Origin of the sequence: Leptolyngbya boryana PCC 6306, assembly GCF_000353285.1 — a bacterium.
GTDB classification, from domain to species: Bacteria; Cyanobacteriota; Cyanobacteriia; order Leptolyngbyales; family Leptolyngbyaceae; genus Leptolyngbya; species Leptolyngbya boryana.
In genome coordinates this window covers 200,381-431,066 of sequence record NZ_KB731325.1, presented here as the reverse complement: position 1 = coordinate 431,066, position 230,686 = coordinate 200,381, and the positions used below count along the sequence as shown (strand labels likewise).

The following is a 230,686-nucleotide window of genomic DNA, read 5'->3' as shown; positions in this document are numbered from 1 at the left end:
ACAGAATCCAAGGTTAGTAAAAGAAAAACAGTCTTGCGGCTCTCGGCAGTTGAAGACTCAGAGTGGGAATTGCTGTACCACTATATTCTGAACAGTTCCAAGCTGGGATCGCGGGAGCTAGTGAATCGATCACTGCGATCGTTCTGGCTCCCCTTCGCTTACCGAGAGACAGAAAAGTTTTCTGAAGCCGATCTTAAAGAAGTAGCACTTGACTGTTTAGCACAGCTATATGCTCAGATGTTGCTGATCAGTGAACGATTTGAAGTCACGCCTCAATTTATGAATCAATCTCCTCACACGGGAAGTGCGACAGCAACAGTAATTTCAAATCTTCCTGATAGTCGAGACACACCAGAACCAGAAGTCCCAGTTTTGAACTCGCCTGAATTCTTTGACTATGATGACAGTGCATTTATGAATATGTTGCGCTCATAATTGTGATCTCCTACTGGAGATAGAAATATGGCTGAATCGCGCTCCCCAATTGATGCAAGCGTGTATCGACTCGCTTATTTAGGTCTTGCTCGACAGGTGACAGGTCGAGCAACCCTTACAACCGAAGAATTGCATCACGAGTATGGTGGCAAGCCGGATGCTAAAAAGCTCGATCAATCGATCGTGCAGTTAGCTTTTCAGCAAGGACTGAACAAACAGCAAGTTTTTGATCTGCTAGCAGTCAGCCCGCAGATTCAACACGCACTAAAACAGGAGGGACAATCGATCGAGCAGGTCAAGCAGTACGCCATTCACCTGATTCAGCACACTCGGAATCAGGGCAGTTCGAGAGAACAGCGAGCATTACCCAGCATCGTTTCCAAGGAGCCGCGATCGCAATGAGGTTTATCGAGACACAACGCTTTGGGAATGACGACTGTTTTGTATATCGTCTGAAGCGAGAAGATTGGCAAGTTAACGAATGATGAATCTGGATTGAATCTGTCGATCGTGAGTGTTCTAATCAAAATAAATAGGCTTCCGATTGCGAATGAAAAAAGATAGCGCAATGCTCTCCCTATCCATTGTCGAAGTAGCCCAAGCTGATTTTCAGGAATGGCTCGACTTGGCATTAGAACTTTGGACTGATTACTCAGTTGAAGAAATGCAAGCGAGTCTGAACGAGATTCTGCACTCACCTCGGCAGTCAGCGGTTTTGGTAAAAACTGAAACAGGCAGTGCGATCGCATTTATGAATCTTTCGCTTCGGTCTGACTATGTTCCGGGTGCGACTCAAAGCCCCGTTGCTTTTGTCGAAGGAATTTATGTCAAGCCAGACTATCAAAAACAAGGGGTTGGCAAAGCCTTGATTCAGTATGCGGAGCAATGGGCACAAGCACATGGCTGTGTCGAACTCGCTTCGGATGCTTTACTAGAGAACACAACCAGCCATGCCTTTCACCGTCAGGTCGGCTTTCAAGAAGTGGAACGACTGGTTGCCTTTATCAAGCCCATTGCTCCTACAAACGACGCTGGTGCGATTAAACAGCCTTAATCAGCAACACCAATCGTTTTAAGCTCCCCGTTTGAGAAGTAAAAGATCTCTGACCCATATTCTACGGCTCGATTAAACCGCTCGATCTCAGACAACTTGGAAGACGTGCCAGATTTATAGTCATTGGGCGATCTCCAAACTTCGATCGCAGATTGAGCAATAAACGCCTCTCGCTCTGGAGTGTTCCGCTTCAAAGGGAAATACTCACGATTCGCTGGACCTTGCTCACCACTGCGTTTAAGTAGCATCGCAACGTACACAGGTTGACGGATACCCGCAGGTGGTCTGGGGTAATCTCGCACGATCGCGCTCTTAAAGATTTGATTGCCTTGATTGATCGCTAGGCGGAACTGTGACGTTTGCGTTTGAGGATTCACCAATAGCACCGCATAATCTTGCTGCTGGTCTTGATTGAAGTCAGCGGAAAAGATGCTACAGGTATAGCTAATCTTAGGACGATTGGGTTGCTCTGGTTGCTGCTCAAGTTTTTGAATGACTGGAATAAAGTCGCTGGGTTGGGCTAAGCGTAACCCACCAAAGGTTTTCTGTAATGCAACTGGCACTTGACCTCGGCATTGAATATCAGGGAGAGTAGCTGAGGGAGAATTTGAGGATTGAGCGGAAGATTGACTGAAGGTAGAACAGGCTGATAGTAGAATGAAAGAGGCTGGAACAATCTGGCGTAACATGAAATACCTCTCGAAAGTTAAAGCGGATCAACAATTGAGCAACAGCTAGAAGAGTTCGACTCGGTTTTAGAAGATAGTTGCTACGACGTAAGCAGGGTACAGAAGTTTCTTGCTGTTGCTCCATATCGACTGAGATTGCGAGTTTCTGCGACCTGCTCGACAACATCAACGACTGGATTAACTTTTTTCGCGATTCTCAATGGGTAGCAACGATTTAGGAGTTGCGCTTTGCGCTAATCGCATACAACACATCGACATTCAACGCTTGAATCTGCTGCTGCTGAAGGAACTGCAAATTTGTGTCTCGAACTCGTTGCTGAGCCGCTGTATCCAATTGGTCGATCGTGCCACGACAGCCACCGCCCAAACACATCGTCCACCAATCTTCCGGCGTATCCAGTGTGTGGGTTCCGGCTTCTGCAAACACCTCGACTTGAGTTGCTCCTCCCGCTTCTAGCAGCGCTTTGAGTGCATCAGGTTCTCGAATTCGATCCCACGGGGTGAATTGCTTGACTAAATCAGGACGCTCCGCACGAATCGCATCCCAGAAGACTCGATTCGCAGGTTCAAATACGTTCTTGCCCCAAGAGGTAATCGCCAGCTTGCCACCAGGACGCAGCATCCGCAATAGTTCCCGCACCGCAGCGACCATATCTGGAACAAAGAAGATGCCGAACACACAGACGATCGCATCAAAGCTCTCATCCGGCAACCCCAGTGATTCAAAATCCCCAGCCCGAAACTCAATATGGTTCAGTCCTTGCTGTCGAGCTTTCTGACGACCGAGTTGGAGCAGGGATTCAGCAAGATCAACCGCGAGAACTTGTCCAGTCGAACCGACACAGATGGCGGCTGGAATCGCAGATGCACCAGAATCACAACAAACATCTAAAACGCGATCGCCAGAATTCAAAGCGAGTTGATCGATCGTCCGTTGTCCAAACCGATTCCAGAACGACAATGCTGGCGCATCAAAATAATCTGAAGCCGTATTAAAAACCGCTTCTGTTCGTGCGAGTGCTGTTTCTTTGTTCATGATCCAGAAATAAAATGTTACAGAACAACAGGTTGCAGATGATCAGGAATCCGCTACCTTAGACGTGTTATCACTCTACGTTGCTTTTCTACAAGGAGGTGGACGATGACTGTATTCTTTGCCGAAATCACTTCAATGCTTCAACCGCAAGGCACAGAGGGTCTCGTTTTCTCCTGCACGATCCAGGGCTAACCTCCCGGCTGTGAACCTTGCTATCCACAAGTTGTCATCACAGCAAAAAACACTCATGAATTTAGAACAATTGGGCTGGAACGATACGATCGCTTCCAGTTTCATTCCCTATCGCCAGCAAGGATTCGTTGCAGGTCGGGTTGCGGTGGAATATCGCGATCGCTATCTCCTCTACACCGGGCAAGGCGAACAATTTGCAGAAGTCACAGGTAAATTCCGCCACCAAGCGACTGGAATTCAAGATTTCCCAGCCGTTGGCGATTGGGTTGCAATTCACAAGACCACAATTCATGCCGTGTTGCCAAGGCTGAGCAAATTTTCTCGTAAAATAGCAGGCGGCACGACTGAGGAACAGGTCATTGCAACGAATGTAGATACAGTTTTTCTCGTTTCTGGATTAGATGGGGACTTCAATCTCAGACGGATTGAACGCTATCTCGTCTTAGTTTGGGAAAGCGGTGCAATGCCTGTGATTGTCTTAAACAAAGCAGATCTCTGCCTCGATCTTGAATGTCGCATTGCTGAAGTAGAAGAGATCGCTCTCGGTGTCCCTGTTATTGCCTTAAGTGCAGCACAAGAGATTAAGGTTCTTCAGCCTTATCTTCAACTGGGAAAAACGATCGCGTTACTAGGCTCATCAGGTGTTGGTAAATCGACGATTACGAATCAACTCAAAGGTGAGTCAGTTCAAGTCGTCCAATCCGTTCGACTAGGAGACGATCGCGGTAAACATACCACAACGCATCGGCAGCTAATTTCCTTAGCTTCTGGTGCATTGATTATCGATACACCCGGAATGCGGGAACTGCAACTTTGGTCAGGTGCGGAAGCATTACCCGAAACGTTTGCAGATGTGGAAGCATTCGCGCAGCACTGTCGGTTTCGGGATTGCCAACATGAACAGGAACCAGGTTGTGCGGTGCAAAGCGCGATCGCAACCAGACAATTGAACACAAGTCGATTTCTGAGCTATCAGAAGTTGCAGCGAGAACTTCAGCATATCAATCGCAAACAGGATCAACGAGCTAATCTAGCCGAGAAGGAGCGGTGGAAGAAGATCCATAAAGCGATGCGGAAGAATCCTAAACTTCAACGGTAGAGTTTGGGTTTAGCCTGCGGTTCTTTTGGAGTGGCATTCTGCGCTAATCGCAAGGGATGTGAGGAATGCATTCAACATTAGCTTGAGAGCATAATGATCATTCCTCACAATTCTTCTCCTGACGCTCAGCCGGAACCCAGTTACACACTAACTTACCATCGACGGTGATCCACTTTGCGGTTAGTCCCCGCGGTTCCTTCGGAGTTGCGCTCTGCGCTAAACGCGAGAACAGAGAAGTAGATTGTTGATTGTTCGCAACCTTGGGTTCGATCGTTAAAGTTTTCATTGTTCGACTCCTTAGAAATTTCAGAATGGTTTGATGTATCGAAAGGCGATATTTTTATAGACGATTCACCTGCGGAATTTATGCGGATATCACTCTTTTGGAAGCAGGTAATGCCTTCAATCGGGCTGAACGAATGAAACACTAGACTAAGTTGAGATGCAGGGAACTATCCCTACCTCTCTAAAATCATTGGGTAAAGTGCGCCCTAGCTATGCAATCCAAGCCGCTAAAAGATGCTCTGCGTTTTCTGCTTCTGCGGTTGTTGGATCAACAATTGTTTCGATCTTTGAAAGGCGGAAAATAACCTCGAACTTAGAATCAGCGGATGTTTGATCGTCCGCCTGTATTTGAATTGCTGGGCGGATCGCGACCCATCTATCATTTCTAGATCACAATTCACGTCGCATCACAAGTTCGCCGTTCTCTTCTTTTCCGGTGTAAACAAAACCCATCTTCTCGTAGAACGGACCGGGACCCCCTTTAGCTAGCACACAACTTGTTTCGACCGCATCTGCTCCAGGGCGCGTCTTGACATATGCGAAGAACAACTCTAGCGCCTTTCGCCCGTACCCATGCCCCTGATATTGCTCACCGATCATAAAGCGCCACAGAAAGTACTCTTGTTGCGCTACGTCGTCTTCCAACATCAAAAAACCGACTGGCACATCACCAGCGTAGATTGCACGGAACCAAGCAACCTCTGGATTGAAATGCGCTTCTGCGATAGACACGGCGTTGGATGCCACGAACTGCTCTTGGTGTGGGGCTACTTTTAAGCGGATGATATCACGCCAGTTTTCCTTAGTAATCTCACGCAGCGTTACTTCGAGGTTGGGCTTGGACATACAGAATGTTCTCCCTGGATAATGCTTTTGAGAATAGTTTCTCACTCAATAACACAAGCAATACCCCCGCTCCTCTTCTGAAGCTCACCCTCGACCTGCTAAAGCTGACACACGAGCTTCTGAAGCCCTCCTGCCCGCCCTCAAACTCCTCCACCTCAGTCTTGCTCTGTTAATCCCTGCGGCGTTCCTGTTGTGCAATTCATCGGGTTCCAATCAAGACGGGCTGAAAGAACTGATCATCCAACCGAGTCACTGAACGATAGCCAACTTGTGCCATCAACTGCATCAAGTGGGTTGGACTCACCGCATAGTAGCGCGATCTCATCACCGTTGTCGTCGCACGATCACTCTGTTGATCATCCTCTACGAAATACAGGGACAAATCGTAAACCTCATCGACAAAATCCCACACTTGAAACACCAAATAGCGTTTCCCTGCGGCTTCACGAATCCCATAAGGTTTGACAATTCCTGTGCCTCGTGGTTCTTTGTCGTAATCCCGAATCGTGAGTAGGCAACCGCCACCCGGACGGGTACACCGATACATTTGACCAAGCGCAGTGAGAATCTCCGCATCGCTAAGCAAATGAGGAATCGAATTATCGCACGACAGTACCACATCAAATTGAGCTTGATGACGATCGTAAGCAGTCCGCATGTCGCAAACCGAAAAACGAATGTCTAAATGACGGGCTTTGGCTTCTTGCTGAGCGCGATCGATCTCCTGAACAGAAAGGTCAGAAGCAGTTACCCGATATCCTTGCGCCGCTAATCCGAGTGTCTGCGTTCCAATACCACAGGAAACATCTAAAAGGGTGTGTGCTTCGCTCCAGTGCGATCGAATGATTTGGGATAGCTGAGCCGCTTGAAGTGAGATTGCAGCTTCCCAATCGCCATAGATAATGTGATAAAAGGGCGCAAGTTGATCATAAAAATCAGTCATCGCAAGATTTCCAATTCGAGTTCTTATACCCACCCATTACTGACCTAATCTTGAAACCTGCTCCAGCAAAAGCAATTCCGAAGATGACTCCAGAGATGGCAAACAATAGGCTGAAACCTGCCGCAAAATAGCCGACGATCCCTACTACTACGGAGATTAGCCAGAAGCTAGAAACCCACTTGGGTAGCTTTCTGGCTCGCCAAGAGCCAACTGCAAATAAACTCAGACCCACAGAGAATGTCAATGCTCCGATCGAGTACAGACTGACTCCGGCTAGGGTTCCTGTACGGATGATCACAATGCCAATGGTTGCAAGTAGAAATCCGAAAAATCCCCATAGTCCAGACTCTTGATGCTGAAATCCATACATGCCAAAGATTCCAAATAAGATGAAGAGATCTGTCAGGAGGTAAAGCATTGCAACTGTACCACTAGAAGCATCAGCGGGGACAAACGAGTTGACTGCGCGAAGGATGCCTGCAAGGACTGCTGCGAGTCCGCCTAACCGAATCAGCGTAGTACTAGACATTGGACTGTCCTCTGTTCTTCAAGCGACTTGACTAATATGAGCCGCAACAATCTGCCAAATCTCCGGCTCAGTGTGTGCCCAAACACGAGTAAATCGAAAATCACCATTAGCAGCACTACCTTGGTAGCTCCCGACAATTTGCATTCGGACAGACACGATCGCGACTTCTCCACAGATTTGAATCTGGCGCTCAGACGGATTCAAATCATGGAACTGAAACGCTCCTGATTCGTGGGCAGCCAGATCGTCTTGCTTCTTCAACAATTCTCCCCGATGACTGATAATGATGATGTCTGGAGCAAGAAGTTCATTTAAGACGCGCACATCCGAGGTGAGCATTGCCTGCCTGAGCCGTTCTTCAATCTCAGTAATTTGAGCTTCAATGATTTCAATCATGGTCGTTCTCCTCATCGGAAGTTGGATCGTATGTTGGTAGACAATGACTGCCTAGTTCATCTACAAATTGTGCAATTTGTTTTGGCGATCGCAGGTGATAAACATTTATCCCTCCACCTAGCTTTGAAAGGCAATCACCGTAGTCATCACTTCAGGCTTCATCACTCATTCATTCCGTCAACGCTTCAATTCAAGCACATCAAACTCTAAATCGCTCAGAATTTCTGCGTTCCGTATATCCCATCTAGAGAATCGCTAAAGTGGTTAAAGCAATTAGGCAAATAAACTGAATCGATAGGCAGAGCACTCGAAAGTTTGGATTGAGACGTGCAATATGAATGATCGAGTGCAAAATCCGAAATCCCATGTAGGTCACAATCAGAATATCGATTGCAGTTCCAAACACTTCCCGGCTTGTTAGGAGAAACACAACGCCCAGGTACAACGGTAAGTTCTCAACTAAATTCGCTTGCGATCGATAGAGCCGCCATAGCAGACTTTCGTCGTTTGGGGTGGCAAAATCTTTGACGGAGCCGCCCTGAGCAAGATGGCGAATCCTCACCACGAGCAATAGAGTGACGATCGCAATCGTCCACAAAATGAAAATTACTAATCCCCAAAGTGAAATCGTCATGTTCTATCTCCTCTCATCAACGTTGCCCCCAGCTTAGAGAGGTTGTCGTGGAGAACGATAGAACAATATTGCCGAGCTTTGGGACATTCTTGCGATTAGACTTGCTGCACTTGTTTCGGAGTCACACCTAAAACCCGCTTAAAGCATCGCGTCAGATGGCTTTGATCGCAAAATCCGACTTGAGTTGCGATCAAAGCAATGCTCAAATCGGTTTGTCGCAACAGAATGCTCGCTTTCTCAATCCGGCACTGCAAAATGTACTGGTGCGGCGTGATGTTCATGGTTTGCTTAAACAGACGTAAGAAATGATAAGGACTCATTTGTGCGATCGTAGCTAGTTCAATCAGTTTTAAGTCGTGATGTAAATTCTCCTGAATATATTCCGTCACCTGTCTCAGTTTCAGTTTCGATAATCCATCTGTATCACCAGAACTCTTGGGTTGTGTTGTGCAATAATTTCGCAGCAGATGGATTGCTAATGTTGTTCTGAGACTATCAACCAGCAGTTGTCCTCCGAATTTGTTCCCTTCGACTTCTGCTCTCAGTGTCGAAACAATCCCTTGGATCAGGGCATCTTGCTGAGTCATAAAGGCAGGAATGAGTTCAATGCGATCGGGATTCACCCAATCTTGACCAATGTGCTGGAGTAAGGCAGGATCAAGTGCCACGATCGTAAACTCGGCTGCAATGCTCCAATTACATCGCTGAGCAATACCCGATGGAATCATTGCAATATCTCCCGTATTGCGGGCTTCTCGTTTCAACTGACCATCCAGCCATCGCTCTCCCGATCTCAACGCTAGCGGGATTGTTTCTATCAACGGACAATACGCAATCACATGCCAATTGCCTTGATGTTCAGGGGTCTCGAACTGCGGTTGGTGATGATGTTCAAAGTGGATCTGCTCCCAGCCACAACTCTTGAGCACCGCAGGATGTGGCAGCAGAAAATCGGAGGTCTGCTGGCTGCTAAAGTCAATCTGCTGGATAGATGGCTCTGACGATCGCATGGCTAAGAGGGAACTGCTACTTCGTACTCTATCGGGTTTCCAAAATCTTTTTGAGGTTCGGTAATGCTGCCTGGATCTGGTCGGATGAGGGGGCGGTTTGTTGAAAACTCTCGCGTGCAGATAATCGCTCCAGCCATGCGGTGAGTTTTGGGAAGGATGCCATCGAAATGCCAAACATCGGAACTGAACTCACCAGAGTTCCTGCCACAATATCAGCCAGGGTAAAAGTGTTGCCCGTCAAGTCATCTAGACCTTCAAAGAATTGCAGAATCTGGATGATGCGTTGCTGCGCCGTTTGCACTGTTGCCGCCTCAACAGGCAATCCAACAAGCTGTTTAGTCAGGGGGATCGTGGCGGGCTGTAAATCGGTGAGACAAATCATGCAAATCATACGGACAATTGCGATCGCATTAACATCATGAGGCAGAAGCGCGGTCGCTGGATATTGCGCTTCCAAATAATCTAGAATGGCTAGCGACTCTACCAGTATCAATTCATCATCAATTACAACTGGAACTCTTTGTAGAGGATTAATCTTTGTAAACTCTGCGGAGCATTGATCGCCATCCAAGTTGAGCAGAATTGGCTCAAAGGGAATCTGTTTCTCCAGTAAAGCAATCCAAACCCGTCGAGCGTTGATGGAGAGCGGAGCAAAGTAGAATTTCAACATAGATTTCTTCTTGCCTCATGCCTGGATTCTTGTCTTAACAGTACAGAACGCGATCGTAAACAATAAAGTTGCGATCGCTGCACTAATCGTTCGCACATGATTCCAGAATGTCCAGTTCATCAGGTATTTAGACCACAATGTTGCACCTTCAGGACTATTCGGTTTGACGCTTGCCAAGGCATCGTTCAACGGCACATTAAATGCGATCGTGACCCCAATCGAGCCAATCAGATAGAGCAAACTGCCGATGGGCAAATAAGCAGAATGAGGCTGACCCCACTTCAACCCGGTCAAGATGGCTAGAAGGAAGCAAACTACAGCCGTGCCAAACAGCGCCAGCATGAACAATGGGTTGATTGCTGTGATATTAATCGATTGCATAGCAGCAATCCCCTGCACGGGTTCGATGCGCGCCAGTGCAGGCATTACGAAAGTCGAGAAAGCAAAGAAAACGCCAGCGACTATCCCACTGCCGATTGCGGCGATTAACGTTAGCGTTGCGAGATTATTACTGAACACGATTGACCTCCAATACTCTATGTGCCGCCGTCGTTCGTTTGCGCTTCGCCGCAGTCATCCCGATTCGTACATCTTCAATGCGACGATCGACGAATGCTGATAATAGCTCCTCTTTGTTCCTGAAATATTGATACAGCAATCCTTTGGAGATTTGGGCAAGCTTTGTAATCTCTTCAATCGAGGTCGCATAATAGCCTTCTTACAAGAATAAGCTGAAAGAGATGGTCAGGATACGTTCAGTCGTTTCGCGTTGGATGCGTCGTTCTCTGCGGAGCGACGGGGCACAAATCTACTGACCACCTTCGGGGTAACAATACTCAGTCTTCGATCGCCTCAATACCCAATTGCTTCAGTCGCTCAAGGTTCTCCTTCATGGTCTTGAGCGCTTCTGGAGAGTGCCCCTGCCAATCCATAACCTCGCCCTTGACCCGCAGTGGTTCTCGCGATCGATAGGACTTGGTTGGATTCCCTGGGAATTTCTTGTCTGTCACATTGGGGTCATCCTCGATCGAACCCATCGGTTCCACAATGTAGATTCTGCCGAGTCCTTTCCCGATGGCTAATTCAGCCCCCCAGATTGCCGCATCCAAGGTGGCTGCTAGATAAACATAGGTCGCCTGCTTTCGCTGACCGTAGTTAGAGAGATAGCCAGGTTCAATCAAGTCCCCCAGTTTCAGATCTGCCCGTGTGCCATGATAAAGCGTCCACTCTGTGACCTCGCTGATGACCCGCAACGGCTCGCGGGAGCGGTATGACATCGACAGATGCTTCGGAGCCTTCTGATCCATTCGTTTGGGGGCGGCTTCAATCGAACCGAGCGGCTCCACAAGGTAGACTCTGCTGCGACCTTCACCGATTGCCAGTTCTGCTCCCCAAATGGCTGCATCCAAAATCGGGGTGAGGTAGACATCGGTTGCCGGAGAATTGCAGGACTCGATTAGGTCTCCTAGCTTCAGGTCTGCCTTTGTGCCGTAGTAGAACTGCTGCGAACTGATGTCCTGGGTTGCCATCGATTCGTTCCTCATACTGTTGTCTGCATTGAAATCACGGGATAGTTATAACTCTCTCTGACGACTAATCCATCTTTCCAATAACCGATCGAAAGTTGGTTGATTTTATTGTCAATTGTCTGATCACCATAGCGGATAGAGAAGTCATTGTACCAATTGGAAATAACAACAAAGTCATAGCGCTGATCGGCTGAGACTGCGACATCCTGACTGATTAACCTAGATTCTCTAAACTCTACTAACATCTCGTTAAAGAAGACAGCTCTCCCTTGGCGACAAGCTTCTTTACCTGTCGTGATCGTCCCGTCTCCTTCAATCATTACAATCTCCTCCGCATAGTATTTCTCCAATGCAACAGAGGTTTGAAAGGTCGTAACGAGATGGTTAATGTCTTCTAGCTTGGCCTGTAGTTCTTCGAGCGTCATCGCAATTGGTTTCTCCAAGGAGTTCTAGAACAGGGCAGAGTCTGATTATGGATCAAGCTTGTCTCGCTCAGATTGTAAAAAATTGACCTCAATTCGGCAAAACTACATGACAGGGATGAAAGCCTCGTTGGGTGAGGTACTCAGTGGGAGTGCAATCGGCAAAGGCTCGAAAGTCATGGATGAAGTGCGCCTGGTCAAAATAGCCACAGGTCAACGCAATCTCCATCCAATCGACTGGCGCTTTGACGGACAGTATCTTCAGCGCGTTCTGAAATCGTTGAATGCGACAAAACAGCTTTGGGGTCACGCCAACTTGATTACGGAATAATTGATTGAAATAGCGAGGACTGAATCCGGTTTGTTCAATGACTGCATTAATTGTTGAATTCGCCGATTGCTGAAACTGTTGCAATGCGAAATCGACCGCAGGATGGTGATCTGGCAATCGCATCATTTGCATTAAAAATTGCTCTAATATGTAAAAACGATGTTCTGGACTAAAGTGTTGGAGTAAGCATTCGCGCAATTCTGAAGCCTGAGTTTTCCAGATCTCATTTAAGGAAATCCTTTCGTTGTAAAGTTCACCAGCAGGCAGTTCAAAGAATGCAGCCCCGCCTCCTACTTTGAAATGCACGCCCATGATAGATATTTGATGAGCATCGCGAATAATAAAGTTTTCAGAATGTGTACCACAAAGCATGATGCCATTGGTACTACCCTGCTGCCTCCGACTTTGGCGATCGAAGAGTGGAATGCTATCTTCATTGAGATTGATGACTAATTCCATTGTCCCCATCGGCAGCAATCGGGTCTGCACCACTGACAAATCATTGCCTTCTCTCATCCAGAGAAATTCGATGAACTGTGAGAGAGGCGAAAGGGGCTGGTATGTCTTATAAATCATAGGTTGTGTTGATTAATCAGCCTCAACAGACATTCTTTAGGCTACCGTACCAACCCATTAATTGAGCCGTATAACGCTAACGCTCACCGGATGCAGATCGATCTCTGCCGAATCTGTCATAACCGACCTGAGTTAAAAACGATGGGTCTAGGAACAAATTGAAGAACATCGCTTGCCTAAATTCTATACCTACCCCACTGCCGCCATCTAAAGCAACCACCATAGAATCTGACGGCACGATTGCATCCGTTGTATCATCGCGACAACTGGGCTGCGGGCTGCAAACAGGGCTGCGTTAACCTTGATTCATAGAGAATTCATGTCTGAGATTTCAGAGTGGGCGGATCGGGTTCATCTGTCCAGTAATCGGTGCCCTCAAACTTACCAACTTTGCCAATCGATCTCGATAGCCACTTATCTGAGTCTGGGTAGTAACACACTTCATAGGGCAGATTCTCACCCACCATGAGAATATCGACCGTCTCATCGGTGTGATTGTAGAACTGATGAGCAATGCGTTCGCCCCGTGGAAATGAAATTGCATCCCCTGCTTTCACAACGATCGTTCGATCTCCATACCGTAGGGTCGCTTCGCCACTGAGGATCAGGCAAAATTCATCTTCGTGAACATGGTAGTGAAAGGGACAGGAAAGCGTTCTGGGGCGGAGCCGATCGACTCTCACTCCAATATGTCCTTGTTTGCGATCCATTGCCGATGAAGAGAGCCGCTTTGACCAACCTGCGTAGTGTTCAGAGTAATGCTCCTCTGTCCACTCCAGATCGTTCATGTTGATAATGTTGGGAATGTCAGACATACAACCTCTGCTTTCAAGAATGAGTAGAACGTTGCAATTGCTCAACTTATCCAGCCTGATTTTGATTCAACACTTGTTCAAGCTGCTCATCCCAAAAGGCTGCTTCTATCTTGTGCCCATCTAAATCACGCACAAAGCAACCGTAGTATGGTTCACCGTAGTCGGGTCTGCCACCCGGCGCACCTTCGTCTCTGCCTCCTACTGCGAGTGCTGCCTCATAAAAGGCGTGAACTGCTTCCTTCGTGGGCGCAATAAAGCCGATGTGAGTGCCATTCCCAACCGTAGCAGGCTGTCCATCGAATGGGGTTTCCACCCAGAATTCGGGGTACTGTTTGCCATACGCAATTGCACCTGGATAGTCCATTAGTCGCTTGCAGCCCAACGTTAGTAACACTACATCGTAGAAAGCAACTGCCTGTTCAAAATGATTCGTGCCGATCGAGACGTGCGAGAGAATGCTGGGATTAGCGCCCATATCTGAAGCCTCCAGGATTTGATGCGAAATTTGGCAGGTCAGGGAGTTGAAGTGGCGGTTTGAAGCTTGACGAGGGCTTGCATTATAACAAGTGTTTTTGTACTAAATCAATTGAATTATTTTTGCTTTTTTGAGACGAATCGATCACTGAACTTCGTGCAACCGACGCTCTAGGAAGCGGCGTTCACTGTCATTAGTCACGGTCCCCAGCGCACAGCTATAGCTCTGGGCGGCGGATTGAAAGTCCCCAATTCGCCGCAACAGATCGGCACGGGCGGCATGAAACAGGTGATAGCTATCGAGTTCAGTGGCAAGTCGATCCAGAAGGGTGAGCGCTGTCTGAGGGCTGTCTGTCATTGCGATCGCAACCGCCCGATTCAAGGACACGATTGGTGATGGGTGGAAGCGTTCCATTACCGCATAAAGCTGAACAATCTGTGCCCAATCGGTGTCTTCTGCTCGCGTGGCTTGGCAATGGAGGGCTGCGATCGCAGCTTGTAAAGCAAAAGCTCCCGTTCCACCCCGCAATGCTTCTTCAACTAATGGCAGCGCCTCAGCAATTTGTGCCTGATTCCAACAGCGACGATCCTGATCTTCGAGCAGCACTACATCGCCCTGCTCATCCAAACGGGCATCACGCCGTGCGTCATGCAGCAACATTAGCGCCAAGAGTGCCGTGACTTCTGGCGAGGGTTGCGGTGACAGTAAAGTTCTAACTAATCGACTGAGCCGGATCGCTTCCGCACACAAATCGGCTCTAATCAGTGACTCACCACGGGTCGCCGCATAGCCCTCGTTAAAAATCAGATAAATCATCGCTAGCACCGCCTCAATCCGAGTAGGCAGATCACTCGTCTCTGGTACTTTGTAGGGAATGCCTGCATCCCGGATTTTGCGCTTAGCACGAACTAATCGCTGTGCCATTGTTGTCGTCGGCACGAGAAAGGCGCGGGCGATTTCGTCGGTTTCCAGTCCGCCGAGCATTCGGAGGGTCAAAGCGACTTGGGTTTCGATCGCAAGTGCCGGATGACAGCAAGTAAAGATCAGCCGTAAGCGATCGTCTGGAATTTCATCACTGTCATAATTTGGCTCCTCACTCGCCGGAATTAGCCCAGAAGCAGCATACCATTCCAGTTTTTCGGTCATTCTGGTTTTGCGGCGGAGGAGATCGATCGCTTTATATCGTGCCGTCCGAATGATCCAAGCACGGGGAAGATGCGGAATTCCTGACTGCCACTGATTGACTGCCGCCGCAAATGCTTCCTGCGCTGCCTCTTCCGCAATGTCAAAATCTCCGACCAGCCGAATCAGAATGGCGATAATCCTTCCCCATTCAGACCGATAAACGGAGTCGATTGCGTGACTGACCTCTGCTGCTGATTTTGGAGTTGCCATCGCTGACCTCAGAATTTTTTTAGCAAATCTGTCGATTTGAGAAATTCCCATTCGACTCATTGATAAAGGAGGAGTTCGATCGTACTGGATGAAAAAAAGTTTTGGCAACGTGTCGATCTGCGCCAACGTCATTCGACGCATCAACACAAGGAGGCAATTTTATGAAATATGTGCTGCTGATCTATATGGAAGAGACTGCCATGAGCGACACTGAGCGCGAACAGTGTTACGGCAAATCCGCCCAACTCGCGCAAGATCTGCACTCGAAGGGGCAATTTCTCGCAACGGCTCCCCTTCACTCCGTTGCTACGGCAACCAGTATCCGAGTGCGAGAAGGAAAATCCCTCGTCACCGATGGACCGTTTGCGGAAACCCGTGAGCAGCTCGGTGGATTTTTCTTGATCGAGGCTGCGGATCTGGATGAAGCGATCGCGATCGCCACTCAAATTCCAGGCGCGAAAGTTGGAACCGTCGAAATTCGTCCGGTCATTGAAGTTGCAGGACTCCCCGCACAGTCCTGACTATCCTTAACCTCTTGAATTGAAGGAGAACCCTGATGCTAAACAATTCTAAAATCACGCCCTGTCTCTGGTTTGATGATCAAGCCGAAGCCGCCGCGCAATTTTATACGTCGATTTTTCGCAATTCCAAGATTGTCCACATCAGTCGCTATGGAGAAGCTGGACAGGAAATTCACGGAAAACCAGCCGGAACTGTCATGACCGTAAGCTTTGAACTAGAAGGTCAGTCGTTCACAGCCCTAAACGGAGGTCCAACCTTTAAATTCAACGAGGCGATTTCCTTCCAAGTCTTCTGTGATACCCAGGAGGAAGTGGACGATTACTGGGAGAAACTGTCTGCGGATGGGGATGAAACTGCACAGCAATGCGGCTGGCTCAAAGATCAATACGGAGTCTCATGGCAAATTATTCCTCATATTCTCATTGAGTTGCTCAATCACCCCGATACGGCAACTGCTCAAAACGTTACAACTGCCATGCTGCAAATGAAGAAGATTGAGATTGATGAACTCAAGCGGGTTGCTGCTCGTTAGCAGTTCCTTCAGAGTGGCGCTTTGCGCAAATCAGCGCGCCAAACCCTTAGCAATTCAACTTAAAACTACTCCACAGGAGATTTCACAATGAAAGTGATGGTCATTGTTAAAGCAACCCAAGACTCTGAAGCCGGAATCATGCCGAGCGAACAGCTTTTGACCGAAATGGGGCAATACAATGAAGAATAGTCAAGGCAGGCATCTTGCTTGCAGGTGAGGGGCTTCATCCTAGCTCAAAAGGGGTGCGAGTTCACTTTTCAGGAAGCGATCGCACTGTCATCCAAAGACCCTTCACCCCATCGCAGGAGCTCGTTGTAGGGTACTGGCTGTGGCAGGTGAACTCGATCGAAGAAGCCATTTCCTGGGTCAAACGCTACCCCAACCCAATGCCCGGAGAATCTGAGATTGAGATTCGCCCCATCTTTGAGGCAGAGGATTTTGGTGAAGCGATGACCCCCGAATTAAGGGAGCAAGAAGATCGCATTCGCACCCAGGTTGAGACGCGACAGCAACAGTAGCTTCATCCCTCCATCGTGCAAGTCACGCACGACCGATTCGCGCATCAAACAACAATTGATTATTCAAGGAGGACACAATGCAACTTAATTCTTACCTGATGTTCAATGGCAACTGTGATGCAGCATTCAAGTTCTACGAACACTGTTTTGGCGGCAAAATTGTCACGCGGATGACACACCAGGAAGCACCCTCCGCCGAAAACGTTCCTTCAAACTGGCAGGACAAAATCATGCACATTTGCCTCGATTTAGGAGAGCGCCTTTTGATGGGATCGGACAGTCCGCCAGGATATTTTGAATCTCCCCAAGGCTTCTACGTTCAGATCAGCCTCGACGACCCCGCCGAGGCAGACCGAATTTTTCAGGCTTTAGCTGAGAACGGAACCATCAGAATGCCGTTTGAGCAAACCTTCTGGGCATTTCGATTTGGCATGTTAGTCGATCAATTTGGCACACCATGGATGATCAACTGCGAGAAAGCTGTTTGATGCTTCAGACCTTCAAGCGAACCGCAATTCAAAACAATTGATTAAAGGAGCAAAAGCAATGGAAACAACGCAAACACACCCAGAATCAACACAGCATTCTGAACCCCAAAAAGAACATCAGTGGCTGCAAAAACTCGTTGGAGAATGGACGTATGAAACTGAAGTCACAATGGGAGCCGATCAACCGACGGAAAGAGCGACGGGAACCGAAACTGTGCGTTCTCTCGGTGGACTTTGGATACTCACTGAAGGGCAGGGCGAGATGCCGGGTTGTGGTTCTGCGACCACACTGATGACGATCGGCTATGACCCGCAGCAACACCGCTATGTGGGAACCTGGATTGGGTCAATGATGACCTATCTCTGGCAGTATGAGGGAGAACTAGATGCAGGTGAAACGACGCTCACGCTCTATTCCGATGGACCTGCCATGACAGGCGATGAGAAGCTAGCAAAATACAAAGACGCGATCGAGTTGAGAAGTGACGATCATCGTGTCATGACCTCCCAAATGTTAGGAGATGATGGGCAGTGGCATCACTTCATGACCACAAATTACTACCGGAAGCAATAAGCTAAACTTACCAGGGTGGAACTGAGTGACATTGACCGCTCAAGCAATCTTCCTCAGAAATCACTGTGGGTGTTCTGAAAATGTATTAGCAAGCCCATTGCAACCAAAAAATTAAAACCTCTGCGGTGAAACTTGATGAGCTTCATCGCAGAGTAAAGCACAAGCAGTAGAGCGGTTAGTTAGGCTTCATTGACTTCAATCCAATGAATCAGAACGGGGGAATGACCTTGCAGGTGTAACAAACCGTTCCAAAGTTCAGCTAGTTTGATTCGATCACAGTAGCAAATCGGCTCAGAAGCATCCCAATTAATTTTCATCAGAAGCGTTCCGCCTATGGCAGGAACAGGACGATACTGCTGCCCAAGTGCATCTAAATTTTCTTCGAGTCCTCCTGAATCTTTTACATCTTCGATGATTGATTCCATCGAGCCATCTGGAAAGGTTGTGATGGTATAGTGATGGTCATTCATTGCAACGCCACAGGAAACGTAACCGATTCCAGAGTTGTACTGCTCGAATTCATACCAAATCTGTTGAAGCAGATCGCGATCGCTAATTGATAAGATTTCAAGTGCCATTCGCCTTTCTCCATAAAGGTAGAACCTCATTGCCCTCGTGCTAGCGAGTCTAATAACGCTTGTTCTTTCAGCAAAGTTTTTAACACTTGCCATGCTTGACGGAATGCCAAATCCTGCATGAGCGATCGACTGAGGCGATCGGTTAGCTCCGCAATCGGGCGAAGTTGCCGAACTTTCAACTGTTCCAGTCCAGCTAAATCCGTCCAAATGAAGTCAGGGATAGAATCGCGATTCCAAAGAATGCCAAATTCCCGTGCACGAGTCTCCAAATGCCGTGCGCTGAAATCGATGATTTCGGTATAGGTGCATTGACCTGGATCAGGATGAGCAATCCAGCAATGAAACTCCAGATCCGGAATCAAAGGGTGGTGAGCATCAAAGCAGAGTGCATACCAAGCACCTGATCCATCGGGGTCAGGGCTAGTAAAAATCTCGAACGTTCCGGCGTAGAAGCTGTATTGGGATTTGGGATACAGATGCCTTAATGCCAGTGTCCCAAGTAGAGCGTACCAAGCACAAGCCACTTCAGGAGCAGAATGATAGCGGCAAACTGTGACCTGAACGAGTTGATCGATCGTTGCACAATCAAACCGAGCAGCTTCGGGGATAGAATGAGCTAAAGGCATGGAAAAATTCGTCATACAAGATCTCCAAATTCAGTCAGTCGTGAAATAGGTGTGACAAAGCTGGGAAACGGCCTGAAGTGCCTGAAGACTGTCTTGCATCGGAACCGTTTCGGGAATCAAATCCACAGGCAGGCGAGTCTTTTCAATCAGCCAATTGATCACCACACCCTTTGCCACACGCCGACTTGCTTCATCGAGTTGGGTCTGTGTCGTTTGTTCTGCATCAGCGATCATTTGATTCACCGTTTGCCAAGCGCTGATGCGGTATTGGATATAGAGAGTAGCCATTGAGACCGTTGCTTTCAGAAAACATCAGTGTTCTCGTGCTAACGAGGCATCATTGACATTAATTAGTACCCGTAACGTCCTAATCGCTCTTCGAGGTAAATCTCGTATTGTCGATCCTCTGGAGCTTCGCGAAGCGAATCGTAGTATTGGTCTTCTCGCTGAGATAGCAGTTCATGTTCTTGCATCTCAATTCTTTCCTTTGCGATCGCATCAACAAAAAAGATCACCTCAGATGAGGCAATCTTCTTGAGGTTCTACCAGCCCTTATCTGGTGCAGACGGAGCTTGAGCAGATCGGCTTGATAGCACATCTAACACCGCACCATTTTGAGCGCGGAAGTTGCCTGACCAAGCCTTGATCTGAGCAGACGTGATGTTGATGGCTTTGACATTCGGATCGTAGCCAGCAGCTTGCAACAACTGCATTGTGATCAGATCGCGTTGCTGCTTGAACTCAGGAGCCTCAGCCGGAAGATGCCCTTCAAGCTGGTACGTAGCAACTCGATAAGCAGGCGCTCGTAAGCTCAAACCAAGATTGTAGCGAGTGGCATGATAGTGAATGTCGCTGCTGTACAACGGTCTACCAAATGTCTTCTGAAACTCGTCACGAATGATTCCGAAGAATGCTTCCATGAACTGGGATTCAGCAGTTCGATCAACAGTCGGAGCTTGAGTAGCAGGAGCTTCTGTTACTGAAGTTGCAACGGTATCGATCTCAGGCACAGACCCTTCAGATTGCAATGCTTCTCTTTCGAGGGTTGCTGCATGATTAGAATTCTTCTTGCTAGCCATAATGAAATCTCCTAATGAATGAATGAGTCAGAATCAAACCCATGATTTCGCCGCTAGGCGGCTGTCTCTTGAGTTCTAAATCCTAATTTTCTTCACAGATTTGCCGCTAGGCGCGGTTCATGGTTTGAGTTGAAATGGTTTGCCTCACTATGTTCAATCCGCATCCGAAGTTTGTGTCAACCTGTTGTCCAATCGGCTCACAAATAAGGTGATCCCGCAGGTAATTCACCAAATTTCCAGAATTCCGAGGCTCATCCTGTCGTACAGTAACGATCAATTGCTCACTTCTTTCAGTAAAGCCATGATCCAGACTGATTCATCTGCCCTACAAGCTCGCAATCGATTACTCGCGATGTTTGTGCTAACGTGCATTCTAGACACTGCCTTGGTGATCCTGGCGCGAGACCGATGGGCATTTGGTCGCATCGCATTTACTCTCATTGTGATCTACTTTGTCTTGCAAGGGCGTACCTGGGCAAAGTGGCTTCTCATTGGAATTTGTAGTGTGCTGGTTGTGCTGCTGATTGCAATGGTTGTGGCGCTGAATACAAAACTCTCTATTGCTTTGACGCTTGGAAGTTTGCTGCTGTCTGTTCTTAGTGCAGTGATTGTGATATATATGCTTAGGAGCCAAGATTTAAGTCGCTATTTCGCTTATAAGAGGCAGTCCCATCGCTTGAATTAGTTTGGCAGCCCGAGATTTCCTCATAGAGGAATTGCTGAGCAACGGCATGAAGGTAAATTCTCTATTCCAGTTTGCTCAGTCCTTGGAGAAAACTTCTCTGATACGACGGTTTTCTAAGAGATTACATAGCACTTTTGCTCATCGTTGTTATATCCTTGAGAGAGTGGTGCTACAGTCAGCGAGAACGATCGCGACTATGCCAAATTTGAAATAATCCTCCAGTCAGCAACGCTATCAGCAACAGTGGTAGTACTGCACCACCTACAAGTATTTATGCACCAACGATCGCACCGATTGCTGAACTAAAAAGCGCAATTATTTTGTCACTACTTGACAAGCAAATCCCACGTTGCTCGTAGATGACAAGCAACGTAAACGCTAATAAAGCAAGTTAAGAAAAGCCCTGTGCAAACAAAAGCAATCTGTATAACATGGAGCAAGCTTGATTCTCCAGTTTCTATATCAACAATGAAATTTTTCCAAAGTTTGAAAAATTACAGGTTGGCTGATTTAGCTAACCTATCTGTCTATTGAGACGGAAAAATCGTCCAACATAAGCATTCATGCTGATCCGGTGCGTCTTGAATCATAGATCGAACACGAGGATCAAGCTCATCGACATAGATTTCGATCTCGCTTTCTCTGATTCTGAGTGAATGATCGACATTCTCAAAGCACAACCCTAGCTGATTGATCTCGCCCGGCAGCAAGGGTCTGGTCTGGGACTGGAAAAGTTGCAGATCCGGTTCATTACAGTTCTAGTTCATCAGATTCAGGAAATATATCCTCTGCTAACAGCTTCATAACCTGATGCCAGATCGCTTCGCCTTCTTGCCCGACAGTTTCAAATACCCTTGCGAATCGTTGCCGTTGATCACCAGACAATTTCTGCTCCAAATACAAACCCTGTCGTGTCAGTGTCAGCCGCTTGACTCGGCGATCGTTCTCATCAGCATTTGATTCGATTAGCCCTAATTGGGTCAGTTGCCGGAGGGGTGCGTTCAAAGACTGCTTGCTGACGTTCAGCAGGGTCAGTAGGTTATTCACACTCAAGCCAGGATGACGACCAACAAAATACAAGATCCGATGATGAACACGCGAAAGCCCTCGCTCTGCAAGGATGGCATCGGGCTTGGCAATTACAGCCCGAAAAGCAAAATGCAATGCTTCCAACGCTTTATTCAGTTCTTGCTCGCGCTGATGATCGAGATCATTTAGGTCAATCATATTGACATATTAAATGATGTTTGGATAAATTCAATATGTCAACATGGTTGACCTATTTCGTCTAAATGTCATTTAATCGGAGACCGTTGTGAACAAGTCCCCTATTTCAGCACACTCTGTTTCAGCAACAATGGGCAAAACGATCTACCCAGAACCCCATACGGCGATCGTCAAAGGGCGACTGAAACGTAAATTAGGCGACTATTTCGGGCTGACTCAGTTCGGAGTCAATTTGACAGAGCTTTTACCAGGTGCTGTGTCTGCTCTGATTCACAGTCACTCCAAGCAAGATGAATTCATTTGGATTGTGTCGGGATCTCCAATTTTGGTGCTAGGAGAACAAGAATTTCCGCTAAGTCCAGGGGATTGCTATGGCTTCAAAGCTGGAACCGGAATAGCTCATCAACTGGCGAATCGATCGCCAGAAACGGTGACATATCTGGAGATTGGCGATCGTACCCCAGGCGATGAAGTTGAATATCCCAACGACGACCTCAAAGCCACTCAATCAACAAACGGGGAATGGATACTCACCCACAAAGATGGTCGCCCCTACTCGAACTAACCTTGCAGTTTACAGGAGCAACAATGTTAACTCAACAACAGGCTCATCAACTTGCCTCAGAATGGATTCAAGCCTGGAATTCTCACAATCTCGATGCAATTCTTAGTCACTATGATGAGGACATTGTTCTAGTGTCTCCGATTGCAGCTAAGTTGCTGAATGAGTCTTCAGGAACAGTCAACAGTAAAATAGCGTTACGTGCATATTTCAAAAAAGGGCTGGAGGTGTATCCAACTCTCAGGTTTGAATTGGTGGATGTCCTATGGGGTGTGCAGAGTGTGATGTTTTACTACATCAACCAAAATGGAACAAAAGCAGGTGAGCTTGTGGAAGTTGATTTAACTGGAAAAATTACACGAGTCATCGCTAATTACAATGGATAAAGAGAGAAGTTTCGCTTTCTGCCACATTGGTCATTGCGTTGGGCTACATGGGGATGCTTGATCCTCGCTTCCTATATTTTCTCACAGGACAACGGAAAAGCGATCTCGCGATTCTGTTCATGCTAGCAACAAGAATTTTCCAAAGTTTGAAAAATTACAGGTCAGTTTGTTTAGCAAATCTATGACGATCGCTCTATTAAGCTGATTTACCTTGTCGAGATGTATTTTAGAAAGCTTAAGTTTCTCAAGAGCATTGCAGTATTTGAGGAACATAGCTAAGATGTCCCTCAAAAATGCATTACGATAGCTACAACTGTCGAGCTTCGTTTTTTCTTCAGATTGAGGTCGCGCGATGTCTCATAACACAGAGAACAATTTGGGAAAAGAGTCTTTTACAGATCTAGCAGCCCTACCCACTAGCCGCCAGGAGCAAGTCGATCAATTATTATTCAGCGATAGTATTGACGATCTGTTGACAAGTGGCGAACTTCACATTGATGACTTCCCCGTTGATGAACCTATTGTCTCTGATGAATCGCTGGCGTTCTTCAAAGCTTATGCAGCGGAAATGGATGAGCGGATTGCTCGTGGAGAAATCACACCGATTGTTGCTGATGACTTCTAGTTTGTCACACCACAAATTTGCCTAGCTTTTATTTTTGCGAGGCTGCAATGGCTTTGAGCTGTGTTCAATACGATGCGAAATTACTTCGCCCAATTGATACGGCAGCTAAAGAAGTTGATCACACGCTGCTTGAGCATTTGATCGAGGTCGAGCGACAGCGAGTCGGCGACTGGACAACGCGCTATGTCACAGCACAGATTTACGAAGGTGTAACAGCAGCCGATTTGAGGGCGTTTCGAGAGTTGGAACTGCAACTGATTCTCGCCAATGGTAAATGGGCTTATTTCACCGATGTACAGACAGCCGCTCTCGTTCAGCGTCAAGTAGCTCGATCAAGTGATGCGATCGCATACGGTAGCTTATTTCTCTCTCATGCCAATGCGTCTACTATTCAATCTGAAGCCAAAATCTTGATCTTGGACGATGCCGCAACAATCGCTCAACTTCCTCAAATACAAAAAGCACTAGAAAATGATTTTAGTGAAGCAGAACTACAAGAAGTTCACAAAAAATTAGGCGACTGCTACAGCTTAGTTTCTTCTAATCTTGCTCATGCAGTTGCTTATTCACCGGGTCAAAAGCAAGTCAAAGATCCAAATCGTTCTCCCTTTCAGTTTCGAGCAGGATCACCAGGGATTCCAGGAGTGATTAAAGGAACCTGTCGGGTAAGTGAGTGGTGCGATCGCTTACAAGTCGATGCAATTCTGTCACTTTCATCATTCAAGGCAACTCAACGATCGAATGGAGAAAAGCCACAGCTTGTCGGTGTGCAACTTGTTCCTGATTTCTTCTTTGCAAACAAAACCTATGCTGCGACCACTCAACAAAAGCGAGGGTTACAACCTGCTTTAGTCACTCCCGAAGCCACACAGCAAGAAGTGTTGCCGAAGCTTGTTGAAAAAGCGATCTCCGTTGCTCAAATTCAAGCAAACTCGAAAGACGCAACCGACTATTATTTAGCTGTTGCTGAACGAAACCGTAACGAATCTGATGAAGAAGTAGAGGTAGAGGAAGAAAGTGTAGAAGAACTCTACATCGATCCAATCTACGAAATTCTCAAAGCTGATTCATTCGAGCAAATGCAAGGACATCCGAAAGTAATGGATGCGATCGCGAAAGTTCTGCATCATGAGTGGATGGATGCAGTTACAGTAGGGATTTACACACCTTCTGCGATCGCTCAACCTCACGCTGAACTCCAATCCTGGGAATGTTGCTTTCGAGAATTGCCGCATGGTGCATTAGTGTCACTGTATCGCTCTCCGTTGGGCAACATTGCTGGAATCGGCACCTTTATCAATAACACAGAGCAACTTAGAGAAACGGATGCAGAAGCCTTTCGACAGCAAGGCGTGATTTATCTCAATCCTTGGTCTGCTGCGAATGTTTTGATCACAGATTTTGATGGCGATCGTAACGCGATCGTTCCAGGCTATGCAGCAATTTCACCTGGAGCAACAGTTTACAGTCTACAAGAACAACTTCAAGAGATTTCTGATCCTCGAAGTGCCTATGAAGCAGCACAAGCGCTTTTTATCACCGCGATTCAAGACGCAACCATTTTTGCTCCAACTGAATTCCCTGTTTTTGTTGCGGAAGTCTTGGATAAAAATCGACCAGAGGTGCGCCCAATCGCAGTCAACAAAGAACTGAAGATTGAACGTCAAGGCACGATCGAAGAGTGCGCCATTCATGCAGCAAACAATCCGACAGGTATTGTTGCTAATCTAGGCATGAAAATCGATTCGCTGTACTGGGATATTGCTTATCTCACCCCAGAACAACGCCCTGCTTATCTTCAGCAAATTTGTTTGCACTATACCAAAGTTTTAGAACGTGCAGCAATTCCTCAGCCTGAAGACTATGAGACAGTGCTATCAAGTGGAGATTTACAGTTTCACGAGCGTCTTCAGCAAATTGTAAATGAGGGTCATCAGGTCTTTCAACTTCCAGAACAAGCCCGAACAGAAGCTGCTGGACTCGTGCTTCAGCAAGTCCAAACGTTACTGTGGGACGTGAAAGCAATTATTGCAATGAATCTGCAACGTGCCGTAGACTCACCGAAAAGTGCGAGAGAGGTTGCATGGCAACTTCACACCTTTGCTGCCACGCTTGGAAAATACAAGGATAATGCGTTATTAAACCATCGCAAGGATACAGATTTATATCAATCCCTCAAGCCAGGAGAAACACCTGAATCAGTTCGTATCTTACCGACTAGCACAGTCGATCCGGTTGCCCAGATTGCTCAAAGCGTGAATCAGCATTACCGAGAAGTCGTGCTAACCTCTCGCAGCCGCGATGTTTTCTTACCTTTATTTCCAAGCCGTGAGCAAGGTGGATTTAGTGAAGCGCAAGCAGAAATAGCGCGATCGTGGATTGATGACTACAATGCCACGATTCAAAGGGCTGCTATCGCACAAGAGCGGGCAAAAATAGAAGTGGGTCCCAGTCTTGTAATTCAATCGATCAGTGGTCGCCAGCTTCGAGTGGTGAACCTCACCAGTTGCGATCGCGAGGGAAATTCCTCAATCTGGCAGGCGGCACGTCAAGGTACTGCCTTAGCGTTTCAGGTTGGACTCAATCCAGATTGGCGCACGAAAACACAGTTTCCCTATGCTATTTTCTTCAACTCCTCTCAGCCTGCTGGCTTCATCAGCCTAGAAACCGTCCACCTCAATCAATCCTGGCTACAACACGCCACTGCTAAAAAACCAATTAACATCGCGACTGAGCGGATTAAGGAGTTTAATTTTGAACCGCACATGACGATCGCGCAAGCCAAAGCAGCAATTACTGAAGCAGCGCAGAAAATTGCTAGACAAGCTGAATTATTAGTAGAGTGCGACCGAACTTCAATGGCAGCTGCACTCTGGCATCAGGGTGGACAGCATCTAGTCATTCAAGCTTTTCATCCAGAATTATGTCAGCAGCTCCGGTCATTGCACCTTCAGACAATGACCGTTGTTGGACTGCAACACCCAACCAATCTGCATCGAGGACAAACCTTTTCAAGGGAACCATGCGCGATCTCAGTCGCCGTTGAAACCAATTCAGAAAGTCCGATCGCAGGGCGAACAGTTTTAAAAGTTGAAGGAAAAACGCTGGCTCCTTTCTCAACCGATAGTTATCAACTGCCGATTGGAACTCAGGGTGAAGCGCGGATCGTGCCGGAAGTTCCAGCGATTGTCAAAGCAATTTTGCCGAATGGAACACCGATTAAAATTAATCAAGTTCAAGCACATCATTTTGCAAATCAAGTTTGGAGTAATGAAACCGTTGAACTTGGCATGAAACGCCGAGAACGCGAAGGGAGCAAATGGTCTGATCTTGTTCTAAACATGCGCGACTCGGCTGGACACTTGCAAGATTTAGGCATTGTCAGTACTGCAAAAGACCGCCAAGCTGTGGAAGCTGCGTTTCGGCAAGTGTCTCCCGTTCTGAAGCGGGAAACGACGATCGTGGCAATGCTCACCTCAGACATTGCTCGACTTGCCACCGTTCATCTAATTCCCGAAAGCTTGCAGCTACCTAACGCGAACTCGCTGCAAGTCCGGGCTGAGTATAGCAATCCTCAAGGAATTCAAAAGCAAGCTTACGCGATCATGACCAAAAACTTAAACTTAGGAGCGCGATCTATCTTACTATCAGAGATTGAAGCACAAATCGGGCAGCCACTGAACTATGCGCGATCTCATCCCAACCAAGAATTTCCTGTCACTCGAATTCGCAGCGGACTCGGAGGCTACCATGGCCGTGAAATTGCTGCGTTGTGGTCAGAAAGACTAATTCCAGAGAATGGGCGATTGCCTCAGTCATTTATTGAAGCTATTCAAGCAAGCCATCCAGATGCAGAACCTTTGAGTGAAAAAACTATCTCAGGCTATTGTCCAAGCCGAGGCGAACTTTTTCAGTGGTATCAGGCATATCAACTTCGCGCGCAAACGCACCCCCATGATCCTCAAAAGCTAAAACAAGACCAAGAAGGGATGGCACACGTTGAGGCAATTCGACTTCGACAAAAAACAGAAGGACTGGCACAGATTCAGGGGCAAATCCTAGATGTATCCAACAATGATTTTCGGAATCCAGCAGTCGTTCTATCTGCTGAAGAATACCAACGGATGCAAAAAGCAATTCTATATTTTCGCCAAGCTTCGCCAGCCCATACCCAAGCCTCTAGAATTTGCCATAGCCCATCCTTTATAAATCCAATCATACTGAGACATTGAATCCACTTCTAAGGCATAATTCAAGGCAAGAATTCAGGAGTCGATCATGTCTCGTGACGAGGAACGGGAAACAAGAATCACGATGGAAATTGTCGTCGATGCCTATGGACCTGAAGAACAGGCAATGGGCTGGTATTACTATTTGCAAGACACGATGCAGTTTCCCTTTACGGCGACTTGTGTGAGCAAACGCCGCATCTCTCCGCTCAAAGAAGGCAAATCGGTAGAAGTGGTGGGGATGGCTCCGGAAGACGAATGTGAGCAAGAGATGTTCGTTGAAATCGAATGGGATGGCGATACGTTGGCAGTTCCCCTGATTCAGCTAGAAGCAATCGATGCCGAGGAAGAAACGCAGCAAGCCATCGCCGACTGGCATTACTGGGTGAATCAAGGCTATGAGTTTGGTTAAGTCATTGGGAGCGATCGGGAGAATGAATCGTAACCAACCAAGACAACCAAATTTAGGCTTCGGACAATGGGTGCAACTAGATGAGCAGGAGTTTACTCGAAAGCTCAAGTCAAAGGCGACTCAGGGAGTGCAAGGCTATTCGATTGCCACGATCGCTGACTACGAACCGAATCCCGATCTTGCTGCAAAAGTTGCAGTAGGCATTGTGCAAAAACTGCATCATCCTAATCCATTCGACGGAAACTTTGAACCTGAATTTGATAGACTTGCTCAGTAGTACTTGCGTTCAGAGTGGGAGTATCGATTCGTGGCAAAGTCCTCTTCGTTGGTGCCAGAAGGTTATCCTCAACTCTTGAACGATCTGAAGGAACGCATTCGGACGGCTCAAGTTCGTGCCGCAGTTGCGGTCAATCGCGAGTTAGTTCTTCTCTATTGGCAAATTGGGCGGATGATTCTTGATCGTCAAGCACAAGCTGGATGGGGTGCAAAAGTCATTGACCAACTCTCAAAAGATTTGCGACGAGAATTTCCAGAAATTAAAGGCTTTTCGAGCCGGAATCTCAAATACATGCGAACCTTTGCAGAAACTTACCCAGATTCATCAATTGTGCAAGAGGTGCTTGCACAAATTACCTGGTATCACAATCTTGCATTGATCGAAAAGCTGAAAACAACAGAAGACCGTCTTTGGTACGCGCAGCAAACGATCGCAAATGGCTGGAGTCGGAATATTTTGGTGATTCAAATCGAAACTCGGCTGCGCGATCGACAAGGCAAAGCTATGACCAACTTTGAGCGGACTTTACCGAAGCCTCAGTCGGATCTCGCAAATAGCTTGCTGAAAAGTCCCTATTCTTTTGATTTTCTTTCGCTCGGTCGAGAAGCACAGGAGCGGGATTTAGAAAATGCGCTGGTCGCTCACATTCGAGATTTTTTGTTAGAGCTAGGGGTAGGATTCGCCTTCGTGGGCAGCCAGTATCATCTGCAAGTCGGCAATGAGGATTACTATGTCGATCTGGTTTTCTATCATCTCAAGCTGCGCTGCTTTGTCATCATTGACTTGAAGATGATTGAGTTCACGCCAGAAATGAGCGGTAAGATGAACTTCTATTTAGCAGTCGTTGATGATTTGCTGCGACATCCTGACGATCAACCGACAATCGGGTTAATTTTATGTAAGTCGAAGAACCAAACAATTGTGGAATATGCGCTGCGAAGTATCAATCGACCGATTGGAGTTTCGACACATGAGATTTGGAATAGTTTGCCAGAGCAATTTAAGCAGAGTTTACCTTCGATTGAACAACTTGAATTAGAAATGGATGCCGCGATCGAAGACGATCTCACCTAAAGTCGAAGGTTGAGCTTTCTATCCTAACCGCTATCAGAAGTCAGCAGACTAATCAAGTAAACAGTCAGAGAAATTTCAAAGCAGGATGTTACAGCCATCTTCTGCTCAATTCAACTGCGCGATCGCACTCTTCTACTTCTGGTGTTTCGACATGGATTGAGAGCGGGTGAAGCTTCTCTATTGAAATGGGATGCAGTGATGCGATTGCGCTCCCAAAAGCGATGGCGGTCTGTCTTCTCCAAATCTGAGGTGTGATATTTTTGACTCGTAGTGCCACAATAAAAGCGGTTTATGCGTCAAAACTTAAGAACGACAGACGATAGGAGAGCATGATTGTGTTGCCATCGATTTTTGAAACTTGCACTCCCAGAGATGAAATTCTTTCTGGTGAACTATCGCTCGATCTGTTTGCTGCCAAGTTGAAATTAGTGGTCGATGGTAATGCTCCTAAGGTCTATCAAGATCCAGAACTATTCTTTGCGAATACCTTTCCCACTGAGGGACTCCAGACTCTGATTAGTGAAGTCTTTGGTCGTTTGGCAGGAACCGCGATCGGGTCTCCGGTGATTCGATTAGAAACCAGCTTCGGCGGCGGGAAAACGCACGATGAAATTGCGCTTTGGCACATTGCCCGAAACGGACGCAGCATTCGCGGACTCGATCGATTTAGCGATCGTCTCGATCAAATTCCTGCTGCTCCGGTTCAAGTTGCTGCGATCGCTTGTCAAGATCTTGATCCGACCAACGGCGACTTTCACCCAGAGACAGGCATCACCACTTACACCCTCTGGGGCGAAATTGCCTATCGGATTGGTGGGATTGGCGGATACAGTCTGCTGCGCGGTTCGGATGAGAAAAAAGTGAGCCCAGGAACGGGAGTCCTTCAGCAACTGATTCAAGATCGACCGACGCTGATTGTACTCGATGAAATCGCACAGTATCTACGCAAAGCGAAAGGGGTGATTGTTGGGAATAGTGATTTGTCGAAGCAGGTGGTTGCGTTTCTGTTTGCATTAATGGATTTAGCGGGGTCTTGCAATAATTTAGTGTTTGTCTATTCTCTCGCCTCATCGTCGGATACCTTTGCAGATGAAACGGCAGAGCTTCAAGAAACGGTTCGCGCTTCCGCTCGTCAGGAGCGCATTCTGAGTCCGAGTACCGATGTTGAAATCTACAACATTGTGAAGCAGCGTTTGTTTCAGCGTGTCGATGAAAAAGCCGCGAAAAAAGCTGCTCAAGAATATCTCAATGCGTATCGATCGAGCCGCATTAATCTGCCTGATGGTTGTCAAGATGCCACCTATTCACAAACTATCGAATCGAGCTACCCGATTCATCCAGAGCTATTCAATCTATTAACTAAAAAAATTGCATCAATCCCGAACTTTAACCGAACTCGTGGAGCGCTGAGGCTGTTTGCGATCGCGGTTCGAGAATTGTGGCGCGATCGCACAACTTGGATGCCGCTGATCCACGCGCACCATTTACCGATCGGTGTGAACGAAGAAATTACGAACGAATTGACTTCGCGCTTAGAACGTCCTTTAATGCGACTCCCGATTCAAGCTGATATCTACAACGCGAATGGACGAGAAGCACATGCTCAACTGCAAGATCAAGATTGGATGGCAGCAGGCAAACCGCCGTTTTCAACTTGGATTGGACGCACGATCTTTTTGCACTCCATTAATCAAGGAGTCGTGGCAGGCATTCGACGAGCGGAACTCAATCTATCGCTGCTTACCCCTGGAATTGAAATTGGCTTTATCGAGAGTGCTTTAGAGCGGCTCACTACGGTTGCTTGGTATCTCGATCACGATCCAATTACCTCAATTGCTCGGTTCAAAGAAGAACCTTCGATCAACAAAATTATTGCTGAAGAGAAAGAGCAAATCGGGCGCAGTGAAGCGAAAGACGATTTACGATCGCGGCGAGACACCATTTTTGCCAATCGCTATTTCACGCTGGTATCGTCGCCGGAGAGTCCGAGTGATGTCGATGATACGGCAGATAGTACTGTGCTTTGTCTGATCGACTTTAACGAAGCGACGGTGCAATCCTCGATCGACGCTGCGCCTCAAATTGTGGAACAAATTTTCAACAGTACAGGCGACTCTGGAAAGTTTCGCATCTTCCGGAATCGATTGCTGTTTCTACTCGCCAATCAGCAGGAATTGGAAAGAGCGATCGACGTGGCACGAGAACTGAGAGCGATTCGCACCATTCTCAAATCTCAGAATCGCCTGGAAGACCTTTCAGAGAGTCAACATAAACAGTTGAAGCAGAAAGAAGGGGATTTAGACTTGGCAGCGCGAGTTGCTCTAACGAATGCGTATCGCCATTTATTTTATCCCTCAAATGATCCGGTCAAAGCTCCAAAAGGGTTAATGCACTACCCGCTCCCCGCTCAGGATGCGAGCGATGTCAAAGGCAAGAGTAATCAGCAAGAAGCGATTCTCAAAGCACTGAAAGACTGCCAAAAGATTCGCGCCGATGACGCTCAACCGTATGCACCTGCGTATGTGCTGCAAAAAGTGTGGGCAACAGGACTCGATTCGATCAGTACAAAGGGGTTAAAAGAAGCATTTGCGAAAGATTTGGGACTGAATCTATTCTCGGATGCGGAAACTTCAAAGCTGAGAACGACGATCGCTCAAGGGTTAACCAGTGGACAGTGGGATTTGAAGGTCGGTGAGCGCGTCTATATCAAAACCGATGCAGTTCCGCTGATTCCACCCGACATCATTGAATTTTCAGATCGGATGGTGCTATATCGACGCGGCATCCTAGAACTCCCGAAGCCGAGGGAAATTGAGATCAATGCTCAAGTGATGCCGAGTACACAACCGAATAAACCTGTACGAGTGCGATGGAAAGCAGCGGGGGCACTTTCGGTCAAACTGTTTCAAGATGGCAACTTAATCGCAGGAAACTTCTTGCCGTCTGACGAATACGAGGGCGATCTGGCGCAAACGGCAACCTTTCGCATCGTTGCAGATTATGGGGAAGGAGAAACCGCAGCGGCAGAATCAAAGGCAAGAGTGCAAGCATATTCGACACTCTCCACTGGCTCTACTTCGGCTCACGATACTCCTAGCTTGTTCGATGTCAAACCGGAGGTGGTGGATTTATCGGGCAGCCTCAACGGTGTGTTTAATGAATTGCGCGATCGCATTCACGACGACAAAATTAAAGCGATCGAGCGGCTAGAACTCAGCGTGTCAGAGGTAATGGACTATCGCAAGCTAACCACAGCGGTTCCTCTTCTGATGCGTTATCCAATGCGACTCGACCAATTTGTCACTGTCCAAGCTGGAGATCAGTTCGTTCGATTAGAGTATCAAGGCAATGTCAAAGGGTTTCAAAGTTTTGCGAATCCGACGAACACGTTGTTGACGAGTCCTGATGTTCGAGCCGATGTCTCGCTTAAAATTACGTTCGAGTTTGCATCCGAGGTCGAGCCACAAGGCCCAGAGATGAAAGCGATCGAGCAGGCACTCTTGAGAAATCCGGTGGATCGGCTCAGTTTGACAGCTAAGGTACTATACTGACGGAGTTTGTTTACGATCGTAGAAGTCAAACGCTGAAGGATTGGGGTATGCAGGAGTTTCAGCTCAAAGTCGTTCCCACGGACAACAACAATTTCGCATTGGAGTTGTATCAATGCGCCTATAAAAAAGCAGGTGAGAAAAAGCGATCGGCTGCCAAGCGGATTGGTCGATTGAAAGGACAAGGTTTGGTGCAGGCTCGGCAAGCGATTTATACCTGCCTCAAAGCCAACAATTATGACCCAAAAACTCTCAGCCAACAGCGCCAGACTCCTTACGTTTTGACCGAAGAATCGGGGGTGAATCTGGCTCTTTTATTCCAGACGCTTCAACCGCTCTCTAAACCTGAGCGAATCGCTAATATTGCAGCAGGAGTTCAAGCAATGAGTAATGAGGAGGCACATTACTGGTTTGCTAAAGTCAGTAATGGAAAACGAAGTCAGGCGTTGCGGGCAATTCGAGTGCTACTAGGAGACTAATCGCTTCATCATATCTCAAGCGACTTCAATCGGAATGCGCCCAGCACGTTTATCAAAATCAGCAACGTGTTTACGCTCAGCCTGTTGCCGGATGTCATCCAGAATCTGACCGATCGGGTGTACAGCTTTTAGCAACAACTGCCCCTGATTTTTACTACTTAAGTCAATAATTTGGTCTCCTAACTCATCCGAGTTAATCCAATACAGCTTGTCGTCGCTGAATATTAGAAACTTGTCAAACAGCGACGGCTCAAAATGAAGATTCCTTAAATGATTAATGACTTTACGGATTTCCTGAAGTGATAGCCGCTGCCGCAAATTCGCAATCGTTCTCAGTTCAAGGATTTGCTGCCAGCTATAAAGCACTACCGGACGTTTGGAGTTGCCCAATTTTCTAGGAACGACAATCTCAGCTTGATCAAGCCGACTCAATTGCCCTGAACTGAGTCCTGTCAGGGTTAACGCCTCTTGCCGGGTAAATTCTCCTTGCATCTCACTCGTCGCCACTTTATGCAAACTCCTAAAAGCCATAGAACCATTATGTACCCTTAGTTTGCACTTAAACAGCAATTCATAACGAAGTATATAAGTTTGTACAATTGTTTCGCATACTTTAAAACTAATTTAATCGTTCCGATTTTTGAAAAACCGAAATTAAATTGTTATAATGTGCTTATAGCTACTCTCTTAGGAGAAATCTCCGTGAAACTTACAGCCGCACTTGTAAAAGAACAAAGGGTTCTGTTCGCTGTCGTACTGGTCAAAAGTTACGTGCTGAACAGTGTAGAGCGAGGTCAAACAATCCAAGCTGCACAGCAATTTTTCCCTGGTTACAATATTATTCTCATGTCGCAAGATGGACGTGGAATTCCAACGTTTTTCGGGCGGCGTGACATTGTTGGTTTTCTGCAAAGCGTTCCGGTGAATTCTCTTCCTTGGAAAGAATTCACGTTTGCCATCTAAAACCTCGACTCATCCTTCAATGGAGAACACTGAAATGAATCTCAACTGGAAAATCAATGGTCGTTCGGTCTCATCTGACCAAGTAGGCGACGCAATTCTGTCCTCGATGGAGAGCGAAATTCAGGCAGCAGCGGAACAGAAAGTTATTGATACGCTGTCTGCAATTCGTTGCCCTGTTCACGATCAATCTGCTCAAAACATTCGATTTGAGGGATCGATTCTGAATGGTAACGAAGCTAAGATGGATTGCTGTTGCGATCTCTTGAAAGAGGCAATTCAGCAAGCTCTGAACTAGCAAGGATGTGGAAGCGATCGCCATCTCGCTGCTGTGAGCGCGATCGCGGTTGCCGTCTAGAGTAGCAGCGTTGGTTAATTTGCATGGTCTGCGAGACACCTCTAGAATATGACTTTTTGCTGAATTTCGAGTTGGGCTTGCTCCTGCAAAGGCACTTGAGCTTCTACAAACGAGGTATATACTTGGACGTTGGCATCCATCACTTCAAAGCTGACAGCTAGAGAGTACGGAACTAAAGCCGTGGGATCGTTGTTCCAGCCTTTATGTCCAACGACAGCAATACAGAACGCTTCCCGTAATTTGTCGGGCTGTACGATCGCCCAATCTTTTTGGACGGTTCCTGTCCCTCTGGAGATGTTTCTCATCTTTCCATAGTTCTTCTGCTGTCCTAAAGTCCACGCAAAGTCACCATCGCCTCCCTCTTCATCCTCTTGGGCTTCGTAGTCATTGAGAACTCTTTCCAAAAACTTGTCGGAGGATTCTCCCTTTTGACTGCACTGCCAATGGAGCCAAGTGGACAAGTATTTCCGCTTGTTCCGACGAGTACGACGCGGTTCTGCCTTGTAAGAAAGGGTGATCTCAATCAAAACATCGTACTCACTTGCGAGTGACTGTAACTCCGGTGGGAGTTGAACTTGGTAGATGTGAGCTTGACGCGCACTAATCAAGACATCCTCGTTTGTGACGAGCGTAATGCGGTTGGGAGCATTTCCCAACGCACGTTCTAGATTGGGTAAACCATACCCCATCATTTGAATTGCCTGAGCAAGCTTTTCATTGGAGCTATTTGTCCACTTAGGTAATCGAGCTGAATGGACAATTAACGCACGGTAAAGGAGACAGCTTGCTTGAGGGAAAGTTGCTGCCAGTACAGCAGCGATGTGAGCAACTTTAGGTGCAGCATAGGAAGTTCCGACCGCACCCTGATCACTCAGCGGTGCGCCTCCTGTCGTGGATCGAACTAATTCAGGACAAAGCTCTGGGATATTTGGGAAACTGGGAGGCTGACCAGAATCTATTGCCAAATCCCCTCCGTATTCAACGACATCAGGCTTAATTGAATCCCAGATTCCATAGCCTGAACAGGAGAAGGCTGATGGGTAATCTTCTTTTGCGATCGATTGGATGGGTGGAACCTCATAAGTGGTATGCGAGATCGAGCCAACCGTTAAGGCTTGAAAGCTCTGAGCGGGGTTTGCAATCCGTGAAGAGGATTTGAGGAGATATTCTGGATATGATAGTCCAGCCTCAAAATGTTCATAGATGGTTCGGCGAGAGAGTCCTAACTCTATTCCTCGGTAAATTGGAATGTTTCCCGCAGCTAGGATGAAGAGAATGTCATTCCGCCAAGTTAGGTAATCAATTTCCGCTGCCCATGCGCTCATATACTGTAAGCGGCAAGGAACAGAACCTGTGATGGAGTGATTGAAAATGCGAGTTCCGGTGCGATTGTAGTAGAACTCAACGATCTCGTTCAACACCTCCGATAGGTTGAGCTTTTTGGGCACGATGCCATCCCGATTCAGAACTCTGGCATTTTGTAGCCAACACACTGCTGAGTGACTGCCTGATTTAGGAAGCTCTCTTGGGTATAAGACTGCACCTGCCACACGAGTTCCGTGACCCCCGCCTGTAACATCATCGGAGGTCCGATGGCTTTCGCCAGGAATCCAACATTGCGAATGGACTGTATCAATGGCACTGGCAAGGTATTGATGTTGCTCTTGCATTCCGCTATCGATCACGCAAACTTTTGGCGCTAAAAGGCTGGGCGGTTCTAGCATAAAAGCTGGCTCTGGGGTTGGAAGGAATGGAACATCGATCGTAGGTTCAGCGAATTGATCAGGTTCGCTAACATCAAATACAAATGGAAAGTTGATTACGACATCTTTGAGTCCCTTGCCTGTAATCTCAATGACACAAGAAAAACTATCTGGTAAGAGTGCGACGTGCGATCGATCATCCCAAGAAGCATCTTGGATAATTTCGTGCTGATAATTCTGAATAAAATCTAGAAAATCATCTTGCCGCTTCCACAGAAGTTCATTCCACTCTTGCTCCGTTTGTTGGCGGCGGTCGCTCCATCGAGCAATTCTTTGAGCATAATGGTCGTCCGTTTCTCCTTCTGTGCGACGGGGGTGGTCAGAAAATTGTGAGGTCAAGCCGACGCAAGCAACACCGACTTCAACAATGTAGCTATCATCGTCTTTGATTTGATCCCATCGTGCCATCAACTCTTCTGAGAGGATGTACTCCAGTCGTCCAAGCCTTCCTTCTAAAACCTCATAGATTTGCGCGACTCTACCACTGCCATATTCTTCACGCATAAACTTCTCAATCTTCTCCTGCAATTGAGTAAGCCCAGCATCTGCGGAAGCCCCGATGATATAGCCGTCTTCTAGTTCAAGAATGACTTCAATGCCAAAACTCTTGAGCTTATCGGCATCAAAAGCTTGTGGATCGACTTTGAGAATTAATGGTGCAGCGTCGGGTAAATCAGGCTTTCCTTCTTGGCTGCGTTGCTCTCGAACAGTTTGCCAGTCTAAGACGATCGATGAAACCGATGTCTTGAGTCTACCTCCGTGCCCGCCCGCATCTCCTTTATTGGCTAACGATTGCTGAGTTGGTCTTGGAAAACCACCAGATGCAGCGGTTCCACTTTTTACAAACTTGAGAAAAATGTGCGGGAACTGTTGGGAGGCGTTAGGCATGAGCGGCTCGAAGTTCTTGAATTGATACTTCCAGATGTTCCTGGATGACCAATTCTTCTCGGTCGAGGATGGCACGTTTAGCAGCATCTTGAGCGACCCGGACAGTTTCTGCTGCGGAAAATCCTTGCATTTTCTCAAGGATGGTTGCCCAGTTGATCGTGCCAATTGTGACCGAGGAAAGGGTCTGTTTTAGGATAGCCTCAATTTCCCTTTCTGTAGGTTTTGGTACTTCGATCGCATCATCAAATCGTCTCCAGATTGCTTCATCGAGTGATTTGTCGAGGTTGGTTGCGGCTACCAAAAGTCCGCTTGTCGATTCAAACTCATCTAGAAGCTGTAAGAAAGCGTTGACGACTCGTTTGATTTCGCCAACTTCTTGATGATCTTCGCGGGATTTTGCGATCGCATCACATTCGTCGATGAACAGGAGGCAAGGATTTTGGGCTGCCACCTCAAAGACTTCTCTTAAATTGCTAGCCGTTTCCCCTAAGTAGGAGGATACTAGGGCATCAAAACGAACTTTTACGAAAGGGAGTCCAGTATTCCAAGCGAGGCGTTCTGCGCCCATTGTCTTACCGCAACCTGGAGAACCGTAAAGCAGCACTTTTTGACGATATTGCAAGCCATAGTGAGCTAAGCGATCGCGGGCGGCATATTCTCGCTCAATGCGTCGAAAGCGTTCTTCGGTGTCATCGGGCAAAATCATGTGGTGCTTGAGGCGATCGCGGGGGATGCTGATGACCAACGGGTGATTGGAGCGTTTGCTCATTGGTAATGGACTGAGAGTGCCGGGTGGCTCACTCAGGTTAGGACGAGAGGAGATGCCCCTTGGAAAGGCGGGTTTGGGGAGTCCTGGAGGTGGGGCTGGAAGTCCTGGAGGGAATGGAATTGCAGAGCCGTTAGACATTCCTCTTTTGACGATGCTGGAGAGTTGCTCGGCAAGGGTTAGATGTCCTTTTTTACGTTCTTCTTCAACCACAAGGGTCATGAGGCTTTGGATCGCCTCTTTGTCTTCGCTAGCGATCGCTCTAAATAATCGTTTGAGCAACTCTCCTTTCATTTAGCTTTTTAACTCGAAGCATTTGTACTATTCCAGAATACTCATATTTTCTAGAATTTGCCGATCTTTCAGTTTAGCGTAAGGATACAGCAACGCTGAATTTTTCTTTGCCTTACAGACTACAAGACAATCTCGATTATGAATAATAATTTTTCCTATGTGAGAGACAAAAATGCTGAGTCAAGTGGTGATTCTTAGATGAACTTGGATGGGTTATGAGTGCTTGAGCTGAGACGCGGGTAGAAGCAATGACAAGTATGATGACTCTAATCTAGGATAATCTGCGGGAATTCGATCGACCGTCTAAAATATCAACGGACAGCGATGAGAGTTCGATTATGACGACCCGGAAGCCTGTGTTTATCGAGAAGATTATGCCTGTGAAGCTCCTCAATGAGCAGGTGTATTACGAGCATGGGGGGAATCCGTTTAAGGGGTTGCATCGGTGGTATTCGCGCAAACCCTTGTCGTTTAGTCGGGCTTCGGTGTTGGGATCGCTGTTACCCGAGGGAGTGACGATCGAAGAATTTGAGTATCTGCTGGGGCTGAATCGGCGAGTCGCGGGGATGCAGGATAAGACAACGAAGCTGTATAAGACTCCGCCTTCGCCTGATCGAATTAAGAAGGTACAGGAACTTTGTGAGCAACAGTGGGGAACGAAAACGCCTGTTGTGCTGGATGCGTTTGCGGGGGGCGGGAGTATTCCGTTTGAGGCAGCGCGGTATGGGCTGAAGGTGTTGGCTTCGGATCTCAATCCGGTGGCAGTGGTGACGATGAAGGCTGCGATCGAGTATCCGCTGAAGTTTGGGCCTGATTTGCAGCAGGATATCGATAAATGGGTGAAATGGGTTGGGGACGAGGCGGAAAAGAGACTGGCTGAGTTTTTTCCATCATTGCCTGGTGAGAAGGTTCAGAACTATCTATGGGCACATACAGTTGTTTGCCCGAACTGTGAATCGACTGTTCCTTTAAGCCCGAATTGGTGGTTATACAAACGCCCTGAAAAGCAGAACTTAAACAAGTGGTGTGCTGTTAGACCCATTCCAAATCCTGAACAGAAGCGAGTCGATTTTGAATTGGTAAAGGGGAAGAAAGGGAAGGGAAATACGATCGTTTGTGAGAACGGTGAAGAGTATAACCCTGATGACTTCTCAACAATAGGTAGAGGTGTTGGGAAATGCCTATGCTGCGAAAATGTAATTGAAAGTAGCTATATCGATGAGAAACTTTTGAACAAAGATTACATTCACGAAATGTATGCTATCGCCTATCAGGTAAATTCAGGAGGGTTAAAGTTTCGCCTGCCAGAAAAGTTGGATTTTGAAGCCTTTTCAGCAGCAGTCTTAAAGCTTGACGGATATGCTAATTCTCTACTAATTCCTTCGGAAGGCTTTCCTGAAGGAGAAGATACTCGCTGCTACAATCGCGGTGTTAGAAGTTGGGATCAAATGTTTAATTCTCGTCAGCTTTTGACGCTTGTGGTTTATGTTGAAATTCTCAATGATGTTAAAGCTAAGTTGCAGATTGAGTATGAGCCGGAGAAGGTAGAAGCGATCATAACTTATTTGGCTTTGGTATTTGATCGATGTGTTGACCGTAACTGTAGATTATCTATTTGGCATACAGCTAGAGCTTCAGTAGAGAGAGCAAGTACACAACACACTTTAAATCTGACATGGAACTATCCTGAAATAAGTGGCTCTGCCGAACTTTGGAAATCTTCTGCGGATGCTTTTGCTTCAGACTATGAAAGCCTGTGTTTACTATTTGGTACTAAACCTGGATCATCAGGCATACCAGGAATCGAAGCTTTTGAGCCGAAATCAATCCAAATTGATTCAGCTTCAGCAGATAGTTTAATTCATATTCCTGATCAATCTGTTTTCGCGATCGTCACTGATCCCCCCTACTACGCCACAATCCAATATGCTGAACTATCCGATTTCTTCTACGTTTGGCAAAAGCGCACATTAGGCGACATCTTCCCCGATCTCTTCTGGTCAGACCTTACCGACAAAGACCGCGAAGCCGTCGCCAACCCTTCCCGCTTCCGCAACATGGGCATGAGTCCCGAAGAACTTGCCAACCAAGACTACGAAGCAAAAATGGCGCTTGCCTTTGCCGAATACCATCGAGTCCTGCGCGACGACGGCGTAATGACCGTCCAATTCAACCACAAAGACTCCGGAGCCTGGGATGTCCTCGCCAAATCCCTCATCGATGCAGGCTTCGAGATCACCGCCTCCTGGTCAGTCAGCACCGAAAACCCGCAAAACCTCCACCAAGCCCAGAAAAACTCCGTCTCCAGCACCGTCCTCTTGGTGTGCCGCAAACGCGACCCCAACTCAGGACAAGCCTGGTGGGACGACCTGCGCCCCCAAGTCGCCCACCTCGTCGAACAACGCGCCCCCGAATTCGAGGCAAACGACATCGACGGCATCGACCTCTACCTCTCCGCCTTCGGTCCCGCCCTCAACGTCTTCTCCCGCCACTCCCCTATCCTCGACACCTCCGGCAACGAAGTCCGCCCCGAACAAGCCTTCTCCGAAGCCCGCAAAGCCGTCGCCAACTACCGCTTCCGCAAACTCGCCCAAACCGACACCCTCGGCTTCGATCCCCTTACTACCTGGTACATCCTCGCCTGGGATGCCTTCCGCGCCCGCGAATTCCCCTTCGATGAAGCCCGCCAGCTTGCCCTCGCCGTCGGTGGCTTCAACGTCTCCGACCTCGCCAAAACCCACAAACTCCTCGACTCCACCAGCGGCATCTGCAAACTGCTCACCCCCGACCAGCGCTTCAAAAAACGCGCCTTTTCCACCAACCCCGAAGACTTCACCCTCACTTCGCTCATCGACGGACTCCACGCCCTAATCGCCATCTACCTCGAAGAACAATCCATTGATCCTGTCCGCCGCTTCCTCAAAACTACCGGACTTTTGAGCAACGATTTATTTATGCGTGCCTGGGAAGTCACCCTGCGCGTGATTCCACATATTGGGGACGAGCGCAAACGAATGCCCGAAGAAAAAGCCCTTGCCGATCTGTGGCTGGCAATGGACGAAATCAAAGCCAAAGTCCGCTACGAACAGCCAGAATTAGACTTAGGCGATGTGCAACAGAGTTTGTTTTAAATCGATGGAGGTCAAGCTATGAAAGTGAAAGGAATTTTACGCGGACAAACGATCGAATTACTAGAGCAAGTGAACGCACCAGATGGAACGGAGGTCAGTGTCGAAGTTGAAATTCTCTCGGCTCCTCACCATTCACCAGCGCAGCCTTTGAGCGATGAGGAGCGTTTGACAAAGCTGAATGAGTTATTTGGAGCGTGGGAAAACCAGCCTGACTTAGATGAGATTTTTGCTGAAATTGATCGAGAGCGACACGCTTATCGAGGTCGGCAGATTGATTCATTTGATGACTAAGGTGAAGCTGCGTGTATTTACTGGATACTAATATTTGCAGTGCGTTGATGAAAGGCAACCGTCGAGCCTCAATTCGATTTAACCGAGCATTTCCGCAATGCTATACATCGACGATCGTTGTCGCAGAACTCTACAAGGGCATTCTCGACTCCCAACGTCTGCAAGACAATCTGCAATCACTTGCAGATTTGACGACTTACCTAGCGATTGAATCATTTGATTTAGCCGCTGCTGAAGAGTTTGGCAGAATTCAAGTTGAACTTAAACGCATTGGTAAGCCTACAGGTGAGGTCGATGCACTGATTGCAGCAGTTGCTCGCTCACGGCAATCTATTTTAGTGACGAACAATACGCGCCACTTTGAGAATATCGCGAACTTACAGCTTGAAGACTGGCTGGAGCCATAATGATGCCTCGATCCCTACAAAATCATCAATGGAAAATTAGCTACTCTAGCGACGAAAATAATCCCGTTGCTGATTTCTATATTCCAGCCTTGGAATGCGCGGTGAAGTACGATCGCAAAGCCGGATTTTTCAACAGTGCGATTCTCAGCAAAGTCGCCCGTGGACTCGGCGCAATGCTCGACAACGCTGGACAAATGCGACTAATCATGGGTTGCCAATTTAGTCCGACTGACCTACAAGCAATTCAGAAAGGTTATGAACTTCGATCTGCATTAAGCGATCGCTTAACTCAAGATCTCCAACCCCCCAACAACTTTGCCCAACTCAAACACTTTGAGATCCTAAGCTGGCTGATCCAAAACCATTATCTCGATATTCGCATTGCCGTTCCGCTTAAATCCGATGGCATACCTGAAAATAGCAGCGAACAGCTTGATCCAAATCGTCTATTCCATGAAAAAGTTGGCATTATTACTGACAGTAACGGCGATCGTCTAGCTTTTAGCGGCTCGAATAATGAATCGATCGGCGGCTGGTATGCCAATGTTGAATCTTTTCATGTCTATCTGGCTTGGGAGGGTGGACGAGATTTAGAGCGGGTGGAATTAGAGCGCGATCGCTTTGAGAAGCTCTGGAACAATCAAACCGCAAATGTCCGAGTGTTTGAAGTTCCAGAAGCCGTAAAGCGGCGACTGTTGCAGTATGTTCCGAAACATAAGCCTACTTGGAGCCAAGAAATCGAGTTTGATCAAAGAGAGATTGCACCCGAAGTCCCTCTGGAAATTCAGCCCACAGTCCCTCAACTTGAAGACTATCAGCACGAAATCGAGCAGTTCGAGAAACTCGCAACACTACACGAGCATCCAGGTTGCCTCGATTTCACGCTCAAAACAATTCCGATCCAGCCCTGGATTCACCAAATCAAAATTCTCCGTCGCTATGCCGAAGAGTTTCCGCGCAACGGATTGATTGCCGATGAAGTTGGACTAGGAAAAACGATCGAGACGGGCTTAATTCTGCGTTATCTAATTCTCTCGAAAAAAGCACAGCGCATTTTAGTTCTCGCTCCCACCAGTGTCCAACCCCAATGGCAAGACGAACTGCGTGAAAAATTCAATCTGCACTTCTGGAGCTTAGCCCAAGGCGAACTGCGAGACCCATTCAAGCAGTCCATTCCCCTCGCTGAAAATCCGTGGAACACACAGAACTTGATTCTGGCTTCCAGTCATCTCGTGCGCCGCAAAGAACGAATGCAAGAACTTCTAGACTCCGAACCGTGGGATTTGGTGGTTCTCGATGAAGCCCATCATGCTCGTCGCAAATCGCCTCAGAATCGCAAGGAAACCCCGAATCGACTATTAGAGTTGATGCAAAAGCTAAAGGATAGAACTAAAGCTTTATTGCTACTCTCAGCCACCCCGATGCAGATTGACCCGATCGAGGTCTTTGATCTACTCAACCTACTCGGACTGAAAGGACATTGGCAGTATGCAGATAACTTCTGCGACTACTTCAAACACATCGCCAGCGAAGTCGATTCACACATCCTGAACTTTTGGCAGCAGATGTCTACTGATTACTTTACTCAAGGCGGTCAACCCTGTCCACGATTGCAGCAACATCTAACAAAAAGCGATCGACTCCTAGCCTACAAGCTCGAAGATATCTGGCAAAAAGGACGAATCCGCATTACCCCAAATCAAACTAAAGAGGAAGCCTTCATCACCGCCTCTCGACAATTTCTCACAGTCAACACCCCGCTCAAGGATCTCATGTTTCGCCACACCCGCGATACACTCAGACAGTATTACAAGTTGGGCGTTCTCGAAAAAGATGTTCCAGTGCGGGAGGTGTGGGACAATGCGGTGGTTTTAGAATCGACCCGCGAAGCTGAACTGTATCGGGCAGTAAGTGATTATGTACGTCATTTCTACCGTCTAGCCCAGAAAGAAAACCGCAAAGCATTAGGCTTTTTGATGACTTTGTATCGCAAACGGCTCACTAGCTCGTTTTATGCGATCGAGCGATCGCTCTCCCGTCGATTGAGTGACCTACAAACTGGACAGCAAACAAGCCTTACTCCCGATGATTTGCTGGAACTTGATGAAGCTGAAGATGCGGTAATCGATGGCTTAAAAACATTCTTCGAGCCAGTCCATCCACGAGAAATTGAATATTTACAAGACCTACTCCAACAGTTTGAGAACACAGGCGAAGACACCAAGTGCGCTCAATTTTTGACTCAACTGCGACAAGAGTTAAACACCCGTGATAGCGCGATCGTCTTCACACAATACACCGACACGATGGACTATTTGCGCGAGTTCTTGCGCTCTAGCTTTGGAAATCAACTCGCTTGCTATTCTGGACGAGGCGGAGAGCTTTACCGCAACAATGAATGGACAATAGTACCGAAAGAGGACATCAAGAAGCGCTTCCGCAAAGGTGAGATTAAAATTCTTCTGTGTACTGAATCTGCCAGTGAAGGTTTAAATTTACAAACTTGCGGTGTTTTGATCAACTATGATATGCCCTGGAATCCAATGCGAGTCGAGCAACGCATTGGACGAATCGATCGTATTGGTCAGCGCTATCCAACCGTGCGAATTCATAACTTTTACTACGACGGGACTGTTGAAGCAAAAGTGTATCGTAAATTGCGCGATCGCATTGATGCGTTCTCAACGGTCGTAGGAAAACTTCAGCCGATTCTGGCGAAAGTCCCGACTTTTATCGAGCGAGCGTTGAACAGCGCTGATCCTGAAGAAGAAGACGTGCTGTTGTCTGAGTTTGAAACAGTTTTAGAATCGCCGCCGTTGCGTCCCGAAATTGATGAAATGGTCGAGATGGATGTGCAGGCGGACTTATTGATCATGCGACAACCGATGGCATCGGCTCCGATGTCGATCGACGAAATCAAGACGTTGCTGACAACCTCAAAACTCCTACAATCCCAAGGCTTTAAGTTTGAGCAAGTCAGCCAAGACGTATGGAAATTGAGCGATCTGCATCAACACCATCTCATTACCTTTAATCCAGCAAAGTATGATGAGCAACCTTCGCTGCGGTTGATGCTTTCTGGAGACCCGCTGCTAGAGAACATTCTGAATCAAGTGCTCCCGTCCATCAATAAATAGAGCAATTTAGAAGGCAATTCTATTCTTGTGTAACTACTGTTGATGGATTACACAAGAACCCTTGCTTTTGTAAAGTTACAATTCTAGGGCAACTTCAGATTCGATCGTAAGAGAGCTGCACTTCGATGCCATTTTTAAAATCGAGTGGCGCATTGTAACAAAATGTAATATCAAAAATCAATTTTCTGACCTCAAGAAGCAACACGCTCAATGGCTTGAGACTGAGCAAACGCTTCTGCTAACTCCTCAAACGAGCACTCCAACATTTCACAGAGAATTTTAGTTTGCTCAGGATTGAGTTTTGGAATGCTGTAGCCTGTCTCCCACGCGCTCACTGTTTTGTGGCTAATGTTCAACGCCTTCGCCAGTTCTTTCTGGCGAATACCCTTCTTATGTCGCTGGAAGTGCAGCCATTCAGCGAATGTAGAAGCAGAGACAGGCAGGTTCATTGGGTAAGCCATGAATCGACGTGAAACCAGCATACCCCAAATTTTAGATTATGGGCGCAAATCCAGACTGGTACTGCCTTTGGAAGTACCGATCCACCGGAAAAGTCCAAGATATTAGACTTATCTAAGGGCATGGATCATTAGAATTTTTTCCGTTTAGTCCCACAATACACAATCTGAGCGCGTGTCGCTGAATTCAATTTCTATTCCGGCTACTTCTGTTTCACCCCAGTTCATCCAGAACGATCGCTCCGTTTGCTCAACAACTTGGGCAGCGAGTTCAACCTGGATTTGTCTGCGAATTTCAGCAATGCGATCGAGTCCTGTTTTCAGAGTTTCTAGAACGTGTCGCTGAGTTTCAACCTGATTTATGTTTCCGATTAATGCTGTAGGGTTCAGCGACATGCCTACAGGCAATGGGATCAAGCGCAAATAAGCCTCAACCGCCTGAGCTAAGTCCTGTCTATTTCGTGATTCCTGAGCATACAAGACGCGATCAAGGGCGGTTTGAGCGTGAGCCACCGTTTGATGAGTCACTGCCCCTAATCCAGTTTGGTACTGCCCTTTCTCTGGATTGAATCGAATTGAGGTCTGTTCGTGAATAATCGCGGCATCGATTGCGAGGTGATGAATTTGCGCTTTGAGCGATTTGGCGCGTTTGCCAAGAACTTCAAAATTGATCGATTGATTGGGAGTGCGATCGACTTCTGCCTCCATGTAGCCCTTGGCTTTTTTGTCCCGCACAATTTGTTGTAATTTCGTTTGTGCCTCTACGATATTGCCGCAGACATAGGAGTGGGTTTGTCCCTTGTAATTCACTCGTCCATATTTTGCAAATACTGTCCCATCGAGTAAAACATAGCCTTGCCAGAATTTGTTGTGATTGCTACGACTGTCTACACAAATCAGATGAACCGAGGCGATCGCACTCGAAAGATCTGGAAACTGATCGGAAGTCATGACAAATTTCCTCAAACGTTTGACAAATTTTCTTGTGCTTGGAAACTGCCGCAATTCACAATGTCGAATTCCATCTGCGCGGGTTGCCGATGAACTCTGATTTGAGGCTGACGCGGCTGAAAATCAGGAGATAGATTTTGATGAGGTTTTTGATGACTGGTTTCAACTTGGTAATATGCAATGCAGCGATCGACAAATTGGCAATTCACACAAATACACATCGCAGCCTCCTAGTTTTCTTCCCAAACGACAGTGCGATCGCTTTCAATTTGCTCCTCGATCTCCGGTGCAACACATAATGCTTGTCCGTTTCGTGCCCAACGATCGAGGGCTGCAAGTTCTTCAGCATCACCTAGGGATCGCGGTGGTTTGCGTTCAATTTGCGCGTGGAGATCTTCGATCGTGACTTGTCCAGGTCGGCGTTGAGCATAGGCTTGAGCCGCACAAGCAAACACGATGTCGTGAATTTCGCTTCCGGTATAGCGATCGGTGTGACGGGCAAGCGGTTCGATTAAGGCTTGAACGGCTGGATTTTCGAGATCAGCATTAGGACTCAGCAATTTGTAGCGTTGCATCTGAACTTGGAAGATTTCACGACGAGCCGCTAAATTTGGTAATGGAACGTGATACACCTCAGAGAATCGCCGTAAAAGTTCTGGTTTGAAACATCCGGGACGGTTTGCTGTTGCTGCTACGAAGACCGCTGAGGTATGTTCTTGAAACCATTGCAGGAAGTAGCCAAACATCCGTTTTGTTGTCCCGCCATCAGATTCGCTGCCAGTTCCACCATCGAACATTTTGTCCATTTCATCAATGAACAGAATCGAGGGAGCCATTGCTTCGGCTGCTGCGATCGTTTGTCTGAGATTTTCTTCTGATGCTCCAAGTTCTTTTTGCACGAGCTTACTGGTATCGAGGATCAGAATCGGCAGTCCCCATTCTTTCGCAAGACACTTAATTCCGAGTGTTTTACCCGTTCCACCGTAGCCTACGAGTAAAACACCTCGCGGAAAAGGTAGATTCCAGCTTTCCTGTGCTTCTGGTTCTAGAAGTGCCGCTTGTGTGATTGCCCAAGATTGCAGCACGGGCATTCCTTTCACTGGAACATCGGGTGCTTTGGCATATTGAATTCCGCGTGCTGCAAACTGTTGCTTTTTGATTTCGAGAATGTCATCGATCGACTGTGCTTCGAGTCGTTTACGCTTGATTGCAACCAGTTGAATCGCGTCATCTATGCCTTCGGGAGTCATGCCGAGCAATGCGCGAATGAGACGTTTGCGATCGTCTTCGGACAAGTTCACTTCAAACGATTGAGATTGAGCTTTAGCACTGCGTTGAAGGGCTTTGAGCCTGTGTTCGAAGATTGCCTCAGCTTCCGTCGCTAAGGGTAAGGGATTTTGCATATCCACCACCAGATCTTGGAAAATTGGCGGTGTTCGCAAACCATCGTGCAAAATGATCAAGGAGTTTTGCGATCGCTTCAGCAAATTAAACACACGTACCGACAGTCTCACAAAAGCGGGATTTGAGTCCCTAGCTGCAATGTAGCGGTAAAGATCTCGTAGCACAAATAGAGTCGGGCGAGATTGTTGATCGGATTCACCTTTAGCTTGAGTTTGACAAGCAGATTCGATGTAGCGCAACACCGCTTCAACCATGTGGAGATTTGTCGCGATTTTCACGCCTGGGACAGCAACCACTCCGGTGAGTTGTTTGCCTTTGTACTGCGGGGTCAGCGTTTCAAGTCCACTCACGCCTAGCGACGCATCCCAGTGAAGCACCTGTAAGTTCTTCGGGATGGCATACTCTGTGACGAGCGATCGCAAAATGAGATCCGGTTCCGACGCAGTTCGGGTATCGATCGCGATCGTAGACATTTTGGCGTTGAAATACAGCTTCAGTTGCGCAACATCGAATGCCATTATTACCAGCCTCCAATCGAGATATCAGTGTTCACTTGAACGGGTTGTTCATGGTATTCGGGTTTCAGTTCCACTTCGGTTTCACCCAGTTGAGTTAACGGCTTTGTCAGTTGGGTACAGCTTGCTCCTTGATGCCCCATGACTTCGACTTTCATAGCTTGTCCCCGTTTGCGGACAATTTTGATCTGAGTCATTGATCTACCTCCAATGAATTACCAAGCACTGCCAACGGTTTCGCTTGAGATCTGAACAACTTGGGTCAGCGTCGTTTCGATCGAGCCATCGTCTAGTACGACATCTTCACGAGTCCAAAGATGTGCCGGATAGTTATGCTGAATCACTGCTTCGTCATGGTGAAACTGCACTTCTTCACGAAAATGCTCGATCGGGCTGAGGGTGCCTTTTTGGCGTTGCGTTCTCAGAAAGGCTAAACCGAGCGCATTTTGGTTAAAGTCCCAAGCATCAGCTACAAGCGCGAAGCAGTCCTGCTGCTCATTCCATCGGAAACCGACATCCAACTGTGCTTGACGTTGGGGGGTGTGCAGATGTTGGCGACGAATGATGATTTCGGCTTGGGCTTGATTGCGTCGATCGTAGTCGCTAATCAGTGCAGTCGGATGGTCATGAACTTCAACTTCGGCAGCAATTCCTTTTTCAGTCAGTAATGCTCTCAATCCTTCGATCAGAGCATCTCGGTTGTTCAGTTGAGTGCTAATCGTTGCAAAGTGGCTCATAAGAAATCTCCGATAGTGTTGGAAACCCAGCACCTTCAGGTCTGGGAGGAAAACACAACGCGGGGCTTTATCCCCCTACCTGTTCGGCAGGGACATAGAATCGCCACGAGTTAAAAGACAAAAACTTGGTATCTGAAGGTTTCGCGTTCTGAGTCAACCGCTTACCTGTTTCGAGGGAATGCAGACTTACCCGACCTTTAGACGCGCCGCCAATGTAGACAATGCCGTATTTTGGATGCCTAGCAATTCCACCGCGCTTGAACCCTTCCGAGATCGTTCCACCATAGGGTGAACGAATTGCACCTTTACCTGGTTGAAATCGGTGCAATTGTCTACGGTGAAACCGGAGCGGAATGATCACGATTAACTGAGTGTTATCAGGCTTATCGTGTCCTTCGGTGTACCAGTTCGCTAATACCCAACTATCAACACAGTGCGCTTCAAACTTGTCTGATAACTTCTGCTTTGATTTCTTGAGTCCTAACTGACTCCGAAGTTCTGCGGTTTCGTGACCTTGCAAGGTATGAAGAATTGCAATTCGCTCTAACTCTGAATAGAACCACTTCTTACCCACTTCAAGCGGGGAAAACATGATGTTCCACTTGCGACCATTCTTGAAGGTCTTCGCTTTGATGTCTTCGACGACGAAAGCTATGACAGGGAACAGCTTTGTCAGCCAATGACAGATGCGTAATTTCCACTGCCACCGCGCTTTCGTAGAAGGTGGAATTCCACCCCGCTTCCGGTTAAACCGAGGCTTGCGGCATGGAGTCTTACGAAACCGTCTCGCACGTCGCATATTCGTCGAAGCTTCCTCAGCCGCTTTCACCCAGTCAACAGCATGAGTTTGCATGTTGAGATAGGTGCGAGTTGCTGACTTAACCGTGAACGCTTCGCGCTTTGAACCCGGATCAATCCCGACTGCAATCGGTTGAGTGAATCGGGATGAAGGCTCTACGTTCAGTCGAACACAGAACACACCGCGCTTCCAAAATGGCGTTGCTTTCCCAGATTTGATCCAACGTTCTGCGCGTTGTGCAGTCGTTGGCATCAAGGGACGCTGATTTTTATCGACAACTGGTACAGATTGCATGGCGATAAGCCTCATTGTGTACTTCCCTTCGCTACTGAGATTCCGAGCGGCTAGAAATTAGGGAGGCGTTCCTAGTGTCGGTTGTACTGCCACGTACTAGAATCTTCAGTTGTCCTTTCGGACTGAGCTAGTCGCGTGTTTAGTCTCGAAGTTCGCTCTATGGCTTGAGCTTATTCAAGCCCCGTCGCTTCAGCGCGGGGTACGTGACAGTTACTCTCCAAGTTGAATGGTTACTCGCCGAATACGACCCAATCGGATCGATCAATGCCTTCTGATTCAATCCGATCGAGGTCTGGAGTTTGAAGTTTTACTTCGAGATCGGCTAACAAATCGCTGGCTTGCGATCGCAGCAAATCATGTTCAGAACGCTGATTTGTTGCAGTTGATTGAACTTGATTTAAGTGAGTCAGCACCTCCGCAAGTGAGTGATCATGCTCAGACAAAACAGCAGCACTTTCTGCCAAACTTTGAAACTGTTGCTTTAGTCCAGTTGGAAGTTTGCCAGGGCAGTAGTCTTTGTTCAGAAGCTTTCGCAAGTTGTGAATGAGCAGTTTGAGAATTTGACTCCGTAGCTCAACGATCTTTTGATCGATCGCACCTCTAATCTGTTGCTGTTGATAGCTGAATGCCTGCTGTAAGGCATTCAGTTCTGCATTTGCCTGAGATTGTGCAATTTGAATTTCCGTTTCTGCTTTTTGCTGTTCTGCTTGAGATTGAGTCAGCATTAATTGCGCTTGCGATCGTTCCAAATCCAATTGCTTCAAGGCTGTATCGCGTTGAACTGCATCTTGAAAGCTTTCAAGGCGGAACGGACCTTTCAGTTGAACACCGAATCGCTGCTGAATTTTCTCGATTTTGGGATAGCGTCTTGCATAGACTTCTAATCGACGCTGAGTTTGCTCATCACACAGTTGGCCTGCCGCGATCATCGGCTGAATTTCCTCACGCAACCACCGTTCTTTTGACGATCGATACGCTGCCAAAACCTGATTGAGCTTTTCGACACTCAGCCCTTGCAACGCTCGAAATCGATCAATAAAGTGACCAAAACTAGAACCAGGAATCGCACGATACGGGAGTAGATCGATCGTGCATTCAGCATAGATTTTGCGCCGTTCTTCAGTGAGATCTGCGATCGCTTGCTTCAGTTCTTCAAAGACCTTGATTTGTGGCGGTTTTGCTTTACGCCCTAATGCTCGCCATGCAATCAGAACTTCGCTAGGTGGGGCGAAGTCTTCGACATCGATCGCAGCAACTCGTGAGTCACCGCCACAGATTTTGATCTCTGCGTAATACATTCGCTCCTCGTGAAACAGACGTAAATCTCGTTCGATCGTCCGAATTGTGAAACCAGTCGGTGCTTTGGAAGTTTTAGCAGTCGAAGCAGGCTGTGATTCTGCAACAGGTTGAGTTTGCGAAGGCGGGTCGAGAATTAGCATGGCTAAATCCTGAAACACATCGCACTGCTGCTGTGCAGAATGAATCATTACTTTGGTTTTTCTGTTCTTAGAATACTTCTATTGTCTGGATAAATCAATACAAATGAACTATATTAATTTTCTTCTTATCATTAGGATTTCGAGTGCGAGATTGCTTCGGCTATGATTCTCATAAGGTAGAGCTTCTGCTTCGTTGCATTGAGAGGAAATCCAGATGGCTGCGATCGACAAACTTGAAATTAGAATTGCAGATATCACCAAACTTGAAGTCGATGCGATCGTAAATGCTGCAAATACATCTCTTTTGGGTGGCGGTGGCGTGGATGGAGCAATTCACCGCGTCGCAGGTTCACAACTCCTCGAAGAATGTCGAATGCTCAGAGGCTGTAAAACTGGACAAGCCAAGATTACCAAAGGCTATCAGCTACCCGCAAAGTTTGTGATTCATACGGTCGGCCCGGTTTGGCAAGATAGCACGCAAGGAGAACCCGAACTACTGGCTTCTTGCTACCGTGAAAGCTTGAAATTGGCAACTCTGCATCACGTGAGAACGGTTGCATTTCCAGCGATTAGCTGCGGTATTTATGGCTATCCCATCGAGCAAGCTTGTACGATCGCGATCCGCGAAACAGTCAGCTTTCTGCAAGACAATGGCACGATCGAGAAAGTGATTTTCGCGTGCTTCAGTCCTGAAGTTCAGACTGCTTATCAAACGGCTTTGACTACGATCGAGTAACTGGCACATCTTTTCAGTTTTGAGAAACGACGGCAGCTATAACAAAGCATCCTCGCTTCTCAGATCACCTGTGAGCTTTTATGCAAATCTTTCTCTGTTTGATTTTGTTACTGATCTCCTTGGCGTTTCCCTTCGCTTTGCGTGGTCAATCTGCAACGCCAGAATTTGAATCTTATCTGATTCATGGCAAATTCCGAGCAGGCGAAACTGCGCTGCTGACGAAATTACAACAAACCCCCAACGACGATCTCACTCGCTTCAGTGTCGGTATACTGCAATTGATGGACGGAACAGAACGACTGATGCAGTCGCTCTATCGCTATGGACTCCGCCAAAATACCTTCACTAGCTTTTTTCCGATTCTGCGTCTACCTGTCCCAACCAATCCCAATCCGCAAACTGTCACCTATGAAGAGACGCGGCAGATACTTCAGACCTTGCTGACTGATCTTGCAAAAGTACGATCAACGCTTGATCCGATTCAAGATCCCACCATCAAGCTGCCGATCCGACTGGGACTAACCCGGATGGACTTCAACGGGGATGGCAAGCTCGACAATACTGAATCCTTCTGGAATGTTCTCACTCGCATCACCGGAATTCGAGCGACTGAGCAAACTGCAAAAGCTTTTACGATCAACTTCGATGCCGGAGATGTCGCTTGGCTGCGGGGATACTGCAACTTATTAGCCGCGATCGGGGAAACAGTTCTCGCCTACGATGAGCAGCAATTGTTTGATGCAACGGCACATTTGATGTTCACCAAACCACAAACTCCTTATCCGTTTCTAGCAAACGGTCGTAAGGTGTTTCAGTACGGCGACAATCTCGATCTGGTCGATGTTGTTGCATTCTTTCATCTGATCAATTTTCCGGTTCTGGAGCCACAGCGACTGACAACTGCACTACAGCATCTACAAACCACACTGGCGCTCAGTCGCGACTCTTGGAGGCTGATTGTCGCGGAGAAAGATAACGATCGAGAATGGTTGCCGAATCCGAAGCAGAAGGGTGTGATTCCTAATGCTGTCGTGACCCAAGCGATGATTGATAGCTGGCTCAGTTTTGTCGGTGAGTCGGAAGAATTATTAGCGGGCAAAAAACTCGTTCCATTCTGGAGATCGCGTGAAGTTCGAGGGATCAATCTCAACAAAGTGTTTACGCAGCCGCGCAACTTAGACTTAGTGCTATGGGTACAAGGCACTGCACCTGCGCCCTACCTGGAACTAGGTAAGCAGACCGATGCTAATATTTGGCAACAACTTCTATCTGTGTTTGGTGGACGCTTTTTCGGCTTCGCGGCTTGGTTCAACTAGCAAAAACGAGTCTCAAGCTTTAATTAATTCGGTAAACCCCCAGCTCGGCTGGGGGACTCACAAAGTTTGACAGTTCCGGGAATCTAAGAAAGAGTCTCCTTGCACGAACACAGTGATTCGTGCAAGGAGACTCAAAATGAAAGATATCGGAAGTTTAAGTCATACGAAGTGGGAGTGCAAATATCATGTGGTATTCATCCCCAAGTATCGAAAAAAAGCGTTGTACTACGAGCTACGGCAGCATTTAGGCGAATTGTTCCGAGAGTTGGCAGCGCAGAAGGAATGTCGGATTGAGGAAGGACATTTGATGAGCGATCATGTGCATATGCTGATCTCAATTCCACCGAAGTACTCGGTGTCGCAAGTGATGGGATACATCAAAGGCAAAAGTGCGATTAGCATTGCGAGAACGTATCAGGGGCGGCGGAAGAACTTTACGGGACAACACTTTTGGGCAAGAGGATACTATGTCTCGACGGTGGGACGTGATGAGGCATTAGTGCGCCAGTACATCCGGGATCAAGAAAAAGAAGATCAGCGGGTGGATCAATTGAATTTCTTCAACGAGTAGCCCGAATGCCTCCTTCAGGAGGTGCTGAACTGCCGCTTTGAGCGGCGCACATACGTTAAAGCCTTCGGCTCTGCCGGAGGTTTATTACTTGATAGCGAGAAGGGTTCTCCTGCACTTTCTCATAAATGCCTTGGTGGGAACCTCTTCCGAGAATTAGGGCAACACTCTTTCGAGCAGTTTTCAGATCCGCTTCTTTCACCGATTGATACAGCGAGCCGATCACGTCATCGGTGGTCATCGGCTCACTTGCCCCCTGCATGATTTGCTGCACTGCCTGTGTCGGTGTCATTGATTTGAAGGTACGCTTGAGGGTCAAAGATTGTGTGGTCGCAGTAGACTTTGATTCCTTCGGCTCTGATGCGACTTCAACGGGCTTCGCTTTTGCGGCAGCTTTCTGAGATTTGGGTGCTGCTTTAGGCTTAGATTGTGTGGCTGCTTTGGGCTTAGATTGTGTAGGTGCTTTTTTACTGGTACTTGCTGTCTCAGTAGGGCTATCACTTCCCAATAAATGGTTGATCTGTTGTAATGTCTGATCAATCTCGGCGGTTGCCTGTGTGACAGCCGCTTCAATAATTGCATCGCGTTCGTTGATTAAGCGATCGCGTTCCTGCTCAAGTTTTGCTCTGGTGTCTTCTGCCAAAATTGAAAATGCCATGATTGAACTACCCTCACACTACAACAAAAAGCTATTGTACTCGTGAGTGATTCTTTTATTGAAAAAATTTCTAAAACCTTATTCCTCTATCTTCAGAAGCATTTTGAAGGGATTGCCTAGGGTTGATCACAAATTTCAAATACAAGCAAGTGCAGCACATTTGATGAACTGCTCGAACTTGATTTAATTTCAAACTCTGTATGCAAAATTGCATTCAGACAATTACATAAACGATCGGTTGATGTACTTCCCAGCATTTGGCGCAAAAAGTAGACTTGATTAGGATTGCGAATCTCGGCGATTTGGGCGATCTGAGCATTGTTATGTTGTCCTGCTTCGATCAGCGATCGCACACAAAGCCACAGTCGAAATCGACTTGCTAACGTCCGAATGATTTTGAGAACAGGTTCATTCAGGGTCATCAATTGCGCCAATAGTCGCAAAGCTTTTTCTCGATTGCTCTCCAGCAGGGCTTGAGCAAGATCAAGCGCGGTTGCTGTCGTTGAAGTGATTAAGTTTCCAACGACAGCCGGGATTAGCTGAGTGTCATCGCCGTTGCTGTAAAGAACGAGCGTTTCGAGCGCATGGTGTAAAGCGCGAGAATCGTTCCCGATCGCTTGCTGAAGAACTTGAATCGTATCTGAACGAAGCCTTAAACCGAATTGGATTGCAGTAGTTTGAATCCATTTATGAATCTGGTCAGTTTGCCAGGGTGGGAGGCGATCGAACTTTCGGATCTGGGTGCATTGCTTGAATAATTGAGTTGGTGCATCAGAACTGCTGAAGATCAGATGTGTTGTGCTTAGCGGAGCGGCTAAGACTCCTTTGAGCAACGGGTAGAGCGCGTGACCGAATGCAATGGCAGGGAAGTTTCGCACCCAAATAAAACGATCTCCAGACCCGAATGGTAGAGTCAACGCAGTTTCGAGCGCTTGGCGTAACTCACGATCTTTTGACTCTCGGACAATAGAACTATTGAGAGAATTAATATTGAGCGACTGTTTGAGCGTATAGATGGCTTGCTCGATTGCAAACTCATCATTGCCATAAAAGTAGTAACCTGGCATGGTTCACCGATTCATAAACTGCGCGATCGTTTGCGGGGAGTTATACCGAGTTTGAGTGGTTCCTGTCTCCAAATCAAAATACGTTGCCCATTTCTTTAACTGTCCAAATAACAGTCGATTGAGGTAGTCAGATGCGATCGCGGCACACATTCCGTTAACCGATTGAGATTGAGCATTCAGTATGGCAATCTCCGCGCAACTCATTGGTGCATGGGTTAGCTGCTCTGGTCTAGGCAGAAGGATCTCAGGATGTACCAGAGCTGGAGATGGCAGTGTAAGACAGTGCGAAGGGGTTTGAAATGCCCATCTCAGATGATTTGGTGTAGGAGCGCTGCCTAGTAAGATTTGCCCGGATTCTCGATGATTACCTAAATCTAGCCACCAGCGTTTCGGCAAATCAGAGGAAGAGTTTTGATTTAGAGATTGTGCGATCTCACTTCGAGCAGGTCCGTCGTCCACACAGCCAATCAGGAAAATCAGCCAGTTATAATATCCTTGGAGTAGGTCAGCATTGAAAAGTGTTGGATAAGCAAGAATTTCCACTCCCCACAGCAACGAATAACGAGCCGCTAAAACTTGAGCCTTGTTGAGTCCAATTTCCGCATCACTAAACCGCTGTCTGGGAATGTTCTTGATTTCAACGGACTGTGGATCAATGAATAAAGCTTGAGCGCGTTTTCCTTGCTGTGTTAGTAATCGGCAAAACCTGGCGATCGTTTCTGCCATGTATGAGCCATTGCCACCGCATCCAATGAGAACCAGTAATACTCGGTCAAATTCGCCAAGCCAAATCGGTTTAGCTTCTAGATAGTCAGTGTTGATAATGTGCATGAGCGTTACCTAAAACTCTGAAACCTCGAAAACCCAATGCGCTGGAATTGACCAAAACATTCCATCAATGCCAACACGAGTAATCAACTTGGGAACTGTATCCACGTCCGCTAAGATGGCAAAAATCCGAAAGCCTGTCGCGATTTGAGTGTCATCGGCTGAAAAGGTCGTTGCATTTGGCGGATGGCTATGAACCTCGATCGTCGCTGTCTGATAATCATTGTCGGATGCTTCAGAGAGAATTGGCTGAACTGAATTGCGAGTCTGTATCTGAGACGGTACAGTTAATTTCCATTCATCCTGGCTCCAATGAAAATAGAATAGCGTTTCGACGAAGGGGCGAGGAGAGTTTGCAATTCCAATCATTTGAGTAACTAAATTCGCACTAATCCGAGGACGACGAAGCGTAAGGCGTGGTGCGATTGATTTCAGCCCTGGAATCAAGAGCGATTGAACTAGAATGATTGCGCTGAAGTCAGGTCGTTCAGCACGGATAAAAATACCGTTGCCTGCAATTAGGTAATCTCGAATGCTGCCATAGTGTTGAGGTAAGCTATCTTGATGAATAAAGTGATAGCCGATCAGTGAGTGAGTCATAGTTGCCAAGAATGGGGTGAGTGATTCAAAATAGCGTGACAAGCCTCGTCACAAGTTTTCCAAGTGCAAGGGCATAGATCATTCAGGGGATATTTCCGTTTCGTTGAGTTCGCGATCTTCCACAACTGCCATCGAATATCTTCAGATTGCTTTGATTTACCGTTTGTTTGATGGCTGTTGAAAAGTCCCTCCCACCACGTTTGCCAAATTCGATCAATCGTTTGAGAATTTGCGAACGGTTTTTCATTCTGCCCAAAACACAGCAGTCCGTTACTTGCTGCATTCGGGAGTGGAGGCTGATAAAGTGAAATCGTGGGTTCAAAGCTCTGTTTGATCGCCCAAAGGTAGACTTGAGCCTCGATCGCAAACAAAACGAATCCAGGTAGCGGTATTGTCAAGGTAACACGCTCTTGAACGACAGGACGAAATTGAGAATCCAGGAGCAGGGTTAGTGTGTAGCGTTGAGGTGGATGCACTTGAATCAGCCAGTGTCGATCGCCCATTTTTCCAAGTCGCACAACATTGGATGAAAGCCAACCGCTATCTTCTTCTTGATGATCAAATGCAAGCTTAACGGCTGATGGGCTGATCACTTTATACTGATGTTCGCCTTTCTTGCCGCGATAATGATAAAGCAGTTGATCCTCAGCAAAGATGATTTCTGCCTGAGCATTGATAAGCGGACGCGGGGCATCAGCTAGTAATTCAGGAATTAGATTGGATGAAATGGTCATATTGCTATTTGGAGGTAATCATCTAAATTCATGCCTAATTGACCAATTCTGATTTAGCTCTGATGCGGTCATAATTTTGATATTGGGAACTGCCGGAATTGATTTTGCTGACTGGTTCCAAAGTTCTAACAGTTGAATCAGCCGAGCAGGGCGCTCTGTGAGCCAATCGACTAAAACTTGAACGTGTTGCTGAGCCTGAATTGCTCTACGATAGTAATAAGTTAGCTCCTCGATCGCTTCTACACTCCACGTCCAAAAATCGACATATTCATAATCGTGATTGTCAATGAATGGATTGTTAGTATCGCGATCAAACATCTGAACTGCAAGGTGAAAATAGTTTAGTGGCTCGGGCATTGATTCACAATTGAGCTTGAATTTTTGCCAGTCAATTTGGCTCGGTGAGATCGGAGCCAAAAGCGGAACTGCGAAAAATGTTTGCTCAACCATGTCCCACTCGACCTGCTCGGACAGTCCTAGCAAGAGTTTTTCTAGGATATCAAGCTCCTCCCATTCATACTCGTCGTACCAATAGTCAGGCGTGATTGAGTAGATCGGAATGCCAGTACATAGACCTTCATCACCATCAACAGGTAGGTAAAAAAGTCGATCGTGAATCAATGCAAAAAACTCCAGTTCTTCCTCACTGTGCTGCTCAGACTCCCAGTAACGCCTTGCAGTACTCAGACGAAATTCAAATGGGAAGAAATGCTGATAGAGAAAACGCAGCTTGAGGTGTAACTCAGCCGTTTCTAAATAGCTTAGAGCAATGTCTGGATCAACAACCATTGCTCTGAGCCAATCCAGTTCATGCCCATAAAGTGACGGAATTGGCAAAATGGGAAGAACGGTTTGAACTGTGGGAGGCGGGTAAGACATCGCTTAAAAGCCAGAGAAGGGTCGAGATAGAGGTAAGGGCGTTCTGCGATCGAGTTGACTCAATGCAGTTTGAATCGTTCTTTGCTCGATCTCGCCCTCGTGCATGGCTTGGCGAATGTTTTCTTGCATCATGAGTAAACACTCCGGAGTGAGAGCATTTTGCCAGTTTTGATAGCGGAGTTGCAGATAAAGTGCGATCGCTGGATTTTGATGAGCAGGAGCCTCTTCCAAAATTTGCCGAATTGCAGCAAGTGACGCTCCATTTTGTCCAGCCTGCTTGATCAAAGTAATTGTGCCATCTTCGTTTCGTTGAACTTTAGCAGTTCGGGCGCTGGCAATTCCATAGGCGCTGAGGGTGCTTTTGAGAGCTTCGTCATTGTTCGCGATCGCGGCTGGAAGTTGAATCGCTGAACGATCGCCATCGTAGAACACTGAAATTGTTGGCTCTGTAGATTCGTTTGGTGTCGTCATGATGGTAAGTCAAATAAACTGCGCTGTGTCCCTTTCACTTCCTTGGCTGGGGTTAGCTTTTTGCTCGATTCTATATGCTCAGGGCGTTGGTTGAAGGACGAGGATTTCTGTTTTGCAGTTGGGTCTAGCTTGGGTTTAGCAGCTTCGGCGTTTGCTCGATCGATTTGGCGTTGAGCAAGAACTTGTCCGTATTCAGAAATCCAAGTTGGAAGATGCGATCGCACCTCATCCAATTGGTTTTCTCGAAACATTGGAAGCAAGTGAGCCACTTCATCAGGACTGTGAATTCCAGGCAGAATGAGTCGCCCATTTGGATCTTGATCATCAGGCAAGAGTGTGAAGGTAAGAAATAGCAGTGAGGGCAGAGAATCAGCATTTTCAGGCTCGGTTGAAGTAGTTAGTTCTCTCGAATCTGAGCCATTCACATCTGGCTCAGTCGGCGAAATTGAATCATCTGTTGAAGAAGTCATAGGCATTGAGAAAGCTATTTATTGAGAAAGTACTGTTGAAGGTTTGGATTACGCTGGAGAATTTTTTTAGCTTTAGCTTCAATTTGACGAATGCGCTCACGAGTTAGATTGAGAATTTGCCCAATCTGCTCAAGTGTCATCGGATCGCTATCTAGCCCAAGCCTTAGTCGTATTACAGTTTGCTGCTTTTGGGTTAAGCCTTCCAGTGCTTGTTCGATCGAGTCGCGCAGAAGCATTCGATCAACAGATTCTATTGGTGTTTCATAGGCTGACGTGTCGATTTGCTCATCAATGAAATTGATTAATGGATCATCCGAATCAGAATTAATGGGACGATCGAGAGAATCAATCGATTGAAACGTCTCCTGTAGCTTGGTTAATTGCTCGATCGACACTTCGAGTTCAGCGGCGAGTTCTTCTCGCGTTGGGCTACGACTAAGGCGAATTGTTAGCTGTCGATGAACCTTGTGCATCCGATGCCACTTTTCATAGAGGTGAACCGGAATACGAACAGAACGCCCGTTGTCCATCACCTCACGCGCAATAAATTGCCGCACCCACCAGACCGCATAGGTTGAGAATTTGTAGCCCAGTTTTGGATCAAACTTTTCAGCTGCACGATCGAGTCCAATTCTGCCAGCTTGCATTAAGTCTAAAAAATCTTCTGTGCTGTAATGCAAGCGGCGTTTTTTAATGACTGACACTACAAGGCGTAAGTTGTGCTGGATCATTTTCGATTTAGCACGATTGCCCTTTCGCAGAATTGCTTGAATCTCAGTAGTAGAGATTTGCAGTGCCTGAGATAATTCATTCAGCGTTGGTTCGCGATCGAGTGATTGAACGAGAGCTTGCTTTCGAGTGAGGATTGTCATCATCTGCTGAATTTGAGTGCCGTATTCTTGCTCTTCGTCTTCTGTCAGTAGGGGGTATTGACCCATTTGATTCAAATAATCTCGAATCGAACTGAAGTTAGGAGTCATAGGACAGTTACTAGATTTCGACGGGCATCAGTAGAAAAGTCAACCTGGGTTGGTCAGCAGCACTCTCAGGTGCAGCAATCAGAAGCGGTGACTTTTCAGCAATGATGTGGAGCTTGGCTTCGGTATGGTTGAGTTTTTGGATCACTCGCTGAAGGTTAGCTGCATTAAGGTGTGTGGTCAAAGAAGCTCCATTGATTTGCCCAGAGATTGATTCGCAGTGCCCACCGCTTGCAGATTTGCTTTCTGTATCAAGTCCGGTTGAAGTTGCCGTAAATTTAACCACTCTTGTATTAATGCTCGTAACCATAACTAGATGGCGGTCTAAACAGCTAATGATCTGGCTTTGATCAATCGTGACGGTGGTTTGCACTTGCTGTCTCAGATTGCTCAAAATATTGCGATAGTTTGAAAAATTTCCTTCTAACACTCGAACAGTCAGGCTGTGATGCGCGTTATTCTCACCGTAGCGAAAGCGAACGATTGAGGTTGGCGCTTGCTTGGATTTTTCAAGCTCGATCGCGACTGTTTCGCTGACATTGAGATCTAAAAGTTCAGAGAGTTTCGTTAGGGCATCGGCTCGAACAATGCAATTAAAGTCTGGTGTTTCTTGTTCTAGTGTAGTCGTTTGATACAGTCCCAAAACGTGACCATCTGCCGCACACAAGCTGAAACAAATTTGTTCAGACTGTTTCCATAGTTGAATTTGAACGCCGTGATGGGGTGTTTGGCTTTCATCTTTGGAAGCGCACATTGAGATCGCTCGAATCGATCGTTGAAATTCTCTCGCATTCAGTTCGTAAAGCTCAATGGTGCCATCGGGTTCAGGCAGCTTTGGATAATGAGTCGCGGGTTTAGCAGGAATTTCGCTGTGCGCGATCGCGCTCAGTAATCGAAGTTGAGTCACCCCAGGCGCGACTTCCAGCGTGATCGCAGTCTTTGGCATTTTCTCGATCAGACTGGAAAACTGTAATGGCGGAACGAGTAACTTACCCGATTGTGCGACATTCGTAGGTAGACAAACGCGCATTCCAATCTTCAGATCAAATCCTTGTAGAAAAAGCTGCTGAGTGTCGGCACAAGCTTCGATGACCAAGTACTTGAGTTCTGGATTCGTTCCTTGAGAAGGGACAGCTTTAACAACCAACTGAGTTAGTTCTGAAAGCGTTGCTTGTTGCACGGTTGCTAATCGCCCTTCGGGGATTGCTGGTTGCGCTTCAACAATAGGTGCTTCTACTTCTACTGGCTTGGTTTTAGCCGTCGTTGATTTAGTTGATTTACGCTTTGTGGTTTGAGTCATGAGAGCTTTCCTTGAAATAAGATGAGTGTGAAAAACGAACAGCTTTTTGAACTTGTCGATCGCAACCTGCCTCACCGAGATAGCGGTAAATGGCAGGCATGGAATACCGAATCGAAACACTGTGAGAGTGACTATTGAGAATGCGCTGAATCCTCGCTGCATCTAGCTCTAATCGCTGTCCTACGATCTGACAGAATGTGTCAGCCGATGGAGCTAAACGGTAGGGATAGTTTTGCAGCCAGTTCTCCCAGCCGAAAACTTCTCGTGTGATCGAGCAGAGAACATCGCTTCTTTGCCCAACTGGAATTTCGTTCAATTGTTGAAGTAGAAATTTCACTCGCTGGCAAATTAGGTGTTCGATCGCAATGGGATGATCAGTTAATGATGAAAAGATATTCAAAGGCTCGATCGCCCGTAGTGTTTGCGTTGTCCGAGTTCGAGCAAAGATGCTAATGCTATCAAGTGATTCGATTTGAATCGGCATGACTCGCTGAATCGATTGATATTGCCCATTTTTTCCTTGAGTTGGTGCTAATACAATGATTTTTCCTTCACCAATTATCTCACCAGCTTGAAAGCTTTTGGGTTGAAAAGCAAAGTTAGAAAAAACGGGCAATGGATTGCAGCGCACTCCAACATGCCAACCCTGACTCTGGCTGATTTCGATGAAGGTCAATTTGAGACAGGGTGCAAACTCTAGATAGGCTTCTAGAATTGTTCGACAGTCTTCGATCGATTGAAACCGATGCACGTCGAAATCAAGCCAAACGGTGTTATTCCATCCTCCCATCGTGGCGATTCCCGTTCTCCGATCGCAAAACCAGCGCTTGATTTCGCTGGAACTGGGGAGGCGATGCTGAAAGTCCTGATGTTTGATGAGGGATGGATAGCCATTGAAATTGAGATAGGAAGGATTTTTCCCAGTAAACCGGGGGAGTGGTTCAGTGTTTGGAATAATTGGCAGCTTTGGGTATTGGTGCGGGTCGTGATAGGGCGCGATCGGGAGCGGCGGATAACCGTGATCGAGGAGCCATATGATCGTGTCATTGATACCAGGATTAGGACTGTAGCGATCGCCAAAATAGGACATGGATGTGGGAGTAAACTAAGCAGCCAGAGCAACTGCATCCATCTGAGCTTCGGTCATCAGCCCCAGAGCTTCATTCATTTGCTCTTGCCGTTCCAGTGCAGCTTTGAGAACGTCCGCTTTCTCAAAGGATTGTCCAAAGAGCGGATGAATTTGTTCAAGTTCTGCGGTTAGCATCTGTAGAGTTTGATGACAGGTTTGAATTGCTCTTGTGATTTGGTCAGGACAATGTTCTAATGCTTGAAGTGTTCCTTTGGCGGTTTCTCGAACTTCCGTTTCATAGCTGCGTTCTCCTTGTAAGCGTAGGATAGTAGACTGAAAGATAGGTTCATGCTCGATCCATAATTCAAATCCAGCAAAAGAGCCGATCGCTCGTTTAGCAGCACGTCTACTTTGGGTCAAATCGGCTGCAATATCGTGTAGGGCTTGAGCCGCTTCACTTCGTGTGGTGTAGGGAATTTGAGAACCATTGAGCATCAGTTGAAAGGCTTCTCCTTGTGTTGGAATCAGTGTTTGTGCATCGTGCTGGTAGGCGTTGAGAGCCTGTTGAACGCTCGCGATTTGGTGAGGGAGTTGATCGAGTTGTTGAGCGATCGCAATTTGTGTTCCTTGCCAATCTTGCTCCTCAATCAATAGTTTTTGGATTTGGTTATCCAACTCTACTTTTTCTAACAATCGTCGATCTCCGGTTGCCGTCGCCATGAGCAAGCTAAAATCGAGCGTCGTTTCGTCAATGTCCTCGATCGTTCTTACAGTTTCATCAGTTTGATACAGTCCTTCCTTGATAAACCGAGCTTTGCGGACATTGACTTCATAAAGGTATGAATCCGGTGAAAGTCCTTGAATTTGCTTATTCTCTTCGTTCTGGTAAGGCTTGCCTGTCGTGACATAGGAAACGATTTCGACCTCTGAGTGCATATTGCCGGGTCGGAGAATGCGTCCGTCACGCTGCCAGCGATCAGTCGGACGAAGTGGACAATCCAAATGCCGCAGCACCTTGAGGCGGTCTGGAATTTGAGTTCCGACTCCGATTGTCGGCGTACTGCCACAGAGAATTCGGACATCGCCTTGGCGCACTTGGCGAAACAGTTGAGCTTTCTGCTCGTCAGTAGTTGCATCTTGAGCAAAGGCAAGTTCATGTTCTGGAATGCCACGATCGATTAAACGACGCTTCAGATACGGATGAATAAACCCGTGACCAATATCGACAAACAGCAATTGAGTACATCGCTCTGTCTGTGTTTCGGCCCAGGTTTGATAGGTATCCTCGATGAATTGCTCCAACTTGCTGCGTTCGTTTGCCAAGACTGCAATTTCGGTATCATCTAGAAATTGGCGTAACACCGAGTTTGGTAGACAGCGTAGATCAATGACACCTTGTTTGACGTGAGTGGTGATGAGTGGATAGTTATCCGTTTTGGATCGCCGTCCCTGAAGTTTTTTCGCTCGTGCTGCAATGTAATCGAAAAACTTCAATTGTGCGGCTGTTGCGGGAATCTCAGCCGTTTGATAATCTGGCCTCGGCTTTTCAATATCGAGTTGCGACTCAGTAACGATGTCTGCGACTAATAGCCAAAGTTCTCGAAACTCAGGTAAATTTGACCAGCTAGATAAGCGTGTCTTGATCTCAAGTGTTGTCGCAGCGGTGATCTCAGCAGAAACTTTTGGTTCAGCAAACGTTGAGATGAACGAGTCAAAGTGACGAATCCCTCTGGCTTTAAGAACTTGCGGGCAGAGATAAACTAAGTTCACCCAACTTTGTCCGAGTGTGTTTTGAATCGGGGTTGCCGTTAGAAGAACTAAGCCTTTGTCTCGTCCGTGTAATTGAGCTAAATACTGAGTTTTGTAGTAGAGATCTGAAGCGCGATCGGAGTTAGAAGACGAAATTCCCAACACGCCCTGCATCTGTGTTTCAGTCGCCAAGCCTAAATAATCGTGGCTCTCATCCACCAGCAGTAAATCAATGCCTAAATCTTCCCAGTAAACGGTATTGTCGCGTTGCACTGAGTCGATGTGTTCTCGAATCTTCTCTTCTGTGCGATCGACTTTCTTCTCTAGCTGTTTCGCCGCTCGTTTCCCGCTACGCTTGCGTTTGTCATCTTCGCTGCGAACGCGCTCAGTTTCATTTGCAATAATTGAATCAATTGTTTCGGTTCGCAGTCTGAGCATCTTGAATGCCGTTTGGGACATCACAATGAAGTCCCATTCTCCAGTTGCGGCACGAGAAACCAGTTCCTGCCGTTTTTTAGCCGAATCCAGATCACGAGTCGAAATCGTGAGAATTCGCAATCCTGGATAGATTTGTGCGGCTTCTGCTGCTTGCTGGAGAACGAGGTGATCTTTGACGACAAGAGCAGGTTTGGTGCATTGGTGGTGATGGCGCATTTCTTGAGCGGCAACGATCGCTATCGCTGTTTTCCCAGACCCAGTTGGGTACTGGATCAGGGTATTGCTGCTACTAATAATTCGCCAAATCGCATTCAGTTGATAAGCCCGTTTCGGATTGTAGAGACGATCTAGCCAGGTTGCTGAAACGCCTTGCAGCTTGCCTTTAAGATGAGTGCCGTCATATTGCCGACGACGCAAACAATTGAAGTCGCGATTATAGATTTCAACCAGTTCGGTGGCTCGCTTCCAATCTTGCCAAATCCAGCGCTTGAAGAGTTCTTTCAGACGTTCTTGTTTCAGCAAGGCTCGACGAGTTTCGTCCCGATTTTTGACTCGTGTATCCTTGTCGATCGTGTCATACACCGCAGGCAATTTCTGATTCAATGCCAGTTCAACCAAGCGAATTGCAGAAACACGGCTCGTTCCGTATTGCGAAGAAATCAAGGTGTTATTAGCGCCGCGATATTCAACCTTCCAATGGGCACTGTGAATCGAATGAGTCACCCGCAGCAACTTGGATGAGCTTGCTTCCTGAATTCCTAATGTTTCACGAATGAAGTCCTCAATCACCTCGACTGGAATCCAGGGAGAACCGAGACGGGCGTAGATTTGTCCTGCCTTTAGCGGCTTGGGTTGCACCTGCTTGAGTGCTTCAACGTTGACCAAGTAAACAAGAGATTCCTGTGAAGCTGTGGCTGCTTGTTCTAGTTTAAGTCGGACATTGCCGCTCAAGTATTCTTCAGCGATAATCCAACTGTCAAGATCGGGATCGCGGAAAATGAGCGGTGTCGTTCCCGATCTCTGAAGCTCCGACACAATATTGGCTTCTGACTTGCGATACAACTCACTCATGTATGCCAAATCGACAGCCCCACGATCGGCAAGTGAGTGAACAAGGGCTTCTGTTGCTGTTTTCACTTCGTCGATCGCAGGTACTCGAACTAGAGTGCGCTTGAAGAATAAATCGGCTTTTTCTGTTTCTTCTGGACGATCTGGATTCCAAACTTCTAACGCCAGCAGTAGCGGGTATTCTGGATCATCTCCAAACGCAAGTTCATTGCCCTGAGAATGCAGCCAGCCGTACGGCGTAATAAATTCGTCGTAGCGTTGGTTAAGAATGATTTGAGCTTGTTCTAGTTCGCGATCGTCATCTGATTCCCATTGAATATTCAGCACTCGTCGCACTGCATCGCGAATCTGAATCAGCCACCACAGCCGTCTACGCTTCATGCCTTTCACCGCCACTTGGCGAAGCTGCCCGTCGCGGCATTGATAAGGCTGATCCCGATACCAGACGTAGGCGAATGGTTTGACCGAGGCTTGCAAATCTGGAGGAATGGGCAGAGAATCTCGTGAACTGGAACTGAGCGTAACGTGAAGGGGGCGCGATCTGTAAACATTTTCTGGTAGATCACGCAGAGCATAACTTAGCACCTCTGGTAAATTGGAATGAATCGGTTGGAGTGAGAGTCGAGGGCTGGCGTAGAGCTTATCGATCGCAAGTTCACCGAGTAGATGATTCGGATGAGTGCGAAAGTAGTGATTGAGCAAAAGCGGTTCCTGCGTTTCTGGATTCAGAATGGGGCTTTCGACTAAATCAATCCATTCTTCAGCGTTGCCATCTTCTCCCGGTGCAAGCGTTTGAAAAAACAGCAAATCTGCGGGGGCATCGGTATGACTGAAACTACGGAAAGCAGTCATCGGAAGTTTGAAAGCGCCTAACAGGCAAACTAAGCTGCTAATTCGTTCACGAAATGCTTGACTGCGTTTTGATTGCAGTGTGCCAACCGAAGTCAGAACGGCAATGATTCCACCGGGACGAACGGCTTGAATCGATCGCGCTAAACAATAGTTGTGCAACCCATCAAGCGACCAATTGACAAACTGCGGATCATAGGGCGTAACTTCCGAGTAAGGGACATTCCCAATACAGCCATCAAAATGATTGACAGCCAATCGAGTCCGTTCCAAAGCTTGAAGATAAACGGTTGCTTCTGGGTAGAGTCTCTGACAAATGCTGCCACTGATCGAATCAATCTCAACGCCCGTCCAACGGCATGACCAATCCGAGGGTGCGAGTCCGATAAATAGCCCTGTGCCAACCGTTGGTTCTAACCATTCTCCGCCATTGCAACCGAGTCGAATGAGTCCTTCATAAATGCACTGAGCGATTGCAGGTGGCGTATAGTAAGCTGTGGTCATTGTCCCCCGCATTTGAGCGAATTCTTCAGGAGTCAATAGCGCTTTCAGTTCAGTCGCCAGCTTTGCCCATTCTGATTTCGGTGGGTCAACGAAAAGATCTGCACTCAGCCCAGACCCTAAATGAAGACATAGCTGGATTTGCTCATCGATCGTAGGAAGTCGATTAGCTGTCCGCAATTGTTTGAGAAGCTGAATGGCTTTGATACTATCCTTGACTTTTTGACGCTGAGAGCGAGTGAGTGAAAGTTGACTCAATAAGCGATCTTGTGGAATGCGAGTGGCAGATTGCAGCGATCGTGAAATTGAACCAGTAACATCATTCGTTTGAATCCAGGTAAATAGGTCTGTCATGATTGGTAGGACTAAAGAACACAAAGAAAAAGACTGACCGAAGTCAGCCTTAAGGGAATGAGGTGTTGGAAGTTTGTTGCGAACTATTTGATCGCGGCAGTTACTAGCTCTGGAGAACCATTTGCCATCAGTAGTTGATCCGCTTGCTGGCTCATTTGAGCTTGCAACTTCTGCCGCACTACTTCTGGGTCAAACGTGGACTTTACTCTTGGTCGGTAGTCGGGTACGTTTGAAAGCTGTCCACGTCCATTCAGCGTGTCTGCGTGATCTAAAGGCACTTGATTCGCAGCACGTTCCTGATACTGATCAAGCTGCTCTTGATTGATTGCCAGCAGGTAGGTACGCATCAGATTGCAGCGCTCAGTTTCAGTGAGATTGTGCGTGGTCGGAGGCTGTCCTGAGCCGACGCGATAGCTCGTTTTAGCGCGATCGATCACACAAGCTGCACCAAGCGATACCTCTTTGTCGTGACGTGCGATCGCATCCTTGAGAATCTTCTGAATCCTCTTCTTCAGCACCTTTGGCGCGTTACTGGCTTGATCTTCCAGCAGGCTCTCACGAGTTTCGAGTTGCGAGAGGTACTGTTCCTCGAACACCTCGGCAACGCCTTCCCAGGCAGGCGCGAAAATGTCCTCCCACAAACGTTGCTGATCGTATTCTGGGTAGAGATACTTTCCGGTGTAGGGATCTTTGCGTCCGCGTGTCCCTGCAATTTCGTAGTCTACCAGATCGCCGTTTTGCAGGTGCAGCCAGAACAACCGACGACGAGTGTACCGCCAAACGAGTGTGCGGAAGCCGTAGCAGAGCGATCGATACTCGTTATAGAGGGCATTGACTTGATTTACTGCTTTAACGGAAACCCCGTGAGTGGGATCGAGCGCCAGCTTTCGAGCAAGGTCTTTGGAATCGCCATAATAAGACATTGAAGAAATTCCTTTATCTGAAGTTTCTATCTTTGTCGCTAGACAGTTTTTTACATACCAGAAGGACTTTTAATTTTTCTTTATTCCTTTCAATAAATATTTGTGATTACGAATATTTGCCTGAAGCAGAATTAGGTTGGCAACAGAGCGCATTTTAGGGTGACTGGTATGATGCAGATAAATTGACTGCATCAAGCGACAAGTTTCGATCAATTCTCCTCCAACAACAGCATGAACGCCGATTAGATTCTCGATGTACTTGATGAGCCGAGATAGGGAATCAATGCCACATCCCGTTGAAAGGATGTAAGGTAAGTAATTTGGATCAAGGGTTTGCAGTAGTTCTGTAAACTGGATCTTTTCAATGGGATTGAACAAAACTGGAGGAAGAGTTGCCATAATCGATTGAAGGGTTAGGAGATTGCTTGTTGAGTGCAATCGCCTCAAATAAGTCAGTTTGCCGCCCTCCAAATCTAGTAGAAGGTTCAGCAGGAGCTTGCTGTACGACACTTACTGATTTGGTTGCAACTTCAGACTTTGGCAATGAAGCCATTTGTGAAGAAAGGTGCTGACATGGCGATTCCATGATGGCTGGAAGTTGCCATTGAGTTTTAGGCAATGAGGTAAGCAACCAGTCCCACACCAGTTGTGCTTGGCAGTGTTGCGATAAATAAGTTCGAGTCTGTTCAAATTGATGGAAGATTTTGCTGCAACGAGATTGCTGCCAAGATTGGAATTGTAAGAAATTCAACAGCCATAGTTGTAGGCTAAAGTCGAGCGCTTGAATTTGCTGTGATAGAGAAAGGCAATCCCAAATGGGGCGATCGCTCCGATTCAGCATGTGAATTATGGTAGTTGGAATCTGCTGTGCATTTTTCCATGCTGCGATCGCTCGTCCAGGAGAGCCTTGAGCAAAGCGAATCAAGTCTGGGTGCTTTAGTAGTTCTGGGCAAGACTCCTGTATAACCTGAGTGAGTAACTCAAAAGGCAACCGCTTGAAATGGATAGTTTGGCAACGAGAACGAATCGTTGGCAGTAGATGGTTTGAAGTCGGAGTAATCAGAATGAGAGTAGCGCGTCCGGGTTCTTCAAGAATCTTCAGAAGTGCATTCGCAGCCGCTTCGGTCATGGTTTCTGCTCCATCAATTACGACGAGCGATCGCGAGGCAAGTAGCGGAGGTTGCTGTAAGAGGGTAATAATTTGCCGAATTTGGTCAATGCGAATCTGCGATCGCGATTTAGCAGCCAGCCCATTCCGTTCAGCCTCAGAATGAGTATACTGATGCCCATCTTTTGTAAAAGTTGGCTCAATCCATAAAATGTCCGGGTGGGGCACATCTTGATGGCAGAGAAGTTGCTGAGACAACCATTGAGCTGCAAGTTTACGCCCTACCCCATCGAAACCAGTGAATAGATAAGCGGGGGCAAGCCGATTTTGGGTGATAGCAGCCTGTAGCTTTGTGATTGCGCTTGATTGCCCGATTGGTGGTTTGACAACAGACATCGATTTATCTCCCTAAGTGCAGAGTTGAACAGGAACGTGATAGGCGAGAACTTGCGATAATGCCTGCTCGATCTCGCTTTGATAATTTGTCGCTAGGTTCAAAAACGACGCTGCTCGAAAACGAATCGTTGCGCCCTTTGAGCTGCATTGAACGAGTTGTGCTTGTCGAAAGATAGGACGATGATTGACTGAAAGTTGATTAAGAGTTTGTTGCCAGGTTGTGGTTAGATCTAGTAAGGAATGATTAATTTGTGCTGGTGCGCCTAAAGCAGGAATAGCTATCAAATCAAGTATTAGACATTCTAGGAATAGAGTTGGTTGACTCGTTTGACATAGCTGAAATTCAGCTTGTCGCAACTGCGATCTCACTTCAGCAAGACGGATGCAATTTATCGAATTCATGTTGGTTAATCGCTGCCATATCTCAGGCATCACACTCGAAAGCTTAGGGGAATGAGGTAACGTTTGAGCAATCTGCAAATCTTTCAGCAGTCGTAATAGCCCTTGAACAATTGCGATCGGTTCTTGCCCTTGCTGAAATAATTGTTGCATCTGAACAAGTAGGGTTTCGGTCGAACTAACCTGCGGTAGCAAGAGGCTTTCAGCCCAATCGACTAGGTGTTCATCAGGAACAGCTCCAACACTTTCCCATATCTGTTCTGTCGTAATTGTGCTGCCAAATAAGCTTAATTGCTCCAATAGCGTTTCTGCATCTCGTAATCCACCTTGCGACAGTCGAGAAATTAAATTCAGGGCTGAATCATCGATCGTAAGCTGCTCTTGGTTTGCAATCGTTGCTAGGTGCTTGACCATTGGCTCAAGTTTGATACGTCGAAAATCATATCGCTGGCATCGCGAAACAATCGTGGGTAAAAGATTGTGCGGCTCCGTCGTTGCTAGAATAAAGACCACTTGCTCTGGTGGTTCCTCTAGTGTTTTGAGTAGGGCGCTGGTTGCAGAGGTACTGAGCATATGCGCCTCGTCCAAAACGAAAATCTTCATCCGCAACTGCACCGGAGCAAACTGGGCGCGTTCAATCAAGTTCCGCACGTTTTCGACTCCAGTATTGCTGGCGGCATCAATCTCAATCACGTCCAAAGCATTGCCTTGAGAGATTGCTTGGCAGGCTTCACAAACACCACAAGGATTTGGGGTTGGACGATCAGCTTGAAGGCAGTTCAACGACTTTGCCAAAATCCGGGCGCTGGATGTTTTACCTGTGCCGCGTGAACCACAAAATAAGTAAGCCGGAGCAATGCGAGACTGCTCGATCGCATGAGTGAGGATTTGTGCGATCGCATTTTGCCCAACTAATTCTGCAAATGTTTGAGGACGGTACTTCTGATGGAAGGATTGATAAGTCATAAAAACTCCGTAGATGATATAGCTTGAGTACGAATTTCTGCTCTGGGATCAGAGCTAAAATAGAGATTGTTCAATCTGAGCTACGAAGGGTACAGTTTCTCAAATATGGTCAACGGCAAGCAGCAACGAAAAATCGGAACTCAGATTGGCGTCATCTCGGATACGCACGGGTTGCTTCGTCCAGAAGCAATCGAGGCGCTAATGGGTTCTGATTTAATTCTTCATGCGGGAGATATTGGTAAGCCAGAAATTCTTGAAGAACTCAGGACTATTGCTCCGGTCGTTGCGGTGCGGGGAAATAATGATATAGGAGCATGGGCACAAACTATTCCGGAGATAGAAACGATCGCGATCGAAAATGTTTCAATTCACCTGCTACACACTGTCAAAGACCTCAAGGTTGATCCGAAAACAGCAAGTATTCAAGTTGTAATTAGTGGTCATTCCCACAAGCCTAGTATTGAAGAGCGAGAAGGTGTGCTTTTTCTAAATCCAGGGAGTGCAGGACCGCGGCGGTTTAAGTTGCCAATTTCCGTTGCTTCTTTGTACGTGAAAGACAATATGGTTCAGGCAAAGGTGGTGAATTTGTTGGGAAACAATTGAATGATCTGTGATAAATCCTGCTCAAACCTCATTACAGTGGTTCGATTTGGCTTTCTGTGAAGCGTAGAACTTTCTGAGCCTGGATCATGCGTTGAATTCGAGGATCACTTTTTTCGACCCAACGTTCAGAGATGCCAAAGGAGCTTCCAAACAGAACGAGCGGAATATTCGGAACTTCTACCAATATTGGGTATAGGGATTCCTCATCGTTAGAGCGCTCTTCTGAATTAAGTTCACCTGTCAGTTCAGCGTACAACTCCCAATTGATCCAAACGCACTCAATACATTGTCCATGTAGAATGTCTAAAGCAACCCATTGATCGAGTCGTAATTGTTGGCGATCCAATAACCAAAAAATGTCACCACTTTTCGATCTCTTGAATCGTGCAGGATAAAGATTGCCGCTAATTTGGTCTGCCAACATTAGTGCTGGAAATCCCTCTGGAAATCGTTCTAATAGTTCAGCAAATGGAGAATCTGCTACTTCGATCACTTGAATAAAGAAACCTTCGTTCATAGCCTATCCGGTTAGATATTCGATCGACAATCACTTGACTCGATTTCGCAGTTATCCAGAAGGACATGAGTCTTTGCGTGGCGCAATCCGAACGCCAACAAAAGTGTTGCCTTCGTAGAGAACAACCACCCAAAGCGTTGGATCATAGTTTAAGAGATAAGCTTCCCGCTCAGATTTAACGCCTGCTCGAATTGAGATCGATTCTAACTTGCAGTAAGGAGCTTTAAGAATTGCTCGTACTCTTACTTTACTTGTCGGCTCCGCTAGACTAATCAGCTTCAAAATCTGACTTTGATTGAGTAGCGCATCAGGAGTAATGATTTCTACACATTGATTGTCAATCAGGTTGGGTGAGCGCGTGAGTGACAAGATAGATTGAAAATGGTGTCCCCCTATCAAGCGAATTGCTGCGATCGCAATCGCAATCAGTACAACAATCACTATCCAAATTTGAAAGACTCGTTGCTTAGTAGATCGTTTCATAACACAATGACTGCGAACAACAGCCCTGCAAATAGACTACACAGATTCCACAGCAGTTTGCGATTCCAAGGCATAAAGATCACTGTTAAAAGAACGCTAATGCTGCTAATTGCGATCGCGATTCCGAGTAAAGTGACTGATTGAGTAGAGAGATAGGATTGAATGACATGATGAACTAGTAAACCAATGAAGAACGCAAGTAATCGAAAAATGAGCAGCATTATTGTTGCTTGTTCCTGAAGACCATCTGTTTGTTGGTTCAGGGTTGGCTGCTGGTCAGATTCGGGTGATTGTTCTTCAATTCTTTCCTGAGGTAAACGATGATGTGACGTTTCATGCTTATCCTCAATACTTGAACTAGTTGGCTTCACAGTAGAAGTATCTCGAACATTGCAATTTAATTCTCGAAGCTTTAAAGAGTCGCCTTGTCTTTGAGAATTAATCTGATAGAGTGCTGCTATATCAAGTGACAGAACTCTTAGCAGCGATGCTTTAATCGATCGACTCCGTTGGTCAAGCAAAATTTGTTTTTCAGTTAGCTGTTTTTTAGGCGCGCGCGAGTGCCGTTTCTGGTTAGACATTTCTTCTCCAATTTCAATGAAGTATTTGAACTTCTTGCCGTGTTCTGATTGGTTTGTAGTTCAAGCGTTTAACATTTGCTAAAGCGTAAATCGTCTAGAATTTCTTGGATGGTTTGATCAAGAAACGGATACTGCAATACTAGCCGTTGAATGGTAAGATTCGCGACAATTGCAACTTCATCAGGAGCAATCGGAGTCTGTTCTGAATCGATCGCGGTCTCTTGAATGTAGATCAGTAGGTGTTTCATTGTGCTGAGTGGACGAGCAGCCAATTCTTGAGAAAGATCTTGATTCATCAGTTGCTTGGAATGCTAAACGACTTTGAGAAAAAATTACTCCACTGGGCGTTCGGCTCAAGGAAGTACTGCGGGAAGTTCTAACGACGATCAAGGCTCCGAAGCTGGTCAAATTTCCACCAAGTTGCTGTCGATTGTGTTAAGCCAACTAGTAGATAAAGCCATTCTCCATCGCAGTTTTCAGATGGCTGGCTACTAAAGTTGTACTTCATGCCCATAATCGTGGCAATTTCTCCAGTTGACTTCACTTTCATAACCTGAAAAAAAGCAAACTGCGGTAATGTGACCTGTTGATTGAGAACTGGAACGTTGTGAGAATCATCGGAAGCGTAACTCATAGTTGAATCTCCAAGAAAGATTTCTCCCAATCGATGAATTGAGAGGATGAACAAACGTCGTTAACTATTTAGACTTTCTACACATGAGAAAATTCTTCAATGTTGTGCGTTGGTCATGTGATTGTTTTATTGGGTTGCTATTTCAAGTGCTGGAAGCGAGTTTGCTCGATCTCAAAACTCATAGTGCTAAGAGTTCGTTAAACTGAGAGACGGCTCAATCTGTTGATTGCAATTTCCCTGCTCATGTTCGACACAATTTCTCATCCGCTTCAACATTGCTCGATCGAAAAATCGCTCAACGATCCCGTGAAAACCAGCTGTGTCGCAAAGATTATAAAGTGGCAAGCAAACAGGTCTCATTCATATTGTTTTAAGTATGTGCATTTAACCAATAGTTCGGACAGAATCAGGCAGCGATGATGCCGTAGTTGCAAAGGGTTGAGTAATTGGGATGCGATTTAATTTGGCTCGGCTCCAAGTCTAAGTTGCAAATAAATCGGTCAAGCAAATGCTGATTGAGCATACGGCGTTTCACACTTGCCATTGAAAAGACAAACGGCGCAGTTCCTGAATGCTGCTCGATTGCCTCGAACTTGGCGAGATTCAGTGCGGTGAGACTGGCATTGAAATGAAAGGCTAACTTTGCTGCGTCACGCGCTTGGCAATCCTCCAATCCTGTAAACTGCTTGGCATCGCGGAACAGAAATTCAATTTGAAACCGCAGCTTGTAATACTGAACAATCTGCCTTGTGTCTTGCTCAATATCGGTGGAAAACAACAGACAAGTGCGAACACGAGTCGAATGGCGATGCTCGACGAGATAGGCAAGGCGAATCGTGCGTTTGAGCGAGACGTGCCATACGACTGCCGTGTAGAGGTCAACGTTCGGCTGCACCGTTTCGACCAACGTGAGGCGGCTCACATCACTCAGATCAACCTTGCCCGCATACTTGCGCGGTCTGCCGCGTCGCTTTTGTTCACCGGTGTAGAGAAACTGAAGATTGGCATCACATCGCAGTTTACTGATGACATGCAACTTTAGATCCACGGCTCCAGTGACAAAGCTTTCTTTGGCATAGGCTCCATCGACTGCGAGGTATTCGACTTCCGGCGGCAGGTGAGGTCGTACACGATCTAGATGATAAAGGTATTGATCCATGCGGCTAAACTCCGGCAAACTCGATTGGGCATAGGTTTGCTCAGCCGATAACGCATAGGCTTGTTCACCCTCGACATCAACCACACCGACCACTGACACCTCTAATCCGGTTGCCACTCGACTAGCACATCCATTCCAAAACCGATCTAATCCAAACGTCGCTCTGCCACTCTTGCTAACAAACGAGCAGTCCATGACCGCAAGCCTTACCGGGCCTGCTCGACTTGCCTCAGCAACCAACGCCTGATTCAACGGGGCAAACTCGAAGTCTTGCTGGTACTGGCGGCGGTAGGTGCGTTCGCTCAAGTTGCTGTAGCGGCTCAGATTGGTGAAGTTAACTTTGCCACACACGACCAACATCGTTGTGAATAAAGTCACTAAGAATTTCGTTTGCGGTTTGCGAAATTGCCCACTTCGGCAAGCAGGCTTTGTACAATGGCTTCCATAGCTATCCATCCGGTGCGTTTGTGATTATTTGCACCCTAAGCGACGGGTAGCTTTCTTGTCAAAATTCTGTCCGGACTATTGTTTAACGAGTGATGCGGAGCGGGGAGCATCAATAATACAAAGAATTGAACGATAGAGCAGAGAATTCGCGTCAACCGGCAAGAGTGCGAGAGCGACGAATGCTGCAATTCAAATCCCCAGAGCAAGCGCAACGATTTCTATCAGCCTTTGAACTGATTCGAGAACACTTTTATCCAAAACAATATAAACTGATTGCAAAGCAATACCAGAACAATTTCGATAGCGCTTTGAGAAATAGTAAGAAATCGCTTACGTGAAAGTCGTGTAATATTAAGTAACGCTTGAATGTTCAAGGATTATGGTGCTTGATTTTAAACATATATAGGAGAATTGATACCTATAAGGCTACTATCGCACATGATTGAGACTTTCTGACACCTTGGCAAATTGATCAGTTAAGATACTCATCACAGTGCGCTTACGGATTTTGATATTTGCACTCAACGACATCCCAGACTGCAAGGATATAGATCGACCATTTGTGCTGAGCGCTTGACGATCAAGCTTGATTTTGGCAGGAAACGTATATAGCGGCTGAACCTGCGTTGGGGGCAGTGCATCTGAGCCAATCCAGGACAATGTGCCTTTGATATCACCAAACTCACTAAACGGGAACGAATCAATTCGCACATCGACAGACATTCCCTCGCGGACAAAACCAATATCTTGATTCGTAATTGAAACTTTTGCTACCAGCGCGTCTTCGGGCACGATTTTCAGGACAGGTTCAGTTGAATTTGCTACATAGCCTGGTACATTCGCTTTTAGTTCAAAGACAATGCCATCAGACGGGGCACGTAACTCACCGTATTGCAAAGTCTGTTTCGATTGAGCCATCTGACTATCAATTTCTGCCAGTTTTTTATCATTCTCAACGATCGCTTTCGTGAGCTGGCTATCAATCTCTGCTATCTTCTGCTCGTTCTCCGAGAGTTGTCGAGTGAGATCTTTACGATCGACTGCCAATGTATTTTCAACTTTCACCTGAGCTTCTTGAATGCCGAATTGCAAGCGGCGTTGTTCTTGTTCGAGTTGCGCGACCTCAGATTGATTTGATTCCACTTCCTGCTGCTGCTTCAGTAATTGAATCTTAGAAATTGCTCCATCTCTTGCTAAGGGTTCTACATCTGCCAGAATTTTTTGATTCAGTGCTAAGGTTCGCCGAGCAGATTCGAGTTTGACTCCGGTTTGAGCCAGCTGTCGATCGAGTTGATCACCTGCCAATTGTGCTGCGATTGCACGGGTTGATAGTTCTGCTTGATTCGATTGTAAGCGTTCTTGCTGTGTTGCCGTTAACGCTTCTCCACCTGAACCATCTAACTGAGCACGGATCAACACCGTATCTGCAAGTAGCGCAGCTCTGCTGCGGGTCAAGCTCAGAAATTGCGGAGGAATTACAATCGTCGTTGTAGCCCCTCCGGTTCCTGCTAACTGCGATCGATAAAAGGCATTTTCTTGCAGTAAAGTCGTGCGAACTTTTTGCAATGACTCAAGCTGTGCTTTGGGAGTTGTAGGATCGATCGTCAAAAGCACTTCACCCTGCTTCACCCGCTGTCCATCTTTGACCAGAATTGTTTTCACGACTCCATTGACTGGAATCTGAACTTCTTTGACTGCCCCTTGCGGTTCCAGCTTTCCTTGTGCCGGGATTGCTTCTTCGATCTTTGCGGTACAAGCCCACACCAGCCCTAATCCCAGTCCGCCTATAAAGGTCCACAGAATTGCTCGTGACCAGAAATTCGATTGTTGCAATACACTTGGATGCTCAAATCGAGGTAACTTCGTTTTTTGGGGTGGTTTTGCTGGAGGAGTATTCGCCTCACTACCCGATTGATTTGGTTCAAAGTTGGGGCTTACGGTCATCGTCTTATCCTACAATTGCGTTTCTTGCTGGTTATAGAGGCAGAAATACTGTCCACGTAGTTCCATCAATTCATCATGCGTTCCCATTTCTGCGATCGTTCCTTTATCCATCATCAAAATCACATCGGCATTGCGGATCGTTGCCAAGCGGTGAGTAATGAAAAACACAGTGCGTCCACGAAAGGCTTGCATCAAATTGGTACAGACTTGACGTTCCGAATGGTAATCGAGTGCAGAAGTCGCTTCATCGAGAATCAGTAAATTGGGATTTTGCAGGACGGTTCGAGCGATTGCAATGCGTTGTCGTTGTCCTCCAGAGAGGGCTGAACCTCTTTCTCCGACACGAGTGTTGTATCCTTGGGGTAAATCCATGATGAAGTCATGGGCAAAAGCGATTTCTGCGGCTCGAACAATTTCTTCAGGCGTGGCATCAGGATTGGTTAACGCAATGTTTTCCTGAACAGTCGTATCAAAGAGGAGCGTATCTTGAAGTACCGTTCCAATCTGCTGGCGTAGCGAATAGAGTTCAACTTTATGAATATCATAGCCGTCAATTAGAATCCGCCCTTCTTCGAGGTCATAGAGGCGATTCAGCACTTTCGTGAGCGTACTTTTACCCGCCCCACTTTGTCCTACAACTCCGATGAATTGACCTGCAGGCAGTTCTAAGCAAATATTGTTGAGTTGACGATTCGGGCTTTTCTCAAAGCGAAAACAGACATTATCGTACTTCACAGTTCCAGCGATTGCAGGCATGGGAATGTTATTGCGATTGCCTTGATCAATTTCTTGGGGAGTATCAAGAATATCGCTCAGTCGTTCCAGCGATAATGCCGTTTCTTGGAAGTTCTGCCACAACTGAATCAAGCGCAGCAATGGATTTGTCACATAGCCTGCAATGATGCGAAATGCAATCAGCTGACCGAGAGTTAACTCTCCCTTCAAAACTAATGCGGCTCCCACCCATAGTAATAGCAAGCTTGAGAGTTGATTGAGAAAGTTACTGAGACTCCCCGCGGTGGTTGAAGTCACAACCGTTTTGAACCCTGCCGCAATGTAACGGGAATACAAATTTTGCCAGTTCCAACGCGATCTCAGTTCTAGATTTTGCGCTTTAACCGTTTGAATTCCAGAAACGACTTCAACAAGATAGGATTGCGTTTCTGCATTGCGCTCTGCTTTAGTACGGGTTTGCTGGCGAATGATGGGTGCAACAGTTAAGGTCAGCAATGCAAATAATGGAACCGTTGACAGCGCCACGACCGTCAACAGCAAGCTGTACCAAACCATTACCGCAATGTAGACAACCGAGAAAACAGCATCAAGGACAACTGTTAAAGCGGTTCCAGTTAAGAATTGCCGGATGTTTTCTAGCTCTCCAATCCGTGTGGAGAGTTCACCCACCGGGCGCTTTTCAAAGTATCTTAACGGAAGGCGAAGGAGATGATCGATCACTTCGCTGCCAAGGCTCATATCAATGCGATTGGTAGTATCGACGAATAAGTTGGTGCGGAGTGTCGTTAAGACTCCTTCCACGATTGCTAAGCCAATCAGTAAGCTACCCAGAATGTTGAGTGTATCCGCACTGTTTTGCACAATTACCTTATCGATAATCGTTTGAGTCAACAGTGGGTTGGCTAACCCTAGAAGTTGCACTGCGAACGAAGCAATTAGAACTTCGATCAACACGCGCCGATGACGAATGACGGAGGGGATGAACCAGTGCAGTCCAAATTTGCGTTTCGGCGTTTCTTTCGTCGGTTGGAGGAGTAAAATCTCACCTTCTTCCTCCCAGAGATCTGCAAAAGATTCGGGTTTCATCCGTCGAATCCCTTGCTCAGGAATTGAAATGACCAGTTCTTTTTCGGTAGCTTTGTAGACGATAGCAAAACTATCTTGCCATCCAATCAGAATGGGAGTTTGGACTCTACTGATTGCAACTGCGGGAATCGTTGCCAGTTGTGCAGTTAAACCCATCAATTCTCCGATCGCACCGCAGAATTGCAGTGAAACTGTTCCAGCACGTTGAAGCTGCTGCACTAAAGCACGTCTCAGCACATCGCGACGAAACGGGAGTCCCCAAAGCTGACTGAGCATTTGAAAACAAGCCAGCGCTCCATCCACAGGTCCGCGCCCCGAAACGTGCGGATATTTGACTTTGCGCTGTGGAGTGTCTTCTTCAAGTTCTGGAGGACGATCTGGAGCATAAGGAATCTCAGAAACGTCCAGACTCGGTTTTGCGGATTCGATCCGAGACTCAGGTTGAGGGGGAATGAACAGCGATCGAGAAACGCCAATTAACCGAGCCGTTTCACTACTCACTTGAATCGATTCGCCTTCAATTCGGCTGCCAACTTCAAGATTTGTCGTTCCGCTACTCAGCAACCAGAGGAGTTCTGGATTAAGGTCATCCGTTGGATAATTGCCTTGGGGGAGATGGAGTGCGATCGCGTTACTGAACGATCTCTGAGTTAGTTCGGCTAAATTTGCTTCTCCGATCGCACTTCGATGTAGTTCAGCCCCTACTAGGTCATATAGTTCGCTAAGGCTCGGTTGAATGTGAAATGCCTCGGCGAATGTTGGATGTTGCTGTAATAAAGCTCGGAATTCTCTGGCACTGAATGCAAGTCCGATCGCTTCAGTCGAGGCAAGAACCGTTTCACAAGCCACTCCTCGAATCAGACTGTTCCATCCGATAATCGCACCTGAATTGAGTCGTTCTAGAGTGTCAGGCACAGGTGAGAGCGATGAATAGGCAACTCGTCTTGCTGTCCCCGAATGCAGAATCACAATTTGAGCCGGTAAGGTTTCACGCAAGACGATCGCTTGTCCCATTCGATAGCGTAACTGTTGCATCTTGGGAGCAATTTGGGCGATCGTAGCGGCATCTAAGCGGTCAAACGGAGGGGTGCGGGCAAGAAAAGCAGGAATGGAGATTGCGGTGGAAGTCATGCGAGTCGGTTAAGCACTGAGGGCAAGAGCGGGGGCGGATTGAGCGGGTTTAGCTTGTTGGGATAAAGCTTCAGTAATCCAAGCTTCAAACAGTTCATCGAGCAGCTTTTGTCGCATTGCTTCGTCGAGTTGGGCAGACGTAATTTCCTCTAAGCGCAGGAGCACAAACCATTCACCCATACGAGTGGGCGGGTGAATCTGTCCAGGTTGGCTGTGGCGCAGTCGCTCCGCAAGAGCAGGGTAGGGTTGGCTCATCGGAACGGGACCAATCACACCATCCGTTTCGGCTTCTGGGCCTTGAGAGTATTCACGGGCAAGTTCAGCAAAGGTTTGCTCCCCCGCTTTGATGCGGAAGTAGAGTTCTTGAGCAATTTCTGGATCAGGGGTACGTAATAGTGAGTAAGTTACTTGGTCATACTGGGGTTTCTGGGTCAGGAAGTAAGACTCTAAGCGATTGCCCCAGGTGAGAAGCTTGAATTTCTGAATCCGCCACGGACGAGTCATGATCTGCTCCAACTGAGTGGCAGCAATTCCACGTTGCTGCGTCCAGGCTTGGCGGTCTGTGTCTCCATTGAGTTGATGTTGCTGATCAAATTGGGCTTCGGCTTGCGATCGTTCTTCCTCGGTCAAGGTGATGGCTGCGATCACGCTATCGATCGTCAATTCACGCAGCAGTTGCGGCAAGAGTTGATATTGCACCAGCAGGGGGACAAGTTCGGCAGAATCGATCGTGCGATCTCCGAGTTGAAGAACGGGAGCCATAGAAATGCCAAAAAGAAGAAACAGCAGCACCGGAGCCTGGAGAAGGGCTTGAGGTTGCGTTCTCAGCATTCCCGGTCTGGCGGCAAAATGCACGGTATGGGGTGAAAATTTGAGATCATCTTTCTGGTTCAGACTGCAAGATAGAGCGCACTCGAATCTTGAGGACGCACATGCAGATAGATTCCAGTTGTCGCCAAACTAGCATGACCGAGTGTATTCTGAACCAGGGTAATCGGAGTACCTCTCTCGAGAGCGTGAGAGGCATGAGAATGACGAAACCAGTGCGGAGATACTTTCATACCAATGCCTGCTTGTTGACAGGCTTGGGTCAAAATACGAGCAATTTGGGTGCGATGCAGCGCTTTTCCCTTGAGCCCTTGAAACACATAGCTATCCTCGCTGGCATCATTTCTCAGTGCTTTTAAACATTTCCAAGTTTCGGCGCTGAAAATGATCATCCGAGTCTTTTGGCCTTTGCCGAAGAGAGTTACTTGTCCGCGATCCTCTGTTGCTTCTCGAAGATCACGCCATCGTAAATTACAAATCTCAGAAACTCGCGCTCCAGTTGCGTACATAAAACGTAGCAAAGCATAGTTTCGTGTGGTTTTAGTCTGCTCAAGAATGGCAAAGACTTGGACTTCGGTGAGAATTCGTTCAGCGATCGTGATTTTGACTTTGGGAAGTTTGAGTGTCCGCCCGACGTTGCGCGACAGAATATCAAGATCGTGTCCGAAGGTGAGGAGGGATTTGATGGCAACTAAACGTCTGCGCCGCGTTTCAGAGGCATACCCTTTTTCAATGAGGAAATCAGCAAACGCTTGCAAGTCATTCAACATCACAAGATGCAGTGATTTGTGATTGATAAATTCCAGAAAATACCGCAGGTCACGGCGATAGTTGTCCTGTGTATTCGGACTTTTATCATGTAGCCAAAGCTCAATCAGGTCTTCGGTTGTGTGTGCGATCGCAAGTGGTTGGCGAGTTGGCAGTCCGATGGGGAAAACTGTAGGAAATGGAATGACTTGAGGTTGAGGAAGGGAGGAGACTGCCAACATAATGAAGAATTCCGAAGTATCACGATAAATCAGGCGTAACACCTAAAAAGTGCATCTGTTGAATTTGCTGGATTAAATTTTAGCTTTGGGTCTCGTTAATACACATTCAACTCCCGTTATGATGCCTTTGGCAAAACAGTGAGCGGAATGGGCATTACAGCCAACAAGTACCTCTTCGCAGGGGAGCAATTTGACCGGGGCTTGGACGCTTACTATCTGCGGCAACGGTTTTATGACACCAGTACCGGACGATTTACTCGGTGCGACACCTACGAAGGCAGATTAGCCGAACCCTTGACACTGCATAAGTACCTTTACACTCATGGAAATCCTGTGCATCAAATTGACCCTAGTGGTTTAGCTACAACTCAGACAGGACAGTTGGTTCACGATCGTATAGCAGCTATTTTTGTCAGTCAAAATCCACAATCATCACCAGGACAGGGAAGGATTGCTAGCCAAGGGCTAAAAATTGAAAAACTTTGGACACAAATAGGAATCAATGGAGCAACCATTCCATATTCTGTGGTTTCAAGATCAGCAAGACTCAAAAAACCAGACTTGATTGATTTTGATGAGAGGAGTTTTTATGAAATAGGCACTATTAGAGACAGAAATAAAAAGATACGCGAAATAAGGAGCAAATATATTGATCCCATGAATAGTGCCCTAACATATTTAGGAAAAACTGATGAAATATGGTCAGGGGGTTCAACATTTGTTGCTCCGCCAATAATGAGAATGGAAAACGGAGTTACTGTGCTGGTTTTACCACCTATGCAAGGAGTTATTAGCTACCAAGAGCTTTTTGGCGATGATGAATTATTTTGGTTTACCATTAGATCTGCTATTGTGTTGGAATTTGCTAGATTGATAGCACAGACACAAGAAGCCTCGGCACGCGCTGTTCGGACGTTTGGATTAGTTTAGCAATTTACAAGATATTATGGGCGCATGGTTTGTAAACTATCAAGTATGGTCCGATTCACAAGTAGATGTGTCGGAAATAGTTGAACAACTATCTTCAGGTAAGTGCTACATTTCTCCACCAGAAGGCGGATGGATTAGTGTTTATGATGAAATGGCAGAAAACTATCAAAATCCTCAACTTTATGAATACATAGCCAATATTGTTTCCTCTATCTCAAGTCAATTAAATACTTCAGTTTTTGCTTTTATTGTATTTAGCGGAGTGGAGTTTTTCTATTTTCTTTATAAGGATGGGCAGGTATACGATGAGTTTTGTTCTGATCCTCAAAACTCATTTACTTTCGGATTTAAGAAGTTCAATGAAGAAGTGCAAAGAAGATTTCAAGGCAATCCCGAAAGCCTTCTATCTTACTCCATTAGTGGAACTACTTTGGAAGAGATTATAGAAGTTCTGAGTTCTATTAAGAAAGGAGAAACTGATTACCTGGGTGAAGACGGGATATTACACCTCGCACCATTACTTGGAATGAATGAGGATAGAGCTATACAAGGATATAATTATATTGAAGACGAGTTTTCGTTGTCAAAGGAATATCGGTCCATACCAGATATTGAGGACTTTATTTTTATAGATCATCAGCAGATCTCAGGCTGAAGCGTAGTTCGATCGCCCCGCTCTCGCAAGGTATGTCAGCACAGCATGACGCACCATTCAACCATTCCTTTCACCCACAAAGCGCGATCACCCCTCTGATCTCGCTCATTTTCCTTCTTCCGCCACGATGAGCGCGATCGCTCTCCCCATTTTCCCATAACCAATGCTCCACAGGGGCGAAGCGCGATTGCTATTCATTACCCTCAGCAAGAAGGATGCGGCAGGCGAAACTGATTACGTCTGGAACCAGGAGAAACGGCTGATTGGGGCAACGGTGAAGGATGCTCAAGGTCAGGTACAGCAGCAGTTGCAGTATCGCTACAACAATGCTGGCATTCGGGCAGCCTCAATTGTGAATGGGCAAGAAACGCGCTATCTGCTAGATGAAGTGCAACCGTATACGGAAGTGCTGGAAGAGTATGTGATGTCTGGCACGCAGGGCGTATCGCAGGTATCGTATGTGTCGGGAACCGACTGGTTTCACAGACTCAGAGCGGTGCGACGACGTATTATCTCGTCGATGAATTGGGCAGTACGACTGAGTTGACGGATGCGAGTGGAGCCGTGGTGAGTCGCTCCCGTTATGATGCTTTCGGGAATGGAGTACGGAATGAGGGGGCGATTGCAAACAAGTATCTGTTTGCAGGGGAGCAGTTTGATTCGAGTTTGGGCGATTACTATTTGCGCGATCGCTTCTACGACGCACAAACAGGACGCTTCAGCAGAATGGATATCTACGAAGCAAGATTAGGAGATTTGAAAAATTTGAACAAATATGTCTATGCTGCTGGCAACCCAATAACAAACACAGACCCTTCAGGTTTGTTCATTGGAGAGATCACAGTGACAGAAAAAATTCGAGCAGATCTAGAAGCAACTTACCGATTACCTGCGGCAGTGCGGCTTTATCAGACTACTCGTAGTAATATGATCGCAGTGGCAGCGGCACTTGCTGGATCGTTTGCTCTTGCAGCAGCGACCTCAATGGCAATGGCAAGGAATCTAAACAGGCAGTTTGGTATTCCTGTAGTCTTTTGGGGTAATGATGTGGCAGAAACAACTGATCACCAATTCAGGGCAGTTATGGGATACGGTTACACACATGGCAACGAAAGCGGAACAGGTTTTTCATTACCGATATCACCTGCTTTACGCCGTTCCAGAAATGAACACGATCGTGCATGGTTACGTGGCATACCCCAAGGGCAAAATCTCAATGCAGCACTCAACGATCGTGATGAATTTCCTTACGCTAAGGTAATCGAGGGCGGCGAGACTAATTACAATGCTGGTAGAGTCTCTGTCCATCAACTGAGTCTTAACACTAACCGTCGGCAGGGACGGTGGTTGAAAACTTTCTGGGATCGTGCAGATGTTACTCAGTTTGAGGTTAACCAGAGTAGAAGCTGGTTCTTAAACATTCCTGTTCCTGCGCTAGGTATTTCTTTTGGTCTAGATAGAAATGCTCAAATCGTTAATGTTTACGGTCCTCGCTAATCATTCTGCATAAGGCGTAAAAGTGAATAGCATCTTGCTCATGCAAAGATGTACTGCTAGTAAGAAAACCATGACCATCTTTCCCATGAAAAAATTACCAGAAGTAGGAAACGCTTTCCTGCACTATTTTCAGCAATTTATACCCGATTTTGCTGAGAAATTCGTTCCAGGAATTTCTCCAACAGAACTTCAATCGGTTTTGGGTACATTGCAGTATGAGCTACCGCCAGACTTTTATACGCTTTATGAATGGCGAAATGGCTATGCTGACTTCAACGGACATCCTGATTTCAATTGTTATTCTTTTGCGCCATTTCACTTTAATACAATCGAGATGGTTGCTGCGGAGAAGAATTGGGACTGGTGTGATGATAATCCACCGACTTACAAAGGATATAACGTCTTACCTCTAGTATCATGCGGTCGTGTTTTTTGGGGAATTACGCTAGGTCGTGATTATCAAACTGAAGCACATATCGTTTATGTTGATTCGGTTGGCGAATGTGTTCTACGGTACGACAGTATTACTTGCATGATGAATTCAATTGTAGAAAGTTTCGAGCGTGGAGGATTGCTTCTCAGCGAAAATGTTATTAGGAGAAACGATGAGTTATTTGCAGAGACTCTAAGAGCCAACAATCCGAAAACATTATCGGAAGGAATCGCTGACTTTGAGAGATACATAGACGTTTATGGCTCTGATACTGATATCGCTGATTATTCCATGAAGATGGATATCCTTCTGAATGGATTGTCTATCTTGTATTACATGAAACCTTCTGCAATCTTGGAGCAGGTGCGTTGTAGATTAAACGCTCTTGAAAATATCTCCTCTGAAAGAGCAATTAGCGCTCATGAAGGGCTAAAAATGTGGTTAAATGCCAATGAATAGCCTTGTATCAAACTGCTCAACCGCAAAGAGTTAAATATACCTTAATGGTAAGCAAGCCTGAAATTTAACTTGCAAATCAACCTGCGCTTCACGAACTTAAGTTTTTGAAGTATTCCTTAATGGGCTGAGGTAGATGTCGCTGCTCGCTCTTTTTGGTTGCGCGAAGAAAGTCAAATAAAGCAGGATTTAAGAGTACGATCGTAATTCTCTCCTGGTCTTCTTCGTGCAACACATAAAATCTCTCAGAACTGTCTATCCTTGATAGAAGCTCATTAAGCATTGCAAGTGATTTTGAGATGACAACCTGCCATTTCTGGAAAGTTCCAGTACACGATGACCTAAATTTACCAGGACAGATTAAAAAATCTCCTAAATTGGTAATCAAATGAACATTACCATGTGAATCTTCATACTCATCCACTTCATCAACATTGACATCACATTTTTTAAGGCTACTGTTTAAATACTGGTTCTCAAAAATTGTCGGCGGATACTCATACAAATCTTCTCTATCAATAGAGAAACAACGTTGTACGGGTAGAGGTTGGTACAAATACAAAGCACTATCAATGTTTTCCATTAACTCATTGTCAACTAGCGGCAATTGCATCTCTAGCTGTTCATATCTTCCATCTATTAACCAGAGTGAATTGTTCTTGATTTGCAATGCTTGGATGATTGGAACTAAATTTGGATCTTCGTAAGCGTAGAAGCCCAATTCCTCTAAAATTTTCAACTCATTTATCATCTTTACCTCATTCATCCACGAAAACGGTTTTCACATCTAAGTAAGGTTGTGAAGTCCGGGTTTAGGGGCCTTCCATCCCAGTCTTAAAAACTCATACGACAATATTGCCCTTTTCAGTTAAGCAGCTATGTTAGGAATTTCAAAGTTGTTGTAGAAATACAGGTACTCCATTCGGCATTGCTGGTACTCCATTCTGGTACACCTGAAATTCTCCAGCAGCGCCAGTTGGTACTTTAGAGAGCTTACCAGTTGCTCCAGTCGGGATTTTGGACAAATCAGTTGCAGTAATGACCTGTCTTTCAATTCCTGGGAAAGCTGCTCCCCCACGCTTATAAACTGCCTCAAGAGCATTGCTTGTCCCAACCATCTTTCCTCCTGGATTGATTGAGGAAGCAAGTTGTGCAGTCGTCAGTTGAGATTTTGCTTCAACTAAAACGAGTCCATTTTTTCCTTCTGATACAAAATCAACGACTTTACCAACAGTTCTAGAGGGGAGAAATGACTTTAATCCCTGTAGATACTCGTCACTGATGAAGGGCGGTTTAAATCCCTTAGAAGCCATAAACGAACGCGCTGCTAGGGCTGAATCCTCCAAGGTATCGCTAATTCTTGCTGTACCTTGAGCCATTCTCGCAAACATTGGTCCCCGTGCTATCCCTCCAAATACTTTATTCAAACCTTTTGCAAAACCCGCAGGAACTCCTGGTGGAGACGCTACTAGCATCGCAACGCTGAGGGGATCGGGATAAGCTAATGTAAACAGGATATCAGCTACTTTAAACGCTGCTAGTAGCTCAGCCCTAGTAATAAATCCAGATGGATCGGTGTAGATAACTGGGTTTGAATGTGCATAGGTGTATTTGTGTAACGACAAAGGATCGTCGAGCGAACCTTCGTAAACATCTCGACGTAGAAATCGTCCAGCTCCAACGTCGTAGAAGCGATCGCGCAAATAGTAATCGCCCAGACTCGAATCAAACTGCTCACCCGCAAACAGATACTTGTTCGCGATCGTCCCCTCATTTTTCACTCCATTCCCGAACGCATCATAACGGGAGTTGAATGTGCGTCAATCAGGGAACCAAAGCGGAACGTGAACTCAGAAGAAAAATGATAAACATTTCTTTGGGGAAATCAAGTCGCGAGTCTCGCTTGCCATCGAAATATGAGTACATAATTTCTTCAGTTACGCCGCATCTTAGCTGCTATGTAAGTGACAGTTAAGTGAAAACAACTCAATAAAATAAATTCTGTTGTTTTCAGAAAACTGAGCGAGAGCGTTTCATCGATTTGAGAATAAGCTGTAATTGCTTCTGCTTTCAGTATCGTTGGACTTCCATACAGAAGTGTAGAAAAACTGTAGCAAAATAATGCTAGTCCTGGCGTGGCAGATGATTGCGTCTTGTTTTTTGCAGACAAGATGGCTGTGGTAAGGTTGAGCAGATCAATCCAGAGTCCTATTACCCAGAGATATGCTAACTGCTTCCAGGCTCTTGATTGCAACGCATCTCTGAAAAAAGAGAGTTGTACGTAAGACGACAAGAGTACTAGCACACCAATCATTCCAAGTAAGCTGACCAAAGGCAGCCAATCTGTGCGTAACTTTTTAGAACATTTCATCATGGTCTATAAATCCGTTGTCCCAGAAGTCCTTTCCAGATCTCATGCCCCTCTGGATAAGTGATTCGCTTAGCATCGATTACTGTCACTGAAACTCCATTTGATTTTGGATAGACAGGTTGCCCCATCAGTTTTGCCCAATCTCCTCTTCCTGTACGTTGCCAGTTTTGCCAAGTGTCGCGTCCTAGTTGTACCCAATATTTTCCACCTTCTCTAAATCCTGGGGGTGTCCCATTACTCCAATGCGTGAATTGTTGACCCGCAGTTGGTGCAGCGGAGCGAAGGAAGACTCCTCCAAATGCTCCTCCTACCGTTGTGGCTACCAATAGTGATTCAATTTCAAATTCTTCTTGCTGACCTGTAGCGATGTTCAATCCTTGAACCGCTAGGCTTGAAGATGCTCCGCTAATTGCTCCTCCAATCACTCCCGCTAAAATTCCTCCCCAGGAAGCAGTCCCCGCTACGGATGCGATCGCTGCTCCTACTAATGGACTAATGAATCCGAGTGAGAATCCTGCTGCTGCCCCGCCCAAAGCACCACTAGCAGACATTTTCAAAATGTCACTCAGGCTTCCTCCTGATGCAATTCCGCCTAATGCTCCCATCGATCCGCCAATAAGCGCACCGAGCGTAGTGTTGTACGCTGCAAATTCGGTAAGCGTAGTCAATCCTGATGGATCGATTAGGTTTGTTGGGTTTGCATCAGCATATACATATTTTTGAAGAGACTTTGGAATCTCGATCGTGCCTTGAAAAGTGTCTCTTCTGAGAAATCGTCCAGATTCACTGCTGTAGTAACGTTGTCGAAGGTAGTAATCGCCCAGACCCGAATCAAACTGCTCACCCGCAAATAGGTATTTATTTGAGAGCGCCCCCTCGTTTTTAACCCCATTACCGAAAGCATCATAACGGGAGCGCAACGTGCTAAAAGGGATCTTAGAATTGCTCCTTTTGGAAGCAGAGTTTTCTTTTAAAGCAAATAGTGAAATTTAAGGCAGAATTTAAAGCACAGTTCTCTCGTTAGCGAAATCAAGAATGACTCATTTTATGACTCTGGTAATTATGTCTCCGCATACAGTTAATGTTCGGGAGAAAGTCAGGGAAATGCTAGCTCCTTTTTACTCTGACCTGAATGTTGAACCGTACAGAGAGTATCTTGACCAGAAAGATTTATTGAAAGAAATCCAATATTTATCAACGCTTTCACAGCAGGAGGTTGAAGAACTAGCAAGAAAATGGGAAGTTCCACATGATGATATCGAGACATTGGCAAAGTTAAATTTGGACTGGTACGACGATGAAGTTACGGGTGTTGATGAAAACGGATTTTACCGTATGACAACAATTAATCCCTTAGGAAAATGGGACTCATACGAATCAATTGAGGCAGAGCCAGGAGAAGATACGCCAGCGATTTCCTATCCCTGTCTAGTCTTGACTCTACCGCCAGTCATACCTTATGCAATTGTTACTCCAGATGGAAAGTGGTATGAGGCAGGTAGCGAAGTAGGTATACAAACACTAAAAAGAAGTTTGCTGAACGCTAATGATTCAGAGACACCAGAAGAAGCTGCCTGGGGGTTGACAGTAAGAGAAATTCTAGCTCGTTATTCAGATCACATAGTTACCGCCTTGAATTGTCATATCTAGCTCATGCCTATATACATAGATGGTTCATCCCTAAGCAGTTTCCGGTGGTAGCTCTTACCAAACAGACCCTTAGATCCAACCATATCTCGCTACTATCGATGCTGCTGCGATGGCTGCGATTAGAGAAACATTAGCTTGCTGAATGTACGATGTGGTTGACGACAGTGAAGGTTGGAATCCGGGACTGAGAGAAGTTTCAGGCTCTCCACCTTCACGCCATTTTTTAAGCTGTTTTCTAGCAGCCGCAGTCAAAGCGCCGAGTGCAATGATGGCATCAGCAAGATTGTTTCTCGTAGTATAGTAAAGTACGCCATTGTCATTGTAGTAGATGGCAGTAAGACTACCGTTTACGATAATTACCGATCCAATATTGGGAATTGCTTTCCATGTTGTGTTTGGCATATATTCTGGTTGTAGTGATGCCTTATAAATCCCCATTTTTCTCGAAGCCTCCCTCTGTCCTCTGGGGGTGAACGGTTTTACTTCCATATAATGCTTCTGGTCGTAGTTTAGAATATCTGGGCACAACAATCTATTTTTACCTACTCCACACCCAATTGCAGTATTCGTCCCAGTATAGATATTGTCACCAATGAAATCTGGATCAATGGTGTATTGACTAGCGATCGCGACTTCAACTAGGGTTCCAATCTGAGATCGAGATAGCTCTTCAGGATCTTGAGAAGAAAATCCTGTTGGATCGACAAGGTTTACTGGGCTAGCATTGCCGTAAATGTACTTGTGAAGCGTCAATGGCTCATATAAGCGCCCTGCGTATGTGTCTCGTCTCGTAAATCTTCCAGTGCTGGAGTCATAGAATCGATCGCGCAGATAGTAATCGCCCAAAGTCGAATCAAACTGCTCACCCGTAAACAGGTATTTGTTCGCGATCGCTCCTTCATTCCTGACTCCATTCCCGAAGGCATCATAACGGGAGCGGCTGACGACGTTACCAGTCGTATCCGTCAATTCCGTCGTGCTGCCCAGTCCATCAACGTGATAGTAAGTAGTTTGTCCTCCTTGCGTCTGGCTGATTAGATCATTCCCATAGACGTATGATACTGCAACCGTTCCGTTTGGTGCGTATTCTTCTAGCACCTGAGCGTAAGGCTGCACTTCATCCAGCAGGAAGCGCGTTTCTTGCCCATTGACGATCGATGCAACCCGAATGCCATCATCGTTGTAGCGATATTGCAACTGCTGCACCACACCATTTGCATCTTCGATCGTTGCTGCAATCAACCGCTTATCATCATTCCAAACATAGCTCGTCTTCGTGCCGTTTTCCGTCTTGGTTAACGTACTGCCGTGTGCATCGTAGGTATAGCTAACGGTTGTGTTTCCGTTCACTTTTTCCCACTCTAGACGATCGTTCCTGTCATACTGATAATCGGTTTGAGTCGTCGCGCTGTCGAGCGTTTCTTTCTTCCAGAGGCGGTTGCCGACGCGATCGTAGCTGTACTCGATGGTGCGATCATCGATCGTTCCTGTCTCATCAATAACCTCTTTGGTCAGACGATACAGATCGTCATAGGTGTAGGTCATGCTCCGCCCACTAAGTTCTGTCACTGTCGTCCGATTGCCCACCTTATCTGAGGTGTAGTCAAATCTGGAGATGACCGATTCGACCGTTCCAGCCGCAGTCAGCTTGCGATTTTCTAGGGACTTGAGACGGTTGAGCACATCATATTCGCGGACCTCTTCGGTTCCATTACCAAATTTAGTGCTGATCAGGTTGTTGATTGCATCGTACGTATAGTCTGCTTGTAGCACTCCATCTTGCAGGACTGTATCGAGACGATTTCGCTCGTCGTAAGTATACGCCGTTGTGCCCGATGCTGTCTTTGTCCAAGTCTTGTTGCCTGCCACGTCGTAACCGTACTCGATCTCTCGCGTGGTCTGATTACTGCCCATACCGATCGTGTCGGTGCGCTTGATCAAGCGATCTCGCTCATCATAATTCCAGTTGTACAGTTCAGTCGTAGCCCCATTCGCATTCTTAAAGGCGATCGCATCCCGCTGCCCATTCAGAGTATATGTGTAGGCAACTTTAGAGCCATCTTGGAAGTTCTTCTGCGTCAACCAATTTGAGTAGTCATAGTCATAAGTAATTGTTCTGCCATTGAAGTCGGTAATGCTCTTCGTATTACCAACCGCATCGTAGAGCATGGTCGATCGCTGATTGAGCGGCAGGATTGTGGCAGTCCGACGACCGAGCTTATCGTACTCGTAGCGCGTGATCCGCTGTTCAGCATCGGTGACAGAGATCAAGTTGCCACTCTCGTTATAGTCATAGTGCGTCCAATCGTTGAGCGCATTCTTGACTCCGATCAACCGCCCGAGCGCATCATACTCATATTCAGTCCGCTTGCCATTTGGATCGATCGAGGCAATCCGACGACCGAGCTTATCGTACTCAGTTTCAACAAATGTTTTGTCAGCGAAGATTGTCTTCTTCAATCGTCCAAGGTCATCGTATTGATATTCAGTACGACGATTTAGCGCATCAATGACTGCACTTTGTTGACCTGCACGATCGTACTCATACTTGGTGCGAGGATTATCGCTGAGATCATTTGGGGTCAAATCTGCATAAATAATCTCAACCTGCCGTCCCGCGCTGTCGTAACGGAACTCAGTGCGATTGCCCCGTTCATCGATTTGAGCTTTGACCAACCCATCGCTGTAATACTCGGTTTTGGTGCGGGGATTATCATCCCAGTTGTTCGGAGTCGCATCTGGAAGGATCACTTCTATCAAGCGACCTACTTTATCGTATAGGTATCGAGTTGTACGATTGAGCGCATCGGTTTCCGAGATTTTGCGTCCTGCATCATCATAGTTGTACGTCACCTGGCGGCGTGTTCCCGTACCTGCTTGAACAACGACCAGCGCATCAGTTGCAGCATCATACCGATATACCGTGCCATCTGAAGATAGATTCGCTTCGAGTTCACCTTTGGTGTTGTATTTTGATTCGGTGACGTAGCCCCGTGCATCGAGTACCCAGATTTGTCGCCCCAGGTTGTCATAACCATAAACTGTACGATTTTGCTCGGCATCGGTCATGGTTTTGACGCGACCTTCGCTATCATACGTCCACGTCGTGAGTAGCGTCTCAATCGTGCCATCCGCTTTCTTGCGGTAGCGCATCTCAGTCAGCTTATCGCCGCGATCGTTGTAGGTGTAATCGGTGGTGAACCCTAAAGCATCTTTGACTTGATTGACATTGCCTCGTGCATCATAGCTGAAACTGGTTGCCTTGTCATTGGCATCGGTCAAGCCTTTGAGCAAGCCGTTGCTCTCATAGATGTAGCTACTTGTTTGCTTCAGTGCATCTTCTGCTTGAGTCAAGTTTCCGCGTGCATCATAGCGATTCAGCATCGTCCGCCCCAGCGCATCGGTTTCGCTCAACAACCGCCCTTTGTCGCCATAAGTGCTATAGGTCTTCAAGCCCAAGCTAGTCTCAGAAATCAGATTACCTTGGCGATCTCGTCTGGTAACAATGCCAGTTTCCTCAGATAATTTATTGCCTTTCGCATCGTATTCATAGCGTGTCGTGAAACCAATCACGACATCATCGTTGAAATTGTCATCTGAGCGATCTGAAACAATCGTTTCCTCCGTCACCCAGTTGTTCTCATCATATTTTCGCTGCGTGATTTTGCCTTCCGCATCGATTTCAGTCAGAACATTGCCGCGATCATCGTAAACATAAACTGTTTCATTGCCCAGCTGATCTCTGACCACCTGACGATCGTTGTTGAGGTCATAGCTCATCTCGACCGCTTTCCCGTTGGCATCGACAATCTGCTTCAGTCGTCCGTTCTCATCGTATTCACTTCTGGCTCCCACTCGACCCAGTGGATCGATGATTTCGCGTAAAAAGTGCGATCTCTTGGTGCGAGTCGGGTCGATCGTCGTTGCATCATTCGCATAGTTCGGATCGTCATAAGACGTGTCATACACCATGCGCGTCACATTCTTTTCGCGATCTGTCACGCTCACTAAATCACCATTCGCGTCATACTCATAGCGAATGTATTCCTGAGTTGGGTCTTTCACCGACACAATTCGCCCAGCCGCATCGCGCTCAAACGTCACTTTTTGCCCCGTGGAAGAGACGATCGCATCATCGGTATAGGTCAATGTATTGCCATTTGTATCCTTCACGGTCAGCAAGTCGCCCGTCTTGGCATCAATGCGATATTGCGTGCCATCCTTCGTCGTCAGCACATACACGCCACCAAAGAGACGATCCGCTGGGTTGAATGGTTGCCCTTGCTGTCCAATGTATCTGCCGTTTGCATCGGTTCTAATGTAGTTGTTGAACTCGATCGATAACTTGCTCGTGCTGCCCTTTTCTGAAACGAAGGTTGGTTCGTAGAAGTAACTTGCAAACTGACCCAGTGGCATACCATCGATCTGAGTCACTTGTTTGGCTTTAAACGAGAAGGTCTCGCGCTTGCCACCAGGGAGTGTGATGAATACTTTTGTGCGATCGTCAAACGCAGGATAACGATCTAACAAAGCCTCTTCCTCAGTCGGCTTCCTCAGACTCGTCCGCAAATCCGTATCACGAAACTCCATACGCCAGCCATAACCGAAATCATCCGACTGATTCGAGGTCAACGTGTCATAAGTACGAGTGAGGGAAATCGGAATCCCTGTTACCGGAATCGCTAAATCGGTGAACGAGAGCCGGAAATTGCCCAACTTCAATTCTCCTGCGACATTCACCGTCTCTTCGAGATAAGTCACGCTTCCATTCGTGCCATAAACGAGCAGTCGCAGCGTGTAGGCATCATTTTGCAGCAGGGATGGATCAACTGTGCCTAGCGTACCGTTATTGACCGCATTCGTTCCAGACGCAATCACACGGAAATTGTCGCTGTTGATTGGTGCAATCGCTAATTCATAGCGGCTAAATCCATCCCCACCGACTGATCCCTTAATTTCCGTGGGTGCTGTCACGACTCCATCAGGAATTCCAGACAGATCAAGTTTGAAGACTGGATTAAATATCGCAGTGGGATCAAAGACTTCCACATTCAGCAGCGCAGAACTGCCTGTATTCCCAGCCTGATCAATCGCCGTTGCTAGTGCGGTAATATTGCCTGTCTGATCGAGCTTCACTGAAGCAAATCCTTGGGCATCTAAAATCACCGCTTTTCCATTAATTAGCAGCGTCAGCCCTGCCACACTCACATTGTCTGTTGCTGTCGCCCGGAAAGTAACCGTTTCTCCCACATTCGCAAGCGTCTGAGTTGCAACTAAATTGACCTTTGGCTTTTCAATATCTGCCTGAACTGTGATCGTGAAGGTATCTTCGTCGATCGCACCCTGAGCGTCTGTAACAGTCAATCGTACGAGGTGTTGCCCCGACTGAGCCGTTGTCGGATTCCAGACAATTCTGCCGAGATTATCAATCTTGATCCCTTTCGCGATCGAAGCATCGTCTAGGGCATATTTCAGCGCATCCCCATCCTGATCCCTAGCAATCACGTCATAGCGGTAAGTCTTACCTAACGTTGCCTCCGTTGGCGCAATCGATTCAATCACAGGTGCCTGATTCGTTCGAACCGTCAGTGTAAATCCTTGTGCGGCTCCAAGTCCTAAGCGATCAACTGCGCCGACCACAATCTTATACGTTCCAACTTCTGGTGTTGCCCAGGAGAGCAGTCCCGTCTGAGCATCAATCTGAACGCCACTGGGTCCTGCTAAAAGCTGATAGGTCAATTGATCGCCTGCATCTTGATCAGTTGCCTTAACTTGATAGGTGTAAGGTGCGCTGGAATCTGCAACAAATGTTGGCTGAGACGTAATTGATGGCGCACGATTCACAATCTCTGCCTGTACTTGAATTGTAAACGTCTGTGTCGTGATCGCGCCTTCATCATCGATCGCTTGAATCTCAACCGTTTGTGATCCCAGTTGACCAGCCTGAGGAGTCCAAGTCAGCACCCCAGTCTGAGGATGTAAAACGGCTCCAGCAGGCGCTCTTCCAAGCACAAAATTAATGGGCTGATTTTCAGGATCAGTTGCGATCGCTTGATAAGAGTAAGTCTGCCCAACTCCCGCGATCGTCGGTGGAGTAGAAACGATTTGAGGCGGTGCATTAATCCCTGTGACTTGTAGCTCGAAGATCTGGGTTGACGAAGCTCCGAAGCGGTCAAGAACGCGCACACTGACCTTGTGGATTCCAATTTGATCTTCAGTTGGCTGCCAGCGGAGTGCCCCAGATTGCGGATCGATGATCATACCCTTTGGCGATCGCTCCAAGCTCCAGAGCAACACATCGTTATCCGCATCCGTTGCTACGAGATTGTAGCTGTAAGGCTTCTCGACGTTTGCCACTAACTGAGTGGGAGCCGAAGTAATAATGGGTGCATGGTTGACAACAAAATTCGATGCCTGAATTGTCCAAGCCTGCTGACTTGTCAAGACTCCATCACTGACTCGGACAACCACATTATGGGTTCCAGTCTGAGCAGCCGTTGGATTCCACCGCACGACTCCATCTTGCAGGGTCATCCCTTGAGGACCCGTCACTAATTGATAGATCAGCCTGTCCCCATCTGGATCAGTCCCTTTGATTTCATAGAGATAATCGCTGCCAACTTGTACACTGCTTCGCGGTTTCGAGGTAATACTCGGTGCGCGATTGACTTGTGCAGGATCAACAGTCCAACTCAACTGCTGGTAGGTTTCTCCACTTTTGCCATCACTCACTTTGACCGTCACTTGCCAAGGTTGAACTAAGTCGCGCTCCGGTCCCCAGATATATGCCCCGCCCACCTGATTCGCGTTAGGAGTCCAAGTCAAAAGTCCAGTGCGAGCATCGATCGACACGCCTGTTGGAGTCACCGACTGACTCGATGGATTCTGCATCAACGAATAGGTCAAGTTATCTTGATCTAAATCGATCGCGCCGACTTGGTAGCGATACGCTTTTCCAACCTGCGGTTGATACTCAGGAATCCGGGAGGTAATGACAGGCGCACGATTTCCTTGTTCGACTTTAACAATAAAGGATTGCAGTGTTACCCCACCCTTACCATCACTCACCCGCAGGATAACACTATGCTCACCGACTTGATCAGCACCAGGAACCCAGGAAACAGTGCCGTTGGGTGCGATCGCCATTCCTTCAGGCTTAACAGCGAGGTCAAAGGTCAACTCATCTCCGTTAATATCTGAAGCCTTTGCCCGATACAGGTATCGTTGCTCAGTTAAAGCAGTGAGAATCGCGTCACTGCTAAGAACAGGTGCTTCGTTTGGCGCATCTGCAGGTGCACCATAATTACCAAAATCGAATCCAGAGCGGATTTCATTGGCAATAACCGTTGCCTGATGATAAATAGGATTGAGCGGCTCAGTCTGTGTCCAACCTCGCTGAAGCTCTTGGCGAATTTGATAGGTTCCTACTTCTAGGTTAAAGCTATAGCGCCCTTGAGCATCTGTGTATGCAAATTCTTCGCTGACATCGCGTTGTCCATTCTGGTTGCGATCAACGTAGACTAACCATTCGCCTAATCCAGGCTCATTTCCAACCGGGCGACCTAAACCTCTAACAGCTAGAATTGCATTCCGGTCGTTGCCGCGATCGTCTTTCGACTCTCTTCCAGCAGAAGACAACAAAATGTCTCCAGTGATTGGATCAACAACTGCACCGAGTGGATTGTCAATATCGCTAAGGAAAGGCGTCGCAGTCGCAAGAATTGGATTGCCCTGGCTATCAACTTGATAAGCGATGAAGCCATCTCCATCGGAGTTTCCAACTAAAATGCTTGCACCAGTGTCAAATCCAGGTGCTGTGACAGGTAGGTAAACGAAAGCAGACGAGTAACTGGGCAGCAAGGATGTTTGAATCGGATTGCTGAATGAACCGTTCGCGTAATTTAAGTTGAAGAAGCCTTGACCAGATCCTTGGCTCGTTGCTTTCAGTTGACCTGCACCAGGAATATCCACCGGAACAAATCCTAGCCCACTGTAAGGACCCTTGGCAGTCGAGTAAAACAGCTTGTTGTCGGGTCCGTAACCTAATCCTGAACTGATATAGGGTGCGTAACTGAAAAATTCACCAACATAGGGAGTCGATGGATCGTTATCATCATCAAAGCCAATGATATGTCCCCCATCTCCACGCTTTACCTTAACCTTGAAGATGACTCCTCCACAGCTATGTGCAGCAGCGGCAACGAGCATGGTGTTTGGATCAATCTTGCCTGTCGCGTCGCGATAGAAAGTCATTCCCGCAATCTCGTAGGGCAATCCTGCGGGCACCCCTAAATCATAAGCAGTATAAATATTTGCAAACTGCTCACCTGGCGTGATTCCGGTATACGGGGTGAGATTATTAGGATTCGTTAGTTTCCGGTTGCCATCGCGGTCTAAGTCATTGTAGACATTGCCGACCACTTGTCCGTTTGCAGCACTGCTGGCAATTAAATCAAATACTTGATAATCGATGCCACCGTTCGTGTCCATGACCCGAATCTTGACACGATGGGTTCCAGCAATCGGACTATTCCAAGTAATGACTCCGGTTTCATTATCAATGAACATTCCCTGCGGTGCTTCTGCCAAGCTGTAAGACAGCACCTCACCATCTGCATCGATCGCGTCAACATCATAGGTATAGCTACGATTCACAAAGGTTTTGGTAATCGCTTCTGAAACGATCGTGGGAGTTGCGTTACCAGGATTTTGATGCACTTTGACCTGGAAGGGCTGAATATCACTACCGCCCTTGCCATCGCTGACTTTGATTTGAACGGAGTACGTCCCTAACCCTTCTTCAGCGGTTCCTCCAGACTCTCCTGTTCCTGGTGTAAGAATCGCTGGTGCATCTTGAATTGTCGAGACTGCAAAGCGATAGGTTCCAGGAGTAGTCGAATTTCCTCGAATAGATAGAATATACTCCCCGTCTGTGGGCAAGACATAGCTGAAATCGCTGCTCAAGCTATAGGGATAGGAAAACACCTCTTTCGCATCGCCAGGTCGGTGAAGCGTCCAGAAATCGCTGCTGCGCCCTTGAATCGAGTCGAAATACAGTCGTTGTCCCGCTTTGCCAGAAATTTTGTAAAGCGTAGTATCGGTTCCACGGAGGAGATTATTGGCATAGACTCGATTGGTCTGAAGCTCCTGTGCCGCAGAGAGGTCGTGCATCTTGAACCGATAATCGACCTTTGCGGATTGCTGACCCACAATCATCAAGTTGTAGGTTCCCGCTTCAGTTAACGTGAAAGGACCAAAATCTCGTGCTGCTCCCGTAGAAGAAGAACTTGCCTGCAAATCAAACACAGTCTGACCACTAGGACCGATTAATTTTGCGATGACATTTCCATAAAGGAAGGATGCTCCATCTGGAAGAATTCCATCAAAGAGTAGCCTTTGTCCAACTTTGCCTTCAAACGAGAGGATATCGGTTGTATAGCCTGGATCAAGTGGCTTCGTGATTTCTGCATTAAGGGTCAATCGCCGGACATTATCTTGAATTGTTGCGGGTTTCGTTTGAACTTCCATCAACGAGAAGTGATAATTTCCAGTACTACTGGGTGTCACACCCTGAATACGAATTTTGTATAATCCAGTTTGCTCTAGTAGAATTGGTCCTACTTCGGTAGAAGCTAAGGTCGAAAAAACAGTCGATCCATCCGGATTGAGAACCTGAACTCGTACATTGGTATGAGTTGCATTCTTGCTATCGAAGTAGACGCGAGTTCCAGAAGATGCGGTAAAGAATTGCTCTACAACCTGATTCGCGCTAATACTCCCTTGACGACTGCTAAATGTCGTTTCTCCAACCAGCGTGTCAAGTCCAGAAACTGTGACAGAAGTAGGCGTGAGATCCGTAACTGTAAAGCTGTAATTGAATGGGTTAGTGCCAGAGCGGAACAGTGCCAAAGTGTAATCGCCAGAACTTGGCAAGGTGATCCGAAAATCTGGAGTGTCAGAACTGGAGTAGAACTGCTTTAGGATTTCTCCAGTTGATCCATACAGAATCCAAGAGCCGTTATCCCAACGATTGGCACTTGCGTCAAAATTCAGAATCTGCCCGTTCTTTCCTTCAATTCGGTAGAACTGTACTTGCTGTGTCGAGTTAATAGTTCCAGTGACAGAAGTTCCAAACGGCAAAGGAGCTAATCCAGAAAGATCCGTGACTGCAAAACTGTAATTTCCGATCGTAGTTCCACTGCCCTCTACAACAAGCTGATACGTTCCTGCCTCAGTGAGTGTCGTAACCCCACTGTCGTCTCCGATTGCCTTGTCGTAAACCAAAACTCCGGAGGGCGTGTAAAGCTGATAGCGAAGCGAAGATCCTGACAGAGCGTCTAAGAATATCTTCTGTCCAGGCTGACCAGAAAAGGTATAGAGCTTCTGTTGCCCAACGGCTGAAATCGCTTCTGACACAACTACACCAAATTTGAGTTCGCTAGTTTGGCGTTGAATTTGTGCTATCTGAAACTGGAATCCACTATTGATGTTTCCAGATCCCTGGAAAGCTAACAGATATTCTCCAGATGTAGAGAGTGTCCATTCATAATTTTTATTCAGTTCACCCTCAGTAATTTGCTCTCCACTAGGTGCGTAAAGTCTCCATCTTTCAGAAGTTCCATTCGTTGCAGTCGTAGCTAACAATAAAGACTGACCTGCGGTAGCAGTAAACCGATATAGTCTAGATTCGCGACCAGTTGCACCAAATGATCCAGGAGTGATTGAATTAAATGGAATCTCTGTTGCTTGTGATTTTTCGAGCAACCGGAATGAGTAATCTCCGATTGTTTCCCCATTTCCATCGATTACAATCCGGTAATCTCCATCACGTGTCAGGGTCAAATTACTATTACTAAATCCGTAATCATCATAGTAATAGAGACTGGTAAAGAAAACGTCGCCTATTGGATCATAGATTGTAATGTTTGCAGAACTGTAATTTCCCTTCACTGCATCGAAGAAAAGCTGTTGTCCTGCAGTCCCAGTGAAGTAGTGTGTATTACGAGAACCTTTCTCAGATAGCGTTCCATTGACGGTTTGACCAAGTGTAATGTGAGAAGTTGCCCCTTCTGGAGTGATCAAACTAAAGCGATAGTGAGTGTCCGATGAGCTTGTTCCCTGCATGACAAGCCAGTAGTCTCCTGCGCTCAGGTCAAACTCTGCATCATTAGGAAAAGAGCCGAACTTTACTTTCGCTCCATTTGATCCATAGATTGTCCAGCTACCCGTGCCTTGAAGGCGATCTAAGAATAGATATTGCTGATTGGTCAGACTAAAGCGGTAAGATTTTGCCTGCTGCCCTGTTACGTCAAAATCACCTTCAATAATAGTATTAAGCGAAATGGGGAAAGCATCTGCCCGGTTCAACAAGCGAAACACATAATTTCCAATCGATTCATCGTTGCCATCAACAACGATTTTGTAGAGACCATTCTGCTTCAGAACCAACCCGTAATTAGAGTGTGACTCGCCATAGTTGGATCTCCTATAGTCTGGCCCAAAATCAGCGTTTCCGACACCATCATATACAAGCTCACCCGTTGGATCATAAATCTTGATAGTGGAATTTACTTTACTTTCAAGAATATCTACAAAGATTTGCTGTCCTGCTGTTCCGTTGAAACTGTGAGTATTGTAAGAACCCTTTTCGGCGATCGTACCTGTAACGCTATCACCTAGTCTAAAGATTGGCGCAGTCACAATCTCAGGTGTGATAATCCGCAGACGGTAATCAAAAGGACTAGAACCTAATCCTTGCATCACGAGCCAATAGTCACCTGCTCCTAAGTACAGTTCTCGATTGCTAGAGAGATAGTCCCATGTAACATACTCACCACTAGAACCGTAAAGCCACCATTGACCATTACCGCCTTGACCATCAAAAAAGAGAGACTGACCCTGGATCAAGGTAAAACGGTGAGTCCGCACTGAACGCCCAGTCGAATCCAGTTGTCCCACGATGTCAGTATCTAAAGAAACTAAGGGTGCATCAGCTTTATTCAACAAACGAAAAGCGTATTGACCTGTCATTTCATTCTGACCATCGATGATAACTTTGTAGATACCACTTTGTGTTAAGACGAGGTTATTGTAGTACGAGCTAGCATAAGGTGGAGATGAGTTACTGTCAGAAACACCAAGCCCTTCATAGACAATTTGTCCTGCTGGATCATAAATTTTGATAGAAGTATTATTACCTTCCACAAAATCCACAAATATCTGTTGTCCTGCAAGCCCAGAAAAGCTATAAGTATCGTAAGATCCTTTCTCAACAAGTGCTCCTGATACTGTTGCTCCTAAGTTAAAAGAAGATGCTGCTGGAAGAGCAGGAGTAATTAGTTTGAAGCGATAATCAAACGGTTGAGATGGTGCGCCTTGTAAGACTAGCCAGTAACTTCCTGCATCTAGAAAGAACTCCTTGTCCCCGGAGAGATAGCTCTCATTAATTCTTCGTCCTGCACTGTCATAGAGTCTCCAGTAGCCAGCATTGCTGGTGGATTGCCCATCAAAAAACACATACTGTCGTTCAGCTAAATTAAAGCGGTAAGATTTAGCCAAGCGACTGTCACTTGTATTATTGAATGTTCCTGAAATTTCTACATCTAACGCAACTGCTTCTGCGCTTGCCTTATCTAATAAGCGGAAAGAGTAGGTGCCGATACTATTATCAACAACAACCTGATAAGTTCCAGAGAGCGTTAAGGTACTGACCACTCCACCATAATCGTTTACAGTTTCCGCTTCGTAAATTTTTTGTCCAGCAGGGTCAAAAATTGCGATCCTTTGACGAGGAGTTCCCTCGATCATATCTAGACAGATCTGCTGTCCAACTGTTCCATCAAAACGAAATGTTTGAACTGGAGTGCTTGATGTAATAGAGCCATTAACAGGAGTACCGAATGTCACTCGGCTACCTGAAGGTGTTGCAACCGTTCCATCTCCTAGATCTTGAATTCGGAATGTATAGTTGCTTGTGCTACCAGATTTCTGGACAATAATCCAGTATTCACCTGCAACTAGATCTTGCATTGTACTAGAGCTGAGTGATTGGGTCGTTAGACGCCTACCGTTTGGACTGTACAACTCCCAAACTCCCTCACCGGACTCTCTCTGAATCAGAATCTTCCGATTGGAATCGAGCGTAAAGCGATACGCATTAGGTGAAGCCGTCGCATCAAAGGAGCCTGGAATTGAACTGTTAATATTCACTAAAGTTGCATCTTGCCTCTGCAGAAATCGGAAACTGTAGTTTCCAACTCCCTCCCCTTCTCCATCAACCACCACGCGATAAGTCCCTGAAAGCGGCAAAGCAGAGAAAGATAGCCCTTGAGAATTGTAAGATAGCCCTTGGTCGTGATTCAAACTAAACTGACCCAGAGATCGATCCATTGGGTCAAAGATTTCTACGAATATGGTTGCATTGAATTGCAAAACATCCAAAAATAATTGCTGTCCTACAGTTCCTTGAAAAGTGTAAGCGTCTCTTTCTCCTTTTTTCGAGATTGTACCTGTAATCGTGTCTTGCCAGAGTTTAGGTTGAGCGGGTGCAAATTCAGGTGTGATTAATTGAAATTGGTATCCCAAAGAAGAGTTGCTATTTCCCTGAGTCAATAGCCAGTACTCACCAGGTTCTAAATATCCTTCCCAGTTGGTGAGCAACTCTCTTCCATCGATTCTGTTGCCGGAAGGACCGTACAGCTGCCAAGAGCCAACGCCAGCAACTCCATCAAGGAATACATATTGGCGTTCTGAAATCGTGAAACGGTAGGAATCTTGCAATCCAGCACTTTCAAAATTTTGGACAGTAGTCTGATCGAATGAAATAGGAATCGCAGCGGCTTTATTAAGTAAACGGAACGTGTAATTACCTGTGGCTCTCTCGTATCCATCAACCTCAACCCGATAGGTTCCGCTTGTGTTCAAAACAATTGGAGATGGACTATCAGAAGAGTAACGAACGAAAATTCCGCGACCTGCGGGGTCATAGATTGTAACCGTAACTGGGTTGGATTGAGGAACATCGAAAAAGAGTTGTTGTCCAGCTTGTCCAACAAACGTATAGTTATCTTGCTCACCCTTTTCAAGGATGGCACCTTTTACTGTTTCTCCAAGTTGAATGCTTTGAGGTGGTGCAATTTCTGGCGTGATTACTCTTAAGCCATAATTGAACTGCCCAGAGCCTTCTCCCTGGATAATTAGCCAGTAATCGCCACTTTCTAGATACAACTCTCGAATATTATCGGTTCTTCCGGTCGCTACGGGTCGTCCACTAGCGTTGAAGAGTGTCCATCCACCACTACCGCCTAGCCCATCAAAGAAAGTATATTGGCGATCGCTCAAGCTGAAACGATAGGATTTGACTTCAGTTCCAGTTCGATCAAATGTACCTCTGATGTCAGTATCTGTTTGAATTTCTTCTGCTTGAGAGCGATCCAGCAGTCGGAACTGGTAGGCTCCAATGCCTTCAAGATAACCATCCACTACAACTTGGTAGAGTCCATCCATTCCTAGCACTAAGTCTTGATCGGGAGAGAGATCAGTAGGAAAATATTTAGAGGTCAGTTGCCGCCCAAAAGGATCAAGAATGCTTACCTGCATTGAGGAACCGCTAATTGCATCTAGATAAAGCTGTTGACCAGCTTTGCCTTCAAAAGTATAAATATCCTGCTCACCTTTTTTGGCAATTTCGCTCGTGACTAAGGCCCCAGTAGCCATAGGGCGACTGACAATATCAGGCATAACTAGCATGAAGGAATAGTCTACTACAGCACTAAAGCCCGCTTGCCCACGTAAGGCAAGTAAATACTCACCGTCTGCAGGAAGAATCATTTCCAAGTCACTAAAACCTGAATAGGTAATGTACTGGTTATTGCTGTTATATAGCACCCAGTCTAAGCTACCGTTATTTGTGAGCTTGTCAATGAAGACTCTTTGCCCTTTACGTCCGGTGAAGCGGAATAAATCGTCTTCTGAACCAGGGGTCAATTTTCCTTGCACAACCTTCTCTGGGACAAGGACTGGCGTTTGAACAATATCAATGATGCTAAATCCATAGCTACCAGTATTACCGTAGCGTTGGCTCACTCGAACCCGATAATTTCCAGCCTCCGTTAGGGCTAGCAGTTGATTTTCAGCAAGAGTTGTGACGCTCAAAACTCTTCGATTGCTGGGACTATAAACTTCAATCTGCCAATCAGAAGCGTTACCTGAGAACCGCAATGGATCAATGTAGAGCCGTTGTCCAGCTACACCTGTAAACGTAAATTCATCAATCTGACCTGCAGCATTAATCGTGCTCAGTACCGTATCGCCAAGAACAAGAGCAGCGGGCGGCTTCCAACTGATTCTGCCAGTCAGCGCGTCGATCGACATTCCATCTGGACCCGAAACCAAACTGTAGATCAACGGATTGTCCTGGTCTGGGTCTTTTGCCTGAGCATCATATTGATAGTTTTGACCGACATAGGCATCAACTGTTGGCGTTGATGTGAATTGCGGTGGGCGATTAGATGGAAACTGTAAGACCGAAAGTGTGTAGACTTGCGTCGTTTTTCCACCTCTTCCATCGCTTACTTCGACCATAACGGACTGATTCCCAACAGATGACGCTGTGGTTGCCCAAGTAATGACTCCGGTTTGTGAATTAATGGTCATTCCGTCTGGTGCAACTTTGAGGGAATAGATCAAAACATCTTGATTCGGATCAGTTGCTTTGATTTGGTAGGTGTAAGGATTTCCGGCAACGACTTCAGCAACAGGTTGAGATGTAATCTTCGGCGCTCGATTCAGTTGTGCCAGAACGACCAGTTCATAGATAAACTGTACGCCGTTCGGGTTGTAGAAGACCAAACTACGATCTCCCGACAATTCAGATGGATCAAATTTACCATCTGCCACCAGGTGACTGAAATCGTAGTAAGGCAGTCCTTCTGGCGTATAGCCATCTGGATTTCTCACCAGTACTGAAGGATCGCTTAAACGTGACACAGCAACGAGTAGCGGAACATCAACACTATAAGTTCCGTTATTCTTGACAGCTATAGTCGTGTACAGCAACTTCTTCGCTGAGTCAAAGGACGTTTGATCATATTGAATCGCCATGCTCGACGACACATCTTCCATCACATTGAAGTTTGGCAATACAGGCGAGAGCAGATTTGTCGCTCCGCTGTAGCCAATCACAGGGGGCAAAGTATTCGCCGGGGCATCGATCAATTGCAGATCGCGAATCCGTATCTCAGTCGCCGTATCCTGGTCATTATTTATCAGTCGGAAGACGAGTGTTGCCTCTGTATTCTTCGGAACCCCAGTCAGATTTAGGATGACAGTCTTCGTGACACTGTCATAGGTTGCTCCAGAACCGAGTGCAACTGATTCGCCCTCGGTCCAGTTGAAGAACACTTCACGATCAACTGCCATTGCGGGTACAAGCGATCGACCTTTTGCATCCACCAATGCGACTTCAAATGCGTCATTGACGAAATCTTGTGTCGTATCAAAACTGGGATCGATCGTAAATTTGAGCAGTGTCGGACGATCCACGGTGAAAGAGACGGATTGTGAGGTGCGGAAGTTTGTCCCCTCGCGCAGTACCACATCAACCCCAAGCAAGTAGATTTGCGTAGAAGTTAAACCACCTGCATCAGTCACGGTTAGATTAACTGCATAGAGTCCGGTCTGATTGCTAGAAGGGGTTCCAGTCAAGGTTGCTGTACCATTGCCGTTATCGGTTAACGTCAACCAACTGGGCAGATTTTTTGCAGCAATCACACGATCGCCATTCTCAGGATCAACTGTCGTAATCGTGTAGCTGTAAAGTTTTCCTGCTTCTGCATTAATAATCGGTGTACTGGTAAAGACAGGACGCTCATTAATGTCACTCAGTCGAATCGTCAGCACCTTATCGAAGAACAGATTCGGCTTGCCATTATCGGTTGTGCGAACCTTGACGGTATAACTCGTTGCAGCCTCGTAATCGAGAATTGCTCCAGGTGCAACTCTCAGTTCATTACCAATCAGTTGGAATCGTCCGTTCGAGTTATCCACCAACGTGTATTGGTGCTGATCGCCTGCATCTGGGTCGATCGTACTCAGCGTTCCAACTAAAACACCCGCCGCACTGTTCTCAGGAATTGTATTGCTGCTAAGTAAGATATCCGTCGGCGCTTGATTTGAACCTAAACGCTTGACAATCAGTGGCGTGGTTGCTCGATTGCCTGCAATATCTTCAGCCTCGAACGTAAACGCATTATCTCCCAATGCCAGCGCTACATTCTCAAACACAAAGCGTCCATTCACATCCGCGATCGCAGTTGCTCCAGTTTGCACTAATTTGACGATCGCGCCTGCTTCTACCTGACCTGACAAACTCACTACAGAAGAAATTGTTTGACTATCTCCAACGGGAGCAGAATCAAACGCGGGATCAAGCGTTACGGACAATGCCAATGACGTATCGAGAACAAAACTGACCTCGAAAATTTGGGAGACATTGTTGTATTGGTCTACCGCTTGAAGATAAACGGTTTGTGTCCCGTCAGAGAGAGTACTCCCTAGAATTTGCTCTAGCCGAGCGCGATCGAGCATGAAACGTCCTTGTGCATCCACCGCAGCCAACACATTAACGGTCGGATTCGCATCATTCACACTCGCTCGGAATGCTACAATCTGGTTCGCATCGAGCACCGTGCCGGTAATCGTTGGATCACTCGTAATGCGATCGGTATTTGTCGTTCCACCCATTGCTGTGTCATTCAGCAAAGTTGCCGTTCCTAGCGGTGCATCAGTATCTAGGGCAACGGTGACATTGAACGTCTGCGTACTGATATTGCCTGCCACATCGACCGCTACGATTGTCAGGGTTTGCAATCCATTACCAATGCCTGCAAAATCTAACTCCTGATCAAAGGCTCCATCTGCATCTGCATTGATCGAGACCGGTTGTCCATTTGTCCAGCGGTACAGAATTTGTGCGATCGCAGAACCCGTGCCATTGATGATGCCGCTCAATCTCGCGCCATCGGTTAACGGTGCAACATCGATCGCTTGATTCAAGATCAGGGTTGGTAGAACCGCATCCACGGTTACGACAAACGCCTGCGATGGAACACTGACATTCCCAGCAATATCCGTTGCGATCGCGCTCAAAGTATGAACGCCGTTAGACAGTGCGATTGTCGTCATCTGCCAGGTTCCTTGCTCGGTTGCAGTCGTTTGACCTACGAGCGTTGTGCCCTCAAATAATTGCACTCGTGCGTTTGGTTCTGCACGTCCGGTAATGGTTGGCGTTGCAATCCGTGTAATTCGATCACTGCCACTCGTTCCCGTATCGCTGCTAGCGGTCAGTTGCAGATTTTGCGGCGCTTCGACGATCGTATCAAGCGTGAATCCCAATCCGAACAGACTGACATTGCCAAATTCATCTTTTGCTTGAAGTTGCAGCGTGTAAGTGCCATCGGGAACCGCAGCACCATAAATTAAATTTAATTGGCTTCGAGTCAGGGTAAAACTGCCATCCGCTTGTCGCTGCGCCAAAATATTGACCCACGGTGCAGTGTTGCTAAATCGAGCTTGAAACTCAACAATCGGATTGGCATCCCGAACGGTTCCAAAAATCGTCGGATCAAACGTGATCACATCTTGGTTCGTTTGATTATCGGGTGCAGTATCACGCACCAATTTAGCCGTGATGATTGGTGCTTCTTTATCCACTGCCACAACGACATTCAACTGAGTGGTGCGAACATTGCCTGCCACATCCGTGGTGATGATCGTGAGAATGCGATTGCCGTTCGCGATTCCCGTCAGATCAAAGGCTTGATCAAATCGTCCCGCTGCATCGAGAACAATTGATCGTTCAACTCCACCGTCAAAGAAATAGGTTGCAGATGCGATTGCACTTCCGGTTCCATCGAGACTTCCAGTTAACTTCGAGACTTGGGTAATTGGAGTTGTCGTAGAAGTCGTTAAGCTTAAAGTCGGCTGTACTGCATCGACGACGATTGTTAATGGACTTGATGGTGAACTCACATTTCCAGCGGCATCGGTTGCGGTCGCGGTTAAACGATGCGTGCCATTGCTCAGAGCAGTCGTCGCCACTTGCCAACGCCCATTCGCATCAGTTGTCGTTTCGCCAATCAGAACCGTTTCACGATAGAGTTTGACGATCGTGCCTGTTTCCGCTTGTCCTGCAATAATCGGCGAGGTTTGATTGGTGATGTCATCCCGGTCGCTTTGCCCGCTATCGCTCGGAGGAATGAGGTCTAGATTGATCGGGGCATCGACTTTCGTATCGATCGTCACGAGCAATGGAGCCGAAGGCAAGCTGACATTTCCGGCTGCATCCTCAGCTGTCGTCGTAAAGCTGTACTGTCCATCAGCTAGAGGCGCAACTTGAAACGCCCAAGCTCCCGTCTCGGTCGAGATCGCTTGCCCGATCAGTTGATTGTTCTGGTAGAGCCGAACGATCGCGCCTGCTTCTGCCGTTCCTTCCAATGTAGGACGGCTCGTATTCGTCAGGTTGTCCGTGTTACTGCGTCCACTATCGCTTGCAGTAATTAAATCTGGGCTCGAAATGGTTGGAGCTTTTGTGTCGAGCGTAAACGTTAGCTCAAAAATGGCAGACGCATTTCCGGCTTGGTCGATCGCTTGGAGCTTTAAGGTATGTACTCCATCAACGAGAGTGCCGCCGTTGATTTGCTCTAGTTGCGATCGGGTTAAGCGGAATGTGCCATCCGCTTGACGCTGCGGCAGGATGTTGACAAAGTTGGCTGAAGACATTGCATCGATTCCGGCTTTGAATTGCGCGATCGCGATGTTGTCTGTAACTTGACCGACGATCGTGGCATCAAAGGTGAGGCGGTCTGTATTCGTGGTGCCACTCGGCGCAGTATCTCGCTCTAACCGTGCGGTGATGGTAGGAGCAATTTGGTCGATCGCGACCACACTGGAGCGACCATTAAAGGTAATATCTCCTTTGGCTTGAATCGAGCCATAGAGCGAAGACGTACCATTAAACGTAAAGCTCTGAGCCGCAACGAAGTTACCACGAGTATTAGTCGCGCCATTGTAGAGAATATTGCCTTGGCTGATGACTCTTAGATTTTGGGTTGCATCAAAAGTTTTCGTTGCACTATTGAAGGTAATATCACCGCTATTATTGACGAGCAGTGTCGTTCCATCAAAACGTGCACCTCCGTTCGTGCTGATTCCACCCGAAGCAAATGCAGCGAGGTTTTTGGCTTGAATGTTGCTTAAGTCGATCGTTCCCGCATTGGCAACGAGAGCAACATTATCAAGGGACTGGTTATTCCCCATCGTAATGTTGCCATTCTCAACAATAATCACCATATTGCTGAAGATGACATTATTTGGGATGTTCAAGCTGCCATTCACGACTCGAACAACACGCGGTTGAGTTGCAGTTCCGCTAGTTGGAAATAGACGGTTCCAATCTTGAGCATTCTTGAGCGAATTCTGCTTGGCATCAAAGGTTACGGTTGTTGTGCCGGTTGGAATTCGACGATCGAGTTCTTGCTGACGCAAATCGGCATAAACGGGAACAGCAACCGTTTGGCGCGGCGCGACTGGCGGTGGAATTAAACCTGCATAGCGATTCAAACCATTGACGCTGCTACTTCCCGCATTCGGTCCAACACTTACAGCATAGGGACGTAAGACAGATCTACCCTGGCTATCGACGATGATATTGCCACTTGCATCTCGTTGCGTTGCAAGGTCTGTGTTGCCATTGAGGTTGAAACCGTTCCCTGCATAAATGAAAACATCGTCGGTCAAATCATTCGCGACCCCATCAAAGTCACTATTTCCATTCACAGTGACTCTGCCTTCAGCAATGATGGAGAAGGTTGGCAATGGAGTAGGAGTAGTTGTGGTGGCCAAAGTTGCACTAGAACGATTTCCGGTTAAGGGATCGATCGTATTACTATTTCCAATGGGAACAGTTGCTGCGGTCTGACTAGCAAGGGGTGGAAGAAACCAATCGGGAGTCATATTTTTCCCGATGATGACATCTGCGGGAGCAGGCGTAATCGGGGTGAGGGTCGGAGTCGGGGCTGCCAAACTGTTATTCGGCTGATTAGACTGAATGCCTAAGCTCGCCACGCTGTTGAGCAGAGATGCTTCTTGCAGAAAGGGCTTCGCAAAAACATCTTGGCTGTTTTGGCCCAGAATTTGATCCGACGAACTCATAACGATATGCAAGAGGTGAATGTGTGCAAGAGGATATGCTGATTCTGAGAAGAATCAGCGCAACTAGATGCTCATGATCAAAATGGCTGCGCTCCTCAATGTTCTGCACACGATAAGTGCAGAAGTTGGATCGCAGTTATACCAATCTCAGCAAGAGCAATCAGCATAGAAAGAACTTGTTGGGAGGAAGCGCGAGTTTACTAGCTGGATGACAATCAGCTTCCACCACAATTAGGATAAGAAATGAACTAAGCAAATGCGGGAATTAATGCAGGTGCAACAGATGTAACAGCTAGAAATTTCTCATTGATCAGGTTGATAAAGAAGTCCAAATCTTCTTGAGCGCGATCCAACGCTCTCAGCATCGATGCTCGACACGCTTCTGCGGCTTCACCTTCAATGGTGTAGCTAAAATTTCCTGAAAAGACCACGACAGGGGTGAAAACCACAGCATCACTTCTTAGACTTGCTTCACTGATTGTTAGGTTCAGTTGTCTTCTTTCTTCCAAGGTATAAGCTAAGCTGATTTGGGGACGGACAGGTTCTATCCCAACATTTTGCCATGCTCCAGGTGAAAGGAGCGTTTGGTTGAGATAGTCTCGCACATCTTCTTTTGTGTCACCAAGTTGAGCATGTCCCAATGGATTAAACCCAAACGCTTGCACCTTCAAATTCGGCAGAGCCTCTGCAAACCGACGAACTAACTGAGCCGCGCGATACTCTCCTTTCTCTTTATTCGCGGTCATTTCCGTGAACAAGATGCGATTTGGTTGGGCTGTAATCGTAATGTTATTTTGGTAAGCGAGTTGAACCAGTTGAGGGGTGTAGATGGGATCTCGCGCTAGTTCCCAGTCCATTGGAATCACGCCACTGTAGCGGCAGAATTCTTCATTAACGAGTGCAGGGTTGAGTGGCTGATCTGAACTTGGAGCCAACACAAACGTCTGTTCTTGAGGCTGAAAATTAGACGGCATAAAGACCTTACAAAACGACAGTAGACACAACGGAAAGTTAGTACCTGTTGAGTCAAAGCAAGGCATCCAGCAGCGTGAATTGAACGCCCTAGACTTAAGCTTTTCTTAAGGATAATCAATCTAAACCTGCGAGGCTTTGGGGGAACATACGGAACTCTGGGAAAAGAATATACCGAAATTGCACACCCTTGGAGTTTCGTTCTTATAAGAGAACAGTGAAGAGAGAGAAAATTAGTGCAGATAATGTTGAGGTTAGTTGGTTTAGTGTAAGTAGGATAAGAATTTGGGCATCTCTTGATAAAATCCGCGAAAATACTTAAGGAAGTAATTTGACTATTGATGCCTTGAACCTGAACATTTGAATCTGCGATCGTGGTTTGTCAAGACAGAGAAGACGAGGCTAACCCTTGTTCTTGATCTCGCAATATCTTGTGAAATTTGCCTATTCGACCAGATTATTTACACACCTTGGTAAGTTACAGCAGTAGAAAAAACGATCGCAAAAATAGCTTGCAAATTAGCTGGGTAGAAGTCCCTCTAAAATCTGCTGATTCGTTTGTCCTTGGGAGAACTGCGTGGTGCGGTTACGCTAAATATTCCACAAGCGAAAAGTAGTACGGGCACTGCACAGATTTGGGAAATTCTGCAATCTCAAATGCCCTCGATCGAACAATTTAGTCAACACATGATTGCGGATCAATCAGAGCCAGTGCAGCGGTTTTTTTACATGCGATCGCGTTCCTTAATCTCTTTCACTTAGTCCAACTTGTCCACTAGAAAATCTGCACTAATTTCACCAAGATCAAACAGATTCTCACCCATTAGCATATTGGTCGAACTCCAGCATAGGTGCAAGCCTTGAGAATGGGGTAGATACTACGTAGCGATAATACTGCTCCTGTCTATTCAGAAGCCATATTTGTCACGGCACATTGGGAATACTGAGGGTAGCGAGAGCATTTTAAGAATCATGATGAGCGTTTGCCTACATCCCCATTGCACTGATCCGCAAAATCCTGACAACCAAAGAGCCTGTCGTAGTTGTGGCGCAAAATTGCTGATTAAGTCTCGCTACCGTGCTCTACAACCGATCCAAATGGGTAAATTTATTAGAACCTTCAAGGGAGTAGACACAGCTTTTTCAGCCAGCGCTCCCATCCAACTGAAGCAAATTCTATTGCCTGAAGAGATTCTCAAGAACTCAGCGAATCGTCAAAGAGCGATCGAGATTTTCAAGCAGTCTGTTGCCGCATTGCATACCTTGAAGGATGTCCCGAACCTGCAGACACCGATCGATTATTCTGTCGTCGGCAATGGCTTGTACCTGATTGAAGCACTTCCCCACGGCTCTACCTTATCTGAACTGCTCCAGAATCAGTCTTACCTCACCGAAAGCCAGATCCAAAAGCTACTTGGAGATCTCCTACCCGCTCTGCAAACGCTCCATGAATCTTCATTGCTCCACAGAGATATTCAACCGGAACACATTCTTTACTCACATCATTCTGGAACGTTTACCTTAATTAACTTTGGGTTTCCTCAATTAATTGCAGAAATGATGCAAGATAGCATTCTCAAGGCAGGAGAGTACCTAATCGGCGACCCTGCTTACTCCGCCCAAGAACAGCTGACAGGAAAAGCCACGTTTGCTAGCGACCTTTACAGTTTGGGTGTAGTCTGCTTACAGGCTGCGACGGGTATAGAACCTACCTATCTGCTTGACTATCAGGGTAAACACTGGAACTACCAGGACTATTTGACCCACAATTCTCTTAGTCCTGCTTTCCGCAAAATTTTAGAGAAAATGGCTGCTCCATTACTTCTCGATCGCTATGCAAATATTAAACTCCTCCTCAAGGACTTGAAGCAGCTTGATGCTTCAGCAACAGCACAGCCCGTTACTCAATCGGGTCCTCAGCAAGCAGCAGAGAAAGCTCTTCATTGGTTAGTTAACGCTGCGCTTCCTTCTTTCAATGTGGTTCAAGAAAAAGCGATCCACATTGCAAATCAGTTCTCTAAACCCAAGTAAGGCGAGAGCTGCCTGTTACCTGATTGATGGCTTGGTAGCTGACTAAATGCTGATTCATAAATTGTACATCGCCTATAGTGTGTAACAACACCTTTTTCTAAGAATCGCAATTTGGAGTTTTACATGGTGAAGCTAACAAATTTATCTAGGCATGCTAGATCTATGCTACTTTTTGGAGCTGCAGTAGCAGGAGCCTTATTTTATACGTCGCCAATACTAGCTCAGACCATTACATGGGAGATCGTTCCTGGAACGGGAGGAGTCAGCAGCATGTATCCGCAGGGTTCAGACCCTGATTTATTTGGAGCCAATACTGTTGTACGTCGAGGAGATCGCGTTAATTTCGATGCAGAAATAGATAAACAATACGTACGATACAGTGGCAATTGTCGAACACGACAGCTATTCATCTTAAAAACAGGAATCTTGGATTCAACTCAACAACCTCGCCGAATTGTGCAGCACGAAAAAGGATCTTGGTTCACAGCCAGCCTGTATCAAGAGAAGTTTTTGACAAAAGCTTGCGGGGTGAATCGATAGACTTTAGCTGCAGCTCACACATACTAGAAATCGCATAAATCAGGGAATTTTTTGGACAGCAAGCCTGTTCCTGGAGATGTCATGTTGGTTTCGAGCGTTGCCAGAAATCGATAGAAGTATTAAGTGAAGTGGTACTTAGTGTATTGATTGTGCATAGCAAAGAGGTAAAACTTCGCGAAGTTTTTTCAAAAAACCAGGACGTTCGCCTTATCAACCACATAAGGAACACACTTCATTTCGCCATTGAGCACCGCCGAATTTAAAGACTTGTTGTTGCAATCGTCGCATAGGAAGCTTCACACGGGTTTTGGGTATATTACTGGTCATAGCTGTTTCGCTTTTCTCAGCACACAAAGATGTTCAATCAGGGTTCAAGGGATCGCGCTTTGAAGGCGCTCAAAGGTGCCGCGAAAGAGTACGAAAGTGTTTTTGCTCAGGTGACGTACAAATCTGAGAAGTTATACAACAGACGGCGTGGAACAGCCGATCAAATCATTCAAGCTTGCGAAGACTACATTAATACTCTGTCAAACTCCCCGAAAGAATTTGATAAGACGGTTGCAGCGTTCAAAGCAGAATATCGCCGATTTGTAGAACTGGCAGAAAAAATCGAGCTGGAAGCGAGAAAACATGAGCAGGTCAGTGGATCGGTTGCTGGAGCAGGTGTCGCTGCCGGAGCAGGTGTCGCCGCTTTTGGTCCAACTGCAGCGATGGCGATCGCAACCACTTTCGGCACGGCTTCGACTGGAACTGCGATTTCTGCTTTATCTGGCGCTGCTGCAACGAATGCCGCACTCGCATGGCTTGGCGGTGGTGCACTCGCAGCAGGCGGAGGAGGAATGGCTGCAGGCAATGCGTTGCTTGCGCTAGCAGGCCCGGTGGGTTGGGCGATCGGAGGAGTCGCTCTTGCAGGCAGTGCGTTCTATGCCAATCATAAAAATGCAGAAGTCGCGGAAAAAGCCACACAAGAAACCGTAGAAATCAAAGCGGAAACGAAGAAGCTATCCGCCGCAGAACAAGCAATTGATCGTCTTTTAGATCTAACTCAACAACATGCGGATGGTGTTCTGTTTCAGCTCAAGACTTTGATGAAAGAAGCACCGAAGGATTACCGCAAATTTACACAGGGGCAACAAGAAACGCTTGCGGCGCTGATCAACAATATTCAATCCCTATCGAAGTTGCTCAATCAGAAGATCGCCTAATCCAATGTGCAGCATGAAAGAGAATATCCATCCAACCACACAGATCATCGCCAGCATGGTTGATGCTGAAAATCTCAACCGTGCGCGAGAACTCGCACAAGACCTCAGCCGTCAAGATAGCGCTTTTGCTGATGCTTTGCGCCAAGTTCAGCAGGTTCGTGAGTTCGTGGGCAGTCCTGAGCACATTCTAGGCAACTTGCACACGAAACATGGTGAGATTGCAGAGCAGGTTGAAGTGGGAATTCGGAACGCACGAGACTTGGTGCATCAACTCACGCCTACTGCTTCCTTTGATGGCATCGGTCGAACTGCGCCAGCAGACTATTGCATTGACCAGGTGGAGGTTCAATCGAAGTTTGTCAATGGAGTTGGGAAGAACCTGGAACACGTTCTAAATCACATGAAACAGTATGAGTATTTTGGGCGTAATGGTTCCTACTATCACGTACCAAAAGATCAGTATGAAGTGATGCAGCGTGTCGCTCAAGGGGAGATGGTGGAAGGGCTGTCTCAAACCTCCATTCAGAAAATTCGGGAGAAGATTCAGGCAGTTGAGCAATTGTCAGGTCGACCATTTCACGAGGTGGTCAAGCCTGGAATCTCTAACTACAGTGAAGTTCAGCAAGGCAAGGTTCAAGATACTTTAGACCGACATGAACAGGAGCTAAAAGAGACTCAGAAAGACTTGAAAGACAAGATTCGGTTAGAGCATCAACCGAGCCTTGGAGAAATGGCAAAGGTCGCGGCTCAAGGGGCTGTGATTGGAGCAGGTCTTCAGGTCACCTTCAAACTGTTTGAAAAATATCGGCAAGGCAAGAATCCTTTTAAAGGTGATTTCACAAGCGCAGACTGGCAAGAGCTAGGTTTCGCCACTGCCCAGGGCGGAGCAACGGGCGGAGTTTCTGGCGCAGCACTTTATGGATTAACCAACTTTGCGAATCTTTCTGCTCCACTTGCGGGTGCTGTGATTAGTGCAGGTTTTGCGGTTGTAGCCATCGGAAAACGCTATGCGGATGGCGACATTACGCTTGATGAATTTCTAGAACTCGGGCAGATTGCTTGTGCAGAGTCGGCGATCGTCGCGCTCAGTGCAGCGATCGGGCAAGCTGTGATCCCCGTGCCTGTCTTAGGAGCATTGGTCGGAACCATTGCGGGTCGGATGATCATGAGTTTTGGAAAACCATATCTCGGTGAAGCAGCAGAAAAGTTGCAAAAAAGATTAGCAGCGTACTATAACCAGTGCCTTGCCAAAATTGATCGCGCTTATCAGGAGGTTATTGCCCAGATCATCATTAAATATGAACGACTAGGAGATCTAACACAAGCTGCTTTTGATCAAACCAAAAATACAGCGCTCAGATTGCAAAACAGCATTCAGCTCGCTGAGGTATATGGAGTTCCCCAAACAAAAATAATTCATACCATTGACGAACTTGATGCATTCATGCTGTCCTAGCTATGGGTTGACACGCAAGTAAGCTTTCTAAAAATTGTTCTCCTGCTTGAGACAAATCTCCATCTACAGCAAAAGTCAGAGTGCAAATATGGATGTTTTGCACTCTGGCATCGAGGGGCATTTGTAGTATTTCTGGGTAGATGAGAACTGCTTCCGAACAGCCTGTAGCCGTTGCATAGGCAATAATCTGTGCAACATCTTCAGTAGAAGGCGCGGTTGGAATTTTGTACTTCGTATCCAAAACGTAACGGGGTTGACCCGTTGTGCGATCAAATAACACAAGGTCAATGTTGAAGGACAAGGATCCCTCCTGATTAATCTCAACTTGATGTTGAGATTTAACGTCGAGATTGTGGATCCATAGGTGGCTGACTCGGTGAGCTTTCAACCACTCCGCGACAAACAGTTCGTAGAGTCGTGCCATATTCACCAGAAAAGGCAGCATTTTACGATTGCCTTCGGTCTGGTTCGGTCCACTTTGCTCTAAGAAGAATCGACAAAGTGCGTGCAACGCTTGATAGTCGTCATTCAGACGGTTGTAGATCCGTTTCATCCAAGCTTGAGGAGCAACATGTTCTAGCGAAACTGTGCCTTGCAGCGCTCGGTAAGCTCGACGTGCGTTGGTTAGTGCTTGAGGGTTACAGCCTCCACAAGCAATCATTTGATGCAGTGTCCAGAGCAGAATCTGATTATCTTCAATGTCTGATGTATGGTCTTTGTAGTGGCATTTGATGTTGACTTCCCACGGTTTCTGAACTAGATGCCGTGTGTCCATGCGCCCCCGGACAACGGTCATCTGATCGCTCCTTGGAACGTAGGTGCGGTAGAGACCTTTTCGAGCGCGATCGAGAATGCGTCGAGATAGGATATCTGCGAGGAAGCTATAAAGTTCCTCGAGGGTATCGAAGTGACTCAAGCCGTCGAGAAAATGAAAGCTCTTAAGGTTGTAGGCATATTCCAACATGCCAAAGATATTTGCTAGACCAACTTTCGGTTGCAGCCGAAATCCTAGCACATCTGATAGTGGGATATAGCCGACCCAGCCTTGTGAGGTTAATCGCCACTGTCCGCCTGTGATCGGAGAAGGAAAATCAATCTTGACCACACTCTTTCGCAAGGTGCCATTTTCGCCATAAGTCTGCCAGAGCAGCGTTCCTAATTCAATTGGAATAGCGTCAGAAGGCAATATTGTTGCAGCATACTCGGTTAGTTCATAAACGATGGGCTTCGTCACGTTCATGGGTTGAGTTGCTCCTTCACCTGTTCCCATCGCAGCATTTTCATTTTGTCAGGCTGGTCGAAGAAGAATTCCTCCAGATAAGGCTCAATCTCTAGTTACCAAATGCTTTTGAGTTCCGTGTCTAGATCTAGACGAAGAAAGAAACTGGTGCCGATTTGATAATGGGGATCGTCAAGTTGAGCATTGATTCGCCTCAGAATGCGAATGAGGTTCGCCGCCGAATAACCTGTTGATTCATGGTATTTGTGCAAGCCCTCGTAGTTGGGTGGAACATAGAGAAAAGCAAAGCGGCGACGCAGCGCATGGTCAACCAGGGCAATCGAGCGATCGGCGGTATTCATCGTTCCCAGGATGCGAACATTTTTCGGAATGCTCAAGAGATCACCACTCGCTAAATAGAGTTTTTCATCCCGGTATTCTAGGAGATACATCAATTCGCCAAATACTTGAGCGAGATTGGCACGGTTGATCTCGTCAATGATCAAAACACAAGGATGATCACCACAAGACTGAGCACGTTTGCAGAAGTCTAGGAACCGTCCTGGCACGGTGGGATAATCCAATCCTCCTTCTGTTCGTTTGGGTCGGATGCCCTGAATAAAGTCTTCGTAAGTGTAGGCGGGATGAAATTGCACGATATCCACAAATCCATTCCCATCTCCAACTAAGTGTCGAGCTAGATGACGAGCCAGGAAGGTTTTACCCGTGCCAGGAGGTCCATACAGAACGGCTTGTTGTTTCCGATCGAGGGCTTGCACCCAGCCTTTCAAGACTTCTGAGTCCATGTACGTCTCTTCAGCACACTGAGCAAGAGAGTAGGGCGGATTGATGGGAAGGGAAGGTTCGTCTCCTAGGAGATATTCTTCAATTTCTAGAGTCGGATCGTTCGACGTTGCCAGTAAAATTAGCGGAAACAGTTGTTGATAGGTTTGCACGATTTGGGGTGTGAGTTGATCAATCGAACTCGCTAAAACTGTGGATTTAGGAAGGACGATCGCAACATGTAAATCTCCCAGTTGTTCTGGGTTCTTCAGCCAATCTTGCCAGCTGAGATTCGCCTGACCCGATATTGTTCCATCTGAACTAATGATGGCGCGGCTACGGCTTCCGAAGAATAGGTTTGGATCGGATAAGTTTTCTTCTAATAGATCAAGCAACAGTGAGTAGTACTTTTGGCAGTTTTGAATAAATCGCTGTCGTTGTTCGCTGCCGTACATACCGATGAAGAAGCCGAATTCTAGACGCTCATAGTTCATCCAGAGGAAGAGTTGAGCATCTTGCGTTCGTTGCCCGCCCTTCGGATAAAATGCCCCCCAGTAGAAGTCCCAAGCACCGCCATGCTTGAAGTCATTCTTGGGAATTTTGGCAAAGATTTTTCGTTCCGTTTCCATCCGCTCAGTCAGTGCTTCTGGAAGTTGGGCTGCAACTTGCCGAAATAGCCGTTGAAAGGGTTCTTCTAGTTGTTGCTTAAACTCATCTTTCCTTGCTAGATAAGTTGTTTTCTTTGGCGTTGCTTTGAGTTCTGCCAATAGTTCAAAGGTAATTGGAGAAAATAGAGATTTAGGATGGGTGCCCATATCCGCTTCAGTGATCGCGCTAAATTCCGCTTCGGATACGGCAATTAAGGTTCTTTGCCATCCACTTTTGTTAACCGAACGAGGCGTTAAATCATACCATTGCACGGGCAATCGATGTTTTTGCTCATTGGCATTGGCATCGAAATAGTAAGAACCTGTGACCGTGCCAATTCCCAGCACTTCTGTTTTACCGCGATTGGCAACAATGCGATCTCCCTCTTGGATTTGCGAGAACACCCACACCTGATTCACGCCCGTCTTTGACCACTTCCAGCCTGGATGTTGGGTAATCAACTGATCCCGCCGAGCATCAAACTGCGATCTGCTAAGATTGGCAATGTCACCGAGTTCGTCCCATCCAATGGCAATAAAGCCTTGATGACGACATTCATCCCATTGCCAAGCGTCTTCACCAGGTGCAATTTTCCAATAGCGTGCTTGCTGACTCAGACTTGAGCTACAGACCCAGATCAAACTCTGAATATCAACCATGTCTCGCGGCTTGTATGGTTGAAGAGCTTCTTTTAAGAAAGAGGCGACTTGTCTAATTGCGCTGTAGCTTTGTGCTGAAGGGCTAGATGTGAAGATGCTCCCTTGGTCAATAAAATCTAGAAAGGTTTTGATTGCACTGGGTTTAATAAAAATTTCTGTTTCAGGATGACATAGAAAGAGAAAGTGTGTGGGAAAGGCCCACTTGTTCGGTAGCTTGTTGCGTTCAATCCATGTTAAATAGTCATCCAATCGAGCTTCGAGACTTCCATCGCCATACAGTAAGTCATAGAAGACTTTGCAAAACGTTTTCCTATCCAAATCTGGAACGCTCAGAATATTCAAGTCGCTTGAACTTGGATATCGAAGAAAGAGTAGATTATTCTCTTTATCCTGTCCTAAAATTTGAAGCCGAGCAATGAAGGTATTGTAGTCCTCCGACTGAATCAGTTCACGCAATTCAGGTTCAGCTAATTGATGTTTTGCTTTATCAATCAGCTTTTGTTTATAGTCAATTTCATCTTCTTGAAAGCGAATATCGATTGGATTCGAGAAGCTTTTCCAGTCTGGATATTGTTGCTTAAACAGACTCAGAAGCTCACCGACTTTCTGTGAACTGAGCACCATCGGGTGTTCCATTTTTTTAGACCTGTTTGATGGAGATTGAGCGATCTCCTTTGGGATTATAATCCGCAATTACGAATCTCATTGAGGGAACTGACAATCAGGAGTTCTTGGGCTGCCAAACCCGTTGCGATCGTCTTGCCTAATCCAACATCATCCGCGATCAGCAAATTGACACGCGGCATCTGAATCGCTCGAACCACTGGATCAAGCTAGTAATCCTCAAGATCAGTGCCACTCCGAAACGGGGCTTGGAGGGTGCGAATATCAGCAGCAGCAGCCCTATCGCATCGGGTCGAGAAACGCATCCAGTCTGCGGAATCATCAAAGCCCATGGGTTTGAGCAGCCACTCGCTCAAACCTCTGCGCTCCGGGTTCTAACCCCTAAATCACCTGAAGCTCTTCACCCAAGCCATCGTCTGCGATCGAGGACAACAGAACGAGATATTGAGCAGATTTTAGACAATAGAAGACCAGCAGGCAGTGTCGTCTGGCACCCGTCAGCCATCACATACAAGCGCTGCCGCACCTTAACGAGTTGTCCTTGCTCTGGAATGGCTTGAATAGCGCTCATAGAAGTACAGAAACCTGAAATGAGTAGATGGGCTATACGTCACCTCCGTTATCATACTCTTGCAGGTATAAAACGATCTCTAACCATATCAGGTGACTCTCGCTGCCACTCAACTCGGTTCCCTTCTCATGTTCCATCACAGGGGCATTAGAGTAGTATCTTATACTCTAACTGATCTTTAAAAATGGCTGACAAGTCTGCCGGAATGGTGATTAGCACCATTCTCAAACACGACACTAAGATCACCAGCTACAAAATTGCTCTTCTTCGCGCAATTAATGATGTCGTGCTGTCATTTCCTGACTTGCGAAGCTATCGTCAGGACATTGCGATTCCACTCCGTCTCTTAGCTGAGTTCTGGGTTGCCTACTACTGGGGATTTGCTCAAATTGATCGTCCAATCTGGCAAGGACAACGAGCCACAACCTTCAAGGAGGTGACACCTTCAAATAATAAGCGCAAAAATGACATGGCGTTTCGCCCTGCCTTAACCCGTTTTCGAGAACTATGGGAACATGCTCTTGGCAGTGCTGCACGTCCCTCAGATGGATTTTTTGTCATCAACGAGTTGCGTGTCCCGCGCAAGCGCAAGACGTATCCACCCATATTGCTCGACGCTTATCAACAGGTTCTTAAGGACATCAGCAAAACGCTAGAAATGCCGATTCGGTATGCAGGACCAGGAAATTGGACCGTGTTCGAGAAGCCGAAGCAGGTTAAGGAGCTTAACGATCGCACGATCGCAGTTCCCAGCACTCAGCCGCATGAGAAATGCCTAGTTGTGAAAGCTGATTTATGGCAAGTATTCCGAGAAATGTCGCTCTGGGTCGAAGCTTTATGCATTCATGAGTGGTGCTTATTCACCGAGTCAGTCAAGCAAGACGATTCCAGCCTCGATCGAGGAGATATTTACACCCTGCTCACGGATCGTCCTGATAACCGTCGTCCGCTGACCTGGGAGCGTAACAAAATCGATCTACTGATTCTCGAAGGTTATACCTTTATCTGCCCCTGGACACACCGCGAAATTACTCAAGGTGTTGCTTACGATCTAGACCATCTGATGCCTGTTTCCGTTTACCCGATTAACGAGCTGTAGAATCTCGTTCCTGCTGATCCAAAATTCAATTCTCACGTCAAACGCGATCGCTTACCCACAATTGAACGGCTCCAGCAAGCGCAGCCCTATTTTGAACTGGCATACAGTCAATACAGCGCTTCAGAATCCTTGTCCGATGTGCTTCGGGAGGATGCAGAAATCCGGTTCTCGCAGCTACAACAAGACCTTTTTGCTGCATCCTTAGCTCATGCAGTCGCTGATTTCATTGAACAAGTTGCGGAAACTCGAAATTTGAGTCGATTTGGATAAAGGCTGAACCCAGCAGTCTCATCGACGCAATGATTCAACCGTTCTATGGACCGAGAACCGTCGCTGCAGTCATCACCTTCCAACAGCGCTATGGCTTCTCTCCTGCCAATGGGTTTGCGACTCTGCTTGTACACCAACGGCTCTATGACCTCGTTCGCAGTCAAAGCGTTCGCGTCGAAGCCGTGGGCTGTTAATCCATCTTGGCGCTGTTGGGAAAGCACAACCTAAAGGCATCCTCCTGATGGCGGGTGCTTTCCCCGATTCTCTACTCTCTCACTCTTTTCTGTTCCTCAATTGTTTCTGTTTTTTATTCCTGCTCTATTCATCAAGGAGAATCTATCATGGTCACCACGAATGCTTGCATCAACCAACCCGTCGTTCAGAAAGGCTCCACTGGGGCAGCGCCGCCGGAAGAACTTGGTCTTCTACTTTTCGGTGTGCCATATTATATCGCAGCATTAAGACATTCACCTGATCTCCCTGAATCAGTTGGAGAGCAATGCCCCGATTGTGAGTGCTAGATCCCATATAGCGAATCTCTCCCGCCGTTTTCCACTGCTGCAACTGAGCAAGAACGGCTTGAATCTCCTTGGCGCTATTCTTTGGAGAGAAGTATTCGATGAAGAAAGCATCAATGATATCGAGTTTCAGCGATCGATGGCTCTGATCTAAATAGTCCTATAGTGTATTGAGATCACGAGATTTGCTTCCTGTTGCAACAAAGACGGATTCTCTTTGTGTTGCGATGAGTGGCGCAAGTCTCTCTACTATTGGATCGGAGGAGAGATTGTAGGAGCAATAGAAATTGATGCTTGCTTCAAAAGCGGGCTGAACACAGGTTAGATCTTTGAGATACTAACTAGCTAATCCTAAACGGCTCACGGGTTGCTCAGATAGCGTCATTAAACGCTTTGTGAGCAACTCTTCGTGAACCGAGTTATCTCGATTTTTCTGCATTCCAATGTCTCCAGGTTAGGTTTACCTGTACAATCGCTAGGATTCTTGATTGATTAACTGTTTGATCTCCTTGAGCCTGCGGTTAAGAATTTGCTGACACTCTCGTAATTGAGCGGGAGATAATTCAGAAAAATCAGTATTTTCTAGTGCTGTAATCTCTTTAGGCAATTTGAGTTGTTCAGGTTCAGAACTGGGATTGTGTTGAGCCAGAATGATCTTCACTTGCTCATTAATGGTCTGTGTACTCCAATTGTTTGCGATCGCATTTTGAGTTACTTCCATCCGGATCTTTTTCGCTTCTGCTTCATCCTCAAAATTTAGTGCCTCTGCATTCAGTTGATTAAGCAAGCGAAGTTTTGCAGGTTCTAAGCCTTCATCCCAGACTGCTTGCTTCAAATCATCTGGTAGTTTCAGCAAAGGAAGCACATATCGAGAGATGGTAGCCGGGTTCTGCTGGTAGCTCAGAATGACATCTAAAATCGCCCTGGCTTCTTCTTCTAAACCTGAATTTTCAATCCACTCTTTTTGAACTGAGCGATCAGCAGTCAGAATCTCTGCTAAATCGGCAGATTGATCGCCACGTCTTAATCGTCGTTTTAACTGAGTCAAAGCCGTATTGAGTGCGCGTGGAAGTTCAATATCTAACGATTCGTCCAAAACATCTTTCAGGTAAGGGTAACGATGAGCGCATTGGCAAATGAGAACTTGCGCCATTTCCAGGTCATGCAGTTTCTTTTGATGAATTGTGGTCGAAACTGCTTTCGACTGAATTTCCAGAAGATCGATCGCACCCTTGGCAGGCATAATGACTGACTTTAGGCTTGATAGACCGCTCAGTGGACCCGATCGTAATCGTCGCTCCCCATCAAACATCAGGTAGGGAAGGTTGATGTCATAGAGTGGCTGATCTGCGATGAAGAGTCCTTGTTCCTCGTACTGCTCTAACTGCGATCGCACCTCTCCCGTCATCTCAATCAGCAGCACTGGGGCAAGCTGCCCTTCCTCTCTTAATACATTGGCAAACGCTTGCTGTTGTGCCTGAGTAAAAATAATGCGGGGTTGCAGCGGATTGCGGCTGATGTCTTTGAAGTCAATTTGCTTGACTCCCTGAGTTTCTGACAGTTCTTGCACCAAAAACTGAATTTTGGACTCAAGCTCTGCTTTCTCTTGAGAGCTAGAACCACTCGATTTAAGTTCGGCAATTTCCGTTTCCAGTTCTTCGACCCGACCTTTGAGCCGAGAGATCTGCTGACTTTGGTTAGCATCTGCAAACATGGCAGACGGCTTAATCGCTTGAGGTTTTGGCATAATTTAGTCCTTTTACTTCTTCAGGTTCTTAACAATTTCTTTGACGATTGGATCGAACGACTTCGTGATTTTGTCGTCAGGTCTATACAAATGAACCGGAAGTCCTGTTCCACTAGCGCTGAGGAAAAAGCCAGATTCTTTAATATGAGGAAAGCAAGGAATCTCAAGCTGTTGTAGCTGATAAGGAATCGTATCAACCGGATCAATTTTGTCATTGGTTGTGCCATCCGCTCTAAGACCGAGAAGATTGCGATGAACCGCTTTCTGAAGGTCAACCCGCGACGGAACAAAGCCTAAGATTTCAGGACGAGGACGCAGGCGCAACGAGTCTACTTTCTCGTAAAACCAGTTCAGCATATCGCTTGAACTCCAAGAGTCTTTGAACTCTGGCTTGATTGCGGCAATGAAATGAGTTGCTGCTGCCAACGCGATCAATCCCATCGGCTCAACCGAAGCAGGCGTGTCAATAATAATCACATCCGCGTCGATCGGATAGTCTTCTAAGCGATCCTTCAGCACTTCATAAGGACGCTCATGCAAGTGCAGTCCTCGAATGGCAGTATGCAAGGGAGAGCCGCCTCGAATCACTTGAACTAACTTCGTATGTTCTTCCCAAACTGGAACGAGCGGATAATCCCCTTTAAACTGACGCTCAAAAATACACGAGATTGAATCTTCCACTTCATCCGGTCGCAGCTTTGGCAGTCCAGTAAACAAGGCAAGCGAACCATTCGGATCAAGCTCAATCAAAACGACTCGAAGTTTCTTTTTCGCCAGTGCGTAGGCGAGATGGCTGGCTAATGTTGTTTTTCCAGAACCACCCGTATTGCTCTCGATCGTAAGTCTAACCTGCATAAATTCAGTTTCCGTATTCTATTACTGGGTCATGATCAACTGATAGAAAATGCTTTGTTTGTGTCCAGTTATGGCTGATAGAGTCTCTTGAATCGACTGTTTCATGCCATTTAGAACTCCTGAAACGCAACTTTTAAGGATGTACTGCAACGTTGCGGTACAAGTCAACGCTTCGCTAACCTTCCAGCGTTGATTTCATATAGTACAAGATTTATCTCGATTTCCAACAAAAATCTACGTGCTGTTTTTCGATTTCGTCGATTTTGCTCATGGCTGCTTTGTAGGCATCAGTATACACTTGGGAACGTTTGCCCTCAAATGAGGTCGGCATGATCTTGCTTTGTACTGCAACGTTGCGGTACAGAAGTGCGATCGCGATCTCCTTTCCTTTGAGCTTCTCCATTTTGTCGGATTGGTTGCCGTGCATACTCTTCCTCCTGCAAACATCCCTCTCACTTCTGTTGCTACAAATCACTCCAACTCGACCTCGCTCCGCTCACGGTCATTATTGGCAGAAATGCATTTGGGAAGACATCGCTCCTTAGGGGAATCTCCCTCTTAATGCAAGGAGTCGATTTAGCAACCCCTTCCGTATCTTCAAGCAATTCAAGTTGGACAGCCAGCAGTGAAGAGATTGCATTCCTCACATCGGAACCTAGGCAGGTTGAACATGTTGTTCATGCAGGCTGATCCTTCTGATCCTTTTTCTGCCAAACACTTTACAATCCAGAGACTCTTTGATGGCGCAGGATAGCTCGCAAAAGCACTACTTACGGCTCAAACAAGTGACATCGCTTCTCCAGATGTGACTGTAGAGCTTGAAGCGCTTATTCCCAAGGAACTCAGTAAGAACTCAGTGAAGGGCATGAGTTCGACCTTTAATAGTTATGTCAATACACTTCGCTTTAATGAAACCTATCTATCTTGACGACGAACTTCAAACTGCATCTTCCTCTAACGCCAGTTGTGGACTAGTAAGAAATTGGCTGATTCGCTTTAATGAGAAGGCAATTGAACGGCTTAACTGTATATTACGAACTGTCGCAGAAGCTGAAATTATCCCTAGAACACCTCTTTGCGACGCTCAATCTGGTGCTCCTCTCGCCGTTAATTTTTGTCGTGGAGGAGTTAGACTCGAAATTCAATCCGCTAACGATGCTCTGGTGAGTCTACTCGCTCTTCCTAGCCAAGTTGAGATGCAGCTCGCTCGCCCTACACTTACCGATGAATGTGTACTATTACTAGATGAGCCTGAATTACACCTGAATCCTGTAATACAAGCTACAGTTGCTGAATACATTGCTGAGATTTCACGTACAGCTAACGCACAAGTCATTTTAGTTACTCACTCTAATCACATTGTCCACTGCCTTCGGCAATATTCAGACAGTGCGATCTTAAATATTGAGCGGTAATTTTCGCGCTTCAGACAACTTCATTCACAAAAGGATTTACTGAAAGCCTTGGAGGGAACTCATGATCTGTCTCTCTACTCAGCAGTCAATTTTCTTGCGGCTCGGCGAGTTCTTTTTGTTGAGGGTTCGACCGATAAGACTATTTTAGAACAATGCGCCATCGCTCACCTTAGTAAGGCATCAGCCCAGATCGAACAATTCAACAATTGGACGTGTATACCGCTTGATGGCGTTGCTAACATACCGACAGCAGATCTCGCTGAGCGTCTTGCATCTAGCCCTCTTCTTCCCAAGCTTGAGAATAATGAGCGTCTTGTCATTGTATGCGTTCTTGATCGTGACTACGACAAGGAACCACCAATGCGTTGGCTTCGATCTGGGCTTCAGGTAGAGCGAATCGACTGCATTTAGAGTGGTCACCGTATCGAATCACTATTTGTGGAAGTTGACGTTTTAGAATCGATACTTCGTAACACGCTTGGTAATGCTGCTCCCGTAGATTTTAAAGATCGAATTCAAGCGGCAATTTCCGCAGCGGATGTTGATGAGAATCTCCGTGAAGAATCAGAGGACGAGTTAGCAGAACATTTCCGAAGGGTACGGAAATACGTGGGTAAGGAATGCCAGGTTAGAGCACGGCAGCAAGTTCGCGCCAATCCTGAGACTTGGCAGCGGGGCAAGGATCGCGCTGCATTTGTATTACAGCACATTCGCTCAACTCTTCCGGTTGCTTTACAGAATAAGATTCGAGCCACGATCGCTAAAAACTTGGGAAGTCTCACATCTGAGCAACTTCAAACTGTGAGACTTCCCACTGAAATTGCCTCTCTGCTAGACGAACTTGCCCAACTTTCTCATCCACCAAAGCATTAATTGCCTTAACTCCTTCAGGGGGTGACAACGAGCTTGAAAGTTAGAAGCGCTGCCGGATAGCAGCGATAGGCTCAGAAAAAAAGGAGTGACACTAATTGATTCACTCCTTCGTCACTAAAAATGTTGCCTTCATTCTACCAATCCTGTTTGAAATCACAACTCTCGGATGCTCAATTCATCACGCTGGAAATCTTAGTCAATCTATTGCAGCAAGAACGCAGAATTACGATTGAACGTCTTGCAACGCTATTTCCACAACCGATTCTATTTGAGAGTAGACGACGGAATCTACAACGCTTTTTAAGCCTGCCGCAGATGACACCCGAAGCGTTGTGGTTTCCTATCGCTAAACAGTGGATCAAACAACACATTCCGCGTGGGCAAATCTTACAAATCGTGCTTGACCGAACGCAGTGGAACCGACATAACCTGATGATGGTCAGTTTCGTGTATCACAATCGAGCGATTCCGTTGTATTGGACGTGGCTCGACAAACAAGGACAGAGTTCACTGAGGGATCAACAGAGTGTGTTGCAACCTGTGTTTCGGTTGTTGAAAAAACGGCGCTTTGTCTTGCTGGGCGACCGTGAGTTTCACAGTATTGAGCTTGCTGCCTGGTGTGTTGCGAAAAACGTGTTATTCATATTTCGCTTACCCAAGAGTACAACCGTTCAACCAGAAGCAGGTGCAGGCTTTTCGCGGCTCGATGACCTACCACAATCTCCGGGTATTCCCGAACAATATTTGCAAATCCAAGTCACTCAGAAACGCGGCTTTGGTAGACACAATCTCGTGATGTATCAGAAACGCGCTTACGCTCAATCGACAACTCCCGAAGTGTGGTACTTGCTCACCAATCTCACCGATATCAACCAAGTGTTGTTTCACTACGACTTCAGGTTCTGCATTGAGCCGGGGTTTAAGGACTTCAAATCCGGTGGCTATCACCTTGAAGACTGCCATGCTGACTTTCATCGTTTTACTGCCTTACTCGTTCTGATGACGATTGCTTACTCGCTTGCCTCGGTACAAGGAAAGCGCATTCGCAAAAAACAGGTGCAGCAGTATGTCGGTCGAGTCAAAGAACCGAAACGCGCTCATTATCGCCACAGTCGATTTTGGATCGGGCTGTATGGAAGTTTGTGGATTGGCAGTCTCAATCTATAGTCAACGTTGGCACATCAACTCATGGCACTCAAGCCGCAGAAACGTCGCTTTTTCCAGCGAGGTCTCCATGCCATTTCCCTGATTCAGTCTGCCTTGTAGCCCCGTTGTCACCCCCTGAACTTAACTCCTCCTGTTATCTCCGTGTAAGGGTTTTACGAATATCAACCCAGTTTGGTAGCGATTGACAGTACCGCTAATTTCCCAATAATTCTTCTGGATTGATTCCTCTAACGCGCAGTTGCTCGATCAGCCTTATGTTTTCTTGTTCTGCTCGATCGGCTCTCGCCCGTTCAGCCTCCTTTTCTGCTCTCTCCGCCTCTTTCTCAATTCGTTCTGCCTCTTCTGGAAGCAAAATGAGATTTCCATCTGGATCGTAGAATCGCAGCCAATCACAAGTTCCAGTGGCAGGTTCGCGATCGATCACCCCCTGCCAGGTTCCCAACCATAGTTCTAATGCTTCACACCAAAGCCAGCCCTGTGCATTAAAGCGGAGCGATTGATAACCTCTCCGCCCAATCTGCAAGTGCCAACCTTGTAAGGAGTTAGGATCAAAAGGGTCAAAAATAAAATAATCTTGAGTTTTGAAAATTCGTTCGTACAGGCGCTTTTTATCCTCACGATCCACTTTTTCGGTACTCGGCGATAGGAATTCCACAATTACATCCGGAAAACGCCCCTCTTCTTCCCAAGTCACCCACGCTTTCCGTTCCCGACTGCCATCGACATCCAGCGTCACAAAAAAATCTGGTCCGCGAAAGTCTTGATTCATCGCTTGAGTACGGCTGTAATACACAAACATATTGCCGCCTGCAAAAAAGTCGGAACGATCGTGAAACGCGGACTGGACAGAGCGAATCAAGAGATTCATCGCAATGCGATGGCGAGGGCTTTCCAAAGGTTCTCCATCGTCAAAAGTTAAGTTGGTCGGAGGCATCGGAATGTCCGGCTGGTGGACTTCCGCTTGGATTGAGGCTTGCTCAGTGGGCAACTCCATAGACTCCACGACCTATTTGAGGTCAGATAGCGCGATTGCCCCTATTTTACTCTACAGTACGCATCAACTAATGTTTTTGATATAAGATAATATTCAATTATCTTGACTCTAGCGAAACTCTAACGATGTTCGATATAAGTACGGAATTACTAATCAATTCTAGGTATTTTTGTACTATTAAATTCTTATAAAACTTGATGAAAAGTGGCTTTGAATGACTGAGGATGAATAGAGGAGGAATCCGTGCCGAAAAATCCTGACCCAAAATGTAAACTTTGTTCTGCCCTCAGCGATACCGAGGCAAAACAGATTCATGATGCGGCTCAAGGTGGGGATGGCTGTTGGGCAGGAGATCCTTGTCATAAGCTTCGTTACTATTACGCCAACCAGGAAACGATTAATGCTCAACGTCGAGAAAACTATAAACGCAAAAAACTTGCCAAACAGCAGGTTGGAATTAAACACTTGAGAGCACAGGGCAACGATTTCTCAACTTCAGATTTGCTGAGAGCGTGGATACCTCAAGCCGCTCCAGTTCTGCCTCCAGAGCGGGTCTATGTCCAATTATTGTGGTATCGTGAAACGCCAAAGGATCGATTGCACGCGATCGGGGCTTTGCTGCTTTTAGGGGATCAGACGATCGCGTTCTCTGGACCTTATCACTGTCGAGGACTTGCGCCGAAGGATGTGACAGATTATCTCATTCCAAGTATGGTAAGGGCACTCAACCAAGTCTTAAATGAAAATTTTCCGGAATATCAGACATATCGCATTGGTCGATTGCATGATGAGGGAGATGAACGTCACCCTGCGCTCTGTCCGCTTTGTACGGGTCGCCCGATGCGATGAACTGATTATTAGGTGAGAGTCGATGGATAGTCAGCAACTCGAACTCGATTTACGGCGATCGCTAGAAGTAGCGACTGCGTTTCCTGATGAGAAAGAGGTACTGACGAGCGTATGGCAAACCTACGACCAATGGGTTGAAATCATCGCATCTCAATCGGCTTCTGTGCAGCTAGAGTTAGCAGGTGAAATTTTGCAACAAATTGCAGAATTAATTTGTCTACGCTCGGATGTCTTGATTGAAGATTGGAAGCAGCAGCATGATCCAGTTGAGCCAATTGTCGATATTTCCGGTCGGGTTGATTTAGTGATGCAGACGCAAGAGTTTAATTTATCTAGGTTGGTTGAATATGATCTCCCCGCGCCCTATCCAGAATATCGGAAATCTCCAATTAAAATAGAGCCAACTGAATCTGCGGCTGGACCTGTTAATTCTGCTCAATTAATCACGGTCATGGGTGAGCAGTTGCGGCAAGACGCAAAGTTAACGGATGCAGAAGCAGCCGCAGCATTTAAAGCCGCAATGGAGACTGCTCATGATGAAGATGTGGCTCAGTGGACGGAGGCGATCGTTACCTTCTGGGAAACGGCTCAGGTTCATGCGATTCCCTTTGTCGAGTTGTGTCAGCAGCTAAATCAACCGTGGATCGAAGTTTGGTTGGCATTATTATTAGGAGGATTTTTGTTGGAGTTACGAGGGGATTGGTACGACGGGGAAATCTGGATTGTTGGACACACTCAACGCTGATTTTTTAATAATGGATTGAAAGTATGGTTGCTCGATCGCTCCCACAAGTTGAAGCGCATTTGATCCCCTTGCCTCTCGACGATCGCACCTCGCCTCCGAGACAAAAAGGTAAGGTGGCGACACTACGGTTGCCACCAACAGATATTCGTAGTGTGAAAGTGCGGGAGTTTCTCAATGCGGGAGGGTTTGAGCCAAATACTCGCAGAAACTACGAACGAGAGCTTTACCGCTTTTTGTTGTGGTCAGAATTGTTGTGGAGCGAAATCAAACCGCATCATCTCAATGCTCATTATTTGCGTTACTTGACGGAGGAAGTGCGAACCAGCCAGGGGAAACCACTTTCCACAAGCAGTCGCAACCTAGCGGTGATGGCACTGAGGAGCTTTTTTGCTTGGCTGCACAAGACCTATCCTGATTTAGTACCCACAAATCCAGCGATCGGACTCAAAGGAAAAGCAATTCCTCTGCCGGAAGCGCAGAGCTTAACTGAGGAAGAACAAGCATTGGTTTGGAGTGCCGTTGACCAACGCGGAGAGACGCAGTTGCGAGATCGCGCACTCATCCATATTCTTAGTCATGGCTTACGAGCAGGTGAAGTGGTTGACTTGAATCTGGGCGCGATCGGAAATCACACGACAGACGGATTCAGCGGAAAAGTTCTTTTCATTGCAGATACTAAGACCGATCGCCCCCGAATCGTTCCACTTGACCCCGCTTCTTGGGTTGAGATTGACTCTTATCTGAATTGGCGTAGAAGTCAGGGAGAGGAACTAAGCTGTGATCGTCCACTGCTACTCTCACATCATGTGACCCGGCGCGGGGAGCGACTAACGTATCATGGAATTTACTTTGCAATTGAAAAGATTGGAGAATTAGCTGAAATCCAAAATCTGCATCCTCACCTATTTCGACACACCTATCTGACAGAATTGCTGCTGGATGATATTGATCCCACTCATGCCCGTCGATTAGGTGGAATTGAGAGCGAGTCTGTATTTCGTCGTTATACCCTTCGGGCTGAACAAGAAGCTGCAATTAATGCTTTCTTTAGAAATTGTCAAAAACGTCAGCAAAGCTTAGGAAGTGCTGGATTGAATAATGCTCTTCCCTTCGCTCCACTCAAAACTGAGGATCAAGCACAGGCAGAAAAGTTAAAAATCGCCAGGAATCTGCTGAGAGAAGGAGTTGCATTAGAGATCGTTGCGCGATCGCTAGGTCTGTCATTCCAAACACTTCAAGACCTGCAATACGCTGAAGATTTTGCATGACTCTCAAACTTGAGCCTAGAAATATCAAGAATCTTCTGTACCGCAACGTTGCAGTACAGAAGGTCAGAAGCTGTAGAAATACCTATCAATCAGGAATGCTTAGGTGTCCTAAGCTCGTTCCTGCATAGTATAGAGAAAGTTGACTCGTTCTAACTTCGCAGGATTAGATTGCATGGAAACCAAGCTCTTCCATCAAGAGGATCTTAAAAGACTGCAATTCTTCATCCGAATTTTTCTTCTCAGCAGGCTAGACTACAGAGTGGAATGAGGTAGTGATTATGACACTGTGGAAAAGACGGCAGCAGAAAGACTCTTTTATCTTCGCAGTCAGGTTAACCGGGCTATAGAATGATCGTACTGGTTCAACGTTGAGCGCATCCGCTTGCCCATGTACTCCCGTCATCGCTTCCCCGGCGAAATCATCAGTTACTGTGTGTGGTGGTATTACACCTTCCCCCTCAGCTACCGAGACACCGAGAAGATGATGTTGTACCGAGGCATTGAGGTGACGTACGAATCGATTCGGGAATGGTGTCAGAAATTCGGACAGCAATACGCGAATCAGTTGCAGCGCAAGCGTCGTTACATCACAGACAAATGGCATCTTGACGAAATGGTAGTAACAATCAAGAAGCAGCAATACTACCTGTGGCGGGCAGTAGACAGTGAAGGGAACGTGCTGAATGTCTTACTGCAACGCCATCGAGACACTGAAGCAGCGAAGCGATTTTTCCGCAAGCTTTTGAAGAAACAAGGGTTTGTGCCACGGGTGATGGTCACCGACAAGCTGAAGAGTTATGAAGCGGCAAAGAAACAGGTGATGCCGAGCGTAGAACATCGACAACACAAAGGGTTGAATAATCGGGCAGAAAATTCGCATCAACCGACCAGGGTACGAGAACGACGAATGCGCCGCTTCAAGTCTCCAGGGCAAGCGCAACGATTTCTCTCAGCCTTTGACCCGATTCGATCCCACTTTCACCCGAAGCAACATGACCTGAGTTCAAAACGATATCGAGAACAGATGCGCCAATGCTTTGAGGATTCGTGGGAAATCACCTGCGTGAAAGATGCTGCGTAAACTGGAGCGATGACCGCGATCTAGAAATTATTGTGTCTAATTTTGATTATCATCGGTTAAGTTGACAATGCCCGGTGAGACTACTACTCAAAAGCAGTGTTGCTTTGACAAGAAGGGAGCTTGGTTTGAGGGGCATGGGTTGAGGGGAAAGGGGAACGTATACTGAACCTACCGACGCAACGCTTTAAGACCAACATTTGGGAACAGGTTACTGACCACTGCAAACTGTACCCAGGCAGTGGCTAAGGTTTCCAGACTGCGCGACACCATTAACCCGCCAGCATCGATCGCATCATAGCCACAGTCCTGAATGAGTTGAGCCGCGATCGCCTTCTTCGGCATCGTCTCCACAGTAAAAAACGGTTGGATGTTCACTTCCAAATTGACGAGAATCAGAAGCGAGAATCTCGGCAAATGTAATGTTAAACGCTTCTACCACCTTTGCACCCGGTGCCAGTTGTGCTAATCGTTCAGCAACTGAAACGGCGATGTCAGTGGGAATGCCAATTATGCCGCGTCAATTACAAATCGGGTTCGCGTCAATTATACTGAGATGCGATCGCTCTGCATCTGTAAAGGTTTGAGCATTTGTTCTAATTGACGCGAAGCCCAAAAGTAATTGACGCGGCATACGCCTCAGTTGTGTGAGCGGCAAACAGAATGGTCGTCTGCTTTACCAGAGATGACGGAGGAGGTTGCGACTCCTCAACCCGAAGCCCCTCAACCTGCAGCTGTGCCTCAATCGAGTCACCCTACCCCTCGCTATGGTGCAATGACGGTTGCGGAGGGCTGGGCGAAAAGTCGTCATAAGTATGCAGGCAAAGACTTCAAAATCATGGATGATGAATCTGTGCAATGTCCCGCAGGTCATCGTATGTCCCGCCGTGAAATTCGCTATACTCGCCGCGGCGATATGCAAATGCTGTTTAGTATGAATCCGCGCATTTGTGCGAGCTGTCCCGTAAAGCAACATTGTCTGTCCGATGATTCCAAAAACACCAATGGCAGACGAATTTCAGTCATCCGAACAAAGCTGCCTCCGGTTCCGACAGTTGCCGTAGAGCCTGAGATTACGATCATTGCTCAAGCTCCGATGAAAACCGTACAGGGGACTCAAGCGTTGATCTGGACAGACATTCCAGCGACTCAACTGCGGCGAGAGATTCGGCAACACCTGCGGCGACACCAATCTCGGATTGAACAGAGCAATTCAGCAATTCAAACTATCGAACCCGCGATCTCTTACCTGACTCGCAGCCAACGTGCTCATCGACGACTCGCTTGGGCAGAACGTTTGAAACGAAATGCAGCCCGATCCAATACACTCCAGATTTCTGTTGAGATTTTTGGCGTGTCGCCAAAGTTGATTGAGTTCCTCAACTGCCTATCTGACAAGCGTTCTGAGTCTTCCTAATGCACTGGTTGCGTATCTCGTGGGCACATGCAAAATTGCATGAACTTCGGCAGGTGATTCTCATGTAACTTCGGCACCCGATTCTCACTCAACTTCGGCAGGTCATTCTCAGCCAACTTCGGCACATGGCTCTACACTGCGGTCGCAATTGACTGAAGGGTGTAGAAGACGTGAGCAAACGAACCGGACAAGGAGCGGGACTGTCGATGGACAAATTTCGAGAAATTATGCGGTTGCATGAGTTAGGACACAGCCAATGCTCGATTGCACAAAGTTGTGCGGTTGCACGGTCAACGGTACAAGATTACATTCGTCGAGCGACTGCAAAAGGATTGAGTTATGAACAGATTCAACAACTGAGTGACAGTGAAGCGAAGGCACAATTAGGAAAAGGAAAAAGAGCAGTTAAAGAGAAACTAGAGACAATCGATTTTACGACACTAGAGATAGAACTGCAACGTAAAGGTGTAACCTTGGCATTATTGTGGCAGGAGGGTATCGATAAGCAGCAATGGGACTGTAGCTATGGAACCTTTTGTCGTCGCTACAACAAGTGGAAAGTGCGTCACCAACTGACGATGCGACAGGTCTACAAGGCAGGTGAGAAGCTATTCGTAGACTATTGCGGACCAACGGTTGAAGTGATGCATCCAGAGACTCAGACCGTCACCCAAGCACAAATCTTTGTGGCATGTTTTGGGGCTTCCAACTACACCTATGCAGAAGCCACACCGAGTCAAGAATTACCGCATTGGATTGGCGCGCATCAACGCGCCTTGCCGTTTTTTGGGGGTGTGCCCGAATGCATTGTACCGGACAATCTCAAATCCGGGGTGACCGACCCGTGTCGCTATGAACCAGGGATCAACCGCAGTTACGAAGAGTTCGCTCGACACTTCAATGTGGTCATCTTACCCGCTCGTCCCAACAAACCAAAAGACAAAGCGAAAGTCGAAAAAGCGGTGCAAGAAGTCGAGCGACAAATCCTTGCCCCCTTACGACACGAGCGATTTACCAATTTTACTGACTTGAACGCAGCGATTCTGGTGCCCTTGCAGCATTTAAATGATCGCGTCATGAGCGGGTATGGAGTCTCCCGTCAGGTGTTATTTGAGCAGGTAGACAAGCCAGCCCTCAAAGCCTTGCCCAGTCACCCCTTTACGTTTGCACGCTGGAGAACGGCAAAGGTGAATTTGGATTATCACCTGGAAGTGGAAAAGCACTACTATTCCGTACCTTACTGGTATGTGCAACGCGAAGTCCAAGTGAAGATCGCTGAGCATTTGATTGAAGTCTTTCACGACCATCAGCGCATTGCGGTGCATGAACGCTCACGAGTGCAGTATCGACATTCTACCGTCGCTGAGCATATGCCCCCAGAACATTGGGAATATAAGCGTCAATCGAAAGAGCGCTTTCTCGCTTGGGCAGACCAGATTGGCAGTCACACTCGTGCTCAAGTTGAAGCAATCTTCAACACCAAAGCGCATGAAGAACAAGCCTTTCGGTCAATTCGAGGCATTCAACGACTGGCAACCACTCATGGAACCCAACGACTCGAAGCGGCTTGTCGGCGAGCGAATGCCTTTGGCATGGTGGGTTTGCGACGATTACGCTCGATTTTAGCCACGCGCCTTGATACGGCAACCGTTGAAGCTGAACCCGTTGCGACTTCTGCGATTGAACACCCCAACCTGCGCGGCGCTCAGTACTATCATTAATCTCAACCTAGACCTATGACCTCTTCTGTTACCGAACAATTGAAAGCGATGCGACTGGTGGGAATGCTCGATGCTTGGATGGAGCAACGCAACAGTCCGACCTATCATGATTTGAGTTTTGAAGACCGATTCACATTGCTGCTGGAACGTGAACAACTGCATCGTTCACAGATGCGCCTCCAACGCCGATTAAGGCAAGCTCAACTCTCAACGACGGCTCATCTCAGTGATATTGATTTTACGGTTCCACGCGGGTTGTCGAAGACGAAATTCTTGGAGCTAGCAGGTGGTAAATGGGTGCAAGACCATCTCAATCTGATTATTGTCGGAGCGACGGGAGTGGGCAAAACCTTTCTCTCGTCGGTACTGGCAGATCAGTTCTGTACTTTGGGACATTCCGTGCGCTACTTCAAGTGTGCAGATTTGCTGATGGAACTCAAATTTGCCAAAGCTGATGGCTCATTTCGTCGATTTCAGCAACAGATCGCGGCGTTTGAATTGATCATTCTAGATGATTGGTTGAGAGATGCCGTGTCGTCTGACCAAGCTCGCGATCTATTGGACTTACTCGATGTTCGTTACCGCACAGCTTCGTGTTTGTTTGCCACTCAACTGCCGGTCAATCAATGGCATTCGCAAATTCAAGACCCAACTTTGGCGGATGCCATGCTTGACCGCATTGTGCATGATTCCATCCGATTAGTTCTCAAAGGCGAGTCGATGCGAAAACTCACCAGTAAAGTCAATGTCAATTCCGATAGCATTGACGCAGAGTAATTTTGCTATCATTCCTTTTTCAGTTGATGTCTGTGTTGCTTTTAGCAGACATCTCATATTTGCGTAACTGTTTCTCAAACTGATTGCCTAGTAAAAAACATTTGCTATCTTGACTTGGTTCAGTTACGCTATCTCTAGACCTGCCGAAGTTGAGTGAGAATGACCTGCCGAAGTTCGGTTCACCGCAGGTTTTGGTGAAGATTTGTCAGAATGGTGATGAATCGCATCGGAAAGATAGTGGAACTCTTAACCCAATTGCTTCCTAACCCAGAACACCTGCAATTACAGAATTACGAACTTGATGTAGAACAGAGGCAGATTCGAGTTTTGATGGAATCGGTACAGCAGATTGTTCGTTGTCCCGTTTGTGATCAGGTTGCTCATCGAGTGCATAGTCTCTACGAACGAACATTGGCAGATTTACCGTGGGCAGATTACCAAATCGTAATCCAACTGACCGTGGGCAAGTTTTTCTGTGATCAGGAAAGATGCGATCGCAAAATCTTCACGGAACGGATCGCGGGCGTGATGGCTCCGTGGGCAAGACGAACGAAGCGATTAGCAGCACAACTGAGTGAGATCGCATTGTATACAGGCGGTGAAGGTGGGGCTAAACTGAGCAAAACACTGCACTGTGAGGTCAGTCAAAACACTCTGCTATCGCTGATCTCTCGCCAGTCGATACCTGCGGTGAAAACGCCCAAAGCGTTAGGAGTAGATGATTTTGCATTCCGGCGTGGACAACGTTACGGCACAATTTTGGTTGACTTAGAGACAAATCGACCGATTGTGCTGCTTCCAGATCGCGAAGCAGACACCTTAGCAGAATGGTTAAAAGAGCATCCAGGCGTGGAAGTTCTCTCCCGTGATCGATCAAAGACCTATCGACAAGGCATGACGAGAGGCGCACCGAATGCAACTCAGGTTGCAGATCGCTTCCATTTGTTGAAAAATTTAGCAGAAGTACTAGAGCGAATCTTAGCAATGCACACCCAGCAATTGAAAGCTGTGGAAGCCGCACAAATTCCTGTGAACGATGCCATCATGATTGCTCCCGTAGTACCTCGTCTAGCTATACAGGAGCGCTCTGCCAAGGCGCGAGAACGCCGATTTGCAAAGTACGAGCAAGTGCATCAGTTACGACAGCAAGGCTGGGAGATCCTGGAGATCGCCCGACATCTCGGCATGGGAAAACGCACGGTGTATCGCTACTTGAGCCATTCCAAGTTTCCTGAATGGCAACCACATCCACATCGAGGTCGTTCTCAACGTAGTCAACTCGATGCCTACAAACCCTATGTGCTGAACCAATGGAATCAAGGACAAAGCAATACGAAACAGTTGTTTGAAGAAATCCAACAGCAAGGGTATCGAGGGAGCTATCAAACGGTCGCTCGATACACTCATCGATTGCGGCAGACACAAAAGCAACACCGTGCTCAACTCGGTGTGCAACTCCAGCTTCCAATTAGCGATCTACAACACCCCCCGTTGACTGCTCGTCGAGCGACTTGGATGGTGATGCGTCGAGCGGATCAGCGAACGGATGTAGAGCAAGTTTTGATCGCAGACCTCAAAACACAACATCCCGAATTGGCAGCAGCGATTGATTTGACGCAAGGGTTTACAAAGCTGGTGCGAGAACGATTACCTCAGCAATTGGATATCTGGTTAGATCAAGCGATGAGTAGTTCAATGAAGCTGTTTCAGGGATTTGCTCAAGGGTTAAAAGAGGACTATGCTGCCGTAAAAGCGAGCCTCATGACTGATATCAGCAATGGACCTGTGGAAGGGAACATCAACCGATTGAAACTACTAAAGCGGCAGATGTATGGCAGGGCAAGTTTTGATTTACTCAATCGGAGATTTATCTTGACGAGCTAGAGCTATCAAACAGTAAAGCAAATCTTAATACGCATTGAAATCGTCTTACTTTATAGAATAGTAGGACGACAAATTTGTTTGTCTACACGCAATGGTTCAGGAAAGATAGAAATCCATTTTCGGTTAGAGAACTGAGATTGGCTACTTGAACAATGAAATGAATGCTGAATTTTCACATATTTAATCTAGCTCACCAAAACCTGCGGAGAACCCGAAGTTGTGAAAATACGCAGCACACTCGAATCGAACAAAGAGTCAGAAACAGCGATTGACCTATTGGGGAATTCGGGAAGTCATGCGATGGATTGAGACACAGACGGGCATTGATTTGCACTCGCACCGGGGGCGGCATACCTATGCGACGAATTTGCTAATCAAGTATGGCTTGGGTGAAGGGGAAGCGATGAAATTGACTCGACACCGCGATCGCAGAAGTTTCAAGCGCTATACAAATAAGAAAGAGATTTATGCCGCTCAAGTTGCCATCCTGAGAGCAAGTGGTCAGCTACCCTCCTCATGACCCCTCCATACTGATGCTAAAGGTATATTCAACTATCATTGCTGAGTTTGGGAAAAGGGTTATGCTTGAATTCTGGTATATCAATAGTCCGGGCAGGCAGGCAGCGATACTGCCCGGACTATTGATTGAAGTGCTATAGCAGAAAGTTCTATTAGAATGTGACGCGGTAGGTCACGCTTAGGGTGCGACCTTGTCCGGCATAATTTGCACTGTCAAAGAAGGGTGCAAAGTACTGCGAATAGACTGGGAAATATTGAGTATTCAAGAGATTCTGAATCCCAATCTGTAATTCACCTTGACCTAGTTGAATGCGACTGATAAAGTCCAGCGTGACATAGCTACTAATTTTGCCACCATCTACTCCATCTTGGAACGCGCGATCGCGATTACCCGAATAAAGCAGTTGCAATCGATTTCGCCAACCTGGAAGGGTTTCATTTTCTACATAGGCAGTCAGTTTTACAGGAGGAACGGTGATGCTATTTAATGCAAGAAAATTTCCATCCTCGTCCTCATCATTTTCTCCTTCTTGCCAGGTCAGTGTTCCACCGAAAGATAGTGTTTTTGTTGCTTGCCAATCTAAGGTCGCTTCAACCCCATAGGTTCTCTGAGGTGCACGAACAATCTCTAGATTATTGTTGACCAAGCGAAAATCTTCCCCTAGATCTGAAGTGTTGTAGAACCCAGAAATACTAGCCTGGACAGTTGACCATCGACCTCGTAGACCCACTTCATAGTTGTTGACTTTCTGAGGTTCTGTTAGCCGTATTGCATCGGTGACTCGCGTGAACCCACTTGGAGGTTCTCGCAAAATAAATCCAAAGCTTGGAACGGAAAATCCTTGTGAAAAGCTCGCAAAGGCACTCAATTGATCAGAGAGTTGATAGGTTGCACCTGCATTGAAGGCTACTGTGTCAAACTGACGATCGCCCCCTTGAACAGCTTGATCATTAATGGTGACGTAATCATCGATCTTTAAGCCAAGATTGACGTAGCGTAATCCCCCACTGAGATTGAGTCGATCGTTGGCATCCCACTGTAACTGGGCAAATAAGCCCAGGTCATTCACGGTATAACGAGGAACGAAGGTTCGTTCTGCAATTTTACGAAACACACTGCCACCACTGGCATCAAAGGCTTCTGGATCAAAAACCTCAATGTTTTGGAAACTTTTTTCGTTGTTGTAATCAACTCCCCATAGGAGTTGTAAGGTTTTGTCTGGGTTAAAGGGTGTGTTGACCTGGAGCCGTGTCCCGAATTGCTCGGATTCACCGGGTGTTCGTCCAATCACGCCTAGAAAGTCTCGACCATCAAAGGGAATCCCACTACCACGAAACGCATTGTTGCGATAGTAAACCTGCCCCTGTACTTTACTGCCAAAAAGATTCTGGTGCGTATAGTCGAGCGCTACATTCGTATTGCGAATATATGAGCCTTCAGTTGTGCCTAAAATTTGCAACCCATCGATCGCTAATGTGCGTGCTTTTTGAATTCCAGGTATCACATCGATGCTTGCATCTTCTGTTAAATTGTTATTTCTACGATTGTTGTAGTGAGTTGCAGTAAATTGCAATCGCTGTTGTGGATCGAGATCTACGCCAACTTTCAACAAGCCATTCAGAATCTGAGTATCGTCAGGACTCACGCTATTGGCAATTCGATCCCCTTCCGCGTCATAAAATGTGCCTGTTGTGGTTAACCCTATCCCAGTAGTTAGATCGACCGCTCCTTGCTTGGCAGATAACTGATATTGCAGGTTATACCCAAATTTGTCCTCTGAGCCTGTTAATGCAGTGGTGGTTCCAAGTTCAAGAGTAGAGGTCAATTGATTTGATGGTTTGCGGGTGATGATGTTGATGGTACCGCCCGTTGCTTGCCCTCCGTAGATCGAATTTGGCCCCCGAACGATTTCAATGCGCTCGATCGCACTCGGATCGATCGAGGTCAATTGCGTGGGCAAAGACTGTAGGTTTCCATTTTGAGGAACGCCATCGATCAAGACCGAAATGCCTCGTCCTCGCAAAGTTGAGCCAAAGGTATTGGTGCGTTGAGTTGGAGCGCTAAATCCTGGCACTGTATTCGCGAGAATATCTCCCAAATTTCGCGTGAGGCGTGATTGTTCTTCAATCTGCTGGCGGTTGATGATGGTAATCGATCGCGGCACTTTCTTTAACGGTTCCTCAGTACGGGTTGCCGTCACGACGACTTCTTCTTCTTCTGATTCCGCATCAGACCGTGTTGCTGTATCGGATGATGTTTTCCCATTCGCCAATACCGTGAGCGACAGCCCGGCAGCAGTGGGAGCGATCTCGACATTAGGAAGTTCGCTTTTGCTAATAATTTCTACTTGTACTTGTATATTACTGACTTGTTGAACTTGTACTTGCGAGATTTCAGCCGTTGGATTGTTTGCTTGAAATGATTGCCCACTTGGTAATGCCAGCGCTGCATTTTCAAAGGTTGCAATCCAACGATTCCCCGATGTTTGAATGATAGGCTTCAAAGCTGCATTGGGCGCTGTAGTGAGTTGTAGGGCTAAACCATTCTCTGTCGATCTCACTTGGACATCAGTAATATTAACCCGTTCCACGGTTGGCGGAGCCTGTGCTACTACAGTGCCTGCTGCGGTTGATATAGACTCGATTTCAGGGAGCCTCGAAACCTGAGCATCTGCCGGTTTCACCCCTTGTAATAATGCTAAAAAAGGGACAACTGCCCACAACCAAGCCTTTGCACTCATCATTTTTCCCTCGAACACATTTTAGGGACTTATTAAGAATATTTTTCAAATAAGTCAATCAAGAATTTATCAGAAAGCTTGCATGACTGTCAAAGACTAAAGGCTCAACTTCAGAAACAATCTGACTCAAATTGCAAGGGTCAAGATTTGCTAGACGTGATGATTAGTGAAGCAATTTGAGCCGGGAGCGGTATTTCTTCAAAATGTTTGTCGCTCAGCTAGATGAGCCAAAATTTCCTGACGCGATCGCCAGACTGGGCGGAGTTGCTTTTGGGAGAACGCTTTCAATTGATCGCCAACATGAGCAGAATGGGGTTGAGTTGCATTGCCATAGCTTGTGAGTGCCATCGCCCGAACTGGGTTAGAAAATTCGATCGCAGCAGTAAAGGTATCACCATCGCTCGATTCAAATTGCCCTTGGTCGTTCGGAACAAAGTTGAGCACCCGGAAAATTCCGAGCTTTCCGGGACCTCCATTAGCAGGTAAATCGATCGAGCCATAACGTAAGCGGAACACGTCTCCCCAAGGCACATCTAGTGCTCCATACGCTGTTTTCACTTTAGTAGCTGCGGTTTTTAAGGCGGCAACTGCGCTTTTTGGATTGCTCAATCCATTGGGTGTTGTGCGAGGAGCGTTTTCGTTCCAGGGTGTTGCAAATGCTTTGGAAAGGTTCATCGCTTCCACCCAAGCGGCAAAGAGAACCGCACCCCGACTCTCTGCATTGGCATTACGATCCCACGCTTTCAGAATTGGAATGGCTTGACGCACAATTTCGCTACTATCATTTGTGGCTGCACGCAGTAAGTCATCTAGCACACGATCGGCAAGCTCCATATGAGTTGAATGTTTGTACTGAATCATCTCTTCAAATGAGATGCGGCTATCTTCAGTGAGCATTCGAGCGGAACTTTGGGCACGAAAATTCATGGGTCCACGGGGAGCCATGTAAGAGGGATAGTCATTGGCATCGATCGCACGAGGAAAGGTCGTTGTCCAGGGTGGATCGTTAGCATTTTGCAGCCAACCGCTAGCAGGATCTAGAACACGTGGTAATTGATCATAGCGATGATAGTTTGTCCACAATGTCGCAGATGTATCCCCAGGAATGATGCCTTCCCAATAGGCGAAGTCTCCCTGTTTTCGCACCGGAACTTGTCCATTGAACAGGTGCATGATATGTCCCTCGCGATCGGCGTAGATCACGGTGAACATGGGGAGTTGTAATGGGCGTAGAGCAGTTTCAAATTGAGATAGGTTGGTGGCTCGTGCCATGTTCCACCACTGCTCTAGCAAGCCAGGTTGATCAAGTCCAACGACTCTCAGTGCGATCGCTTTACCCTTCTCTTCTTTGATGACTGGGCCATGAATCGATCTCCGCACCATCAGTTTTTCTTTACGCAATTTGCCGTCTGACTGCTTAACTTTCAGAGTTTTTTCTTCTCGTTCAAAAGGACGGACTTTATCATCGAACCGATAGCCTCCATGACTTAATGTCAGTTCGTAGGTATCCCAACCGTCGTGGGTGTTCACCGTGTGTGTCCAGCCTAAGTGATCATTAAATGCGATCGCTAAAACAGGAATCCCGACGAGTGTTGCTCCATAGGCATCAATTCCGGGAGCAGTGATTTGGGCTTCGTACCAAAGAAATAGATCCGACCACGGTAGATGAGGATTGGCAAGGAGCATAGCGTTGCCACTTTCAGAGTGGGAAGGTGCGATCGCCCAAGCGTTTGATCCCCTTGGAACTTCTTCGTCGGTCAAACCAGCTAGCATTTGGGGATCAACGACAAATGTAAAGTGAAGAACTCGTTGACTATGCGCTATTACGTCTACGGCATGAATGGGTAGCACCCGCTCAACCTCATCACCAATCAAATCAGGGTGTTGAGTCGCATAGGCATTGATACCAGCCGCAAAGGCATCAAGCGCACGACGGAAGGTGGGGTTCTGGGCTTCATACCATTGGCGAGCGCGATCGGGAATCCCCATGGTTTGTACCCAGCGATCGGATTCGAGATATTCTTTGCCCCAGTACTCAGCGGATCGTCCGCGTGCCTGACCATACAGCCGCAGCAGTAAGTTCCCGTGACTTTGCATCTGTGCCCACCCAAAAGCTTGAAATGCACTCGGCACGTCTTTACCAAAGATATGAGGAACCCCCATGGTATCCCAGAGAATCTCGGTCGCCTTGGGTTCAGCCGCAAGACTATAGGTTCCCAACATCAAGGTCAGAATGAAACCGAACAGTAATGGCAACACTCGAACTGCGTTGCGATTCAATCGTCTAGAGATAGAATCTAGACGGATAAAATGTGGTTTGGGCAATCGCAAATGCTTCATTGCATGAATACTAGAGAATAAAGAGTTGTCTTTGTTAACCGATCGCTGGCTCAACCGCTTGTAATTGTTGGGCGATCGCTTTTAATAGAAGCGATTGAGCCGAGTGCAGAAAGAAGTGATTCCCCAGAAATAACTGGATCTGAAAGGGCGCGATCGTTTGGGTTTGCCAAGCCTCAAGATCGTCTCGGCTCACTTCTAAATCCTGTAAGCCACCGAGCGCTGTGATCGGGCACCCTAAGGCTGGTTCAGGCTGATAGCGATAGGTGTCGATCGCGGCAAAATCTGCCCGTAGAATCGGAGTGAGCAGTTGCATGAGTTCCTGGTTTTGCAAGACCGCTTCAGGGGTGCCGTTCAGCCGACGTAGCTCCTGAATGAAGGCAGCGTCAGGCAAGGTATAGATGGGTGGATCTCGATCGGGAATGTAAGGAGCAGCACGACCAGAGACAAACAGATGACGGGGAGTTAATCCATACGCTTGACGCAGGAAACGCGCCAGTTCAAAGCTAATCAATGCGCCCATGCTATGACCAAATAGCGCAAAAGGTTGATTCAAATTGGGTAACAGCGATTGTGCGATCGCTTCGACTAATGGTTTTAACTGGGTGTAAGGTGCTAAGCGCATCAGTGTGCCCCGTCCTGGAAGTTCGACAGCACACACTTCGATGTTTTGTGGTAATTGATCCGACCACGAGCGGAAGATGGACGCGCTACCCCCGGCATAGGGAAAGCAGAACAATCGCAGTCGAGCTTGAGGATTGGGCTTTGAGCGGATGATCCAGTTACTGTGCATCACTTTAATGGTTAGTGCAAATTAGGCGGTGCGTTTCAAGCAATCTTTGATCTGTGCTGCTAAAACCTGAACGTTGGGTTCAGCAAGCATCGTGGTATGGTCTCCAGGAACAGTGTGAATGTCGATCGGTTGAGTTGACAGCGAAGCCCAACTGGAAATCGTGTCAGAAATGGTTTGATGCTCTGGGAGTGGCTGACTGGATCGAAAGAGGGTGATTTGACCGGAATAACGCTTCGGCACGTATCGCATTAGGGCGCGAGCATTGCTCTTATACACCTGAAGAAATGCCTGAATTTGACTTGGCTGAATATCTGGAGGAACAAAATTTGCAGCCTTCATCACCTCTAAAACATAATTCAACTGCTGCTCAGGGTCTAGCGATTGGAGTTCAGTGGGTGAAATCGACAACTGTTTACCAAAAAAGTGTGCAGTGGATTCTGCTAGATCAGCTAACAGTCTCGCATCTTCCAGAGAGTTAGTATTGTCTGTTGGAGATGGGGTGTTTGAGAGCGGTGGGGTGCTATCTAATAGGGCAAGTAGCGCGATCGCTTCACCTTGTTGTTGCAATTGTTGTGCCATTTCAAATGCCACGATTCCGCCCATTGACCAGCCCCCCAAATAGTACGGTCCTTGAGGTTGAATGGTTTTTAACGCTTGAATGTAGTGGGCTGCTAACGCTTCAACGGATTCTAGAGGAACTTCCTCACCATATAAACCAGGCGCTTCAACCCCATAAAACGGTTGCTCAGAACCGAGATGGCTTGCCAGACTGGCATAGCAAATCACATTGCCTCCGATCGGGTGCATGAAAAACAAGGGCGAGTTTGTTCCGTGCGATTGAATTTTAATCAGAGGCGATCGCTCCCAGGCTTGCGGTTGTTGTCGGAGAATTCCTGCAAGATGCTCGATCGTTGCAGCTTGAAGAAAGCTCGACAACGGCAATTTGTGCTGGAACTGTTTTTCAATTTGAGCAATGAGCCGAACTGCTAAAAGTGAATGTCCCCCTAGATCGAAGAAATTATCCGTCACACTGATGGGTCGCACATTCAGCAGGTCTTCCCAAATTTGGGTGAGTTGCAGTTCTAACGCTTCGCGGGGTGGCACAAAGGTCGTTTCCTGATCTGATTTGAACAGATCGGGAATGGGTAAGGCTTGCTTATCGATTTTACCGTTCGGCGTGAGCGGAAGGGTTTTTAACCGAATAAAGGCTGAGGGCAGCATATATTCGGGCATTTGGGCTTTCAAGAAATTGCGCCAGTCATGGGTGGTAGAGGTTGCCTGAGAATGGGAAATGACATAGGCAATTAGGCGCGGGTTGCCTGCCACATCGGAGCGAAGTAGAACGATCGCTTGTTGAATATCGGGATGCTGGCATAAGGCTGTCTCGATTTCGCCTAATTCAACTCGAAACCCTCGAATTTTAACCTGATCATCCATTCGCCCTAAAAACTCAAGGTTTCCATCCGTTCGGTATCGTACTAAATCACCTGTTTTGTACAATCGTCCGTCCTGACTAAATGGGTGATGGATAAAGCGTTCTGCGGTTAATTGGGGCTGGTTCAGATAACCTCGTGCTAGGTTGTCACCACTGATATAGAGTTCACCAGGAATGCCGATCGGGACAGGCTGCAACTGTTGATCGAGGACATAAGCCTGTGTGTTCGCGATCGGGCGACCCAGCAAAACAGAGTTCGTTCTTGCATGAGTAGGAAGGTCTTCCACTTGATAGGTCAGTACACCGATCGTTGTTTCTGTGGGTCCGTAGTGATTCAGAATGACACAGTTAGGAGCTAGCTGCTGGATCGTTTCAATTAAACTCCAGTTGCAAGCTTCCCCACCCAAAATTAACCGTTGACGAGGCAAAATATCAGCATTTCCACTAGCGAGCAACGCCTCCAGGTGAGAGGGCACGATTTTGAGGCAATCGATCGCATGGTAGCGGCAATAGTCTGCGAAAGCTTGCGGAGTTGTGGCGCGATCGGCAGAAATGATGTGAAGACAGCCCCCGGTGCAAAGAGCCGAGAAAATTGCTGTGTTTCCCAAATCAGCCGCGATCGTAGACACCGTAGCAAAGCTAGATCCTTCGGGCAGGTTCAAGCGTTCCAGAATGCCCTGCACATAATTGCAAAGTTGCTGATGTTCCACTGCCACGCCTTTGGGCTTACCTGTGGAACCAGAGGTATAGATCACATAAGCCAAGTTGGAGGGAGTAGGACGGTGGGAGAGTAGGGGCGAATCTGAGAAATCGGGTCGATTGTCTAAGCAGATCACTGGAGCCGTGATGTCAGGAATTGACTTGAGCAGAAGCGTTTGAGTCAGCAGCACTGAGATCTGGGCATCTTGCATCATGAAGGCTAAGCGCTCGCGAGGAAAAGCAGGATCGAGGGGCACATAGGCTCCTCCTGCTTTAAGAACGGCAAGCATCGCAATGATGAAATCACACGATCGCTCCAAGCAAATTCCAACCCGGACTTCGGGCTTAACTCCTAATGCTTGTAAATCGCAAGCAAGTTGAGCGGCGCGAGTATTCAGTTCGGCGTAGGTCAGTTGTTGGTCTTCAAAGATGACAGCAATCTGATTCGGAGTGCGATCGACTTGTGCCTCAAATCGCTTATGCATGCAGAACTTTGAGACAGGAGTTTGGGTATTGTTAAATTCAACAAGCAGTTGATGGCGCTGTCGATCGCTGAGAATGGGGAGTTGAGCGATCGTTTTTTGGGGATTTGCAACAATTCCCTCAATTAACACCTGCCAATGTTCCCCTAATTGCTGAATGTCTTCATCACTAAACAGAGTCGCGTCATAGTGAAATCGGGTGAACAAAGCCTCTGCGGTTTGAGTGCAGGAGAGGTTGAGCTTGAAGCGTTCTGTGTAAGGAGAGTGCCGTTCAAGCGTAAACACTAATCCGTCAGCAGCGTATACCGCAGGTTGATCATCAAAATCGAAACAAAATGGAAGTGCTTTCCATCCACGTTCAGATTGTTGCTCTAAATGGTTCCCAGTAAAGTAATCCTGCCATTGCAAATGATTCTGAACTGTTTGATCAATCGATCGTAGCAGTTGATCAAATGTCTCCTGTTCTTGCAGGCAGCACCGCAGCGGTAGATATTTGGCAAATAGACCGATCGCAGTTTCTAGTTCCTCATCATTGCGACCCTCACAGGCAGTACCGACGATGATCTCGCCTTGTTGAGTGAAGCGCCAGAGCAGAATCATCCAGCAAGCAAGAAAAAATGTGGCTGGGGTCGTGTTGTGCTGTTGGGTGAGTGCGTTGATTTTAGCGATCGTTTCCGGTGCGATCTGCTGCTCCAAAGCGCGAACATCAAAGGGAGCGGAACGAATGGATTTTGCTTTAAAGGGCAACTTTAGAGTGGTAATTCTTGAGAAGTCTTGTTGCTGCCAGTAGGTGTGACCGATGTGGGCATCCTCATCTTCTAGGAATTGATTTTGCCATTCTGAGAACTGCGTATATTGCACAATTTCGTCATCAAGTGTTTCACCCCGAAGGCAAGCCTGATAAGACTGACCCACCTCTTGAACGAGATTTTTCAGTGTTCTGGCATCAGCGCACAAAGCAGGCAAACTGAGCAACAAAATATGTTGTTGGGCTGACAGGGTTAACAAGGTAGATCGCAGCCCTGATCCATGCTCCACATCAAATGCTTGGCATCGATCTTGCTCAAATAAAGCATTGATGTGGGTCTGTTGTTGCTGGACAGATCCGCCTCGCAAATCGATCTTGTGCCATACGAGTTGACCACTTTCTGCAATGACCTGAATGGGAGTTTTTAGCCCACCCGGACGGACAAAATCAGTCCGCAGAATTTCGTGGCGATCGATGATTTGTTGAAGGGCAGATTTCAGCACTCCTAAATTCAGATCACCGTCAATCCGCACAGTGCATTGAACGCGATAGATGCCGTTCTCTTGTTGCACTTCCCAAAGCCGTTTTTGCTGTGGAGAAAGTCGAAATCCCTGAATCACTCTATCTTGCAACTGCATTGCCTGCCTCCAATCTTGCTGTCTCTGCGGGACTAACGAGTTCTCCCATTGCCACCACAATCTTGCGGGCACCCCCATAAGGATTACGCCCATGAGCGCTCAGCATGTTATCTAGCATCAGGATGTCACCTTTCTGCCAAGGGAATTGAACGGTGGCTTGCCGATACGCCTCACAAACTTCTTCAACGACTGAGTCTTCAATTGGTGTTCCGTCCCCATAGTAGACCTGACGCGGCAAGTTTTCCTCACCAAACAGGGAAAGCAGAGACTCTTGGACACTGAGATCGAGACAAGACAAGTGATGCAGTTGAATTTGATTGAAGAAGACCGTTTCCCCAGTTTTGGGATGCGTTGCGACTGCTGGACGAATTTCGCGAGTTCTCAAGCCATTGTTAGCTTTCCACTCAAACTCGATGCCATGATTGTGGCAGTAAGATTCTACAACGGATCGATCCGTGGTGTGGAAGAATCGGCTCCAACTAACATCGAGTCCATCGGTATAGTTCCGCACGTACATCAGTTGCTTTTGGGCAAAGTGTTCTTGTAACTTGGGATCGAGCAGTTGATAAACTTTTCGGCAATCTACGATCGGCGTTTCACCCCCCGATTGGGCAGGCTGCACACAGAAAAACCAGATCTTCATTGGGTAGCAGTGCAGATGCGAACTTTCGTTGTGGAACAAAATGGCTTTATCAGCCGGATAGGGAGTAGAGGTGTAGACGTTTTGGCTAACCTCTTCGCGGGGCAAGTCGCCGTATTCCCCAAATAGCGCTGGGCAAATCGTTTGGGCAAACCGCTCAAACTCTGGGACTGAAGCCGCATTGAATCCGCGAAAGAGAATTGCACCATGCTTTAATAACTCCGTTTCAAGCAAGCCCCGGTTGTTCTTTGCCCAACCAATTAGATCGATATCTTCTAGATTAGGCTGTACAACGAGGGGTAGGGGTTCTCCAGGCTGGAGATAGCTTGTGGTCACGAGTCCCGTTTCGGGTACGCTAATGGCTTTTGGTTGAATGGATTTAAATTTACTGAAACTCATGTTTTTGCGATCGCGGGGTTGATGAAGTGGTTTGGGTTCGGCTGCGGTTTGCAGACTCAATGTGCTAAGTCGTGCTTCGGGTGCAGCGACAATACTGGCAAGTAAAGCAGTGAAGTGATTTGCCATCTGAGCGATCGTGTCAGGGTCAAAGCGATCGACGTTGAACTTCCAGGCTATTTGAATGGCGGGTTCCGTCTCTGTCACAAAGAGGGCTAAATCAAATTTCGATAAGTCGTTCTCTTGGGTGTCGAGAGGATGCAGCGTCAGATCCGTTAGCTCGATCGTCGGAACGGGCGTATTTTGCAACACGAACAACACCTGAAAGAGCGGAGTCTGATGTAAGTTGCGCTCTGGTTGCAATTCTTCGACCAGTTTGTCAAAAGGTAGGTCTTGATGAGCATAGGCGTTGAGTGTGACTTCCCGGACTTGTTGCAGCAGTTCCCGAAAGCTAGGATTGCCGCGCATATCTGATCGCAGCACCAAGAGATTGACGAAGAAACCGATGAGCGATTCTGTTTCGCTATGGGTGCGATTAGCAATGTCGGTGCCCACCACAATGTCATCCTGATGGGTGTAGCGATGCAGCAACGTTTGCAAAGCTGCCAGCAGCGTCATGAATAGAGTGACATTCTCTTGACGACTGAGGGATTGAAGCTGTCTAGAGAGATCGACCGAGAGTTCACTGGTATGGCTTTTGCCCTGGTAATTCTGGCTTTTAGGTTGGGATGGCTTCGTCGGTAACTTCAACGGCGGCAAATTGCCCCCTAAAAGCTGCTGTTTCCAGTAGTGAAGCTGCTGGTCTAGCACGTCTCCCTGCAACCATTGTCGCTGCCACACAGCAAAGTCAGCGTATTGGATCGGTAACGCAGGCAGGGGAGAAGGCTGACCTGTACAAAACGCTTCGTACAATGCCATTAATTCACGCAGTAGCACTCCCATAGACCAACCATCCGAAATGATGTGGTGCATGGTCAATAGCAAGACATGCTCTGTTGCATTCAACCGGAGCACTGTTACCCGCAGTAGTGGACAACAGGTTAGATCAAAGGGCTTACGGTCTTCCTCATCAACTAGGTGTTGGACAGCCGTCTGCTGCTCGGCAGGGGAGAGAGATCGCAGGTCTACAACCGGGACGGGCAGGGTCAAAGTCGGAGCAATGATCTGGATGGGTTGTCCTTCTACGACAGCAAAGGCAGTTCGCAGGGCTTCATGGCGTCGCACGACTTCGTTCACACTTTGCTCTAGTGCAGATATATTGAGCGTTCCGGCTAAGCGAACGTGAGCAGAAAAGTTATAGAGTGCGCTATCGGGTGCAAGCTGACTGAGAAACCACAGCCGTTGTTGGGCAAAGGATAGAGGCAATGCTTGAGTACGATCGACGGGTTGCAGAGGCGGAATGGCAAGCTGTTGTCTGGTTTTCATTGCCTTCTCGATCTGCGGTGCCAATCGCGCGATCGTAGGAGTTTCAAACAGCACACGCAACGGCAACTCCACATTGAACACATCCCGCACGCGTGACATGAGTTGTGTGGCTAAGAGGGAGTGTCCACCAAAGGCGAAGAAGTCATCGTGAATGCCTATCTCGGCTCCGAGAATCTGCGACCACAGAGAAGCTAGCATTTCTTCAACGGGTGTCTGTGCGGCTTCAAGTGTTGGGTCTAGCTCAGATGGAATCTCACTCGGTGCAGGAAGTGCTTTGCGATCGACTTTGCCGTTTGGGGTTAAAGGTAATGCTTCTAGCCGTACAAAAGCAGCAGGCACCATGTAGTCAGGGAGCTTTGTGTTGAGAAAGCTGCGCCATTCAGAATGAGACGCGGAGACAGGGACAACGTAAGCAATGATGCGTTGATCGCCGAATTCGGTTTCTCTGACGGTAACGGCTGCCTGCTGTACGGTGGGATGTTGACACAATACGGATTCAATCTCACCGAGTTCGATGCGGAAGCCCCGAACTTTTACCTGATGGTCGATGCGTCCCAAACACTCGATCGTGCCATCCGAGCGGTAGCGGGCGAGATCTCCAGTTCGATAGAGTCGTGTTTGCTGCTGCTCTGGCAGTTCAAGCTGGAGAAACCGATCTGCGGTTAATTCTGGACGATTGAGATAGCCTCTGGCTAACCCTGCACCTCCGATGTAGAGTTCACCCGTGACCCCGACTGGAACAAGTTGTCGATCGCGATCCAACACGTAAATCTCGGTATTGGCGATCGGGCATCCGATGGGAACGGGTTCGTTGTCAGATTCAACCGCATGAATCGTAGACCAGATGGTGGTTTCGGTAGGACCATACAGATTCCAGAGGGCAGCACACTTAGACCGTAACTGACTTGCCAGATCCGCTTGCAGTGCCTCTCCACCACAAAGCACTTTCAGTTGTGCGTTACCCTGCCATCCTGATGCCAGTAGAAGCCGCCAAGTCGCAGGCGTTGCTTGCATGATCGTGGTGCCGGATTGGACTAACGCTTCAGATAACCGCACCCCATCACAGGCGACTGCGCGACTGGCAATCACGACACGGGCACCCACTGTCAATGGCAGAAAGAGTTCTAGCGCGGCAATGTCAAAGGTGATGGTCGTAACCGAGAAGAAAAAATCTTGGGAGGTGAGGTTGAGGTGTTGCTGAAGTGATTGGATAAAGTTGGACAGCGAATGGTGTTCGATTTGCACTCCCTTGGGCTTGCCCGTAGAGCCAGAGGTGTAGATCACATAGGCGAGGTGGTCGGGAGAACAGGGGAGCGGGGAACCGGGGGAGAGCGTTGTCCAATCAGAATCGAGGTAGAGAACTTTTGGATTAGATTGGGTAAGCGGAGGGGAGAGATGCGATTGAGTCAGCAAAATCTCAACGTCTGCATCCTCTAGCATGAAGGCGATACGGTCTTGCGGATATGCCGGATCGATCGGGAGATAAGCCCCACCTGCCTTGAGAATTGCGAGAATGCCGACCAGCATTTCTAGGGAGCGATCGACACAAATTCCCACTAACCCATTGGGACGAACGCCTAACGTTTGCAAATGACTTGCCAGTTGGTTGGCTCGATCGTTCAGGGCTTGATAAGTCAGGTGTTCCTGCTCGAATACAGCAGCGATCGCGTCCGGGGTTCGTTTGACCTGTGCCTCAAATAACTGGTGAATGGGGACTTGGGCAAATTCAACTTGAGTCTGGTTCCATTCCTGGAATTGGTGCTGTTCTGCCTTTGTCAGTAAAGGTAAATTTGAGAGACGATCGTTCTCATGGGCGACAATTCCTTCTAGTAAGGTTTGGAAGTGTCCTAACATTCGAGCGATCGTCTCATCATCAAATAAATCTGTGCTGTACTCGATCAGGGCTTGCAACCCTGCTTCGGTTTCTGCCATGTTGAGGCTCAGATCGAACTGAGTAGTTTCTCCAGCAGTTTCTAGGTTACTCAGCGTTAAACCGGGGAGTTCCAGGTCAGCCATCGGTGCGTTCTGAAGCTGGAACATTACCTGAAAGACTGGGTTATAGCTCAAGTTGCGTTCGAGGTGCAGTGTCTCAACCAGTCTTTCAAATGGCAAGTCTTGATGCGCGTATGCGTCGAGTGTGGTTTTGCGAACTTGAGCCAATAGCTCTCGAAACGTGGGATTGCCTGAAACGTCAGTGCGAAGAACCAAAGTGTTAATGAACACCCCAATGATATTCTCCACTTCCAGGCGATTGCGGTTCGCGATCGGGGAACCCACTAGAAGATCAGTTTGCCCAGTATAGCGATACAGCAAGGTCTTAAAGGCTGCCAGCATCGTCATAAAGAGAGTTGTATCCTCACGACGGCTGAAGGCTTTCAGTTCCTCCATCAAGGCGTTGGGTAGTATGAGAGATTGATAGGCTCCCCGAAAAGTCTGCACCGGAGGACGGGGACGATCCGTGGGCAGTTCGAGCAGAGGTGGGGCGTGCTGGAGTTGCTGTTGCCAATAGTGGAGTTGAGTCTCTAGGACATCGCCTTGAAGCCACTGCCGTTGCCACACGGCAAAATCGGCATACTGAATCGGTAGTTCTGGCAGTGAAAGAGACTCGCCTGTCGAAAAAGCACTGTAGGCTTGGGCAAATTCTTGGATCAACACACCCAATGACCAGGCATCGGCAATGATGTGATGCAGCGTGAACAGAAGGACGTGCTGCGTCTCGCTCAGTTGGAGTAAGCAAACCCGCAGGAGCGAATCGTTCCCTAAATCAAAGGGAAGTTGGGCTTCTGCTTGAGCGAGTTGTTGCACTCTCTGGGTTTGTTCAGGTTCTGAACAGTGATGCAGATCAACGATCGACAAATTGTGCGATCGAGCGGTTGCAATTACCTGAACAGGATCTCCTGCTACGGTGGTAAAGTTTGTCCGTAAGGCTTCATGACGCTGAATTAGTGCGTCTAAACTGTGTTCGAGTGCTGCAATATTCAGGTGTCCCTTCAGCAGAATAGCCGCAGGCATATTGTAGAAAGCGTTACCGGGTTCTAGCTGATTGAGAAACCACAAGCGCTGTTGGGCAAAAGACAGCGGGAACGTGTTCGTCGATCGTGCCTGTCGTTGAATCTGAGTTGGGGTTGGGTGCTGGCTCGTCTGATGCAGTCGTTGCAGCAGCAATGCCCGCTTTTCTGGTGAGAGGGCAGCAAGGCGTTGGCTTAGATCACTCATGGTCAATGCTCCCGGTGGAAGATGTTTCAGCAATCAGGGCAGCTTTAACGTCAGCTTCCGGCAATTGCTCTAAGTCTGCTATCAGGTGAGCCAGGAGGTCATGGTCTGCTTGCTCTAGTTGTTTGTCAGCAATCACCTCGGCTAAAGCAGCGATCGTGGGGGCATCAAACAGTTGACGCATGGGTAAGTCGATCCCCAAAGCATTGTGAATGCGAGAGGTGACTTGCGTGAGCAAGAGGGAATGTCCGCCCAAGTCAAAGAAGTCGTCATACACACCGATTTGTTCGAGTCCCAAAACTTCCGCCCAAATTGCGGCTAGGGTTGATTCGATCGAATTGCGAGGCGCAATATAGGCAGCTTCTAGCTCGGGTCTGACTTGTTCGGGTGCGGGTAAGGCTTTGCGATCGACTTTGCCATTAGAGGTGAGCGGCAGCTTCTTTAACACCACAAACGCAGACGGCACCATATAGGCAGGAAGTTTTTCCTGAAGAAACGGTCGGAGAATGGAGGCGTTGGGCGTGGCAGAAGGTGCAGGAACGAGATAGGCAACCAGGCGTTGATCTCCAGGAGTATCTTCGCGATCGATGACAACTGCTTGCTGCACGGCTGGATGCTGAGCCAGAACAGTTTCAATTTCGCCTAGCTCAATGCGGAAGCCGCGAATTTTGACTTGATGATCGATACGCCCCAAATATTCGATCGTGCCGTTGGGAAGAAATTGAGCCAGGTCACCGGTTTTATACAACCGAGAACCTGAGCAGAAGGGGTTAGGAATAAAGCGTTCTGCTGTGAGTTCAGGACGATTGAGATAGCCCCGCGCGACTCCTGCGCCACTGATGTATAGCTCACCGGGAAACCCGGTGGGAACTGGTTGAAGATTGCGATCGAGCAAATAAAGCTGAGTGTTGGCAATGGGGCGACCGATTGGAATGGAACCTGTCGAGGGTTGATCGGAAGGAACCCAGTAGACACAGCAGCCGACTACGGTTTCTGTTGGACCATACTCATTCACCAAAGCCGTTTCAGGAGCGGCAGTTTGCCAGAAAGCAATGTGCTGTGCCGTCAGATTTTCACCGCCAATCACGAACATCTGGGTTCGATGCGACGCGGTTTCAGCAGGAAGCTGTTGTGCCAGTAGTTCGAGTTGTGCAGGGGTAATTTTGATCAAGCTATAGTTCGACTTTGTTTGGAGCGCAATGGCTAACGCTTCAATTCCCAAGTCTTCGGGCAGTAGTTCGACTTTCGAGCCGACCAGTAAGGGCGCAAATAGCCCCGTAATCGTGGCATCAAACGCGATCGACGAATGAACTAATGCCCCCTCCCCCTGCTCAACCCCATACGCTTGCGTACACCAGCACAAGTAATTGACGAGTCCTCGATGCGGAATTAAGGTTCCTTTGGGTTTTCCAGTCGAGCCGGAAGTATAGATCACATAAGCCAGGTGGTCTGGTGTGAGCGAGGATGGCGGGTTTTCTGCACTCGATCGTTCGATCGTCTCCCAAGCGGAATCGAGACAAACGAGTTGGGCTGAAGTGTCAGGCAAGCGATCAAGGAGTCGCGCCTGGGTCAGCACGACAGGAGCCTGGGTGTCTTCTAACATAAAGGCGATGCGCGCTTGGGGATAAGCCGGGTCAAAGGGCACATACGCTCCCCCTGCCTTTAAAATGCCGAGAATCCCAACCAGCATGTCTAGAGAGCGTTCAACACAGATTCCGACAAGCGTTTCAGATTTGACACCGAGCGATCGCAGATAATGGGCTAATTGATTGGCACGAGCATTGAGTTCAGCATAGGTCAGATGCTGGTCACCACAGACAACTGCAATGTTGTTTGGAGTATGATCAACCTGTTGTTCAAACAGATGATGAAAGCATTGATTTGGATAATCGAATTGCGTGTGATTGAACGCTACGAGCAGTTGATGCCGTTCACGATCGCTCAAAATATTTAAGGTACAAATTTCTGCTTGCGGGTTGTAAATCACGCTTTCGAGGAGCGTCTGCAACTGTTCTGCCAAGCGTTGGATGTCCTCAGCTTGAAGGACAGTTGCATCATAATGAAAATCTGTGGTTAGACCGTCATGGCGATCGATACAAGAAAGCCTGAGTTTGCAGCGATCGACACACACAGAAAATCGATCAATTGACCAGGAAAGCTCAGAACCGCAACTGGTGAGATCCAGCGTTTCAAAGTCAAAGCCAAAGGGCAAGATGGATGGATCGCGCGCTTCTTCCTCCCAAGCAAAATATTCCTGCCAAGTGTCGGCTTCACGCTGCAACTCCTCGGTTTTTCGTAACACATTTATGAATTGAGCACGATCGCTTAGTTGCCCATATAGCGGCAAATATTTCACGAAGGTGCCGATCGCGGGTTCTAGTTCTTCGTACTTTCGTCCGCTAAAGGCGGTGTTCACCACCACCTCAGATTGCCCCGTTAAGCGCCACAGCAGAATTTGCCAGCAGGTGAGTAAGAAAGTTTCTGTAGAACACTCGTATGTTTTCGCAAATTCATTGATCTCGGCGACTAATGGCGAAGCGATCGTGGCACTAAAAACATGGGGCTGAAAAGTAGAGGATTTAGTAGTCGAGCGTTCATAGGGCAACTTGACTGTGAGTGCTTCTGCGATCGCTAGCTTGCGCCAATAGCGTTTTGCCGTTTCGCTTTCTTCAGCGTCTAACAATTCGTTTTGCCATGCTGCAATATCGGCATACTGTAACGGCTCATCGGTTAATTCCTGATTCTGGGTGCAGGCACGATAGACCTGACTGATCTCACGAATTAAGTTTTTGACTGCCACGCCATCTCCGCAGAGGGCAGGTAAACAGATCAACAGCATGTGCTTCTGAGCCGACAGCATCACTAAAGCAACCCGAAACAGCGATCCTTGCTCGAAGTCAAACGGAAGTTGACCGAATTCTTGAAAGAGAGCTTCGATTTGGCTCACTTGCACTTGAGCAGTACGATCGCTCAAATTCAGTTCGCTGTACCAAGAAAAATCGCACTCACCTATCACTTGAAGCGGGAGCGTAAGTCCGGGTAAGCATTTGAATGTAGTTCGGAGAATTTCGTGACGATCGACTACGTTCTGCAACGCCAATTTGAGTCTCTCGCGATCGAAGGCTCCATCAATCTGCACCGAAACCTGGACGCGATAAGGTTGGTGCTGATCCCTTTGCTGCAACTTCCACAGATGTTTCTGCTGCGGAGAAAGGGAATAGCCCTCGATCGTGTCTTGCTGTCTGTCTATACTTGCACTCTGCATGTTGACCTTTCTACTCCTCAACGTTGAATTCTCTGTGGCAATAAGGTTCTGCCATTCCCACCAATACTTTTCTGGCTCCGCTGTAGGGTCGTCGTCCGTGGGCAACGAGCATATTGTTTAATAGCAAAATGTCTCCAGCCTGCCAGGGAAAGATGATCGTTTCCTGGTGATAAGCTTCACGAATCGCGTCTAAGACTTCCGGCTCGATCTCAGAACCATCTCCGTAATAGGTGTTCTGCGGTAACTCTTCTTCTTTGAATTCTGTTAACAACGCATGGCGAATGGTGGGTTCTAGGGTTGAAATATGGAAAAACGCGGCGTGATTGAACCAGGTTAGTTCACCTGTGATCGGATGTTTTGCGATCGCATCGCGCACCTGACGAGTTCTGAGTCGATCGCCTGGTTTCCACTCAAACTCAATGGCATTGCGACGGCAGTAGTCTTCTACCACAGCTTTGTCGTCGGTTTGGAAGACCGTTTGCCAGGTTAATCCAAAGCCATCGTTATAGTTGCGAACATACAGAACTTTCTTTTCTGTAAATCGATCGCGAATCTGGGGTGCAAGACGCTGCAAGACTTTTTGTGTATCTGCGATCGGGGTTTCGCCCCCTTGTTCGGCAACAGTGAGACAACAGAAATAGATTTTGAGCGGATAGGTTAACCAGTAAGTTCCTTCGTTGTGCAGAAAGATTCTTTCTTGAGCCGGATAATCGGTGGAGGTGTAGATCTTGCCTTCCACTTCATGGCGGGGAGAGGAGCGATCGCGATAACTCAACAATTCTCCTTGAGCAGTGGCTTGCACAAACTGATTAAACTGCTCGGCACTTTTGATCTTGAAACCCCGAAACAACAAAGCACGATGCTGAAGAAATAGCGCTTCGATCGTCTCTCGATTCGAGGTTGCCCAGGCAATCAGATCCATCGACTCAACCGTTGGCTGAATCACGAGCGGAATTGAGGTTCCTAGTAAATGGCTGGTTTGAATTAACGCGGACTGCGAAACCTTGACAGATTTTCGGCTCGTAGTTCCCAATGTGTTTAGGCTTAGCTTTGCCCTGTTTTGTTGTGTCATTACTTCCTCATGATTTAGCGCGACTGAGCGGTTTGCGGGTGATGCGCTGAAGTCGTTGTAAATTTGTGGCGGAAATTGCTTGTGCCTGGAGAAGCTGCTGTTCTTTGGCAGCTTTGGCAACCTGATTCGATAGAACACTCAACTGGATATCCGGCTGCGCCACAACCGTCTGGAGCAGTGCTTCAAACTGGTGCACCATTTGAGCGATCGTCGATGTATCGAATAGATCAGCGTTGTACTCAAAACAGCCTTCTAGTCCCTCACTGGTTTCAAAGAAGAACAGCGCTAAATCAAACTTGGTCGTTCCACTATCAACATCGAACGGTGTCAGGGTAAGACCTGGTAGTTCTAACGGAGGCATCGGCGCATTTTGTAGCACAAACCAAACTCGGAAGAGCGGCGAATGTTGCTGCTGTCGCTCTGGTCGCAGTTCTTCGACTAGCTTCTCAAATGGCAAATCCTGGTGAGCATAAGCTCCGAGCGTTGTTTCTCGCACTCGTGCTAGCAAGGAACGGAATGTGGGATTGTTGGAGAGATCGGTGCGAAGTACCAGCGTGTTCACAAAGAAGCCGATCAAATGTTCGATCTCTGCTCGGTTGCGGTTCGCGATCGGGGAACCTACGCCGATATCCGTTTGTCCAGTGTAGCAGTGAAGTAGTGTTTTAAAGGCGGTGAGCAGCGTCATAAACAACGTGACACCTTCCTGCTGACTGAGTTGGATCAGAGATCGACTCACTTCTTTGGGCACAACAAAGGTTTGGGTTGCTGCGCGATCGCTCTGGATTTGAGGACGTGGTTTATCCGTTGGGAGTTCAAGGGTGGGTAACGCTGCTAATTGTTGTCGCCAGTAATTTAACTGCGCCTGTAGGACTTCTCCCTGTAACCATTGCCGCTGCCATAGGGCAAAGTCAGCATACTGAATCGGTAGCTCTGGTAAGGGCGAAGGCTGATGGGTCGAGAAAGCAGCATAGAGGGCTGATAACTCCTGTACTAAAACGCCCATTGTCCATGCATCAGAAACAATGTGATGGAGGGTTAGCAAGACAACATGATCGGTTTCACTCAACCGCAGTAACGTGACCCGCAGCAGAGGATCGGCACTTAGATCAAAGGGACGGGCAGCTTCCTCAATTGCTAGTCGCAGGGCTTCCGCTTCACGCTCTGGCTCTGGTAAATCTCCCAAATCAACCATTGAGATCGGCACATCCAAACTAGGAGTAATGATCTGCACAGGTTGCCCCTGGACGGTGTCAAAGCGCGATCGCAGAACTTCGTGTCGTCGCACAATTTCGTTAATACTTTGCTTTAACGCTGTGACGTTGAGCAAACCACCTAACCGCAGTGCAACCGGGTCATTGTAAAGCGGGCTATCCGACGCAAGCTGATGCAGAAACCACAATCGCTGTTGAGCAAAGGAAAGCGGCAGATCTCGATCGCGCGGAACGGGTAATAACGGAGGGGCTTCTAAGCCTTGCTGCGACTGAATCGCTACTTTCACTTGCTGGGCTAAAGCCGCGATCGTGGGAGCCTCGAACAAGCAGCGCAGAGGTAACTCCACCTGGAAGACTTCTCGCACACGCGAAATGACCTGAGTTGCCAGCAGTGAATGCCCACCCAACTCAAAGAAGTTATCATTGATTCCCACGGTTGCCACCCCCAGAACCTGTGCCCAGATGCCGCTCAACATTTCTTCGATTGGGGTGCGAGGGGCGGTTGCAGTCTCGGTTGATTCCTGTCGATCGGGAGCAGGCAGCGATCGACGATCGAGTTTACCGTTGGGGGTCAGTGGCAGTGCCTCTAGCAAGACAAAGGCAGAAGGCACCATGTAGTCGGGCAGTTTTTGGTGCAAATAGTCGCGCAACTGACCAACAAATTCACGGGTCGTTTGTTGCTGTAGAGGATTGTTGGCATAGGTCTGCCAGGAGCGCTCCTCAGTTTTTCCGGTTTGCGCTTCCACGTTTGCCCCAATCCGCAAGGTCACGTCATAGCGGAACTGATTTAGCTCGTTCTCGTAGCGTCCCTGCTTAGGCTGAATCTGGACATGCTCGATTTGCGGCAAGTGCTGTTGCAGGGCAGAGAAGAAGGCAGGATCGATCACGAGTTCCTGTTCTTGAAGTCGGCGGCGTTGAATGCGATCGCGCAGTTGCTCTGGCGTGAGCAGCTCTGAAGCCTGGTAGAGTTCAACAGACTTGTAGAATGCTTCTAGTAATGGCAAACTCCGCACATCTCCGATAAAGATTGTGCCTCCTGGTGCAACGGCATTGACAGCATGTTCCAGAACGCGGAGAAGGTAGTCAATGCTAGGGAAGTATTGGATGACCGAGTTGAGAATGACTGTATCAAACCTGTGTGGCTCAATCCCTTCCAACTGGTCTGCCTGCTGCTGCAATAGCCGAACCTGGGGCAGTTGATATTGCGGCAGACTCAAAACTCGTTTTACATAACTCAAGGCGATGTGCGAAAAATCTGTGCCCCAATATTCAGTGCAATCGGGTGCAATGCGGAACAGCAGCAGACCGGTGCCACACCCAATTTCTAGAACTCGCTGAGGGCGTAAGGCGAGAATCCGATCAACTGTTGCATCGACCCACTCTCGCATTTCCTCTGCCGGAATGGGTTGATTGGTATAACTGCTCATCCAACCGCTGATGTTGAACGTCGGTTCCCATTCTGTTTGAGTGTCACGGAAGCGATCGTCGTTATATACCATCTGCCACTGCAAAACCTGCTGGTCTTCCAGGTTTTGGCTAGAAGCATGGCGATCGAGAGATTGGGGGACGATGTAAGCGACTAAGCGTTTCTCTCCGGGAACATCCTCTCTTGCCAATACAACTGCATCTTGAACAGCCCGATGCTGGCTCAGTGCCGCCTCAATCTCGCCTAGCTCAATGCGGAAGCCGCGAATTTTAACTTGATGATCAATCCGGTTGAGAAATTCGAGATGACCATCGGGAAGGTAGCGCACTAGATCCCCGGTTTTGTAAAGCCGATCTGCAAAATCCGGTGCTGAGAACGGATTGGGAATAAACCATTCGGCAGTTAAATCGGGGCGATTGAGATAGCCGCGTGCTAGCCCCGCTCCACCCAGGTACAGTTCACCCGGAACCCCGATGGGGACAGGCTGCAACTGCTGATCTAAAACATAAACTTGAGTATTGGCGATCGGGCGACCAATCGGAGGTGTCCCTTCGATCTGCGGATCAATTCGCGCAAACGTAGAATACGTTGTGTCTTCCGAGGGTCCATACAAGTTAAACACCTGCTGGATGTGCGATCGCTCATACAACTGGCGCACTAACTTGTGCGGCAGCGGTTCTCCTGCTAAATTGACGGTTTGCACCGACTTGGGAATGCCGTTCATCTCGATCAAGGCAGCGATCGCAGAGGGCACAGTATTGATCAGCGTCACTTGCTCTGCTGCGGCTAGCGTGGGTAGATGCAAGGCATTTTCAGCCAGAATTGCGGTTCCCCCAACACTCAACGGTGCAAATAACTCAAACACCGACAAATCAAAGCAGAGCGACGTAGAAGCTAGGACGCCTGATAACTGATCGGCAGTGAAAACGGATTGCGCCCAGTGGAGTAACGCGATCGTATTTCGATGTTCAATGGCGACACCTTTTGGCTGACCTGTTGAACCAGAGGTGTAAATGACATAGGCGAGATTCGCGGGAGTGATTGCAGATTGTGGATTTTGATTGATCTCTAAAGTTTCTGGAAAATTTGTCTTCGCGTCGAGGCAAACCACTTGGGCAGGGGTGTCAGGCAGCGTGGAAAGAAGCGTTTGCTGAGTCAGCAAGACGGATATCTGAGCATCTTGCAAGATGAATGCTACCCGCTCTGCCGGATAGGTTGGGTCGAGGGGTACATAAGCCCCTCCTGCTTTGAGAATGGCTAGAACGCCCACGACCATTTCTAAGGAACGCTCTACACAAATCCCCACGAGTGTTTCGGGCTTGACACCCAGGGTTTGCAGAGAATGAGCCAGATGATTTGCCCGATCGTTGAGTTCTCGGTAGGTCAATTGCTGGTCTGCACAAATGACTGCGATATTGTCAGGCGTGCGATCGACTTGTGCTTCAAATAAGTGATGAATACATTCGCCCGATGCCGGCTGAACCGCTCCTTCTCCCCATACTTTCAATTGCTGCAATTCCTCATTGCTCAGCATCGGTAACGCTGAGAGACACGCTTCAGGATGGGCGATAAAGCCTTCTAGGAGCGTCTGCAAATGTCCAAGCATTCGATGGATCGTTGCTCGATCGAAGCGGCGCGTATCATACCAAAGCTCAAGCCGCAGTGCCGCATCAGGAATCGCTAGCAATCGGAGAGGTTCATTGGTTTTCTCAAACGATCGTGGATTCTGAATCTCAAACCCCTCAACGCCGTTTTTCACCGTGGCATCAACGGGATAGTTTTCTAAAACTTGACAGGTTTCAAACAGAGGTTGGTTGCGAGAGACATCACTCCAGCCCTGCACCTGTACCAGTGGACTGTACTCATACTGAAGCACCTCCATTTGTTGAGCCAGAATCTGTTGCAGCCAGGGCAGCAGAGAGGCATCGGGAGGAACCTGAACGCGCAGGGGCAGCGTGTTGACGAAAATCCCCACCATTGACTCGACTCCGGCTAAGTCCGTCGGGCGACCGGAGGACGTAACGCCAAAGACCACATCAGACTCGCCACTGTAGCGGCTGAGCAGTAATGCCCAAGCACCTTGGACTAGGGTGTTGAGTGTGAGTTGATGCTGTCGTGCTAGATCCTGGAGCGCGATACTAGTCGCTTCCGACAAATCGATGCGCTGCCAGTCATAATCTTCTTCCTGGCTAGGTAAATTGTGAGCGTTGCGATCGACCGCAAGACGAGTCGGTGCAGTGAACCCCTTGAGCCTCTGCCGCCAAAATGCCTCCGCCTGAGCGAGATCTTGCTGCTGCAACCAGGCAATGTAGTCACGGAAGGGGCGCGGTTGGCTCAGGTGCAGGTCTTGTCCCTGGCAAAATGCTTCATAGAAGGCATACACTTCTTTGAAGATCAGCGACTCTGACCAGCCATCTAACAGCAAATGGTGACTACTCCAGACAAGGTGATAGGCATCATCAGCTAAACGCAATAGTGCCAAGCGCATCAGGGGAGCTTGGGAGAGTTCAAATCCTGTTTGGCGATCGACCCTGAGAAATTCATCTAAGCGATCGCGCTGTGTCTCTGGATCAAAGTGTCGCCAATCTTCCTGGTGCCAAGGGAGGTCGATCTGCCCATACACGACTTGGTAAGGCTTTTCCAAGTCGTGCCAGTAAAAGGCAGTGCGTAAAATTGAGTGCCGATCGACCACACGCTGCCAAGCTTGCCGAAGCGCGGTTGCATTCAGATTGCCCTTGAGCGTCCAGCTAAACTGCTCAAAATACACGCCGGACTGTGGCGCATAGATCGTATGAAACAGTAAGCCCTGCTGAAGTGGCGAAAGTTCGTAGATGTCTTCTAGATTGTCCATTTTCATGAAGAATGTCTCCCAGTTTGGCTGAGTTTTGCCAACAATTTGTCAAAGTCCTTTTGGCTGATTTTGGCTGCCTCAAAATCAGAAGGGGTATAGCTTCCCGCTTCCGGGGAGTGGCAGCGAGCAATAATCGATCGCAATGCCTCTATAAACCCTTCGGCTAACTGCGCGATCGTGGCTGGATGATGAATCGCAGAGCTATAGCTCCATTCCAGATGCAGTTGTTGGGCAGCAATGAAGCCATCAATTTCTAATAGATAGGGACGAATTCCTTCGGGACAGTGAACCGCACCACTCGATTCTTTAGCAAGCTTGAAGGTGGTCGTCGCGTCGAGTGCTGTATCAAACTGCCCTAGGTAATTGAAACAGACCTCCGCCTGTGGCAAATCCCTGAGTTGTGCAGCAATTTCCGCTGGCGCGAGATAGCGCAACACGCCACAGCCAATTCCTTGATTGGGAATGCGACGAAGCTGCTCTTTGACTGTTCTCAGGGCATCCTCCATTCCATCTGCATTGCTTAAATCTAGATACACCGGGAAGATGGACGTGAACCAGCCGACCGTGCGAGACAGGTCTACATCCGAGAAAAGTTGCTCTCGCCCGTGACCTTCTAGATCGACCCGAAGTGGATGACCTGTCCACTGGGTAAATGTTTGACCCAATGCCGATAACAATAGATCGTTAATTTGGGTGCGGTAGATTGCTGGCACTGTTTTCAGAAGCGTTTGAGTCTCTGCTGCGGTGAGCGTAACGGTGATTGTGTTAGCTGAAGCGATCGTATTGATGCCCTTCGGATCGTCGATCGGCAAAGAAAAACTAGGCAGTTGATGGGCAGCTAACCAATACTCCAACTCCTGCTGCACTGCCACTGACTGTCCGTAGTCCGTTAAGCGTTGCGACCAATGCTGAAACGATGTGGTTTTTGCCGGAAGCTGAATTGCTTGCCCCTGCTGAAGTTGGGCATAGGCAGTTTGGAAGTCGTCTAGCAAAATTCGCCAGGACACCCCATCCACTGCTAAGTGATGAATCAGAATAAGTAATCGTCCCGGTTTGTTTGCACCGAGCTTAAAGAGGGCAACTCGTACGAGCGAACCGGATGTTAAATCGAGGCTAGCTTGTAGTTCTTCGCAGTGTTGAGTGATTGCCTCAGCTTGCTCTGATTCAGGAATCGCTGACAAATCGACCTGAACGAATGGCACCGTCTCTTCTGGCAGTGCATTGACTTGCCGAATCCCCAATTCGGTTTGCTCAAACCGCAGCCGCAGGGCATCGTGATGGATCAGTAACTGTTGCACAATCTGTTGAACTTGGCTTCCCTCTAGAGTAGCGGGGACTTCGAGCAGCGTTGCCTGGTTGTAGTGGTGTGGATTGACTAGGGCTTGCTCAAAGAACCAGTGCTGAATCGGTGTTAACGGTAGTTCTCCGCTGACGGCATCCTGTTCTGCTTGCACTGCCTGCTCGGTATCGACAACCTGAGCAAGTTCAGCGATCGTTTGATGCTGAAACAGTTGCTTGGGTGTCATTCGTAAGCCTTCCTGATTCGCTCTAGCCACAACTTGAATGCTGAGAATGGAGTCGCCCCCCAACTCAAAGAAATTGTCATGAATACCGATCGACTCAACGCCCAAAACTTGTTGCCAAATTTCAGTCAACCGCTGCTCGATCGCGTGGCTCGCCGTAACCAGTGGCGTTTTCGTTGCGAGATGAGTGCGATCGGGGGCGGGTAGATGACGGCGATCCACCTTACCATTGGGCGTTAGGGGCAGAGATTCCAACTGCACAAAGGCGGCAGGAAGCATGTAGTCCGGCAGCTTGTTTTTAAGAAATGAACGCAGGGAACCCAGGGCAGCATCGGGAAGCGTGGCAACGACGTAAGCCACAAGTTGCTTGCGATTGGGGGCATCTTCTCGAATCACTGCGATCGCTTGCTGAATCTCTGGATGTTGTTCTAGCGCAGCTTCAACTTCACCAAGTTCAACCCGAAATCCTCGAATCTTCACTTGATGGTCAATGCGTCCCAAGAATTCGATTTTGCCATCCGATCGCCAACGGGCTAAGTCGCCTGTTTTGTAAAGGCGGGCTGAGGATTGATCTCGATCTCCCCAGAAAGGATTGGGGATGAATCGTTCTGCGGTTAACTCCGGTCGATTGAGATAGCCGCGAGCCAGTCCGAACCCACCAATATAGAGTTCACCCGGAACCCCGATGGGAACAGGCTTGAGATTGGCATCGAGCAAATAAATCTGCGTATTGGCGATCGGGCGACCAATCGAGACGGTTTGTTGATCTGTCGGTTGGCAAACTTCCCAAGTAGCATCGATCGCGGCTTCAGTAGGTCCATAGAGATTGTGCAGTTCCACATGAGGCAACCGGGCAAAACATTGTGCTTGCAGTTGGGCACTGACTGCCTCACCCCCACAGGTAATGTAGCGTAGGCTGCGGCACGCCGTTTCTAAGCCTTCCATCTGCAAAAACACTTGCAGTAACGAAGGGACAAAATCTACAACCGTAATTTGATGTTGAGCGATGAACTGAACGAGTGCTGCACTATCTTGAGGAACATCGGCTGGAGCCAGAACCAGGGTTGCTCCAGCAATTAACGCCCCAAAGATTTCCCAAATCGACACATCGAAACCGAAGGAGGCTTTTTGTAAAACCCGATCGCGCCCATTCAACTGATAGACCGTTTGCCCCCACAGTAAACGGTTACAAATGGCTTGATGTTCGACAAGTACACCTTTGGGTTTGCCTGTCGAGCCAGAGGTGTAGATCACATAGGCAAGACTCGTGGGTGATGCAAGGCTAGAAAGTGCAAGTGGTACCGCGATCGTATCGAGAGTATCCAGGCAAATCGTTGTGGCAGGACAAGCAGGCAGAGTGTCGAGCAGATGAGCTTGAGTCAGCAAGATTGAGACTTGGGCATCTTCTAGCATGAAAGCAATGCGATCTTGCGGATAGCCCGGATCGATCGGCACATAAGCGCCTCCCGCTTTCAGAATTCCGAGAATACCGATCACCATTTCTGGAGCGCGATCGACACAAATTCCAACCAGCACTTCAGGCGCAACTCCTAGAGACTGCAAATGGCTTGCGAGTTGATTGGCACGATCATTCAGTTCCCGATAACTTAGGTGTTGATCATTCCATTGCAGGGCAATAGCATCCGGTGTTTGCTCAACCTGAGCTTCAAACAATTGATGCAGGCATAAAGGCGATGACGCATTGCTTACGATTTCTCCGGTTCCCCAGTCCTGAAGCTGGTGCAGTTCCGATTCTGGTAACAGTTGCAGATCCGAAATCGATTGCTTCGGATTCGCAATCATGCTTTCGAGCAGAGTTTGGAACTGTTCCAGCATCCGAGCGATCGTCTCTGGCTCAAACAAATCCGTGTTGTATTCACAACTGCCGCTGAGTCCTGTGGGCGTTTCCATCAAACTCAGGGTCAAGTCAAAGCTAGCCGTCCCACTGTCGATATCTAGTGTGCTGAGAGTGAGATCGGGAAGCTCCAGGGCTGGCATCGGAGCGTTTTGCAGCACGAACATCACCTGAAAGAGCGGATGATGGCTGAGATCACGATCGGGTTGCAGTTCATCGACTAGCTTCTCAAACGGCACGTCCTGATGGGTATACGCGCCCAAAGCGACTTCCCGAACTCGTTTCAACACCGTCTGAAAGCTCGGATTGCCGGATAGATTCGTTCTAAAAACCAGTGTGTTCACAAAGCAACCCATCAATCCTTCGAGTTCTGCCCGATTACGGTTTGCGATCGGCGATCCCACTAAGATGTCTGCTTGTTGGGTGTAGCGGTAGAGCAGGGTCTTAAACGCTGCCAGCAAGGTCATGAACAGGGTCGCGCCCTGTTGCTGGCTGAAGGCTTGCAGAGCTGTGGATAGATCGCGGGGAAGCTGGAACGATCGAGTTGCGCCCCGGAAGCTCTGAACCGCAGGACGAGGACGATCGCTCGGCAATTCCAGAATCGGCAGATCACCGGCTAATTGCTGTTTCCAGTAAGCCAGTTGAGCGTCTAGAACCTCTCCCTGTAACCACTGCCGCTGCCACAGGGCAAAATCGGCATACTGAATCGGCAATGCTGCTAGTGGCGAGGCTTGTTCTTCAGCAAAAGCAGTGTAGAGTTGAACCATTTCTTGAATGAACACGCCGATCGACCATCCATCCGAAACAATGTGATGCATCGTCAGGAGCAGCACAAAATCGTTTTCTGCGAGTTGCAGCAAGGTCGATCGCAGTAGTGGAGCCTGGGACAAATCAAAGGGTTGCTGGGTTGCTTGAAGAGCCAGTCTCTGGACTTCCGCATCTTGTTCCGATGGCGATAGAGACTGCAAATCTATCGGGATCAACGGAACGGTGGCTTCTGGGAGAATCACCTGAGTGGGTTGTCCTGCGATCGTGACAAACTGCGATCGCAGAATTTCATGACGCTGCACGATCGCACTCAAGCTTTGCGCTAGCGCGGCAATATTAAGCCGTCCTTGCAGCCGTACTGCCGCAGGTAGGGTGTAGGACGTGTCATTCGGATCAAGCTGTTGCAAAAACCACAGCCGTTGCTGAGCAAAGGACAGGGGCAGAGGCTCGGATCGGGAGACTCGATCGATCGTCGGAGCCTGTAAGGAACGATCTGTACCAATTGCGAACTCAATTTCCCTAGCAAATGCAGAGAGCGTAGGCGCTTCAAACAAACACCGCAAGGGTAGCTCCACTTGAAACACCGCTCGGACTTGCGAGGTCACCTGAGTTGCTAGCAGCGAGTGACCACCCAACTCAAAAAAGTTGTCGTGAAGTCCTACCTGATTCAGTCCCAACACCTTTGCCCAGATGCCCATCACCATTTCTTCAACGGGTGTGCGCGGTGCCGTAGTGCGATCGTCTGATGCCAAGGCAGAATCATTGGGAACCGGTAATGCCCGACGATCGAGTTTGCCATTCACCGTCAGAGGCAGGGCGTCCAGCACCACAAAAGCAGCGGGCACCATATAGTCTGGAAGTTTGGTTTGCAGAAAATGGCGGAGGTCGATGAGTTGTGCATCGTTTAGGGTGGAATCAGGAACGATGTAAGCCACGAGGCGTTGATCTCCGGGCACATCTTCGCGATCGATCACCACAGCCTGATTCACCTGCGGATATTGGCACAACAGCGCTTCAATCTCACCGAGTTCAATGCGAAAACCGCGCAGTTTCACTTGATGGTCGATCCGACCGAGATATTCGATCTCGCCATTCGGCAGATAGCGTGCCAAGTCACCCGATTTATACAGTCGTGCGTTTGGCGCATCGTCAAACGGATGGGGAATGAAGCGCTCGGCAGTGAGTTCCGGACGATTGAGATAGCCCCGTGCTAGACCCGCGCCTCCAATGTACATTTCACCCGGAACCCCAACGGGTACAGGTTGGTGATGGTGATCGAGAAGATACACCTGAAGGTCGGGAATGGGTTTGCCAATCACACTCCTGGTTTCACCAAGCGTTGCCATGGTCAGTGGGTGATAGGTCACATGCACCGTCGTTTCGGTGATGCCGTACATATTCACTAACTGCGGCGATCGATCACCATGTCGCTCAAACCAGGGCTGCAAGCTTTGATAGGACAGCGCTTCTCCACCGAAGATCACTAGACGCAGACAAAGGGTAGACGGACGACGGAGGGAGTCTTCGACCTGAATCAGTTGACGGAAGGCGGAAGGCGTTTGGTTCAGTACCGTCACTCGTTCTTGGCACAACAAGTCATAGAATGCTTCGGGCGATCGACTCGTCCAGTAGGGCACCACAACCAGTCGCCCACCATGCAGCAAAGCCCCCCAAATTTCCCACACTGAGAAGTCGAATGCATAGGAGTGAAAGAGTGTCCACACATCTTGCTCGTTGAAGTGATACCAGGGCTGAGTGGCGGCAAAGAGCCGCACAACATTGGCATGGTGAATCAATACACCTTTGGGTTTTCCAGTGGAGCCGGAGGTATAAATCACATACGCGAGGTGATCGGGCGTGACTTCGCCGACTGGATTCTCGATGCTCTGCTGGCTCAGAATAGCAGCATCGCGATCGAGGTCAACCACCTTGGCTGCTGGAGTGGAAAATTGATTCTGTTGTCCTGCCATCGTCAGCAACACAGGCACCTGAGCATCTTCGATCATGAATGCTAAACGCTCTGGTGGATAGGATGGGTCTAAAGGTAGATATGCCCCTCCTGCTTTGAGAACGGCAAGCAACGCCACGACCATTTCAAGCGATCGCTCCAGGCAAATCCCCACCAAAACATCAGGTGTAACTCCTAACGATTGCAAGTAATGGGCGAGTTGATTGGCGCGATCGTTCAGTTCGCGATAGGTGAGCTGCTGATCCTCATAGACCAGTGCGATCGCATTCGGAGTTCGTTCGACTTGTGCCTCAAACAAGTGATGCAGACAGGCAGTTTGAGAATGCGTTACTAAATCCGTACCTTGAGGATGATTCCACTCCACCAAAAGCTGATGCTGCTCTGCTGCGGTGAGTAAAGGCAATTCCCAGAGACTACGATCGAGGGTTGCTGCCATTCCTTCCAGAAGGGTTTGCAGATGTCCCGCCATCCGAGCGATCGTGTCTGCATCAAAACGGTGACGATCGTAAACCAAGCTAATTTCTAGCGCAGCACCCGGTCGAACGATCACCGTCAGCGGATAATTCGTTTGTTCAAACACCTGAACTCGACTGACGATTAAGTCAGCATTGCCCTGCTCAACGTTTGGATCGATCGGATAGTTTTCAAAAACGACAAGGCTCTCAAATAAGGGCGAATTGGGTGGAATCTCGCTCCACTGCTGAATCTGGAAAAGCGGCGTGTATTCGTACTGTCGTGCTTCTGCCTGTTGCGATTGAAACTGCTGGAGCCAGGGAAGAAGCGATCGATCCGATTGCACCTGTACTCGTACCGGCAAGGTGTTAATGAACAATCCCACCATCGCTTCAGCCCCTGGTAAGGTCGTCGGGCGACCTGAAACCGTCGTGCCAAACACCACATCCGACTCGCCACTATATCGACTGAGCAGCAATGCCCAAGCTCCTTGAACTAGGGTGTTGAGCGTCAATTGATGCTGACGTGCCAGCGATTGTAAGGCTGTGGTTGTTTCGCTTGCGAGGGACGTGTGATATTCCCCAACCTGGATGGCAGAGGTAGAGTGATCGACATCTACCCCAAAAGGAGTGGGTGCCGTGAAACCTTTGAGCGTTTGCCGCCAGAATGTCTCTGCTTCAGGTAAAGACTGTTGTTGCAGCCAGCCAATGTAATCCCGGTACGGTCGGGGCTTGGGCAGTCGCAAGGTTTGACCCTGACAAGTTGCCTCATAAACCACAAAGACTTCTTGCAAGACCAGGGACGTAGACCAACCATCCAATAGCAAATGATGATGGCTCCAGAGAAAATGATACTGTTGCGCTGCTTGTTGAATCAGGATCAACCGCATCAGTGGAGCCTTTGATAATTCAAAGCCCTGCATCCGCTCAGCTTGGCGCAATGCCTCCAGCTTGGCTTGCTGGTCTGCCACCGTGAGCTTTTGCCAGTCGTGAACCATCAGAGGTAAATGGACCTGCCGTCCCACTACTTGCAGCGGTTTTTCTACGTTCTCCCAAACAAAAGCACTGCGGAGAATCGGATGGCGATCGAGGACTTGCTGCCATGCCTGCTCAAAGGCTGGAATATTCAGATCTCCCTGTAACTCAGCACTGACCTGCTCAACATACACCCCTGATTCTGGTGCATAGAGGCTATGGAACAGCATTCCCTGCTGCATCGGAGACAAACGATAGAGGTCTTCAATGTTTTTGGCGCTCATGGTGGCTTATCTCCCTGAAAATTCAACAGAAAATTCAACCGTCGCGAATACGGCATCAAGTTCATCCTGACTAAGCTCGGCTAGGGGAAAGTCTGAGGGGGTATAGCCTTTAGCGTCAGGCGATTGGCAGTGGCAAATCAGCGATCGCAGCTTTTCGAGAAACCGTTGTGCCAGTCCTTCAACGGTGGCAGGGTGATGCAATGCTTCGCTATACGTCCAGACCATTTGCAGCTGACCGTCGGTAATCATGCCGTCAATCTCAAATAGATGCGATCGACGATCTTGCAAGCCATGACAAGAGCCGCTCGACTCTTGAGCCAGCCCAAACAAAGAGGACGCTGCAAAGCTCCGATCAAACTGTCCGAGATAGTTGAAACTGACTTCCGCTTGAGGCAGTTTTCGCAAGGATTCAGCGATTTCTCCTGAATTGAGATAGCGCAGCAGTCCATAGCCAACGCCTCGATTCGGGATTTGCCGCAGTTGCTCTTTCACCGCTTTTAGGGCTTGGGCACTATCAACCCTGCTATCCAACTCCAGCAATACTGGAAACACAGCAGTAAACCAGCCGACCGTACGCGATACATCTACCCCTTCAATCATGTCCTCGCGTCCATGTCCCTCTAGCTCCACCAGTAGTGATGGTTTTCCAGTCCACGCTGCAAACGCTTGTACGAGTGCAGTTAACAACACATCGTTGATTTGGGTGCTATAAGCAGCAGGTACGTCTTGTAGTAATGTTTGGGTTTCTGCTGAATTCAGCGTTACGGTGACAGTACGAGCTTGGGCAACGGTATTCGTTCCGCCTGGAAAATCCACAGGGAGGGGCGGAATCGGCTTTTGCAATTGGGTTAGCCAGAAGGACTGTTCTTGTTGCAAACTTTCCGATTGTGCGTAGTTAACCAACTGTTCTGCCCACCGTTTAAATGAAGTGGTCTTAGCCGGCAGTTTGATCGGTTGAACATCTCTCAATTGCTGGTAAATCGTTTGCAGATCTTCTAGCAACACTCGCCAAGACACCCCATCGACTGCAAGATGATGAATCACAATCAACAAACGGCTCGCTCGATGGAGTCCCAGGTCAAACCAAGCAACCCGCACGATCGAACCATCGCTCAAATTAAGGCTTGCTTGGAGTTGTGTTGCTGCTTGCTCAATCGCGATCGCTTGTTCTGCTGTAGACAGGTTTGACAAATTCACTTGGGAGAATGGAACAGCCGTATCGGGGCTGATCATCTGCTGTTGCCAACCTTCAGCAGTCCGAGAAAATCGCAGTCGCAATGCATCGTGATGAGTGAGTAAATGCTGGACTGCCTTTTCTAAAAGCCTGGCATCGATCGCTTGTCGGACTTCTAACAAGATGGATTGATTCCAGTGATGCGGCTCCAACAATTCCTGTTGAAAGAACCAATGTTGAATGGGCGTGAGTGGTAAATCACCTGTCACCGCTCCCTGTTCTGCTGGAGCGATGGTCTGCGCGTCTACGAGTTCTACAACGGTGGCTAACTCTGCGATCGTTTGATACTGAAACACCTGCTTGGGTGTCATTCTCAATCCCTGCTGATTTGCCTTAGCGACTACTTGGATACTCAGAATAGAATCGCCACCCAACTCAAAGAAGTTGTCGTCAATGCCCACTTGCGCCACCCCAAGTATCTCAGCCCAGATACCGACCAATGCCGTTTCCACTGGGTTTTGAGGTGCAATGTATGTATGTTCTAAATTCGGTCTTGCTATCTCAGGAACAGGCAGCGATCGTCGATCGATCTTGCCGTTAGGTGTGAGCGGTAGGAACTCCAACACCACAAACGCAGACGGCACCATGTGCCCCGGCAATCTGTCTTTGACAAAGTTGCGAAGATCAGAAAGTGAGAAACTGGTTGACTGCACAGGAACAACATAGGCAACTAATCGTTTGTGTCCAGGTTCGTCTTCTCGCACCACGACAACTGTTTCTGCAACAGTAGGGGATCGCCCAAGGGTTGCTTCGATTTCTCCTAGCTCAATACGAAACCCGCGCAGCTTTACCTGGTTATCAATCCGTCCTAAAAACTCCAGATTGCCATCAGGCAGATAGCGAACCAGATCGCCAGCTCGATATAAACGAGTTGTAATTGAAGGAGTGAAAGGGTCAACGTAAGGGATAAACCGCTCCTCGGTCAGTTCAGGACGATTCAGATATCCTCGTGCAACGCCAGCACCCCCAATGTAAAGTTCTCCAGGCACTCCAATTGGTACAGGTTGTCGATCGATATCCAGAACGTACACCTGACTGTTCGGAAAGGGACGACCGATCGGAACTAAGTTATCGACAGACAGTTTTGTCTCAGTTCTCTCGAAATAAGTTGTGTCGATCGTTGCCTCAGTCACACCATAGGAGTTAATCAGCCGAGTCTGGGTTCCGCACAATCGCTGGATAGCCTGATGCTCTTGTACATACCAGCTATCCGACCCCACCATCAGGAGCCGCATGAAGTCGAGCGATTGACCCGTTGTTTCTAGATATCTGAGTAAATTCCGCAACACGGCTGGTACAAATTCTGCACAATCTACCTGCTCCCGACGCATAAGACTGTAAAGCTGATCAGGCATTAGTAAAAAATCTCTAGGACAGAGCACGAGCTTTGCCCCAGAACACAGTGCCCGTATCCAATTGCCAGAAAAAACATCAAAGGAAAAGCTTGCCATTTGTAGATGACAGGTGACAGCCGCTCTCAACTGGTAAGCACTTTCCCATGCAAAATAGGCATTGACCAAACTGCGATGCGTGACCATCACGCCCTTGGGGGTATCCGTAGAACCAGACGTGTAGATCACATAGGCAAGGTTTGAGCCAGTAGGTGCAGGAGACAGGGAGGCAGCCGTAGAAATGGATTGATCGCGATCGACACAAAGAACCTGAGCCGGATGCTGAGGGAGCGTGTTGAGCAGATGAGTTTGCGTCAGGAGCACCGATACTTTCGCATCATTGAGCATGAAGGCTAACCGTTCTGTCGGATAGGCAGGATCAAGCGGCAGGTAAGCGCCTCCGGCTTTGAGGATTGCGAAAATGCTCACCATCATCTCTAGTGAGGTTTCCATGCAGATCCCTACCAACATTTCCGGTTGGATACCCCACGATCGCAACTGATGGGCTAGTTGATTGGCTTTGTGGTTGAGTTCGGTATAAGTAAGATGTTGATCTTCAAAAACAACCGCGATCGCATCGGGAGTTTGTTCAACTTGCGCCTCAAATAATTCATGAATACATAGATGTTGCGGGGTGCCTACGAGAGCATGGCTTTCGTGTTCTCCGGTTCCCCATGTCCAAAGCTGCTCTAGTTCCTGGGTTGTCAACAAAGGCAATTCTGAGAGGCGAGCTTGGGGATTTTTCACAATTCCTTCTAGCAAGGTTTGCCAGTGCCCTTGCATTCGCGCGATCGCATCTGCATCAAACAGGTCAGTGTTGTATTCCCAACTCACGCTAAGACCTTGAGAGGTCTCTTGCAGACTGAGCGTGAGATCAAAGGTCGCGGCTCCGTTATCGATATCCCAGGGTTCGATCGTCAAACCAGGTAGCTCTAAGGCGGGTTTGGGCGTATTTTGCAGAATGAACATCACCTGAAACAACGGGGATTGGCTGAGGTTGCGATCAGGGTGCAGTTCCTCAACCAGTTTTTCAAACGGTACATCCTGATGGGCATAGGCTCCGAGTGCGACATCACGCACCCGATTGAGCAACTCCTGAAACGTCGGATTGCCAGAAACATCAGTGCGGAATACAAGCGTGTTGAGAAATAACCCGATCAAGCCTTCTAATTCAACCCGATTGCGGGTTGCGATCGGCGAACCCACCAAAATGTCTTCTATTCTGGTATGGCGATAGAGCAGAGTGTTGAAAGCTGCTAGCAGAGTCATAAACAGCGTCACCCCTGTTTGCTGACTCAGTGTCTTGAGCGCTTGGGTTAAGGCGGGTGATAAAGATGAGGTTTGAATCGCACCTCGTCCAGTTTCCGTGGTAGGACGCGGACGGGTTGTGGGAAGTTCTAGAACGGGCAATGTGCCACCGAGTTGCTGTTTCCAGTAAGCAAGTTGAGTCTCTAGCACTTCACCTTGGAGCCATTCTCGCTGCCAAGCCGCAAAATCTGCATATTGAATTGGCAGATTAGCAAGGGAGAGCGGTTCCCCCGTAGCAAAGGCAGTGTAGAACCTGACCAGTTCCTGAATGAACACGCCGACTGACCAACCATCACAGACAATGTGATGGACGGTGAGCAGCAAGATGTGATGCGTTGGCGTGAGCCGCAGAAGCTTAATTCGCACTAACACATCATTGGCTAAATCAAACGGTTGCTGCGCCTCTTGAGTCGCGATCGCTCTCGCAACGCTCTCCCGCTCTGTTTCTGCCGCTTGGCTCAGATCGACGATCGGCAAAGGGAAAGGCTGAAACGGCTCTACCTGCTGAACAGGTCGTCCCTCAACAGTCGCAAATCTACTCCGCAACACAGTATGGCGCTGTGAGATAGCATTAAAACCCTGCTCTAATGCCGCTACATTCAACGCCCCCCGCAGGTGAAAGAAATGAACTTCATTATAAAACGGCACTTCTGGCTGCAATTGATCCAACACCCACAGCCGCTCTTGAGCAAAAGATAAGGGCAGTGAGTCCTGATTTTGTCTAGGCTGAATAACGGATTGGGCTTTAGGAGCCGTTAAGCCTTTTTGCTTGAGACGTAGTTCTAGAAGCCTCTGCTGTTCCGGTGAGAGAGCAGCGAGACGTTGAGAGAGCGTGTTCATTCTTTGCCAGCCGTATAGGATTTGTTATGTTACAGAGTGTCGTGGTTAATGATTACTGAATTGTGCTGCTTCCAGTTGTTCTTGAATTTCACTCAGCGATAAACTTTCTATCTCTAATAGCAGTTCGTTCATTACGTCAAGCTCATTTGTTTCTGCTTGTAGAGTGCGAATCGTCTTCGATAATTCAGCAATGGTTGGGGCATCTGATAAAAGGGTTTGCAGTGATAACTCAACCGAGAAAGCATCTCGTAATCGGGAGACAATCTGCACGGCTAACAAGGAATCTCCGCCTAAGTGAAAGAAGTTATCCTGAATGCCGATCGACTCAATTCCCAATGACTCTTGCCAAATCTCTGCAACAGTTTGTTCGATCGCGCTGCTAGGAGCAATATAGGCATTACTCAACGCTGGTCTAGGGTGCAGATCCTGCCTCACAGGTTCGAGATGTTCCACACTATTCAGCAGATGATCGTACTGTAACTGCATCTGAAAATCGCGTGTTGAAACCAGGACTTGAGGCACCATGCATTGCAAAATGCGGCAGAAAGCTTCTATCCCTTCTTGCGGTAAAATCCCTTGCTTTAAATTTTCTTCGCGTACCTGTTTAAGCGTTGCTGGAATGATGGTATTGGCTGCCTGTCCGACCTCTTGCCAGCTATCCCAGTTAACGGAAACGGTAAGACGATCGGGATATTGAATCTGATGATGATAGGCGAAAGCATCTAAAAACGCATTGGCAGCGCAGTGATCCACCATGCCCAAACCGCCCAGAATTGCAGTTAGGGACGAACACAGCACCAAGAAGTCTAGTGGCGTATTCTTCAGCAGATCTGCTAGCACCAGCGTTCCTTTCACCTTGGGGGTCAGAATCCTAGCGGCAGCTTCGGCAGTTTTAGTTTGCATCATGCCTCCCGGTGTGACCCCAGCCGCATGAATCACCCCATGAAGTTGCCCAAATTGCTCATTGATGCGCGTCAAAACGGCTTGCATTTGCGTTGAATTTGATACATCTGCGCTCAGAGGCAACACTTCTGCACCCAATCTCTCTAACGCCTGAAGCTTCTCAATTTTGAGACTCGTCTCATCCTGGCGATCGTGCGTCGCCAACCATTGTGCCCACTCCTCTCTGGCAGGAAATGGCGATCGTCCTACCAGCACCAATTTTGCCTGCACAGTTTGAGCGAGATATTCTGCGATCGTGAGTCCCAGACCTCCCAATCCACCTGTAATTAAGTAAACGCCTTGATCCCGTAAACGAGAGGAGCGGGTGTTATCCCAACGCACAGCTTCAAAAGTCTGCACCCAACGATGATTGCCTCGATAGGCGATCGTCTGATCAGAGGATGGCGTAGTCAGTTCTACAAACAGTTGTTGAATTAACTTTTCATCTTGGTTGTGAACCGGAAGCACCACATCAATGCTGCGACAAGTGAAGTTGGGATACTCCTGTGGAATCACCTTACAAGGTCCAAGAGACAATGCTTTGCTAGGACATAGTTCCTCGGAACCCGCGATGTCCTGTACTTGGTTGGAGATAATGTTGATGTCAATGGCACAATCTGAAGACTGCTCACTAAGAGCTTGCGCTAGAAATAGCAGGCTGAAAAAGCTCAGAGTTTCCGTTTGCTCTAGGGATTCTAGAGATGAATTCGTCTCGTTCGTAACGCTCCACAAATGCGCGATCGCTTCTGGCTGTTTGCCCAGGGTTCGCAAATCATCCAGCAACGTGCGGTAGTCTCCGGGACGGTGAGGCGCGATTGTATAGTGGCAATTGACCGAATTTTGCTCTACGAGGCTGTGTAACCTCTGAAATTGTGTTCCGGCTCGAACCATCACAACCGTTTGACCCGATTGGTTCAACCGCTGCGCTAATTTCTCACCTAAACCCCACTCATCTACAAATACTAACCAGCACTTCGATGCAAGGGTTTGAACGGGCGCAGGGGGCAGAGACCGTTTCCAGGAGGGTAGATAGAACCAATCTGCCATCTCCAACTTCTTCCCGATTCGATCGAGGAGATTTGGCTTGGGTGGATCGTTCTCCATCAGGGCAGACAATACTTTTGGAGCCTGCGAAGGGTCAACTGCTAACGCTGAAATTCCCTGATTTGCCTGTTGTTGTGCTGCCTGAATCAGTTCATCCCAACGATTCGATGTCGTGCTTGGTTGTAAGAACGATCGCGGTTCAATCCAATAGCGTTGACGCTCAAAGGGATAGGTTGGTAAAGGCAGGCGATAGCGTCGCTCGTGGGCATAAAAGGTTGACCAATCCACTGAGACTCCGCATTGCCAGAGTTGCCCCAAGGTCTGCAACAGTAATGCCACATCCGATCGCTGCTTTTGCGGGTGACGTAAGGAAGTCAAAATTATATGTGCTGCTGTTTTAGCAGAATGGCGTTGAGCAAAGGTACTCAAGGTTCGTCCAGGACCCACTTCGAGTAAGATTCGCTGCGAGTCTTGCCACAACTGGTCAATACCATCCGCAAAACGCACCGTTTGACGCAGATGGTTGCCCCAGTATGCCGGATTTGTCGCTTGATCTGCCGTAATCCAGGTGCCCGTCACGTTGGAGATGTAGGGAATTTGAGGAGAATGCAGAGGAATGGTTTTAACTCGTTGAATGAATGGTTCAACGATGGCTTCCATCATTTGAGAGTGAAAGGCATGAGACGTATGCAGCAAACGTGACTCGATGCCTTGTTCCGATAATTGGTGTTGTAAAGTTACGATCGCGGCTTCAGACCCAGAAACAACACACTGGGTAACACTATTGATCGTAGCTAAGGAAAGATCGCGACCTAGTAGAGGTTGTAGATCATGCTCAGAAAGAGGAACAGCAAGCATTGCTCCTGTGGGAAGTTGCTGCATTAGTTGTGCGCGTGCGCTGACCAACGCTAACGCATCTTTTAGAGAGAATACACCTGCAATACATGCTGCAACATATTCGCCAATACTATGACCAATCAAAGCTTGAGGACGAATGCCCCAGTTGAGCCACAGTTGCGCCAAGGCATACTCAATAACAAATAAAGCAGGTTGAGCGATCGCGGTTTGTTGAAGGCGCTGCGCGGTTTCAACGGTTTCGACATCGGGATAGAGCAGCGATCGCAAATCTAAGCCTAAATGAGATTTGAGCAATTCACAGCAGCGATCAACTTGTTCGCGAAAGATTGCCTCTGTTTCGTATAGTTCCCGTCCCATGTTGACGTATTGAGAACCCTGTCCGGGGAACATAAAGGCGATCGGGCGTTCTCCTCCTGCCGATTGGATGAAGTTCCGTTGCGGATCGAGGGAGCTTAGGCTCTCAATGGCATCCTCACGATCGCGTACCACCACCATGCAACGATGTTCAAACCGTTTGCGACCCGTTTGTAGCGTGTAGGCAACATCTGCGAGATTGCAGTCAGAATTTTGCTGAAGGTGATTTGCCAGATTCGTCGTTGCAGTTTTTAGGGCAGAAGCAGTTTTAGCCGAAAGTAGCAAGAGTTGATGAGAGCGGGAAGCGCTAGACGAAGCGATCGCAGGTGCTTCTTCCAAGATAATGTGTGCATTCGTCCCACCAATGCCCAAGGAACTCACTGCGGCTCGGCGTGGCTGATGATGCGTTTGCCAGTCGGTGAGCGTTGTGTTGACGTAAAAAGGAGTATTGGCAAAATCAATTTGAGGATTCGGTTGCTCAAAATACAAACTGGGGGGAATTTGTTGGTGCTTGAGTGCTAGTACTGTTTTAATTAGACCTGTTACTCCAGCCGCCGCATCGAGATGCCCAATATTTGTTTTAACAGAGCCAATCGCACAGAAGTTTCTCCTCTCGGTACTATCGCGAAATGCCTTAGTTAGGGCTGCGAGTTCGATCGGATCTCCTAATGCAGTTCCTGTCCCATGCGCCTCAACATAGGAAATAGAGTCCGCTTCAATTCCTGCTAACGCCAACGCCTCAGCAATAACCTCTGCTTGTCCCTCCACACTGGGCGCAGTGTAACCGACTTTCATCGAGCCGTCATTGTTAATCGCTGAACTTTTGATCACTGCAAGAATACAATCACCGTCTGCCAGCGCATCTTCTAACCGCTTCAAAACTACAATGCCCACACCACTACCAGGAACAGTTCCCTGAGCTTTGGCATCAAAAGCACGACAGTGCCCATCGGGAGACAAAATCCCGCCCTCTTGATAGAAATAGCCTGATTTTTGCAACGCATGGATTGTAATGCCGCCCGCTAGCGCCATATCACACTGGTAACTGAGTAAGCTCTGGCAGGCTAAGCTGGTTGCAACCAGTGAGGTTGAGCAAGCGGTTTGAATGTCAAGGCTGGGTCCTTTGAGATTGAGTTGATAGGAAACACGAGTTGTTAGAAAATCTTTCTCATTCCCAATGACCGTTTGATAGCCAGCAGCAGATTCTAGCAATTGACGATCGGGCGCGATCTGAAAGACCCAATACTGATTCAAACCGACTCCGGCGTATACTCCCATCCGATCGCCGCAGCGTTGACAGTCGTATCCTGCATTCTCCAAAGCTTCCCAAGCGCATTCTAAAAAGATCCGCTGCTGTGGGTCCATCATTGCCGCTTCTTTAGGATTGAAGCCGAAGAATGCTGCATCAAACTGCTCTATCCCATCAAGCAGGGCAGACGCTTTGACGTAATTAGAATCTCGCACAACAACCGGATCAATGCCTGCCGCAATCAGTTCCTCATCGGTGAAAAACGCAATGGATTCAATCCCCGATCGTAGGTTTTGCCAAAATGCATCGACTGTTTTCGCGCCCGGAAAACGACCCGACATTCCAACAATCGCGATGCCTTCTATCGCATTAATTACATTACTCATAAGTCTATTTCCCTGACTGACGAAGTTGCTTTTGTCGATTGAATGCGGCTCTTTGTTGTGCGGCTCGATCGCGAACTGCCTGCAACGAAACTTTAGAGGATGATGTCTGATTCAAGTAATTGGCTAAAGCACTGATGTTTGGGTACTGAAATAGATCCGTGACTGATATCGATCGCTTCAACGCTATTTGTAGCTTGCTTTGTACCTGAAGTACCAGTAAGGAGTGCCCGCCCAGATCAAAGAAGTTGTCGTAAATGCCGACTTTTTCAATCTGCAATACCGCTTGCCAAACTTCAGAGATCGCTTGCTCTACTTCGGTTTTGGGAGCAACATAAGTGCTCGTTGACGCAATTTGAGCCGTCTCTGGAGCAGGTAAGGCACGGCGGTCAATTTTGCCGCTAGGTGTGAGGGGTAATGCATCCAGGAAGAGAAAGGTTGCTGGGATCATGTACTGAGGCAGTTTTTCCTCTAGAAAATGACGCAGATCAATAGGTGTAGGGGGCGTAGCAGCACGAATGTAGGCAGTGAGACGTTTGTTATTTGAATGATCTGCCCACGCTAAAACGATCGCTTCTTGAACGTCTGGATGTTGCCGGAGTGTTGCTTCAATTTCTCCTAACTCAATCCGAAAGCCCCGAATTTTGACTTGATCATCAATGCGATCGAGGAATTCCAACATGCCATTTGGCAGGTAGCGGACGCGATCGCCCGTTTTATAGAGAAGGGTTGAGTTGCGATCGAAAGGATTGGGAATAAACCGTTCAGCCGTTAGCTCAGGTTGATTTAGATAGCCACGAGCAATACCACCTCCGCCAACATATAGCTCACCAGGAACCCCGATCGCCACGGGCTGTTGATTCTGATCCAAGACATAGAGCTGCGTATTGTGCAAAGGATATCCAATCGGGGCAATTCGTCCTGAATTTGCAGGGGATACTGTTGATAGATCGCAGATTGTAGCGCCGATCGTGGTTTCCGTAGGACCGTAAGCATTCAACAATTGAACGCGATCGCGAACCTTCATTTGCCAAGCCAGAAGCCGCTCAGACAGTGCAGGTTCGCCCCCAATAATCACTAAACGCAAAGACTCAGGTAATTCCAACCCTTGAGCCAGTTCAACCGTGATTTGATGCCAGAATGCAGTCGGTAGATCGAGTACAGTTAACGCCAGTTCGCGGCACTGTTGCAAGAAGGTAGATACCGAATCCAACATCGCATCAGTCCGCAGCACCAATGTTGCTCCTTGCGTCAAGGATACAAAAATCTCTTCGGCTGCGACATCAAAACTCAGAGAAGCAAATTGCAAAACGCGATCGCCCGGTTTGATGCCATATTCAACGCTTGCCGTCTCGATATAACTCACGAGGGAACGATGTTCGATCATTACCCCTTTAGGCTTGCCCGTAGACCCAGACGTATAGATGACATAAGCCAGATTAGAGGCGACCGGAGCACAATGTTCGGCAGATTGTTGCTCGCTCAGATTCCATGCTGAATCGAGGCAGACCACTCTAGCCGTCGTTTCCGGCAGGATATTGAGCAGGGATGTTTGAGTCAGCAGGACTGGCACTTGAGTATCTTCCAGCATCAGAGCGAGACGCTCTTTCGGGAGGTTTGGATCAAGCGGAACATAGGCTCCTCCCGCTTTGAGAATGGCGAGCAATCCAATGATGAGATCTAGCGATCGCGTCGCACAGATTCCAACGAGTCCCTCTGGAGCAACACCCAAAGAGCGGAGGAAATTTGCGAGGTGATCCGCCTGATTATTCAGGTCTTGATACGTAAGTTGTTGCTGCTCAAAGATGACCGCGATCGCATCAGGAGTTCGCTTTGCCTGCGCTTCAAATAATTGGTGAATACATAGATCTGGATTGGGATTCAGAGAAACCGCTTGATTTCCCCATTGCCAAAGTTGTTGTTGCTCTTGCGCGGTCAGGAGCGGTAAGTCTGAGAGCCGAGCATTCGGATTCGTGACAATGCTTTCTAGTAGGGTTTGAAAGTGATGCTGCATCCGAGCGATCGTACTTTCATCAAATAAATCAGTATTGTACTCAAAGTCTGCAACTAACCCGTTTTCGACTGTTTCAACTGCCACGCTTAAATCAAACTGTGCCGTTTCACTGGTTACTTTGATAGGTTTCAGAGCCAGATCCGGTATTTCTGGAAGCTGTGGAGCATTTTGGAGCGTGAACATCACCTGAAACAGAGGCGAATAGCTCATGTTTCGTTCTGGTTGGACTGCTTCTACGAGTTGCTCAAACGGTAAATCCTGATGGGTGTAGGCTCCTAAGGCAACCTGACGAACCCGATTCAACAATTCTCGAAAGCTAGGATTTCCTGCAAGGTCAGTATGCAGCACTAAGGTGTTCACGAAGAATCCAATTAGCCCTGTGATTTCATTGCGGTTTCGATTCGCAATAGGAGAGCCAACAGAAATCCGATCTTGCCCGCTATAGCGATACATTAAGGTTTTGAAGACTGCCAGCAGCAGCATGAACAGCGTCACCCCTTCTTGCCGCGCCAGTGCCTTGAGCGAATTGGTGAGCGATCGAGAAAGATGCAACGATTTTGTTGCCCCTCGAAAGGTTTGAGCAGCAGGACGTGGACGATCGCTCGGAAGATGTAAAACCGTTGGCGCACTGTTGAGTTGCTGTTTCCAATAGGCAAGCTGCGTTTCTAGCACTTCACCCTGAAGCCAGGTTCGCTGCCAGTGAGCAAAATCGGCGTATTGAATGGGCAATTCCGGCAAGGGTGAAACCCATTCCTGGGAGTAGCTATCATAAAGTGTTGCTAACTCCTGTAGCATGACCTCCGCCGACCATCGATCGGAGATGATGTGATGCATAGTTAATAGCAACTGATGATCTTCCTGCCCAAGTTGCATTAAGGTGGCACGGAAGAGCGGTTCTTGCTGCAAGTCAAAGGGTTGCTGGATTGCCTGTTTGGTGATGCGTTGCGCTTCAACCTCTTGCTCTGATTTGACCCACGATCGCAAATCCACAACGGTCAATGGCAAAATCTGCGCGTCTGTGACTTGCTGCATTACTTGCCCTGCGATCGTGCAAAAGGTTGTTCGTAAAATCTCGTGCCGTCGAATTATTTCGGTGAGGCTTTTCTCCAGTACGGTGATATTTAACTCACCTTGAAGTTGCACTGCGATCGCAATGTGATAAGCAGAATTGGCAGCTTCTAACTGATCAAGGAACCACAATCGCTGTTGGGCAAAGGAAAGGGAATAGCAATTTGTAGCACTTTTAACCCTCACGATTGGACAAGCTGACTGAGGATTTGAGGTTGTAAGCTGATTTAGAATTTGTGCGACCAGTTCGGCAATACTAGCACCTTCAAATAAATCCGCGATCGCGATCTCAACTCCAAAATCAAGCTCTATGCGGCTTTTGATCTCAAAGATCATTAACGAATCAAGTCCGAAGCGGCTTAAAGGGTGCTGCACATCAACTTGGGTTGCTGCAATTCTCAAAACTCGTGCAACTTGTTGCCGAACATAATCAGTCAGTTGTGTTTCGCGTTCCGCAGAATCAAATGCGAAGAGATCTGCACGAGTTAGAGATGTCTCAAGATTTTCAACCTCAACCATCTCTAAAATACTGCTGCCGATCTCTGCTAGATTGCCTGCCAGAAACGCTGCTTTACAAGCCCGACGCTGAATTTTACCGCTAGAAGTTTTCGGAATCGTGCCTGCTTTAATCAAGACAACAGCATAGGCTTGTACCTCGTGGGCTTCTGCGATCGCTTGTCGGATTGCCTGTGTTACCTCCTGAACATTCGGCTTTTGACGAAACTCGACCTCTTGTACCACAACAAGCCGTTCTGCATCGTAGAGTGCGATCGCAAAGGCAGCACTGCTACCAATTCTCAAGGTGGGATGGCTCCGTTCTGCCGTGAATTCAAGGTCTTGCGGATAGAGATTGCGCCCTCGAATAATGATCAAATCCTTAGCGCGTCCAGTGATGAACAGTTCCCCATCGTGCAAAAAGCCTAAGTCGCCAGTTCGTAAGAATGGTCCTGCATGGGTGTCTGAAAGATACGCCTGAAAGGTTTGGGCGCTTTCCTCTGGACGATTCCAGTAGCCCTGTCCCACGCTGGAACCCGATACCCAAATTTCTCCCACTTCACCGGGTTGGCAGCGATCGAGGGTTTCAGGATGAACAATGACAATATGTTGCTCTGGAATTGTTTTCCCACATCCAATCAACGTCCAAACTTCTGCATCTCCTGCATCAGCCTCTACAACTTGACTACGTTCCAGTGCTGCTTTCTGGACTGTCTTAATCACGGGTGCAGTAGCTTGGACTCCACCAGAAACCATCAGGGTTGCCTCTGCCATCCCATAACATGGGTAGAACGCTTCTCGACGGAACCCACACTCAGCAAAAGTAGCCGCAAACCGTTCTAGACTGCTGTGCCGAATTGGTTCTGCTCCGTTAAATGCAACGCTCCAATGACTCAGATCAAGCGTCTGGCGCTGCTCTGCCGTAATCTTCTCCACGCACAAGTCATAGGCAAAATTGGGTGCGCCACTAGTAGTGCCTTGATAGCGAGAAATAGCTTGCAGCCAGCGGTAAGGACGCTGAAGAAACGAAGCAGGCGACATCAGAATACAAGGAAACCCACCATATAACGGTTGTAGAATCCCACCAATTAAGCCCATATCGTGATAAGCAGGCAGCCAGGAGACAAACGTGCTGCTAGGAGAATGCTCCATGTAGCGATAGGTCGCAGCAGCATTGTGCAGTAAGTTGCTGTGACTGAGCATGACCCCTTTGGGTGTGCCAGTCGAACCGGATGTATATTGCAAAAACGCGAGAGTATTGTTCTCAATCAGCGGTTCCTGCCAAGTTTCAGCAATGGAGTACTCCAAATTGTCCGTGGTTAGCCACTGGATTGTATCCCCATTCATTTTCTCAGCCAACAGTGATTGCATTCTGTCGAGGATGGCTGTTGTTGTCAGCGCGATCGCAGCTTGTGCGTCCGATAAAATTGCTGCAATTCGCGGTGTGTTTCGCTGATTGTGGGGTGGATACGCAGGAACCGCAACCACTCCCGCATACAGACAACCAAAAAATGCTGCCAGATAATCCAGCCCAGGTGGGTAGAGCAATAGTGCGCGTTCCCCACCCAATCCCATCGCTTGTAACCGAGCTGCGATCGCTCGACTCTGACGATCGAGTTCTTTGTAGGTGAAACTCACCGCTTCGGTTTCTCCATCCAAGAGGAAGGTAAACGCTAAGCGATCGGGTTGATGCATCGCCCTGTAACGGAGCAACGCTACTAGGGTCGATTCACACCAAAATGTTTCTGGAAAAGCGTCTGAAGGGTGGTTCATCATCCTCTACGTGCCTGTAGCACCCCAACTATGGAATTCTCTATTGCAACTAATTTGCATTAATTACTAGGCTACCATACGGCAAAGCTGCTACCTCTGGCAAGCCCTATTGAAAATTTTTTGATCAGCTTGTCAGTTGCTTAGATGAAAAGTACAAGGAGATTGCCCGATCAAGTTGGTTCAGTTCAGGGGATTTCTCCACTGAACGGATAACCGCTGTATTCCAGGCAATATAAAGCCTTTATGGAAATCTAGATCTCTAATATCGCCGAGTAAATTGATTAAAAGATTGTCAGAGGTAACCAGCTAAACAAACTAGATCTCACAAAAGGATGGTAGGCTGAGTAAGCTATATAGTTGATAAATTCTCTCAGTATTGGATCTACCCAACACTCGCTGATTTCCATGCGTACCTTTGTCATCGTCTGGAGTGGTCAATTGGTCTCTGCCATTGGTAGCTACATGACGCACTTTGCCATTACTTTGTGGGCTTGGCAGCTTACAGGACAAGCCACAGCACTGACTCTAATTATTTTCTCTAGTCAGGTTGCAAGTCTTGTTGTGACTCCTTTCGCAGGGGTCATTGTCGATCGCTACGATCGCAAAAAACTGATGATGTTGAGTGATGCAGTGGCTGCGCTATCGACTGTCGCCATTCTTTCACTCTATCTGACTGGGCATTTACAAGTTTGGCACTTTTATGTAACGAGTGCGATCAATGGCGTTTTCAGCGACCTTCAAGAAATTGCCTACTCAGCTTCGATCCCAATGATGGTTTCCAAGCAGGACTATACTCGCGCGAGTAGCATGGGATCGGTTCTGCATTATAGTTCTAATATCTTTGCCCCTGCACTGGCAGGGATTCTTTATTACAGTATTGGGCTACTGGGTATATTACTCATTGATTTATTGACGTTTTGTATTGCGATTTTGACCGTATTTCGAGTTCATATTCCCCAACCTGTTGCTTCTCGACCCTCACTTCAAAGTCAGACAACACTATTGCAGGAAATGCTGGTTGGCTTTCGCTATGTGTTTGCACAACCGGGATTATTTGCGCTCCTAGTTGCAGCCTTGCTGTTTTGGTTTGCCCATGACATTGGTGCGTCATTGTATTCTGCAATGGTTTTAGCGCGTAGCAATAACAATGCATCGGTCTTAGCAAGCTTGTCTGCGATCGCAGGAGTCAGTGGAGTGATAGGTGCGATCATCATGAGCACCTTAGGAGGTCCCAAACGAAAGATCCATGGTTTTCTTCTAGGAATGGTTGGCGCAGGAATCAGTAAAGCGATATTTGGTCTGGGACAATCACCATTGCTTTGGTTCCCTAGTCAATTCTGCTCCTCCCTAAATTTTCCCCTTCTGGGTAGTTCCAATGATGCAATTTGGCTAGCCAAGGTCAGCCCTGAGCGACAGGGACGAGTTGTAGCAACTCGCTCACTATTACTCCTGGTTGTTTCAACGATCGCGGCTTTAATGGCTGGACCACTGGCAGATCGAATCTTTGAACCCGCCATGATGCCAGAAGGTTGGCTTGCAGGAATATTCGGTAGCATTTTTGGAACCGGATCTGGTGCAGGAATGGCACTCCTGTATGTCATCTCATCGATCGGTTTAGTCCTGGTGGGTGCGATTGGATATTGGATTCCAACGTTGCGCGATATGGAAACGACCGTCTGCGATCATGATGTTGAACCATATAGCTCCAAGTAAGGGCATCAGCGTTACTTGATCCGAATCCAGTTCTGTACCTCATACTGGGGAAATGGAAATGCCTGTTCGCTATCACATTCTCCTTTGAGATAAACAGCTTTGTTGGGGTCAGCAATAATGTCGGCTCGATGAATCTGTCGATCGCCCTCCGGTGTTTCAAAGGTCAATTCTACCGAAGTCAAGGTTTCATCTTCATTTTGTGCCAAAACTTGAATTGCAACGTTGTAGTTCATCCACTCCCAACCCTGTTGCAACAGTAGTTCGCGCTCCCATGCTTGTACTGCCCAAGGCAAGTAGCTCCAGCCTCGATACACCTGTCTTAAAACCTGAATATCACCTGTTCGCGTCAAAATGGAGGTGAGGGATGACCCATTAAGATGTCCATAGTATCGTCCCGCTGGAAGGTCGATCGCGGTTGGAGCAAACCGATGTCCACCAATATGGCTCACTTGCCAAACCCGAACCTGATGTAACGATAGATGATTCACGATCGTGGTAGCTTCGCGGTACAGTGGATACCCATATTTAGCACAGCACTTGTCGTGGCTCCCGTGAGTACAAACGAAAATATCTCGAAACGAGTTGTCAACCGGAGTCACATCGATAGGCTCACCTGCTAAATAGGCTTGAATCAGTGGGGCAATCTCATTGGGATCAGCGATGTGAAACTCTTGCTGGCGATAGGTATTTGTAAAGTTGGAAGCTTGCTCAAAGATAAGCAGTCTAGTAAACCCAGATTGATTCAAGGTTTCGTTGTAGATCAATAGCAGGCAAGTCTGAAATCGATCGTAATCCTCATTCACCCATTCCCCAAGTGTGCTGAGATTAGCTGGAACGGATTTAGAATCTAGCTCATTCGGAGTCCAAGGTGGAGGACACTCAACTGCAATAAAAGCTTTGTAGGGTGAAGCCGTACCAATTAGATCTGCATTCGAGCTCCGGGCAGCATCCGCACAAAAAAAGGGAACCATTATTTTTTCTCTCCGACTCACATTTTCGAGGTAAGCTGTTTCAGCAAGTCATTCAGAATATACGCTTCAGCGATGGGGCCTCGCAGCATTGTTAAATGACCATCCATAAAATACACTCGTCCTGCTTGTGATACAGGTAATGCCTTTAACAGGCGTGTTTGGTTCCATTTCTGTTGTAGGCGTTTCCAGGCGAGGGAATTCTGATTAGGATTACTATCCCACCCTAAGACAATCAGCATATCCGTATCAAGTTGAGGCAGCATTTCTAGGGAAAGCGGCGCGGCTCCTATCGCTTCCAACATTGAGTCATTCAAGCGAGTCATCTTGAATCCCAATGCTTCCAACAAATCCGAGTAAACGCTCCGGTCTTGCCCATACGCATAAAAACCATTCGCGAGATCGCCAGAACTCAATAACAATATGCGGGGATTTGCCTGCACGATAGCGTTCAATTGCTGACGCGCTGCACTCATGCGCTGCTCCCGTGCAAACATCAGCGGTTGAATAACATCGAGACGCCCCATTGCCTTGGCAATGAGTTGAAGATTGCTCTGCCAACCTCCCTGTTGATCGTCGATCAGGATTGTAGGCGCAATTTGTGAAAACAGGTCGTACTTGCCTTGGCTACCCTGCCATAGTTCACCCAAGATCAAATCTGGTTTAAGAGACGCAAGAGCTTCCAAAGACGGATAAGTACGATCTCCGAGATTCATAGGTTGAGTGATAATCCTATTTCCTAAGTAAGGAATTTGGTGAGCAGGATGATCGAATTGACCCTGACCTATGGAGGTGCCTGCATAGCCAGCAGGCTGTTCACCTAGAGATAGCAGAATATCCAACAGATACGGACTCAGTACAGCAATTTTCTGAGGCTGACGACATATCTTAGTTGACCCTGCGGCGTGCTCAATGGACTGACAGTTCGCGGCTGGCTGTATTGGTTGTATCGGTTCTGAGGTTAGATGTGGAGTTGTGGAAAGAGTTCTGTTACATCCCCAAACCAACAGAATCGTTAAAGCAAAAAGTAGTAAAGATCGAACTAGGCGAGAGATAGTTGTCATTCCTCTATACTATTGTGTTGCTGCTATTCAAAAGATTTGTTCCCTTGAAGTGTCAGTGTTAGGGTATTTCACTCTATGAACATCCAGTCATCTCCATTGTGTCCTAGTAAAGATGAGCAAAGACTGCTTCAATCTGAATCTGATTGAGTTAATGTGATACCCAGCAGTTTTCAAGCCACTGCACGAGTTCGTGGCGGTGCATTGCAATATGTTTAGCTACGCTCCAGACTTGAGTTGCTGAGTTTGCATTTTTTATTAGAATTTTCAAGGGTTCATGACCGGTGCAGCGGCAGGGAATGCCTAATTCTTGCAACCGAAAATAAATTTACCAGCGATCGATGCCATCAATTTCGATTTCCTCAAACTCTTGAGATAAATCATTAATATCCATATTATTTCTTACCTGTAATGTGTTGATTTGTTAACGGATTCATGAGAGTTATTTTCATCTAATGTCTACTGTGAGGGCTAACTGGCAAAGTAATAAAAGGAAAAGCTGCACAACGCCATCATCATGGTCTTTATATTCAGGGTCACTCTACAGGGTGATTGATGAAAGAAACTTGTATTTCTGTCACCTTAAATTTCCATGAAGGTGACAGTTGACTTGTAAAGAGAATTGTTAGACTCGCGTTCATACCAAGAGTTACTAACAGACCTTAAGAAGTTGTCTAGAGACAAAAAATGTTAATGCTCAAGGCTATCTATTTCTTGGGAGAAAACCGATGACGCAAATGCTAGTTAGACCCTTTGGACAAGTTGCCGATAACGTGATTTTACTAGATCGATCGACAACCGAACCTGTATGTGAAGGCTTGAATATTGCATTGGCAAGTTTTCAAGCGTTGTATTTGCAATATCAAAAGCATCACTTTGTTGTTGAGGGTGCTGAATTCTATTCATTGCATCAATTTTTTGAAGAAGGTTATGAAGCGGTTCAGGGACATGTTCACGATATTGGAGAACGACTGAATGGATTAGGTGGCGTTCCAGTTGCGAGCTTTGCAAAACTTGCAGAACTATGCTGCTTCACACCTGAACCGGATGGAGAATTTCGGTGTCGTCAAATGGTTGAAAATGATTTGGCAGCCGAACAAGCGTTGATCTCGCTACTTCGTCGATTGGCATCACAAACGGAGAGCCTAGGCGATCGTGCCACCCGCCATCTACTTGAGACAATCTTGCTCAAAACGGAGGAACGGGCTTACCACTTGGCGCATTTTCTAGCTCCAGATACTTTAGTAGTATTGAACTAGTTTGCTTCCTGCAAACACATTGTCAGGTGTTATGTCATATTTCTCTTGACCTCCCTATCTTTCTAATCTGGCAACATTCTCTTAAGCCAAGAGATGAGCCTCGTTGATCAGCCACTTCACAGGCTTGCTCAACACTCGTCTATTACTATACGCTTAATGAGAACCTTTATCACTAATTTTATGGGAGCTTAGGTACGCTTGATCATAGATGCGTTTAATCACAAGGATGCCGCATAGTCGAAAAGCTTCGCCTTTAGACTGTTCGGCATCTTTTGTTTTGAATCAAGATGAGTTTGAATATCAGCTCTAAAGGAATAAGATGGTTTGATGAGCAGTAGTAATTGCCAATTCTGTAGAGCCTATTTGAGATCTCTTCTTGAGAAAATATATGGTTGTGTTGCCTTAGCGAATCCAGAAAAACGCATTTATTTACTCGGTGATTTGTCGCCTGACACAGATCATGCGTTACTTCAACTCATCCAGATGTGTAGCAATCATCCCAAAGGTGGCTTTAGCTGGAAAAATCAACCGCAGCAGCTAGAATCTACAATACTCGCCTGTATTCCTTCCATTCTCACCTTCTCACCGGAGAAAGAAGATGAGGAGTAACTTCTGCGATCGCACAATTCGATTGTCTAGCACTCGATAGATATACACTTTAGCTGCAAATTCCAATCAAGATGATGCAGAGTAAAGTATCGCTACGCAGTTTGCCGTTGATGAACCAGTAAGTAGAGAAAGAACGGCGCTCCGATCCCCGCTGTCACGACTCCACAAGGAAGCTCGATTGGTGCAAAAACTGTTCTCCCCACAAAATCAGCCATTACCACTAACACCCCTCCAATAAGTGCAGAGATCGGCAGTAATTCTTCATGACGATTGCCCACAATCTGCCGTCCCAGATGGGGCGCAATCAGCCCAACAAAACCGATCGTTCCCGCAGTTGCAACGGATGCCCCCGCTAATCCGACTGCAACCATGGCTAGCAATCCTCGCTGCCATTCGACTCGACTGCCTAATCCCTTCGCGATGTCTTCCCCTAAATTCAGCACATTGAGATGTCTTGCTAACCCGAATGCAGCAGGTACAAGGACAATCAACCAGGGAAGAAATGAAAAAAATTGTTCCCAAGTGCGACCGTAAACACTCCCTGCTAACCAGACCAAAGCTTGACTGACATCGTAAATTGAGCCAAAGGTAATCAGCAGACTGGTAAACGCACTCGCGATCGCAGAGAGTCCAATCCCCATCAAAATCAACAGAGTCGGTGAGCTTCCCCCATGCCAGGCTAATCCATAGATTAACATCGCCATTAATGCTGCACCTGCAAACGCAGAAAACGGAACTACATAAACAGGCGCGTTTGGGAACAAAACAATCACCGAGACCGCTGCAAGACTTGCTCCAGTGTTGATCCCAATGATGCTAGGGTCAGCGAGTGGATTGCGAGTTAAGCCTTGAAAGATAGTACCTGATAGGGAGAGTGCAGCCCCAACCATGAATGCAACTAAAGTCCGAGGTAAGCGTAACGTTTGGATCACGAACGCATGATCCGGGTTGCCTGTATCAATCCCAAACAAGGTTCTGATGATGTCGAATACTGCAATCGGATATTCTCCTCGTCCAACATTGAAAACAATTGCTGCAAACCCAATTCCGAGTAGCAAAAGCGCGATCGCAGGCACTCGTCGATCAAGCCGAAAAGAAAGTACAGGAGAACGCCAATCGCTCATTTTTTCACCTTCGATTTTGCAAGATAGACAAAGAACGGCGCACCGACGATCGCAGTCATTACGCCAACGGGAAGTTCTTGAGGCTTTAATAACACTCGTGCCGCAATATCAGACACTAACAATAGAATTGCTCCAAGGATGGCTGAATAGGGCAAAATCCAGCGATAGTCGGTCTTGATGAAAAATTTGACCATATGGGGGACAACTAAGCCGATAAAGCCGATCGGTCCTGCGATCGCGACCGAACTTCCTGCTAATAGAACAACGCTCGTAGCAGTTAGAAACTTCACCCAAAGGGTTTGCTGTCCCAAACTTGTTGCAACTTCCTCACCTAAACTAATTGTTGTGATTTGCCGACTGAGCAGGAATGCAAGCACCAATCCAGCACTCAAAAATGGTAGAACTTGCAAGAATAAATCAAAATCCCGTCCTGCTAATGATCCTGCTAACCAAAAGCGAATTTCCTCAAGCGTGCGCTGGCTCACAATCAGAATGGCAGTCGTGATTGAAGCAATCAAGGCAGACATTGCGGCTCCTGCAACTGTCAGATTTAACGGAGTTGCGCCACCTCGACCCAATGTGCCGAGAAAGTAAACAAGGATTGCTGCGATCGCGGCTCCTAAAAATGCTACTCCTGCATAAATCGTTAACGAGGAACTGCCAAACAGAAATAAGCTAATGACAACCGCTAAAGCACCGCCTGCTTCAATTCCTAAAATTCCGGTTTCAGCGAGTGGATTGCGAGTTAAACCTTGCATTAATGCACCTGAGACTGCAAGAGCAGCACCGACGGAGAGAGCAATCAGTGATCGTGGCAATCTAACGGTTTGAATTACTAAATGATCAAACGAGTTATCAAAGGTCGTAAACGATGCCAGAATTGTTGGCAATGGAATATCTCTTGCACCAAGGGTGACACTGTGAATCAGAATAATTAGCAAGATGAGCGTGCCTAAACCGAGTCCCAACACAGGAGGAATGAGAGGTTTATAAACTTTAGGGAGAGTAGAAGTCATCGTAAGAGAAGACTCTTAACGCAAATTAGTCCTAATTGTACCTGTTTGTGTGCAAAAAACAAGGGCAGTTTGAATCGATCAGGCATGGGGCGATCGTTGAAATCTGCTTTCACCCCGCCTCAAATTGACGACCTCGCCCTGGGTTAGAGTTATTATTTAGATTAGTGAAGAATAGAATATTCGCTGGAGTAAAGAAACTCACATAACTTTCACTTTGAGTTTAAGATTTTGTATATTGATTCTGCTGTACCGATAGGAATCAGTATGTTAGTTATTCAGGATCTAGGGCGGCAGATTCAAGGACGTTGGGTTTGGAAGCAGATCAACTTTGAGTTGTATCCGGGAGAACGATGTGCGATCGCTGGAGAAGCCGGAGCCGGAAAAACATTACTATTGAGAGCGATCGCAGCACTCGACCCGGTTCAATCTGGAACGATCGCTCTTCAAGGAAAATCCCTTTCTGATTGGTTCATTCCCCATTACCGAACTCAAGTTCTATACTTACATCAACGCCCTGCACTGCTCGAAGGAACTGTTGAACAGAACTTACAAGCGATCTACAGAATGGCGGTTCGTCGTTCGCCGGATCGTTACCGCGATCAAAGACCACGAATTCTAGAATATCTATCAATTCTGGGACGATCGCCTGACTTTCTCGATCATCCAACTCATGCTCTTTCTGGTGGAGAAGGTCAAATCGCTGCATTCCTACGAGCCTTACTTTGTTCTCCAACTGTTATGCTCTTCGATGAGCCAACTGCCTCACTCGATGCTCAGACCGAGCAGCGATTTGAAGCTCTTGTGCGCCTCTGGCAGCAGGAAAACCCAGTGCGATCGTATTTCTGGACAAGCCATAATCCAGAACAATTAGAGCGAATGACCGATCAACGATTAACCCTCAAACGGCCATGACAAATTATGTTCTGATTAGTGATGGACAGCTTGCACTAGCAGCAATGCTGATTTTGATCAACCTCATCCTCTCGATCGTCTTACAACTTGGCTTGGAGAAACAATTATGGATTGGCTCCATTCGGATGACAGTTCAACTTTTACTGATTGGCTATGTATTGAAATGGATTTTTGCACTACAATCATCTTGGTCGGTGCTATCTGTAGCGCTGATTATGACGCTTCTAGCAGGGCAATCCGCGATTGATCGAACAAAACGCCGCTACCAAGGAATGTATTGGAATAGCTTTGTTTCGATATTTACTTCTTCTGCACTGATGCTGGGAGCAATCGTGAGCGGAATCATTCGCGTTGAGCCTTGGTACAATCCGCAATATATTATTCCGATGCTTGGGATGATTTTAGGCAATGCACTGACAGGAACATCCCTAGCACTCGATCGCTTTACCGAAGATTTGACGGTGCGACGAGACCAAATCGAATCATTGCTAGCACTGGGCGCGACCCGTTGGGAAGCTGCACAGGGAACCATTCGAGAAGCGGTGAGAACGGGGATGATTCCAACCATCAATCAAATGATGGTCATGGGAACGGTAAGCTTACCTGGAATGATGACGGGACAAATCATCGCGGGAGCAAGTCCAACCGATGCAGTCCGTTATCAAATCGTGCTGATTTTTGCGATCGCAGCCGCAACTGGACTAGCGACGATTGGAATTGTATTGCTAGGCTTTCGATCATTGTTCAACATCCAACACCAACTGAGACTCGATCGACTGCAATTTAAGCAAAAACTGTAGCGCATCGAGTCATGATTAGAGCGATGATTGAACTGAAAATCGCTGAAAAAGCGAGATGAAAGAGCATCGCAAAATTCAAGAGACGGTTACGCTAATCGTATTAAATACTTTGGCGTGTTGAATCACTCAGCACATTCTCTAACCAGACAGAGTGAGATGAAATTGCTTAGTAAATGCTTCTCCAAGCTCTCACAGTTCCCTGTCCGATCGCGCTGTCAACGACTTCGCCGTTATCCGCTGTTGCTCTCAATTGCATAGATTGTTCTGGTGCAGTCTTTAGTATGTTTGCTCTAAGTACAGGACAAAAGCTTGCAAATAATTCATAGGAAGGGGTTTCATGAGAATTACCACATTCTTAAACCACAAAACCCCTATGAATCAGGTTACTCGACTTCAAGAGAAATTGCGACCGCATCTCGCTTGGCATGGCGCAAGATTGAGCTTTGTTGCTGCTTTCTTGATTGCCTTGTTTCGGGTGAAGACCGTTAACTTTAGCGAACTGGCAACGGCGTTCAATGGCAAAGCTCAAACCGATTCACATTACAAGCGACTGCAACGATTTTTCCGAGATTACGAGATGGATTATGCAGAGATTGCCCAAGCCATTGTCACCCTGATGGCAATTCCTGAACCTTGGGTGCTATCGATTGACCGTACCGATTGGCAGTTTGGCGATTGTGTGTTCAATATCCTGATGTTGGGTGTGGTGCAGGATGGGGTTGCGTTTCCACTGGTGTGGTGTCTACTCGATAAGCGAGGCAATTCTAACAGTACAGAACAGATGGAGTTATTCAACCAGTTTCTTGAACGCTTTGGAGATCGCGACATTGCTTGTCTTACTGCAGACCGGGAGTTTGTCGGCAAAGCTTGGTTTGGCTACCTGTTGCAAGACCCGCTCACGCCCTTTCGGATTCGGATTCGTGAGAATCACAAACTGAGCGATGGGCAGACCAGTCGCAAAGTTCGGGTTCTCTTTGCGGATTTGCAAGTCGGTCAAACGAAGGTGCTGCGGCACAAACGCCGTTTATGGGGGCATTGGGTTTACATTGCGGCAACCCGATTAGAGAATGGCGAATTGCTCGTGGTCGCTACCCAAAGCGCTCCGAAGTCTGCGATTGCCGATTACGCCAAGCGATGGGGCATTGAAACCCTATTCGGCATTTTCAAGACCCGTGGCTTCTGCTTGGAATCGACTCACCTGACTGACCCCAAGCGCTTGAGCAAGCTATTAGCACTCCTTTCATTAGCCTTGTGCTGGGCGATCTTAGTCTGAGAGTGGTTGCATCAACTCAATCCCCTGAAGCTGAAAAAGCATGGTCGCAGAGCCAAAAGCATCTTTCGTTATGGCTTCGATCATCTCCGTAGCATCCTGTTCAACCTTGATCAAAAGATGAGTGAGTTCATAGATACTCTGTAACTACTCAGGCTGAAGCACCGTTGGCATTGTCGGGTTGCCCAAGAAAACTTGCTTGAGTGCTTCGAGGACATTCAACCCTTGCTTTTTGAGCGTGGAGATATAGCCGCGAATCCGCCCAAACATCTGTGCGCCCTCAACGGAGCGAAATCCACCCGATATCTTTTGCTTCAATTTCATCATGCGAAGGTCGCGCTCGGCTTGATTGTTATCAAAGGGAACGCGGAAGTCCAGCATAAATGCTAACACCTGCGCTTGGTGCTGCTGTAAGCGGTCGAGTAAGTTCTTTGCGGGCGATTTTTGGGTCGTCCTCGCGATTTTGCGTCATCAAGCGGCGGGTCATTGATGCGATTGAGAGACAATCCCGCCTCAATCAGCAGCACATAGCGTTCTTCAAACCACTGCACGAGGTCGCGACTGAGCGTGGAGTGTCCCTGCATTTTTGCGTCATCGACTTGCTGTTTGAGATCGCACAGCAAAATGCTCATCTCTTCTGCCCAAGTCTGAGCATAGCGTTCTCGGATAAATTCGAGTTCTCGCAAATGATGGGCATTGCATAAGGCATGGTCACACTCATACTGGGCATAGCTTTTCCAGCCATCATGCACACTCACGCCCTCAAAGTTAGGCAGCAGTGCCATCGCCTCAAGGGCTGCTCTACCCCGCTTGGTATGAACAAAGTAGAAGGTAAAGCCATCGGTACTGGCAACATGCAGCCACCACAATCCACCCTTGACTCGCATTCCAGTTTCGTCACAATGGATCACCTCCGCAAGCGCTACTTGCTCGAAAATCCAATCCTCAATCGGCTCTAATGTCTCAAAACATCGTTCTCGACTGGTATACAGCGTCGCTTCGGACAGCAAACAGCCGAAGATATCCGCAAACAGTTCTGCCACCCGTGCAGATGCCAACAACTGATAGTCCAGAAAATACACCATCAGGCTTTTTAAGCTGGCGCCATACTGCACCACGCTATTCACCCCGACCGGAAACGCTCCTCGATTCAGGGTTTGACATCCTGGACAGCACTTGACTTCGGCTCGATGCTCAGTAACGCTGAGTTGAATCGGGGCTAGGTCTTGCACTTGGCGACTCTCCCACGATTCCACTTCGACTGCTCTCAACGAGATGCCACAAACTTCACAAGTCTCAACCGGGTGAACCATCACAGCATCTACCTCTTCTGACCACTCTAAGGTCGCTCCTGGATGCCCGCTTTGCCCCCCACTGGAGCGCTCACTTTTGCGCCGTTGGCTTCTCGGTTTCGGCGCAAACCCATCTCCCGATGGTGGTTTACTACTATTGCGGCTATTTTTCGCATGTTGATTCTCCAAAGCTTCTATCCGTTCTTCTAGTCCAGCAATCCGTTGCAATAACCCCTCAACCAGAGCAATGACTGCATCTTCGCCTTGGGCATAGATCGCTCGGATTTCGTCGCGACTCATTGCCAGATTTTTAGGAGTAGGGTCGCTCAAGAGGATGCCCTCACGACAACTTTGAATAGTTTGAACCTTACTGTTATTTGCGTACTTGCCTACAATTCCTTACGATCTTTTAACCTGAGTAGTTACGATACTCTACAATTTTTGTCCTGTACTTAGATGTTTGCTATTTCCGAAGAGATCAGAAACAGTCCGTTTTTGTTCTCAAGCTGAAAAACGCGCTCTCCCACTTTGACTGACAATCCTGTAACTTTCTCAGTCCCACTGTTGGTGAAGCAAACTGAATCAGGAAAACCATCATCAAACGCATCGAGCGGGTAGTATCTAAACCTTGATACATACAATCCACGATAGCGAGGAAATGGACGTTGGGCAATCGTACATTCCCGATCACTATAAGCAAGTAAAAGCCTTACAGAATTCATAAGCAAGAAGTTAAGCGGTCATTCGTTTCAGCATTAAGCGAATCGTCGTCTACGTTTAGATTCTCCTTATAAATCAGCTCCAAGGTTGAGAGCTAAAGGAATTCAGAAGCTTGACACTTACGAAAACCAATTAATCCGGCAATGCCTAAAAATCTGAAACTAGACCAATTCGATAAGTCAAACCAGGTTGATAGATCCGGTTCACTTTTTCATAGCTATGATCGGCAAGATTTTCGAGAAACACGCTGAGACCTAATCCACGAGCAATGGGAATCCGCAAGCCTAGATCAAAACTGATCCAGGCGGGTGAAAAATCACGAGAACTATCGCTCGCAAGCGTAAATAAAGCGCGTCGTGCGCCACTGAAGTAATTGGCAAATAAATTGACTTCCCAGCCGTTTGAGGCATAACCAATTCCAAAGCGTGCCACTGAAAACGGAATCGTACTCAACTGCAATCCTTGTTCTACACCACTACCAATCCTGGCATCGGTGTAAGTGTAGTTGACAAACGTAGACCACTGTGGCGCAATCTGCCAGCGCAATGCTGCCTCAATGCCGTTCGTGTTGACTAATCCAATATTCGCCCATTGCCCCGACTGAACGGCAATGCGATCGTTCAACCGACTACCAAAGTAAGTGAACTGTGCTGCAAAGCTCTGAGACAGTTGTACATCGATCCCAGCCGTCCAAGACGATCCGGTTTCAGGCTTGAGATTAGGATTGGGCAACCAATTGTGAACCGTATCAAACGCATACAGTTGATCCAAGCCCGGATTACGATGCACAGATACCCAACTACCTCGCAGTGCAAGATTAGGAGAGACTGCCCATCGTGTTCCAACACTAGGATTGAGATAACTGCCAAATTCACTCGTAAAGTTTTGACGCAAACCAAATTCGGCTTGGAAACTGTTGGTAATTTGCCAGGTATTTAAGGCAAACAAAGCAGTTTGAAAGCGATCGCGGTCGAACCCACCGTTAAATTGGGCTAGTTGCGGCAGCGTACTAAAGGCTTCTCCATTGAGCAGCGAATTTTGTAAGTCAACGCCCCATCGCAAATTGTTCGTTTTGCTGGTTTGCCAGTTATGTTCGACTCTGGCATTGAAGCCGCGAGAATTTACGATCCCTCGGCGAAAGAATGTGGTTTGTGTGGGTCCGTAAGTGCTGAAATAGTCTTGATTAAACGACAGAGTTGTATTGAGCGTTGAATCGTCTCCACGACCTAGCGCTGCTTTCCAAGTCAAACCGACATTCACGGTATCGTGATCTAAACGATCGCGCTGTAAGGGAAATCCAAAATACAACAAGCCGCGCCGACTGGTCACAGTCGAAACATCTAAACTGAGTGAGTTGCGATCGTTGAGGTCAAAGCTCAAGTTACCGTAGTAATTATCTTGAGTCGAATCGCCATTAAACAATCGTCCATCCGGACCTCGATTTGCGGCTCCAACCGGAACAAAGTAATCGTTATCTGCCTTAAATCGTTGATAGCTAAATAGATAGTTGACCGCTCCGAGTGCCCCTGAGTAGCTGCCGCGATAGTTCGAGGTGCTAAATGATCCCAACTGAGCAAAGCCATTAAACTGAGGAATGCCAGTTCCTTTCTTGGTAACGACATTAACAACACCCCCGATCGCTTCAGATCCATAAAGCGTGGCAGCCGTTCCGCTCGTGAGTTCGACTCGCTCGATCGCACCTGTGGGAATTGAGCTTAAATCAGTGCCACCATGATAAATATTCACATTGGTGCCGATCGGTCTTCCGTTAAGCAGGAATACAGACTGATTGATTGAAGCTCCTCGATAGAAAGTTCCAGTGTGAATATCGGCTCCAAAGCCAGCATCATTGACCGCAAATCCGGGCAACCTCCGCAAAATTTCGGCTAAACTATCCGCACTCTCACGCCGAATTTCATCGGAGTCTATCGTATAGACCGGAGTTGAGGTTGGCTTCTGAAGCTTTTCGACTCCAATAATTTCTTCCTCTTCTGATGATGGGTCTGAATCCTGTTGTGCGATTTCTACAGGGTTGCGCTCAATCTGATCCTGCAACGATTCAGATTGCAGCAAACGAGCATCCGTAAGCGGCTTTTGAAAATCACGAAGATGAGACGGTGTGAATAGTTGCTGTGAGATACCTGCATCTGGTGAAGAATGCTCGGTAAGCGTGGTGATAGATGAAACCGGAGTAATAAACCTCCGGCAGAGCCGAAGGCTTTAACGTATGTGCGCCGCTCAAAGCGGCAGTTCAGCACCTCCTGAAGGAGGCATTCGGGCTACTCGTTGAAGAAATTCAATTGATCCACCCGCTGATCTTCTTTTTCTTGATCCCGGATGTACTGGCGCACTAATGCCTCATCACGTCCCACCGTCGAGACATAGTATCCTCTTGCCCAAAAGTGTTGTCCCGTAAAGTTCTTCCGCCGCCCCTGATACGTTCTCGCAATGCTAATCGCACTTTTGCCTTTGATGTATCCCATCACTTGCGACACCGAGTACTTCGGTGGAATTGAGATCAGCATATGCACATGATCGCTCATCAAATGTCCTTCCTCAATCCGACATTCCTTCTGCGCTGCCAACTCTCGGAACAATTCGCCTAAATGCTGCCGTAGCTCGTAGTACAACGCTTTTTTTCGATACTTGGGGATGAATACCACATGATATTTGCACTCCCACTTCGTATGACTTAAACTTCCGATATCTTTCATTTTGAGTCTCCTTGCACGAATCACTGTGTTCGTGTCTTTGAGACTCTTTCTTAGATTCCTGGAACTGTCAAACTCTGGGAGTCCCCCAGCCGAGCTGGGGGTTTACCGAATTAATTATTTTTCGTAAATTTCTGGAATAGGTTGTCTCAGATTAAATTACGTTTTTTGCGGAAAGTTACGAACGGAGAAATTGTGTAAAGCGAGAACAGAAGCGACCTTGGACGGGTGTAGAGTAACAGCGTCGAATCTCAGATTAAATTTCGCAGCAGTAGGGCATGACGATCGAGGAAGCTGAGCCAGTACCCGTTCCAGACAACGCAGGCGTCAAAGTGCGATCGCGGTCGTTGACGCTCGCTGAGCAAGAGCGCGTCAAATCGATGCAGCGGTTGGCAAATGCGCCGGATCGCCCAACTTATCTCGCGCTTCAGCAAGAGGTTGCCCAGCAATTGAACATGACGGTGCGAAACGTGCAGCTTTTGATGAAAGCGTGGCAAACCAAAGGAGTCGATGGCGTTGTGCGACAAGAGCGATCGGATCGGGGAGAGCGGCGACTCGACGAAGATTGGAGCGATTACATTCTGGAAACGTATCGGGCTGGGAATCGGGGTGGACGCAGAATGAGCCGTGCCCAAGTTGCCGTTCGAGTGGCAGCACGGGCATTAGAAATCGGCGATAGTCATCCATCGAGCCGAGCGAGTGTGTATCGCGTTCTGCAAAGTGAGATGGATCGACAAGAGGAGCGATCGCGCTCCCGTTCCATTGGCTGGAGTGGCGAAACCTTGCTCCTGAAAACCCGTGAAGGCTTAGAAGTCGAAGTCAAAGAAAGTAATCAAGTGTGGCAATGTGACCACACGCGGGCGGACTTATTGGTTGTGGATCAAATGGGAGAAGTGTTAGGACGACCGTGGCTAACGACGATCGTGGATACACATTCTCGTTGCATCATCGGCATTAATTTAGGAATGGAAGCACCGAGCGCCGTCGTCTATGCCGCGTCAACTACCGGAACTTGTCCACTTTTGGTGAAGCAAGCGAGCTAGACACTGTGGTATCTGATTGTTGTCAGTCTACTTGAAGGTTCGTAGCAACTTCTTATGATAGGCTTACCAGATAGCTCAATTTGCTACTAGAAACCGTCGCCTCAGCAGTTCGATTCCAGCCCGACCATACATTTGCCGCTTCAGAAGCTTTAATCGATTGATTTGCCCTTCTACTTGACCATTGCTCGCACTAAGCTTCATTGCGGCTTGAACTGCAGCAAAGTCCTCCTTCAAACCATTGGCAAAGTTGACAAAAGCAGCAATTTGGCTGTGTAATGCCTGGTCTAGCCATGCCTCAAAGTGCTCCGGTTGTTGCTCTCGAACTAATCGAGCAAACGATTGAGCTAAATCAATGGCCAGAGCAAACTGAGGAGAGGACTGTAAAGCATTAAGCAATTGCTGTTCTCTTAGAGTTTCAGGCTCAGTTTTGCGTAAAACTAACCAAGTGGCTCGATTCGCACTCAAAGGTGGATGCCAAGCAGTTGGCGGTGGGGCATTCATTAATGGCAAAGCAGGTAAAGATAGTGCTGTTGGTTCTTTGCTGGGTTCTTCGCTTGCTCACCACTTCAAGTACCGTCTCAACGTTCGGTCACTGCCTTTGTACCCTTGAGCTTGAAGTTCCGCCAACAGCCCGACGCATCGATGACCCAGTGTACAGCGTTGCAGTATATAGTCTCGATAAGGACTTGCTAGGTTCTGACCATAATCAGCCCGATGTTGATGCTCAACGTGTTTCGGTTTATTGAGGTCGCGCTGTACGGTTCGGATACTCATCTCGGTATATCGAGCAATCGCTTCAGTTGACCATCCTTGCTCAAAAAGTTGCCAAACCACATGATGTAACGCGCGACGACGTTGATAGTATGTCTTCATGGGTACATCCAAGCGCTCTAACACTGTGGATAAGGGTTCGACAGTCTCAATAGATTCTCCTTGATTGCGGCTTCGTTCAAGCTCCTCACGATTCTGATGATCTGTATGAGTAGACGTAATGTGTCGCAAGTCACTGTTGTGGCTCCTAAAAACTTGCTCTAACACCTCAGCCAAGTTATGAATCAGGTGAAAGCGGTCTGCAACTTGAATCGCATTCGGCGCACCTTGACTCATCCCGCTTTTGTACACCGGGGAACGGTCACGGGACAGGACTTCAACTCCAGGCTGCTGTCTCAGCCATTCTGCAAGCAGGCTCGCATCCCGCCCTTTGAGTAGCGCAATCGGCTTTCGTGCGTCTAAATCCACTAAAATCGTTCCGTAACTCAAGCGCTTACAAAAAGCAAAATCATCCACTCCTAAAGTTTTGGGAACTTCGTAAGCAGGCAGTGGCTGTCTGAACAGCAATCTCAGCAAGGTATTTCGGCTCACACCACAATGTATCTTTTTACTCAATTTTGTGCCTGCTGCACCCCCTAAACCCAGCGCAATCTCATACAACTGTTCGGCTAAACGCTGCGTTCGTCTTGCCCAGGGTTCCATAACATCGGGAAGACGCTCAGTAAAAATTCGCCGCTCACAGCGAGAATTCCGACAAAAGAACTTTCGCACCGTTATTTCAATTCCAATGCGGTAGTCTGCCCATGCCAGATCAGCCAGTATCAGACGATAGCGACTATGAACTTGCTTGGCTCGCTGTTCACATAATGGGCAAGGATTACTAGATTGTGTTGAACAGACGAAAATAGTAATAACGTGCTGGTCGCGATCTACCTGGTAGTCTTGAAGCTGTAGATGTTCTCGATTAGGTAATAGTTCGTTGAAAAGTTCCACATTCAAATGGAAAAAGCTGTTATTCCATTTTGACATCTAATTCACCAAAAGTGGACAAGTTCCGGTAGTTGACACTTCATACCATTCCCACTGAAGTCGCCATTGCTGTAGATTTGGGGTTTCAAGGGCTACAGAATCAGTACGACAACATCAAAATCGGGCACAAGAAGCCAAAAAAGCAGGCGTTGACTGAGCAACAGAAACAGGAAAATCGGGAGTTGAGTCAGCATCGGGTCAAATGTGAACACGCTTTTGCGGGAATAAAGCGATACAATGCCGTGAGCCACGTTTACCGCAATCATGTCGCCGATTTTGATGATCGTTTAATGTTGACTGCAGCAGGTTTGTGGAACTTTTACTTGATTGCTGCTTAAATCTCAAGTTATCCAGTTCGTTATGATGCTGTTCAAACTTCGCTTTTATTTCGCAAGAGGTCTATTTAAGAAAAATCTCGAAGTCCAACAGCAAGCGGCCCAATTAATTGCTAAAACTGCCGAAATCATCCGCGCTCAAGCGGCTCGTCAACAAGCGGAAAATGCGAACCGTCTGAAAGATGAATTTCTCGCGATCGTCTCTCACGAACTCCGAACACCGCTCAACTCGATTCTCGGCTGGTCCCAACTCTTGCTCGATCGTGAGTTTGATCCAGCGACGACCCGACGAGCATTAGAAACAATCAATCGGAATGCCCAAGCACAAGCGCAACTGATCGAAGATATTCTTGATGTCTCTAGATTGATGCGCGGCAAAGTTGAACTCTCGATTCATCCGATCGATCTCGCTTCATTCCTTGATGCAACGGTGGAGTCCGTCCGTCCCCAAGCTGATGCTAAATCGATTCAGCTCTCGATGCACCTTGATCCCACGATTGGGAAAATTGAAGCAGATCCGGTACGATTGCGCCAGATTATCTGGAATTTGCTCACGAATTCGATCAAGTTCACTCCAGAAGGCGGACAGGTCGAATTGCAAGTGATGCCCGCGAATAGCCGGATTGAACTACAAATCCGCGATACGGGAATTGGCATTGACCCCACATTTCTACCCCACATTTTTGATCACTTCCGGCAAGCCGATAGTTCTTCAACTCGTGCCCACGGCGGACTGGGATTGGGACTCGCAATCGTGCGTCAGTTAGTTGAACTGCACAATGGCAAAATCGAGGCGCACAGCCAAGGATGCAATCAAGGAACAACCTTTAGAGTGCATCTACCGATTTCCAATTGGCATCCAGAAACGATCGCTGATTCGGCACCCAACGTAATGGCAGCGACTACAGTGGAGGAAATCCCCTCTCTCGAACAGCTTCAAATTCTCGTGGTCGAAGATCATACAGACAACCGTGAGATGGTTCAGAAAGTTCTCGAAGAGGCGGGAGCGATCGTTATTGCGATGTGCTCTGCTGAAGCAGAGATCGCCGCTCTAGAACATACCCAACCCGATGTAATTGTGAGCGATATAGCCATGCCTGGAGAGGACGGTTATGACTCGATTCGGCACATTCGCGCCTCTAGAGGGCGAGACATTCCGGCGATTGCCTTGACTGCCTATGCTCGACCCGAAGACCAACGCCAAGCGCTCAATGCTGGCTTCCATAAGCACCTCTCAAAGCCGATTAATGCTCAAGAACTCGTCAGGATCATTGCTCAATTGGTGGAACGCTCTAATGGGTGCAGTGGTAAGTAAATCGTGAATTTCGCACCCTGTCCAATTGAACTGCTTGCTGTGATCGTACCTCCATGTGCTTGAATGATGCGCTGTGCGATCGCGAGTCCCAAGCCCGTACTATTGCCTTTACGGGACGGATCACCCGTATAAAACTGCTCAAAAATTCGAGGTAATGCAGTTGGCTCAATCCCCGGTCCTTGATCCTGAATCGTAATCACGACTTGTTGACCGTCTCGTGCGCCAGTAATAGAAACCTGAGAATTTTCTTTGGAATGCTTGATGGCGTTGTCCAGAATGTTTAATAAGGCTTGTAAAAGTCGTTCTGGATCGCCAACGAGTGAAACCTTTGCAACATTGAGATGCAGGGACATTTGACGAGCTTGCATTCGCGTTTCGAGCGCTCGAACGGCACGGTTGATGAGTTGCTGGAGATCAATCTGCTGCTGCTCTAACAAGGTTGCTCCGGCTTCTAATCGTCCCAAATCGAGTAAATCATGAATCAATCGGGCTAATCGTCGTGTTTCATCTTCAATCGACTCAAAAAAGCGATCGCGCAAGTGCGGTTCTTCCACGGCTCCATTTTGCAGGGCTTCTACGGTCACTTGGATATTTAATTGGGGTACGCAGTTCGTGCGAGACATTGGCGAGAAACGTCCGACGCTCTTGATCGAGTGAGGCTAACCGTTCACTCATGCGATTGAGTTCGATCGCGAGTTCATCCAATTCATTACTTTGACGAATGCTGAGTTTATCACCAAACTGACCGCTACCCAAGCGAATCGCAAAATTTCGCATCGTTTGAATCGGGATGGAAAAACTCCTCGCTAAACGATCGCTGATCACCGCACACAGCAGCATCGTTAGCAACAGAGTTCCAATGACCATCCACCATAAAAACGAAAATTGCCGCTGAAATTGCTCTAGTGTCACCGACATCCGCAACACGCCCAAAAGCTGTCCATTTCGCCGAATCGGGTGGGCAACATACAAGCGATCGTCGTTCGCTAATACCCCTTTTGCGGTTCCCTGCACCATCTGCTGATTTTGTAAAGCTTCTCGCACACCTGGAACTGCTAGCCAGTTTGTGATGCGGTAGTCTTCATAGGCAGAGGATGCCAGTAGCTAGCCTTTTGGACTCAAAACACGCACGGTTACTGTTTCGGGTTTACCATGACGTTCCATCAACTGCTGCACCCGCTGAACGTTTTCTTGCTCTAACTCATCTGCAACACTTTCACTAATGGCGGTCGTCCAATTTTCTAAATCCGTTTGTCGCATCTGCATAAAGTACGCGGAGAGCGATCGCAACAGAAACCCTGCCATCAGCGACGTTCCCAGCACCGTGAGCAGCTAGTAAGTGAGTAACAGCTTTGTGTGTAACGAATTCCACTTGATTGAACCGCATCGTTTCAACCACATTGCCCCTAATCCACAGTTGGTGATCCTTCTCCCGCCGAGCGTCGCCGCAAAACCGCTCGAATGCGTGCCAACAATTCTCGCGTGTTAAATAGAGTTGTTGGGAAATAGAGGATAATAGACAGAAATCCTGTGAATTGCATCTGATGTTGAACCTTGAACGCGCCCTAAACCAAGATCGCTTGCTTCGAGCTTTGACTGGACTGAATCGTAAAGCTTTTGATGCCCTGCTGCCGAGTTTTGAGCAAGCGTATGAGGCAAGCCGCAGTGCGGCAAAGCCAGTCCGAAAACGAGCAAAGGGCGGTGGGCGCAAAGCCAGGTTGAACAGCACAGAAGCGAAGCTGTTTTACATTTTGTTCTACTTTAAATGCTACCCGACCTTTGATTTAGCCGGGATTTTGTTTGACCTTGACCGTTCTCAGACGCATGAATGGATGCATGAACTGCAACCGATTCTCGAAACTGCATTGGGGCATGAGTTAGTGTTACCCGAACGCAAGTTACGCAGCATTGACGCTTTCATGGAGATGTTTCCAGGCGTGGAACGGGTGATGATTGATGGAACTGAGCGTCCGATTCAACGCCCTCAAGATGCAGAACAGCAGACGCAAAACTACTCCGGCAAAAAGCGTCGTCATACCCGCAAGCACCTAGCGGCAGTAGACCAAACCAAACGAGTGTTGGTGTTGAGCAAAGCCTGCGAAGGAAAGCTCCACGACAAGCGCTTTGAAGCCCAAGAAGAGATTGCGTTTCATATCCCAGATGAGATTCCCATTGAAGTCGATTTGGGGTTTCAAGGCTTGCAGTCCGAGTACACGAACATTCGCATTCCGCACAAGAAACCGAGAGGGGGTGAGTTAAGCGATGAGCAGAAACAAGAAAATCGCAGTTTGAGCCAATCGCGAGTTCTCTGTGAGAATGCGTTTGCAGGCATCAAGCGTTATGGTGCGGTGAGCGCAATCTATCGCAATCGTATAAAAGATTTTGATGACCGTTTAATGCTGACTGCTGCTGGGCTCTGGAACTTTTACTTGATGGCTGCTTAATCTGATGGCAAAAAGCAGGAATCTCACAACTCTACAACTTATTCCCCAACAACTCTAATGGCTTCGTGATGTAGTCATCGGCTCCTGCTTCGAGTCCCCACACTTTGTCGATGTCTTGATCTTTTGCGGTCAGCATCACAATGGGAACATCGGAAAAGGCTCGGATGCGCCAACACACCTCCATGCCGCCTACCTCCGGTAGCATCAGATCCAGCAAGATCACATCCGGCACTTGCTTGTGAAATAGTTTCAATGCAGCAGCAACGTCCGCTGCGGTTGTGACTTCATAGCCCTCTTTCTGCAAAGCGTAACTCAGGCTATCCCGCAGAGGGGCTTCATCATCAACCAGTAAGACATGAGGCATGATTCGCAACTTAGGCAGCCCGCTATAGAGTATGTCCCTCGTGTCTATTTTCATACCTCCCACCTGAGGAATAGTTTGCCATCATCCCGAATTGCAAAATCTGCCTCTAGTCGGGTTCCTCAGTATCCCTTGTGCCCTATTCTTCCTCCTAAAGGAGAAGAAAAAGACAATGCCAATCACGAAATTATCAAATACTGCAACGTTAATCCGTGACCTGCGACAGCGACTCAACCTATCTCAGGAGAGTTTTGCAGCTCGGCTAGGGGTTTCGTTCAAAACCGTTAATCACTGAGAGAATGGGCACACTACACCTTTACCGATGGCGTTGAAGCTGATCGCAGAATTGGTACGACAAATCGATCACCCTGGCATCGCGCTACTGAAACCGTATTTTCTAGAGGAAAACTCACCCATATACCCCAGTACTAATAGAAACCGAGATAACCTCCAATCCAATGAGATTAAGCCAGTTGGCTGGAAGGAAAGTAGGAATTTATGATTTCAGTTGAGTGAAGTCCGTCACCCTCTATGAATAAACTGCTTTCCCTTAACCCGATGGTCATCAATGATTTACGTCTGCTCGATCTTGTTCCCGTGGCAACCTACGTCTGCGATCGTAGGGGGCAAATTCAATCCTTCAATCAGGCTGCCATCGAAGTATGGGGGCAAGTTCCTAACGCAAAGGCGACCGATGAGGCATTTCATCACGCCTTCAACTTATTGAACTTCAATGGTCAATCGGTTTTATGGGTAGACAAGGGCAGTACCGAAGAGATCAGAATTGCCCTGAGAATAGGCAAGGTCAGTGACGACTATGCAACGGGCGACAGCCAGATGACTTCTAACATATTGTCGCACTGACCTCGCTTCCTAGTCCTCAATGAACGAATCCTCAGGGACAGATTTTTATGTCTGCCATAATACTTTCGCCTGAAGACTGGGATTGAAACCAAGTTCATGATGACACATTCCTTCGGAGGTGGACTCAGATGACTGACATGCCTTATGTGGCTTTGATTGGTTTAGATTGGGCAGACCAAAAGCACGATGTGTGTTTGTATGATTGTGCGGCTCAAACTCAAGAACATTGCGTGATTGGCGCTCGACCAGAAGCGATTGAAGCCTGGGCAATGCAATTGCGGGTGCGCTATGGAGGACAACCGATTGCTGTTTGCCTGGAACAGAAACGAGGACCGTTGATCTATGCATTGTGTAAGTACGAGTTCCTTGTCCTCTATCCCGTCAATCCTCAAACCGTCTCTAAGTATCGTCAAGTCTTTACTCCGAGTCGTGCAAAGGATGATCCGACGGATGCAGCACTGCAGGTTGAACTTCTTCGGAAACACCGGGATAAACTGACGGTTTGGCAACCTGCCAGCCCAATGCTCAGAAAACTGCAAGCACTCGTCGAATGGCGACGCACGCTGATTGAAGATATTGGACGCACGACCAATCGTCTCGTCGATGTGCTCAAAGGATACTTTCCTCAAGCGATTGACTGTTTCGAGCATCGCGATACGATGGTGTTCTGTGACTTTCTCACACAATGGTCAACTTTGAGTGCGGTGCAGCAAGTCAGCGATGAACAGTTGCAGCAGTTTTTCTGTGAGCATCATTCTCGCTACAAAGACTGCAATGCTCGTCGAATTGAGTGTTTACGCAACGGTATTCCACTCACGCAAGATTCGGCGATCGTCGAATCGTCTCAACTCATGGTGCAAGCCTTGGTCAGCCAACTTCGTAGCTTGCTCACATCGGTGCGTCAGTTTGAAGCCCAAATAGATCGCGAATTCAATCAACTGCCTGATGCTGCGATCTTTGCGGCGCTCCCTCATGCTGGAACTAACCTCGCGCCACGATTGCTGCTGGCGTTTGGAGAAGATCGCACTCGTTATCAAACTGCCCAAGACTTGTTGCAGTATGCAGGCATTGCTCCGGTAACCGAACGCAGTGGGAAAAAGTGTTGGATACATTGGCGTTGGGGAGCACCGAGATTCTTACGCCAAACCTTCATTGAGTGGGCGAATGAATCGCGCAAAGCGTCCCTCTGGGGCAAAGGCATTCTATCAAGCTCAGAAACAAGCTGGAAAGACGCATCAAGCTGCAATTCGAGCACTGGCGTTTAAGTGGATTCGGATTCTATTTCGTTGCTGGCAAGACCGAGTTCCGTATGATGAAGCCAAGTACCTCCTGGCATTGCACCAAAAAGGGTCACCCTTAGCACAGCAAATTCTTTCACAAGCATGAACGCGACATTTGTCATGGTGTGAATGTAGGAATGAAACTCAATGTAATTTAGATTTTCGATTCTAAACTTACTGAAGTTATCAGATTGAGAATCGATAGAATTGTGATGTCTAGAATGAATCTAACAATGATGGTAGAAGCACTTTTTCACATTCTTACTTGACTTAGAGAAGCTCAGGGAATATGTTATGCTGACACACCGATCGCTGAAGTGTTAAGGACAGGCAAAGCAGTGAAGAACAGGGCACTTCTCATTCAACGAGCAGATGGCTCTGAGGTTGCTGTTTTAATTAACGCTGTACCGATTGTGGACAATCAAACACTAGTCGGCGCGATCGCAAGTTTACAGGATATTACGGAACAGCATCGCACCGAACGGTTGCTTCAGAGCGTTTTGGACAATACACCAGGGGTTATTTATATCAAAGACCAGGAAGGACGACTCTTGATGGTCAACCGTCATTTTGCTCAATTGGCAGGTCGCTCAGTCGAAGAAATTGTGGGAAAGCGCGATCGAGAAATTTTTTCCGACCCAAACTTGGAGGAGATTTTAGAGAACGATCGCCGGATATTAGCGGAAAACAAGCTGGTGCAACTAGAGGAATCGCTGGATCTCCCTGATGGTCGTCACACCTTTCTCTCGATTAAACTCCCTGCTGAAGATGTCGGCTTTCCGGGTAAAGTCCTGTGTGGGTTTACGACGGATATCACTGATCGTAAACGAGCCGAGTCCGCCTTACACCAAAGCGAGGAGCGATTGCGGATTGCTCAACAGGCAGCCAAAGCGGGTGTATGGAATTGGGATATTGTGACGAATCAGGTCACTTGGTCAGCAGAATATTATCAACTCTATGGACTTGATCCGGCAACAACTCAGCCCTCCTACGACAATTGGTTGGACTCGATTGTGGAACAAGACCGCGATCGCGCCGATCGCATTGCCCGTGAGTCTCTAGAACACCAGAGCGATCTCAATGTCGAGTTTCGCGTTCACCACCCCATCCACGGCGCACGCTGGATCACAGCGATCGGTCAAACCTTCTATGATGCAGATCATCAGCCGATCCGGATGACTGGGATTGCGCTAGATATTACCGAGCGCAAACAGGCTGAAGCCGAGCGCGAACACCTGCTACGACGGGAACAAGCCGCACGAGCAGAAGCCCAAGCTGCCAACCGCATTAAAGATGAATTTTTAGCGGTGCTGTCTCACGAGTTGCGAACGCCGCTGAATCCGATTTTGGGCTGGTCAAAACTGCTGCAAAGCGGCAAACTGAATCAGGCTAGGACGCTGGAAGCCTTAACCACGATCGAACGCAATGCGAAATTGCAGGCTGAACTGATTGAAGATCTATTCGATGTTTCGCGGATTCTGCAAGGTAAACTGAGCCTGAACATGGTTCCCGTCGATTTAGCTGCGACGATTCGAGCCGCAATGGAAACGGTGCGGTTGGCGGCTGAGGCGAAGTCAATTCAGATTCAGACAGAGCTTGATACTTCAGTTAGAAAAATTCTAGGGGGTTCCGCCCGCCTTCAGCAAGTGGTTTGGAATTTGCTCTCCAACGCGGTCAAATTCACACCGACTGAGGGACGAGTCAATATCCGGCTAGAGAACCTTGGCGATCAAGCTCAGATGATCATCCGAGACACGGGCAAGGGCATTGCTCCAGATTTCCTGCCCTATGTGTTTGACTACTTTCGCCAGGAGGACGGTGCAACAACTCGCAAGTTTGGCGGACTGGGATTAGGACTCGCAATCGTCCGTCACTTAGTGGAACTGCACGGCGGTACGATTCGAGCAGAGAGCGAGGGAGAAGGACGGGGAGCAACCTTTATCGTTCGGCTACCGCTGATGCCAACCCAAGCAGAGACAGACACAGAGAGTTTAGAGCCTGATCTAACCCTGGGTTTAGATGGGATTAGGGTTTTAGTAGTCGAGGATGAGACGGATACTCGCGAATTGATTGCCTTTCTCTTAGAGCAGGCTGGGGCACAAGTGTTAGCGGTTGCTTCTGGCTTTGAAGGGTTGGCAGTTTTCACTCAATCCAAACCTGATCTTCTGTTGAGCGATATTGGAATGCCAGACATGGATGGCTATATGTTGCTCCAGCAGATCAGAGCCTTACCCGCAGAGCAAGGCGGAAAGATTCCCGCGATCGCGTTGACTGCCTACGCGGGAGAAATGAATCAGCAACAGGCAATTGCAGCCGGGTTTCAACACCATCTGGCAAAACCAGTCGAGCCAGAGGAACTAGTCAGGGTGATTGCGTCAGTAAATGCTGCAAATGCTCACCGCATGAAATCAAGTCGGGCTAAGGAGAAAAACGATGGTCACTAGGACAATCACTGCAAAACTACAGCGGTTTTTTCCAGCCCAGTTCGATCTGGAAATCCAGGCTTCGGTCTGGCGCTACAGTATTGCACTGCTGGCGGTCGCTGCTGCCCTGAGTATCACGCTGCTACTCGATCCCCTGCTGCGAGGCACTCCGGCTGCCTTGTTTTTTGTTGCAGTGATGATCAGTTCTTGGTTAGGAGGATTCGGGGCGGGCTTGTTCGCAACGCTGTTGTCTACGGTCGCTCTAAACTATTTTTTCCTTGAACCACTCTATTCGCTCGATTTAGCTAACCTAAGAGCCGTGTTCCAGTTGAGTGTGTTTGCGATCGCGGCAATCTTGATCAGTTCTTTGAATGAAGCTCAACGGAGTGCCAAGAAACGCGCCGATGCAAACCTGAAGGCTTGGCGTGACAGCGAAGCCCAATTTGCTCATCTGTCAGAGGCTAATATCATCGGCATTTTTCAGGCAGATCGGAACGGCTCGATTACCGAAGCAAACGATACTTTTCTGCAAATGTTAGGTTACACACGGGAGGATTTGCTGTCTGGGCGAATTCGTTGGAACGAGATAGTCCCCCCAGAGTATCAGGAAGCAACTCAGCGATCCGAGTGGAACCAATGTAGCCATGCCCAGCAAGAACGCTGCACGACTGACGTTTGCACTCCGTTTGAAACAGAATACATTCGTAAAGATGGTGCGCGAGTGCCCATGCTTCTGGGTTCGGTGACGCGGGACGAGCAGACCGTGATTGGCTTCGTGCTGGATCGAGGTGAATTCAAGCGCAACGAAGCAGAACGTCAGCAAGCAGAAGCCGCATTACGCGAACGAGAACAACGCCTCGACTTGGCAACAAGCGCGGCGAACCTAGGCGTATTTGAATGGAACATCCAGACCGATTATGCCGTTTGGGAAAACGCCCGGATGTACGAAATTTTCGGGCGCACTTTGGCGGAAGGCACACTGAACAAAGTCGAGTTTATCAACAACGTCATTCATCCCGAAGACCGAGAGGCGTTTGAACTGAAGTTAGCAGAAAGCATGATGCAGAACAGCTCCTTTCAGGGAGTTTGCCGCATTCGTCGGCACGATAAGGGTCAGTGGTGCTGGGCTGAGTTTAGTGGACAATTCGATTTAGCACCCGACGGTACGCCCCTTCGTTTGATTGGGGTTATCGGGGACATCAGCGATCGTAAGCAAGCTGAAGCCGAACGTGAACAATTGCTGCACCGATTGGAGACGAGCTTAGGGCAACTCGAAGCGGTGATTAACCACATGGCGGAGGGCTTAGTGGTTGCTGACCCGCAGGGCAACATTCTCACATTTAATCCAGCCGCGCTGGCGATACATGGATACGATTCGCTTGAGCAAGTCCAGCGACACTTACACAAGTTCCCTGAGACGATTGAGGTGCATGATTTGCAGGGGAGTTTCGTCCCGATGGAGCAATGGCCCATCGCCAGAGCTTTGCAGGGTGAAACGTTCTCCAATTGTGAGATCCAAGCTCATCGTCGCGACATTGGTAGAACCTTTATTGGCAACTATGGCGGCACGCCGGTTCGGGATAAGCAAGGGCAGGTGATCCTCGCGATCGTCACCCTGCGCGATGTGACTCAGCAACGACACGCCCAAGCTGAATTGGCTCGTAGTTTGGTGGCAGAACAAACGGCTCGTGAAGAAGCCGAACGAGCGAACCGCATCAAAGATGAATTTTTAGCGGTGTTGTCCCACGAACTGCGATCGCCGCTCAATCCGATTCTAGGGTGGACGAAACTGATGCAAAGCCAGAAATTTAGCCCAGAAAGAGCGGCTCAGGCACTCGCCACGATCGAACGGAATGCCAAACTGCAAGCCCAATTGATTGAAGATTTGCTCGATGTCTCGCGGATTTTGCAGGGCAAGATGGTGCTGAACATCAGTTCCGTGAATTTGGCAACGACGATCGAGGCAGCGATCGAAACCGTTCATCTAGCCGCAGAAGCGAAAAACATTGAGATTCATACAGCCCTAAACGATAATGAGAGCGTGGTTTCAGGAGATGCGGCTCGGCTCCAACAAATTGTTTGGAATTTGCTCACCAATGCCGTCAAGTTTACGCCACAAGGCGGACGGGTCGAAGTGCGCCTCGATCACTGTGACAGGTTTGCTCAGATCCAGGTTCAGGACACAGGCAAAGGCATCAGCCCTGACTTTTTACCCTATGTGTTTGACTATTTCCGTCAGGAAGATGGAGCCACGACCCGCAAATTTGGCGGACTGGGATTAGGACTCGCGCTCGTGCAGCATTTGACCGAACAGCACGGTGGAACAGTTCGCGCGGAAAGTGCCGGGGAAGGACAAGGAGCAACATTTACAGTTCGCTTGCCATTACAATCTTTCCCCTCAGCAACTGACCTAGAACGGTTCCCGACAACTTCAACGGCTGACTTACACAACGTGAACATTCTGGTGGTCGATGACGAAGCCGATACGCGCGACTTGATGCTGACGATTCTAGAAGCACAAGGGGCACAGGTCAAGGTGGTAGCCTCAGCAACGGAAGCCCTAACGATTCTGGCGCAATGGCAACCAGATGTGTTAATCAGCGATATTGGGATGCCGGAGATCGATGGCTATATGCTGATGCGCCAAGTACGACTTTTCGAGGCTTCACAACGGGAATTGCCGTCCGCCCAACCTGGAGGAAGGATTCCAGCGATTAGCGCAAAGCGCAACTGCGTAGCGATCGCACTCACTGCCTATGCCGGAGAACTTGACCAGCAACAGGCGTTGAGTGCTGGATTCCAACAACACCTTGCCAAACCGATTGAGCCAGACAAATTAATCGAAGCGATTGTCAACTTACTCGATCGCCTGCGATAACAGCTCTTGTCGCTAAATCTTCCCTAGTTCATTCCCTAACATTGAGTTCTAAAAATGCTTAACAACCAGACATCCGGTCACGATTTCTCCGAGCAGCACAATGGGCAAGCGACTGAAACTGGATCATCAGCGCTCGTTTCTGGAGATGATCGGGTTGGGATGGTGTTACAACTTGCAGACGGAAGCATTCAAGCCTGTAACACAGTAGCGGAAAAATTTTTGGGATTTACCCTGGCTCAAATGCAGGGTTGCCACTACATCGATTGCCCTTGGCAGACGATCCGTACCGATGGCTCTCCTTTTCCGGGAGATAGTCATCCCCCAATGGTGGCACTCCGAACGGGACAACCCGTGACTGGCGAAGTCATGGGAGTTTATCAACCGAATGGGGATTTGGTCTGGCTGAAGATCAACGCCCAACCGCTCTTTCAGCAAAACAACACAGTTCCTTGGGCGGTGGTCACAACCTTCGCGCCTCTGTCCGAGATTGAAATGTGCGATCGTTTTCTCAGTCAGGGAGTCCCAGCGATACTGTGGATCAATTTGCCAAAGGGCGAGTGCAGTTCTGCCAATCAGTGGTTCTATGACTACACCGGACTACCGCTTGGCAGTGCAGAAGGATGGGGTTGGACAGTTGCGCTTCACCCGGACGATCGAGACCTCGTTCACCAGGGCTGGCAGCGATCGACCCAGCAGGGACAACCGTTCGAGATGGAGTATCGCCTCCGCAGAGCCGATGGAGAGTACCGTTGGTTCCTGAGCCGCAGTTCGCCAGTTCAGGACAGCAGTGGCAGAATTCATCACTGGTTCGGCGTTGCTGTGGATATTCATGACTTCAAGTGTTCTCAGGAAGACCTCCAGCGTCGCGAAGCCATATTCCGACGATTGGTAGAAATCAGCATGTTTGGCGTAGCGATCGGGGACTTCAGCGGCAAAATGCTGTATGCCAACGATGCCCTGCTCAACCTGATTGGATACAGCCGAGAAGAACTGGAAGCAGGTCAAATTCTCTGGATTAATCTCACACCACCAGAATACTTACACCTTGATTTGCAAGCAGGGGAGGAACTCCGCCAGCACAGAGTGAGTACCCCGTTTGAAAAGGAATACTTCCACAAAGATGGACATCGCGTCCCAATTTTGATCGGTGGAGCGCTGATCGATGAACCGCATACCGAACAGGAACTGATCGTTTGTTTCTATCTAGATTTGAGCGAACTCAAGCAAACAGAAAATTCTTTGCAGGAAGCGCTAAAACGACTGAACTCCCATGTGGAGAACACCCCAATGGCGGTGATCGAATGGGATGCGAATCTGATTGTTCGACGGTGGTCGGGTGCTGTGTCTCAAATGTTTGGTTGGAAGGCAGAGGAAGTGTTGGGCACCTATATCAGTGATCTGAACCTGGTGTATGAGGACGATACTCCAATCATCACGGAAGTTTCCCAACGCATCCTATCTGGCACTGAACCTCAAATTATTTCCCAGAACCGCAACTACACCAAAGACGGCTCCATCCTTCACTGCGTCTGGTATAACTCCACGCTCACGGATGCGACTGGGCAAGTGGCCTCGGTTCTCTCCTTGGTGATGGATATCACTGAGCAGGTACAGGCAGAAGAGTTGCTGCGTCAAAGCGAAGAGCGATTTCGACTGGCGGCACGTGCGGTTGCGGGCATGGTGTATGACTGGAATGTGCAAACTGGGGAAGTTTATCGTTCTGAAGGCGTGTATGAGTTGATCGGTTTCCCTCCTGAAGCGGTTCCCCAGAACTCGGCTTGGTGGGGAGAGAAAATGCATCCAGAGGATTACCACCAAGTCGAGCAGCACTGGGCAGCGATCGTATCCGGGCAGAGCAATCACTATGATGTGGAGTATCGGATTCGTCATCGAGCGGGGCATTGGGTCAATGTCTGGGATCGGGGCTATCTCATCCGCGATCGCCAAGGTCAAGTCGTTCGGGTCGTTGGCTCTACGACCGACATTACGGCTCGTAAACAGATTGAACAGCAACGAGAACAGCTTTTGCGCCGCGAACAAGCCGCACGGGAACAAGCAGAACTCGTCAGCCGCATGAAAGATGAATTCCTCGCTGCCATTTCCCACGAACTCCGTACTCCCCTCAATCCGATTTTGGGTTGGACAAAGATGTTGCAAACGCATCAGTTTACACCAGAGAAAGTCAGCCAAGCCCTGGCGACGATCGAACACAATGCTAGATTGCAGGTGCAACTGATTGAAGACTTGCTGGATATCTCTCGAATCATGCAAGGCAAGTTGTCGCTGAATGTAACTCCCGTGCCACTGCAATCTATCATTGCTGCTGCAATAGAGACTGTACAACTCGCGGCTGACGCTAAAGCGATCGCGATCCAAACCTCTCTTGACCCAGATGTGCAACCGATTTCAGGCGATGCGGCTCGATTGCAACAGGTGATGTGGAATCTGCTCTCCAATGCGATTAAATTCACACCCACAGGAGGGCGCGTGGAGGTCGGATTGTCATGGGTTGATGCGGATAACGCTAACGAAAACGCGACACAACCGTTGTGGGTCAGCGATGATTCACCCAGCACCCATGACCCAGCACCCATGACCCAATATGCCCAAATTGTCGTCCGTGACACTGGCATTGGGATTTCGCCAGACTTTCTGCCGCAGGTGTTTGAGTATTTCCGTCAGGAAGATGGAGCTACGACCCGACGGTTTGGCGGTCTGGGATTGGGACTCGCGATCGTCAAACGGATTGTTGAACTGCATGGAGGGACAATCTGGGCAGAGAACGCCGGAATGGGACAAGGAGCCACCTTCACGATTCAGTTGCCGCTACGGAGGGAATGGGGCGATAGAGCCATGAGAAAATGGATAGACCATCATTCCACAACGCTCTCGCCTGCTCAATCGCTCACGGGTTTACAGATTTTAGTAGTGGATGATGATCCCGATTCACGGAATTATGTAGCATTTTTGCTGGAGCTGGAGCAGGCGATCGTGACCGCCGTAGATTCCGCAGCCGCAGCGTTAAGGATCTTGTCCCAGTCCCAACCAGATATCCTACTCAGTGATATTGGGATGCCTCAAATAGATGGCTATGAGTTAATGCAGCAGATTCGTTATCACCTTCGGATCAGCGAGAAACAGCTTCCAGCGATCGCGCTCACTGCCTATGCGGGGGAACTGGATCATCAGCAAGCCCTGGCTGCCGGATTTCAGCAGCATCTTACCAAACCGATCGAGCCAGAGCAATTAGTGAATGCGATCGCATCCCTTGTGGGTAAACAGCCTGACCCCCTCAAGCCAACTTAGTCAGGCAACGTATCTTCTCCGCTCACTTTCAAATTTTTCCCTGGATCGATTCCCATGACTGAAGCTCTTACTCCTGCCGCGACAGCAACTGACCTTACCCCTGCGGTTTCCCTGAATGAAGCAGAACGTTTAGAAGCACTGCGGCGCTACGATATTCTGGACACCCCCCCCGAAACTGCCTTCGATCGCATCACCTCACTAGCAGCCCGGTTATTCGATGTCCCGATCGCGCTGGTGTCGTTGATTGATGAATCGCGAGGCTGGTTTAAGTCTGCCTATGGATTCCACCTCCAGCAAGTCGATCGCGATTCAACGATTTGCAGTTTAGCGCTGTTGTCTGACAAAATTCTGGTCATTCCTGACACGCGGCAAGACGATCGCCTCGGCTGCAATCCCTTTGTCCAAAGTGAATCGGGTGTACGATTCTATGCGGGTGCGCCGTTAATCACCCATGACGGCTTTAATTTGGGAACACTTTGCTTGCTCGATTCCCAACCTCGTGAGGCACTCACCGATCAACAGGAAACAACACTGATTGATCTTGCCGCAATGGTGATCGATGAACTAGAGCTTCGGTTAGCCGCCCGCAAAGTGAAGCAAATTGATGCTGCATTACTGGAAGTTACCCAAGGCGTGTCTGCAAGAGTCGGCAGTGATTTTTTTACAGCGCTGGTGCAACATCTCACAAAAACGCTAGGGGTTGACTATACCTACATTGGGTTAGTCAGCGGCAAGGAACAAGAGAGCATTCAGACGATCGCGGTCTGTGCTAAAGGGCAAATCATTGATAACTTTGACTATTGGCTGCGAGACACTCCCTGCCGTGAAGTCCTGCAAAAACGAGAACTGTGTTGCTATCCAAATCGTGTTCAAGAGCGGTTTCCCAATGCGCCACTTTTGGAGCCTTTGAGTATAGAAAGCTATGTTGCGATTCCATTTTTTGATGCCACAGGGACACCGCTCGGATTACTCGGCGTGATGGATACGAAACCTCTAGCGGATGTCCAGCTTGCGGAATCGCTCCTAGCTATCTTTGTCCTCCGAATTACGACCGAACTAGAGCGGCAGCAGACCGAAGCAGCGCGGCAACAGACACAGCAAGATTTAGAAAATCTGATTGCACAGCGAACGATCGAGCTATCTCAAGCCAATGATCAACTTCAATTAGAAATTACAGAACGACAGCAAGCCCAAACTCTGCTGGAAAAAGAGCAAGAAGTACTCAGCATACTACTAGACACTGTGCAGGCAGGGATTGTTGCGTGCAATGCCGAAGGAATTTTGACCCTGTTTAATCAGGCAGCACGAGAATTTCATGGGTTGCCAGAACAACCGTTGCCACCGGGTCAGTGGGCAGAATGCTACGACTTATATCAGCCCGATGGTAAAACGTTACTGACACAAGACGAGATTCCATTGTTTCGGGCGTTGCAGGGAGAAACCGTACAGAATGTTGAAATGGTGATTGCCCCGAAACAGGGCACTCCGCGAACTCTGCTAGCCAGTGGACAGGCAATTGTCGATCGCCAGGGACAGAGCCAGGGAGCGGTCGTAGTCATGCATGACATCACCGAGCGTAAACAAGCCGAAGCGGAGCTACTGATCTCGGATGTTGCATTACAACAAATGCCAGATGCCATTCTGATGACTGATTTAGAAGGCAAAATTCAACGGTGGTTGGGGAATGCGGAGCAAATTTTTGGCTATACGGCAGCAGAAGCGATCGGGCGACCCGTCAATTTCCTGCATCACCCGAATATCCAACCGACAAAGTTGGCAGAAATGATTCGGATCATGGACGAAACGGGAGGATTTTTCGGGGAAGTTCCCTGTCAGCGCAAAGATGGTTCAGAGGTGGCGATCGAAACTACTGCTAGAACGGTGTACAACAAAGCCGGAAATCCTCTTTTCTTTATTGGCATTAACAAGGATATTACCGAGCGCAAACAGAACGAAGCCGAACGCGCTGAATTGTTACGGCAGCAGGTTCAAGAGCAAACGGCACGACTTGAAGCCGAAGCAGACCAGCGAAGAGCCGCGTTTCTCTCGGAAGTCAGCACGGTTCTAGCGTCTTCTTTAGATTGCGAGCACACACTAACCCAGGTGGCGAACCTTGTCGTGCCATTTTTTGCTGATTGGTGTTCAATCGACCTCGTGCAAAATCAATCTATTCACCGCATCGCTGTGGCTCATCGTAATCCGGCAAAAGTGGAATTGGGGTGGCAAATTCATCGACAGTTTCCCGTGGCAATGGATGCAGCCCAAGGAGTGCCCAAGGTACTGCGAACAGGAATGTCAGAACTCGTGGCTGAAATTTCCGATGCAGCCCTCGCTGCTGCCGTGCAGAATGAGCAACATTTGCAACTCCTGCACGAACTGGGTCTCAAGTCCTGCATTCTCTCGCCACTGGTGGCACGAGGACAAATTCTAGGCGCAATTGCTTTTGTCACCGCAGAATCCGAGCGCCGTTATGGGGAAGCGGATCTGGCGTTAGCAGAAGACATTAGCCATCGAATTGCGATCGCGATTGAAAATGCTCATCTCTATGAAGCAGAACGCACGGCTAGAAGTGCAGCAGAAGCCGCCAATCGAGTCAAGGATGAATTTCTTGCCGTGTTGTCCCACGAGTTGCGAACCCCGCTCAATCCGATTCTGGGGTGGACGAAGATACTTCTTAGCGGCAAGTTAGATGCAGCAAAAACGGCTCATGCGCTAGAAACGATCGAACGCAATGCCAAACTGCAAACCCAACTGATTGAAGATTTACTCGATGTTTCCCGAGTTCTGCAAGGCAAACTCAGCTTGAACATGACTCCGGTTGATCTGCGATCGACGATTGAAGCCGCCCTGGAAACGGTGCGGTTAGCGGCAGAGGCGAAATCGATTCAGCTTCAGACGAGTTTTGCTCCAGAACTTGGGCAAGTTTTAGGCGATGCGGCGCGGCTTCAGCAAATTGTCTGGAACCTACTCACCAATGCTGTAAAATTCACACCGAGCGGTGGAACGGTAGCTGTCCGGTTAGAAGTCGTTGAACTTTCTAGATCCCCAGTAGAAAATTCAACTCAACCCTCCTCTAGAAGCCAAAGCCGACAACGCTATGCCCAAATTCAAGTGACCGATACTGGTCGAGGTATTGACCCAAATTTTCTGCCCCATGTGTTTGAATATTTTCGGCAGGCAGATTCATCGATCACCCGTCAGTTTGGTGGCTTGGGACTCGGACTTGCAATCGTGCGTCACCTCGTCGAACTACACGGCGGAACCCTCGGCGTAGAGAGTCCTGGAGAAGATCAGGGCGCAACCTTCACCGTAAGACTGCCACTCATCCAGGACGCAGGCAAAAGTATCAAGACGGGGGCTGACCTAGATTCACTTTCCCTGTTGCCTCATCCCTTAGAAGATATTTGCGTTTTAGTCGTGGATGATGAACCGGATGCACGAGAGTTAGCCGTCTTTATTCTGGAACAAGCAGGCGCGAACGTGACTGTTGCTAGCAGTGCGATCGAGGCACTGGCAGTCTTTTTCCACAGCAAACCCGATGTGATTGTCAGTGATATTGGGATGCCGGAAATGGATGGGTATATGCTGCTGCAAAAAATTAGAGAACTGCGACCTGCACAGCAAAGTCCGGCAATCGCGCTCACTGCCTATGCAGGAGAACTAAATCATCAGCAAGCCCTAGCTGCCGGATTTCAACAGCATCTTGCTAAACCCTTAGAACCAGAGGAGTTAGTCAAAACAATTGCAAGTTTACTGACGAGGAGAAAGGTTGGCTAATTAATTTTTCCCAAAAGTATTACTTCAAAGTGTGTAAGACGATTTCTAGTGACTGCGCTGCGTTAAATTGACCCTTATGATAAGGCTATGCTGCTTGCACTCTCCCAGTCCCTATTCCGCCGGAGATTGACTCGTGCGATCGCTCTGCCGATCGTGCTATTGTTGCTGCTTTCTGGGATGTCTATTTGGCAAATCACTCGGTTGTTGTCTGCGCTGCGTTGGGTCGATCATACCAATCAAGTGATTTCCCAAGCGAACACGACTCAGAAGTTGCTACTGGACATGGAAACGGGGCTGCGAGGATATTTGCTGACAGGAAGGCAGGATTTTCTGGAACCTTACGAGCAAGCAAATGCTGAGATCGATGCCAACTTGAGTCAGTTGAGGAACCTGGTTTCAGACAATCCCAGCCAAGTCCAACGGGTGGATCAACTCGTTGTTGACTCTCAGCAATGGAAACAACAAGTTTTGACCGCGCTCGATCGCAAACAACGGGGTGAATCGGAACCCTTCAGTGCTCTAGACCGTCGAAAACAAAGCTCGGATCGAATTCGGCAGCAGCTTGCCAGATTTATTGCTACCGAGGAACAACTGCTGTTCCCACGCGATGCGCAAGGAGTGCATCATGAGCGCTGAAAACCGGGAATATGTGGGCATTTGAGAAACTCAGCAAGACTCGAAGAGATGCCAAAAAATTGGACTTTCCAATTCACCGCTTTCCCCTGCAATTGATTCCGTTTCAAGCGTTGCTCCCAACTCAAGCGGCGATGGGCGCGTTGCTGGCGAGTGAGCAAGGGTTGAGCTGAATCGATAGCTTGGCGATGAGCAGAAACTGCTTCAATCTGAATCTGATTGCGTTCTAGATTGCATTTTAGCTTTCGTCGAAACTGAGTGGCTGGAATGTCTGTCCAGATGATCGCTTGTGTGCCAACGTTCAGTGCGGAAAGGCTTTGTTTCACAATAATTTCTGGCACTTCTGCAAGGAGTGGTGGCGTTGGCAGTTTTGCACGAGTCACCCAGATCCGACGACCGCGTGTGTTGGCTGAGCGATCTGCATGACAATGCTGAATGACTGGACAGATTCGGCAAATGGTGGCTTTAATTCCAAAGACCAATTGCATATCGCCTACTCGGTTGTAGCGCACCTCTTGACGATCCATCTGATGTCCAGCAGGGCACTCAATTACTTCATCATCAATGATCTTAAAATCTTTACCAGAGTACTTATGACGGCTCTGTCCCCAGCCTGGAACGGCAACCATTGCTCCATACTTGGGAGAAGGTGCAAGTTGTGGGTTAACGGTCGGTGTGGATAGCAAAGATTGGGGAGCAATGGTCGGGGCTGAGCACTCTTGAGTTTCTAGCTGGTCTAGAGCAGGCGACCAAAGCGTTTGTCGGATTTGACGTTGGGCTTGGGACTGCCATCCTGCTTGAATGCGCCAGTTCCACACCCATTGGCTTAAGATTTGCCAGAAGCTTTGTCCTTCTGGCTGCCAGCTACACCAACGGTCGCAGTCTTGCTCTCTATCCTCTTCAGATAGCGTTTGCTCAAATCCACCTCGCCCATTGTAGAGACTGAGGACATCTGCTGCACTAAAGCAAGAGGGCGGTAATGAGGTCAGGAATAGTTCGTAGAGGTACTTACCCTCACACTTGCCGACACTGGGCTTCTGCTTGGAGAATCGAATCAATCGCACAATGATCAATCGCATCGGTTCAAGGTAGCCGCGACGAGTGGCATCCAAACATTCAATATCAAACAAATCGCGGGTGATCTCAGGACTATCAGGGTGAAGGTATTGTTGTTGAGGAGCGGTCGCGAGAATCGCTTTGACGGTTGGCTCTTTGAGCAGATGATAGTCGCGACAGCGAGTAATATACGTCATCTGGCGCTGTTGCAGAAGGGTAACATAGTTCGCACCACCATACAGCCCATCTAAGCGCAACAGCGCTGTCACGGGTGAAGTAGATCGCGCACAGTAGCGCTGAATTACGGTGCAAGATCGCTTGAGATCTTCTTTCGAGTTACAGTTCCCAGCTTCTGCAAAGTTCCCCAACCATTCACGAGTATGTGCCTGCTCAATCGTGGTACGAGTCCGAACGGCTTCCCCGCGTTTGCGTCCGGCATATCCTGGCTTGCAGGCATTTCGACTTCGACGCTTCAGCACAGGATGAGTATTTTGAGTCAGTAACACTCGATGCCGAACAGCCTT

General features: G+C 47.7%; 172 protein-coding genes and 7 pseudogenes (1 of these 179 only partly in view). 73 read left to right on the top strand and 106 right to left on the bottom strand.

Annotated elements, in window-relative coordinates; translation table 11 throughout:
• The 3 genes from LEPBO_RS0132805 to aac(6') form a co-directional block, all read left to right on the top strand.
• Nucleotides 1-435 carry the 3' portion of a hypothetical protein gene (locus tag LEPBO_RS0132805; protein WP_017291840.1) on the top strand. It extends 6 nt beyond the left edge of the window, so only the last 435 of its 441 coding nucleotides appear in the window; its start codon lies beyond the left edge, outside the window; the stop codon is at nucleotides 433-435.
• A 27-nt stretch (nucleotides 436-462) separates the two neighbouring features.
• Nucleotides 463-837 (top strand): hypothetical protein, encoded by a 375-nt coding sequence (locus LEPBO_RS0132800; protein ID WP_017291839.1) that lies wholly within the window; start codon nucleotides 463-465, stop codon nucleotides 835-837.
• A 148-nt stretch (nucleotides 838-985) separates the two neighbouring features.
• Complete coding sequence (aac(6'), locus tag LEPBO_RS0132795; RefSeq protein WP_017291838.1) at nucleotides 986-1,489, top strand: aminoglycoside 6'-N-acetyltransferase; 504 nt, start codon at nucleotides 986-988, stop codon at nucleotides 1,487-1,489.
• Here the strand turns inward: aac(6') and LEPBO_RS0132790 are convergent.
• Nucleotides 1,486-2,178, bottom strand: a complete 693-nt coding sequence (locus LEPBO_RS0132790; RefSeq protein WP_017291837.1) for a hypothetical protein — start codon at nucleotides 2,176-2,178, stop codon at nucleotides 1,486-1,488. The two genes, aac(6') and LEPBO_RS0132790, sit on opposite strands and share 4 nt — an antisense overlap.
• A gap of 214 nt (nucleotides 2,179-2,392) precedes the next feature.
• Nucleotides 2,393-3,214, bottom strand: coding sequence for a class I SAM-dependent methyltransferase (locus tag LEPBO_RS0132785; RefSeq protein WP_017291836.1), 822 nt, complete (start codon nucleotides 3,212-3,214; stop codon nucleotides 2,393-2,395).
• Nucleotides 3,215-3,461: 247 nt separating this feature from the next.
• Here LEPBO_RS0132785 and rsgA point away from each other — a divergent pair, with 247 nt between their 5' ends.
• Nucleotides 3,462-4,505 (top strand): ribosome small subunit-dependent GTPase A, encoded by a 1,044-nt coding sequence (gene rsgA, locus LEPBO_RS0132780; RefSeq protein WP_017291835.1) that lies wholly within the window; start codon nucleotides 3,462-3,464, stop codon nucleotides 4,503-4,505.
• Nucleotides 4,506-4,602: 97 nt separating this feature from the next.
• On the opposite strand, the gene LEPBO_RS0132775 is transcribed toward rsgA, so the two are convergent.
• The 17 genes and pseudogenes from LEPBO_RS0132775 to LEPBO_RS0132705 all read right to left on the bottom strand — a co-directional run bounded on the left by LEPBO_RS0132775 (nucleotide 4,603) and on the right by LEPBO_RS0132705 (nucleotide 15,361).
• Entirely contained in the window at nucleotides 4,603-4,791 is a 189-nt protein-coding gene (locus LEPBO_RS0132775; protein WP_017291834.1) for a hypothetical protein, read from the bottom strand.
• A 389-nt stretch (nucleotides 4,792-5,180) separates the two neighbouring features.
• Nucleotides 5,181-5,636 (bottom strand): GNAT family N-acetyltransferase, encoded by a 456-nt coding sequence (locus LEPBO_RS0132770; RefSeq protein ID WP_017291832.1) that lies wholly within the window; start codon nucleotides 5,634-5,636, stop codon nucleotides 5,181-5,183.
• Nucleotides 5,637-5,835: 199 nt separating this feature from the next.
• Nucleotides 5,836-6,579 carry a class I SAM-dependent methyltransferase gene (locus LEPBO_RS0132765; RefSeq protein WP_017291831.1) on the bottom strand — a complete coding sequence of 248 codons (744 nt, stop codon included), beginning with the start codon at nucleotides 6,577-6,579 and terminating at the stop codon, nucleotides 5,836-5,838.
• Entirely contained in the window at nucleotides 6,572-7,108 is a 537-nt protein-coding gene (locus LEPBO_RS43520; RefSeq protein WP_017291830.1) for a hypothetical protein, read from the bottom strand. Before LEPBO_RS43520 ends, LEPBO_RS0132765 begins: the two co-directional genes overlap by 8 nt.
• Nucleotides 7,109-7,126: 18 nt before the next feature.
• Nucleotides 7,127-7,504 carry a nuclear transport factor 2 family protein gene (locus tag LEPBO_RS0132755; RefSeq protein WP_017291829.1) on the bottom strand — a complete coding sequence of 126 codons (378 nt, stop codon included), beginning with the start codon at nucleotides 7,502-7,504 and terminating at the stop codon, nucleotides 7,127-7,129.
• A 244-nt stretch (nucleotides 7,505-7,748) separates the two neighbouring features.
• On the bottom strand, nucleotides 7,749-8,138 hold the full coding sequence (locus tag LEPBO_RS0132750; RefSeq protein ID WP_017291828.1) for an MAPEG family protein: 390 nt from the start codon (nucleotides 8,136-8,138) through the stop codon (nucleotides 7,749-7,751).
• Between the two features lie 95 nt (nucleotides 8,139-8,233).
• Complete coding sequence (locus LEPBO_RS0132745; RefSeq protein ID WP_017291827.1) at nucleotides 8,234-9,148, bottom strand: AraC family transcriptional regulator; 915 nt, start codon at nucleotides 9,146-9,148, stop codon at nucleotides 8,234-8,236.
• Between the two features lie 28 nt (nucleotides 9,149-9,176).
• Nucleotides 9,177-9,818: a glutathione S-transferase family protein gene (locus LEPBO_RS0132740; protein WP_017291826.1), complete on the bottom strand. Its 642-nt coding sequence runs from the start codon at nucleotides 9,816-9,818 to the stop codon at nucleotides 9,177-9,179.
• A gap of 15 nt (nucleotides 9,819-9,833) precedes the next feature.
• Nucleotides 9,834-10,337 (bottom strand): anthrone oxygenase family protein, encoded by a 504-nt coding sequence (locus LEPBO_RS0132735; protein WP_017291825.1) that lies wholly within the window; start codon nucleotides 10,335-10,337, stop codon nucleotides 9,834-9,836.
• Nucleotides 10,327-10,524 (bottom strand): annotated as a pseudogene (locus tag LEPBO_RS45510) (TetR/AcrR family transcriptional regulator); the annotation flags it as partial. The pseudogene LEPBO_RS45510 and the gene LEPBO_RS0132735, both read right to left, overlap by 11 nt.
• A gap of 130 nt (nucleotides 10,525-10,654) precedes the next feature.
• Nucleotides 10,655-11,071: an NAD(+)--rifampin ADP-ribosyltransferase gene (gene arr, locus LEPBO_RS45180; protein ID WP_277876599.1), complete on the bottom strand. Its 417-nt coding sequence runs from the start codon at nucleotides 11,069-11,071 to the stop codon at nucleotides 10,655-10,657.
• A pseudogene (locus tag LEPBO_RS45175) lies at nucleotides 11,054-11,347 on the bottom strand (NAD(+)--rifampin ADP-ribosyltransferase); the annotation flags it as partial. The gene arr and the pseudogene LEPBO_RS45175, both read right to left, overlap by 18 nt.
• A gap of 11 nt (nucleotides 11,348-11,358) precedes the next feature.
• The gene (locus tag LEPBO_RS0132725; RefSeq protein WP_017291823.1) at nucleotides 11,359-11,772 is read right to left on the bottom strand and encodes a hypothetical protein; all 414 of its coding nucleotides are present in this window, start codon (nucleotides 11,770-11,772) and stop codon (nucleotides 11,359-11,361) included.
• Nucleotides 11,773-11,860: 88 nt separating this feature from the next.
• On the bottom strand, nucleotides 11,861-12,676 hold the full coding sequence (locus LEPBO_RS0132720; protein WP_026149092.1) for a helix-turn-helix domain-containing protein: 816 nt from the start codon (nucleotides 12,674-12,676) through the stop codon (nucleotides 11,861-11,863).
• 317 nt (nucleotides 12,677-12,993) lie between these two features.
• Entirely contained in the window at nucleotides 12,994-13,491 is a 498-nt protein-coding gene (locus LEPBO_RS0132715; RefSeq protein WP_017291821.1) for a cupin domain-containing protein, read from the bottom strand.
• Nucleotides 13,492-13,537: 46 nt separating this feature from the next.
• Nucleotides 13,538-13,966 carry a VOC family protein gene (locus LEPBO_RS0132710; RefSeq protein WP_017291820.1) on the bottom strand — a complete coding sequence of 143 codons (429 nt, stop codon included), beginning with the start codon at nucleotides 13,964-13,966 and terminating at the stop codon, nucleotides 13,538-13,540.
• Between the two features lie 144 nt (nucleotides 13,967-14,110).
• The gene (locus tag LEPBO_RS0132705) at nucleotides 14,111-15,361 is read right to left on the bottom strand and encodes an RNA polymerase sigma factor (protein WP_026149091.1); all 1,251 of its coding nucleotides are present in this window, start codon (nucleotides 15,359-15,361) and stop codon (nucleotides 14,111-14,113) included.
• A gap of 161 nt (nucleotides 15,362-15,522) precedes the next feature.
• Between LEPBO_RS0132705 and LEPBO_RS0132700 the strand changes: the two genes are divergently transcribed.
• The 5 genes from LEPBO_RS0132700 to LEPBO_RS0132680 all read left to right on the top strand — a co-directional run bounded on the left by LEPBO_RS0132700 (nucleotide 15,523) and on the right by LEPBO_RS0132680 (nucleotide 17,995).
• A complete protein-coding gene (locus tag LEPBO_RS0132700; RefSeq protein WP_017291818.1) occupies nucleotides 15,523-15,882 on the top strand; it encodes a YciI family protein in 360 nt (119 codons plus the stop codon).
• 35 nt (nucleotides 15,883-15,917) lie between these two features.
• A complete protein-coding gene (locus LEPBO_RS0132695) occupies nucleotides 15,918-16,415 on the top strand; it encodes a VOC family protein (RefSeq protein WP_017291817.1) in 498 nt (165 codons plus the stop codon).
• A 203-nt stretch (nucleotides 16,416-16,618) separates the two neighbouring features.
• Entirely contained in the window at nucleotides 16,619-16,933 is a 315-nt protein-coding gene (locus tag LEPBO_RS39145) for a YciI family protein (protein WP_242045187.1), read from the top strand.
• A gap of 77 nt (nucleotides 16,934-17,010) precedes the next feature.
• Nucleotides 17,011-17,421 carry a VOC family protein gene (locus tag LEPBO_RS0132685; protein ID WP_017291816.1) on the top strand — a complete coding sequence of 137 codons (411 nt, stop codon included), beginning with the start codon at nucleotides 17,011-17,013 and terminating at the stop codon, nucleotides 17,419-17,421.
• A gap of 58 nt (nucleotides 17,422-17,479) precedes the next feature.
• The gene (locus LEPBO_RS0132680) at nucleotides 17,480-17,995 is read left to right on the top strand and encodes a DUF1579 domain-containing protein (protein ID WP_017291815.1); all 516 of its coding nucleotides are present in this window, start codon (nucleotides 17,480-17,482) and stop codon (nucleotides 17,993-17,995) included.
• Nucleotides 17,996-18,174: 179 nt separating this feature from the next.
• Here LEPBO_RS0132680 and LEPBO_RS0132675 read toward each other — a convergent pair whose 3' ends face one another.
• The 5 genes from LEPBO_RS0132675 to LEPBO_RS0132655 all read right to left on the bottom strand — a co-directional run bounded on the left by LEPBO_RS0132675 (nucleotide 18,175) and on the right by LEPBO_RS0132655 (nucleotide 20,278).
• Nucleotides 18,175-18,573 (bottom strand): hypothetical protein, encoded by a 399-nt coding sequence (locus LEPBO_RS0132675; protein ID WP_017291814.1) that lies wholly within the window; start codon nucleotides 18,571-18,573, stop codon nucleotides 18,175-18,177.
• A 26-nt stretch (nucleotides 18,574-18,599) separates the two neighbouring features.
• Nucleotides 18,600-19,214 (bottom strand): hypothetical protein, encoded by a 615-nt coding sequence (locus tag LEPBO_RS0132670; protein ID WP_026149090.1) that lies wholly within the window; start codon nucleotides 19,212-19,214, stop codon nucleotides 18,600-18,602.
• Between the two features lie 15 nt (nucleotides 19,215-19,229).
• Nucleotides 19,230-19,487 carry a hypothetical protein gene (locus LEPBO_RS0132665; protein WP_017291812.1) on the bottom strand — a complete coding sequence of 86 codons (258 nt, stop codon included), beginning with the start codon at nucleotides 19,485-19,487 and terminating at the stop codon, nucleotides 19,230-19,232.
• 62 nt (nucleotides 19,488-19,549) lie between these two features.
• Entirely contained in the window at nucleotides 19,550-19,714 is a 165-nt protein-coding gene (locus LEPBO_RS44195; RefSeq protein WP_017291811.1) for a hypothetical protein, read from the bottom strand.
• A 27-nt stretch (nucleotides 19,715-19,741) separates the two neighbouring features.
• A complete protein-coding gene (locus LEPBO_RS0132655) occupies nucleotides 19,742-20,278 on the bottom strand; it encodes a hypothetical protein (protein ID WP_017291810.1) in 537 nt (178 codons plus the stop codon).
• A 301-nt stretch (nucleotides 20,279-20,579) separates the two neighbouring features.
• Here LEPBO_RS0132655 and LEPBO_RS0132650 point away from each other — a divergent pair, with 301 nt between their 5' ends.
• Complete coding sequence (locus tag LEPBO_RS0132650; protein ID WP_017291809.1) at nucleotides 20,580-20,963, top strand: hypothetical protein; 384 nt, start codon at nucleotides 20,580-20,582, stop codon at nucleotides 20,961-20,963.
• 750 nt (nucleotides 20,964-21,713) lie between these two features.
• Here the strand turns inward: LEPBO_RS0132650 and LEPBO_RS0132640 are convergent.
• Nucleotides 21,714-22,190, bottom strand: coding sequence for a MarR family winged helix-turn-helix transcriptional regulator (locus LEPBO_RS0132640; protein ID WP_017291807.1), 477 nt, complete (start codon nucleotides 22,188-22,190; stop codon nucleotides 21,714-21,716).
• Between the two features lie 88 nt (nucleotides 22,191-22,278).
• Between LEPBO_RS0132640 and LEPBO_RS0132635 the strand changes: the two genes are divergently transcribed.
• The 9 genes from LEPBO_RS0132635 (at nucleotide 22,279) to LEPBO_RS0132590 (ending at nucleotide 33,782) form a co-directional block, all read left to right on the top strand.
• On the top strand, nucleotides 22,279-22,755 hold the full coding sequence (locus LEPBO_RS0132635; RefSeq protein ID WP_026149089.1) for a cupin domain-containing protein: 477 nt from the start codon (nucleotides 22,279-22,281) through the stop codon (nucleotides 22,753-22,755).
• Nucleotides 22,756-22,778: 23 nt separating this feature from the next.
• The gene (locus tag LEPBO_RS0132630) at nucleotides 22,779-23,138 is read left to right on the top strand and encodes a YybH family protein (protein WP_017291805.1); all 360 of its coding nucleotides are present in this window, start codon (nucleotides 22,779-22,781) and stop codon (nucleotides 23,136-23,138) included.
• A gap of 352 nt (nucleotides 23,139-23,490) precedes the next feature.
• Entirely contained in the window at nucleotides 23,491-23,763 is a 273-nt protein-coding gene (locus LEPBO_RS0132620) for a hypothetical protein (protein ID WP_017291804.1), read from the top strand.
• A gap of 47 nt (nucleotides 23,764-23,810) precedes the next feature.
• Complete coding sequence (locus LEPBO_RS40580; RefSeq protein ID WP_017291803.1) at nucleotides 23,811-27,995, top strand: A1S_2505 family phage non-structural protein; 4,185 nt, start codon at nucleotides 23,811-23,813, stop codon at nucleotides 27,993-27,995.
• A 46-nt stretch (nucleotides 27,996-28,041) separates the two neighbouring features.
• Nucleotides 28,042-28,404, top strand: coding sequence for a calcium-binding protein (locus tag LEPBO_RS0132610; protein WP_026149088.1), 363 nt, complete (start codon nucleotides 28,042-28,044; stop codon nucleotides 28,402-28,404).
• A 22-nt stretch (nucleotides 28,405-28,426) separates the two neighbouring features.
• The gene (locus tag LEPBO_RS0132605; RefSeq protein WP_144056430.1) at nucleotides 28,427-28,681 is read left to right on the top strand and encodes a hypothetical protein; all 255 of its coding nucleotides are present in this window, start codon (nucleotides 28,427-28,429) and stop codon (nucleotides 28,679-28,681) included.
• A 30-nt stretch (nucleotides 28,682-28,711) separates the two neighbouring features.
• Nucleotides 28,712-29,755, top strand: coding sequence for a PDDEXK nuclease domain-containing protein (locus tag LEPBO_RS0132600; protein ID WP_036047050.1), 1,044 nt, complete (start codon nucleotides 28,712-28,714; stop codon nucleotides 29,753-29,755).
• Between the two features lie 329 nt (nucleotides 29,756-30,084).
• Nucleotides 30,085-33,306, top strand: a complete 3,222-nt coding sequence (locus tag LEPBO_RS0132595) for an ATP-binding protein (RefSeq protein WP_017291799.1) — start codon at nucleotides 30,085-30,087, stop codon at nucleotides 33,304-33,306.
• Between the two features lie 47 nt (nucleotides 33,307-33,353).
• On the top strand, nucleotides 33,354-33,782 hold the full coding sequence (locus LEPBO_RS0132590; RefSeq protein WP_017291798.1) for a DUF7680 family protein: 429 nt from the start codon (nucleotides 33,354-33,356) through the stop codon (nucleotides 33,780-33,782).
• Between the two features lie 15 nt (nucleotides 33,783-33,797).
• On the opposite strand, the gene LEPBO_RS0132585 is transcribed toward LEPBO_RS0132590, so the two are convergent.
• Nucleotides 33,798-34,289 (bottom strand): MerR family transcriptional regulator, encoded by a 492-nt coding sequence (locus LEPBO_RS0132585; protein WP_051077908.1) that lies wholly within the window; start codon nucleotides 34,287-34,289, stop codon nucleotides 33,798-33,800.
• Between the two features lie 195 nt (nucleotides 34,290-34,484).
• Here LEPBO_RS0132585 and LEPBO_RS0132580 point away from each other — a divergent pair, with 195 nt between their 5' ends.
• Nucleotides 34,485-34,745: a hypothetical protein gene (locus LEPBO_RS0132580; protein WP_026149085.1), complete on the top strand. Its 261-nt coding sequence runs from the start codon at nucleotides 34,485-34,487 to the stop codon at nucleotides 34,743-34,745.
• Nucleotides 34,746-34,779: 34 nt separating this feature from the next.
• Nucleotides 34,780-35,040 carry a hypothetical protein gene (locus LEPBO_RS0132575; protein WP_026149084.1) on the top strand — a complete coding sequence of 87 codons (261 nt, stop codon included), beginning with the start codon at nucleotides 34,780-34,782 and terminating at the stop codon, nucleotides 35,038-35,040.
• Between the two features lie 101 nt (nucleotides 35,041-35,141).
• On the opposite strand, the gene LEPBO_RS0132570 is transcribed toward LEPBO_RS0132575, so the two are convergent.
• Nucleotides 35,142-37,751, bottom strand: coding sequence for a S8 family peptidase (locus LEPBO_RS0132570; RefSeq protein WP_017291794.1), 2,610 nt, complete (start codon nucleotides 37,749-37,751; stop codon nucleotides 35,142-35,144).
• Nucleotides 37,744-38,811 (bottom strand): ATP-binding protein, encoded by a 1,068-nt coding sequence (locus LEPBO_RS0132565; protein ID WP_017291793.1) that lies wholly within the window; start codon nucleotides 38,809-38,811, stop codon nucleotides 37,744-37,746. Before LEPBO_RS0132565 ends, LEPBO_RS0132570 begins: the two co-directional genes overlap by 8 nt.
• A 338-nt stretch (nucleotides 38,812-39,149) precedes the next feature.
• Between LEPBO_RS0132565 and LEPBO_RS0132560 the strand changes: the two genes are divergently transcribed.
• The 4 genes from LEPBO_RS0132560 to LEPBO_RS0132545 are packed head-to-tail and all read left to right on the top strand — an operon-like array spanning nucleotide 39,150 to nucleotide 45,777.
• The gene (locus LEPBO_RS0132560) at nucleotides 39,150-41,942 is read left to right on the top strand and encodes a DUF1156 domain-containing protein (RefSeq protein WP_017291792.1); all 2,793 of its coding nucleotides are present in this window, start codon (nucleotides 39,150-39,152) and stop codon (nucleotides 41,940-41,942) included.
• Nucleotides 41,943-41,960: 18 nt separating this feature from the next.
• Nucleotides 41,961-42,233, top strand: a complete 273-nt coding sequence (locus tag LEPBO_RS0132555) for a histidine phosphatase family protein (protein WP_017291791.1) — start codon at nucleotides 41,961-41,963, stop codon at nucleotides 42,231-42,233.
• A gap of 11 nt (nucleotides 42,234-42,244) precedes the next feature.
• Nucleotides 42,245-42,640 carry a type II toxin-antitoxin system VapC family toxin gene (locus tag LEPBO_RS0132550; RefSeq protein ID WP_026149083.1) on the top strand — a complete coding sequence of 132 codons (396 nt, stop codon included), beginning with the start codon at nucleotides 42,245-42,247 and terminating at the stop codon, nucleotides 42,638-42,640.
• On the top strand, nucleotides 42,640-45,777 hold the full coding sequence (locus LEPBO_RS0132545; protein ID WP_017291789.1) for an SNF2-related protein: 3,138 nt from the start codon (nucleotides 42,640-42,642) through the stop codon (nucleotides 45,775-45,777). Before LEPBO_RS0132550 ends, LEPBO_RS0132545 begins: the two co-directional genes overlap by 1 nt.
• A gap of 191 nt (nucleotides 45,778-45,968) precedes the next feature.
• On the opposite strand, the gene LEPBO_RS0132535 is transcribed toward LEPBO_RS0132545, so the two are convergent.
• From LEPBO_RS0132535 to LEPBO_RS0132500, 8 genes are all read right to left on the bottom strand, one after another.
• The gene (locus LEPBO_RS0132535; RefSeq protein ID WP_225903988.1) at nucleotides 45,969-46,259 is read right to left on the bottom strand and encodes a helix-turn-helix transcriptional regulator; all 291 of its coding nucleotides are present in this window, start codon (nucleotides 46,257-46,259) and stop codon (nucleotides 45,969-45,971) included.
• 123 nt (nucleotides 46,260-46,382) lie between these two features.
• Nucleotides 46,383-47,186: a WGR domain-containing protein gene (locus tag LEPBO_RS0132530; RefSeq protein WP_017291786.1), complete on the bottom strand. Its 804-nt coding sequence runs from the start codon at nucleotides 47,184-47,186 to the stop codon at nucleotides 46,383-46,385.
• 11 nt (nucleotides 47,187-47,197) lie between these two features.
• A complete protein-coding gene (locus LEPBO_RS0132525; RefSeq protein WP_017291785.1) occupies nucleotides 47,198-47,407 on the bottom strand; it encodes a Ycf34 family protein in 210 nt (69 codons plus the stop codon).
• 9 nt (nucleotides 47,408-47,416) lie between these two features.
• Entirely contained in the window at nucleotides 47,417-49,108 is a 1,692-nt protein-coding gene (locus tag LEPBO_RS0132520) for an AAA family ATPase (RefSeq protein ID WP_017291784.1), read from the bottom strand.
• 2 nt (nucleotides 49,109-49,110) lie between these two features.
• On the bottom strand, nucleotides 49,111-49,302 hold the full coding sequence (locus LEPBO_RS0132515; RefSeq protein ID WP_017291783.1) for a DUF2997 domain-containing protein: 192 nt from the start codon (nucleotides 49,300-49,302) through the stop codon (nucleotides 49,111-49,113).
• An 18-nt stretch (nucleotides 49,303-49,320) separates the two neighbouring features.
• Nucleotides 49,321-49,842, bottom strand: a complete 522-nt coding sequence (locus LEPBO_RS40575; protein WP_017291782.1) for a DUF1257 domain-containing protein — start codon at nucleotides 49,840-49,842, stop codon at nucleotides 49,321-49,323.
• Nucleotides 49,843-49,909: 67 nt separating this feature from the next.
• The gene (locus LEPBO_RS0132505) at nucleotides 49,910-50,935 is read right to left on the bottom strand and encodes an RRXRR domain-containing protein (RefSeq protein WP_017291781.1); all 1,026 of its coding nucleotides are present in this window, start codon (nucleotides 50,933-50,935) and stop codon (nucleotides 49,910-49,912) included.
• A 230-nt stretch (nucleotides 50,936-51,165) separates the two neighbouring features.
• Nucleotides 51,166-52,422, bottom strand: a complete 1,257-nt coding sequence (locus LEPBO_RS0132500) for a hypothetical protein (protein WP_017291780.1) — start codon at nucleotides 52,420-52,422, stop codon at nucleotides 51,166-51,168.
• 166 nt (nucleotides 52,423-52,588) lie between these two features.
• Here LEPBO_RS0132500 and LEPBO_RS0132495 point away from each other — a divergent pair, with 166 nt between their 5' ends.
• The 3 genes from LEPBO_RS0132495 to tnpA (LEPBO_RS0132485) all read left to right on the top strand — a co-directional run bounded on the left by LEPBO_RS0132495 (nucleotide 52,589) and on the right by tnpA (LEPBO_RS0132485) (nucleotide 54,997).
• Nucleotides 52,589-53,110 (top strand): O-acetyl-ADP-ribose deacetylase, encoded by a 522-nt coding sequence (locus tag LEPBO_RS0132495; RefSeq protein ID WP_017291779.1) that lies wholly within the window; start codon nucleotides 52,589-52,591, stop codon nucleotides 53,108-53,110.
• 80 nt (nucleotides 53,111-53,190) lie between these two features.
• Nucleotides 53,191-54,426, top strand: coding sequence for a hypothetical protein (locus LEPBO_RS0132490; RefSeq protein WP_017291778.1), 1,236 nt, complete (start codon nucleotides 53,191-53,193; stop codon nucleotides 54,424-54,426).
• Nucleotides 54,427-54,562: 136 nt separating this feature from the next.
• Entirely contained in the window at nucleotides 54,563-54,997 is a 435-nt protein-coding gene (gene tnpA, locus LEPBO_RS0132485) for an IS200/IS605 family transposase (protein WP_017291682.1), read from the top strand.
• A 55-nt stretch (nucleotides 54,998-55,052) separates the two neighbouring features.
• On the opposite strand, the gene LEPBO_RS0132480 is transcribed toward tnpA (LEPBO_RS0132485), so the two are convergent.
• From LEPBO_RS0132480 to dnaX, 16 genes are all read right to left on the bottom strand, one after another.
• Complete coding sequence (locus LEPBO_RS0132480; protein WP_017291777.1) at nucleotides 55,053-55,652, bottom strand: hypothetical protein; 600 nt, start codon at nucleotides 55,650-55,652, stop codon at nucleotides 55,053-55,055.
• 116 nt (nucleotides 55,653-55,768) lie between these two features.
• On the bottom strand, nucleotides 55,769-56,719 hold the full coding sequence (gene holA, locus LEPBO_RS0132475; protein WP_017291776.1) for a DNA polymerase III subunit delta: 951 nt from the start codon (nucleotides 56,717-56,719) through the stop codon (nucleotides 55,769-55,771).
• A gap of 3 nt (nucleotides 56,720-56,722) precedes the next feature.
• Nucleotides 56,723-57,550, bottom strand: a complete 828-nt coding sequence (locus LEPBO_RS0132470; RefSeq protein ID WP_017291775.1) for a ThiF family adenylyltransferase — start codon at nucleotides 57,548-57,550, stop codon at nucleotides 56,723-56,725.
• Nucleotides 57,551-57,559: 9 nt separating this feature from the next.
• Entirely contained in the window at nucleotides 57,560-58,147 is a 588-nt protein-coding gene (locus LEPBO_RS0132465) for a hypothetical protein (RefSeq protein ID WP_017291774.1), read from the bottom strand.
• Nucleotides 58,144-58,881, bottom strand: coding sequence for a hypothetical protein (locus tag LEPBO_RS0132460; protein ID WP_017291773.1), 738 nt, complete (start codon nucleotides 58,879-58,881; stop codon nucleotides 58,144-58,146). Before LEPBO_RS0132460 ends, LEPBO_RS0132465 begins: the two co-directional genes overlap by 4 nt.
• An 18-nt stretch (nucleotides 58,882-58,899) precedes the next feature.
• On the bottom strand, nucleotides 58,900-59,760 hold the full coding sequence (locus LEPBO_RS0132455; RefSeq protein WP_017291772.1) for a hypothetical protein: 861 nt from the start codon (nucleotides 59,758-59,760) through the stop codon (nucleotides 58,900-58,902).
• Between the two features lie 3 nt (nucleotides 59,761-59,763).
• The gene (locus tag LEPBO_RS0132450; RefSeq protein WP_017291771.1) at nucleotides 59,764-60,231 is read right to left on the bottom strand and encodes a hypothetical protein; all 468 of its coding nucleotides are present in this window, start codon (nucleotides 60,229-60,231) and stop codon (nucleotides 59,764-59,766) included.
• The gene (locus LEPBO_RS0132445) at nucleotides 60,228-60,701 is read right to left on the bottom strand and encodes a hypothetical protein (protein ID WP_017291770.1); all 474 of its coding nucleotides are present in this window, start codon (nucleotides 60,699-60,701) and stop codon (nucleotides 60,228-60,230) included. The genes LEPBO_RS0132450 and LEPBO_RS0132445 overlap by 4 nt, the downstream gene beginning before the upstream one ends.
• Nucleotides 60,702-60,715: 14 nt before the next feature.
• A complete protein-coding gene (locus LEPBO_RS39130) occupies nucleotides 60,716-61,681 on the bottom strand; it encodes a sigma-70 family RNA polymerase sigma factor (RefSeq protein WP_017291769.1) in 966 nt (321 codons plus the stop codon).
• Nucleotides 61,682-61,691: 10 nt separating this feature from the next.
• On the bottom strand, nucleotides 61,692-62,978 hold the full coding sequence (locus tag LEPBO_RS0132435; RefSeq protein ID WP_017291768.1) for a beta clamp domain-containing protein: 1,287 nt from the start codon (nucleotides 62,976-62,978) through the stop codon (nucleotides 61,692-61,694).
• Nucleotides 62,956-64,068 (bottom strand): bifunctional DNA primase/polymerase, encoded by a 1,113-nt coding sequence (locus LEPBO_RS43515; protein ID WP_017291767.1) that lies wholly within the window; start codon nucleotides 64,066-64,068, stop codon nucleotides 62,956-62,958. Before LEPBO_RS43515 ends, LEPBO_RS0132435 begins: the two co-directional genes overlap by 23 nt.
• A 15-nt stretch (nucleotides 64,069-64,083) precedes the next feature.
• Nucleotides 64,084-69,006 carry a DEAD/DEAH box helicase gene (locus LEPBO_RS39125; protein ID WP_017291766.1) on the bottom strand — a complete coding sequence of 1,641 codons (4,923 nt, stop codon included), beginning with the start codon at nucleotides 69,004-69,006 and terminating at the stop codon, nucleotides 64,084-64,086.
• Between the two features lie 83 nt (nucleotides 69,007-69,089).
• Nucleotides 69,090-69,929, bottom strand: a complete 840-nt coding sequence (locus tag LEPBO_RS0132420) for a hypothetical protein (protein WP_017291765.1) — start codon at nucleotides 69,927-69,929, stop codon at nucleotides 69,090-69,092.
• A gap of 69 nt (nucleotides 69,930-69,998) precedes the next feature.
• A complete protein-coding gene (locus tag LEPBO_RS0132415) occupies nucleotides 69,999-70,328 on the bottom strand; it encodes a hypothetical protein (protein ID WP_017291764.1) in 330 nt (109 codons plus the stop codon).
• Entirely contained in the window at nucleotides 70,291-71,433 is a 1,143-nt protein-coding gene (locus tag LEPBO_RS39120) for a hypothetical protein (RefSeq protein ID WP_017291763.1), read from the bottom strand. The genes LEPBO_RS0132415 and LEPBO_RS39120 overlap by 38 nt, the downstream gene beginning before the upstream one ends.
• A 12-nt stretch (nucleotides 71,434-71,445) precedes the next feature.
• Nucleotides 71,446-72,798 (bottom strand): DNA polymerase III subunit gamma/tau, encoded by a 1,353-nt coding sequence (gene dnaX, locus LEPBO_RS39115; RefSeq protein WP_017291762.1) that lies wholly within the window; start codon nucleotides 72,796-72,798, stop codon nucleotides 71,446-71,448.
• Nucleotides 72,799-72,903: 105 nt separating this feature from the next.
• Between dnaX and LEPBO_RS0132400 the strand changes: the two genes are divergently transcribed.
• Complete coding sequence (locus LEPBO_RS0132400; RefSeq protein ID WP_017291761.1) at nucleotides 72,904-73,401, top strand: metallophosphoesterase family protein; 498 nt, start codon at nucleotides 72,904-72,906, stop codon at nucleotides 73,399-73,401.
• A 31-nt stretch (nucleotides 73,402-73,432) separates the two neighbouring features.
• Here the strand turns inward: LEPBO_RS0132400 and LEPBO_RS0132395 are convergent, their stop codons facing one another.
• The 10 genes from LEPBO_RS0132395 to LEPBO_RS0132345 form a co-directional block, all read right to left on the bottom strand.
• A complete protein-coding gene (locus tag LEPBO_RS0132395) occupies nucleotides 73,433-73,918 on the bottom strand; it encodes a hypothetical protein (protein ID WP_017291760.1) in 486 nt (161 codons plus the stop codon).
• A 51-nt stretch (nucleotides 73,919-73,969) separates the two neighbouring features.
• Complete coding sequence (locus LEPBO_RS39110) at nucleotides 73,970-74,401, bottom strand: hypothetical protein (RefSeq protein ID WP_017291759.1); 432 nt, start codon at nucleotides 74,399-74,401, stop codon at nucleotides 73,970-73,972.
• The gene (locus LEPBO_RS0132385; RefSeq protein ID WP_017291758.1) at nucleotides 74,398-74,982 is read right to left on the bottom strand and encodes a hypothetical protein; all 585 of its coding nucleotides are present in this window, start codon (nucleotides 74,980-74,982) and stop codon (nucleotides 74,398-74,400) included. The genes LEPBO_RS39110 and LEPBO_RS0132385 overlap by 4 nt, the downstream gene beginning before the upstream one ends.
• 68 nt (nucleotides 74,983-75,050) lie before the next feature.
• On the bottom strand, nucleotides 75,051-75,278 hold the full coding sequence (locus LEPBO_RS0132380; RefSeq protein ID WP_017291757.1) for a hypothetical protein: 228 nt from the start codon (nucleotides 75,276-75,278) through the stop codon (nucleotides 75,051-75,053).
• 80 nt (nucleotides 75,279-75,358) lie between these two features.
• Complete coding sequence (locus LEPBO_RS0132375) at nucleotides 75,359-75,616, bottom strand: hypothetical protein (protein ID WP_017291756.1); 258 nt, start codon at nucleotides 75,614-75,616, stop codon at nucleotides 75,359-75,361.
• A 406-nt stretch (nucleotides 75,617-76,022) separates the two neighbouring features.
• Nucleotides 76,023-77,231, bottom strand: a complete 1,209-nt coding sequence (locus LEPBO_RS40570) for an IS4 family transposase (protein ID WP_017291754.1) — start codon at nucleotides 77,229-77,231, stop codon at nucleotides 76,023-76,025.
• 420 nt (nucleotides 77,232-77,651) lie between these two features.
• Complete coding sequence (locus LEPBO_RS0132360; protein ID WP_017291752.1) at nucleotides 77,652-79,166, bottom strand: HlyD family efflux transporter periplasmic adaptor subunit; 1,515 nt, start codon at nucleotides 79,164-79,166, stop codon at nucleotides 77,652-77,654.
• A 9-nt stretch (nucleotides 79,167-79,175) separates the two neighbouring features.
• On the bottom strand, nucleotides 79,176-82,118 hold the full coding sequence (locus tag LEPBO_RS0132355) for a peptidase domain-containing ABC transporter (RefSeq protein WP_017291751.1): 2,943 nt from the start codon (nucleotides 82,116-82,118) through the stop codon (nucleotides 79,176-79,178).
• A gap of 9 nt (nucleotides 82,119-82,127) precedes the next feature.
• On the bottom strand, nucleotides 82,128-82,880 hold the full coding sequence (locus LEPBO_RS0132350; RefSeq protein WP_036047123.1) for a peptidylprolyl isomerase: 753 nt from the start codon (nucleotides 82,878-82,880) through the stop codon (nucleotides 82,128-82,130).
• A gap of 128 nt (nucleotides 82,881-83,008) precedes the next feature.
• Nucleotides 83,009-83,977: a tyrosine-type recombinase/integrase gene (locus LEPBO_RS0132345; RefSeq protein WP_206757923.1), complete on the bottom strand. Its 969-nt coding sequence runs from the start codon at nucleotides 83,975-83,977 to the stop codon at nucleotides 83,009-83,011.
• A gap of 87 nt (nucleotides 83,978-84,064) precedes the next feature.
• Between LEPBO_RS0132345 and LEPBO_RS0132340 the strand changes: the two are divergent.
• The 5 genes and pseudogenes from LEPBO_RS0132340 to LEPBO_RS0132320 form a co-directional block, all read left to right on the top strand.
• Nucleotides 84,065-84,865 (top strand): annotated as a pseudogene (locus LEPBO_RS0132340) (RHS repeat-associated core domain-containing protein); the annotation flags it as partial.
• Nucleotides 84,866-84,881: 16 nt separating this feature from the next.
• Nucleotides 84,882-85,520: a hypothetical protein gene (locus LEPBO_RS0132335; RefSeq protein WP_017291748.1), complete on the top strand. Its 639-nt coding sequence runs from the start codon at nucleotides 84,882-84,884 to the stop codon at nucleotides 85,518-85,520.
• Nucleotides 85,521-85,683: 163 nt separating this feature from the next.
• Nucleotides 85,684-86,067, top strand: coding sequence for a hypothetical protein (locus tag LEPBO_RS0132330; protein ID WP_017291747.1), 384 nt, complete (start codon nucleotides 85,684-85,686; stop codon nucleotides 86,065-86,067).
• 17 nt (nucleotides 86,068-86,084) lie between these two features.
• Complete coding sequence (locus LEPBO_RS0132325; RefSeq protein ID WP_144056429.1) at nucleotides 86,085-87,017, top strand: RHS repeat-associated core domain-containing protein; 933 nt, start codon at nucleotides 86,085-86,087, stop codon at nucleotides 87,015-87,017.
• Between the two features lie 85 nt (nucleotides 87,018-87,102).
• Complete coding sequence (locus LEPBO_RS0132320) at nucleotides 87,103-87,909, top strand: SMI1/KNR4 family protein (RefSeq protein ID WP_144056428.1); 807 nt, start codon at nucleotides 87,103-87,105, stop codon at nucleotides 87,907-87,909.
• An 88-nt stretch (nucleotides 87,910-87,997) separates the two neighbouring features.
• Here LEPBO_RS0132320 and LEPBO_RS0132315 read toward each other — a convergent pair whose 3' ends face one another.
• The 4 genes and pseudogenes from LEPBO_RS0132315 to LEPBO_RS0132300 all read right to left on the bottom strand — a co-directional run bounded on the left by LEPBO_RS0132315 (nucleotide 87,998) and on the right by LEPBO_RS0132300 (nucleotide 91,197).
• Nucleotides 87,998-88,657, bottom strand: a complete 660-nt coding sequence (locus LEPBO_RS0132315) for a hypothetical protein (protein WP_148664756.1) — start codon at nucleotides 88,655-88,657, stop codon at nucleotides 87,998-88,000.
• A gap of 139 nt (nucleotides 88,658-88,796) precedes the next feature.
• Nucleotides 88,797-89,696, bottom strand: a pseudogene (locus LEPBO_RS0132310) (RHS repeat-associated core domain-containing protein); the annotation flags it as partial.
• Nucleotides 89,697-89,839: 143 nt separating this feature from the next.
• Nucleotides 89,840-90,280 (bottom strand): hypothetical protein, encoded by a 441-nt coding sequence (locus LEPBO_RS0132305; protein ID WP_017291743.1) that lies wholly within the window; start codon nucleotides 90,278-90,280, stop codon nucleotides 89,840-89,842.
• Nucleotides 90,277-91,197 (bottom strand): RHS repeat-associated core domain-containing protein, encoded by a 921-nt coding sequence (locus LEPBO_RS0132300; protein ID WP_017291742.1) that lies wholly within the window; start codon nucleotides 91,195-91,197, stop codon nucleotides 90,277-90,279. The genes LEPBO_RS0132305 and LEPBO_RS0132300 overlap by 4 nt, the downstream gene beginning before the upstream one ends.
• A gap of 127 nt (nucleotides 91,198-91,324) precedes the next feature.
• On the opposite strand from LEPBO_RS0132300, the gene LEPBO_RS0132295 reads away from it, so the two are divergent.
• Nucleotides 91,325-91,927, top strand: a complete 603-nt coding sequence (locus LEPBO_RS0132295; protein WP_148664755.1) for a hypothetical protein — start codon at nucleotides 91,325-91,327, stop codon at nucleotides 91,925-91,927.
• Nucleotides 91,928-91,996: 69 nt separating this feature from the next.
• Here LEPBO_RS0132295 and LEPBO_RS0132290 read toward each other — a convergent pair whose 3' ends face one another.
• Together LEPBO_RS0132290 and LEPBO_RS0132280 are read right to left on the bottom strand one after the other, a co-directional pair.
• Nucleotides 91,997-113,137, bottom strand: a complete 21,141-nt coding sequence (locus tag LEPBO_RS0132290; protein WP_017291740.1) for a putative Ig domain-containing protein — start codon at nucleotides 113,135-113,137, stop codon at nucleotides 91,997-91,999.
• A gap of 248 nt (nucleotides 113,138-113,385) precedes the next feature.
• On the bottom strand, nucleotides 113,386-114,111 hold the full coding sequence (locus tag LEPBO_RS0132280; RefSeq protein ID WP_017291738.1) for a hypothetical protein: 726 nt from the start codon (nucleotides 114,109-114,111) through the stop codon (nucleotides 113,386-113,388).
• Between the two features lie 556 nt (nucleotides 114,112-114,667).
• Here LEPBO_RS0132280 and LEPBO_RS0132275 point away from each other — a divergent pair.
• From LEPBO_RS0132275 to LEPBO_RS0132255, 5 genes are all read left to right on the top strand, one after another.
• A complete protein-coding gene (locus LEPBO_RS0132275; protein ID WP_144056426.1) occupies nucleotides 114,668-114,871 on the top strand; it encodes a hypothetical protein in 204 nt (67 codons plus the stop codon).
• Between the two features lie 210 nt (nucleotides 114,872-115,081).
• Nucleotides 115,082-116,140: a protein kinase domain-containing protein gene (locus LEPBO_RS0132270; protein ID WP_026149076.1), complete on the top strand. Its 1,059-nt coding sequence runs from the start codon at nucleotides 115,082-115,084 to the stop codon at nucleotides 116,138-116,140.
• Between the two features lie 162 nt (nucleotides 116,141-116,302).
• Entirely contained in the window at nucleotides 116,303-116,680 is a 378-nt protein-coding gene (locus tag LEPBO_RS0132265) for a hypothetical protein (protein WP_017291735.1), read from the top strand.
• A 356-nt stretch (nucleotides 116,681-117,036) separates the two neighbouring features.
• Entirely contained in the window at nucleotides 117,037-117,885 is an 849-nt protein-coding gene (locus LEPBO_RS0132260) for a hypothetical protein (RefSeq protein ID WP_017291734.1), read from the top strand.
• A gap of 13 nt (nucleotides 117,886-117,898) precedes the next feature.
• On the top strand, nucleotides 117,899-119,341 hold the full coding sequence (locus LEPBO_RS0132255) for a hypothetical protein (protein WP_017291733.1): 1,443 nt from the start codon (nucleotides 117,899-117,901) through the stop codon (nucleotides 119,339-119,341).
• Here LEPBO_RS0132255 and LEPBO_RS0132250 read toward each other — a convergent pair.
• From LEPBO_RS0132250 to LEPBO_RS43140, 4 genes are all read right to left on the bottom strand, one after another.
• A complete protein-coding gene (locus LEPBO_RS0132250; protein WP_036047119.1) occupies nucleotides 119,328-120,581 on the bottom strand; it encodes an McrC family protein in 1,254 nt (417 codons plus the stop codon). The genes LEPBO_RS0132255 and LEPBO_RS0132250 overlap by 14 nt on opposite strands.
• 95 nt (nucleotides 120,582-120,676) lie before the next feature.
• Nucleotides 120,677-123,286, bottom strand: a complete 2,610-nt coding sequence (locus LEPBO_RS43770) for an AAA family ATPase (protein WP_017291731.1) — start codon at nucleotides 123,284-123,286, stop codon at nucleotides 120,677-120,679.
• 44 nt (nucleotides 123,287-123,330) lie between these two features.
• A complete protein-coding gene (locus tag LEPBO_RS43510; RefSeq protein WP_017291730.1) occupies nucleotides 123,331-123,474 on the bottom strand; it encodes a hypothetical protein in 144 nt (47 codons plus the stop codon).
• A gap of 200 nt (nucleotides 123,475-123,674) precedes the next feature.
• Nucleotides 123,675-123,845, bottom strand: a complete 171-nt coding sequence (locus LEPBO_RS43140) for a hypothetical protein (protein ID WP_154660848.1) — start codon at nucleotides 123,843-123,845, stop codon at nucleotides 123,675-123,677.
• Nucleotides 123,846-124,029: 184 nt separating this feature from the next.
• On the opposite strand from LEPBO_RS43140, the gene LEPBO_RS39090 reads away from it, so the two are divergent.
• On the top strand, nucleotides 124,030-124,944 hold the full coding sequence (locus tag LEPBO_RS39090; protein WP_017291729.1) for a hypothetical protein: 915 nt from the start codon (nucleotides 124,030-124,032) through the stop codon (nucleotides 124,942-124,944).
• 37 nt (nucleotides 124,945-124,981) lie between these two features.
• On the opposite strand, the gene LEPBO_RS43765 is transcribed toward LEPBO_RS39090, so the two are convergent.
• Nucleotides 124,982-125,143 (bottom strand): hypothetical protein, encoded by a 162-nt coding sequence (locus LEPBO_RS43765; RefSeq protein WP_199323900.1) that lies wholly within the window; start codon nucleotides 125,141-125,143, stop codon nucleotides 124,982-124,984.
• 100 nt (nucleotides 125,144-125,243) lie between these two features.
• Between LEPBO_RS43765 and LEPBO_RS43135 the strand changes: the two genes are divergently transcribed.
• Nucleotides 125,244-125,408, top strand: coding sequence for a peptidoglycan-binding domain-containing protein (locus tag LEPBO_RS43135; RefSeq protein ID WP_017291727.1), 165 nt, complete (start codon nucleotides 125,244-125,246; stop codon nucleotides 125,406-125,408).
• A gap of 169 nt (nucleotides 125,409-125,577) precedes the next feature.
• Here LEPBO_RS43135 and LEPBO_RS44185 read toward each other — a convergent pair.
• The 4 genes and pseudogenes from LEPBO_RS44185 to LEPBO_RS0132210 all read right to left on the bottom strand — a co-directional run.
• A pseudogene (locus tag LEPBO_RS44185) lies at nucleotides 125,578-125,874 on the bottom strand (hypothetical protein); the annotation flags it as partial.
• 333 nt (nucleotides 125,875-126,207) lie between these two features.
• The gene (locus tag LEPBO_RS0132220) at nucleotides 126,208-127,479 is read right to left on the bottom strand and encodes a hypothetical protein (protein WP_017291725.1); all 1,272 of its coding nucleotides are present in this window, start codon (nucleotides 127,477-127,479) and stop codon (nucleotides 126,208-126,210) included.
• Nucleotides 127,480-127,491: 12 nt separating this feature from the next.
• Nucleotides 127,492-128,334: a ParA family protein gene (locus tag LEPBO_RS0132215; RefSeq protein ID WP_017291724.1), complete on the bottom strand. Its 843-nt coding sequence runs from the start codon at nucleotides 128,332-128,334 to the stop codon at nucleotides 127,492-127,494.
• A 211-nt stretch (nucleotides 128,335-128,545) separates the two neighbouring features.
• Nucleotides 128,546-128,761, bottom strand: coding sequence for a hypothetical protein (locus LEPBO_RS0132210; protein ID WP_017291723.1), 216 nt, complete (start codon nucleotides 128,759-128,761; stop codon nucleotides 128,546-128,548).
• Between LEPBO_RS0132210 and LEPBO_RS45505 the strand changes: the two genes are divergently transcribed.
• The 4 genes from LEPBO_RS45505 to LEPBO_RS39080 all read left to right on the top strand — a co-directional run bounded on the left by LEPBO_RS45505 (nucleotide 128,746) and on the right by LEPBO_RS39080 (nucleotide 131,789).
• Complete coding sequence (locus LEPBO_RS45505) at nucleotides 128,746-129,024, top strand: AAA family ATPase (RefSeq protein ID WP_144056444.1); 279 nt, start codon at nucleotides 128,746-128,748, stop codon at nucleotides 129,022-129,024. The two genes, LEPBO_RS0132210 and LEPBO_RS45505, sit on opposite strands and share 16 nt — an antisense overlap.
• 218 nt (nucleotides 129,025-129,242) lie before the next feature.
• Complete coding sequence (locus LEPBO_RS0132205) at nucleotides 129,243-129,749, top strand: AAA family ATPase (protein WP_190711107.1); 507 nt, start codon at nucleotides 129,243-129,245, stop codon at nucleotides 129,747-129,749.
• Between the two features lie 438 nt (nucleotides 129,750-130,187).
• Nucleotides 130,188-130,622, top strand: coding sequence for a hypothetical protein (locus LEPBO_RS0132195; RefSeq protein WP_017291720.1), 435 nt, complete (start codon nucleotides 130,188-130,190; stop codon nucleotides 130,620-130,622).
• A 120-nt stretch (nucleotides 130,623-130,742) separates the two neighbouring features.
• Nucleotides 130,743-131,789: an IS4 family transposase gene (locus LEPBO_RS39080; RefSeq protein WP_017291719.1), complete on the top strand. Its 1,047-nt coding sequence runs from the start codon at nucleotides 130,743-130,745 to the stop codon at nucleotides 131,787-131,789.
• A gap of 193 nt (nucleotides 131,790-131,982) precedes the next feature.
• Here LEPBO_RS39080 and LEPBO_RS0132185 read toward each other — a convergent pair whose 3' ends face one another.
• Nucleotides 131,983-132,783 (bottom strand): Uma2 family endonuclease, encoded by an 801-nt coding sequence (locus LEPBO_RS0132185; RefSeq protein WP_017291718.1) that lies wholly within the window; start codon nucleotides 132,781-132,783, stop codon nucleotides 131,983-131,985.
• A gap of 243 nt (nucleotides 132,784-133,026) precedes the next feature.
• Between LEPBO_RS0132185 and LEPBO_RS0132180 the strand changes: the two genes are divergently transcribed.
• The 4 genes from LEPBO_RS0132180 (at nucleotide 133,027) to LEPBO_RS0132165 (ending at nucleotide 136,726) form a co-directional block, all read left to right on the top strand.
• Entirely contained in the window at nucleotides 133,027-133,632 is a 606-nt protein-coding gene (locus LEPBO_RS0132180; RefSeq protein WP_017291717.1) for a hypothetical protein, read from the top strand.
• Between the two features lie 22 nt (nucleotides 133,633-133,654).
• A complete protein-coding gene (locus LEPBO_RS40560; RefSeq protein ID WP_017291716.1) occupies nucleotides 133,655-134,377 on the top strand; it encodes a hypothetical protein in 723 nt (240 codons plus the stop codon).
• Nucleotides 134,378-134,400: 23 nt separating this feature from the next.
• Complete coding sequence (locus LEPBO_RS0132170) at nucleotides 134,401-135,645, top strand: tyrosine-type recombinase/integrase (protein WP_017291715.1); 1,245 nt, start codon at nucleotides 134,401-134,403, stop codon at nucleotides 135,643-135,645.
• A 388-nt stretch (nucleotides 135,646-136,033) separates the two neighbouring features.
• Nucleotides 136,034-136,726, top strand: a complete 693-nt coding sequence (locus tag LEPBO_RS0132165) for an IS6 family transposase (RefSeq protein ID WP_026149075.1) — start codon at nucleotides 136,034-136,036, stop codon at nucleotides 136,724-136,726.
• A 168-nt stretch (nucleotides 136,727-136,894) separates the two neighbouring features.
• Here the strand turns inward: LEPBO_RS0132165 and LEPBO_RS0132160 are convergent, their stop codons facing one another.
• Entirely contained in the window at nucleotides 136,895-137,140 is a 246-nt protein-coding gene (locus LEPBO_RS0132160) for a hypothetical protein (RefSeq protein ID WP_017291713.1), read from the bottom strand.
• Between the two features lie 205 nt (nucleotides 137,141-137,345).
• On the opposite strand from LEPBO_RS0132160, the gene LEPBO_RS0132155 reads away from it, so the two are divergent.
• The 5 genes from LEPBO_RS0132155 to LEPBO_RS0132135 all read left to right on the top strand — a co-directional run bounded on the left by LEPBO_RS0132155 (nucleotide 137,346) and on the right by LEPBO_RS0132135 (nucleotide 143,042).
• Nucleotides 137,346-138,140 (top strand): hypothetical protein, encoded by a 795-nt coding sequence (locus tag LEPBO_RS0132155; RefSeq protein WP_144056424.1) that lies wholly within the window; start codon nucleotides 137,346-137,348, stop codon nucleotides 138,138-138,140.
• Between the two features lie 170 nt (nucleotides 138,141-138,310).
• Nucleotides 138,311-139,861: an IS21 family transposase gene (gene istA, locus LEPBO_RS0132150; RefSeq protein ID WP_017291711.1), complete on the top strand. Its 1,551-nt coding sequence runs from the start codon at nucleotides 138,311-138,313 to the stop codon at nucleotides 139,859-139,861.
• 15 nt (nucleotides 139,862-139,876) lie between these two features.
• Nucleotides 139,877-140,638, top strand: coding sequence for an IS21-like element helper ATPase IstB (gene istB / locus LEPBO_RS0132145; protein ID WP_017291710.1), 762 nt, complete (start codon nucleotides 139,877-139,879; stop codon nucleotides 140,636-140,638).
• Nucleotides 140,639-140,875: 237 nt separating this feature from the next.
• Entirely contained in the window at nucleotides 140,876-142,522 is a 1,647-nt protein-coding gene (locus LEPBO_RS0132140) for an ISL3 family transposase (protein WP_026149073.1), read from the top strand.
• Between the two features lie 268 nt (nucleotides 142,523-142,790).
• Nucleotides 142,791-143,042, top strand: coding sequence for a site-specific integrase (locus LEPBO_RS0132135; RefSeq protein ID WP_071596260.1), 252 nt, complete (start codon nucleotides 142,791-142,793; stop codon nucleotides 143,040-143,042).
• Between the two features lie 151 nt (nucleotides 143,043-143,193).
• On the opposite strand, the gene LEPBO_RS0132130 is transcribed toward LEPBO_RS0132135, so the two are convergent.
• The 12 genes from LEPBO_RS0132130 to LEPBO_RS0132075 form a co-directional block, all read right to left on the bottom strand.
• Nucleotides 143,194-145,785: a TonB-dependent receptor domain-containing protein gene (locus tag LEPBO_RS0132130; protein WP_017291706.1), complete on the bottom strand. Its 2,592-nt coding sequence runs from the start codon at nucleotides 145,783-145,785 to the stop codon at nucleotides 143,194-143,196.
• Nucleotides 145,786-145,980: 195 nt separating this feature from the next.
• Nucleotides 145,981-148,122: an acylase gene (locus LEPBO_RS0132125; RefSeq protein ID WP_017291705.1), complete on the bottom strand. Its 2,142-nt coding sequence runs from the start codon at nucleotides 148,120-148,122 to the stop codon at nucleotides 145,981-145,983.
• Between the two features lie 34 nt (nucleotides 148,123-148,156).
• Nucleotides 148,157-148,912 (bottom strand): thioesterase II family protein, encoded by a 756-nt coding sequence (locus LEPBO_RS0132120; RefSeq protein WP_017291704.1) that lies wholly within the window; start codon nucleotides 148,910-148,912, stop codon nucleotides 148,157-148,159.
• A gap of 21 nt (nucleotides 148,913-148,933) precedes the next feature.
• Nucleotides 148,934-152,914, bottom strand: a complete 3,981-nt coding sequence (locus LEPBO_RS0132115; protein WP_017291703.1) for a non-ribosomal peptide synthetase — start codon at nucleotides 152,912-152,914, stop codon at nucleotides 148,934-148,936.
• Nucleotides 152,898-158,591 carry a non-ribosomal peptide synthetase gene (locus tag LEPBO_RS39070; RefSeq protein ID WP_017291702.1) on the bottom strand — a complete coding sequence of 1,898 codons (5,694 nt, stop codon included), beginning with the start codon at nucleotides 158,589-158,591 and terminating at the stop codon, nucleotides 152,898-152,900. The genes LEPBO_RS0132115 and LEPBO_RS39070 overlap by 17 nt, the downstream gene beginning before the upstream one ends.
• Complete coding sequence (locus LEPBO_RS0132105) at nucleotides 158,584-161,853, bottom strand: non-ribosomal peptide synthetase (protein ID WP_017291701.1); 3,270 nt, start codon at nucleotides 161,851-161,853, stop codon at nucleotides 158,584-158,586. Before LEPBO_RS0132105 ends, LEPBO_RS39070 begins: the two co-directional genes overlap by 8 nt.
• A gap of 10 nt (nucleotides 161,854-161,863) precedes the next feature.
• The gene (locus tag LEPBO_RS0132100) at nucleotides 161,864-162,925 is read right to left on the bottom strand and encodes a TauD/TfdA family dioxygenase (RefSeq protein ID WP_017291700.1); all 1,062 of its coding nucleotides are present in this window, start codon (nucleotides 162,923-162,925) and stop codon (nucleotides 161,864-161,866) included.
• 7 nt (nucleotides 162,926-162,932) lie between these two features.
• Entirely contained in the window at nucleotides 162,933-168,419 is a 5,487-nt protein-coding gene (locus LEPBO_RS43760) for a non-ribosomal peptide synthetase (protein ID WP_017291699.1), read from the bottom strand.
• Nucleotides 168,416-176,239, bottom strand: a complete 7,824-nt coding sequence (locus LEPBO_RS0132090; protein WP_017291698.1) for a non-ribosomal peptide synthetase — start codon at nucleotides 176,237-176,239, stop codon at nucleotides 168,416-168,418. Before LEPBO_RS0132090 ends, LEPBO_RS43760 begins: the two co-directional genes overlap by 4 nt.
• A gap of 6 nt (nucleotides 176,240-176,245) precedes the next feature.
• Nucleotides 176,246-181,012 carry a non-ribosomal peptide synthetase gene (locus tag LEPBO_RS0132085; protein WP_017291697.1) on the bottom strand — a complete coding sequence of 1,589 codons (4,767 nt, stop codon included), beginning with the start codon at nucleotides 181,010-181,012 and terminating at the stop codon, nucleotides 176,246-176,248.
• Between the two features lie 45 nt (nucleotides 181,013-181,057).
• Nucleotides 181,058-185,845 carry a type I polyketide synthase gene (locus LEPBO_RS0132080; protein WP_017291696.1) on the bottom strand — a complete coding sequence of 1,596 codons (4,788 nt, stop codon included), beginning with the start codon at nucleotides 185,843-185,845 and terminating at the stop codon, nucleotides 181,058-181,060.
• 4 nt (nucleotides 185,846-185,849) lie between these two features.
• On the bottom strand, nucleotides 185,850-191,195 hold the full coding sequence (locus tag LEPBO_RS0132075) for a non-ribosomal peptide synthetase (RefSeq protein ID WP_026149071.1): 5,346 nt from the start codon (nucleotides 191,193-191,195) through the stop codon (nucleotides 185,850-185,852).
• A 402-nt stretch (nucleotides 191,196-191,597) separates the two neighbouring features.
• Here LEPBO_RS0132075 and LEPBO_RS0132070 point away from each other — a divergent pair, with 402 nt between their 5' ends.
• Entirely contained in the window at nucleotides 191,598-192,905 is a 1,308-nt protein-coding gene (locus tag LEPBO_RS0132070) for an MFS transporter (RefSeq protein ID WP_017291694.1), read from the top strand.
• Between the two features lie 11 nt (nucleotides 192,906-192,916).
• Here the strand turns inward: LEPBO_RS0132070 and LEPBO_RS0132065 are convergent, their stop codons facing one another.
• From LEPBO_RS0132065 to LEPBO_RS45500, 3 genes are all read right to left on the bottom strand, one after another.
• On the bottom strand, nucleotides 192,917-193,876 hold the full coding sequence (locus LEPBO_RS0132065) for a sucrase ferredoxin (RefSeq protein ID WP_017291693.1): 960 nt from the start codon (nucleotides 193,874-193,876) through the stop codon (nucleotides 192,917-192,919).
• A 17-nt stretch (nucleotides 193,877-193,893) separates the two neighbouring features.
• Nucleotides 193,894-194,937, bottom strand: a complete 1,044-nt coding sequence (locus LEPBO_RS39060) for an ABC transporter substrate-binding protein (protein ID WP_071596259.1) — start codon at nucleotides 194,935-194,937, stop codon at nucleotides 193,894-193,896.
• A 148-nt stretch (nucleotides 194,938-195,085) separates the two neighbouring features.
• A complete protein-coding gene (locus tag LEPBO_RS45500) occupies nucleotides 195,086-195,250 on the bottom strand; it encodes an Asr1405/Asl0597 family protein (RefSeq protein WP_347276259.1) in 165 nt (54 codons plus the stop codon).
• 412 nt (nucleotides 195,251-195,662) lie between these two features.
• Between LEPBO_RS45500 and dpsA the strand changes: the two genes are divergently transcribed.
• The gene (gene dpsA / locus LEPBO_RS0132055) at nucleotides 195,663-196,193 is read left to right on the top strand and encodes a DNA starvation/stress protection protein DpsA (protein ID WP_017291691.1); all 531 of its coding nucleotides are present in this window, start codon (nucleotides 195,663-195,665) and stop codon (nucleotides 196,191-196,193) included.
• A gap of 363 nt (nucleotides 196,194-196,556) precedes the next feature.
• A complete protein-coding gene (locus LEPBO_RS39055) occupies nucleotides 196,557-196,802 on the top strand; it encodes a DUF1636 family protein (protein ID WP_172410515.1) in 246 nt (81 codons plus the stop codon).
• A 92-nt stretch (nucleotides 196,803-196,894) separates the two neighbouring features.
• Here the strand turns inward: LEPBO_RS39055 and LEPBO_RS0132045 are convergent, their stop codons facing one another.
• Together LEPBO_RS0132045 and LEPBO_RS0132040 are read right to left on the bottom strand one after the other, a co-directional pair.
• Nucleotides 196,895-197,926 (bottom strand): FecCD family ABC transporter permease, encoded by a 1,032-nt coding sequence (locus tag LEPBO_RS0132045; protein ID WP_017291690.1) that lies wholly within the window; start codon nucleotides 197,924-197,926, stop codon nucleotides 196,895-196,897.
• Entirely contained in the window at nucleotides 197,923-198,942 is a 1,020-nt protein-coding gene (locus LEPBO_RS0132040; protein ID WP_017291689.1) for a FecCD family ABC transporter permease, read from the bottom strand. The genes LEPBO_RS0132045 and LEPBO_RS0132040 overlap by 4 nt, the downstream gene beginning before the upstream one ends.
• A 264-nt stretch (nucleotides 198,943-199,206) precedes the next feature.
• Here LEPBO_RS0132040 and LEPBO_RS0132035 point away from each other — a divergent pair, with 264 nt between their 5' ends.
• The 3 genes and pseudogenes from LEPBO_RS0132035 to LEPBO_RS39050 all read left to right on the top strand — a co-directional run bounded on the left by LEPBO_RS0132035 (nucleotide 199,207) and on the right by LEPBO_RS39050 (nucleotide 202,071).
• Complete coding sequence (locus tag LEPBO_RS0132035; protein WP_017291688.1) at nucleotides 199,207-199,854, top strand: ABC transporter ATP-binding protein; 648 nt, start codon at nucleotides 199,207-199,209, stop codon at nucleotides 199,852-199,854.
• Nucleotides 199,851-200,654 (top strand): ABC transporter permease, encoded by an 804-nt coding sequence (locus tag LEPBO_RS0132030; RefSeq protein ID WP_017291687.1) that lies wholly within the window; start codon nucleotides 199,851-199,853, stop codon nucleotides 200,652-200,654. Before LEPBO_RS0132035 ends, LEPBO_RS0132030 begins: the two co-directional genes overlap by 4 nt.
• 373 nt (nucleotides 200,655-201,027) lie before the next feature.
• Nucleotides 201,028-202,071: pseudogene (locus LEPBO_RS39050) on the top strand (IS4 family transposase).
• Here the strand turns inward: LEPBO_RS39050 and tnpC are convergent.
• The 3 genes and pseudogenes from tnpC to tnpA (LEPBO_RS0132000) all read right to left on the bottom strand — a co-directional run bounded on the left by tnpC (nucleotide 202,072) and on the right by tnpA (LEPBO_RS0132000) (nucleotide 206,650).
• Nucleotides 202,072-203,516: pseudogene (tnpC, locus tag LEPBO_RS0132015) on the bottom strand (IS66 family transposase).
• Nucleotides 203,517-204,083: 567 nt separating this feature from the next.
• Nucleotides 204,084-206,009: a TonB-dependent receptor plug domain-containing protein gene (locus LEPBO_RS0132005; RefSeq protein ID WP_017291683.1), complete on the bottom strand. Its 1,926-nt coding sequence runs from the start codon at nucleotides 206,007-206,009 to the stop codon at nucleotides 204,084-204,086.
• 206 nt (nucleotides 206,010-206,215) lie between these two features.
• Complete coding sequence (gene tnpA / locus LEPBO_RS0132000) at nucleotides 206,216-206,650, bottom strand: IS200/IS605 family transposase (RefSeq protein ID WP_017291682.1); 435 nt, start codon at nucleotides 206,648-206,650, stop codon at nucleotides 206,216-206,218.
• Nucleotides 206,651-206,925: 275 nt separating this feature from the next.
• Between tnpA (LEPBO_RS0132000) and LEPBO_RS0131995 the strand changes: the two genes are divergently transcribed.
• Complete coding sequence (locus tag LEPBO_RS0131995; protein WP_017291681.1) at nucleotides 206,926-207,690, top strand: DDE-type integrase/transposase/recombinase; 765 nt, start codon at nucleotides 206,926-206,928, stop codon at nucleotides 207,688-207,690.
• A gap of 75 nt (nucleotides 207,691-207,765) precedes the next feature.
• Here the strand turns inward: LEPBO_RS0131995 and LEPBO_RS44180 are convergent, their stop codons facing one another.
• Together LEPBO_RS44180 and LEPBO_RS39045 are read right to left on the bottom strand one after the other, a co-directional pair.
• Entirely contained in the window at nucleotides 207,766-208,191 is a 426-nt protein-coding gene (locus tag LEPBO_RS44180; RefSeq protein ID WP_017291680.1) for an ISL3 family transposase, read from the bottom strand.
• A gap of 57 nt (nucleotides 208,192-208,248) precedes the next feature.
• A complete protein-coding gene (locus LEPBO_RS39045) occupies nucleotides 208,249-209,490 on the bottom strand; it encodes an ISL3 family transposase (protein WP_017291679.1) in 1,242 nt (413 codons plus the stop codon).
• A gap of 32 nt (nucleotides 209,491-209,522) precedes the next feature.
• Here LEPBO_RS39045 and LEPBO_RS0131985 point away from each other — a divergent pair, with 32 nt between their 5' ends.
• Nucleotides 209,523-209,828 (top strand): transposase family protein, encoded by a 306-nt coding sequence (locus LEPBO_RS0131985; RefSeq protein ID WP_017291678.1) that lies wholly within the window; start codon nucleotides 209,523-209,525, stop codon nucleotides 209,826-209,828.
• 22 nt (nucleotides 209,829-209,850) lie between these two features.
• Complete coding sequence (locus tag LEPBO_RS39040; protein ID WP_017291677.1) at nucleotides 209,851-211,140, top strand: hybrid sensor histidine kinase/response regulator; 1,290 nt, start codon at nucleotides 209,851-209,853, stop codon at nucleotides 211,138-211,140.
• Here the strand turns inward: LEPBO_RS39040 and LEPBO_RS45170 are convergent.
• From LEPBO_RS45170 to LEPBO_RS45160, 3 genes are read right to left on the bottom strand one after another with little or no spacing between them, the layout of a single operon-like run.
• Nucleotides 211,101-211,724 carry a sensor histidine kinase gene (locus tag LEPBO_RS45170; protein ID WP_199323938.1) on the bottom strand — a complete coding sequence of 208 codons (624 nt, stop codon included), beginning with the start codon at nucleotides 211,722-211,724 and terminating at the stop codon, nucleotides 211,101-211,103. The genes LEPBO_RS39040 and LEPBO_RS45170 overlap by 40 nt on opposite strands.
• Nucleotides 211,660-212,184: a hypothetical protein gene (locus LEPBO_RS45165; protein ID WP_199323937.1), complete on the bottom strand. Its 525-nt coding sequence runs from the start codon at nucleotides 212,182-212,184 to the stop codon at nucleotides 211,660-211,662. Before LEPBO_RS45165 ends, LEPBO_RS45170 begins: the two co-directional genes overlap by 65 nt.
• Nucleotides 212,185-212,244: 60 nt before the next feature.
• Entirely contained in the window at nucleotides 212,245-212,463 is a 219-nt protein-coding gene (locus tag LEPBO_RS45160) for a hypothetical protein (RefSeq protein ID WP_199326397.1), read from the bottom strand.
• Nucleotides 212,464-212,684: 221 nt separating this feature from the next.
• Here LEPBO_RS45160 and LEPBO_RS0131965 point away from each other — a divergent pair, with 221 nt between their 5' ends.
• A complete protein-coding gene (locus LEPBO_RS0131965; RefSeq protein ID WP_017291676.1) occupies nucleotides 212,685-213,584 on the top strand; it encodes a transposase family protein in 900 nt (299 codons plus the stop codon).
• A gap of 31 nt (nucleotides 213,585-213,615) precedes the next feature.
• On the opposite strand, the gene LEPBO_RS39030 is transcribed toward LEPBO_RS0131965, so the two are convergent.
• Nucleotides 213,616-213,948, bottom strand: coding sequence for a response regulator (locus LEPBO_RS39030; protein WP_017291675.1), 333 nt, complete (start codon nucleotides 213,946-213,948; stop codon nucleotides 213,616-213,618).
• 169 nt (nucleotides 213,949-214,117) lie between these two features.
• On the opposite strand from LEPBO_RS39030, the gene LEPBO_RS45495 reads away from it, so the two are divergent.
• The 8 genes from LEPBO_RS45495 to LEPBO_RS0131920 all read left to right on the top strand — a co-directional run bounded on the left by LEPBO_RS45495 (nucleotide 214,118) and on the right by LEPBO_RS0131920 (nucleotide 229,109).
• On the top strand, nucleotides 214,118-214,240 hold the full coding sequence (locus LEPBO_RS45495) for a helix-turn-helix domain-containing protein (protein ID WP_199323936.1): 123 nt from the start codon (nucleotides 214,118-214,120) through the stop codon (nucleotides 214,238-214,240).
• Nucleotides 214,241-214,476: 236 nt separating this feature from the next.
• Nucleotides 214,477-214,809, top strand: coding sequence for a hypothetical protein (locus LEPBO_RS0131950; protein ID WP_017291673.1), 333 nt, complete (start codon nucleotides 214,477-214,479; stop codon nucleotides 214,807-214,809).
• A 128-nt stretch (nucleotides 214,810-214,937) separates the two neighbouring features.
• A complete protein-coding gene (locus tag LEPBO_RS39025; protein WP_225903987.1) occupies nucleotides 214,938-216,074 on the top strand; it encodes an IS110 family transposase in 1,137 nt (378 codons plus the stop codon).
• 302 nt (nucleotides 216,075-216,376) lie between these two features.
• Nucleotides 216,377-218,533 carry a PAS domain-containing hybrid sensor histidine kinase/response regulator gene (locus LEPBO_RS0131940; protein ID WP_144056423.1) on the top strand — a complete coding sequence of 719 codons (2,157 nt, stop codon included), beginning with the start codon at nucleotides 216,377-216,379 and terminating at the stop codon, nucleotides 218,531-218,533.
• Nucleotides 218,523-221,390, top strand: coding sequence for a hybrid sensor histidine kinase/response regulator (locus LEPBO_RS39020; protein ID WP_017291670.1), 2,868 nt, complete (start codon nucleotides 218,523-218,525; stop codon nucleotides 221,388-221,390). The genes LEPBO_RS0131940 and LEPBO_RS39020 overlap by 11 nt, the downstream gene beginning before the upstream one ends.
• A 54-nt stretch (nucleotides 221,391-221,444) precedes the next feature.
• Nucleotides 221,445-224,696 (top strand): PAS domain-containing hybrid sensor histidine kinase/response regulator, encoded by a 3,252-nt coding sequence (locus LEPBO_RS0131930; RefSeq protein WP_017291669.1) that lies wholly within the window; start codon nucleotides 221,445-221,447, stop codon nucleotides 224,694-224,696.
• 54 nt (nucleotides 224,697-224,750) lie between these two features.
• Nucleotides 224,751-228,473: a GAF domain-containing protein gene (locus LEPBO_RS0131925; protein WP_017291668.1), complete on the top strand. Its 3,723-nt coding sequence runs from the start codon at nucleotides 224,751-224,753 to the stop codon at nucleotides 228,471-228,473.
• 87 nt (nucleotides 228,474-228,560) lie between these two features.
• The gene (locus tag LEPBO_RS0131920; protein ID WP_017291667.1) at nucleotides 228,561-229,109 is read left to right on the top strand and encodes a CHASE3 domain-containing protein; all 549 of its coding nucleotides are present in this window, start codon (nucleotides 228,561-228,563) and stop codon (nucleotides 229,107-229,109) included.
• On the opposite strand, the gene LEPBO_RS0131915 is transcribed toward LEPBO_RS0131920, so the two are convergent.
• Nucleotides 229,097-230,686, bottom strand: a 1,590-nt coding sequence (locus LEPBO_RS0131915; RefSeq protein ID WP_017291666.1) for a hypothetical protein, incomplete at its 5' end; no start/stop codon positions are given. The two genes, LEPBO_RS0131920 and LEPBO_RS0131915, sit on opposite strands and share 13 nt — an antisense overlap.

Bases quoted from the DNA above. Each gene is read 5' to 3' on its own strand.
- LEPBO_RS43760 (WP_017291699.1), bottom strand. From the start codon at position 168,419: ATGAAAATGGACAATCTAGAAGACATCTACGAACTTTCGCCACTTCAG.
- LEPBO_RS0132725 (WP_017291823.1), bottom strand. From the start codon at position 11,772: ATGACGCTCGAAGAACTACAGGCCAAGCTAGAAGACATTAACCATCTC.
- LEPBO_RS39060 (WP_071596259.1), bottom strand. From the start codon at position 194,937: ATGACAACTATCTCTCGCCTAGTTCGATCTTTACTACTTTTTGCTTTA.
- LEPBO_RS0132555 (WP_017291791.1), top strand. From the start codon at position 41,961: ATGAAAGTGAAAGGAATTTTACGCGGACAAACGATCGAATTACTAGAG.
- LEPBO_RS0132745 (WP_017291827.1), bottom strand. From the start codon at position 9,148: ATGCGATCGTCAGAGCCATCTATCCAGCAGATTGACTTTAGCAGCCAG.
- LEPBO_RS0132570 (WP_017291794.1), bottom strand. From the start codon at position 37,751: ATGCCTAACGCCTCCCAACAGTTCCCGCACATTTTTCTCAAGTTTGTA.
- tnpA (WP_017291682.1), top strand. From the start codon at position 54,563: ATGAAAGATATCGGAAGTTTAAGTCATACGAAGTGGGAGTGCAAATAT.
- LEPBO_RS39025 (WP_225903987.1), top strand. From the start codon at position 214,938: ATGACTGACATGCCTTATGTGGCTTTGATTGGTTTAGATTGGGCAGAC.
- LEPBO_RS0132470 (WP_017291775.1), bottom strand. From the start codon at position 57,550: ATGCACATTATCAACACTGACTATCTAGAAGCTAAACCGATTTGGCTT.
- LEPBO_RS0132120 (WP_017291704.1), bottom strand. From the start codon at position 148,912: ATGCACAGTAACTGGATCATCCGCTCAAAGCCCAATCCTCAAGCTCGA.
- LEPBO_RS39070 (WP_017291702.1), bottom strand. From the start codon at position 158,591: ATGAGTGATCTAAGCCAACGCCTTGCTGCCCTCTCACCAGAAAAGCGG.
- LEPBO_RS0132355 (WP_017291751.1), bottom strand. From the start codon at position 82,118: ATGACTTCCACCGCAATCTCCATTCCTGCTTTTCTTGCCCGCACCCCT.
- LEPBO_RS0132075 (WP_026149071.1), bottom strand. From the start codon at position 191,195: ATGATGAACCACCCTTCAGACGCTTTTCCAGAAACATTTTGGTGTGAA.
- LEPBO_RS0132080 (WP_017291696.1), bottom strand. From the start codon at position 185,845: ATGAGTAATGTAATTAATGCGATAGAAGGCATCGCGATTGTTGGAATG.
- LEPBO_RS0132685 (WP_017291816.1), top strand. From the start codon at position 17,011: ATGCAACTTAATTCTTACCTGATGTTCAATGGCAACTGTGATGCAGCA.
- LEPBO_RS0132610 (WP_026149088.1), top strand. From the start codon at position 28,042: ATGTCTCGTGACGAGGAACGGGAAACAAGAATCACGATGGAAATTGTC.
- LEPBO_RS39080 (WP_017291719.1), top strand. From the start codon at position 130,743: ATGTTGCCTTCATTCTACCAATCCTGTTTGAAATCACAACTCTCGGAT.
- LEPBO_RS0132130 (WP_017291706.1), bottom strand. From the start codon at position 145,785: ATGATGAGTGCAAAGGCTTGGTTGTGGGCAGTTGTCCCTTTTTTAGCA.
- LEPBO_RS0132290 (WP_017291740.1), bottom strand. From the start codon at position 113,137: ATGAGTTCGTCGGATCAAATTCTGGGCCAAAACAGCCAAGATGTTTTT.
- LEPBO_RS0132525 (WP_017291785.1), bottom strand. From the start codon at position 47,407: ATGTGTATTTGTGTGAATTGCCAATTTGTCGATCGCTGCATTGCATAT.
- LEPBO_RS0132565 (WP_017291793.1), bottom strand. From the start codon at position 38,811: ATGAAAGGAGAGTTGCTCAAACGATTATTTAGAGCGATCGCTAGCGAA.
- LEPBO_RS0132465 (WP_017291774.1), bottom strand. From the start codon at position 58,147: ATGACTCACTCACTGATCGGCTATCACTTTATTCATCAAGATAGCTTA.
- LEPBO_RS0132630 (WP_017291805.1), top strand. From the start codon at position 22,779: ATGTTAACTCAACAACAGGCTCATCAACTTGCCTCAGAATGGATTCAA.
- LEPBO_RS0132250 (WP_036047119.1), bottom strand. From the start codon at position 120,581: ATGAACGTGACGAAGCCCATCGTTTATGAACTAACCGAGTATGCTGCA.
- LEPBO_RS0132800 (WP_017291839.1), top strand. From the start codon at position 463: ATGGCTGAATCGCGCTCCCCAATTGATGCAAGCGTGTATCGACTCGCT.
- LEPBO_RS0132360 (WP_017291752.1), bottom strand. From the start codon at position 79,166: ATGACCGTAAGCCCCAACTTTGAACCAAATCAATCGGGTAGTGAGGCG.
- LEPBO_RS0132650 (WP_017291809.1), top strand. From the start codon at position 20,580: ATGATCCAGACTGATTCATCTGCCCTACAAGCTCGCAATCGATTACTC.
- LEPBO_RS0132085 (WP_017291697.1), bottom strand. From the start codon at position 181,012: ATGAACACGCTCTCTCAACGTCTCGCTGCTCTCTCACCGGAACAGCAG.
- LEPBO_RS0132450 (WP_017291771.1), bottom strand. From the start codon at position 60,231: ATGACGACACCAAACGAATCTACAGAGCCAACAATTTCAGTGTTCTAC.
- LEPBO_RS0131925 (WP_017291668.1), top strand. From the start codon at position 224,751: ATGACTGAAGCTCTTACTCCTGCCGCGACAGCAACTGACCTTACCCCT.
- holA (WP_017291776.1), bottom strand. From the start codon at position 56,719: ATGCCAGGTTACTACTTTTATGGCAATGATGAGTTTGCAATCGAGCAA.
- LEPBO_RS43140 (WP_154660848.1), bottom strand. From the start codon at position 123,845: ATGAGCGCTATTCAAGCCATTCCAGAGCAAGGACAACTCGTTAAGGTG.
- LEPBO_RS45495 (WP_199323936.1), top strand. From the start codon at position 214,118: ATGCCAATCACGAAATTATCAAATACTGCAACGTTAATCCGTGACCTG.
- LEPBO_RS0132045 (WP_017291690.1), bottom strand. From the start codon at position 197,926: ATGAGCGATTGGCGTTCTCCTGTACTTTCTTTTCGGCTTGATCGACGA.
- rsgA (WP_017291835.1), top strand. From the start codon at position 3,462: ATGAATTTAGAACAATTGGGCTGGAACGATACGATCGCTTCCAGTTTC.
- LEPBO_RS0132790 (WP_017291837.1), bottom strand. From the start codon at position 2,178: ATGTTACGCCAGATTGTTCCAGCCTCTTTCATTCTACTATCAGCCTGT.
- LEPBO_RS0132070 (WP_017291694.1), top strand. From the start codon at position 191,598: ATGCGTACCTTTGTCATCGTCTGGAGTGGTCAATTGGTCTCTGCCATT.
- LEPBO_RS0132665 (WP_017291812.1), bottom strand. From the start codon at position 19,487: ATGGCTACTCTCTATATCCAATACCGCATCAGCGCTTGGCAAACGGTG.
- LEPBO_RS0131965 (WP_017291676.1), top strand. From the start codon at position 212,685: ATGTTGAACCTTGAACGCGCCCTAAACCAAGATCGCTTGCTTCGAGCT.
- LEPBO_RS0132505 (WP_017291781.1), bottom strand. From the start codon at position 50,935: ATGCAATCTGTACCAGTTGTCGATAAAAATCAGCGTCCCTTGATGCCA.
- LEPBO_RS0132165 (WP_026149075.1), top strand. From the start codon at position 136,034: ATGTACTCCCGTCATCGCTTCCCCGGCGAAATCATCAGTTACTGTGTG.
- LEPBO_RS0132530 (WP_017291786.1), bottom strand. From the start codon at position 47,186: ATGACTTCCGATCAGTTTCCAGATCTTTCGAGTGCGATCGCCTCGGTT.
- LEPBO_RS0132480 (WP_017291777.1), bottom strand. From the start codon at position 55,652: ATGGCATTTTCAATTTTGGCAGAAGACACCAGAGCAAAACTTGAGCAG.
- LEPBO_RS39125 (WP_017291766.1), bottom strand. From the start codon at position 69,006: ATGACAGACCTATTTACCTGGATTCAAACGAATGATGTTACTGGTTCA.
- LEPBO_RS0132270 (WP_026149076.1), top strand. From the start codon at position 115,082: ATGATGAGCGTTTGCCTACATCCCCATTGCACTGATCCGCAAAATCCT.
- LEPBO_RS40580 (WP_017291803.1), top strand. From the start codon at position 23,811: ATGGCTTTGAGCTGTGTTCAATACGATGCGAAATTACTTCGCCCAATT.
- LEPBO_RS0132205 (WP_190711107.1), top strand. From the start codon at position 129,243: ATGAAACCTATCTATCTTGACGACGAACTTCAAACTGCATCTTCCTCT.
- LEPBO_RS0132380 (WP_017291757.1), bottom strand. From the start codon at position 75,278: ATGAATCAAGATCTTTCTCAAGAATTGGCTGCTCGTCCACTCAGCACA.
- LEPBO_RS0132260 (WP_017291734.1), top strand. From the start codon at position 117,037: ATGTTCAATCAGGGTTCAAGGGATCGCGCTTTGAAGGCGCTCAAAGGT.
- LEPBO_RS0132350 (WP_036047123.1), bottom strand. From the start codon at position 82,880: ATGGCTCCCGTTCTTCAACTCGGAGATCGCACGATCGATTCTGCCGAA.
- LEPBO_RS0132445 (WP_017291770.1), bottom strand. From the start codon at position 60,701: ATGACTTCTTCAACAGATGATTCAATTTCGCCGACTGAGCCAGATGTG.
- LEPBO_RS0132105 (WP_017291701.1), bottom strand. From the start codon at position 161,853: ATGCAGAGTGCAAGTATAGACAGACAGCAAGACACGATCGAGGGCTAT.
- LEPBO_RS0132675 (WP_017291814.1), bottom strand. From the start codon at position 18,573: ATGGCACTTGAAATCTTATCAATTAGCGATCGCGATCTGCTTCAACAG.
- LEPBO_RS0132170 (WP_017291715.1), top strand. From the start codon at position 134,401: ATGGTTGCTCGATCGCTCCCACAAGTTGAAGCGCATTTGATCCCCTTG.
- LEPBO_RS0132265 (WP_017291735.1), top strand. From the start codon at position 116,303: ATGCTACTTTTTGGAGCTGCAGTAGCAGGAGCCTTATTTTATACGTCG.
- LEPBO_RS43770 (WP_017291731.1), bottom strand. From the start codon at position 123,286: ATGGAACACCCGATGGTGCTCAGTTCACAGAAAGTCGGTGAGCTTCTG.
- LEPBO_RS0131930 (WP_017291669.1), top strand. From the start codon at position 221,445: ATGCTTAACAACCAGACATCCGGTCACGATTTCTCCGAGCAGCACAAT.
- LEPBO_RS0132330 (WP_017291747.1), top strand. From the start codon at position 85,684: ATGCTCCACAGGGGCGAAGCGCGATTGCTATTCATTACCCTCAGCAAG.
- LEPBO_RS39020 (WP_017291670.1), top strand. From the start codon at position 218,523: ATGGTCACTAGGACAATCACTGCAAAACTACAGCGGTTTTTTCCAGCC.
- LEPBO_RS39045 (WP_017291679.1), bottom strand. From the start codon at position 209,490: ATGTCAAAATGGAATAACAGCTTTTTCCATTTGAATGTGGAACTTTTC.
- LEPBO_RS0132560 (WP_017291792.1), top strand. From the start codon at position 39,150: ATGACGACCCGGAAGCCTGTGTTTATCGAGAAGATTATGCCTGTGAAG.
- LEPBO_RS0132545 (WP_017291789.1), top strand. From the start codon at position 42,640: ATGATGCCTCGATCCCTACAAAATCATCAATGGAAAATTAGCTACTCT.
- LEPBO_RS0132115 (WP_017291703.1), bottom strand. From the start codon at position 152,914: ATGCAGTTGCAAGATAGAGTGATTCAGGGATTTCGACTTTCTCCACAG.
- LEPBO_RS40575 (WP_017291782.1), bottom strand. From the start codon at position 49,842: ATGAGCCACTTTGCAACGATTAGCACTCAACTGAACAACCGAGATGCT.
- LEPBO_RS0132035 (WP_017291688.1), top strand. From the start codon at position 199,207: ATGTTAGTTATTCAGGATCTAGGGCGGCAGATTCAAGGACGTTGGGTT.
- LEPBO_RS0132385 (WP_017291758.1), bottom strand. From the start codon at position 74,982: ATGTCTAACCAGAAACGGCACTCGCGCGCGCCTAAAAAACAGCTAACT.
- LEPBO_RS0131950 (WP_017291673.1), top strand. From the start codon at position 214,477: ATGAATAAACTGCTTTCCCTTAACCCGATGGTCATCAATGATTTACGT.
- dnaX (WP_017291762.1), bottom strand. From the start codon at position 72,798: ATGACTTATCAATCCTTCCATCAGAAGTACCGTCCTCAAACATTTGCA.
- LEPBO_RS0132575 (WP_026149084.1), top strand. From the start codon at position 34,780: ATGAATCTCAACTGGAAAATCAATGGTCGTTCGGTCTCATCTGACCAA.
- istB (WP_017291710.1), top strand. From the start codon at position 139,877: ATGACCTCTTCTGTTACCGAACAATTGAAAGCGATGCGACTGGTGGGA.
- LEPBO_RS0132520 (WP_017291784.1), bottom strand. From the start codon at position 49,108: ATGGCATTCGATGTTGCGCAACTGAAGCTGTATTTCAACGCCAAAATG.
- LEPBO_RS0132785 (WP_017291836.1), bottom strand. From the start codon at position 3,214: ATGAACAAAGAAACAGCACTCGCACGAACAGAAGCGGTTTTTAATACG.
- LEPBO_RS39120 (WP_017291763.1), bottom strand. From the start codon at position 71,433: ATGTCTGTTGTCAAACCACCAATCGGGCAATCAAGCGCAATCACAAAG.
- LEPBO_RS0132705 (WP_026149091.1), bottom strand. From the start codon at position 15,361: ATGGCAACTCCAAAATCAGCAGCAGAGGTCAGTCACGCAATCGACTCC.
- LEPBO_RS0131995 (WP_017291681.1), top strand. From the start codon at position 206,926: ATGACGATCGAGGAAGCTGAGCCAGTACCCGTTCCAGACAACGCAGGC.
- LEPBO_RS0132415 (WP_017291764.1), bottom strand. From the start codon at position 70,328: ATGGCAACTCTTCCTCCAGTTTTGTTCAATCCCATTGAAAAGATCCAG.
- LEPBO_RS0132500 (WP_017291780.1), bottom strand. From the start codon at position 52,422: ATGATTCATTCTGCACAGCAGCAGTGCGATGTGTTTCAGGATTTAGCC.
- LEPBO_RS0132700 (WP_017291818.1), top strand. From the start codon at position 15,523: ATGAAATATGTGCTGCTGATCTATATGGAAGAGACTGCCATGAGCGAC.
- LEPBO_RS0132605 (WP_144056430.1), top strand. From the start codon at position 28,427: ATGAATCGTAACCAACCAAGACAACCAAATTTAGGCTTCGGACAATGG.
- LEPBO_RS0132715 (WP_017291821.1), bottom strand. From the start codon at position 13,491: ATGTCTGACATTCCCAACATTATCAACATGAACGATCTGGAGTGGACA.
- LEPBO_RS0132655 (WP_017291810.1), bottom strand. From the start codon at position 20,278: ATGGCTAGCAAGAAGAATTCTAATCATGCAGCAACCCTCGAAAGAGAA.
- LEPBO_RS43515 (WP_017291767.1), bottom strand. From the start codon at position 64,068: ATGTCCTATTTTGGCGATCGCTACAGTCCTAATCCTGGTATCAATGAC.
- LEPBO_RS0132065 (WP_017291693.1), bottom strand. From the start codon at position 193,876: ATGGTTCCCTTTTTTTGTGCGGATGCTGCCCGGAGCTCGAATGCAGAT.
- LEPBO_RS0132750 (WP_017291828.1), bottom strand. From the start codon at position 8,138: ATGACGATTTCACTTTGGGGATTAGTAATTTTCATTTTGTGGACGATT.
- LEPBO_RS0132620 (WP_017291804.1), top strand. From the start codon at position 23,491: ATGTCTCATAACACAGAGAACAATTTGGGAAAAGAGTCTTTTACAGAT.
- LEPBO_RS43520 (WP_017291830.1), bottom strand. From the start codon at position 7,108: ATGTCTAGTACTACGCTGATTCGGTTAGGCGGACTCGCAGCAGTCCTT.
- LEPBO_RS0132295 (WP_148664755.1), top strand. From the start codon at position 91,325: ATGACTCTGGTAATTATGTCTCCGCATACAGTTAATGTTCGGGAGAAA.
- LEPBO_RS0132375 (WP_017291756.1), bottom strand. From the start codon at position 75,616: ATGAGTTACGCTTCCGATGATTCTCACAACGTTCCAGTTCTCAATCAA.
- LEPBO_RS0132125 (WP_017291705.1), bottom strand. From the start codon at position 148,122: ATGAAGCATTTGCGATTGCCCAAACCACATTTTATCCGTCTAGATTCT.
- LEPBO_RS43765 (WP_199323900.1), bottom strand. From the start codon at position 125,143: ATGCAGCAAAAAGGTCTTGTTGTAGCTGCGAGAACCGGATTTCTGCAT.
- LEPBO_RS44180 (WP_017291680.1), bottom strand. From the start codon at position 208,191: ATGAATGCCCCACCGCCAACTGCTTGGCATCCACCTTTGAGTGCGAAT.
- LEPBO_RS0132460 (WP_017291773.1), bottom strand. From the start codon at position 58,881: ATGACCATTTCATCCAATCTAATTCCTGAATTACTAGCTGATGCCCCG.
- LEPBO_RS0132490 (WP_017291778.1), top strand. From the start codon at position 53,191: ATGCAAATCTTTCTCTGTTTGATTTTGTTACTGATCTCCTTGGCGTTT.
- dpsA (WP_017291691.1), top strand. From the start codon at position 195,663: ATGACGCAAATGCTAGTTAGACCCTTTGGACAAGTTGCCGATAACGTG.
- LEPBO_RS0132255 (WP_017291733.1), top strand. From the start codon at position 117,899: ATGAAAGAGAATATCCATCCAACCACACAGATCATCGCCAGCATGGTT.
- LEPBO_RS0132595 (WP_017291799.1), top strand. From the start codon at position 30,085: ATGATTGTGTTGCCATCGATTTTTGAAACTTGCACTCCCAGAGATGAA.
- LEPBO_RS0132695 (WP_017291817.1), top strand. From the start codon at position 15,918: ATGCTAAACAATTCTAAAATCACGCCCTGTCTCTGGTTTGATGATCAA.
- LEPBO_RS0132320 (WP_144056428.1), top strand. From the start codon at position 87,103: ATGAAAAAATTACCAGAAGTAGGAAACGCTTTCCTGCACTATTTTCAG.
- LEPBO_RS0132680 (WP_017291815.1), top strand. From the start codon at position 17,480: ATGGAAACAACGCAAACACACCCAGAATCAACACAGCATTCTGAACCC.
- LEPBO_RS0132515 (WP_017291783.1), bottom strand. From the start codon at position 49,302: ATGACTCAGATCAAAATTGTCCGCAAACGGGGACAAGCTATGAAAGTC.
- LEPBO_RS0132280 (WP_017291738.1), bottom strand. From the start codon at position 114,111: ATGCCGTCTAATTTTCAGCCTCAAGAACAGACGTTTGTGTTGGCTCCA.
- LEPBO_RS39040 (WP_017291677.1), top strand. From the start codon at position 209,851: ATGATGCTGTTCAAACTTCGCTTTTATTTCGCAAGAGGTCTATTTAAG.
- LEPBO_RS39130 (WP_017291769.1), bottom strand. From the start codon at position 61,681: ATGACTCCTAACTTCAGTTCGATTCGAGATTATTTGAATCAAATGGGT.
- LEPBO_RS0132765 (WP_017291831.1), bottom strand. From the start codon at position 6,579: ATGACTGATTTTTATGATCAACTTGCGCCCTTTTATCACATTATCTAT.
- LEPBO_RS0132220 (WP_017291725.1), bottom strand. From the start codon at position 127,479: ATGCCAAAACCTCAAGCGATTAAGCCGTCTGCCATGTTTGCAGATGCT.
- LEPBO_RS0132305 (WP_017291743.1), bottom strand. From the start codon at position 90,280: ATGATGAAATGTTCTAAAAAGTTACGCACAGATTGGCTGCCTTTGGTC.
- LEPBO_RS0132455 (WP_017291772.1), bottom strand. From the start codon at position 59,760: ATGTCTTACCCGCCTCCCACAGTTCAAACCGTTCTTCCCATTTTGCCA.
- LEPBO_RS39110 (WP_017291759.1), bottom strand. From the start codon at position 74,401: ATGAAACGATCTACTAAGCAACGAGTCTTTCAAATTTGGATAGTGATT.
- LEPBO_RS0132400 (WP_017291761.1), top strand. From the start codon at position 72,904: ATGGTCAACGGCAAGCAGCAACGAAAAATCGGAACTCAGATTGGCGTC.
- LEPBO_RS40570 (WP_017291754.1), bottom strand. From the start codon at position 77,231: ATGGATAGCTATGGAAGCCATTGTACAAAGCCTGCTTGCCGAAGTGGG.
- LEPBO_RS40560 (WP_017291716.1), top strand. From the start codon at position 133,655: ATGGATAGTCAGCAACTCGAACTCGATTTACGGCGATCGCTAGAAGTA.
- LEPBO_RS0132755 (WP_017291829.1), bottom strand. From the start codon at position 7,504: ATGATTGAAATCATTGAAGCTCAAATTACTGAGATTGAAGAACGGCTC.
- LEPBO_RS0132435 (WP_017291768.1), bottom strand. From the start codon at position 62,978: ATGACTCAAACCACAAAGCGTAAATCAACTAAATCAACGACGGCTAAA.
- LEPBO_RS0132740 (WP_017291826.1), bottom strand. From the start codon at position 9,818: ATGTTGAAATTCTACTTTGCTCCGCTCTCCATCAACGCTCGACGGGTT.
- LEPBO_RS0132535 (WP_225903988.1), bottom strand. From the start codon at position 46,259: ATGCTGGTTTCACGTCGATTCATGGCTTACCCAATGAACCTGCCTGTC.
- LEPBO_RS0132100 (WP_017291700.1), bottom strand. From the start codon at position 162,925: ATGACACAACAAAACAGGGCAAAGCTAAGCCTAAACACATTGGGAACT.
- LEPBO_RS0132420 (WP_017291765.1), bottom strand. From the start codon at position 69,929: ATGTCTTATTATGGCGATTCCAAAGACCTTGCTCGAAAGCTGGCGCTC.
- LEPBO_RS0132710 (WP_017291820.1), bottom strand. From the start codon at position 13,966: ATGGGCGCTAATCCCAGCATTCTCTCGCACGTCTCGATCGGCACGAAT.
- LEPBO_RS0132775 (WP_017291834.1), bottom strand. From the start codon at position 4,791: ATGAAAACTTTAACGATCGAACCCAAGGTTGCGAACAATCAACAATCT.
- LEPBO_RS0132670 (WP_026149090.1), bottom strand. From the start codon at position 19,214: ATGACGAATTTTTCCATGCCTTTAGCTCATTCTATCCCCGAAGCTGCT.
- LEPBO_RS0132030 (WP_017291687.1), top strand. From the start codon at position 199,851: ATGACAAATTATGTTCTGATTAGTGATGGACAGCTTGCACTAGCAGCA.
- LEPBO_RS0132090 (WP_017291698.1), bottom strand. From the start codon at position 176,239: ATGAGCGCCAAAAACATTGAAGACCTCTATCGTTTGTCTCCGATGCAG.
- LEPBO_RS0132315 (WP_148664756.1), bottom strand. From the start codon at position 88,657: ATGATAAATGAGTTGAAAATTTTAGAGGAATTGGGCTTCTACGCTTAC.
- LEPBO_RS0132040 (WP_017291689.1), bottom strand. From the start codon at position 198,942: ATGACTTCTACTCTCCCTAAAGTTTATAAACCTCTCATTCCTCCTGTG.
- LEPBO_RS0132215 (WP_017291724.1), bottom strand. From the start codon at position 128,334: ATGCAGGTTAGACTTACGATCGAGAGCAATACGGGTGGTTCTGGAAAA.
- LEPBO_RS0132770 (WP_017291832.1), bottom strand. From the start codon at position 5,636: ATGTCCAAGCCCAACCTCGAAGTAACGCTGCGTGAGATTACTAAGGAA.
- LEPBO_RS0132495 (WP_017291779.1), top strand. From the start codon at position 52,589: ATGGCTGCGATCGACAAACTTGAAATTAGAATTGCAGATATCACCAAA.
- LEPBO_RS39030 (WP_017291675.1), bottom strand. From the start codon at position 213,948: ATGCCTCATGTCTTACTGGTTGATGATGAAGCCCCTCTGCGGGATAGC.
- LEPBO_RS0132720 (WP_026149092.1), bottom strand. From the start codon at position 12,676: ATGATTTATAAGACATACCAGCCCCTTTCGCCTCTCTCACAGTTCATC.
- LEPBO_RS39090 (WP_017291729.1), top strand. From the start codon at position 124,030: ATGGCTGACAAGTCTGCCGGAATGGTGATTAGCACCATTCTCAAACAC.
- LEPBO_RS0132590 (WP_017291798.1), top strand. From the start codon at position 33,354: ATGCAGGAGTTTCAGCTCAAAGTCGTTCCCACGGACAACAACAATTTC.
- LEPBO_RS0132335 (WP_017291748.1), top strand. From the start codon at position 84,882: ATGGGCGCATGGTTTGTAAACTATCAAGTATGGTCCGATTCACAAGTA.
- LEPBO_RS0132640 (WP_017291807.1), bottom strand. From the start codon at position 22,190: ATGATTGACCTAAATGATCTCGATCATCAGCGCGAGCAAGAACTGAAT.
- LEPBO_RS0132185 (WP_017291718.1), bottom strand. From the start codon at position 132,783: ATGGAGTTGCCCACTGAGCAAGCCTCAATCCAAGCGGAAGTCCACCAG.
- LEPBO_RS0132210 (WP_017291723.1), bottom strand. From the start codon at position 128,761: ATGCACGGCAACCAATCCGACAAAATGGAGAAGCTCAAAGGAAAGGAG.
- tnpA (WP_017291682.1), bottom strand. From the start codon at position 206,650: ATGAAAGATATCGGAAGTTTAAGTCATACGAAGTGGGAGTGCAAATAT.
- LEPBO_RS0131920 (WP_017291667.1), top strand. From the start codon at position 228,561: ATGCTGCTTGCACTCTCCCAGTCCCTATTCCGCCGGAGATTGACTCGT.
- LEPBO_RS43135 (WP_017291727.1), top strand. From the start codon at position 125,244: ATGATTCAACCGTTCTATGGACCGAGAACCGTCGCTGCAGTCATCACC.
- LEPBO_RS0132395 (WP_017291760.1), bottom strand. From the start codon at position 73,918: ATGAACGAAGGTTTCTTTATTCAAGTGATCGAAGTAGCAGATTCTCCA.